This is a genomic window from Pantoea sp. MHSD4 (assembly GCF_021043305.1).
Taxonomy (GTDB): Bacteria; Pseudomonadota; Gammaproteobacteria; order Enterobacterales; family Enterobacteriaceae; genus Pantoea; species Pantoea eucalypti.
Genome location: NZ_JAJNDH010000005.1, coordinates 114,440 through 341,526, shown reverse-complemented (window position 1 = coordinate 341,526; position 227,087 = coordinate 114,440). Strand labels below are relative to the sequence as shown.

The window sequence follows — 227,087 nt, the reverse complement described above, 5'->3', positions numbered from 1 at the left end:
TTCTCAGAAGTTTTTCTCCGGCGGCGCAGTCTCCTGTGCCTGCTGACCCGTTTTCCGTTTCCGGTTTGCCGTGTCAGTGGAGGCGCATTATAGGGAACGGCTGAGATAGCGCAAGTGCAAATTAAGACTTTTTTTCTGACCGTTCACTTTGCAGCCAAAAAGAACAGTAAGTAAGCAAAAACCCCTTTAAAGGGTAAAAAAAACGGGCCAGAGGCCCGTTTTTCGATTCGCACTATTACTGATGTGCCGTTATGACGTCGTTAACGACATCCATTTCGATGGTTTTACCCGGCACCAGCGAACCTGCAAGGATCTGCTGAGCCAGCGGGTTCTCGATCTGCTGCTGTATCGCACGTTTCAGCGGACGCGCACCATAGACCGGGTCATACCCATTTTCCGCCAGCAGTTTGATCGCATCATCGGAGATGTGCAGCTGATAGCCACGTTCATCCAGACGTTTGTACAACCGCTGCAGCTGAATCTGCGCAATGGAGGCAATGTGTTTCTCCGCCAGCGGATGGAACACCACTACCTCATCAATACGGTTGACGAATTCAGGACGGAAATGCTGTCCGACCACACCCATCACAATATCTTTCATTTCCGGATAGCTGAGATTACCGAACCGCTCCTGGATTAAATCTGACCCCAGGTTAGAGGTCATGATCACCACGCTGTTACGGAAATCGACCGTACGACCCTGTCCATCCGTCAGACGCCCATCATCCAGCACCTGCAGCAGAATGTTGAAGACATCAGGATGCGCCTTTTCAACTTCATCCAGCAGGATGACGGAATAAGGACGACGGCGCACCGCTTCGGTCAGATAACCGCCCTCTTCATAGCCGACGTAGCCCGGAGGTGCACCCACCAGCCGTGAGACCGAATGTTTTTCCATAAACTCGGACATGTCGATACGCACCATCGCATCGTCACTGTCGAACAGGAAATTAGCCAGCGACTTACACAGTTCGGTTTTACCTACCCCGGTTGGACCCAGGAACAGGAAAGAGCCGATAGGCCGGTTAGGATCAGAGAGACCTGCACGACTACGGCGTATGGCATTCGATACCGCTTCTACCGCTTCATCCTGTCCAATGACCCGGCCATGCAGATCCTGCTCCATGCGCAGCAACTTATCACGCTCACCTTCCATCATGCGTGCCACCGGAATACCGGTCCAGCGAGCCAGCACATCGGCAATCTCCACATCAGTTACGCGGTTGCGCAGTAACTTCATGGTTTTACCTTCAGCCTGAGTCGCTGCGGCTAACTGTTTTTCCAGTGCCGGAATTTTACCGTACTGCAGCTCTGACATCTGAGCGAGATCGCCCTGGCGACGGGCCTGCTCTAAATTCAGACGCGCCTGCTCCAGTTCAGCTTTGATGTTCTGCGTGCCGGAGAGTGAGGCTTTCTCTGTCTTCCATTCATCTTCCAGCTCAGCGTATTCACGCTCTTTCTGATTCAGCTCGGTTTCCAGCATCTCAAGACGCTTGATACTGGCATCGTCCGCCTCTTTCTTCAGCGCCTGCTGCTCCAGCTTCAACTGAATGATACGGCGCTCCAGGCGATCGAGTGACTCCGGCTTGGAGTCCATCTGCATACGAATACTGGATGCCGCCTCATCAATCAGGTCAATGGCTTTATCCGGCAGCTGGCGGTCAGCAATGTAACGATGAGACAGCGTTGCTGCCGCGACAATGGCCGGGTCAGTGATCTGCACATGATGATGCAGTTCGTAACGCTCTTTCAGGCCACGCAGAATCGCGATGGTGTCTTCCACACCTGGCTCAGCCACGAAGACTTTCTGGAAACGACGCTCCAGCGCGGCATCTTTCTCAATATACTGACGATACTCATCCAGTGTGGTGGCACCCACGCAGTGCAGTTCACCACGCGCCAGCGCAGGCTTAAGCATATTGCCCGCGTCCATCGCACCGTCCGCTTTACCCGCACCGACCATAGTGTGCAGTTCGTCGATAAACAGAATGACGTTGCCTTCCTGTTTCGACAGATCGCTCAGCACCCCTTTCAGACGTTCTTCGAACTCACCGCGATATTTCGCCCCGGCGACCAGTGCCCCCATATCCAGCGCCAGCACCCGACGACCTTTCAGGCCCTCAGGCACTTCACCGTTAATGATGCGCTGCGCCAGCCCTTCGACAATCGCGGTTTTACCCACGCCAGGTTCACCTATCAGCACCGGGTTATTTTTGGTACGGCGCTGCAGAACCTGAATGGTGCGGCGAATCTCTTCATCACGCCCAATAACCGGATCGAGTTTGCCCTTTTCTGCACGCTCGGTCAGATCGATAGTGTATTTCTTTAATGCCTGGCGCTGATCTTCAGCCCCTTGATCGTTCACGTTGTCTCCTCCCCGCATCTGTTCAATCGCACTGGTGATTTTTTCGCGCGTTGCGCCTGCTGCTTTAAGCAGATCGGCCAGTGAACCACGGGATTCCAGGGCAGCCAGAACAAATAATTCGGATGAAATAAAGTTGTCATTGCGCTTCTGCGCCAGCTTGTCGCACAGGTTTAATACCCGGACAAGGTCAGATGAGGGTTGTACATCCCCTTCGCTGCCTTCAACTTGTGGCAGGCGATCAATAGCCTGCTCGAGCTGAGCGCGAAAAGGTGTGACGTCGACACCCGCCGAAGTCAGTAAAGGTGAAACCGATCCGCCTTCCTGTTTGAGCAACGCGCTCATCAGGTGCAGAGGTTCAATGAATTGGTTGTCGTGTCCCAGAGCCAGGGACTGCGCGTCGGCGAGAGCCAGCTGAAATTTGTTAGTAAGACGATCCAGACGCATAATTCCTCCCATTACAGGTCAAAATGCTACTGGAGATTAAATGAGGTCATCCCTCAAAATTTCAAGGTTAATGACCTGAGATTTGAGTAAAAAATACGCTAACTGGACCGTCTTATGGCGTAAGGTTATAACAGCCAGATCAAAGTTGCCATACGCCCGGTGATCCCATCACGACGAAAGGAGAAGAAATCGTCGCGTTGCGTAAAGGTACAGCGGCTATCGGCGCTGATTGAATTGACGCCCGCTGCCTGCAGCCGCATACGCGCCAGCAGCCAGATGTCCGCGTAAAACCGGTCGCCTGATGGACGGAAAGCCTGCACAGCGCGGGGATCCTGCGCCATAAAAGCCTCACGCACTTCTGCGCCAACCTCAAACGCATCCGGTCCGATGGCCGGCCCCAGCCAGACATGAATCTGCTCAGGCGGAGAACGAAACTGCGCCAGCGTATTTTCCAGTACACCGGCACAGAGCCCGCGCCAGCCTGCATGTGCTGCCGCCACTTCCGTCCCATCCTGCGAACAGAACAGTACCGGCAGACAGTCAGCGGTCATGATGGCGCAGACGACGTCGGGCTGATCGGTAATGCAGGCATCAGCACGTAATGGCATGTTTCCGCCTGCAGTCAGACGCACGACCTCCGTGCCATGAACCTGCTCCAGCCACTGCGGCATAGCGGGCAAATCCGCCTTATCCACCAGCAACTGACGGTTACGCGCCACCGCATCCGGATTATCTCCCACGTGCCCGCCGAGATTCAGCGCATCCCAGGGCGACGTGCTTACGCCACCCTGTCGCTGCGTCGAGCAGGCCCGAACGCGTGACGAGGCGGGCCATTGCGGCGTAATCAGACTCATCACCAATTCATCTGGTCTTTAAATTCTTCAGTGTCTGCTTTTAACGCCGCGATTAAATCAACCATGTCCTGTGGAAGCGCAGCATGGAATTCCATCTCAATACCACTGATTGGATGATAGAGGCGCAACATCGTGGCGTGCAGTGCCTGACGATCGAAACCGCGCAGCGTAGTAATAAATGCCTCAGATGCCCCTTTTGGCGGACGCGGGCGGCCACCGTAAAGTGGATCGCCCACCAGCGGATGGCTGATGTGAGACATATGCACACGGATCTGGTGAGTACGACCCGTCTCCAGACGCAGACGCAGACGGGTATGAGCCCGGAAATGCTCCATGATGCGATAATGCGTCACCGCCGGTTTGCCCATTGGATGAACCGCCATATGGGTACGTTTGGTGGAGTGACGGCTGATAGGCTGCTCAACCGTGCCGCCCGCCGTCATATTGCCAATCGCGACCGCTTCATATTCACGGGTGATTTCGCGACGCTGCAGCGAGTCCACCAGATGCGTCTGAGCCGGAACGGTTTTCGCGACCACCATTAAACCGGTGGTGTCTTTATCCAGGCGGTGTACGATGCCGGCGCGTGGCACATCCATAATCGCAGGGTAGTGATGAAGTAAGGCGTTTAACACCGTGCCATCCGGATTACCGGCGCCAGGGTGAACCACAAAGTCACGTGGTTTGTTGATGACAATAATGTCTTCATCTTCATAAACGATGTCGAGTGGCAGATCCTGAGGTTCCCAGCGCTGTGCCTCTTCGATCTCAGCGTCAATCGCGACCAGCTCGCCGCCCAGCACTTTTTCTTTGGGGGTATCGACCATAACGCCGTTTACAGTAACGCGACGATCGAGGATCCACTCTTTTATGCGGGAACGTGAATAATCAGGGAACAATTCCGCCAAAGTCTGATCTAAACGTTGTCCGAGTTGTGACTCGGATACCGTTGCGGTGAGTTGAACTTGTTGTGCCATATACAGCTTCTTCGTTAACGTTGGGTTTTCACGGCGATGCCGTTTAATATAATGTGCTATCGTACCTGGTCATTACCGGGAGCTATACGGACAGCTTCCGCCATAACATTTGAGGATAATCACTTCGTCATGACGCGTATGAAACATCTGGTGGCTGCTGCCACACTGAGCCTGGCACTTGTTGGTTGTTCCGGCTCAAATGACGCGGTACCGGACAACCCGCCTTCTGAAATATATGCTACAGCGCAGCAAAAGCTGCAGGACGGTAACTTTAAAGCCGCGATTAAGCAACTGGAAGCGCTGGATAATCGTTATCCGTTCGGTCCTTATTCGCAGCAGGTGCAGCTGGATTTAATCTACGCGTACTATAAAAATGCCGATCTGCCCCTGGCGCAGGCTGCCATTGCTCGCTTTATGCGTCTGAACCCCACGCATCCGAACATTGACTATGTCATCTATATGAAAGGTCTGACGGACATGGCGCTGGATGACTCCGCGCTGCAGGGCTTCTTTGGTATTGATCGTTCTGACCGCGATCCGACGCACGCTCGTGATGCTTTCCGCGACTTCTCCCAGCTGCTGCGTAATTACCCGAACAGCCAGTATGCGGCTGATGCTCAGAAACGCCTGGTCTATCTGAAAGACCGTCTGGCTAAATATGAGCTGTCAGTGGCGCAATTCTATACTAAGCGTGAGGCTTATGTCGCGGTTGTTAACCGTGTAGAAGGTATGATGCGCGATTATCCGGATACGCAGGCGACACACGATGCCCTGCCGCTGATGGAAAATGCTTACCGTAATCTGCAGCTGAACGCTGAAGCTGACAAAGTGGCGAAAATCATTGCAGTCAACAAAAGCTGATAGCCCGACAGATTTCAGCCACAAAAAAAGCAGCCTGCGATGGCTGCTTTTTTTTGCCCGAAGAACAGTCAGATTTGGATCTGATTCCAGCGAGCTAACTCATCCAGCATGCCGTGTTAATCGTTTCGCTTCAAGCCATTTCAGCGAGTTTCTCTGCCTTTCTCACAGAATGTTGTAACTGACAAAAAGTGACATTTTTTCGTGATCAAAATCTCACATTTAACGTTTTTTCGCGCTATGCTGAGAAGACCAAGACGGAAATGACAGAGAGGTAAGAATAATGATTCTGAACATTACCAGTAAACAAATGGACATCACCCCGGCAATCCGAAGCCATGTTGAAGACCGTCTCGCCAAGCTCGAAAAATGGCAAACCGACCTGATTAATCCGCATATTGTCCTGTCCAAAGAGCCCAAAGAATTCGTGGCTGATGCCACTATTAACACACCGAACGGGACTCTGGTGGCCAGCGCCAAGCACGACGATATGTACACCGCCATCAACGATTTAATTGCGAAACTCGAACGTCAGCTGAATAAAGTTCAGCATAAGTCTGAAGCCCGCCGCGCCAGTGCCAGCGTAAAAGACATTATCCCCGCCGACGAAGAGTCCTGATTTCCTTAACGCGCCTCCGGGCGCGTTTTTTATTGACAGCTTTTAAGCAGTACGGTTACTCTCAGGTCACTCACATTTCGGACATTACGATGAAACCCACTCTGTTTTTCTTCGCTTTCTTTTTTACCTTCCCCTGAACGGGAGGCTATTCGTCGTGTGAAAATGAAAGCGAAGACGAACAACGAAGCCTCCCAACCGGGAGGCTTTTTTATTGGATAGCATACAGGTGAGCCCTATGAATCCCGACAATCCCTTGCTGGCGTTACGCGATAAGATCAGCGCAGTGGATAAAAAACTTCTGACGCTGCTGGCCGAGCGTCGTCTGCTGGCAGTGGAAGTCGCACATGCAAAACTTGCCACGCATCGCCCGATTCGGGATGTGGAACGCGAACGCGCGCTGCTGGAGAATCTGATTGTACTGGGTAAAGCGCATAAACTGGATGCGCACTACATCACCCGCCTGTTCCAGCTGGTTATTGAAGATTCAGTGCTGACTCAGCAAGCACTGCTGCAGAAAAACCTCAATCATCCCCATGCGCATGCCGCCCGTATCGCCTTCCTCGGCCCGAAAGGCTCTTACTCGCATCTTGCCGCTCGCAACTACGCGTCACGTCATTTCGATAGCATGGTGGAGTGTGGCTGCCTGAAGTTTCACGACATCATCAAGCAGGTCGAAAACGGCGTGGCTGATTACGCGGTGATGCCGATTGAGAACACCAGTTCGGGCTCGATCAATGATGTCTATGATCTGCTGCAACAGACCAGCCTCTCCATTGTGGGCGAGCTGACATTGCCTATCGACCACTGCGTGCTGGTGAATGGCCCTGCCGATCTGCAGCAGATTGAGACGGTTTACAGCCATCCTCAGCCCTTCCAGCAATGTAGCCAGTTTATTAACCGTTTCCCGCACTGGAAAATCGAATATACCGAGAGTACCGCAGCCGCAATGGAGAAAGTGGCTGCGCTCAATTCACCTAAGGTGGCAGCATTAGGCAGTGAAGCCGGTGGTGAGCTCTATCAGTTGCAGGTGCTGGAACGTAATCTGGCAAACCAGCAGCAGAACCATACCCGCTTTATCGTGCTCGCCCGAAAAGCCATTGAGGTTTCAGATCAGGTGCCAGCGAAAACGACACTGATTATGGCAACCGGCCAGCAGGCGGGTGCGCTGGTTGATGCACTATTGGTGCTGCGTCAGCACAACCTGATTATGAGCAAGCTGGAGTCACGCCCGATTAATGGCAATCCGTGGGAAGAGATGTTTTACATTGATGTGCAGGGTAACCTGCAATCAGAGCGGATGCAGCAGGCTCTGCAGGAGTTACAGACCATGACCCGCTCTCTGAAGGTGCTGGGCTGCTATCCCAGCGAGAATGTGATACCCGCTGAACCCGGCGATGAAACCGTTGAATAGCAAAAAGGCATCCGCAGGGATGCCTTTTTCGTTTATGGCCGACTGTCATTGGCCGAGCGTAACAGACTCCGGCTTTCCACCAGGAAGCGTTTCGCGTGATCGCCAAACCACTGCTCGACCCGGTTAAAGCTGGCAATGAATGCCTGTTTATCGCCCTGCTCCAGCAGCGCAATCGCTTCACCAAAGCGCTGGTAATAACGTTTGATCAGCGCCAGATTACTCTCTGACGACATGATGATATCCGCGTAAAGCTGCGGATCCTGAGCAAACAACCGCCCTACCATTGCCAGCTCCAGTCGATAGATAGGCGATGAGAGTGCCAGCAGCTGATCAAGATTCACGTTTTCTTCAGCTAAATGCAGACCATAGGCAAAGGTGGCAAAGTGACGCAGTGCCTGAATAAACGCCATGTTCTGGTCATGCTCTACAGCGCTGATACGATGCAGACGCGCACCCCAGACCTGAATCTGCTCCAGGAACCACTGATACGCTTCCGGCTGTCGGCCATCACACCAGACCACCACCTGTTTTGCCAGGCTGCCGCTGTCCGGGCCAAACATCGGGTGCAGACCCAGCACCGGACCATTATGAGCGGCCAGCATCGCCTGCAGAGGCCGGTTTTTCACAGAAGCCAGGTCCACCAGAATACAATCTTCCGGCAGTGGCGGCAGCTGTGCAATAACCTGCTCGGTCAGGTGAATCGGCACACTGATGATGACCATACCGGCATCGCTGAGCAGCGTTTCAGCCTGAGGCCAGTCTTCTTTATCCAGCGTTTTAACTGTGTAGCCTGACAGGCCGAGCATTTTTTCAAACAACCGGCCCATCTGGCCTTTGCCGCCGACAATCACCACCGGGCGCAGTTCAGGACAGAGGGTTTTAAAGCCTTTGTCATTTTCGCTGGTATAGGACTCGCGCATCACACGACGCAGCACATCTTCAATCAGATCCGGGGGGACGCCGAGCGCCTCTGCCTCTTTGCGACGCGAAGCCAGCATTGACGCTTCACGCTCAGGGACATAGATAGGCAGACCGTAACGGCTCTTCACCTCCCCCACCTCAGCCACCAGCTCCAGCCGTTTAGCCAGCAGATCCAGCAGCGCCTTATCAACACTGTCAATTTGATCGCGTAACGCGGTCAGTTCAGCCACCATTGCTCTTACACCTCTTGTGACAGACGCGCCGACAGCACTCCCTGCAGATCCTGATGCATCTCACGCAGCAACGTTTCGGTCACTTCCCAGTTGATGCACGCATCGGTTACGGAAACGCCATACTTCATTTCGCTGCGCGGCTGCTCAGAAGACTGGTTACCTTCATTGATATGGCTTTCCAGCATCAAACCAATGATTGAACGGTTTCCGTCTTTGATCTGCGCAATAGCGGATTCCGCTACGCCAGGCTGACGGCTGTAGTCTTTATTCGAATTGCCATGGCTGCAATCTATCATTAAGGCTGGACGCAGTCCCGCCTTCAGCATCTCTTTTTCACACTGCGCGACATCTTCGGGACCGTAGTTCGGCGCTTTGCCACCACGAAGAATTACGTGACCATCCGGATTGCCCTGAGTCTGCAGCAGGCAGACCTGACCGGCCTGATTAATCCCGACAAAACGGTGCGGCATTGCAGCAGCACGCATCGCGTTGATTGCTGTGCCCAGACTGCCATCGGTGCCATTTTTAAAGCCAACTGGCATCGACAGGCCCGAGGCCATCTCACGGTGCGTCTGAGATTCTGTCGTCCGTGCGCCAATCGCCGACCAGCTGAACAGGTCGCCCAGGTATTGCGGGCTATTCGGATCCAGCGCTTCTGTGGCCAGCGGCAAGCCCATTTCAACCAGGTTCACCAGCAGCTGGCGCGCAATATGCAGACCCGCTTCCATATCAAACGAGTTATCCATGTAAGGATCATTGATCAGCCCTTTCCAGCCAACGGTAGTTCGGGGTTTTTCAAAATAGACGCGCATCACAATATAGAGCTGATCTTTCAGCTGTTCAGAAAGCGTTTGCAGACGACGAGCATAGTCCAGTGCCACTTCGGTATCGTGAATCGAGCAGGGTCCGCACACCACCAGCAGACGCGGATCGCGGCCGGCAATAATGTCAGAGATAGTCTGGCGGGACGCCGCGACCTGATCCTGCTGTTCAGTTGTCAGTGGAAACTTCGCTTTCAGTTCTTCAGGCGTGATCAATACCTGTTCACCGGCGATATGCACATTGTTCAGCGCGTCTTTTTGCATGATGGCGATCCTTTGGCTCGATATAGCGGATAAGGGCTCCTCATTGAGGATTGCAAATACTGTATCACAGACAATACATAGCGCAAGATTACATGTACACATTTATTACCACAGGTCTGAATAAACCAACCTAATGACAAATAAAATCATATATATCATTTATTTAAATCTAATAAATGAATTAATGACAGTCGCCTTGATGTAAAATAAAGTTTACAAATGCTCTTATTGCGTTTCTGTCTGTTGCAGGCAAAATGAGAATATTATTTATTTTCAGGCTGAGTCCATAATGCACGCCTCCCCACTGAACATCTCCCTTCGACCGTTTCTGCTAAGCGACGTCTCCGCGTTTACCGCTGCGGTCAATGCTTCTCTGGACAGCCTGATCCCGTGGATGGTCTGGGCGCATCACGATTACCAGCCTCATGATGCCGAAAGCTGGATCCGCTTTACCCACTGGCAACGGATGAAGGAGGAAGCGGAAGAGTTTGCGATTGTTGATCAGCATGACCAGCTGCTGGGGGGCGCAGGAATACGCTTTGCCCGCCATCCGGGTGACACCAGCGCAATAGGTTACTGGGTTCGCAGTGACGTTCAGCGTCAGGGAATTGCCTGCCGCGCGGTGGCAAAGCTACTCCCTCTGGGGTTTTCACGACCGGAGACCCGGTTGATTGAAATTCTGGCGGCGGAGGACAATCTGGCCAGTCGGAGAGTCGCTGAAAAGTGCGGCGGGCAGTTTATTGGCTGTCGCTATGGCTTGATCGTATTAGAGGCGGGACCGGTTAATACGGCGATTTATCATTTTCACCGGCCGGACGCCGGTTGACTGCAGGCTGCAAGGATGGCACTGACATAAAAAAGGGCTGGCAGATGCCAACCCCTTGTTTGCTATTAACTTTTAGATGTCGCGTTAGCGATACCTTAGTTAAGACGCTCTTTAATACGAGCAGACTTACCAGTACGCTCACGCAGGTAGTACAGTTTGGCTTTACGCACAGCGCCACGACGTTTAACAGCGATGCTGTCAATTACAGGTGAATGAGTCTGGAATACACGCTCAACGCCTTCGCCGTTAGAAATTTTGCGAACAGTGAATGCAGAGTGCAGACCGCGGTTACGAATAGCGATAACCACGCCCTCGAATGCCTGCAGACGTTTTTTAGAACCTTCAACGACCCATACTTTCACTTCCACGGAATCACCCGGGCGGAAGGAAGGTACGTCCTGTTTCATCTGCTCTTGTTCAATTTGCTTGATAATGTTGCTCATAATTAAATCTCATATCCTGGGTAAACTGATAGTCGGGGAAGAGCTTACTCTTCCACATCATCGTTTTGTTGCTGCTGAGATTCCCGCTGGAACTCATTCAACAACCTTGCTTGCTCTTCAGTCAGAGCCAGGTTTTCCAGAAGTTCAGGTCTTCTCAGCCAGGTACGGCCTAGCGACTGCTTCAGACGCCAGCGGCGAATATCAGCATGGTTACCTGACAGTAATACTGCCGGGACTTCCACGCCGTCTAACACTTCAGGTCGGGTATAGTGCGGACAATCCAGCAAACCTTCAGAGAACGAATCCTCATCGGCTGACGCCTGCTTGCCGAGTACGCCGGGAATAAACCGGGCGACTGCGTCAATCATCGTCATCGCTGGCAGTTCCCCGCCACTGAGAACGTAATCACCGATTGACCATTCTTCATCAATTTCGGTCTGGATTACGCGCTCATCAATCCCTTCATAACGGCCACAGACCAGAATTAACTTGTCCCGTGCCGCCAGTTCGCAAACGCCCTGTTGGTCCAGTTTGCGACCCTGAGGTGAAAGATATATCACCCTGGCCCCTTCACCTGCCGCTGCTTTCGCTGCGGAGATGGCATCCCGTAAGGGTTGTACCATCATCAGCATTCCCGGTCCGCCGCCGTAAGGACGATCATCCACGGTACGGTGCCGGTCGTGAGTGAAATCACGAGGACTCCAGCTCTGAATGCTGAGCAGACCGTTTTTTACAGCCCGGCCAGTTACCCCGTAATCGGTAATAGCGCGAAACATTTCTGGAAACAGGCTAATAACACCAATCCACATTGTATTCGCCGTTACGTTACCGTTCGATTCGGAGATCAAAAACCAGGATCCCAATCTACCTCAATGACGCCAGTAGAGAGATCGACTTTCCTGATAACCTGTTCATCAAGAAACGGAATTAACCGCTCCTGAGCACCGAACGCATCCTTCAGGTTTGCCTTAACGACGAGAACGTCGTTCGAGCCGGTTTCCATCATATCGATGACTTTACCCATCTCGTAGCCTTCAAGGTTAACGACCTGGCAGCCCATAAGGTCTTTCCAGTAGTAGTCACCCTCTTCCAGCGATGGCAACTGCGTCGAGTCAACCTGAATTTCGCAATTGGTTAACTGAGCCGCCGCATCCCGATCTTCAATGCCTTTGACTTTGATGATCAGGTCCTGATTGTGGTGCTTCCAACCTTCCAGTTCGACCTGCTGCCATTTACCGGCGCGCTGGATGAACCAGGGTTGGTAGTTGAAGATGCTTTCAGCGTCTTCAGTGGAGGAAAACACTTTGAGCCAGCCGCGAATACCGTAGGCGGCTCCCATCTTACCCAACACAATTGGGTTAACAGGAGGCTGTGCGGCAAGTTGTCTGCTCATGCTCACCACCGTGACAGATTAAGCTGCTTTCTTAGCTTCTTTGACCAGCGCGTTAACGCGGTCAGAAAGTGTTGCGCCCTGGCCAACCCAGTGCTCGATACGATCCAGATCAAGACGCAGACCTTCAGCCTGACCAGATGCGATCGGGTTGAAGAAACCAACGCGCTCGATGAAACGACCGTTGCGTGCATTGCGGCTGTCAGTGACGACGACCTGATAGAACGGACGCTTTTTAGCGCCGTGACGTGCCAAACGAATTGTTACCATAACATCCTCTTCAGTTAATAAAACACCCGGCCCCCATCGAGGAACGGGGTCCGGGTGCTGTATAAAAAGCCCGAAAATTTTACTCATTTTGGCGAAAAAAGCAACCCAAACCGTGCCTTTTCGGGCTTTTTTGTGGAACGCTTTAGCGGCCAGGGAAACCTGGCGGCATCATACCCTTCATGCCGCGCATCATTTTCGCCATACCGCCCTTCTTCATTTTCTTCATCATACGCTGCATGTCGTCGAACTGCTTTAATAAGCGGTTAACGTCCTGCACCTGCATACCGGAACCGGTAGCAATACGGCGCTTGCGCGAGCCTTTGATGATTTCTGGTTTCTCACGCTCTTTGCGCGTCATCGAGTTGATGATGGCTTCCATGCGCACCAGCACTTTGTCATCCATCTGCGACTTTACGTTATCTGGCAGCTGTCCCATACCCGGCAGTTTACCCATCAGGCTGGCCATGCCGCCCATGTTGCGCATCTGCTTTAGCTGCTCAAGGAAGTCATTGAGATCAAAACCGTCGCCGGTTTTCAGCTTCTTAGCCAGTTTCTCCGCCTGATCGCGGTCAACTTTGCTTTCGATGTCTTCAATCAGGGAGAGTACGTCACCCATGCCCAGGATACGCGAAGCAATACGCTCCGGGTAGAATGGCTCAAGCGCTTCGGTCTTTTCACCGACGCCCATGAATTTGATCGGTTTGCCGGTGATATGGCGAATTGACAGCGCCGCACCACCGCGTGCATCACCGTCAACCTTGGTCAGAATAACACCGGTCAGCGGCAGCGCTTCATTAAAGGCTTTTGCCGTGTTTGCGGCATCCTGACCGGTCATGGCATCGACCACAAACAGGGTTTCTACCGGCTTGATCGCCGCATGAACCTGTTTGATTTCGTCCATCATTGCTTCGTCAACGTGCAGACGGCCGGCGGTATCCACCAGCAGCACATCGTAGAACTTCAGACGAGCTTCACGCAGCGCATTGTTGACGATATCGACCGGCTTCTGGCTGAGATCGGACGGACAGAAATCCACGCCAACCTGCTGTGCCAGCGTTTCCAGCTGTTTAATTGCCGCCGGACGATAGACGTCGGCAGAAACCACTAAAACTTTCTTCTTGTGCTTCTCGCGCAGGAATTTACCCAGCTTAGCAACACTGGTGGTTTTACCGGCACCCTGCAGGCCCGCCATCAGCACCACGGCTGGTGGCTGTGCTGCCAGGTCGAGTGCGTTGTTCTCTGCACCCATCGCCGCAACGAGTTCGTTACGTACGATTTTGATAAACTCCTGACCTGGCGTCAGACTTTTATTCACATCATGACCGACCGCGCTCTCTTTCACACGGTTGATGAAGTCACGCACCACCGGCAACGCAACGTCAGCCTCAAGCAGTGCCATGCGCACTTCACGCAGGGTCTCTTTGATGTTCTCTTCAGTCAGCCTTCCGCGGCCGCTGATATTTCGCAGGGTTTGCGACAAACGATCGGTTAAATTATCAAACATGGTCTCTCACTAAAAAAAAGATCGCGAGGCGCCTGATCGGCAGAATGCGGCGGATTATAACACGAAGCCTCGGCGATCTCTGCAATTGCCCCTCAGATCGTTTGGAGCCTGCTTCGGCTGGCGCTATACTGCCTTTTTCCTTATCTGACTGAACCTGAAAGGATCTATGTTCGTTTTCGCGATAGTGGCGCTATTCGCCTACTCCTTAAGTCTTGCCTTGATCATTCCCAGCCTGTTGAAACGTAACGGCGGCTGGCGGCGAATGGCGATGCTCTCTGCCTGTGTGGCGCTGGTGACACACGCGGTGGCCTTGCAGCAACGCATATTTGCTATTGATAGCGGACAGAACTTAAGCCTGCTTAACATTGGTTCACTGGTCAGCCTGTTGATTTGCGCCATCATGACCATTGTGGCGTCACGCAACCGTGGCTGGCTACTGCTGCCGATTGTTTATAGCTTCGCGCTGATCAATCTGGCCTTTGCCACCTTTGTCCCCAATGCGTTCATCACGCATCTGGAAACTACGCCAGGCATGATGATCCACATCGGCCTGTCGCTGTTCGCCTACGCAACGCTGATCATCGCCGCGCTTTATGCGCTGCAGCTGGCGTGGATCGATTATCAGTTAAAAAACAAGCGACTGGCGTTCACCCAGGATATGCCGCCGCTGCTGACCATCGAACGTAAGATGTTTCACATCACCCAGGTTGGCGTCGTGCTGTTAACGCTGGTGCTCTGCACCGGTCTGTTTTATATGCAGGATCTCTTCAGCGCAGAAAACGTCGATAAAGCCGTGCTCTCGATCATCGCGTGGTTTGTTTATATCGTTTTGCTCTGGGGGCACTATCATGAAGGCTGGCGTGGTCGCCGCGTCGTCTGGTTTAACTGCAGCGGTGCGGTGCTGTTGACCATGGCTTACTTCGGCAGCCGCATCCTGCAGCATCTGCTTGTCCCTGGTTCTCGTTAAAAAGGAAGTTTTGCGTTGGAGAATGTTTCAACTACCACGCTGATTATTATTCTCTGCATCATGGTACTGGTTTCAGCATATTTCTCAGGTTCTGAAACCGGCATGATGACACTGAATCGCTATAAACTGCGCCATCAGGCTAAAAATGGTGATCGCGCAGCTCGACGTGTCGAAAAACTGCTGCGCCGCCCGGATCGTCTGATCAGTCTGGTGCTGATTGGTAATAACCTGGTCAATATCCTTGCTTCCGCGTTAGGCACTATTGTCGGAATGCGTCTGTATGGTGATGCGGGTGTCGCCATTGCAACCGGCGTGCTGACCTTCGTGGTGCTGGTCTTCGCTGAAGTGTTACCCAAAACCGTGGCGGCCCTTTATCCGGAAAAAGTGGCCTATCCGAGCAGCTTTTTACTTACTCCGCTGCAATACATCATGCTACCGCTGGTCTGGCTGCTGAACACCATTACCCGGCTGCTGATGCGCCTGGCAGGTATTCGCTCTGACGGCTCTGTTAACTCTGCGCTGAGCAAAGAGGAGTTACGCACCATTGTCTATGAGTCGCGTAGCCTGATGTCACGCCGTAACCAGGACATGCTGCTCTCCGTGCTCGACCTGGAGAAAGTCAGCGTTGACGACATTATGGTGCCACGTAATGAGATTGTTGGTATCAACATCAACGATGACTGGAAGTCAGTCGTGCGCCAGCTAAGCCATTCACCTCATGGCCGCATTGTGCTGTTCAGAGATTCACTGGATGACTGCGTCGGCATGCTTCGTGTGCGTGAAGCCTGGCGCATGATGACGGAGAAAAAAGAGTTCACTAAAGAGACGCTGCTGCGCGCTGCCGATGAAATCTACTACATTCCCGAAGGAACGCCGCTGAACACCCAACTGGTGAAGTTCCAGCGCAACAAAGAGAAAGCGGGCGTGGTGGTGGATGAATATGGCGACATCAAAGGGCTGGTGACGATAGAGGATATTCTGGAAGAGATTGTTGGTGACTTCACTACCTCCATGTCACCGTCGCTGGCGGAAGAAGTGATGCCGCAGAATGATGGGTCCGTGCTGATTGAAGGCAGTGCCAGCGTGCGTGAAATCAATAAGGCATTTAACTGGGATCTGCCAGAGCAGGAAGCGCGTACCATCAACGGCATGTTGCTGGAAGCGCTGGAGGAGATCCCTTCTAATGCCACACGTGTTCAGATTGGTAACTACAACGTCGATATTCTGGACGTGCAGGATAATATGATTAAACAGGTGCGCATCACGCCGAAGACGCCGCTGAAAAAATCGGTCGGTTCCTGAAGCCATAAAAAAACGCCGCAATCGAGATGATGCGGCGTTTTTTTAGCAGAGAAGTCCTGACTAGATGTGCAGTTCTTTCAGCTTTTCAGCAGGCAGTTTCAGATCGTCATTACGGTTTACGCCAATCTCATGCGCCAGCACATTGCGGGCAATCTGCTGCGCTTCATCCAGTGAGTGCAGCTTGTAGCTGCCACACTGATATTCATTCAGCTCAGGGATCTGGTTCTGATCTTTCACTTTCAGAACATCTTCCATCGCCCCTTTCCACGCTTTCGCAACGCGCTGCTCGTCTGGCGTACCAATCAGGCTCATGTAGAAGCCGGTACGGCAGCCCATTGGCGAGATATCGACGATTTCCACACCGTCACCATTCAGGTGATCACGCATGAAGCCGGCAAAGAGATGCTCCAGCGTATGAATGCCACGCTCAGTGAGGATATCAATGTTCGGACGGCAAAAACGCAGGTCAAAAACGGTAATCGTATCGCCATGCGGAGTCTTCATGGTTTTCGCAACGCGGACTGCCGGTGCGCCCATGATGGTGTGATCAACGGTAAAACTGTCCAGTAGTGGCATACGTCACCTCCTGTTCTGAGAATTTTTTTTAAAACGATGAAACTTTTCTGTTCGCCCAACGTCTGAATATATGAAAGACGCGCATTTGTTATCATCATCATCCCTGACAACAGAGATGTTAATTTGGCCACATTGATGTGGCCTTTTTCTTTTCTACCCTTCCCGGCTCGCCAGATACGCTTCAAAATCCAGCTTATCATTTGCTTCCAGCTGCTGCTGTGCAGCAACAGATTCCTGCGCCTGACGCGTGAAATCTTCTTCTGTCAGCACTTCCAGCGGTTCTTCACAGAGCATATGGCGATACTGTTCAGCCAGTGCCACGCCGGTGCCGGTTACACCATTATCCTTCATTGCCTGAAGGATGCGCGCCGAGTAGGTTAGCTCAGGATCATCAAAGGATGCTACCAGTTGATCACAAACCTGCTGATATTCCGTGCTGTCCTGATTGTGACTGTCTAAGACTTCAGCAACCCGGCGCAGGTCGGCAAACAGGGTTTTGCCCACTTCAACCAGCGAATGTTCCGCTTCTCCACAACCCACCGCAATTTTCTGATCCGGTTTACGCCCTTCGAGCACTACCCGATTCCAGTTTTTGCGGGTGCATTGCAACTCATCTGCACTCATTTCCGGTGCATCCGCCAGGGTACACCAGATCAGGAACAGATCGAGGAAGCGAACCTGATTCTCATCGACGCCGATGGCAGAGAACGGGTTGATATCCAGTGAACGCACTTCAATGTATTCGATGCCACCGCGCAGCAGCGCATCAGAAGGCGCTTCACCCGAGCGTGTAACACGCTTAGGCCGGATGGGCGCATAGAGCTCGTTCTCAATCTGCAGCACGTTAGTGTTGAGCTGCAGCCAGTTACCGTCAGCATCTTTGGCGCCCATCGCTGCATACTCATCTGACGGCGTCTTGATCGCTTTTTTCAGCGCAGTGACATAGCCTTCCAGCGAGTTAAACGTGATGCCCAGAGCGCTCTGCGATTTATTGGTGTAGCCTAAATCGCTCAGACGCAGCGAGGTGGCATACGGCAGCCACATCGTATCTTTGTCATTGGTTTCAAATGGCAGCGCGCTCTCACGACCCTGCAGGAAACTGGAGCTGATAGCCGGTGATGCGCCAAACAGATAAGGTATCACCCAGCCGAAGCGATAGTAGTTACGAATCAACCGCAGATAACCTGCGGAGATAGTCTCTTTTCCGCTTTCCTGATCTTTCACGTCAGCCCACTCCTGCCAGAAAGAAAGTGGCAGCGAGAAGTTATAGTGAATGCCAGAGATCGTCTGCATTAACGCGCCGTAGCGGTTTTTCAGACCTTCGCGGTAAAGGGTCTTCATCTTACCGATATTGGATGTGCCATATTGCGCCAGCTCAATATTGTCAGCATCGTCAATGACGCACGGCATACTGAATGGCCACATGCGTTCATCACCCAGTTCACGGGCAACGTGACGGTGGATATCGCGCAGGAACGCCAGCATATGATCAATGCTGTGATCCACTGGCGTGATGAATTCCAGTAACGTTTCGGCAAAATCAGTGGTGATCCAGTCATGTTTCAGTGCCGAGCCCAGAGATTCCGGGTGGCCGCTTTTTGCCAGATCGCCATTTTCCTGTACACGCAGCGTTTCACGCTCGATGCCACGACCAATCCCTTTAAGGGCATTGGGATGCGCTTCCAGCCAGGATAGCGCTTTAGATACGTCCGGGATCACATTACCCCCCCGCTGTGATAATAATTTATTTTTGTTCAGCATAATGTTAACCGTAGCCCCGAATCTGTGCGAATCAATGCCACCATTGCATACCCTGTAATGTGGCAGTCGCGATAACGATATAACGCAGTGTTTTACCGACAGCGAGAAACAGTATCGCTGGCAGCCAGGCGAAACGTAACCAGCCCGCGAGAACGCAGAGCAGATCACCTATCACCGGTAGCCAGCTGAATAAAAGTGCTGCTGGTCCCAGTCGGTGCAACCACGTCATTGCTGTGTCATGCCATCGCCCCTGACGTTTTAACGGCAGCAGGCGACCAATAAGAATGTTGGTTAAACCGCCCAAGGTGTTTCCCAGTGATGCGGCTACAAGCAACCCGTAAACTGATGTCTTTTTTGCTATCAATAGTGCTATCAGTAATGCTTCAGAACTTCCCGGCAGGAGCGTCGCACTCAGAAAACTGCTGCCAAACATCGAGGCATAGGTAAGTACGTCACTCACAGTAAACGAACATCCACCACTGCCATGCCTGCCGCTTTAGCGGCCTGAATACCAAAGTCTGCATCTTCGAACACCACACAACGTGCCGGCGCCACACCCATCAACTCAGCGCAGCGCAAGAAGGTCTCAGGCTCAGGTTTATGATGCTGTACGTCGTCAGCGCCGACGACTGCCGTAAAGAGCTCACGCACGCCAAGCTGCGTCAGTAACGCCTCTGCCATGCTATGTTCACTTCCGGTCCCCACAGCCATAGGACGACGCCCGTGATACGCCTTCGCCACCTCCAGTAAAGGCAGCGGCTTAACGTTTTCCAGCAGCATCGCTTTCACAGCAGCGGTTTTTTCTGCAGCAAGAAGATGAGGGTCGTGTGACGACTGATTGGATTCAATGATGAATTGCGCAAGCCGCCAGGCAGGTGCGCCATTAAAGTCGATAATACGTGCTTCATCCAGCGTTAATCCGTAACGCTGGAGCACCTGACGCCACGCTTTTCGATGTGTCGGCTCAGTATCAAGAATCGTGCCGTCCATATCAAAAATCAGGCCGTCATATTGATCGTACATTGTCACTCCGGACATTCACCAAATGAGACATTACTTTAGCCTAATGTGGACAGGTTGTCGCCAGGGGGGATGAACAGCAAATGCTTTGAAAGCATTAGCAATTTTTGTTTTCAGATAAAGGTGATCGTGCGCGGCCAGCGATAACCGTACGAATTTTCAGCGATTTTTTAACATTACTCTGGCAGGCAAGCGGTGGCGGACGGGCATGGGCAGTAAAATGGCGATCTCTGAGGCGGAGAAAATGTGTTACGTGTCGCTTAAGTCAGGATGATGAATCAATGGGGCAGATCAGGCAGGAAAACAGTGTGGGTAAAGCCAGAGGGTAACTGCAGGGGAGCAGTTCAGGATGCTCGTTCAGCGCTTGCTGTACAGGGTATAAAAAAGTATGTCTCTTTTGAGGTCTTAGCGATGATTACGCCAAATTCATTGAGGGAACTTAAAACTGAAGAAGATGGTGCATCCAGGAGGATTCGAACCTCCGACCGCTCGGTTCGTAGCCGAGTACTCTATCCAGCTGAGCTATGGATGCATTGGGGTCTATCTTTTGGGGTACAACTTTTTATGGACTAACAGAAACCAACCTGAGGATGTTACAAAGAATGGTGCATCCAGGAGGATTCGAACCTCCGACCGCTCGGTTCGTAGCCGAGTACTCTATCCAGCTGAGCTATGGATGCATAAATCTAATTCTTGTACAACGCAGGGTGCTAACTACTCACCATGAAAGGAATTGCTAATTCGCTTTATTTCTTTATTTTCGATGGTGCATCCAGGAGGATTACTCAGCTTGCGCTTCGCCCTGCGGGCCGTTGCTAAAGCAACGTTATCCTCCTTAGTGCGGCCTGTACGCTAATGCGTCATGTCACACCGAGGCACTTCTCCATATTCGAAAATATGGTGCATCCAGGAGGATTCGAACCTCCGACCGCTCGGTTCGTAGCCGAGTACTCTATCCAGCTGAGCTATGGATGCATCGAAAATGGCGGTGAGGGAGGGATTCGAACCCTCGATACAGCTTTTGACCGTATACTCCCTTAGCAGGGGAGCGCCTTCAGCCTCTCGGCCACCTCACCTTACGCTTTCTTTCGAACCGTGCGTCTGAACTTGTTTCTGCTCATCGGCACTGCGTGGCGCACATATTACTTTCCCGGACTTTTAAGTCAAACAATTTTTCCGAAACTTTGTTTGATTGAGCAAATCACACACAATTGGGGCAAAATGAAGACAAAAAGAGTGAATTATCAACAATGAGAGAGGATGACGTTAACTAAACAGGGAGAAAGCGGGAGAGAAGAAAAGAGAGGATTTTTAGACAAAGCGGTAGCGCCTCGCACAGGTGCGAGACGCTGAATCCGTTAAACGCTGGTTTGTTGCGTTTTTTCAGCCTGGATGCGTTGATAGATCTCTTCGCGATGCACAGACACTTCTTTCGGTGCGTTAACCCCAATACGTACCTGGTTACCTTTAACACCCAGCACCGTTACAGTTACCTCATCACCGATCATGAGGGTTTCACCAACTCGACGAGTTAGAATAAGCATTCTTTGCTCCTTGAAAGATTAAAAGAGTCGGGCTTGTACAGGCTCCCGGCATTATCCATCATTTAACGCTGCACATTGACTATGAGAGATACACCAATGCACATCGATGCGCCAATACATTCTGCTGATAGTTAGTTTAGCCGAAATACACTACATCAGCCTGACTTTGTCATTTGCTGCTTTAGCATCGTATTAAAAAGCGCCGGAACCAGCGTTCTGACGCTTTTTACAATGCCTTGTTCTAAGTTATTAAAGGCGGCTGTTAACCCAGCTCTCAACGCCTGCCAGAGCGCCTTTCAGCCCTTTAGCATCCGTACCACCCGCTTGTGCCATATCAGGACGGCCACCGCCCTTCCCGCCTACCTGCTGTGCCAGACCGGCGATCAACTCGCCCGCTTTAACACGGTCAGTCAGATCTTTGGTCACACCGGCAATCAGCGACACCTTACCTTCGGCAACCGTCGCTAGCACGATAATCGCAGACCCGAGTTGATTCTTGAGGTCATCAACCATGGTACGCAACATCTTAGGCTCGACATTGTTGAGCTCACTGACCAGCAGTTTCACGCCCTTAACATCGATGGCATTGCTACTCAGTGAAGCGCTCTCCTGGGCAGCTTGCTGGTCGCGCAGTTGCTGCAACTCTTTCTCCAGAGCCCGCACATGGTCAACGAGACCACGCACTTTCTCGTTCAGGTTGCTGCTGTTCGCTTTAACCAGTTGCGCAAGATCCTGCAGCTGACTGCTTTGCGCATTAACCTGTGCCAGCGCGCCTTCACCCGTAATAGCTTCGATACGACGGATACCTGCTGCCGTACCTGACTCAGCCTGAATACGGAACAGGCCGATATCACCGGTGCGTGCAGCGTGAGTACCACCACACAATTCGACTGAGAAATCACCCATGGTCAGAACGCGCACGCGCTGATCATATTTCTCGCCAAACAGTGCCATTGCACCTTTAGACTTCGCCGCATCCAGATCCATCACTTCCGTTTCAACCGGCAGGTTGCGACGAATCTGCGCATTGACGATATCTTCGACCTGACGAATCTCCTGAGGTTTCATCGCTTCGAAATGCGAGAAGTCAAAACGCAGGTATTTGTCGTTAACCAGCGAGCCTTTTTGCGCCACATGCTCACCTAAAACCTGACGCAATGCGGCATGCAATAAGTGGGTAGCAGAGTGGTTCAGACGGATGCGCGCACGACGTGCCGCATCAACCTGCGCCTCAAGACGATCACCGATACGCAACTGCCCTGCGGTCAGCTTACCGACATGACCGATTGCCTGACCATATTTTTGTGTATCCTGGACGCTAAATTCAGCATTCTTCCCTTTCAGCAGACCGGTATCGCCTACCTGACCACCTGATTCGCCATAGAATGGCGTTTCATCCAGCACGACCACGGCATCCTGACCTGCGGTCACTTCATCTACCGCTTCGCCCGCAACATAGAGCGCTTTTACCGTGGCGGCTAAATCGAGCTGGTCATAACCTTTGAATGATGAGGCGGCATCAATGCGAATAACATTGCTGTAGTCAGCACCGAAGCCACTCGCTTCACGTGCGCGCTGACGCTGCTGCTCCATCGCCTGCTCAAAGCCCGCTTCGTCGATTTTCAGATTGCGTTCGCGGCAGACGTCAGCCGTTAAGTCAGCCGGGAAGCCAAAAGTATCGTAAAGACGGAAGACGATTTCGCCATCCAGCGTGTCGCCCTGCAGTTTTTCCAGCTCTTCATCCAGCAGCGCCAGTCCGCGCTCCAGCGTTCTGGCAAACTGGTCTTCTTCGCTTTTCAGCACCTGCTCAACCTGAGCCTGCTGACGCTGCAACTCTTCGCCTGCCGCGCCCATGACCTCAATCAGTGGTGCAACCAGCTTATAGAAGAAGGCTTCTTTGGCGCCCAGCATGTTGCCATGACGCACGGCACGACGAATGATACGACGCAGCACATAGCCACGGTTCTCATTCGACGGGATCACACCATCGGCAATCAGGAAAGCACAGGAACGGATGTGGTCGGCAATAACGCGCAGCGATTTGTTGCTGAGGTCAGTTGCACCGGTAACCTGCGCAACGGCCTGAATCAGTTTCTGGAACAGGTCGATTTCATAGTTGGAGTTAACATGTTGCAGAACGGCGGAAATACGCTCAAGGCCCATTCCGGTATCAACCGACGGTTTTGGCAGCGGCAGCATGGTGCCATCTGCCTGACGGTTGAACTGCATAAAGACAATGTTCCAGATTTCAATGTAACGATCGCCATCTTCTTCCGGGCTGCCTGGTGGGCCACCCCAGATGTGATCGCCGTGATCGTAGAAAATCTCGCTACATGGACCACAAGGACCGGTATCGCCCATCTGCCAGAAGTTATCAGACGCGTATGCGCTGCCCTTGTTGTCACCGATGCGAATAATGCGCTCGCGCGGCACACCGATTTCATTCGCCCAGATATCAAAGGCTTCATCGTCGGTTTCATAGACCGTCACCCACAGACGCTCTTTTGGCAGGCTGAACCACTGCTCGCTCGTCAGCAGTTCCCAGGCAAAACCAATCGCCTCTCTCTTGAAGTAGTCACCAAAGCTGAAGTTACCCAGCATTTCAAAGAAGGTGTGATGACGTGCGGTGTAACCGACATTTTCAAGATCGTTGTGTTTACCGCCTGCGCGTACGCAGCGCTGTGACGTGGTCGCACGTGTGTAATCACGTTTGTCCTGCCCGAGGAACACATCTTTAAACTGGTTCATCCCGGCGTTGGTAAACAACAAGGTTGGATCGTTATTCGGTACGAGGGAGCTGCTGGTTACAACCTCATGTCCCTTGCTATGAAAAAAGTCGAGAAACGCTTGACGGATCTCAGCAGTGCTCTTGCTCATATATGTCCTGGAATCACGCTAACGAACGTTCCCTCTGATCGGCGCGACCACACTTTCGTGGTGCCTGATTAGTGGAACAAAAAGTGGGAATAAGATAAATTTTCTTCAGTGGGAAGTAAAATTACATCGGCTTTTAGTCATCAAAATTTCTGAAAACAGATTGGATATCTTCGGTCATAAAGCCCTTTGACTGCAGATAGCGTAGTACTTTCGCTTTCTCTTTCCACTCTGTGGGCAATGGGTGTCCGAATTTTCGTTCCGCCAGCTGAGCCGCGCACACCGCCCAGTCGACTTCCGTCTCTTCCATCGCAAGATCAATGGATTCACGGTCAATGCCTTTCTGGGCCAGTTCGAGGCGCACACGTTGCGACCCAAAACCTTTGCGGCTTCGACTCTGAATAAAACGCTCGGTAAAACGTTCGTCATTGAGCCAGCCGCTCTCCTGGCACCAATTCAGTACCTGTTCAAGCAGCGCTTCAGTGACAATTTCAGGCTCTTTTTTCTGTGCCCATGCGGCACGCTGCGCTGATTGTTGCAGCTTACGGGCTAATTCTGCACGGCTGTGATCGCGCTGGCCAAGAATACGCATCGCACGGTCCAGCAGACGGGAATAGGAGACGACATCAGGTTGGGGCTGAGAGGGTTCAGTCATACTGCGCACCTTGTACAAACAGGAGTGAGATTATGGCGACAGAACAGGACAGAGGGAAGGCAAGAAGAGTAATGGCGGGGGGAAACAACGATGGGAGAGGCTTTCGCCCCTCCCGCATCAGTGATTAGAAGTCTTCGTTCGCTTCACTTGCTGCGTTTTCTTTCTCGGCAGCCTTGTCAGCTGCTGCGAGTTTTTCATCCGCGCCGTTGAGCAACATCTCACGCAACTTCAGATCAATTTCGTTTGCCACAGCAGCATTCTCTTTCAGGAAGTTGCCGGCATTCGATTTGCCCTGACCAATCTTGTCGCCGTTATAGCTGTACCACGCACCCGCTTTTTCAATCAGCTTGTGCTTCACGCCCAGGTCGACCAGCTCACCAAAGGTATTGATACCTTCGCCATACATGATTTGGAACTCAGCCTGTTTGAATGGCGCGGCGATTTTGTTTTTCACCACTTTAACGCGGGTCTCACTGCCGACCACGTTATCGCCCTCTTTGATTGCGCCGATACGACGGATATCAAGGCGGACAGAAGCGTAGAACTTCAGCGCGTTACCACCGGTGGTGGTTTCCGGGTTACCAAACATCACACCAATTTTCATACGGATCTGGTTGATGAAGATCAGCAGGGTATTAGACTGCTTCAGGTTACCGGCCAGCTTACGCATGGCCTGGCTCATCATACGTGCCGCGAGGCCCATGTGAGAGTCACCGATTTCACCTTCAATTTCTGCTTTAGGCGTCAGAGCGGCAACGGAGTCGACGATGATGACATCAACCGCACCAGAGCGCGCCAGCGCATCACAGATTTCCAGCGCCTGCTCACCCGTATCGGGCTGAGAACAGAGCAGGTTCTCAATGTCTACGCCCAGTTTCTTGGCGTAAACCGGATCGAGCGCATGCTCAGCATCGATAAAGGCACAGGTTTTGCCTTTACGCTGCGCAGACGCGATAACCTGCAGGGTCAGCGTGGTTTTACCAGAAGACTCCGGTCCGTAGATCTCAACGATACGACCCATTGGCAGACCGCCTGCGCCTAACGCGATATCCAGCGACAGCGAACCAGTAGAGATGGTTTCCACATCCATTGAGCGGTCTTCACCCAAGCGCATGATGGAGCCTTTACCAAATTGTTTCTCAATCTGGCCAAGCGCGGCAGCTAAAGCCTTCTGTTTGTTTTCATCAATCGCCATTTCAACTCCTAATCAAGCCGGGTAAACACGCACTCAGGGTGCCTGTACTCTTTCTGTTGCCAGTAATTATACTGTATAGTCATACAGTATCAAGTTTAATTTGTCAGAAATTCGCCATACAGCGTCTGTAAGGCCCATGCCACCGACTGGCGGCGAACGGCCTCACGATCGCCGTTAAAATGTTGCTTCAACGCCAACACGTTGTCCTGTGGACCGGCAAAGCCGAACCACACCGTACCCACCGGTTTTTCTTCATTGCCGCCATCCGGGCCCGCAATACCGCTGACAGAGATCGCGTAGTCAGCATGGGCCGCCTTGCGGGCACCCTGCGCCATCTCGCGCACCACCGCTTCACTGACCGCGCCATACTGCGCCAGCGAGTCAGCCTGCACATCCACCATCTGTTGTTTTGCTTCATTGCTGTAGGTCACAAAACCGCGTTCGAACCAGGCGGAACTGCCGCTAATATCGGTAAAGACTTTAGCAATCCATCCACCCGTGCAGGATTCCGCACAGGTTACGGTGGCATTGCGTTGCTTCAGCTTCTCACCTATCTGCGCACTAAGCGCCTGCAACTGCTGATCATCCATTGCCATTTCTCCCTGGGTTATGGGTTGAAGGTGGTGCAGAAAGTCTGCTTTTTCAAGGACGCTTATCCCGATTGCACTGTTTTTGCGACCGGCTTTCCATCGTACTTACTCTTTTTTCATCGCAACCATGAAAAGACGCGGGAAAGCGAGCAGAACCTGACCATCGGCCTGAGCCGGATAGGCGGTAAGCAGACGCTGATGATAATCAGACAGAAAAGCTGTCTGTTCAGACGCATCCAGCGTCGCCAGGAAAGGCCGTAAGCCCGTCGCCTGCAGCCAGCTGATAATCGCCTGCGCATCGGCCATTACGTGATAGTAGGTGGTACGCCAGATATCCACCTCACAACCGGCCTGCACCAGCAGATTGTAGTACTCGCCTGTTGAAAGCAGCTCTGTACGTTCAACTGCACTGGCATTGATGCGTGAATGCCAGCGCTCTGTTGCCGCCACCTCGCGCATCAGTTGATGCGAGGGCTCATTAAGGTTATCAGGCATCTGGATAGCCAGCACGCCTCCGATTGCCAGCTGGCTGACAAGATGAGGAAACAGCATGGTGTGGTTGTCGAGCCATTGCAGAGAAGCGTTGGCATAAATAACCTGCTGCGGCACCTCTGCCTGCCAGCTGCGAATATCTGCCTGAACAAAACGGCAGTGCGGCAGGCGTTCGCTGGCCTGAGATAACATCGCCGCTGAACTGTCGAGTCCGGTGACCTGCGCCAGCGGCCAGGTATCGGCGAGCAGCTCGGTACTGTTGCCGGGCCCGCATCCCAGATCGGTTACCTGCTCAACCTGTTCAAGGCTAATGCGCGCCAGCAATTCGCGGGCTGGACGGGTTCGTTCCGCTTCAAATTTACGATACAGCACAGGATCCCACTCTTTCATCATGACCTCTCGCTCAGTTATCAGGTGCATCCGCTTACTGAGACGGATGAAAGACGAAAAAGTGCGACACGTTGCTCACTTTTGAATCATGTGCTGGCAGAGATGGACTGGAATAATTAAGTTAAAACACTGTTTCATTTTTTAACGCCCCATCCAGGAGTTCGCTATGAGTGAAAAATCGGCTTTTGCCGGCGTCTGGTGCCCTAGCGTCACCCCGTTCAATGCGCAGGGTGAACTCGATATCGACGCGCTCGGACGACATTTTGCCCGCCTCAATGATTCTGGTCTGGATACCTTGTTGGTGATGGGCAGCATTGGTGAATTCGCCTCACTGACACAGCAGGAGCGTTTACAGCTGATCAGGGAAGCCAGGCCGTTGTCACCCCTAAAAATGGTGGCAAATGTCTCGGCGACCTGTATCCCTGACATGCTGGAACTGACTGAAGCCGCCTGGAAAAATAACTTTGACGCAGTGATGGTGCTGCCGCCCTACTATTACGGCCAGACGCAACAGCAACTGATGCACTACTTCGAGGCACTTGACGCGCAGCTTGGGGGAAAATGGTTTGCCTATAATTTTCCGGCACGCACCGGCTGCGATTTGACGCCAGCGCTGATTGCTGCGCTGGCAGCAAAGTTACCTAACTTTGTGGGTATCAAAGATACGGTGGATTGCCTGTCGCATAACCGGGCGATGATTGAGGAGACCAGCAAAGTGCGCAGTGATTTCGCCGTGCTGTCAGGCTATGACGAATACCTGCTTCCCAATCTTCTGGCGGGCGGCGCCGGGGTGATTTCAGGTCTGAATAATCTTGTACCAGAGTACTTTGCGCAGATGATGGCCGCGTGGCGAAATGGCAATCTGTCTGAGCTGACGCGTCTGCAGCAGCAGATCGGCAGGCTGATGGCAATTTACAGTATTGGTGATGATTTTGTGACGACGATTAAGACGGCCGTTGCACGTCGTTATGACTCAATGAACAGCGCCTCACGCAACTACGGTGGTGCGCTGAATGCGGAACAGTGCGCCGCGATCGATCGGCTTTTCAGCTAACTGAATAACGGGCACATCCCTGCGCCCCGGATCTCAGTTCTTTTTCACGAACTCAGATTTCAATTTCATCTGACCAAAACCGTCAATTTTACAATCGATGTTGTGATCCCCTTCCACCAGACGGATGCTTTTCACTTTGGTACCAATCTTCAGCGATGAGGAGCTGCCCTTCACCTTGAGATCTTTAATCACCGTGACGCTGTCGCCATCTGCCAGCAGATTGCCATTGGCATCACGCACTTCCAGCGATCCGTTGCTGCTGTCACCCTCTCCTTCGGTCCAGATATGACCGCAGGAGGGGCAGTTGAGGTTATCGCCATCTTGCCAGGTGTAATCGGCGTGACAAGCTGGGCAGGCAGGTAAAGACATAACGACTCCAGAGATATCAGTGGCTGTGTGGCCTGAAAAAGGGCGTCATCATATAACCTTACAGTTAACAAGGATAGCCTTTATAACAGGCCACCCTGCCGTGCCTTGCTCACCGCCTCACCCAGCTGCCACACCGCCATCGCATAATGGGTGCTGTGGTTGTAGCGGGTAATGACATAGAAATTCGGTAAGCCGTACCAGTACTGGTAGCTGGTGCCTAAGTCGAGGCGCAGCAGACTGACCTGATCGTTTCCGTCCAGCGAGCCCTGTGGTGACAGGCCTGACGCCGCCAGCATGCTCACGCTGTAACGGGTTTTGAAGCCATCTTCCAGCATCGGTGCCTGACCGCTGGCCGGAACCGCCACATTTTCGCCGCTGCGCCAGCCGTGCTTCTGGAAGTAGTGCGCCACGCTGCCGATAGCATCCTCCGGATCCCACAGGTTTGCGTGACCGTCGCCGTTGAAGTCAACCGCATAATCATTGTAAGACGACGGCATAAACTGGCCATAGCCCATCGCCCCGGCGAAAGACCCTTTCAGCGCCAGCGGGTCATCCTGCTCTTTACGCGACATCAGAAGGAAGGTTTCCAGCTCGCTGCTGAAGTACTCGGCGCGGCGCGGATAGTTAAACGATAAGGTTGCAAGCGCATCCAGGATCCGCGTTTTCCCCATCACGCGACCCCAGCGGGTTTCCACGCCAATGATGCCGACAATAATTTCTGGCGGCACACCATAGACCTGCTGCGCACGTTGCAGCGCATCCTGATACTGGTTCCAGAACGCCACACCGTTTTGTACGTTATCGGGCGTAATAAACTTGTTGCGATAGCGGATCCAGGCACCGTTAGGCCCCGGCGCAGGTGTGTAGCTCGGCGCCTGACGATCCATCAGCCGCAGCACATAATCCAGTCGCTTAGCCTGACCGATGATGTTGTGCAGCTGCTCACGGTCAAAGTCATGCTTCTCCACCATCTTATCGATAAATTGCTCTGCTGCCGGATTACCTGCGAAGTCGCCGAACATCGCCTGTCCGCTGTGGGACGGCTGCAGTAAAAAACCGCCCTGTGGTGCAGCCAGCATCTTCTGCTGGGACGGAACTTCAGGTTTGCTGCTGCAGGAGGCCAGAAGCGGGATGAACGCAAGGAGGGCTAACTTGAGACGCATCGGTTATCCATAAACGAGGGGTAAATTCAGATGCGGTAATAGTAGTCGTTCAGCGCAATGACATACAGTCCGGAATGTTAAAAAAATGTCAACGCCGCAGTGGATCAGACAGGGCTGCGGGGCGGTATCTCCCCCGCAGCCATCGGGCGTTTAGCGGCGGTTTCTCACCAGCTGATAACGACGGGTCAGATACTCAACCGGCGCGCTCCAGATATGCACCAGTCGGCAGAACGGGAACAGCAGGAACAGCGTCATGCCCAGCACCATGTGCACGCGGTAGATAAACGCCACGCCTTCCAGATGCTGCGACGCGCCACCGTGGAAGGTCACCACTGCCTGAGCCCAGCCCACCAGCTTCATCATCTCACTGCCGTCCATATGCTGAGCGGAGAACGGAATGGTCAGCAGGCCCAGCGTGGCCTGAGCCACCAGCAGTGTCAGGATCAGAATGTCGCCGACGCTACTGGTGGCCCGCACCCGAGGATTGGTCAGACGGCGCTTCAGCAATAGCGCGCCACCCGCCAGCGTCAATGCACCAAACAGGCCTCCGGCTATCATCGCCAGCTTCTGCTTCACGTCGATTGGCAGGAACGATTCATACATCCAGTGCGGCGTCAGCATTCCGACGATATGGCCGAAGAAGATACCGATGATGCCGATATGGAACAGGTTAGAGGCAAGACGCATTCCTTTTTTGTCCAGCATCTGACTGGAGCCGGCCCGCCAGCTGTACTGCCCATAGTCATAGCGCAGCCAGCTCCCCACCAGGAAGACCGTTCCGGCAAGATAGGGGTAAATATCGAAGAAAAAAGTGTTAATAAAATTCATGCTGATTCTCCCGTGCTGCGCGCCGTCGCCGCGGCAATATCCAGATACTGCGGCGCAACCGCATCGGCGAAGCGACGCTGATGCATCGCCTGCTGCGCCGAGGCGCAACCCTGTTCGCTGAGAAATTTAATCTGCTCCTCTTCCCAGACCGCATCCAGTGCTGTCGGGGTATCGTCCCGCGCTTCCTGCGCCACCTGGGGCTTGAGGGCCGCAGGATCGACCGCGCTACCGGATAGCGTCAGTAACACCCTGAAAAGGTCAGCATAAGGACTCTGACGCGCTTCCAGCCGCGCAGCCAGCAAAGCCAGGATCGGCACGATGTCATCCAGCCCCTGACGCGCGGCTTCATCGCTTTTACAGGCGAGATATTCCAGGTAGAGCGGCAGATAATCGGGCAACTCTTTGCTGTCCAGCTCCAGACCGTCGGCCCGGTACTGTTCAAGCAGATCGACCATCGCCTGACCGCGATCGCGGGATTCCCCGTGTACATGTTCAAACAGCAGCAGCGAGGTGGCGCGGCCGCGATCAAACAGCTCGCAGTAATCAGCCTGCACATCCAGTATTGGCCGGGCGCAGAGCTCATGGATAAAGCGCACCAGCCGTGCGCTCTGCTGCAGGTTAAGTTCACTGGCCTCTTCCAGTGCCGCAATCAGGTCGGGATAGTGCGTAAACAACGCCTCGTCCGGGTAGTCCAGCAGGCGTGACAGAACACGCAGCGTCATCATGAGGCCTCCTCGGGACGGCTGGTTTTTTTGCTGACATCGATGGCATCAATACGCCGGCTGTTGAACAGATTGAATTTGGTGTCACTGCCGTGGCAGCCATCGCCAAAGCTAAAACCGCAGCCTTTGCTTTCCGGGAAGGCTTCACGCGCCAGTTCGCGGTGGCTGGAGGGCACCACAAAGCGATCTTCATAGTTTGCGATCGCCAGATAGCGGTACATCTCCTGCGCCTGCGCTTCGGTCAGACCGACCTGCTCCAGCGCCCGGATATCATGCTCACCGTCCACACTTTCTGCGCGCTTGTAATGGCGCATCGCCAGCATGCGTTTCAGCGCCAGCAACACCGGTGCGGTGTCACCTGCGGTCAGCAGGTTCGCCAGGTACTCAACCGGAATGCGCAGGCTTTCCACATCCGGCAGCACGCCAGTGTGCGCCAGCGCCCCACCATCCACCACCGACTGAATCGGTGACAACGGCGGCACATACCAGACCATCGGCAACGTGCGGTATTCAGGGTGAAGCGGCAGCGCCAGCTTCCACTCCATCGCCATTTTATAAACCGGGGATCGCTGTGCTGCGTCGATCACGCTATGCGCGACGCCATCTTTCAGCGCCTGCGCAATCACCACGGGATCATTAGGATCAAGGAAAATATCCAGCTGGCTCTGATAGAGATCTTTCTCGTTTTCTGCGGCGGCAGCCTCTTCAATGCGGTCAGCGTCATAGAGCAGCACGCCGAGGTAGCGAATACGGCCAACACAGGTTTCTGAGCAGACGGTGGGCTGACCCGCTTCGATACGTGGATAACAGAAAATACATTTTTCTGACTTGCCGCTTTTCCAGTTGAAGTAGATCTTCTTGTACGGACAGCCGGTCAGGCACATGCGCCAGCCGCGACATTTATCCTGGTCGATCAGCACGATGCCATCTTCGCCGCGCTTGTAGATCGCGCCGCCAGGACAGGTCGCCACACATGCCGGATTAAGGCAGTGCTCACACAGGCGTGGCAGATACATCATGAAGGTGTGTTCAAACTGGCCGTAAATCTCCTTCTGGATGTTATCGAAGTTCTTATCCTGCGCGCGTTTGGCAAACTCGCCGCCGAGGATCTCTTCCCAGTTCGGGCCGTTTTCGATCTTTTTCATCCGCTGACCGGTGATCAGCGAGCGCGGACGTGCGATCGGCTGATGTTTACCGGCCGGCGCAGTGTGCAGATGCTGATAATCGAAATCGAACGGCTCGTAATAATCATCCAGCGCCGGCACATCCGGGTTGGCGAAGATCTTCGACAGCAGGCCGACGCGACTGCCCATGCGCGGTTCCAGCTTGCCGTTGATCTTACGGATCCAGCCGCCCTTCCACTTCTGCTGATCTTCCCAGGCGTGCGGATAACCGACGCCAGGTTTGCTTTCGACGTTGTTGAACCAGGCGTATTCCATGCCCTCGCGGCTGGTCCAGACATTTTTACAGGTCACCGAGCAGGTGTGGCAGCCGATACATTTGTCGAGGTTCAGCACCATGCCGACCTGTGAACGAATTTTCATGGTTTTACCTCCTGCTGGCTGCCCTGGCAGGCATCGTTGCCTTCCCCATCTAACCAGTTAACGTTGTTCATTTTTCTCACCACCACGAATTCATCGCGGTTGGAGCCGACAGTGCCGTAGTAGTTAAAGCCCCAGGAGAGCTGCGCATAGCCGCCGATCATATGGGTCGGTTTCGGGCAGGTTCGCGTCACCGAGTTATGGATGCCGCCGCGCTGGCTGGTGATCTCCGACCCGGGGATATTCACGATGCGCTCCTGGGCGTGGTACATCATGGTCATACCGGCCGGGATGCGCTGGCTCACGACCGCACGCGCAGTCAGCGCGCCGTTGGCGTTGAACGCTTCGATCCAGTCGTTATCCACAATGCCCAGCTCGCGGGCGTCATCTTCACTCATCCAGACGATGGGTCCGCCACGTGACAGCGTCAGCATCAGCAGGTTGTCGCTGTAGGTTGAGTGAATGCCCCACTTCTGATGTGGCGTCAGGAAGTTCAGCGCCTTCTCCGGGTTACCGTTGGGCTTGCTGTTCAGCAACGGCTTCGCCGCGCGGGTATCAATGGGCGGACGATAGACCATCAGGCTTTCCCCGAAGGCGCGCATCCACTCATGATCCTGATAAAGCTGCTGACGGCCACTCAGGGTGCGCCACGGGATCAGCTCATGAACGTTGGTGTAGCAGGCGTTGTAAGAAACGTGTTCATCTTCAAGACCTGACCAGGTCGGGCTGGAGATAATTTTGCGCGGCTGCGCCTGGATATCGCGGAAGCGGATTTTCTCGTCTTCTTTGTTGAGTGCCAGATGCGTGTGGTCACGACCCGTAATAGTGCCCAGCGCCTGCCAGGCTTTCACCGCCACCTGACCATTGGTTTCCGGTGCCAGCGCCAGGATCACTTCTGCTGCATCGATCGCCGTGTCGATATTCGGCCGTCCTGCCGCCGGGCCATCCGCTTTGACGTAGTTCAGCTGTTTGAGGAAATCGACTTCTTTGCTGGTGTTCCAGCTGATGCCTTTGCCACCGTTACCCAGGTTATCCAGCAACGGTCCCAGCGAGGTAAAACGCGCCCAGGTCGCCGGATAGTCGCGTTCCACCACCATAATGTGTGGCGCGGTTTTGCCTGGAATCAGGTCGCACTCCCCTTTTTTCCAGTCTTTAGTTTCAAATGGCTGCGCCAGTTCGGCTGGCGAATCATGCAACACCGGCAGCGTAACCACGTCAGTTTCAACGCCTAAATGGCCAGGACAGAGATCGGAGAAAGCTTTGGCAATGCCTTTGTAGATCTCCCAGTCGCTTTTTGAATCCCAGGCAGGATCGACAGCGGCCGAAAGCGGATGAATAAACGGATGCATATCCGAGGTATTCATATCGTCTTTTTCATACCAGGTGGCGGTAGGCAACACCACGTCGGAATAGAGACAGGTGCTCGACATGCGGAAGTCGAGTGTGACCACCAGATCCAGTTTGCCTTCGGCGCCCTGGTCCAGCCATTCAACTTCTTCAGGCTTCACGCGGCCCTGCTGGCCCAAATCTTTGCCCTGAATACCGTTTTCGGTACCCAGCAGGTATTTCAGCATGTACTCATGCCCTTTACCGGAAGAGCCAAGCAGATTGGACCGCCAGACAAACAGGTTGCGCGGGAAGTTCTGCGGGTCGTCCGGCTGTTCAGCGGCGAACCGCATGGTGCCCTGCTTCAGGCTCTCCACGGTATAATCCAGCGGTGACTGACCGGCGGCTTTCGCCTGTGCCGCGATGTGCAGCGGGTTGACGTTAAGCTGAGGCGCAGACGGCAGCCAGCCCATACGTTCGGACCGTACGTTAAGGTCGATCAGGCTGCCGCTGTAGCGGCTTTTGTCCGCCAGCGGTGACAGCAGTTCGCTGGTGGCCAGGGTTTCATAACGCCACTGACTGGAGTGGTTATAGAAGAAGGAGGTGCTGTTCATCTGACGTGGCGGACGCTGCCAGTCGAGTCCAAAGGCCAGCGGGGCCCAGCCGGTCTGCGGACGGAGTTTTTCCTGGCCGACATAGTGCGCCCAGCCACCTCCGCTCTGACCCACGCAGCCGCAGAAAATCAGCATGTTCATCAGGCCACGGTAGTTCATATCCATGTGATACCAGTGGTTCATACCGGCACCGACGATGATCATTGAGCGGCCATGGGTTTTCTCGGCGTTTTCGGCAAACTCGCGGGCAATGCGGATGATGTTCTGACGGGAAACGCCCGTAATCTGCTCTGCCCAGGCCGGGCTATAGGCTTTGATCTCATCGTAGTTTTGCGCGCAGTTGGCATCATCCAGACCGCGATCCAGACCATAGTTTGCCAGGGTCAGGTCGTAAACGCTGGTGACCAGCGCTTCGCTGCCATTGGCCAGCTGCAGGCGTTTCACCGGCAGTTTGTGCAGCAGGATCTCATCCAGCGCGACGCTGTTGAAATGCTCACTGGTGATGCCGCCAAAGTAAGGGAAACCGACCTCAACCACCTCATCGTGGCTGCCGAGCAGGCTAAGCTGCAGTTCCACTTCTTTTTGTGACAGACCGTCGCGCTGCTCCAGGTTCCATTTGCCTTTTTCGCCCCAGCGGAAGCCGATAGATCCCTGCGGCGCGGTAAGCTCGCCGGTCGCCTCGTTGATTGCGACGGTTTTCCATTCCGGGTTATTTTCCTGACCCAGACCATCCACCAGATCGCTGGCGCGCAGCTGACGGCCTGCTGCGAAGTAGCCGCCCTCGCGCGGTTCCAGCATGACCAGCATCGGCATATCGGTATAACGTCGCACGTAGTCGCGGAAATAGCCAACCTCGCGATCAAGATGAAACTCTTTCAGCATCACATGGCCCATTGCCAGCGCCATCGCGCTGTCGGTGCCCTGCTTCGGACTCAGCCACTGATCGCACAGCTTCGCGACTTCAGCGTAGTCCGGGGTGATCGCCACGGTTTTCGTTCCCTTATAACGGACTTCGGTAAAGAAGTGGGCGTCCGGGGTGCGGGTCTGCGGCACGTTAGAGCCCCAGGCGATGATGTAAGAGGAATTGTACCAGTCAGCCGATTCCGGCACGTCGGTCTGCTCGCCCCAGGTCATCGGTGACGCTGGCGGCAGGTCACAATACCAGTCGTAAAAGCTCAGGCAGGTGCCACCAATCAGCGACAGGTAACGTGCGCCTGCCGCATAAGAGACCATCGACATTGCCGGAATCGGCGAGAATCCGACAATGCGGTCAGGGCCGTAAGTTTTCGCGGTGCAGATGTTCGCAGCGGCGATCATCTCATTGACTTCCTGCCAGCTGGAACGAACAAAGCCCCCGCGGCCACGCGCCTGCTTATAACTTTTTGCTTTTTCCGGATTGCTGATGATGGATGCCCAGGCCTCCACCGGATCGCTGTGCTGCGCTTTCGCGTCGCGCCACAACTGAATCAGCTTCTTGCGCATCAGCGGATATTTCAGGCGATTAGCGCTGTAGAGATACCAGGAGTAGCTTGCACCGCGTGGACAACCGCGCGGCTCATGGTTGGGCAGATCGGGACGGGTACGTGGATAGTCGGTCTGCTGGGTCTCCCAGGTGACCAGACCGTTTTTCACGTAGATTTTCCAGCTGCATGAGCCGGTACAGTTAACACCGTGGGTGGAGCGCACGATTTTATCGTGCTGCCAGCGGCTGCGATAGCCATCTTCCCAGTCGCGGTTGCTGTTTAAGGTCTGGCCATGCTGGCCGGAAAACGGCTCGGCCAGCTGTTTAAAATAACGAAATCGATCAAGAAACTTGCTCATCCGGAATACTCCTGAAGGCGTTGTATGACATTGCTGACTCTGCATCTGTCGTGACACAGAAAGGAAAATTTTGCCGGTGTGCCACACCGGCTTTATCGTTATCAGGCGCGGGCTTTTCGTCCGTAAACCAGCCAGGTCACTGCGATACAGCAGAGGTAAAAGACCAGGAAGATTTTCATCGCGCCAGCGGGTGAACCGGTCATCGCGAGCGACAGGCCAAAGGTCTGCGGAATAAAGAAGCCGCCCAGCGCGCCAATGGCGGAGATAAAGCCGAGCGCAGCCGAGGTTTCCGTTCCAGCTTCACGCTGCGCATGCGCATCGTCGTCGCCTTCAGCTTTGATACGTTCCAGCGTCAGCTTGCGGAAGAGCACCGCAATCATCTGGTAGGTAGAGCCGCTGCCCAGACCGGAGGTCAGGAACAGGCCCATAAATACGGCGAAGAAGGCGATAAATGAGCCGTCATGTCCGTCACCCGGCAGGGTGAGGAACAGCAGCGCGGTAAACAGCGCCATCAGGATGTAGTTGACCAGCGTGACGCGGGTGCCGCCGAGACGGTCAGAGATGATGCCACCTGCTGAACGGGCCAGCGCGCCAATCAGCGGGCCGAAAAAGGCGTAATGCATGATCACAACATCAGGGAATTGCGTCTTCGCCAGCATGGCAAAACCGGCCGAGAACCCAATAAATGAACCGAAGGTCGCCAGATAGAGCAATGCCATAACCCACAGGTGTGGGCGTTTCAGCACCGGCAACTGTTCACGCAGCGAGGATTTCGCCGCTGCCAGGTCGTTCATGCCGAACCAGGCCGCCAGCGTGCCGAGTGCCAGAAACGGCACCCATATCCAGGCCGCATTTTCCAGCCAGATGCTGTCGCCGGTGACGGTGGTATGGCCTGTATCCGCAAAACCAAAAATGGCGCAGGAGATGGCCAGCGGTGCAACAAACTGCATCACGCTGACGCCAAGATTACCCAGACCGCCGTTGATGCCCAGCGCGCCGCCCTGACGGGCTTTGGGGAAGAAGAAGCTGATGTTGCCCATGCTTGAAGCGAAGTTAGCACCGCCAAAACCGCACAGCAGAGCAATCACCATAAAAGTGGTGAATGAAGTCTGGCTGTCCTGTACAGCAAAACCCAGCCACAGACAGGGAATGATCAGGATGCCAGTGCTGAAGGCTGTCCAGCGGCGTCCGCCAAAGATGGGAATAACAAAAGAGTAAGGAACACGCAGCAAGGCGCCAGAGACCGACGGCAGTGCGGTCAGTAAAAAGAGCTGTTCGGTGCTGAAGTTAAAGCCCACTTTATTGAGGTTAACCGCGACGGTGCTGAACAACATCCAGACACAGAAACCCTGCAACAGGCAGAAAACAGAAATCCACAGGTTACGGCTGGCGATACGCTTACCGCGCGCCTGCCAGAACGCCTCGTTTTCCGGCTGCCAGTCCTGAATTAATGCGCCGCGCATCGGAGTTTGCAAAGGAGCGGAGTGGGTCATAAATTTCTCATCAGCAGAATAATAATTGTGCATATCCTGCGTATCCGGCCTGGCGGCTTGCTTGATACAAATCAACGGCAAGGCAGGTTACAAAGGCGCGGCAATCCCTGACCATCCCGGTTAAGTAGTTAGCTGGCTGCTTATAACCCTTATAAATCATGCGGTTTAATGGCAGCCGCAAGCGCCGTCAGCAAAGGGATGTCTGAATGGAAATAAAGGAGTAGTCCATAAGGGGTATATAGCGACCGGACTTCCCCGTTAAGATAGGCATTGTCGCCCGCCGGGGCTGACGCAGATGACAGGAACAGGAGCCATAGTGACGGACGGGAAATTTACGCTTTTACTGATCGATGACCATCCCATGCTGCGTAGTGGACTTAAGCAGCTGATTGCGCTGGATGAGCGACTGCAGGTCGTTGCCGAAGCAGGTAATGGCATTGATGGCCTGACGCTGGCACAGCTGCACGATCCCGATCTGATCCTGCTTGATCTCAATATGCCAGGCCTGAACGGACTGGATACGCTAACCCAGCTGCGTGAAATCGCCCTCTCTGGCCGGGTGGTGGTATTCAGCGTTTCAGATAATGAAGAGGATGTGATCAGCGCGCTGAAACGCGGTGCTGATGGTTATCTGCTGAAAGATATGGAACCGGAAGACCTGCTGAAAGCGCTGCATCAGGCGGCTGCCGGACAGATCGTGCTGAGCGAAGCGTTGACACCGATTCTGGTTGCCCGATTACGCGAAGCGCAGCCTGGTCAGACGCGCGACATTAATCAGCTGACCCGCCGTGAACGCGAGATCCTGCAACTGATCAGCGACGGCATGACCAACAAAGCCATCGCCCGCAAACTGGACATCAGTGAAAGTACGGTCAAGGTCCACGTCAAATATCTGCTGAAGAAAATGAACCTTAAGTCGCGACTTGAAGCCGCCGTCTGGGCGCTGCAAAACGGGCTGCACTGATCTGCAACACGCCCTGATGCGGCGTGTTGCCGCCCTGCCCGCCGAAAGCTGTCGCAGAAACCGCGAGCTGTCTCGCAGCCCCACATCAGAATTAGGAAACCAGGTACTTTTCTGTCGCCAGCGGCCGCCACATTTGTCAGGATGCCAGCCAGGTTATACCCGGTCAGGAGCGGGGTGATTATCAGGCTGGCATATGCACTGCCCTATTCGTTATCATCTGATCATCCAGCGCGCCTGGAATCCTTTCGGTTTCATGGGCGTTGATCGCCAGAAATTTACCGCATTAAAGATGAGCTAAAACCTTATGCAAGAGCCAACCGAAAAGGACTTTCCTTCTCACACACCCATGATGCATTGGTGTGTTAACATTGATTATAAACGATAATTTATCATTAGAGTTTAAAAACTACATTTTAACCTATACTTTATTAACCAATTGATTTTACGAATATTTTTTACTGTACTCTTACAGTATTGTAGTCCTTCTGTTTTTCCATCCCTCTAATAACACAGAGCATCCCATGATGCCGATACCCTGTATCCAGTAGTGAAGGACAGTATGATAAAGACTCTGGCGAGCAGGTTTGGTCTAATAAACTGGGTATGTCTGCTTCCGATGAGATGGATAAAGCGGAACTTGTTCTGATAGAACAACTCTACCAGTCCGTTTTTGAAGAAAAGTTCTCGGAAGGACAATTGAGCGTAGCCATGCTAAAAAGCTAGCATCGCCGCTGGTGAGGTAGCAATGTGAGCAGGCCTTCTATGTAGAAGAAGGCCTTTTTATGTCAAATGATATATCACATACCCGTTAGCTATAGGTTGCTGTTACGCCATGCAGGGGATTACCGTGCAGCGTAATAATACGTAACTTATCTTTACATGACTCGGTGGAAAACTTCTGACGCATATGACGACGAAGACCCTGACTTGCAGTGGTCAGCACTAGGCGCATATTGGACTCACTGTTAGTAAGCATTCTGAAAACGTCCATCATAGCGACCCGGTTGAGATCATCTAGGTGAGCAACAGGCTCATCTAGGAAAAACGAGCCTTTTAAAGTCCGCGCTCTTGCAAGGAAGAGAGAAAGCGCAAGGTCTTGTCGTTGTCCCTGACTGAAGTGCGTCTGTGCGTTTAAGGTAGTGAGTGGCGTATATTCATCATTATATCCCACACCACGTTCGGGCACATGGTTCATAACAGCCTCCCAGCAAAATGCCCCCTGATCTTTTCCCATACTGAGTGCCTGATATACTTCATTAGCATGCATGCGCGAAAATAGTTCAGACGCGGGTAGTAATAGCTGGTCAAGACTCTGTTTTGCAACGTCATCTATATGCCTATCCCAAGCATCTCGTGTTTGTGATGCAACGGTAACAATCTGTTCACGTAAACCGAGCTTATGTTGAACCTGTAGGAGTGAAGCTTTTGTTTTTTCGAGCGCCGCCATGTCAGAACTGACTCTGAGAGCAGCTTTAACCTGCTCCAGCAATTGATGTGCCTGATTCAGTTTATCCGTTTCATCCTCTAATGCCTGGCTTATTACTTCACGGTGCTGAATATTTATATCAAGGTTGTGCGCTATTGCTTTCCAGCTATCAATCAGATGTGAGGTTTCTTCAAGCAACCTGCGCAAACTAGCTTCATGTTCGCTGAGAGCGTTATCTACACTCAACTTTTCTTTATCAGTCTGAGTAAGCTTCAGTGCATCCTGTTCATTATTATATTTGATTTGTGCAATGGCATGTTGTGTTTCACTTGTCCCTTTCTGGAACCATTCTCTGGCATGCTTTACTCGTTCTGACAGGGATACATTTAAAGCGGAACCGGCGGTCACCTCAAGCGCAGTTAAGGCAGAATTAAACTTCAAAAATTCTACAGCGAGTTCAGTCTGGATCATCGCATCACCAGACACTCTAATGAATTCAGTGATACTTGTATTAGGCTGCCACTTTCGAATACCAGACGCTAGAATGACTTTTTCGGCATCAGCCTCGATTCTCTGGATATCCTTATGCGCCTGGTCCGCATCCTGTTTTAACTTCGTAGCTTCGTTCAGCGCCTGCTCGGCTCTTTGTAAGGTATTGAGTGACTTCGCAACAGCATTCTGAGCGAGCAATGAAAGCGAACCTGCAGTGGAAGACATCTTCTTGAGCTGTATGATCAGAGCATCATGGCTGCCATGATGAGTGCCACATAGTGGACAGTCGTCCCCATCACTTGATCCCGCCACTTGCATACCTAGGACGTGAAGCTGCTCCTGACTGGAACTAAGAGAATTAAAGAGATCAGTCTGTTTTGCATGTTCGTTGCGATGAACATGCACCTCCTGCTGCAAAAGCAAAAGGTTATCTTCACGCGGTGCCGCAAGGATCCGACTATTCAGGCCTGCAATAAGCACAGGAACATTTTCCCAGCGCGATTGTGATTCTGTGAGACGCTGCCATGCTGCAAGATACGTTCTGCACTCGTTTTCATCCATGCGCGTGGCAGGGATGAGCAAATTGATTAAGTCAGTATTCAGCATGGAATGCGCCGTACCGGTCTCATCACTCAGCCTATCAGACAACTGCTCCCATTCTGCTATAGCATGGTGTTGTTCTGAGATATAGTTTAATCGACTTTGTTGCAGAGTAAGTTCATCAGAATCTTGGTGCATTTTTTTGTGCAATGCCTCAATTTCTGAAATCAGTGGCTCTCTTGCTTTTTGCAGCTTGTCGATAGAAACATGAAGCCCCTTTTCCCGCTGTGCAGTACTCTCTAAACTCGCCCAGCCAGCAATGATATTGTTGAGATGCGCCTGGCGTGAGGATAGGGAGTGCTGCTTCTTTGCTAGAAACATCGCAGCATTATCACACTGCTTATCAGGTAATTGCTGCTCATCAGGAGAGAATCCCGTAAGCTGGCTAAATTTAGAAAGATTATCAATAATCTGCCCCTGCGATACATTATCTGTACGTATCACACTTTCTAGCGCATTAATTTCATCTTTCAGACGGGATTGCCGTGATAACAGCTCACGATCGGAGGAGAGGCTTTGCACATACAATCTAAGATTTTTCTGCATAGGCAGCAGATGCCCATATCCAAGAATATTGGCAAAAATCTGCTGACGGTGTTCTGCATATTCATTATCTACAAGCATAGATAATGCGCTGGAATAGAGCCAGCGGCTTCTTCTTAACCAATCTTTTTTAACATTCGACCGCGACTCTCCTTCCGGGCCAAAGCCGGGAACATTCCGAGTAATAATACTCAGAAACTCTCTGTCGCTGATTTTTTTGTTTTTATCATTTTGAAGTTGAAACAGACCCTCTGGCTTACGCATAAGGCTTATTGGTCTGTCACCCAGCCAGCACTCTGCGCTAACAAAAGTATCTCCTTCACCAGACTTACATCTTAATGAGTCTGGCGTTACGTTATCTGAAGTCCCTGCAAGTAACCATTCAATTGCCTGACACACCGAACTTTTTCCGCTACCATTTGCAGCGCTGATAAGAGTAAGAGGCGCGGAAAGATCAAGGCTTAGGTATCCGGGTATGCCTCTGAAATTCTGGATATGTAACTGATTAATAAACAATTCAGACATGATCTCCTCCCCATTTAGCAGCATGCTGCTGCGCAAGTGTCGTGGGGGCAATAGATTCTAATTCCGTAATCAACGCAAGGCCCGCCTCACTGAATCCAGATGGCTGATCAACCGCGACCACATCTCCTACCTCATTCAGCGCGAGCACACCGATTCTTTCAACACGGTTCCATTCGCCCTCTTTAAAGGTGACGACATGCTTGCGTACCAGGCGGGTATTCTGTTCTATATCTGTGATAAGAATATTCAACTGAACGGGGTCTTCCGGAAAGGCCAAGATAAGATAGCCATCAAGCGCAGTTCCCGGTGTTTCTAATCCCACGAGCAGAGCATCTAGGTATCGCTCTGCTGCGAGTGTCTGACGCGTAAATTCACGCGGTGCATCAGCTGTTACGTAGTGTAAAGATATCAGGGCATAGTCTGAATACCATACATATTCGGTTTGAGTTTGCGTGGGAAAAACGGATGAAGCGAGAATATCTGGGTGTTTCAACTCTGCCTGTTCTCTGAGCTGCTTAATGGCACCATCATCAATTCTGACAAAACCACTTCTTTCCGCTTTTGTATTAATAATCTCAACTAACGTATTCCATTCACTCATCCGTGTTTTCCCTTAATTCAGCGAGAAATGCATCGATACCAGTACCATCTACATCGTTCATATATTTTTCTTCGAGTTCAGCAAGCCAATACATGCTGACCTGCCTGTTTACTTTATATTCCGTAATGTCATTGTCACCACCACGCCTAAGGGGAAGGACAATATCGGCTCTCAGAGTCTCACCGGGCTTTGCTGCCCAAGGCCTGAATATCCCCATTCCCTTAGCAAAAACCGTCAGAGGAGGATGTTCACCGGACTCACTTGCCCAAGTTGCAATCTCCGCGTGGAACTGGCGGGAATTAAAGTCAGGGTTGTCCAAAGTGACCAGATGAATGGTCGCGGGCATCTGATTCCATTTAAGGGTCCCGCTTTTTGTACAGTCACTTTGCCATTCAAACGCTGTATGTTTACTAAGATAACTGTTTAATTCTGCAAGACGGGCAATGCGCAGGCTGTCAGTAAAAAGTTCATCCGGATGAACTTGGGTATAAGGTCTCAGTCTGTTTATGCTGTGATGAACTAAAAGCTCAGCTGAATTTCCTTTATCAGTGCAGTACTGTATCTTCAGCTGTTCAGCCGCTTTGAAAGGATATAGCGTATTAACATTTGCGTCATGAAGTTTGATTGTGGAGAGAAGCTCAATAAAGAGAGCAGAATATTCTTCCTGTAATTTGCCTTCCTGGTACTGGAACAGCGCTGAGTCGATAATTTTTAAAACCGGATCATTCCAGCCAGCCCGAAATAATGCAACAGATGTTTGCTCAGAGCGAACAACAATGCCCTCCGAAGCAGTTGTGCGAGTGGCCATTAGTGTATGGCTGTTATCCATACCGGGATAGAGCCCCGTGAAAGAGCGCAGTTCTACATTATAAAGGCACTTAGAAGGATGGCAGGAAATTAGTGCGAGCTTAGATTTACTCTGCAGCACGTCCAGATGAGCGATGGCCATTCTAAAATTATCCATCGTTGCGCAATTCGCAGCACTTAATGCCACAACGTGTTTCTTACTGTCTGTTGTCTGTTCAATAGACATTGCGAGGCGACTCAACATGGCTTTTGCCGGTGTAACTCCACAGAAAAAATCATGTCCAATAACCGGCCAAAGATAAGCATCCCGAAAGATGAGGCAGAGCTGATGAGTACCCTGTCCCCGACTAGTACAGTCCGGAACATTTTCAATCATTAAATGGCAGTCGGTCTCGCCTTCACTGGGACTCAACCAGCACCATCCAGCCTGATAATGTTGAGAGCCTGCCGGAATCCACTCTGGGTCAGGAAACAGGATCTCAGTAGCATCTCGCCAATGCGTCAATTGTGAACCAGAGACACAACCGCATCCCGCGATGAGCACAACATTTCCCTTGGTCTGACTAATTAAATCATTTATAGCAACGTATTCATCAGGTCGGAATGCGCTGGCATGGGAAACAATAATTGTGGAAGCCGAACCGAAACATTCGTTGCGCAGTTTTGCAATAACGTCCTGTAATACGTTCAATGCAACGTGGGTTTCTGGCAGCAAAACCACGTTAAGATTATCCCCTTCCATCAGTCTGTCAGGCACTACTGCAGTAACAACTTTTTGTGTCTCATAGAGGTCATTAGTACTGACATTAGTGTGCTTCAGAAACTGTGTTAACGGCCCGACAAGATCATTAATATCACCGGTAGTGACTTTTTGAACTTCATAATAAGTATCCCGGACAGTGCTTAACTGACGGACTCGCTCAGATAATTCAGTCCTGCGCATGAAATCTGTTTCAACCTGAAGCAACCGAGGCCATATATGATCGGCAAGTTCTGACTGATTAAGAGATTTAAGCGCATCATGCTCCCGCAACGTTACAGAATCATCGCGGGCTTTGAGGGCTGCTGCTTCAATCTCTGCGCGATACTGCAAAAGATGGGGGTTGCCCGCACCTGATAAAAATTCGCTGGCCTTATCGCCCAGTGACTCCGAGACAGCCATACACCAGTAGAACGTTTCATCTGGAGGCGGAAACATGGCGGGTTTAATCGTGGAGTAAAGAAGGTACTTGGTTAACTCTTCAAGTACTGTATCCAACTGAACGTTGGATTTATAGCGTTTACACTGAATAGCACCAATACAGATACCATCGTTATGTAAAACAACATCCCGCCCCGCATCGGCCCCGCTACTAAAGCGATGAACTTTATCGTACCAGTCCCATCCGTTTTGGCCTATCTGGGCATGGAAAATATCACTAACAAAGAGTTCAAAGTGATCAGCAGAGAAGTGACTCATGGGATATTGACCGCCATATAGTGTCAATAGAGGCACACGTGAATCAGCCAGGCTATTTTTCAAATCATCGATGAAATTATCGATTTCATCCGGGCTTACAGGGCGTTTCAACCTCTTTCTTTTTGACATCAGCTTTCATCCTGTGGCTGAGACGGACTTACAACAATGGTTAATCAAAAGAGGATAATAATTTTTTCATCTTAAAAGAACACGTAGGATCAAATAATTTAAGAATAAAGGTATTGAATTTTTAATAATACTTTAAAAACAATGAATTAAAAAATAAGATCACGTCAGCACGATTGCCACTCTTGCTGCAAAGTATAAATTGGTCTGAACATTCTATAGTTTTTCCGTTGCCGAAAAAACATACTAGTATCTGTCATCTAGTTAGGCTTACGGATAGTTATGGTTCCCTTTTTTCAACGACGTAATCAAGCCGTTCAAGATATGAAGCCATGTTCTCAATTGGTCTTCTGTGCTCATGCCGCTAACTTTCTGGTACAGGGGGCGCGGGCAAGTGAATATCTGGCAGTATGGAGACAAAAAAATCATTGTGCAAAGCGGTAGTATTGGTGCTTGTCATGTGCATGACGCTGTTATTAACATTAGAGTAGGGACCAAGAGGGTCTTTAACCAGCGCAAAAAGGTTTATAATCCATGGAATCGAAAGAGCTAATAGACATCTTTATTCAGGTCGAGAGGAGTTGCTATCAGTTCAGGGCTGATATCGTCAATATTGATTTTTTACCAATCGAAAGGATGCCCTTTAGTAAAACATCAAGCGAATGTATTCTTATTGGTGCCACCGATTACACAGAGATTACAAACGGTGCCTCAGCATGAGTTACAACTTCAGAAATCTCTCATCGGCGGACTTTGAGGATCTCGCCCGAGATCTCATCGGAAAAGAAGAGAGGCTTCGCTTCGAGGCATTTTGCGCGGGCCCTGATAATGGTATTGACGGTCGGCACGCACATGCCAGCGGGAACATCATCCTACAGGCAAAGCACTATGAAGGTTCGAGGCTTAGCAAACTGACGACCACCATGAAGCGAGAGCGTGTATCGATCAATAAACTGGCCCCCATCCGCTATATTCTAGCGACCTCATGTAGTCTCACCCCTACCGGCAAGGGTAAGCTCGCCCTCCTCATCGGTCCGAGCCTGAAGTCCGAGTCGGACATTTTTGGCCCTGAGGATATCAATGGCCTTCTCCGCAAGTATCCTGAGATACTCAAATCACATATTAAATTATGGCTCTCGGAAGCAGGTGTTCTGGAGCGGATCATACGCTCGGCAGCCCATACGATGGCGGCTTTCACACAGGAAGAGATTGAACAAAAAGTTCGCGTTTACGCATCAAATCCCAGCTTCGGCGAGTCACTCTTAACGCTAGAGAAGCATGGGCTTCTCATTATTTCCGGGCCGCCGGGCGTAGGTAAAACGACACTGGCTGAAATGCTTTGCTATACCTTTTTGAACGAGCAATGGGAGTTAGTTCCCATCCGTAGTCTGGAAGATGGCTTTGCTGCCATTACCGACAGTAAAAAACAGGTCTTTCTCTTTGACGACTTCTTGGGAAAGGTTGCCCTTGACAGACAAGCATTGGCTCATAAGGATTCTGATTTGATGCGTTTCATTAGTCGTGTGCGCCGTTCGCCAAACGCTCGCTTTATCCTGACGACGAGGGGGTACATATTTGAGGAAGCTCGGAGAGTTTCCGAGTATCTTGCCGATCAGCGCCTCGACGTAACAAAGTACGTGCTCGATGTTGGCGTCTATACCCGCCGGATCAAGGCGCGGATTCTATACAACCATCTACTAGTGTCAGAGACACCGCTATCGCACATCCTGGCACTTTTGGAGAGCAATACACTCGCAGAAATTGTTGATCATAAGAACTATAATCCACGCATCATTGAGGCGATGACCGATTTACTACGCATCGATGGTATCGAGCCCGCCAATTATCCAGCAGCTTTTATCGACGCTTTGAATAATCCCAACCAAATTTGGGACACTGCATTCCGCACACACATTGATCATCGGTGCAGGCATCTCCTAATAGCAATGTTTTTCCTTACTGAATATGGGGTTTATGTTCCTGCTCTTCGCTCATCTTTCGATACCCTGCATACCTCAATGAGCACAGCTTACGGTTTGGCATATGGACCTAAGGATTTCGAAGAAGCCCTTCGCATTCTGGAAGGTAGCTTCGTGAAAATCGTTAATATTAACGGCCCAGTAGTCTCTTTTATTAATCCGTCGCTCAAGGACTACCTCTCAATCTATCTGCTGGACACGGAACTCCTTATTCGCCTTGTTCCCACGGCGGCCTCAATTGACTGGCTGTTAAGGCTATGGAACTTCGTACATCCGCTGGGGCTCAGTAAAAAAGATCAAGCAAGGATCGCCAGAGCCTGCGTTTGCATGCTGGAGATGATCGAAATGCGTCCACACTGGCGTTCGAAAGCTGGTGATGCCCGCTCACTCGAATACAACGACGCTGCAAACTCTAAGCGGCTCCGAATGCTCATGGATTGGTGGCAGATCACGGACGAACAGCGGTTTGCCGACAGTATCATTGCTATTGCTCGCAATCCACAGCAGGGATTCAGTACTTGGTCAGATGGAGAGACTCTGATCGACTTCTTTTCCCGGCGGGGTGAAAAGGGCTATGACCGGCCGTTTATTTACGAAGCCGAATTATTAGAGCTCCTTGAAAAGGGGCTTACTGACACGATACGCTGGAGTTCAAGTGATATACTCGCCACACTTGTTGATTCGGTGGATGCAGCGAAGGGGCTTCCCGCTACCATTACTCAAGCCTTGCAGGTGGCTGTGCTTGAAGAGTTCGAGGAGAACGCCAGCCGCATTAGCGAGGATGATAGCGAATCCTCCTTGTCAGACCGGATAGATGCTCTGAAAAAGTTCGCTTCGCGTTTTGGTGTGTCAGATGCAGTATTGAATAGCTCCGTCGCAGCCATTGAGGAGCGCATAAGCGAGATTGAAGATAGGAGCAGTTGCGCCTCCTCTCCAAGCTTCCCGTCCTCGAACAATTATGAACGGGAGACCTTTGACGACAGTGCTCTTCGAGACCTTTTCTCAACTCTCATTGATCGCTAGGCTAACTGTGTATATCAGGCTCGCTGCTCTTATTTAATAATTGCGAGCATTTGACCTGTTTCCAGTTGATTAATACACCGCGATGTTAGTTACATCTTCATAACCAACATGAGGGCATCATCATGAAGAAGAGTATTCTCACTTACATATCCTTAGCACCCGAGTATCAGTGATTAGTGCTTCTGCTCAATCAAAAGGTATGGATGGGACCAGTCAGTTACCTCTTCATATGACACAAACCCATCGTGCTCCAATGCGCAAACACCTTTATGGGTGGCAACATAATCGTATACAGCCTTACTTTCCAATCCCTGCAACATGTGCGACAACAGCTTCCGACGCATTACATCTGACTTCCAACGTTTACCATTCTTCAGGTCTTTATAAGTAACGTTGAATGGCTGCCCTACCGCATTGGTAACGCATTTGCCATAACGGTTGGTCAATGCTTTACCTTCGTAGTGATCCAGCAGTAAAGCCAGATCTCGCCTCAGGGGTTTCAGAAGGTGCTTCCAGCGTTTAAGTACCCGTTCAGCCTCTTCCTGACCTAGCTCACGGTTCAACAAGCGTCGGGTACTGGATTTAAGCGATAGCGTAACGAACCCAGCGTTGAATACACTGGAAAACCGGAATTGCTTCACCAATTCCTCAGCGACACGCAATACCCGGCAGATATATTGAGTTTCCAGCACCTCCAGCGACTCTGCCAAAATGCCAATACTCAACAGCTCATGTCGTAGTATCTCAAGCTGGCATCCCTTAATGTCATAATTAACACCACGTGCCAGACACGCCCACTTCATTTTAGACGGTAGAGTCTGGAAGCCTGTGCCAACCTCAAAGGATCTCCCGCCGATGTACGCGGTTTTATACGATTGCCTGTAAGAAACCGTTAACGGTGACTCCTTCACAAGATCCACACCTGTTTCAGCCAGTCGCGACAGGAAGTTGAAAATGAATATTTTGTTCTTCTTGGTGGGATTCTCGTTATAGTAATCCAGCAGTGCATCCAGATTGATTTCCAGCGGTTCAAGGCTGTTCCAGACCCCCACTACCCGTTCCCTGAAGGTAGCGTTAGGGATATCGCGTTTAGACTGATGATGTTTGGCACGCTGCCCACGATCAATGGCAACTCCAATCAGATCATCAAATGAGTAGCTTTTACGCTTGGTGAAAATGTCAGTCAGATAATGGTAACGATCCTGACGGCTAAGGTATGCCTCGCGGTTGTTGCCAAACAACTTACGCAGAAAACGCTGAGAAATAGCATATTCCCGGCAAGAACTTTGAGCATTGGAATACCCGGTTAGTTTTATGATCCCGGCATTTTTCAACGCTTCCATTGCACGCTCATTGGTCGGCCCACTTTTCATAAATACACCAGGAAGTTTCTCTCTGCCCAGTTCAAATGTTACAGGAACAGAATAAGACCATTTCTTATTCGCCTTAATCTTTGCTTTCCTCCTGTTCTTACGACTACAGGTAGCGACACATATAACATGCTGAAGGAATACTGCTATGTTATGATAAAAAGGACGGCGCAAACTCTGCACACCATTATAAGGAACACTGAAAACAACTTTTTTGAAATAATCCAGCGTTGAATCTGTCACAAGGATATTATTTTTCGTGATATATGGCTTCATAATTCACCTGTATATAGAGACCAAAGCACCATGCTCTGACCCCATTTATTTACAACTGAATTACTCAAAAAAATCACGCGTGAACCCAACAAGGTTCAGATGGTTATTAGATAATAATATTGGAGGCTGGAGCCTCATGATAGCTGATACTGGATAATGGCTATAGTATGTAATGGTATATATGCAATAATATAGAGATAGAGTGTATACAGAGCATAATAGATACGTCTATATAACCTGTAGAAGCAAATAGCGAATAAATATCAGCTCAGCCAGAATGGGATTAGCGGATACGTAAAATGCTACCGGTTATTAAGCGGTGCAGCTCCATCCCGGCAATATTCAATAGCGGTTGTAGACACATGTTATTTTCTATTTTGATCTTTTGATACCTCGAATTTGCTCAAAACCGCCGATCCTTGTAACCGTCAGAATCAGGCAAAGCCAGTGCCGATTTTCCCCTACCATTGTACGAGGTGCCGATTTCAGGTTAAACCGTACCTGTAGTTAGCCGGTTAGCCACAGCAAAATCCGACAACGTTGGACGGTCAAAAGACGGTCATTTCCCAGATTTAATTTTCTCCTGACCTTTTTAGGCTTGCCGTTGAACAACTCACAGATGAGGATGCAGCATCCCTGCCGCAATGCCATGGCGCTTATTTCCCGCGAGATTTAAGCCATTTTTTACGGATGTCAGGTTGCCAATACTGCGGCTGTCCCAAAATACCCAGCTTCTCGACAACCAGTGGAAGTTTATGCCAGATAGCCTCTGCATCAAACAAGTCCACCAGATACCTTTTCATCACCTTATCTACTCGTTTTTTAGCTGCCTCTTTGCTCGGACTAACAGCCCTGCCATTCAACTCACTGGCCGGACGGAACGTTTTACGAGCACGGGGGACAGTCATACGTTTCAACCGTTTGGCAAAGTCTGGATCCAGCTTGCGATCCCTGATTAGCTTACGGTCATAGAATGCCAAACGTGACACCAAATTCTCCATTTGCGACAGGTTACTCAGCATCAGTTTCTGCTTACCTGGAGACAGACGCAGCTCCAGACGTAAAAAACACTCATGCTGGCTTTCATCCAGTGTTAGCTGAGCTGTTGCCCGACGTTCTTCAAGGCTTAACTCAGGGGCGTTCACTTTTTCGTATATCGAAGCTACGACGGTGGTAGCCCCTAGCCGCATACCCTCCTGCTTGCCATAAGGATCATTGAAATCACCATCATGAACTTTGGCAAGACCAATCAGAAAGTCATGCAGCTTCATCTCCATCACATCCAGCGCGTAATGGATGGTCGTGACCCATGAGTTACGCAACCCCTGGTACAGATATTTACCAATACGGCTTTTGCGCCCCAACCAAATGAATAAGTCGCTTATCTGTTCAGCTAGATAGTGTTGGGGGCTTAATTCCATTCGCACGGCACCGCGTTTCTTGTTTGTTGGTCCAAAGTAGATCATCAGTAGAACTGGGTGATGTTTAGACTTGTTTGCTAGACGGATTTCAATTACCCAGCGGTAGAGACTATCGCACTCATCCTTGCCTGCGGGGCGAAACCTGACCTGATAAGTATCGTCTGATTCAAGCTGAAATAAGCGATCTACCATCACCTGATTTTCCTGCTTGTCGAACAGGTCAGTTACCCAGGCAATTTTGTCGAAATGTCCATAACATTGCTGTCCTACGTTACTGCATTCCAGTGATACGGCGTATCCCAGTGAATCAACACGTTCTCTATTAAATGTTTTCATCATAATCTTTTTCCGGTGGCCAGTAGCCCACCAACAAGAGGAAGTATCATTGATATTGCTATGTCCTCTATAGGGTTCGTTGGGGGCTATGTGAGGGTTACACACACACACACATGCGCTTAGAGTTGCGCGTTGATACCGCGTGACTGAATCCACTCCAGTACGTCATTGAGTCCCCAGCCCACTGCGCGTCCACCATCGCCGGTCAATTTTTTCCCTGCCTTAAAATCTCCTTTTTCGATAAGCCTATAGAGCGTGGCTGACGAAATTCCGGTTAAATGAAGAACTTCTTTTTTGCGGAGAATACGGTTGGTGTTCATGCTTTTGCTCCTTTGAGCTGTTTCAGGAGCGCTGCTATTTACAACCACAAAAACCGTATTTTTTCGTACAAACCAGACTTTTTTTCGTGATAATCACGGATGAAGGTCATTTTTGTGTATTGAAGAATCGTGATTATCATGGGATGATTCTATTTCTCGTGATAATCACGATATTGCTACCCAGGAGAAGTGTTTGCAGTAATCACTTATGCAAAACACCGATTGTGATACCAGTAGACCGTGATAATCATGGAATCAGCTGGGAATATTTAGCTCGTAAGATCCTTGTTCAATTTCAGGAGATGTACTCATGCCAAATGACGATATGATTTCGCAGCAACCAGCGCAGGAGAAAAAAGAAAGGGAAAAGAACCTCGACAAAATGAGGCAGAAAAAAAGAAGGGAATTAGTAGCAAAAAAGTTTGGAAAGATTGTACCCATCCATATGCTGGAAGAGACCAAAGCGCGACTGGAGATGATTGCTAAAAAAACAGCCATAAGTCGTAAGGAACACAATGCCGCAGAGAAACGAAGCTCGGTCATAGCTGAACTGGTTAACCAGTACTACATAGATAATCTCTTGGCTTACGAACATGAAAACTCTGAGTTGGCATACAATACTTATAACAAGATATGGCAGGCTAACTTTCAAGGAAAGCCTGCTGATGTAATAGCCAGACAGCTCAACAAGGCTGGCACCCGCATACCGTATTTTGATGATAAAAGCGGTAAAATAGTTGTTGAATCAGGAAAGTGGAAAAAAGACGATATTGAAACGTTTTCCGACACAGCTCTTGTTATAAAAATGATTGAATCAAATGAGAAAAACACTAAAAGAAACGCTAAGTAGGTTCAATATATTCAGGCCCAATCACCGATAAACGCCATCATTTTACCAGCACCGCAATCGCTGCGATGCTTTGGCTTTCATGCCATCATCACGATAGTCATAGCGCGTCGTGGTGGATATGTCGCTGTGGCCTGCCAGCTGGCGGACGGTGTTGATATCCACGCCCTGCTCCAGTAAACGTGTGATGAAGGTGCGCCGCATGTCATGTGGGGTGAAACGTGCAATACCTGACGTCTGCTGTAAATCAGCCAGGATGCCCGTTAACCCGGTTGTTGTCAGCGACTGACCGACTATTTTATCGTTACGCTGAATTCGGCTAAACAGCGCATTTTCAGCTTCGTTTGCGCTGACTTTAAGCCATGCGCGGATAGCTTTATCCACTATTTCCGCCACGTGAATTTCACGGTATTTCCGCCCCTTCCCTTGCCTCACCGTCAGGATGCCGTTGCCATAGTCCAGGCGCTCAAGTTTGACCAGTTCCCCGGCCCGCAGGCCAGTTCCACAAAGCGTCAGCACAATAGCGGTATCACGACAACGCCTTACCGGTTGCGGATGCTGTTTTGCAGCCTGAATCAATGCCCGGATTTCCTGCTTGTTTAACGCCCTTCCCTTGCGTTGGACATCACCGCTAACGCGCTTAACTGACCGAATACGTGTCAGTGTTTCGGCATTCATGCAATTCAGGTTAAAAGCAGTCTGCGCTACGCCCCTCAGCGCTGATAATGCCATGTTGACCGACGACACGGCGTAACCGCCATCCAGCAGTGCTGCACGTACTTTAGCAACGGCGGCGAAGTTAAGTTGCTCCCACGGGTAGTGATCTGCATCCGCACCGCGTTTAAGTATGCTGGCGCTGCGGTTTAACAAGCTGGTGATACCCCGTCGTCCCGATGGTGCCAGACCGCTGATATACGCATCGAACACGGTGGTTTGCACCACCGGCACGATCTGACGTAACGCAGCCCCGCTCATGCGTATAACCCGTGATAACGTACATTAAACCAGGTAACTTTCAGCATCACACCAGCCCCCGTTCAGCCATCGACACCGTTTCAGTCCCGGCCACGATAAAGTGATCAAGTAACCGCACATCCAGCATTTCCAGCAGTTCCTGAAGCTTTTTAGTCAACCGGATGTCACAACGGCTGGGTTCAGGCTCGCCGCTAGGGTGGTTGTGGACAAGGATGACTGCGGCGGCGTTATGTTTCAGTACACGCTTAATAACTTCGCGGGGGTGAACGCTGACCGAGTTTAATGTGCCCCTGAACAGGATTTCGCGGTGCAGCAGCTGATTCTGATTATCGAGCAGGATGATGCCAAACTCTTCATGTTCAAGCGGTGCCAGCTCAACCATCACGCATCGCCGTACATCATCAGGGGAGCAGAGTTGAACGCCACGCTGGTAATACCGACTGATGATGTCACGCGCCTGATCGAGGATACGGGTTTCACGTTGGGTAAACATGGTCATGTCAGAACTCCCGCTCAATGAAGTAAATGACGTCGGGAAACAGCTGGCGACGTGTTACGCCAGTACGCAGGGAGAAAGCTTTACGGGGCATGGTGGTTCGCCCGTTGCTGTCGAAGAAGCAGAGCGTTTCTTCATCCATTTTGACCAGAAGGGACCAGTGAAATTGGTCGCTGAGCATAATCAGGCGGGAGTAGTCAGTGACGTCAAGAAACCGCTGCATTTCCCTAAAAAGCCGCCCGTCGGTTAACCCCCGCATCCCTGCAAAGGGTCTGGTGATTTGAACCGGGAACTGGCGGCTGTAATGCCCTTTCTGCAAAACCTGAGCCATCAGCCAGTCTAAGCGATCTTCTTCAATTCCTTCAGTCAGCCATTCATTCAAGGGCCAGCGCTGCTGATAAACCTGAATAAGCCGGTTCATTAACGGGCGTCGTTTCACCCTGCCGTCATACAACCAGCTCAACATGTTAACCACACAGTAAGCACCGCATAGACAGTCCAGTTCGCCCTGTTGAGACGCACGTATCCCTCTGTTATCAGTCACAGATAATTCCCCATAAGATAGTGATGATTAGTGTGGTGGGATTAGCTTTCCCAGAGAACAGTAATGGTGTAAGCGTTCATGGCGTGATACTGATTAAAGTTGGATTGCCAGAGTTCAAATAGCTCCCTTCCGGCGTTAACAGGCAGGTCACCAACATGAGCAAGAAAGACATATTTCTGACTCCAGCTGATATCAATTTCCTTTTCCAGTTCGGGGTATACAACCCCCATATAACTGAAGTCGGTGATGTAATCAAAATACCATTCATCATTGCGTGAAATAATCCGTATTTCGACAGGATGATAACCGCCCTTTTCAGCGCTGTAACTCAGGTCTTTAAATAACAGACTGACAGCTGTAATTTTTGTATTATGCGGCGGTGTGTTTCCTGCCTCATTTAATATGATATTTATTAATTCCTGATCGACGGGCATAGACAGCCCTTCCTGATGGATAACACTCATCGTTTTTATTCCGGAAAAGATGCATTTGGATTGATAATACAAACCAACAATTGACGATTGCCCATACTGACTGTTTAGACGATAGACGTCCTCCCATCAGGATGGGATAATAAAATGAAATGCTAAGTTGGCAATTAGTTTGTATCAGCTACTGGACAATATGACACTATCCAGCAATGTTATTTTACCAGGGCCATGCTTTTAATGCAAATAGTTTCACTCAGGAACTAATTTGGTTGTTATTTTATAAACTCATCTAAAAACATAATTAAGCTTTTTCTCTTAGTGTTATCGAGCTTATTCCAGACTTGCTCGAGACGTTGTTTTAATTCAACGTCAAGCCCAGTGGCATAGTTAATCGGGATATCAGAAACCTTTAAATCCTCCATACAATCAATAAAGAACCAGCTGATTGGAGTTTTTAAAGCAACGGCAATTTTGACTAAATGAGCAATATTGATCTTATTCGTTCCGCGTTCATAGCGGGAAAGTTGTTGTTGAGAGATATCGATAGTCTCTGCAAGATCGGCAGCAGTTAGCCCTGCTTCTTTGCGTCTGGCCTGAATACGCTGTCCTACCAGCTTATCAGCTGAATCTGCCATCAGTTTAACCATCATTTTATCTCCAGAACGTCCATAAGAGGAATTCTGGGGCTTTTTTACTCTTGCATGAACATCGCTAATGGACGTAAAATTAACTATTACATCATTTATAGACAAAATAGCTGCAACCGATCGACTAAGCTGGATTGGAAGCTCACTCAGTTGTGCAGCAGAGCAAAGGTGGGCAAAAAGGAGAACATTGTGGCAACCACCATTACTGAGATAACGGATTGCTTTGAGTACTTTTTCAGCTCTCTTTATCGCCGGAAGTTCGTCAAAACCCTGCGTCTGAACGAATGTAGCGAGCGGGAATTATTGCCTCTGGTACGTTGCTATTTGCTGGGTTGGTTTGCAGATAATGTCTCACCGGAAGTAAAAAGCAAGCTGCCAGGAACTGTATCCGGGCACGGTTACATTGATTTTGTCATTGATGATGTAGCCGTTGAGTTTGCAGTACGTAAACCAACGGCTGCACGTTCCAATGTCTCCGCAACTGTAAATAGCACTGAAGTTAAAAAATTGATGAAGCACGACGGCAAAGCCTTGCTTGTGCTGTTTGACTTCTCTGACACACCCTACTCAGAAGAACAGATCGAATCTTTCCGCAATTGGCCCTCTCTTGGTCGAGGGAATCATCGCAAGTCCGCATTCAACGTCGTTTATTTCTTTGTGGAAAAACGCAGACCGCTGGCACTGGGGAAAATCACCAAAAACATCCGTATCACTTAACAGGGAATTAATTAATGAAAAGAAAACTGTTGGCCTTATTGATGGCAGCCATAACGCTACCTGTCGCAGCAGCTCAGTACGTAAAACCCGGAGCGGTTCTAACCCTGCATCCGGGACAGAACAACGCTGAATTCGACATTAATGCCTCAACAGGGGATGGTTCGGGCGTATGCAATATGGAGGGTACAGCACAGCAAATAGCTGCCGGAGAAAGCCAGAAGCGTCGCTGGGTCTGGAATGACAATACCAGCCAGTGTGTTGCAGTAATTAGTGAACTGAATAACGGTAAGACCAACGTTATTACTCGTGGTTGCGAGGGATACTGCGGGGCCTCTGCGGCAGGCGCAATGGATGGTCTATTTAATAAGAAATAAAAGTATCATTAATTTACGAAGGAACTATAGATGAAAAGAACAATGCTTCTGGTATTAATAGCGGCTGGTTTACTGGCTGGCTGCGGCGAGAAAACGCCAAAATGTAGTAGTGATGATGCAAAAAATCTGGTCGTAGATATTGCAAGAAAGACTATCGAGAAAGGGATGACACTGGATAAGGATGTGCGGATTACAGTAGAAAATGTCAGAACAATAAGCCATGAATCAGGGCTTGATATTTATCAGTGTGCCGCTGATTTAACCTTTACAAAACCAGATCTGCAAAACTCCCTGCCAATCACCTACCGGGTTCAGAAAACTGATGAAGGGAAAGGCCAGTTTTATATAAATATTTCGGGTTTGTAATTTACTCATAACCTCCTTGCAAAACAAGGAGGATGAAATACATAAAAAAATCTTATCAATTTAAACTAAAAATGAATTGTTAACCTTTCATCTCAAAACCGATGCCAGTATAATCATCTTTAACTACTCTTGACTGAATTAAAGAGACAATGCTATTTAGCCAGTTATTGATATCACTATGAAGTGAACTCATGGTAACTAATTCCTTTTTAGAACATAGGTTGTATACACCATCACTGACCAATAGCAAACGATCATTTAATTGAAGATCAAACGTTGTCTCGAAAAGGTCAAAATCTGCGTCACTTGAAAGCACTGATAATAAAATATTACGCCGATGATAAAACTTGGCCCTTTCTTTAGTAAGAACGCCAGCATCTATCAGTTTTTGCCTTTCGCTTTGATCTATCGTTTTAGTTATAATTCCTGTATCACGCAAATGATACAACCGACAATCACCTACATGCCCTACAGACACCTTATTGTTATTAATATAACAAATAGTCAACGTCGTAGCCATTTTAGGTGCTTTTTTTTCCTTGGCTTCATGTATGATTGCAGCTTTAACCATACTAAAAACATAATTAATATTTGCTTCATTATCTTTATTAAAAAGACTTGAAACTTCTCTTATAGCAGTAAAAGAGGCCAAAAGCCCCCCTTCATGGCCACCAACACCATCAGCTATGGCTAAAAGGTAAGCGCCATTATCCAAACGAATGGACAAATAGGAGTCTTGATTTTCCTTCTTTCGCCCTTGATGGGAGAAGGCAGCCATGTTGCAATGCATACATTTACCTTGTTATACAATACCTAACAACTGAGGTGGCAATACCTGCCTATTATAGCCGATGGATTGTTCCATGTGTATAATTTTTCTAGAGAAGTTAAATGATGTTACCCTTATCTCAGCCAGTAGGCGTTCTACCAATAGAGGCGACATATTTATTAACATAGAAGAAACTGTTCTTTCCACATACCATCGATTATGTGATGTCCCAAGTTCAAGTAAGGCCAGAATTAACTTCGCCTTCATCCCTAACTCTCCAAATTCGAAGAAAATTTTCGCCTTGCTTGCTAAAACATCGCAATAATCGAAATCAAAGCTGTGTGTCAACATAATATCAGAGAAGTAGTCACCAAGAGCTGCATATAACTCAGGCGAATTATCCCTGAGCGTATTAATATGATCAATTGTTATAGCTGCTAATACTACATCGATTTCCGTATTGTTGTCTGATCTTTCTAAATAGAAAAATACAGAATCCCACTGATGATCTGTAAGCTCGGTCCCTGATGAAAGAAGTTCTATAACTCTTTGCTGATCTCTAGAACTAAAAGTAATAGGAGTTGTTGTTAATACACGATACAAATCATCCCTCAATGCAGCTACAGATGAATATCTTCTGATAGCTAGAGTTTTTGTACACTTGCTTATAATATCGCCAATAGGACCGGGAAGAGATACTTCAGAATAGGGTACACGATTAGCCCCCCCACTAAAGACATCATGTAAGATAGCCCCAAAGGAATAAATATCAGCAGCAGGAGTTGCTCGCCTGAAGTCCCCCATTAGTTCAGGAGCTGCATATAAAGCTGTTCCTCCTGTAGCATTAGTTCCTGTTAGGCTTGTTGATTCACTGTTAATCGCGCTAATTAAACCAAAGTCAGAAATAGCATAATAGTTCCCTTGAGGGCTATTAAACTTCAATACATTTGCAGGTTTAAGATCTCGGTGCACATAGCCATAATTATGTAAACACTCTAAACCTGATAATATATTGAAAAGAGCCGTATTTAAATTATTACCTAAGGTATGGTCTGTATTTAATTCATCACTCAGAGTACACTCAGCTAAAGGCATTGTAAAACATGGGGGATCATTATCTAAATGCGAGTCAAGTATTTTTACCACATTAGGATGCATAACACCGCTTTGATATTGTACCTCACGAACAAAGCGTCTCTTAAGTGACAAATCATCAACATGCGCTAAGACAACTGATAAAGGATCATAAATTTTCAAAGCAACAACATTACTTGTTTGAGTGTCATATACTTTATCCACTCTGGCGAAACCACCATGACCTAAATTAGCTTGAATTGTATATCTCATCATTTCCTCAATTCATATTATAACTTTTAAATAAATGGGGAGGTATATTTAAACCACCAGAAAATTCTATCAACTTTCGCACTCACAATCACATTTTCCCTATCCAGCATGATTACTCACACTTGCATAAGTTAAGCGAGATAATCCGTTAAAGCTTCAATAGTCAATCTCAAATCTATATACTTTACGATGAAAAATCTAGATTGTCTATTTTGGCACATCAAAATATTTGAATGCATTTAGGTATTAATTATAATTTTAAACAAGTTCAATCTCATCTTTTAGATAATAGCTACCTAAAAAGCCTCTCATTTAAGCGTTATCAATCTTTCACAATTCATCCCTCTGCTGCTCTAAACACTCTTTTAGTGAAGATATAACCATTCAAACCATTAAAAAATTTATCCTGAACATTATTAAATACAAAACCAATCTAAGCTTTATGCGACTGGAGACATCAGCACTAATTTCATTAATTAAATCCCCACAAAATATCTTCACAAAATAGGTAATCACATCAACCATAAAATTATACTTGAATCAATTTCTCTAAAAGAAAAATTTACAACAAATGTAAAATAAAATATAATATTAACTTTCGGCGTTAGGAGGTACCTATGATTAGAACCCCCAGAGATATAGAATCAAATTTTAGAAAAACACTTGGGATAATTAATCCGTTAATGTGCATAGCTGATATTTCTTTAAAAGAAATAGAGTCTAACTTAGAAGAAATGCCATTATCAAATTTAACAAACAAACACAAACATAATAGGTTATCTGTAGAAAATATAAAAATTGCGGATGCTCTACTTTATGTTCATTTAGCACATATAACTTACATCAATAGCAGAGCTGAGTCATTTTGCAATGAAGTTATAAAATTAACCAATATGTTAACTAAAAATTCCGATAGTTATGACATTGACCCAACCGATAAATTAAGAAAAACAATAATATTGATTCAAGCAAAAAAAAAGAAAGTTTCAAAAACAACAAAAAAACTTGACGAGTCAGTTTATATTAAATTTTGCGGACAGGCGGAATTGCTAATCGTTGATTACTTCAGAAAACTACGAAATATTGAAATGCATGAAAGCTCAAAAAGTAACGAGCTAAAATTTGAATGCACGCCCCAAGAACGAATTGAAATAATGAAAAAATTTAAACACTCTCCTAATGATTGGGAAACGTTAAATATCAGAGATGTGATCTTGTATTCTCAAGCATGGCAATCATTAGCGGTAAATCTATGTAGTAATATAGTAGACATTGACAATGGTTTTCTGAATAAATTGAAAAAAAAATATGCCAATGATGACAAAGTCCGCAGGGACAATGCAATAAGACAGAAACTTCGTCAAGATTACTTGCAACCTGCCCACATAGTGAGTATGCTGGAGCATAGTGGTTGGGTAGCTTGAGGCAAAAAGCGACCCAGGCTCCCTCTGATTTCTAGGGGGACACCCCTCCAACGAGCTCTAGGTTAGAGCTCGTTGGAGGGGTAGATTGGAGTTCGAATCTCCACCCAACCGCCAACCCTCCTTAAAATTTTTTATTCTGGGGGGCTTAAGGTATCAAACATTGAAACTTTAGTTACGAATTACTATTAGATGATTTCCTAGTGAATTATAAAAATTGATATTCCCTATACTGGAAGAAAATGTTTTTTGATTTCATAACTAATAGTTCATGTTAAATTTCTCAGTGGCTTTAACAAACATTTCATTAACAACCTCATCAATAATCTCACTTTCATTTGAAAGTCCTTGTGCATTATTAAATGTATTCACCTCAAGCTCTTTTAATTTAAAGTAACCATAAGTAAAATCGCCCTTTCTACTATTATCGACTATAATATACTTTATTAGTTTTACACTTCCACACTGAAAACCATATAACTTCAAGTGGTTATCATATACATCTAAATTTGGATGGACGATATCATACCCTTTGGTATCAAAATAATTTTCACTTTGGAAGAAAACATCATTTAAGAATGCAATATCATTTCTTTTAATTTTCATGTTACAACGCTTACATGATATTGCCAAGTTTCTTAAATCAAACATGAACTTTGGATATTTACTTTTTGGTAAAATATGCTCAATATCAATGACCATGCTGAACTCACCCGATAAGTTTTTTTGGCAATAACAACAGTTCTCTAGTTGTTTTTTTAGTAGATGATTTTTTATCTTTTCCTTTATATCACTCAAAAAATCGGCTGACCAACAGTTACATCCTAGTTTTAATGCCTTATCAATTAAAATTAACTCATTATTGTTAAATTCAATTAAGCACATATATAACCTTTCAATAAAATTACTTTCCAGATTTATTCTTGTTAGCTAATTCTAACAACCCTACGATTTCACTTAAAAAATCGGCCTGTTTTCGTTCCACAGATATTGACTTGTAATTGAGGATTTTATCCATAGCCTCATCATAAGTAATATTGTCTTTAATAAATTCATTGATTAGTTCGGAACAATGATTTGATAAACTCCTACTTTTGGGGGTTAAAACATTAAAAAGATCCATATAAATATCTTCAACACTGGAGTCTTTGTTTTCTATTACTTTTGCTTCTCTATTTTTTACGTTAAATTTTCTTAAAGTGACATTTTTTCCTTCACCAGAAAATAGTGCAATCAATGGTGAGTGAGTAGCTATATTAATACGAACATTTTCATAAGGATCATCATTATAGTAAGCATTTTCATATCTTATAAATTCTAATATTTTATTAATGTATTCTATTTGCCACTGTGGATGAAGACTATTTTCTGGCTCATCTATAAATATACTTGTATTGTGAGAAAGGCTCGTCGAGAGAAAAAACATTAGCCCCAATAAATACCTCTCTCCTGAGCTCATTTTTGCTATCGGCAGTGCAACACCACCTTTGGTAACAAAGTAATTAATTTTCTTAACAAGCCCTATTCTTTTTAATTTTTTTTCATTTTGAACTATTGCTTTAAAAATGCTTTTACTGGTAACCATTTCATCCTGCATTGATTCATCGAAATAAATAATCTTCCCACTATTTTCTACAAGAAATTTTTCTACCTCACTATATGTAATACCAAACTGTAGTTTCCTTCCTGTTTTAATCTCTTCCTCTTTCATAACATCTAACATAGCGTTGATATAGGGATCATCTCTATCATCATTTGTATATTCAATTATTTTCTTTCCATCGTTATTATAATGCTTGTTAAATGTTATATTAAAACCAATTTTGTCTTCATAAGCTAAGTAATTTAAAACTCCAGATATTTTTTTATAATTATAATCATCCAGACTTCTTGCAATGAACTTGGTGATAGTTGATTCAATTTCAACACGCCCACGCACTAAACCAAAATATCGATACCCATTATCTTCTCCTTTCTTATAACGGCTGTAAATAGAGTTGCATACTACTAAAATATTCCTATTCGTATTATTATAAAGCCTCTTTATTTCTCTCTCAAAAAGACTGCTTTTACCTTCACCATTCTTCCCTAAGAAAATATTAATATTGATATTTTTTTCCATAATGTAACAGTCTTCTCTATTATCCAGCTATTTTTTCTAAATAATCCGCCCACACCTGCAACCACTTCCGGCACTCAGCATCATACTTATACAAATTATAAATCCCTTCAACGCCCCCACGTGTATGCCCCAATACGGCCTCTGCTACCTCATTTGGACACTGCAAACGAGATAACCCCGTTCGTACTGTACGGCGCAGATCATGGGGCGTCCAATGAGGTATATCAAGCATTTGACCGCTTTCACGTAAACGCCATGAGTTTTCAGTTAGGTACTTCTGCTGAATTGGCTTCTTAGTTGCCTGCGAAGGGAATAGATATTTGTCAGAGGTGAGGCGTAAAACTTTGAGAAAGTCGATTGCCTGATCAGATAGCTGTACGTAGCGCTCTACCCCTGTTTTGGTTTCTCGAAGATGAATGGTACCTTTTTCAAGATCAACATCATCCCAGGCCATGTTGCAAACTTCACCTGTTCGGCATCCTGTCCAGAGTGTCAGCCGCAGCACGTTTTTAATCGTTGGCGTATAAGCCGAACCCGGAAGCCATTTAAGAAACTTTCCAAGCTCGACCTCGCTCAGTACCCTTGTCCCACGTGCGTTTGTGAGCTTGATTCTGGTCTGTCGCAAGCTGGATTTTGCTAACAACGCCGGATTTGCAAAACTGTCATCAAAGCGCCCAAGGCCAATAGCAAATTCATATGCGAGTGAAAGCTCCCTCAGTACATTCCCTGCCTGTACGGTTGCACCTCGAGCTACAATGCCATTGATTAAATTAATGACATCCTGGCGCGTAATCTCAGCAGCATTCCGGGTTCCTAAGCTTTTAACAGCGTCACCATAGAGAGTACGACGAACCTCAGCCTGCCCTTTCGGCTTTCTGGCACCTGGAATGACCTTCCCGTCCTTCGTTTTACGATCCTCAATACGCTCGGTAAGATACAACTCAACCAACCCTTCAACTGTCAGCACTGCTGCTTTCGGTTTTTGGTTCTCTTCTAGTAGGCGTTGCTTCTCATGTTTTAGCTCAGATGCCGGACAGCGCCCTTCACTTCTAATTAGTTTGAGTTCTTGCAACTTCATACGTGCCATTGCGAGCGAGGTTTGCGGGAAGCTTCCAATTTTTACCTGTGACAGCTTATTGGTCACTGGGCTAGTATAGCGGTAGAAAAAGGTCTTGATACCAGAAGCTCCGCAAGTAACACGCAAGCCTCGGTTCTCACCCGTATCAGCCTTGTTTTTGTCCCCAGGCTTCATCATTTCGACCGCTTTGGATGACAAAGGTTTGCCTGCTGGTTTATCCGTCATATAAGATCCATTTAATGGCTAACCACTTGATTTATTAAGGCTGTAACCCAGCTTTTCTTTCCAAGTGTAGGTTGTGAGTTTATTTAGTGCAATTATACCATAACCTACATAACAACCTACACTTTGACCTACACTTACAAGTGGGATTTGGTGATTTTTTATGAGACAACGTGATATCTAATGAGAACAACAAAAATCACAATTTACTTTAAAATCAATGGAATAAATAGATTATGTCACTGAATGACAACGTGAATTTAGATTCACACACCCCAATGATGCAGCAGTACCTGCGCCTCAAGGCAGAGCATCCTGACATTCTGCTGTTTTACCGTATGGGTGACTTCTACGAGCTGTTTTATGACGACGCAAAGCGCGCCTCTCAGCTGCTGGAGATTTCACTCACCAAACGCGGTGCGTCAGCGGGTGAACCGATCCCGATGGCTGGCGTGCCCTATCATGCGGTTGAAGGTTATCTGGCAAAACTGGTGCAGTTGGGCGAGTCCGTGGCCATCTGTGAGCAGATAGGCGATCCGGCACTAAGCAAAGGCCCGGTTGAGCGCAAAGTGGTGCGAATCGTCACGCCAGGCACCATCAGTGATGAGGCGCTGCTGCAGGAGCGGCACGACAACCTGCTGGCTGCAATCGTGCAAAGTCCGCGCGGTTTTGGCTACGCCACGCTGGATATCAGTTCAGGCCGTTTCCGCCTGAGCGAGCCTGCCGATGCAGAAACCATGGCGGCAGAGCTGCAACGCACCAATCCCGCTGAACTGCTCTACCCCGAAGATTTTCAGGCGATGTCGCTGATTGATCAGCGACGTGGCCTGCGCCGCCGTCCGCTGTGGGAGTTTGAAATCGACACCGCGCGTCAGCAGCTGAACCTGCAATTTGGCACCCGCGATCTCAATGGCTTCGGCGTGGAGAATGCGCACCTCGGACTGAGTGCGGCGGGCTGCCTGCTGCAATATGTCAAAGATACCCAGCGCACTACGCTGCCCCATATCCGCTCGCTGAGCATGGAGCGGCAGCAGGACAGCATCATCATGGATGCCGCCACCCGCCGTAATCTGGAGATCACCCAGAACCTGGCCGGCGGCACCGACAACACCTTAGCGGCCGTGCTGGATAAAACCGTCACACCGATGGGCAGCCGGATGCTGAAGCGCTGGCTGCATATGCCGCTGCGCGATGCGCGCATCATCAACCAGCGTCAGGAGTCGATTGCTGAGCTGCAAAATCTCAGCGACGTATTGCAGCCAGTGCTGCGTCAGGTCGGCGATCTTGAGCGAATCCTGGCCCGCCTGGCGCTGCGTACAGCCCGTCCGCGCGATCTGGCCCGCATGCGTCATGCGTTTCAGCAACTGCCAGAACTGAACCAGCTGCTGGCCGATGTTGAAGCACCGCAGCTGCAGAAACTGCGCGTGCAGATGGGCGAGTTCACCGCGTTACGTGAGCTGCTGGAGCAGGCGGTGATTGAGTCACCGCCTGTGCTGATCCGTGACGGCGGAGTAATTGCGCCTGGTTATAACGCAGAGCTGGATGAGTGGCGCGCGCTGGCCGATGGCGCAACCGACTATCTTGACCGGCTGGAGATTCGCGAACGCGAAAAGCTGGGACTGGATACCCTTAAAGTCGGCTTTAACGGTGTGCATGGCTACTACATCCAGGTCAGCCGAGGACAGAGTCATCAGGTTCCGATGCACTATGTCCGTCGTCAGACGCTGAAAAACGCTGAACGCTACATCATTCCTGAACTGAAAGAGTACGAAGACAAGGTCCTCACCTCGAAGGGCAAAGCGCTGTCGCTGGAGAAAAGCCTGTATGAGGCACTGTTCGACCAGTTGCTGCCGCACCTTGAAGCACTGCAGCTGAGTGCTGCCGCGCTGGCAGAGCTGGATGTGTTGAGCAACCTGGCGGAACGCGCCTGGTCACTGAACTATTGCCGTCCGGTCTTGCAGGAAAAAGCCGGGATTAAAATCAGCGGGGGTCGCCATCCGGTGGTTGAACAGGTTCTGAAAGAGCCGTTTATTGCTAACCCGCTGTCGCTGGCACCCCAGCGCAGGATGTTAATCATTACCGGGCCAAACATGGGCGGTAAGAGTACCTATATGCGGCAGGCAGCACTGATTGCACTGATGGCATGGATCGGCAGTTTTGTTCCCGCCGATGAGACGCTGATTGGTCCGCTGGATCGCATCTTTACCCGTGTCGGTGCCGCAGACGATCTCGCCTCCGGGCGCTCGACCTTTATGGTTGAAATGACCGAAACCGCCAACATCCTGCACAACGCCACCGAAAACAGCCTGGTGCTGATGGATGAGATTGGACGCGGAACCTCCACCTACGACGGTTTATCGCTGGCCTGGGCCTGCGCCGAAAACCTGGCGAATCGCATCAAGGCAATGACGCTGTTTGCTACCCATTACTTTGAGCTGACCACCCTGCCGGAAAAAATGGAAGGCGTGGTCAACGTCCATCTGGATGCGGTTGAGCACGGTGACACTATCGCCTTTATGCACAGCGTGCAGGAAGGGGCCGCGAGTAAGAGTTACGGTCTGGCGGTCGCAGCGCTGGCGGGCGTGCCTAAAGAGGTGATTAAGCGGGCGCGCAATAAGCTCAAAGAACTTGAGAACGTTTCAAACCATTCGGCTTCATCGACGATCGATGGTTCTCAGCTACCGCTGCTGGTTGAAGAGACCTCGCCTGCCGTGGAAGCACTTGAGGCGCTGGATCCGGATACGCTGACACCGCGCCAGGCGCTCGACTGGATTTATCGTCTTAAATCGCTGGTCTGACAGTGTGGCGCACCGCGTTATTGCGCGGTGCGCCGTTAATCAACAGCAAAAATTTTCTGCAGACATAAAAAAAGCGATGGTTTTCACCATCGCTTTTTGCATTCTTACTCAGACCAGCTTAAATACGATTATTCACGAAACAGTGCTTCAATGCTGAGGCCCTGCGCCTGCAGGATTTCGCGCAGACGGCGCAAACCTTCAACCTGAATCTGGCGTACACGCTCGCGGGTTAAGCCGATTTCACGACCTACATCCTCAAGTGTTGCCGCTTCATAGCCCAACAGGCCGAAACGACGCGCCAGCACTTCACGCTGCTTGGCGTTCAGTTCGAACAGCCATTTGACGATGCTTTGTTTCATATCATCGTCCTGCGTGGTGTCTTCCGGGCCGTTGTCTTTTTCATCGGCCAGAATGTCCAGCAGCGCTTTTTCAGAATCACCGCCTAATGGCGTATCAACCGAGGTAATGCGTTCGTTAAGACGTAACATGCGGCTTACGTCATCAACCGGCTTATCCAGCTGTTCGGCGATCTCTTCCGCACTTGGCTCATGGTCGAGCTTGTGGGAAAGTTCACGCGCTGTACGCAGATAAACATTCAGTTCTTTTACAATGTGAATCGGCAGACGGATGGTACGGGTTTGATTCATGATCGCCCGTTCAATTGTCTGACGAATCCACCAGGTGGCGTACGTTGAGAAACGGAACCCGCGCTCCGGGTCAAATTTCTCTACGGCGCGAATCAGGCCGAGGTTACCTTCTTCAATCAGGTCCAGCAGAGCTAAACCACGATTGCTGTAACGACGGGCGATTTTCACCACCAAACGTAAGTTACTTTCGATCATACGGCGACGGGAAGGGATATCACCCCGCAATGCACGGCGAGCGAAGAAAACTTCTTCCTCTGCCGTTAACAACGGAGAATAGCCAATCTCCCCGAGATAGAGCTGCGTCGCATCTAATACACGCTGCGTCGCACCCTGTGAAAGCAACTCTTCTTCCGCTACGTCGCTATCACTGGCTTCGTTTTCAACGAGTGCCTTCTCGTCAAAAATTTCAGCTCCGTTCTCATCGAATTCCGCGTTCTCATGTAACTCGTTTACTTTCAGCGTATTCTGGCTCATAAGCGGCTCCTACCCGTGATTCCAGGGCAGAACATACATCTGTTTTGTTCTGCCGGATTATCGCTGCGGCAAATAACGCAACGGGTTTACGGATTTCCCCTTGTAACGAATTTCAAAGTGTAATCTGACTGAACTGGTTCCGGTGCTACCCATGGTAGCGATTTTTTGCCCCGCCTTAACTTCCTGTTGTTCCCGAACCAGCATTGTATCGTTGTGGGCGTAGGCGCTCAGGTAATCATCATTGTGTTTGATGATGATTAAATTACCGTAACCCCGGAGTGCGTTACCTGCGTAAACCACTCGTCCTGAAGCAGTGGCGACAACAGATTGTCCGCGCGTCCCGGCGATATCGATACCTTTATTGCCACCTTCGGCGGCAGAGAAGTTATCGATAATCTTCCCGTCAGTCGGCCAGCGCCAGCTTCCGACCGGCGTTGAACTGTTGGTTGTACTGCTAACCGTTGGGGGTGCGGTAACTACTGGAGCTGTTGTCGTTGCAACATTTGCTCCTTTCGAAGGCAACAATTTGCTGCCACCCGAATTACCCGAATCATCAGAATACGTAATAACAGGTTGCTGTGCAACAACAGGCGATTTAATTTGTGGTGCCACAGGGACCCCGCCCTGTGTTGCATCAGCAACGGTAATGGGATTGCCACCGGTAATCGGCTGACCCGACCCATTTCCAATCTGTAAAGTCTGGCCGACATTCAGGCTATAAGGCGCGGGAACGTTGTTGCGCTGGGCTAAGTCACGGAAATCATTGCCGGTAATCCAGGCAATATAAAACAACGTGTCGCCACGCTTAACGGTATATGTTTCACCGGAATAGCTACCCTTAGGAATATTCTGGTAACTGCGGTTGTACACTATCCGGCCATTCTGCGTCTCAACATTACTGCTGGTACTAATCATTCCACCATTGCTGGGGGTAGATGATGAATTTCTGCTTAACATTTGTCCCTGAGACGGCGCGGCTGGAATGCCACCAGAAACCTGGCCTCCTCCCGCCTGACTGTTCATCATGCCGCCCTCATCGCCAACGCGACTGATAGGTGCCTGAGAATTGTCGCTGGAGCTGCAGCCTGCCAGCCAAAAACCTACCAGTGAAAGCGCCGCCAGACGGCGTAACTGAAAAAGTGTGCTTCCCGTGCTCATTAATCCCCCGTGATGGCAACTCTGATCTATCTGCTTCACTGTACCTGTCAGCAGAATGCTCTGCGTGGCGCGATAATTTCTGCATTTTTGTTGAATAAACTGGATAGTAACAACATCAGGTACGTGGTGCCATGAAACAGTTGTGAAGAAATACGAAGAGCATCAGGCCAGATCGCCCTGCACCAGCGGAACAAAACGCACCGGCTCAATGATCTCCTCGATGACCTCTTCGCCCTGACGACGCAGCCGCTTGAGTACCTGCTGCTCTTCGCCAACCGGCAGCACCATAATGCCGCCTTCTGCCAGTTGTGCTATCAGCGCAATCGGAATTTCCGGAGGTGCGGCAGTGACAATAATGGCGTCGAACGGCCCCCGTGAAGGCCAGCCCTCCCAGCCATCGCCATGACGGGTAGAGACATTGTGCAGATCCAGCTGCTTCAGGCGGCGTTTAGCCTGCCATTGCAGGCCTTTGATGCGTTCCACTGAATAAACATGGTCCACCAGATGGGCAAGAATCGCCGTCTGGTAACCAGAACCTGTGCCAATCTCCAGCACACGCGAATGCGGATTAAGCCCGAGCAGCGCGGTCATCCGCGCGACCATGTAAGGCTGTGATATCGTCTGACCGGAGCCGATAGGTAAGGCAACATTGTCCCAGGCTTTATGCTCAAACGCCTCGTCGATAAAGCGTTCACGCGGCACCTCGCTAATGGCTTTCAGCAGGTTTTCATCATCAATGCCCTGCTGACGCAGTTGTGACAGCAATGTCTCAATACGCCGATTCACCATGCCAGGTTCACCTCAGCTTTTGCCAGCCAGTCGCTGAGCACGTTCTGCGCGCTGTGCGCCGTTAAATCAACATGCAGCGCGGTGACAGAAACGTAGCCCTGATCAACGGCAGCGAAATCTGTATCCGGGCCTGCATCGAGTTTTTCGCCCGGTGGACCTATCCAGTAGAGGGTATTGCCGCGTGGATCCTGTTGCGCGATCACCTGATCAGCCGGATGGCGACTGCCACAGCGCGTCACGCGGATACCTTTCAGCTCGGAGAGTGGCAGATCGGGGACATTGATATTGAGAATGCGGCCAGTGCGCAGGGGTTCATGCGTCAGCGCCCGGAGAAGCGCGCAGGTCACTGCCGCTGCGGTCGCGTAGTGCTGATGGCCATTGAGCGACACAGCGATTGCAGGCAGGCCAAGATGCCGCCCTTCCATCGCTGCTGCCACCGTACCGGAATAGATCACATCATCGCCCAGATTGGGACCGGCATTAATGCCTGACACCACAATGTCAGGGCGTGGCTGCATCAGCGCATTCACCCCCAGATATACGCAATCGGTCGGCGTTCCCATCTGAACCGCGATATCGCCGTTTTCATGGGTAAAGGTACGCAGAGGTGTTTCCAGCGTTAATGAGTTAGAGGCACCGCTTCGGTTACGATCGGGGGCAACAACCTGCACGTCAGCAATCTGCCGCAGGGCTTTCGCCAGAGTCTGAATACCCGGTGCATGAATGCCGTCATCGTTGCTGAGCAATATCCGCATTTCGTTCTGACCTTTTTTTATTCGACTGGTCGCCGTGACTGAACCTGTTTTAACGGCATGGCAACAGGTGAGGAATGGACAGCGATTTTTGCATTCTAACGAGGCGCGCAAGGAAGTGGTAGGCGTAAATCACACAGCGGTGGGGGTTTGCCGCAACATTACCCACACTGCGGGTAATGTTGCAGCGAAGATTACTCATCAATCTGATCGAGCGAGTCTGCGGAGGTCAGCAGCTCCCGGACCACGCTGGTCGCAAAGCTCCCCGCGGGCAGCCAGAATGTCAGTTCCAGCGTGACGTCATCCCACCAGCGCCACTGCATATCCCGTGGCACCACCAGCATGGCGCGGCGGGCTGCATCGACCTTCTCACGTTCAATGAGGCTCAGCAGCGGCGTATCATTAGCCAGCGTCTGCTGTTCAAACGCCAGCGCATCAGCCTGCGTGCCAGCGTCCCCGCGTCCCGTCAGCGGCGCGGTAATCCGCAGCTCATGGTGATCAACCCGCCGTTGTGAGTCGGCCAGTTCTTCAGGCTGTGCCACAAACCAGCTGCCTCGACCGGTCAGCTGCAATGCATCGCCGTTGAGCACCTGAGTCAGACTGCCCTGCTGCTGCAGACGTGCACTGGTCACCTGATTAAACAGCGCACTGCGCGCGGCAGAGAGCATCAGGCTGCGCTTGTTGCGGTCACGGACAATGATCTCATTGCGCGCCCACTTTTCTGCCATCACCAGGTTATTGCCGCCGCGCCCAAAACGCTGCTCACCAAAATAGTTGGGCGCGCCCGCATCGCGGATCTGCGTCAGACGCGTTTCAACCGCATCACAATCGCTGATCTGACGGATGACCAGCCGGAACGCATTCCCCGCCAGTGCGCCGATGCGCAGCTTACGCTTGTGGCGTACCGCCTGCAAAATCTCAACCCCTTCCAGCGTAAAACCGCGCAGGTCGGGCATCGCATTACCCGGCAGGCGAAAACAGAGGGTCTGTTCCGTCACCGCATGGCGATCTTTCATTCCGGCATAACTCATGTCGCGCGGATGAATACCCAGGTACTTAGCCAGCGCTTCTGCCACAAAACGGGTATTCGCACCTGTTTTACGGATCCGCACCAACAGATGCTCACCTTCACCATCCGCGCCATAGCCGAGATCTTCAACTACCACGAAATCTTCGGGACTGGCTTTGATCACGCCAGAGGCCACAGGTGTGCCGTGCAGGTAATTCAGACTCATTGGCTGTCAGCTTTCAGGACTAACGCGACCGCTTCACAGGCAATGCCTTCACCGCGCCCGGTAAAGCCGAGTTTCTCAGTGGTGGTCGCTTTGACGTTGACCGCATCCATATGGCAGCCCAGATCTTCTGCGATGTTGATGCGCATCTGTGGCACATGCGGCAGCATTTTCGGTGCCTGAGCAATAATTGTGACGTCGACATTACCGATGCGATAGCCTTTGGCTTCGATACGACGCCAGGCCTCACGCAGCAGGCCGCGGCTGTCCGCCCCTTTAAAGGCCGGATCGGTGTCGGGGAATAACTTGCCGATATCGCCCATCGCCACAGCGCCCAGCAGCGCATCAGTCAGCGCATGCAGCGCCACATCGCCATCCGAATGGGCGATAAAACCGTGTTCAAATGGGATCCGCACACCGCCAATCACTAACGGACCCTCTCCGCCAAAGGCGTGAACGTCAAAACCGTGACCGATACGCATCATGCGCTCTCCTTTAATTGAATCTGACTCAGATAAAAAGCCGCCAGCGCCAGATCTTCTGGCCGGGTGACTTTGATGTTATCACTGCGTCCGCTGACCAGCAGCGGATGATAGCCGCAATACTCCAGCGCCGATGCTTCATCGGTGATGGTTGCGCCTTCTGTCAGCGCCCGCGTCAGGCAGGCAGTGAGCAGCGCATGCGGGAAAAATTGCGGCGTTAAGGCGTGCCAGAGATCGTCGCGTTCCACGGTATGGGCCACTGCGGCTTTGCCCGGCTCGCCCCGTTTCATGGTGTCGCGCACTGGCGCAGCCAGAATTCCGCCCACGTGGCTCTGTTCACGCACGTTAAGCAGTTTCTGAAGATCGTCGGGATGCAGACAGGGACGCGCAGCATCATGGACCAGCACCCAGGCCGAACCCTGTGCGGCCTGTAATCCGGCCAGCACCGATTCAGCGCGGGTCTCGCCGCCTGTGACCCTGAGCACACGCGGATCGCGTGCCAGCGGCAATGAAGCGAAGTGCTGGTCATCGGGACTGAGGGCGACAATCACCTGTCTGATGGCGGGATGGGAAAACAGACGTGCAATGCTGTGTTCCAGAAGGGTGTGCTGACCAATCGTCAGATACTGCTTCGGACAGGTTGCCTGCATGCGGCTGCCGATTCCGGCAGCGGGCACCACGGCAATCACATCCGCAAGGGAGGCCAGAGTGTTCATGTTTTATCGTTGTAGGTTTTGCGCTGATTGTTGCGCGTTACGTTTGTTCTGGTCAGGCACCAGACGATAGAAGGTCTCACCGGGCTTAATCATGCCCAGTTCATTGCGTGCACGCTCCTCGATCGCTTCCGAGCCGCCATTGAGATCGTCAATTTCGGCAAACAGCTGATCGTTTCGCGATTTAAGTTTGGCATTGTTTGCCTGTTGTACCGCGACATCATCATTGACGCGCGTATAGTCATGGATGCCATTTTTCCCCAGCCACAATGAATATTGCAGCCAGCCAAGCAGCACCAATAACAGTAACGTCAGTTTTCCCATCCCGCCCCCTAAAAACGGCCCAATCATCCCATAACTTTGCACAGGACTCCACACCAGCAGCGAAAATGGCGCGCTTTGCTGCGCCTCTGCGCAATCAGTACCGATTCTGACGGGAAAAGTTTTGTAACCTGCCGATGCGTTTGCACATCAGCACGGACGCCGTTAAGGCTTACCAGCCGGAAAGAAAGGAGAACATTAACCAGAAGAGAGTCACCACCATAATGACTGTAGCGAGGGCGGCCCAAATCCAGTGTCCGCTCAGCAGCGTATTCAGTGCGATGCCCGTGACCACGGCAACCGGCAGCAGCGCCAGAAAGAATGGCCAGGTATAGAGAAAGAAGAACAGCGTGTTAGAGCCGAACAGCAGGAAAGGAAGCGCCAGCGCACACCAGTAAGCGAGTAAGCCGATAACACCGCCCGGCAGCAATGAGCGTGGCTCATCCTGGGAGGAGTCATCTTTACGAGCGAGCATGGGTGTGATGTTCTGCATAGGCATCCTGTTGTTGCGAGGGCGGCAAACCCGAAGCGATTTGCCGCTGTCTCTTCAGGATCTGATGATATCGCGGTCGCGCAGCACGTCTAACAATTGGGCGGCCAGTTTTGTAACCAATTGTTCGCCATCCAGCTGGATTTCCGGGCTGTCGGGCGCTTCATAGACGCTGTCAATACCGGTGAAATTACGCAGTTCACCGGCACGTGCTTTGCGGTATAACCCTTTCGGATCGCGTGCTTCACACACCGCCAGCGGCGTATCGACAAACACTTCGATAAACTGACCCGGCTCCAGCAGGTCGCGCACCATCTGGCGCTCGGCGCGATGCGGTGAAATAAAGGCAGTGAGCACCACGAGCCCGGCATCCACCATCAGTTTCGCCACTTCGCCGACCCGGCGGATATTCTCTTTGCGGTCATCGTCGCTGAAGCCGAGGTCACGACAGAGGCCGTGACGCACATTGTCACCATCCAGCAGATAGGTACTGACGCCAATACGGTGCAGCGCCTGCTCCAGCGCGCCTGCGACTGTGGATTTCCCCGAGCCCGAAAGCCCGGTGAACCACAGCACCACGCCCTGATGGCCATGCTGCTGTTCGCGTGAAGCACGAGTTACCGGATGATCATGCCACACCACGTTATCATCGTGCTGAGCCATTATTGACCGCCCAGCAGGTCGCGCGCGTTCCAGTGTGGGAAGTGACGGCGCACCAGTGCATTCAGTTCCAGCTCAAACGCGCTGAACTCGCCGGTATTAACCGGAGCGTCATGGTTTGGCTGATGGATCATGCCGGCACCCACGGTCACGTTGGTCAGTCGATCGATAAAGATCATGCCGCCGGTCACCGGATTCTGCTGATAGCTGTCGAGCACCATCGGTTCGTCAAAGGTTAATTCAATGCGACCAATACCGTTTAGCGGCAGCGCATCGACCTGACGTGTCTCCAGCGAGTTAATCTCCACCTGATGCAGGACTTTCTCTACCCGTCCACGGGTTTTCTTACCGGCGATTTTCAGATCATAGCTCTGACCGGCCTGCAGAGGCTGTTCTGCCATCCAGACCACGTCAACGCTGGCAGACTGAACCGCAGCCAGCGTTTCGCTGGCATCAACCAGCAGATCGCCACGACTGATATCAATCTCATCCTGCAGCACCAGGGTGATCGCTTCACCTGCGCCCGCTTCCTGCAGATCGCCATCAAAGGTCACTATGCGGGCAATAGTCGACTCTACGCCAGACGGCAGCACTTTAACGCGCTGGCCCACCTGCACGCTGCCTGACGCCAGGGTACCGGCATAGCCACGGAAATCCAGGTTAGGACGGTTAACATACTGCACCGGGAAACGCATCGGCTGGTGATCCACCACGCGGTTCAGTTTCACTGTTTCCAGGACATCCAGCAGCGTCGGGCCGCTGTACCATGGCATGGTCTGACTGGCGGATGCCACGTTATCCCCCTCCAGCGCCGACATCGGCACAAAGCGGATATCGAGGTCATCCGGTAACTGGCCTGCAAAGTCCAGGTAATCCTGTTTGATCTGCTCGTAGCGCGCCTGATCGTACTCAACCAGATCCATCTTATTAATCGCCACCACCAGATGTTTGATCCCCAGCAGCGTCGAAATAAAGCTGTGACGGCGGGTCTGATCCAGCACGCCTTTACGGGCATCGATCAGCAGAATCGCCAGGTCACAGGTTGATGCACCGGTCGCCATATTGCGGGTGTACTGCTCATGGCCCGGCGTATCGGCGATGATAAATTTACGCTTTTCAGTCGAGAAATAGCGGTAGGCCACATCAATGGTAATGCCCTGCTCACGCTCAGCCTGCAGACCATCCACCAGCAGCGCCAGATCGAGTTTCTCGCCCTGGGTGCCGTGACGTTTGCTGTCATTATGCAGCGATGAAAGCTGATCTTCATAGATCTGACGGGTGTCATGTAGCAGACGCCCAATCAGGGTACTTTTTCCGTCGTCAACGCTGCCGCAGGTCAGAAAACGCAGCAGGCTCTTATGCTGTTGCGCGGTCAGCCAGGCTTCAACGCCGCCCTGGTCGGCAATCTGTTGTGCAATTACGGTATTCATCTGGCGTCTCCTTAGAAATAACCCTGACGTTTTTTCAGTTCCATCGAACCGGACTGATCGCGGTCGATCATGCGGCCCTGACGCTCACTGGTTGTAGAGACCAGCATCTCTTCGATGATCTCAGGCAGCGTCTGCGCGTCGGACTCTACCGCGCCGGTCAGCGGCCAGCAGCCGAGCGTGCGGAAGCGAACCATCCGTTGGGTGATCTCTTCACCCGGCTGCAGGTTGATGCGATCGTCATCGATCATCATCAGCATGCCATCACGCTCCAGCACCGGACGCGGCGCGGCGAGGTAGAGCGGCACGATCTCGATGTTTTCCAGGAAGATGTACTGCCAGATATCCAGTTCAGTCCAGTTCGACAGCGGGAAGACGCGGATGCTCTCGCCCTTGTTGATCTGGCCGTTGTAGTTGTGCCACAGCTCAGGACGCTGGTTTTTCGGGTCCCAGCGATGGAAGCGGTCGCGGAAAGAGTAGATACGCTCTTTGGCGCGAGACTTCTCTTCATCACGACGTGCGCCGCCAAAGGCCGCATCAAAACCATATTTATTCAGCGCCTGCTTCAGCCCTTCGGTTTTCATGATGTCAGTGTGTTTGGCACTGCCGTGGACAAACGGGTTAATCCCCATCGCCACGCCTTCCGGGTTGCGGTGAACCAGCAACTCTGCGCCCATCGCTTTCACGGTGCGGTCGCGAAACTCGTACATTTCACGGAATTTCCAGCCGGTATCCACATGCAGCAACGGGAACGGCAGCGTGCCAGGATAAAAGGCTTTACGCGCCAGATGCAGCATTACCGAGGAGTCTTTACCGATGGAGTACATCATCACCGGATTGCTGAACTCGGCCGCGACTTCGCGAATGATGTGGATACTCTCCGCCTCCAGCTGACGCAGATGAGTGAGTCGTTTTTGGTCCATGATTTTCCCTCAAGCCAGATTGACAACGGCGGACTCGCGAGCCCCCTGCTGTGCCGAATGTTTAAACCAGGCGAGTTGCCCGTGCAGATTAACCACCTCTCCGATCACCAGTAGCGCCGGAGTAGGTGCCGAGGCGGCCAGCGCCTCAAGTTGTTCTAAGGTGCCGGTCAGCACCTGTTGATCCTGACGGGTGCCGCGACTGATCACCGCCACCGGCGTTGATGGCGCGCGACCATGCTGAATCAGCGCCGCGCTGATGGCAGCTGCTTTAACCGTTCCCATGTAGATCGCCAGCGTCTGACGCGCACGCGCCAGTGATGGCCAGTCAATGTCATCCCCATCGGGACGGCAGTGACCCGTAATAAACATTACGCTCTGCGCGTAATCGCGGTGGGTCAGCGGAATCCCGGCATAGGCCGTCGCACCGGCAGCCGCGGTGACGCCCGGCACCACCTGGAACGGAATGCCCGCCTGCTGAGCCGCCTGCAGCTCTTCGCCGCCACGGCCAAAGATAAAGGGATCGCCGCCCTTGAGGCGGACGACGCGCTTGCCTTTCAGCGCCAGTGAAACCAGCAACTGATTAATCTCTTCCTGCGGCAACGTGTGCGCGCTGGCTCGTTTGCCGACGCAGATGCGGTCGGCATCGCGGCGCACCAGGTCCAGCACCTCTTCACTGACCAGATGGTCGTAAAGCACCACATCCGCTAACTGCATCACCTGCAGGCCGCGCAGCGTCAGTAGGCCGCTGTCGCCCGGTCCGGCACCCACCAGGAAAATCTCGCCCTGACGGGTTGGCTCTTCCTGCAGTTCACGGTCCAGGGTACGTTTCGCCTCTTCGACGTTACCGGCTGACATCTCACTGGCGAACCGGCCATCGAAAGCGCGTTCCCAGAAGCGTCGACGGTCAGACATGCGGCTGAAGCGTGCTTTAACTTTATCGCGCCAGAGCCCGGCTACCTCAGCCATCTGGCCGAGACTGGCAGGCAACAGCGTTTCGATTTTTTCGCGCAGCATACGTGCCAGCACCGGTGCGGTGCCGCTGGAGGAGATCGCCACCACCAGAGGTGAGCGGTCAACAATCGAGGGGAAGATAAAGGTGCATTTTGGCTGGTCATCAACCACGTTAACCAGCTTCTGCCGCGCGTTTGCAGCTTCAAAGACCTGGGTGTTGAGATGGTTGTCGTCGGTCGCGGCGATCACCAGGAAAACCCCATCCAGCTGGGCCGGGTCAAATTCAGTCGCCAGCCACTCCAGCTCCTGCTTTTCCAGCAGTGCCTGCAGTTCAGGGCAGAGTTCACGCGAGGCGATCAGAACGCGCGCACGCGCACGGCGCAGTAGTTCAATTTTTCGCGCCGCAATATCTCCACCGCCGACAACCAGAACCGGGCGGCCAGAGAGATCGGCAAAAAGAGGCAAATAGTCCACGTTAACCCTGATGTTTTAACTTTGTATTAACGCGACTATACGTCGCCGGGTTTATGCAGTTGAAATTACGAATTGGAATGAGTAGTTACCGAATGGAATAAAGACTTCGCAAAGCACAGAACAATTTGGTCTTAGCGGATGAAATATAATGGCTTTTTCGTGAACAGGTTCACAGATTCGCCTCTGTGCCTGTAACTGTAAAAGCAGATAAGTGCCAGCAATAAACACGCGTTACCCCATTATGTTAAGGCAGCAACTTATTCCGTTAACCAGGTCGCAGAACAAAGAGGGTATAATACGCGCGGCATGACTGACTCAGGTCCGCATGTTGAATGCCTATCGAATAATGAAAAAAAAGGACGCATTATGTTTTGTTACCTCCGCCTGAGGGTAGCGACAGTTTTGTTTAGCGCACTCATTTCCCCGCTGGTTTTAGCCACGCCGACAGGTCAGTTTGCCGAACAGCAGGTCCGGCACATCGCCACTTATTTTCCTGGCCGCATGAGCGGCAGTCCGGCTGAATTGATGGCCACGGACTATCTGCAGCAACAATTTACCGCGCTGGGTTATAAAACCGATACCCGCCAGTTCAACACGGGCTACAAATGGCAGGAAGATGACGGCACGCAGCGCTGGCATAAACTGACGGCAACCTCCGTCATTGCTGCGCGCGCAGGCAGCGTGCCACAGGAGATTCTGATCGTGGCGCACCTGGATACCTGGACGCCGCAAAACAGCAACCAGGTCCATCACAATCTGGGCGGCTTACGCCTGCAGGGTGTTGATGACAATGCGTCAGGTCTTGGCGTGATGCTGGAACTGGCGCAGCAACTGAGTCGCAAACCGCTTCACTATGGCATTCGCTTTGTGGCGCTGAGCGCCGGAGAAGCGGATCTGCACGGCCTGGATGATTATGTTGAGCGAATGAGCACCCGTGAGAAGAAGAACACGCTGCTGGTCATCAATCTGAATAGCCTGATCACTGGCGATCATCTCTATTTCAACAGCGGCATGAACACGCCCCGGGCGGTGCGCAAACAGACCAGCGATCGCGCCCTGCTACTGGCGCGTCAGCAAGGCATTCCCGCTGCCAGTCATCAGCTGAATCGCAAGGACTTCAATGGCCTCAATGCCTTTGACAAGGCAGGCTTTCCGCTGCTGAATGTTACTGCCAGTAACTGGTCGCTGGGTAACAAAGATGGCGCACTACAGCGTCATCGTAGCCCGCACTTTCCTGATGGCGTGACCCGTCATCAGACTGACCTGGATAATCTGAACTATCTCGACCGCTGGCTGCCGGGCCAGATAGCCCTGCGCACCCGTGACAGTGTCCGCGTGCTGCTGCCGCTGATCAGCGAACTGACCAATCCCAAAGTGTGAGGATCTGACATGTATGTGGTCTTTCTGAATTACATTCGTCCGATAGAAGAGGTTGAGGCGCTGCTGGCAGGCCATATTGAATGGCTTGACCGCTATTTTGAGGCAGGCAGTTTTATTGCCGCAGGACGTAAAGATCCACGCACAGGTGGCATGCTGCTGGTCAGGGAGATGGCGCGTGAAGCGCTGGATGCGATCTTAGCGGAAGATCCGTTTGTGGCGGTGGCAGAGTATGAGGTGACGAAAGTGAATGTGACCCGTGCAGCGGAGGCGTTTGCCGGATTAAAAGGCGTTTAACTTTCCGCCTGACCGTCAAGAAGCACTTCTCTCCCTGATTTCAGGGAGAGAAGCTCGGTATTACCCTTCGTGCAGACCACACTCGCGCTTGAGACCGAAGAAGCGTGTCTCTTCTTCTGCCATACCCGGCTCCCACTTGCGGGTGGTGTGGGTATCGCCCACCGAAAGATAGCCTTCATCCCACAGCGGATGGTACTTAAGCTTGTGCTGCTCCAGGTACTGATGAATCTGGCGGTTATCCCAGTCGATAATCGGCAGCAGCTTAAAGACGCCACGCTGTACACCCAGCACCGGCAGATTCGCCCGGCTGCCTGACTGGTCGCGGCGGAGGCCAGCAAACCAGGTCTGCGCGCCCAGGGATTCGATGGCGCGGTTCATCGGCTCGACTTTGTTAATCTCGTTATATTTCTCAATCCCCTCGACGCCCTGCTCCCACAGTTTGCCGTAACGCGCTTCCTGCCAGGCCGGTGAGGTCTCGGCGCGAAACACTTTGAGGTTGAGATTGAGCTGGTCCGCCAGCTCATCAATAAAACGATAGGTCTCCGGGAACAGATAGCCGGTGTCGGTCAGGATCACCGGAATATCGGGCTGCTGGCGCGTCACCAGGTGCAGCGACACCGCGGCCTGAATACCGAAACTGGAGGAGAGCACATAAGCACCCGGCAGATTCTCCAGCGCCCAGCTGACCCGCTCTTCCGCTGAAGACTTCTCCAGCTGCGCATTGGTCGCGGCCAGCGCCATGGCACGCTGGACTTTGGACATCTCATTCAGTGCTGCGAGGTCGGGCTGACTCATTTTGCTTCCTCCCAAAAATCGCGTGCCGGGTCCAGCACCGGCGCAACAATGCCCGCGCGGATGGTGAAGTCACCAAAGCCTTCTGCGGCCTGGCGCTCGGTGGCCCAGCGTCCCACCAGCTCATCAATCGTGGCGAGAATTTCGCTTTCGTTAATGTTTTCACGGTACATACGGGGAATACGCGTTCCGCTGCGGTTTCCGCCCAGATGCAGGTTGTAGCGGCCTGGCGCTTTACCCACCAGACCCAGCTCAGCCAGCATGGCACGGCCGCAACCGTTCGGACAACCGGTAACGCGTAACACTATGTGCTCATCGCCGACGCCATGCGCGTGCATGATGCCTTCTACTTTGGTCACAAACGCTGGCAGGAAACGTTCGGCTTCTGCCATCGCCAGCGGACAGGTCGGGAACGCGACGCAGGCCATCGAGTTTTCGCGCTGAGGCGTAACCTGATCCATCAGACCATGCTCACGGGCGATCGCTTCGATCTGCGCTTTCTCACTTTCCGGCACGCCTGCCACAATCAGATTCTGGTTAGCGGTCAGACGGAAATCACCCTGATGAATTTTCGCAATTTCAGCGATGCCGCTTTTCAGCGGTCGGCCCGGATAATCGAGCAGACGGCCATTTTCAATAAACAGCGTCAGGTGCCATTTGTTGTCGATGCCTTTGATCCAGCCAATACGATCGCCACGGGTGGTGAACTCATACGGACGAATCGGCTCAAACGTCACACCAGCACGTTTTTCAACTTCCGCTTTAAACGTCTCGACGCCAACGCGTTCCAGGGTGTATTTGGTTTTGGCGTTTTTACGATCGGTACGGTTGCCCCAGTCGCGCTGAGTCGTCACAACCGCCTCGGCCACATCAAGGATCTTCTCTACCGGGAAGTACCCAAACTCGCTGGCGGTGCGCGCGTAAGTCGCTTTGTTACCGTGCTCGATCGACAGGCCGCCGCCCACCAGCAGGTTGAAGCCCACCAGCTTGCCATTCTCAGCGACCGCAACAAAGTTCAGATCGTTGGCGTGCAGATCCACATCGTTGTGCGGCGGAATCACGACTGTGGTTTTGAATTTACGCGGCAGATAGGTTTCACCGAGAATCGGCTCTTCATCAGTGGTTGCGACTTTTTCTTTATCCCACCAGATCTCTGCATAGGCACGGGTGCGCGGCAGCAGATGCTCAGAGAGCTTCTTCGCCCACTCATAGGCTTCCTGATGCAGCTCAGACTCTACCGGGTTCGAGGTACAGAGCACGTTACGGTTTACGTCGTTGGCGGTCGCCAGCGCATCCAGTCCCACTTCATGCAGCATCTGATGCGTTGGCTTGACGTTCTTCTTCAGAATGCCGTGAAACTGGAAGGTCTGACGGTTGGTCAGACGGATGCTGCCGTAAATGGTTTTATCGGTAGCAAATTTGTCGATAGCCAGCCACTGGGTCGGCGTAATGATGCCGCCTGGCAGTCGGCAGCGCAGCATCATTGCGTGACGCGGCTCCAGCTTCTGCTCGGCACGTTCGGCGCGAATGTCGCGGTCATCCTGCTGGTACATGCCGTGAAAGCGGATCAGCAGGAAGTTGTCGCCGGTGAAACCGCCGGTCAGACCTTCTTCCAGATCTTCTTTGATGGTGCCGCGCAGATAGTTGCTCTGCTTCTTCAGACGCTCAGCGTCTGTTAATTTGCCTTCGACAACCAGCGGTCCAGGGTGTTTATCGCTCATTAGTAAACGTCTCGCTGATAACGGCGCTCAATGCGCAGCTCACTTAAAAATTCGTCGGCCGTTTCACGATCCATTCCGCCGTGTTCGACCACCACATCCAGCAGTGCCTGCTCGACGTCTTTTGCCATACGGTTCGCATCGCCACAGACATAAAGATGCGCGCCCTCTTCAATCCAGCGCCAGACTTCGGCCCCTTTCGCACGGATCTTATCCTGTACGTAAATCTTCTCTGCCTGATCGCGTGACCAGGCGAGGTCGATATTCGTCAGCAGGCCATCCTTCACATATTTCTGCCACTCCACCTGGTAGAGGAAATCGTCGGTGAAGTGCGGATTACCAAAGAATAGCCAGTTTTTACCGCTGGCACCGTCGTTGTCGCGTTGCTGCATAAAGGCGCGGAACGGCGCGATGCCGGTGCCCGGACCAATCATGATCACAGGCGCGTCCGGATTAGCCGGCAGGCGGAAATTGTCGTTGTGTTCGATGAAGACCCGGACCTCGCCCTCTTCTTCGATGCGATCGGCCAGCCAGGTCGAAGCCCCGCCGCCGCGCTGGCGACCTTCAATATCAAAGCGCACTGCACCTACGGTAATGTGAACTTCGGACTCGGTTTCGGCCTGTGAGGAGGCAATAGAGTAGAGTCGCGGCGTCAGCGGTCGCAGCAGGCCGGTCAGCTGTTCTGCGGTGAGTTCAGCCGGGGCCAGACGCACCATATCCACAATCGGATAGTGCTGCGCATACTGCTGCAGCCTGGCTTTATCATCCACCAGTGACAGCAGCTCGGCGTTGCGGGACAGCTGGGCGTACTGCGCCACGATCTGCGCAGTATTCACCGTCAGCTCGAAATGTTTCTGCAGCGCCTCCGCCAGCGGCAGGGTTTTGCCCTGAACCTCTACTGACTCATCGCCTTTCAGCCAGACCAGCTCCAGCAGCTCGCTGACCAGCGCCGCGTCATTTTCATACCAGACGCCCAGCGCATCGCCAGGCTGGTAGCGGAGACCCGAGTCGCCCAGATCGATTTCGATATGGCGCACATCTTTGTCTGAGTCACGTCCGGTGATTTTCTGATTTACCGCCAGACTGGCGCTGAGCGGAGACTCTTTGCTGTAGGGACTGGTGGTGACTTCGTTGACGCTGCCTGCCGCTGTCGCCGCAGCCTGCGCCGGGGATTCGGTCGGCACGCGCTTTTTCAGAATTTCCGTCAGCGCACTGCGCCAGGCGGAAGCCTGCTCAGCATACTCAACATCCGCATCGACGCGATCCAGCAGACGCTCGCCACCCAGCTCTGCCAGACGGTTGTCAAAATCTTTGCCCGCCTGACTGAAAAATTCGTACGAGGTGTCGCCCAGGCCAAACACCGCAAAGGCTGCACCGGCCATTTTCGGTGCCTTTTTCGACATCAGGAATTTATGCAGTGCCACCGCCTCTTCCGGCGGCTCACCTTCGCCCTGGGTGGAGGTCACCACGACCAGCATTTTTTCCTGGCCAATCTGTTTGAACTTGTAATCACCGGCGTTCACCAGGTTTACGTTGAGCTTCGCGGCCAGCAGGTCATCACGCAACTGCTCAGCCAGACGACGGGCATTGCCAGTCTGGGAGGCAGAAAGCAGCGTAATGGCGGGCACGTCTACCGGAGCGGGTGTACTGCCTGCGACGGCGCTACCTGGCGTCTGTTCTACCCGACCCCAGAAATAGCCGGACAGCCACGCCAGTTGAGTCGGGGAATAATCTGTCGTCGCCGCCTGTAAGCGGGCGAGTTGTTCCGGTGAGAGCGGAAGCATAGAACCAGGTGCCTGAGTCGTCATCGCGTTAAAAATTCCAGTATCAGAAGTCCGGACCGTAAATGGCGGAAGAGTGCGTAGGTTACCGGTCTGTATATTAACGATTAAATACACCTTCGACATATCAAATAACCAAAATGACTAAAGGGTTTTCCAGGTAGGCATAATCGTTAAAAGTGGTAAGCAAAGCGGTGATATATCAGTTGATTAGCTGGTTACCGGGAATTAACGCCGCGGGAAACGTATCGGTTTGTGCGGTGCGGGTGCGAAAAAAGCGGTAATCAGGTAGAATTCAGCGGTTTTTTAATGTCTGAGAACCACTATGTCTACCACCTTGTTTAAAGAGTTCCAGTTCGAAGCCGCGCACCATCTACCGAATGTGCCGGCCGGACACAAATGTGGCCGTCTGCACGGTCATTCGTTCCTGGTTCGTCTGGAGATTACCGGCGAAGTGGATGCGCATACCGGCTGGGTTATGGATTTTGCTGAACTGAAGGCGGCGTTTAAGCCCCTCTATAATCGGCTGGATCACTACTATCTGAATGATATTCCTGGCCTGGAAAATCCCACCAGCGAAGTGCTGGCAAAATGGATCTGGGATCAGATGAAGCCAGAACTGCCGCTGTTAAGCGCGGTGATGATCAAAGAAACCTGCACTGCAGGCTGCGTTTACCGCGGCTAAGCCTGTCGGATCGAACCCTTCGATCCGACGCTATTTCCTCTCCGTCCCGCCCTTCACGCTCGTTTCCCCGCGATTAACCACGCAATACGCGTAATCAGGCAATATTCAGGTACTTATGGGTTTGCATCGACAGACGCCAGTTACGTGCAATGCAGGTCTCGATGCAGAGTCGGGTGGCATCATCTTTGCGGCTGATCGGCTGTAACGCGATGATCCGGGCTTTAGTGTCGTCTATTCCTGCCAGCAGCAGATCCAGCGCGTCCACATCACGCTCGCGCGCCACCGGATGCTTGATTTCATCGGCCCGGCTCAGCGCCTGAGGCAGCACATCATAACCGCCGCGCATGTTGACTTTCGGGGAGACGGTCACCCAGGTCTGTTCGGAACAGTGAATCTCGTGCGTTCCGCTGGTCTCAATCTGACATTGAAAACCGTGCTGTTCCAGCGCAGTCGTTAACGGACGCAGATCGTAAATCGCCGGTTCGCCGCCGGTAATCACCACGTGCCGGGCCGTCCAGCCCTGCTGTGCAATGGCATTCACCAGTGTCGCCGCGTCGGCATCACCCCACGCATCGCTTTCCACTGTCTTGATCAAAATATCGCCCAGCGACGTTTCCCGATCTGTCCGCTTTTCCCAGGTGTGTTTGGTATCGCACCAGCTACAGCCCACCGGGCATCCCTGTAAGCGAATGAAAATGGCAGGCACGCCGGTGTAATAACCTTCGCCCTGCAGTGTCTGGAACATTTCGTTAATCGGGTAGAACATTTTTTACTCGCCTGGAGAAATCGGGGCGCTGATTATGCCAGCGTGTGCCGCACAACAACAGCTGCGCGACACGAAAAAGCAAAAGCCCCGCACAAGGCGGGGCTTTCAGAATATGCGATGCCGCTTAACGCGACATCAGCACAGGGTCATTACTGACCTTTAACTTCTTTCAGACCGTTGAATGGCGCTTTAGAACCCAGCGCTTCTTCGATGCGGATCAGCTGGTTGTACTTAGCAACACGGTCAGAACGGCTCATTGAACCGGTTTTGATCTGGCCCGCTGCAGTACCTACCGCCAGGTCAGCGATGGTGGCATCTTCGGTTTCGCCTGAACGGTGAGAGATCACGGCAGTGTAGCCCGCGTCTTTCGCCATTTTGATCGCAGCCAGGGTTTCGGTCAGAGAACCGATCTGGTTGAATTTGATCAGAATGGAGTTAGCGATACCTTTATCGATACCTTCTTTCAGGATTTTGGTGTTGGTGACGAACAGATCATCGCCCACCAGCTGGATTTTGTCGCCCAGCACTTTAGTCTGGTAAGCGAAGCCGTCCCAGTCAGATTCGTCCAGGCCATCTTCGATAGAAACGATCGGATACTGTTTAGTCAGATCTTCCAGGAAGTGGGTGAACTCTTCAGAGGTAAACGCTTTACCGCCTTCACCGGCCAGAACATATTTGCCATCTTTGTAGAACTCAGATGCTGCACAGTCCATTGCCAGGGTGATGTCTTTACCCAGCTCGTAGCCTGCTGCTTTTACCGCTTCAGCGATAACGGCCAGGGCTTCAGCGTTAGAACCCAGGTTAGGCGCGTAGCCACCTTCGTCACCCACTGCAGTGCTCATGCCTTTGCTTTTCAGCACTTTTGCCAGGTTGTGGAAAACTTCAGAACCCATACGGATGGCTTCTTTCAGGTTTGCTGCACCAACCGGCTGAATCATGAACTCCTGGATGTCGACGTTGTTGTCGGCATGCTCGCCGCCGTTGATGATGTTCATCATTGGCAGTGGCATAGAGTATTTGCCTGGGGTGCCGTTCAGTTCAGCGATGTGCTCATACAGCGGCTGACCTTTAGAGGCTGCAGCAGCTTTAGCCGCTGCCAGTGAAACGGCCAGAATGGCGTTAGCACCGAAGTTAGATTTGTTCTCAGTACCGTCCAGGTCGATCATGATCTTATCGATGTTCGCCTGATCTTTCGCGTCTTTGCCTTTTACCGCTTCAGCAATCGGACCGTTTACTGCAGCAACGGCTTTGGTTACGCCTTTGCCCAGGAAACGTGATTTGTCACCGTCACGCAGTTCCAGCGCTTCGCGTGAACCGGTAGAGGCACCTGATGGCGCAGCGGCCAGGCCAACGAAACCGCCTTCCAGATGCACTTCAGCTTCAACAGTCGGGTTACCACGTGAGTCGATAATTTCGCGACCGATGACTTTTACGATTTTGGACATTACGATTTTCCTCAGTACAAGTTAGTCAATCCTAAGACAGGCAACGCGCGAAAAGTTCGCGCGCTGCCTGTGAAACTTACTTTGCTAAACGCTTCTGATGCTCATGCGCGGCTTTAACAAAGCCGGCAAACAACGGATGGCCGTCGCGTGGGGTCGAGGTAAACTCAGGGTGGAACTGGCAAGCCACAAACCACGGATGGTTCGGGAGTTCGATAATCTCAACCAGTTGATCATCACCCGAGCGACCTGCTACGCGCAGACCGGCTGCTTCAATCTGCTTTAACAGCATATTGTTCACTTCATAGCGGTGGCGATGGCGCTCAACGATGGTGTCAGAGCCGTAGAGCTGGCGAACCTGACTGCCCGGTGTTAACTGACACTGCTGGCTGCCCAGACGCATGGTGCCGCCCAGATCGCTCTGCTCGCTGCGGACTTCGACGTTGCCATCTTCGTCACGCCATTCGGTGATTAATGCCACCACCGGATATTTACAGTCTGGCACAAATTCAGTGGAGTTGGCGCCAGGCATGCCAGCGACATTGCGGGCAAACTCCATCAGCGCGACCTGCATACCCAGGCAGATGCCGAGGTAAGGCACGTTGTTTTCACGTGCGTATTGCGCGGTCATCAGCTTGCCTTCCACGCCACGGTAACCGAAGCCACCTGGAATCAGAATCGCATCCAAATCTTTCAGTAATTCGACACCACGTGACTCAACATCCTGCGAATCGATCAGTTTGATGTTCACAGTGACGCGATTTTTCAGGCCGCCATGTTTCAGCGCTTCGATGACTGACTTGTAGGCATCCGGCAGCTCAACATACTTGCCCACCATACCGATGGTGACTTCACCACCCGGATTGGCTTCTTCGTAAATCACCTGCTCCCACTCAGCCAGGTTGGCTTCCGGTGCATTCAGGTTGAAGCGCTTACAGATATAGTCATCCAGGCCCTGCGACTTCAGCATGCCAGGAATCTTGTAGATGGAATCAACGTCTTTCAGCGAAATAACCGCTTTTTCAGGGACGTTACAGAACAGGGCGATTTTGGCACGTTCATTGGCCGGTACGGCACGGTCAGAACGGCAAATCAGCACATCTGGCTGGATACCAATCGACAGCAGCTCTTTTACAGAGTGCTGAGTCGGTTTCGTTTTCACTTCACCCGCCGCCGCCATATAAGGCACCAGCGTCAGGTGCATATACATCGTGTGTTCGCGGCCCACATCCACGGCCATCTGGCGAATCGCTTCCAGGAACGGCAGTGATTCGATATCTCCTACCGTGCCGCCGATTTCAACCAGCACCACATCATGACCTTCACCGCCTTCAATGATGCGTTCTTTGATGGCGTTGGTGATGTGCGGGATAACCTGAATAGTTGCGCCCAGATAGTCGCCACGGCGCTCTTTGCGCAGGACTTCTGAGTAGATACGGCCAGTGGTGAAGTTGTTACGACGCGACATTTTGGTGCGGATGAAGCGTTCGTAGTGACCCAAATCCAGATCGGTTTCAGCGCCGTCATCAGTGACGAAAACTTCACCGTGCTGTGTCGGGCTCATGGTGCCTGGATCCACGTTAATATACGGGTCCAGCTTCATGATGGTCACGTTCAGACCACGCGCTTCGAGAATGGCTGCGAGGGAGGCTGCGGCAATGCCTTTACCCAGAGAGGAAACGACCCCGCCGGTCACAAAAATATAATTCGTTGTCATGCTGAACCTGAGAGTTTAGGTTTAAAGACGGTGGAATAACCAGGACGGGAAAACAGTATACTGGAAACCGCTATCAGCCACAATTGATGAATCACAGCCATCCTCCAACGCATTGCTGCGTCTTAACATAGCGGATAGCTGCCGATGAAATGTTGATGTGCGTCACAAAGTTGCCGCCGCGCTGAATCGAGTAAGCGTAAACGGCGATTTTATGCACAGCGGTGGAATAATCAGCGCTTCTCGTCCTGTTTCACCTGCTGCCAGGCAGCCTCCATTTGCTCCAGTGTGGCGCCCGGCATGCTGAGACCTTGTGCATTGATAATCGCTTCCACTTCACGGAACCGGCGCTCAAACTTGTCATTCGCCTTTTGCAGTGCGGTTTCGGCTTTGCTGCCAAGATGGCGTGACAAATTAACCGTGGCAAACAGCAGGTCGCCAATCTCCTCTTCCAGCTTCTCGCCATCCACCACGCTCTGCTGCGCCTCGTGCATCACTTCATCAATCTCTTCGTGCACTTTCGCCACCACCGGTCCCAGCGTAGTCCAGTCGAAGCCGACGTTGTGACAGCGCTTCTGAATCTTGTGGGCGCGCATCAATGCGGGCAGCGCTTTGGGGATATCATCCAGCGCGGAATGCTGGGCTTTGTCCGCACGCTCGGCAGTTTTAATCGCTTCCCAGTTTTTCAGCACGTCGCTGCTGGTTTCTGCTGTGGCATCGCCAAAAATATGCGGATGACGTCGCTCCAGCTTGTCGCTAATCGCGTGACAGATATCCTCGAAATTGAAGCGTTCCTGTTCGCTGGCCATCTGCGCATAGAACACCACCTGAAACAGCAGATCGCCCAGTTCGCCGCGCAGGTCGTCAAAATCTTCGCGCTGAATGGCGTCCAGCACTTCGTAAGTCTCTTCCAGGGTATAGGGCGCAATAGTGGCAAAGGTCTGTTCACGATCCCATGGGCAACCATGCTGTGGATCGCGCAGCGTTTTCATTATGCCAAGCAGGCGCTCAATAGCGTTCATTCAGGCGGTTCCTTGATGAGTCAGGTGATGGGCAACGATCAGAGAAGCAAGGCGTGCAATCCGGCCGGATGTGGTGAACAGCATCCGGCCGGGTTTCAGGGTGCAGAAAACGCCCGCGCAACCTCTTGTTGCCGGTTGCTTCAGAGCCTGACTGAATATCAGTGCAGGCGGCGGGCGTCAATGATATCAGAGACCTGGTTCAGTCGCGCCAGGACACGTCCCAGAACCTGGTGGTTGTAGATCTCAATATCCATATCGATAGTCGCCAGCTGCTTTTTGGTGTCGCTGCGGCTTGAGACGCCCAGTACATTCACTTTCTCGTTGGCGAGAATGGTGGTGATGTCGCGCAGTAAGCCGCTGCGATCGTTGGCGGTGACGCGCACCACCAGCGAGTAACCGCTGGAGTAGCTTTCGCCCCATACCGCATCGACGATACGTTCCGGCGCGTGCGACGTGAGTTCAGCCAGCTGGTCGCAGTCGGCGCGGTGAATGGAGATACCGCGCCCCTGGGTGATGAAGCCGACAATGTCATCTCCCGGAATCGGCTGGCAGCAGCGGGCGATGTGGTGCATCAGATTGCCTACGCCCTCCACGACTACGCGACCACTCTCTTTGCGCGCAGGCTGAGAGTAGGCTTTCTGAGTCAGCTGGCGCAGCGCTTCACGATCTTCCTCTTCAGCACTCGGCTTGTTCAGCTTCGCCTGCAGGAAGTTAACCATCTGATTCAGACGAATATCGCCGCCGCCAATCGCCGCCAGCAACTCTTCAAGCGAGGTCACGTTATAGCGCGGCAGCAGCAGTTTTTCCGCTTCGCGCAGGCTGATATCGAGCTGATTCAGTTCGTTATCCAAAATCTGCCGTCCGGCGATAATGTTCTTGTCGCGATCCTGCTTGCGGAACCAGTTGTGGATCTTCGATCGTCCACGGCTGGTGGTAATGTAGCCCAGGTTCGGGTTGAGCCAGTCACGGCTCGGGTTCGGCTGTTTCTGGGTAATCACTTCAACCTGGTCGCCCATCTGCAGCTGGTAGGTGAACGGCACGATGCGGCCACCAATTTTTGCGCCGATGCAGCGGTGACCGATGTCACTGTGAATGTGGTAGGCGAAGTCGAGCGGTGTCGAACCTGCGGGCAGATCCACGACGTCGCCTTTTGGCGTAAAGACGTAGACCCGGTCATCAAACACCTGGCTACGGACTTCTTCCAGCAACTCGCCGGAGTCAGCCATCTCTTCCTGCCAGCTGATCAGCTTACGCAGCCAGGCAATGCGCTCTTCGTGACCCGCTGCGCCACGCGCGCTGCTGGAGGTGGGGCCCTCTTTGTATTTCCAGTGTGCCGCAACGCCCAGTTCGGCATCTTCGTGCATCTGTCGGGTACGGATCTGGATCTCCACCGTTTTGCCCTGCGGCCCAAGCACGACGGTATGAATCGACTGGTAGCCGTTGGGCTTGGGGTTGGCCACGTAGTCATCGAACTCGCTGGGCAGATGGCGATAAAGCGTATGTACCGTACCCAGTGCGCCGTAGCAATCCTGCAGGCGGTCGGCGACGATACGCACCGCACGCACATCAAACAGCTCATCAAAGGCCAGCGACTTTTTCTGCATCTTGCGCCAGATGCTGTAGATATGTTTCGGACGACCATAAACTTCGGCGCGCACGCCCTCTTTCGCCATCTCTTTGCGCAGGTTGCTGACAAAATTGTCGATGTACTGCTCACGATCAATTCGCCGCTCATGCAGTAGTTTGGCAATGCGCTTGTATTCGTCGGGATGGAGATAGCGGAAGCAATAATCTTCCAGCTCCCATTTGAGCTGACCGATGCCCAGACGGTTGGCCAGAGGTGCATAAATGTTGGTGCTCTCTTTGGCCGCCAGCACCCGCTCATCTTCCGGCGCATCTTTCATTTCGCGCAGGTTCATGATGCGTTCGGCCAGCTTCAGCACTACGCAGCGGAAATCTTCCACCATTGCCAGCAGCATGCGGCGGACATTATCCACCTGTTCAGAGGCCATGGAGTCGTTGTGAATCGCTTTCAGCTGGCGAATGGCGTCCATGTCACGCACGCCGTGCACCAGCGAGACAATGCCTTTACCGACGGCGGTTTCCAGCTCTTCTTCACTGACCACTTCATCGTTAGCCAGCGGGAAAATCAGTGCTGCACACAGGCTTTCAATATCCATGCTGAGCATTGAGAGGATTTCCACCATCTCGATACCGCGCCACAGAAGCAGCGACTGATCGGGATGGCCCTGCGTCTGCGCTTCGCAGTAGCGCCAGGTCTCGGCAACGCGTTGACATGATTGCGGGTTGGCAATACCGAGACTGGCGATCCACTGGTCGAGGGCGAAATCTCCCTCGGTATTTAAATGCGCACTTCTGACCGCAACCATAACCTCTCCTGCACAACGACATTCATCGCTTATGTTTTTCTGAACAGCACCATGGATTCGAGATGACGGGTATGAGGAAACATATCCAGCATCGCGACCCTTTCCAATTGGTAGCCTGCTGACAGCAATATCTGGCTGTCGCGGGCGAGTGTTGTGGGATTACACGAAACATAGACCACACGTTCTGGTGCAAGTTTAACCACATGCGCCATTACGCCCGCAGCCCCGGCGCGTGCCGGATCGAGTAATACCTTGTTAAACCCCTGTGTCGCCCACGGCTGGCGCGACACCTCTTCTTCCAGATTATGCTGAAAGAAACTTACATTTTTAAGATTATTCAAATCAGCATTATACGCTGCCTGCCGCACTAATGCTGCAATCCCCTCCACACCAACCACATTTTGTACGAAGATTCCTACAGGAAGTGTGAAGTTTCCCATGCCACAAAACAGATCCAGCACGCGGTCTTCCGGCTGCAGATCCAGCCAGGCGATCGCCTTCGCGACCATCTGCTGATTCACCCCATCATTAACCTGGATAAAATCCTGTGGATTGAAGGTTAGCTTAAGTTGATGAGAGTGATAAAAGGGCATCGATTCACTTAACGCCGTCAGATTTTCATCGCCCGCATCCAGGAACAGCATCAGCTGATGTTTATGCGAAAACTGTTCCAGTTTTTCACGGTCATCTGTATGCAGCGCATCAAGATGGCGCAGAATCATCAGCGGGCCATTGTCCGCCAGCACCAGTTCCACATGCCCGAGACGCCTGACAGCTCGCAGGTCGCTGAGACACTGGTGCAGCGGAACCAGCAATGCCTCAAGTTCGGGCACTAAAACGGGGCAGTGCTGTATATCGACCAGATCGTTGCTGGCTTCCTGCCGGAATCCCATCTGCAATCGCTGCGCTTTATTTTGCCATTGCAGACCCAGACGCGCACGACGGCGGTAACCCCAGGGCTGACCGGCGATCACCTCATCCACCGCGACACTCTGTGAGGCGGCCTGGCTCAGCATCCGGCTCAGTGCCTGCGCTTTGCTCTGCTGTTGCAGTGCCACATCGGCATGCTGCTGCTGGCAACCGCCGCAGCGATCATAGTGCGGGCAGCGCGGTGTCACCCGAGCCGGACTGCGGCTAATCAGCCGAGTCACTTTCGCCCGGGCAAATTGACGTTTATCCTCTGTAAGCACAATCTCAGCCTGTTCACCCGGCAGGGCACCCGCGACAAACAGGGTTTTGCCCTTGTGGCGTGCCACACCTTGTCCAAACGGGTCAAGCTCCTCAATGGTGACGGTGAGGCGTTGTTGCGTCGTCACGCGCTGTTTTGCAACGTAGAATTGCGCCATAGTGTTATTCATTCTCTTTATCGAAAAACGACCTGCATAGCTTTATCGACAGCATGCACAGGGACGTTAATGCCGGAGTAGCCAGGCGACTATTATGACCAAATACAGCCTTCGGGCGCGAATGATGATTTTAATTCTGGCACCCACGCTGATGGTTGGCCTGCTGCTCAGCTCATTTTTTGTGGTGCACCGCTACAATGAGCTACAGCGACAGGTAATCGATGCCGGGGCCAACATCATCGAACCCCTGGCGATTTCCAGCGAATACAGCATGACCTGGCACAATCGTGATGCCATGCGTGAACTGGTCAGCCTGCTGCATCGTCGCCACTCCGCCATTGTTCGGGCGATCTCGGTGTTTGATAACCACAATCAGCTCTACGTCACCTCCAATCACAAGCAAAACCTCAGCCTGTTGCAACAGGATGACATCCGCGGCCTGCCCGACGATGTTTCAATGGAACGTCACGGCAGCATACTGATTCTGCGCACGCCGATTACCACCGAACGTTACGATGTGGATGAATTACCGGATGAAGATGCCAAGCCATCGGGCAATCCGCTGGGCTATGTGGCAATAGAGCTGGATCTGCAGTCGGTGCGTTTACAGCAGTATAAAGAGGTGTTTGTCGCCACGCTGATGCTGCTCTTCTGCCTCTGCCTCGCCATGCTGTTTGCTTACCGTCTGATGCGCGATGTCACCGGCCCCATCCGCAATATGGTCACCACCGTTGACCGCATCCGTCGCGGCCAGCTTGATAGCCGCGTTGAGGGTTACATGCTGGGTGAACTCAGCATTCTGAAAAACGGGATTAACGCGATGGCCATGTCGCTGACCGCCTATCACGAAGAGATGCAGCACAACATCGACCAGGCGACTTACGATCTGCGCGAGACGCTGGAACAGCTGGAGATTCAGAACGTTGAGCTGGATCTGGCGAAGAAACGCGCCCAGGAAGCGGCGCGCATCAAATCTGAGTTTCTGGCCAATATGTCCCATGAGCTGCGAACGCCGCTGAATGGCGTGCTGGGCTTTACCCGCCAGATGCTGAAAACCCAGCTGCGCACGACGCAGCGTGACTATATGCAAACCATTGAACGTTCGGCTAATAACCTGCTCAGCATCATCAATGACGTGCTCGATTTCTCGAAGCTGGAAGCGGGCAAGCTGATGCTGGAGGCCATCCCCTTCCCGCTACGCGCCACGCTGGATGAAACCCTGGTGCTGCTGGCGCCGTCGGCCCATGATAAAGGGCTGGAGCTGACGGTGGTGTGTGACAGCAGCGTGCCGGACAACGTGATTGGCGATGCGCTGCGCCTGCAACAGATCCTGATCAACCTGATCGGAAACGCCATCAAGTTTACCGAGAAGGGATACATCGGCCTGCGCGTCGGACAGCGGGTGATTACGCAGTCGCGCGTCGAGCTGGAGATTCAGGTTGAGGACAGCGGCATCGGCATCTCTGAGCAGCAACAGACCCAGATGTTCCAGGCGTTTCGTCAGGCTGACGCCAGTATTTCGCGCCGTCATGGCGGTACCGGGCTGGGGCTGGTCATCACCCAGAAACTGGTACGGGAGATGGGCGGCGAAATCACCTTTAGCAGCCAGCCGGATCAAGGCTCTGTCTTTGTCATTCGCGTACAGCTGGATCTTAATCCTAATGCACCCGGCATGCCGCGCGTGCTGGATGCGCTGTCACATGCGCGCATTGCCTACGTGGAACCGGATGCTTATGTTGCCAGCGCAGCGCTGGAGATGCTGAGCGCGACACCGTTGCAGATTGACTACAGCGAAACGCTGGAGGGATTAAAAGCACCTCACTATCCGCTGCTGCTGATGGCGATGCCCGTCGATATCAGCCAGCCCGAACTGCTCAACGAGCGCAGAATTAATGGGCTGCTGGATCGGGCTGACAATGTGCTGATGGCGCTTCCCAGCCCGATGATGTTGCTGGCTGATGAGCTGAAGGCGCGGGGCATTGACGGCTGCATTGCGAAACCAATCTCTCTGACGCGACTCCTGCCGATGTTACTGGATCTCCATACCCGTCAGATGAGTGAACTGCCGCCATCTCCCCGCCTGCCGCTGACGGTGATGGCGGTGGATGATAATCCTGCCAATCTTAAACTGATTGGCGCGCTGCTCGAGGAGCAGGTGCAGAATATCCTGCTGTGCAGCAGCGCTGAACACGCTATTCGCGAGGCTCGTCAGCAGCCGCTGGATGTGATTCTGATGGATATTCAGATGCCTGAGATTGATGGCATTCGCGCCAGCGAAATTATCCGTAGCCTGCCTCAACACGCCAGTACGCCGATTGTAGCAGTGACCGCCCATGCCATTGATGGCGAGCGCGAGCAGTTGATCAAGGCAGGCATGAATGACTACCTTGCGAAGCCAATTGATGAAAGCAAGTTAAGACAGCTTCTGGCGCGCTATACGCCGCCGCCGGTGGTCCCTGTGCCTGAACTGCTGCCAATATTACCCACGCTCGACTGGCAACTGGCACTGCGACAGGCGGCGAATAAACCCGATCTGGCACGCGATCTGCTGCGGATGCTGCTGGAATTTTTACCGGAAGTGCATGCGAAGATGGCGCAGTTTATGGCGACCAATGAGGTCAACGCCCTGCGTGAGATTATTCACAAGCTGCACGGCAGCGCCAGCTACAGCGGCGTACCGCGCATGAAACAACTCTGCCATCAGCTGGAGCGAGGACTGCTGGAGGCCAGCGACATCGCGGCACTGGAACCGGAGCTGCTGGAGTTGCAGGATGAGATGGAAAACGTCGCCAGAGAAGCCCGTCAGCTGTTAGGAATTGGATAAGGCTGGCGGCAGCTGCCGCCGAACCTGCCACTGTCTCAAACGCTAACCGGCTTGCAGGGCTAACTTACAGCGCGCTGGCCAGAAAAGAGCGTGGTGCTTAAACAGACATTCTGAATATCAACGCCCTTTTCAGTCTGCTCAATGTCCGCTCAATCCGGCTGGGCTTAATAATCAGGTGCGCCTGCCGGTTACCTGAATCCGGCCAGTTTCAGCGTGGCAGCCACGTTACGTGCCGTCATCTCAACATTTTTTCCGGCACTGGCCAGTGCTTCATCCAGCGAACAGATGGTGTAAAGCACGCTGAATACCGCATCGATTCCATGTTGATGCACCACGCCAACATCCGCCGTCAGGCTGCCGGCAATACCAATCACTGGCTTGTTAAAACGTTTTGCCACGCTGGCGACACCAATTGGCACCTTGCCATTAATACTCTGGCTGTCGATACGCCCTTCACCGGTAATCACCAGATCAGCATCTTTCACCTGGTCAGCCAGCCCCAGCGCCTCTGTGACAATTTCAATGCCGCGTCGCAGTTCCGCCCGACAAAAGGCGTGCAGTGCCGCCCCCATCCCGCCCGCTGCACCACCGCCAGGAATGTGCAGGACATCAATATCCAGATCGCGATGAATAATGGCGGCGTAATGCACCAATGCCTGATCGAGCTGCTGCACCAGCGCCGGTGTCGCGCCTTTCTGCGGACCGAAGATGGCCGATGCGCCTTCTTTTCCGGTGAGCGGATTAGAAACATCACACGCCACTTCGATGCGGCACTGATGAATGCGGGCATCCAGTGCATCAATATCAATGCTGGCAAGCGCAGAGAGTGCGCCGCCTCCGTGACCAATCTCGCCGCCCTGGGCGTCCAGCAGTCGGGCGCCGAGCGCCTGCATCATCCCGGCACCGCCATCATTGGTGGCGCTGCCGCCGATACCAATGATGATATGGCCGACGCCCTTATCCAGCGCATGCCTGATCAACTCGCCGGTGCCGAATGAGGTCGTTATCAGCGGGTCACGCTGTGCTGCCGGAACCTGTTCCAGTCCGCTGGCCGCGGCCATTTCGATATAGGCCGTGGACTCATCGCCGGACAGGCCATAAAAGGCATCAACCTGCGTGCCCAACGGTCCGGTCACCTTCAGCCTGACGATTTTTCCCTTCGTCGCCGCCACCATCGCTTCTACCGTGCCTTCGCCACCGTCAGCGACCGGTATTTTCACGTAATGTGCATCGGGGAAGATGTCACGGAAACCCGCTTCAATCGCCGATGCCACATCCAGGGCGGATAAACTCTCTTTATATGAATCCGGTGCGATTACGATTTTCATAGGCAATCCGAGCGCAGTTGGGTGATTGAAACGGCTCTGAACCAGTCCGGTGTTGGGGAGACCGGCATCGGGTTTTAGCGGGCGATTTCAACCTTCGCTAACTTCTCATAATAGCAGGCCAGTGCGCTGTGGTCGGCGTTACCCTGCCCGTCATTGCGCAGCGCCTGCATCATCTCCATCACTGCTGCCGTCAGCGGCAGGTGCGCACCGATGCTGTGCGACGTATCCAGCGCGTTCGCCAGATCTTTGATGTGCAGGTCAATCCGGAAACCGGGCTTGAAGTTACGATCCATCACCATCGGCGCTTTGGCATCCAGCACCGTGCTGCCCGCCAGGCCGCCACGAATCGCCTGATAAACCAGATCCGGATTCACACCCGCTTTGGTCGCCAGCGATAACGCTTCAGACATCGCCGCAATGTTCAGTGCCACAATCACCTGGTTAGCCAGCTTAGTCACGTTGCCCGCACCGATGTCGCCGGTATGCACCACCGAGCCCGCCATCGCTTTCATGATGTCGTAGCAGGAATCGAACACGGCTTTGTCACCGCCGACCATCACCGAAAGCGTTCCTTCAATCGCTTTGGGTTCGCCGCCACTGACCGGCGCATCGAGCATTTTGATCTGCTTTTCTGCCAGCGCATCGTGTACCTCACGGCTCGCCAGCGGCGCAATGGAACTCATGTCGATGACCACCAGACCTGGCTTCGCCCCTTCGATAATGCCGTTTTTCCCCAGGCAGACGTCAATAACCTGCGGTGAATTGGGCACCATGGTAATCACCACATCGCACTGCTCAGCCACCTCTTTTGGCGTTTTCGCCACAGTTGCGCCCAGTTTAGCCAGTTCCGCTTCGTTTTCGGTGTTGTTGTCGCGCACTACCAGCGAATACCCGGCTTTCACCAGATTTTTACTCATGGGTTTGCCCATGATGCCCAGGCCGATAAATCCAATTTTCATGACGTTTCCCCTTAATCGATTAGCGCTTAAATTTGTCGCATAACGCCTGCGAGGCGTTGCGGAACATCCCGACATCGCTGCCGACAGCCACAAAGGTGGCGCCCCACTCCAGATAGCGACGCGCGTCCGCTTCTACCGGTGCCAGAATGCCGCTCGGCTTACCGGCGGCTTTGGCTCGTTCAAAAATGTGCTTAATCACTTTCAGTACTTCGGGATGTGCGGGCTGACCGAGATAGCCCAGCGCAGCGGAGAGATCGCCCGGCCCGACAAAAATGCCGTCGACACCGTCCACCGCTGCGATGGCATCAATGTTGTCAACCGCCTGCTGAGTTTCGATCTGCACCAGCACCGTGATGTTGTCATTGATGGTGCTGTTGTAATCCGGCAGCGTGCCGTACATGTTGCTGCGATGCGACACCGAAACACCACGAATCCCGGCTGGCGGATAACGGGTTGAGGCAACAGCCCGCAGGGCTTCCTCTTCGGTTTCGACAAACGGCACCAGAAGATTGTTAAACCCGATATCCAGCAGACGCTTAATGATCACCGGCTCGTTGCAGGGCGGACGCACCACGGGCGCACTGTGGCTGCCTTTCAGCGCCATCAGCTGCGGTACAAAGGTGGTGATGTCGTTGGGCGCGTGCTCTCCATCCAGGACCAGCCAGTCGAAACCGGCCAGCCCCAGAATTTCAGTCGAGATCGGACTGGCCAGCGCGCACCAGCTGCCAATCAGGGTATCGCCCGCTAACAGGCGACGACGAAATCCATTGGGCCAGGCTGCATTACTCATGGTTGAACTCCTGTGACGATGGCTCCCCTTGGGGAGCCGAAAAGGTTAACGAACCAGGCACGGGCGCTTATTGTCGAACGTCCATCCCGGCACTAAAAACTGCATCGCTTCAGCATCGTCACGTGCGCCCAGTCCCTGCTTCTGATAGAGCGCATTGGCCTGCATCACCTGATCCATATCCAGCTCTACGCCGAGACCCGGTTTCTGCGGCACCTGCACCATACCGCCTTTAATCTGGAACGGCTCTTTGGTCAGACGCTGATTGCCCTCCTGCCAGATCCAGTGGGTATCAATGGCGGTAATCGCACCCGGCGCGGCAGCGGCAACGTGAGTAAACATCGCCAGCGAAATGTCGAAGTGGTTATTGGAGTGCGAGCCCCAGGTCAGACCGAAGTCGTGACACATCTGCGCCACGCGCACCGAACCCTGCATGGTCCAGAAATGTGGGTCAGCCAGCGGAATGTCGACTGACTGCAGCGACAGGGTATGGCCCATCTGCCGCCAGTCGGTGGCGATCATATTGGTGGCCGTTGGCATGCCGGTGGCGCGGCGGAACTCAGCCATCACTTCGCGACCGGAGTAGCCCTGTTCGGCTCCACAAGGATCTTCTGCGTAGGCCAGCACATCTTTAAGCTGTTTGCCGAGCATGATCGCCTCGTTGAGCGACCAGGCTCCGTTGGGATCGAGGGTGATACGGGCTTCAGGAAAACGTTTTGCCAGCGCGGTAACGGCTTCAGCCTCTTCGCCGCCGCGCAGCACGCCGCCTTTGAGTTTGAAATCGTTAAAGCCATATTTCTCATAAGCCGCTTCCGCCAGACGCACGACCGCATCCGGCGTGAGCGCCTCTTCATGGCGCAGGCGATACCAGTCGCACGGATCGTTCTGCTGGTTCTGATAAGAGAGCGAGGTTTTATTGCGGTCGCCGATGTAGAACAGGTAGCCGAGCATCTCCACGCGGTCGCGCTGCTGACCGTCACCCAGCAGCGAGGCGACGTTGACGCCCAGGTGCTGACCCAGCAAATCAAGCAGCGCCGCTTCGATACCGGTCACCACATGGATCGTGGTGCGCAGATCAAAGGTCTGGTTACCGCGCCCGTTCGCATCGCGGTCAGCAAAGGTGCTGCGCACCAGGCTGAGGGTATTTTTGTACTCACCCAGCGTTTTGCCGATCACCAGCGAGGCCGCATCTTCCAGCGTCTGGCGAATCTTCTCGCCGCCCGGAATTTCGCCAACACCAGTGTGTCCGGCGTTATCTTTGATAATCACAATGTTGCGGGTAAAGAATGGTGAGTGAGCGCCGCTGAGGTTTAGCAGCATGCTGTCATAGCCTGCGACCGGAATAACCTGCATGGCGGTCACTTTCGGTGTTGAACTCATCTCTTGCTCCTTATGCTGTTGCACGGCCAAATGCCGGACGCTTGCGATCAAAAGTCCAGCCAGGGACCAGATACTGCATCGCCGTGGCGTCGTTACGCGCACCGGCGGGCAGTGACTGATAAAGCTGATGGGCTTTGTTTACCTGCTCCCAGTCGAGCTCAATGCCCAGGCCAGGCGCATCCGGTACGGCAATTTTGCCGTTGCGGATTTGCAGCGGATTTTTCGTCAGGCGCTGATCGCCCTCCTGCCAGATCCAGTGGGTATCAATCGCGGTCGGGTTGCCTGGCGCTGCTGCACCCACATGGGTGAACATCGCCAGCGAAATATCAAAGTGGTTATTGGAGTGACAGCCCCAGGTGAGGCCCCATTCATCACACAGCTGCGCGACCCGAACAGCACCGCTCAGCGTCCAGAAATGCGGATCGGCCAGCGGAATATCGACCGCATTGACCATCACCGCGTGGTTCATCTCGCGCCAGTTGGTGGTGATCATATTTGTGGCGACGGGCAGGCCGGTTGCGCGCCGGAACTCAGCCATCACTTCCCGGCCCGAATAGCCCTGCTCCGCGCCACAGGGGTCTTCGGCGTAGCTCAGCACATCCTGCATTCCTTTACACAGCGCGATGGCTTCATCCAGCAGCCAGGCTCCATTAGGATCGACGGTGATACGGGCATCGGGAAAACGCTGCTTGAGCGCCGCCGCCGTGGCGATCTCCTGCTCACCCGGCAGCACGCCACCTTTGAGCTTGAAATCTTTAAAGCCATATTTATCCTGTGCCGCTTCAGCCAGGCGCACGACAGCATCGCTGGTCAGTGCTTCCTGATGACGCAGGTGATACCAGTCGTGGCTGGCCTGATCACCGCTAAGATAGGGAAGATCGGTTTTACGGCGGTCGCCAAGATAGAACAGGTAGCCCAGCACCGTGACTTCATCACGCTGTTTGCCCGGCCCCAGCAGTTCAGCCACCGGTACGCCCAGACACTGTCCCAGCAGATCGAGCAGCGCGGCTTCAAGCGCAGCCACCGCATTGACCCGCAATTCAAAGGTCCATGCACCGTTACCGAAAGTGGTGAAGTCGGCGGACTGATTGCCTTTGTGTACCTGCTGCACCAGACGATTCATTCGGGCAATCTGCTGGCCTTTCACCTGCGGAATCGCCTCCACCAGCGTCTGATAGATGGTGTCGCCGCCCGGCGCCTCACCGACGCCGGTGTGACCGGCACTATCAGTGAGCACCACAATGTTGCGGGTAAAACAGGCGTTGTGTGCACCGCCAATATTGAGCAGCATACTGTCGTAACCGGCGACCGGGATAACCCGCATGTCAGTAATCACCGGCGAACTTTGCGTATTCATGATGCATCCTTACCAGGCCAGGTTTTCAGTTCGACACGTTTGATATCGCCGGCAATGACCAGGAAGCTGAATGCCGCGACAAAGGCGTGAATCCCCACATAAACCAGCGCGCCTTCAAATGAACCGCTGGTGGCAATGATGTAACCGATGGCGATAGGCGTGACGATGCCGGAGAAGTTACCGAACATGTTGAACAAACCACCGCTCAGGCCGCTGATCTCTTTCGGCGCGGTATCTGCCATCACCGCCCAGCCCAGCGCGCCGATGCCTTTACCAAAGAAGGCCAGTGCCATAAAGAACACCACCATCCATTCGGTATTGGTGTAGTTACACATCACCATTGAGATAGAGAGCAGCATGCCGAGAACGATTGGCGTTTTACGTGCGATATTCAGCGAGCCGGTTTTACGCATCAGCCAGTCAGAGATCACCCCGCCCAGTACGCCGCCGAGGAAGCCGCACACCGCCGGAATCGACGCAACAAAGCCCGCTTTAAGAATCGACATGCCGCGCGCCTGCACCAGATAGACCGGGAACCAGGTGATAAAGAAGTAGGTTAAGGCGTTAACACAGTATTGACCGAGATAGATGCCCAGCATCATGCGTGACGTCAGCAGCTGTTTGATCTGGAACCACTTCTCGCTCCAGCTCACTTTTCGGGTGTTCTTTTTGACATCCATGTTGATGAGCGCGCCGCCCTGTTCCATGTACTCCAGTTCAGCTTTATTCACGCCAGGATGATCGGTGGGATCGTGTATCACTTTGAGCCAGATGAAACTGAGGATGATGCCCAGGCCGCCCATGAACCAGAACACGTGCGCCCAGCCCACGGAAGAGACCAGCCAGCCCATAATCGGTGCGAAGATCACGGTGGCAAAGTATTGGGCCGAGTTGAAGATCGCCACCGCCGTGCCGCGTTCCTGCGCCGGGAACCAGGCTGCGACTATGCGGCTGTTGCCCGGGAAAGAAGGTGCTTCAGCCAGGCCGACCAGGAAACGCAGAATAAACAGCGACATGATGATGCCAAAGCCGCTGAACAGATCGACGAACCCTTGCAGAAAGGTAAACAGCGACCAGGTGAAGATGCTCCAGAAGTAGACGCGTTTTGAGCCGAAGCGATCGAGCAGCCAGCCGCCCGGAATCTGACCAATGACATACGCCCATGAGAACGCTGAGAAGATATAGCCAAGTCCGACTGAATCGAGGCCGATATCTTTGGACATCGCCGAACCGGCAATTGAAATGGTTGCGCGGTCACCGTAGTTGAATGAGGTGACGATAAATAACATCACCACAATCCAGTAACGGGCATTGGTGCGCTTCTGCACCGTTTCCGCGGTCTGGCTGAAACTATTCATGATGCACTCCTGAAATATAGCGTGAGCTACATCCGCTCTGACTGCATACACATCGCGTTGGGTATCAGAGAGAAATTGGGTTAAACACGGCGATCTTTTTGTTTTGGCAAACTTTTATTTATTCATCCGGCTGCTGACAGCTGCGGTCATTAACGCGCCTTTGCCCCTGCATCAGATGAGGAATACGTCGTGACAGATAACCTGACTTTGGCTAACGAAACTCAGTATAAGAACAGCCCGTAGCGATCACATTGGCGTATCGCCCTGGAATAAACTTATTAATGAAGTGATTATCTTGCGGATGCACAAAAGGCTGCGGTGTGGCTCACGAAAGTGGCAAATAACATGGCGAAATTAGCCGCTGACGACGCTTTACCCCGCTGTTTGTGAGGCTCTTCACTTGCTTTTGGATAAGCGACCCAAAACAACGCGGTGAAATACCTCAATGGTGGTCATTTGCACAATGCGCCACGTGCGACGCCTCCCTATACTGAAGCTGGCAAACACGCGTGTGACAGATCAGAACATTACAACGTGCCGCACAAGTACGGCACGACAGACAGGAAGGTGAGCGATGAAACCCAATACAGATGAACAACCGCTCTATATCAAAGTCCATGAGCATGACAATGTCGCGATTGTGGTCAACAGCCTGGGTCTGCCAGCCGGCACGCAGTTTGCGGATGGCCTGACGCTTACTGAACATGTGCCGCAGGGCCATAAAGTGGCGCTAAGCGCCATTAACCAGGGTGCAGAGATCGTGCGATATGGTGAAGTTATCGGCTATGCGCTGCGGGATATTGCCCAGGGCAGCTGGATTGATGAATCTCTTGTTGCGCTGCCAGAAGCCCCTCCGCTGGAGAGCCTGCCGTTAGCCACGCAGGTTCCGCCTGATTTGCCGCCGTTAGAAGGTTACACCTTTGAAGGTTACCGGAATGCGGATGGCAGCGTGGGTACGCGTAATCTCCTCGGCATCACCACCAGTGTCCACTGCGTGGCGGGTGTGGTGGATCATGTCGTGCAGATCATTGAACGGGATCTGCTGCCACGCTTTCCGAATGTGGATGGCGTCGTCGCCCTGAACCATCTTTATGGCTGTGGTGTGGCGATCAACGCGCCTGCTGCGGTGGTGCCGATTCGCACCATTCATAATCTGGCACTGAATGCCAATTTCGGCGGCGAAGTGATGATCGTCAGTCTGGGTTGCGAAAAGTTGCAGCCTGAGCGCCTGCTGACCGGCACGCCTGACGTGCAGGCCATTTCACTGGACGACCATGACATCGTGCGTTTGCAGGATGAAAAGCTGGTGGGTTTCGGTGCGATGGTGAATGAGATTCTACAGGTCGCAGAACGTCATCTTCAGCGGCTCAATGCGCGCCAGCGCGAAACCTGCTCCGCTGCAGAATTGATTGTGGGTATGCAGTGTGGAGGCAGCGATGCGTTCTCAGGCGTAACGGCGAATCCGGCGGTGGGCTTCGCCTCTGATCTGCTGGTGCGCTGCGGGGCGACCGTGATGTTCTCTGAAGTCACTGAAGTGCGTGATGCCATTCACCTGCTGACGCCACGGGTGATCAATCAGGAAGTTGGTAAGCGCTTACTTGAGGAGATGGCCTGGTATGACAATTACCTCGACCAGGGCCAGACTGATCGCAGCGCTAACCCGTCTCCCGGCAACAAAAAAGGCGGCCTGGCCAACGTAGTGGAAAAAGCACTGGGATCGATCGCCAAATCGGGACGCAGCGCCATTGTCGAAGTGCTCTCGCCGGGTCAACGGCCTACGCGGCGTGGATTAATTTATGCGGCGACGCCCGCCAGCGATTTTGTCTGCGGCACGCAGCAACTGGCATCCGGTATCACGTTACAGGTGTTCACGACCGGGCGCGGAACGCCTTACGGTCTGGCCGCGATTCCGGTGATCAAGATGGCGACGCGCAATGCGCTGGCAGAGCGCTGGCACGATCTGATGGACATCAATGCCGGAACGATTGCGACGGGTGAAGAGAGTATTGAGCAGGTGGGCTGGCGACTGTTTGAGTTGATTCTGGACATTGCCAGCGGCAGGAAGCAGACCTGGTCCGATCGCTGGGGTATCCGTAATCAGCTGGCGGTGTTTAACCCGGCACCTGTCACCTGATATTGCACTCAACTGACATCGCCGTGCGCGCAACACAGGCTTATCTCAGCCAGGGCATAGATAAGCCTGGCGTTGCAATCAGAGCTGCGCGCCCCAGACTTCAACCCATGGAGAGGTGACCGCTTCTGGCTCAGGGTTTTCAGTGGCATCAACCAGTAAGACTTCGCCAACCCGCTGAGCGCCCTGCTCCTGCAGCAGCGCATCAAACGCTTTGCCCGCGCCACAGAAATGGTCATAACTGCTGTCACCCAGCGCAATCACGCCGTAGCACAGCGCGGGCTGATGACCCAGCTTATCCTTGATCGCATGGAACAGACCGGAAATCGAATCGGGCAAATCGCCCTGGCCGGTGGTTGAGGTGACGATTAACGCCACATCGCCGGCACCGTTCTGCCAGTCTGCCAGCGTCGGATCATCAAATACGGTGACGCTGTGCCCCTGCTGTTGCAGTAACGGCTCCGCTTCTTCCGCCACCAGCAATGCATTGCCGTATACCGTACCTACAAAAATACCAATCTTTGCCATCTGCTTTCTCCCTTATTCTGAAACGCTATCCTGTCCTGGCGCTGCGTTAAACTCAACCCGCGGCACCTCAGGAATCTGTTCCTGCCAGCCAAACTGATTCATCAGATTCTGCCAGACGCCATCCAGTCCGGCGCGTATCAGCAATGGTTCACCGGTCACCGGATGGGTCAATGCCAGGCTGCTGGCGTGCAGCATCAGTCGGTTAGCGCCGAAATGTTCGGCGGCACCCCGGTTCTGACGCAGATCACCGTGCGCAGAATCACCAATAATCGGATGACGCAGGTGTGACATATGGCGACGCAGCTGATGCTTGCGACCGGTTTTAGGGGCCATCTCTACAAGGCTGTAGCGCGACGTGGGATAACGACCGATGCCGACCGGCATCTCAACGGTGGCCAGTGACTGATAATCGGTGACGGCGGGCTGTGCGGTGCGCGCTTCAGTGGCGTGTTTATCGGCAATTTTATCCAGCTCTTCCACCAGCGGATAATCGAGCGTTCCACTGCTCTCCAGCCAGCCACGCACCACGGCGTGGTAGGTTTTCTGCATCTGGTGCTGTTCAAACTGCAGGGAAAGCAGACGTCCGACTTCACTCGAAAGCCCCATCAGCAGCACGCCTGACGTGGGTTTATCCAGTCGATGCGCGGTAAAGACATGCTGTCCGATCTGATCACGAACAGTCTGCATCACAAACACCATTTCATGGCGATCCAGCCAGCTGCGATGAACCAGCCAGCCGCTGGGCTTGTTAACGGCAACCAGCCACTCATCCTGATAGAGTATCTCCAGCATCAGTGGGCAGCATCCTTCATCAAGGCATCCAGCTGACGCAGGGTCAGCAGCAGCGGCGCAATGCCGGGCTGGTCAGGTACCAGCGCCACTTCATAATAAGGGGCAACGGCAAAGTTTTGCGGCAGCGGATGTCCCGCGGCAATCAGGGCATGCATCCGCGGGACTAAGACCCACTGGAGCCACTGCAGCGGTTCCAGTGTATCCACGCAAAAAGGTTCCTGGCTCTTAAGCGCACCCTCGGCCGGAGGAGTACTTTGCCAGAGATGGTGCTCACGCATCACCGCTTCCAGTTGCTCCAGCCGTTGCGTAATCAATTGTTCAGGCGTCATGCGCCACCTCCAGCGAGCAGTCAAAAATGGGCGGCAAGCATATCACTTGTTGGCACAGGCACAAAAAAAGGGAGCACTGTATAAACAGTGCTCCCGGTTCGTTTGCAGCTATCCTGCTACGTTTATGCTCCCTGCTCTTCCATGACAACTTGTCCAGTGCGAACTCCTGTCGCGCATCGTCCTGATGTATCCTTAGCCTCCTGGCCCACCGCCTCTTCTGAGGGGTTCTCATTCTCCATCCTGGAGGTGTCCCTTACTCAATCCTGAGCGATCCTGTTTCGTCCTGAAACCTTCACTGTGCCGTAAGCTCCGTTACGTTCCTGCCTCATGGCTTACCATCATCCTGACGATATCTGTTTCCTGAGCATCCTGCAGTGAGAAACATTTTGACAGAAACCGTTACGCAAACAAGGTACTCAGAAGGGAACTTTACGAAATGTGCTGCAGATATTCAGATAAACGCCATTAAGTTTATGATTCACAATATTTTTACATTTCAGTTTTCCGAATATCTCATCTGTTATATGGCGATCTCTCACAGAAGATGTAAGAGATATCTCACAAGGTCAGCAGCCGATCACTGCAAATCAGTTGATAACCGGTTGTAATGACTTAAGAAATATCTCAAGACTTTCGGCTAATACCGCACGCTGTTTGCGGCCAGGCTGCTCCAGAATCACTTCACCACTGAGATTAGAAAGCGAGATGATCTCCTCTTCTGAATCGGTTGTGGCAATAAACAGCGTAGGCGACTGCCTGAGGCGGCGCTGCATCACCAGATGGCCAATCAGGTTCTCCTGTAACCGCAGGAAATCCTCTTCACTCCACACCTGCAACAGTGTCAGCTGATTCTCGCCAAAAGTGGCCTGCATATCCCCGGCAAACTGCGCGGTATAGAAATCTGTGACCGACGGCTGAAGCTGGATATCGATCGCCCGTTCAACGGCATCCAGCGTCGGTGGCAGACTAAAAGGCTGCGGCTGCCAGAGCACACGCTGATCGCGATCCTCAAGTGCGCAGGGCGAGGGAACGCCATAAAGATCGCTGCTGGCCGGCGCATGTCCCGCCTGCTGAAGCCAGTACTGGCAGTATCGGGTAGTAAAGTCGCGCAACGCGGCGGCAGTTTGCTGCATCATTCATATTCTCACTTCTGATGGGTTACACTTAGCCACTTTGATTAATTTTGGTGGTAACCGCAATGACTACTCACGAACAGGATCAGGCGCTCAGTAACCTGACGCTGGGCAAACCCACAGCCTATCACGATCAGTATGACAACAGCTTACTGCAGTCGGTGCCACGCAGTCTGAACCGTGAACCGCTGGGCCTGTTTCCCGACAGCCTGCCCTTTACCGGCAGCGATATCTGGACCCTGTATGAACTCTCGTGGCTCAACAGTAAAGGGCTCCCCCAGGTTGCCGTCGGCGAAGTGGTGCTGGATGCACAGAGCCGCAATCTGATCGAGTCGAAAAGCTTTAAGCTTTACCTTAACAGTTTTAACCAGACCCGCTTTGCGGACTGGGGCGAGGTCCGTCAGACGCTGGAGCGGGATCTGAGCGCCTGTGCAGAAGGTGAAGTGCAGGTTGCGCTGTTCCGTCTTAGTGAAATTGAAGGTCAGCCTGTCGGTCATTTTGACGGTTGCTGTATTGATGAGCAGGATATTGCTATCGACGATTATCGCTTTAATGCCGACTATCTGGCGGATGCCGCAGGCAGCGAAATCGTTGAGGAGACGCTGGTCAGCCATCTGCTCAAGTCAAACTGCCTGATCACCAATCAGCCTGACTGGGGCTCGGTGATGATCCGCTACACAGGCCCGCGTATCGACCGTGAAGCGCTGCTGCGCTATCTGGTCTCATTCCGCCAGCATAACGAATTTCACGAGCAGTGCGTCGAGCGCATCTTTAATGATGTGATGCGTTTCTGTCATCCTGAAGCGCTGACCGTTTATGCACGCTACACCCGCCGTGGCGGACTGGATATCAACCCGTGGCGCACCAATGTGCCCTTCTCACCCGGTTTTTCACGGCTGGTTCGTCAGTAGTTTGCGAGACTTCTCGCAGGCTGCGTGCTGTATGCGCAGTTCCGCTTGAGCTGTGCAGGCCGACAAGGCTACTCTGATGAAGGCGGCAATCTGCGGATTGCCGACCAGGGATTTTCGTCACTGCGGTTGCAGTGCCAACAGGCACCCAGGCGGGTGTAAAGGAGTTCATTTGATTACCCATATCAGTCCACTTGGCTCAATGGATCTGCTCTCGCAACTGGAAGTCGATATGCTCAAGCGCACAGCCAGCAGCGACCTCTACCAGCTGTTTCGCAATTGCTCTCTGGCAGTACTCAACTCCGGCAGCCAGACTGACAGCAGCCACGAACTGCTCTCCCGCTTTGAGAACTTCGATATCAACGTGCTGCGCCGTGAGCGCGGCGTCAAACTGGAACTGATCAATCCACCGGAAGAGGCGTTCGTAGATGGCCGCATCATCCGTTCCCTGCAGGCAAACCTGTTTGCGGTGCTGCGTGACATCCTGTTTGTCAGCGGCCAGCTCAACATGCCGGGCCGTTTCACGGCAGCCGAAGAGAACGATTCCGCCACGATCACCAACACCGTGTTTTCCATTTTGCGTAATGCACGGGCACTGCACATTGGCGAGTATCCCAACACCGTAGTGTGCTGGGGTGGACACTCAATCAACGCCGTTGAGTACCAGTATTGCCGCAATGTTGGTACGCAGTTGGGACTGCGCGAGCTGAATATCTGTACCGGCTGCGGGCCGGGCGTGATGGAAGCGCCAATGAAAGGGGCCGCCGTTGGCCATGCCCAGCAGCGCTATCGTGACAGCCGTTTTATCGGCCTGACAGAACCCTCGATCATTGCGGCTGAACCGCCAAATCCGCTGGTGAATGAGCTGATCATCATGCCAGACATCGAAAAACGTCTGGAAGCGTTTGTGCGTATCGCCCATGGCATCATTATTTTCCCGGGCGGGGTCGGCACGGCAGAAGAGCTGCTCTATCTGCTGGGCATTCTGATGAATCCGCAGAACAACGACCAGGTGCTGCCGCTGATTCTGACCGGACCAGAAGAGAGCGCCGATTATTTCCGTGTGCTGGATGATTTCATCGTCAACACGCTGGGTGAACAGGCGCGTAAGCATTATCAGATTATTATCGATGATGCGGCAGAAGTGGCGCGTCTGATGAAGAAAGCGATGCCGCAGGTTAAAGAGAATCGTCGCGAAACCGGCGATGCTTACAGCTTTAACTGGTCGATTCGCATTGAACCCGATCTGCAGGTGCCGTTCCTGCCCACCCATGAAAATATGGCTAACCTCAATCTCTACACGAATCAGCCTCCTGAGAAGCTGGCCGCCGACCTGCGCCGCGCCTTCTCAGGCATCGTCGCGGGTAACGTTAAAGAGATGGGCATCCGCGAAATCCGTGAGAAGGGACGCTTTAAACTGCATGGCGACCCCGACATCATGCACCGCATGGATGAACTGCTGCAGGGATTCGTTGCCCAGCAGCGCATGAAGCTGCCAGGCACTGCTTACATCCCCTGCTACGAAATTATCAAATAAACCAGGAGGCAGCCCCCGGGCTGCCCAGACTCTCATGGCTTTTCATCTTGTTATTGTTGACGCATTGAATCTGATTCGCCGTCTGCATGCGGTACAAGGCTCCCCCTGTGTCGACGGCTGTGTGGCTGCGCTGCGCCAGGTACTGGGTCACGCCCGTCCGACCCATGCCGTGGCGGTATTTGATGGCGAAGCGCGTCATCAGGGCTGGCGGCATCAGCTGCTTCCCGACTACAAAAGCGGTCGTCCGCCGATGCCAGACGATTTGCAGGCAGAGATGCCGGCGTTACAGGAGGCTTTTCGCGCAGCAGGCGTAAGCTGCTGGATTGCGGGCGAGGATGAAGCGGATGATTTAGCGGCGACGCTGGCGGTTAAAATGGCCCAGGCCGGACATCAGGCCACCATTGTTTCCACTGACAAAGGCTACTGCCAGCTGCTGGCACCCGAGATCCGCATCCGCGACTACTTCCAGAAACGGTGGCTCGACCTGCCTTTTATCGAGGCAGAGTTTGGCGTGGCGCCCCAGCGGTTACCTGACTACTGGGGATTATGCGGCATCAGCAGCAGTAAAATTCCGGGCATCACCGGCATCGGCCCTAAAAGCGCAAAGCAGCTGCTAACAACGTTTCAGACGCTTGAGGGAATCTACCAGCAACTGGACCAGGTGCCCGCCAAATGGCGGGAAAAACTCGCTGAAGGGCAGCATATGGCAGAGATTAGTCGTCAGGTGGCCACACTGAAGCAGGATCTGGTGTTGCAGGGAAATCTGAACACGCTGCGTTATACAGGCTGAGAGCAACGGCACTCAGCCGGTCGATTAGCGCTCGTCGCGACGGCCACCGGTCGCAGCCCACATGCGACGCACATGAACCGTTACCTCTTCGCGGTCATGATAGAGCTGACGGGCGCGAATCTGCACGTTGATGCCATTCTCATCAAACCGCTCCTGCATCATGGCCAGATTCTGCGTGACCTCTTCATAGCGCTTTTTCATCGGCAACTTAAGGTTGAAGATCGCTTCGCGGCACCAGCCGTTGACCAGCCAGTCGGTCATCAGGTTAGCCACGCGAACCGGCTTCTCCACCATGTCACACACCAGCCAGCTGATGTTGGTGCGTGGCGGACGGAATTTAAATCCATCCGCTTTCTCGTGCATCACCTGGCCGGTATCCATCAGGCTCGGTGCCATTGGTCCATTGTCCACCGCATAAACCATCATGCTGCGCTGGACCAGTTGATAGGTCCAGCCGCCCGGACAGGCTCCCAGATCCACCGCGTACATGCCGCTGGCTAAACGCTCATCCCACTCATCCGCAGGAATAAAGACGTGGAATGCCTCTTCCAGCTTAAGCGTCGAACGGCTTGGCGCATCAGAAGGAAATTTAAGGCGTGGAATACCCATATAAAACGGCGAGCTGTTTTCCCGAATGGAGTAACCGACGTAACAGGTGCCAGGTGCGATGAAAAACACATGCACAACCGGGCGTTTCGGGCTTTCATAGTTCAGCAGGATTTTGCTTTCACGCAGTGCTGAACGCAGCGGCACGGTGAACTTGCGGCAGAATTTGGTCAGCTCTTTGGCTTCGTTGGTGTCAGGCACTTCAACACGCAGTTCGCCCCCCTTCTCCACCACGCCGGTCAGCATGCCGACAATCGGGGTGATACGATCTTCCTGAGGCAGGTCACGCAGCATTTCGCCGACGACCAGCATCTGACGGGCAAAGATCAGCTCGTCAAATGGCAGCTCACGCGCCAGGCGATCAGCATCTTCGAACTGATAGCACTCAAACAACACGTAGCCGGAGTCATCTTTAACGCGGGGAAAGCCGTAGATTTCGCGTTCCGCGGCTTTAGCGCTGATTTCTGCCGCGCACTCTTTTTCAAAACCGGGGCGACAATAGAGTAAAACTTTATTCATGGCGTTCTGCCTTTCGTTTAAGACGCAAAGCGCCAATCAACATCAATACCCAACCGGCGAGGAAACAGACTCCACCCACAGGTGTGATAAAAACCCAAAACTTAAGATGTGACAGCGCCAGACAATAGAGGCTGCCACTGAACAGCACGGTGCCGAGCGCCATTAACGCACTGCTCCAGTAAAACCAGATATTGGCGCGACGTAACATCGCAGCGCCCAGCCCCATCACCGCTAAGGTGTGATAAGCCTGATATTCCAGCCCGGTATGAATCCAGGCCATTTCAGCCGCACCAAGCGACTGACTCAACACGTGGGCACCAAATGCGCCAAAAGCCACCAGCAGAAATCCGCTGATAGCCGCAAAAACAAACATGGCACGACTGGACATGAACTGACCCTCAGGGTGCTTTTGCATCTGAATGCAAATAAATCAATACGTTATTGTTGATAGCGAAAGCGGAATTTTTCTTGTTCGGTTGCAGCTTTTTCCAGAATCCACTGTCGGAAGGCGGCTATTTTACCCAGTTCTGCCTGACTGTCATGACAAACCAGATAAAAAGCGTTTTTACTGACTAATACATCATTAAATGGGCAGATTAATCGTCCGGCTTCTATTTCACTCTGCGCCATAACATTGTTGGCCAGCGCCACGCCCTGACCATGAATCGCCGCCTGCAGAACCATCGCGCTGTGGCTGAAAATTGGCCCCTGCTGCACATTAATATGCTGCAGGCCCAGCTGCCGGATATAGGATTGCCAGTCGCGGCGGGAGGCATCATGCAGCAGGGTAAAACGCGACAGATCCATCGGCGTTTTCAGCGGATTATCCCCGGTCATCAGCGACGGCGAGCAGACCGGCAACAGATATTCGGCATAGAGTTTTTCCACCCGCAGTCCGGGCCAGTTGCCCCGTCCGTAAAAAATCGCCACATCGACATCGTCTGCCAGTTTCTCTTCGTCACGGTCTACCGCCTGGATGCGCACATCAATTCCCGGATAAGCCATATTAAAGCTGGAGAGGCGGGGAACCAGCCACTGAATGGCAAAGCTCGGCAGTAAACTGACCGTCAGCGCCCCCTTGGCACTGCGGGCCTGCAATTTGCGCGTCGCTTCGTTTATCGCCGAGAAAATCTCTTTGATGTCGAGATAGTAGCTTTGTCCTTCCTCGGTCAGTAACAGCGAACGATTCCTCCGGCGAAACAGCTTTAACCCCAGAAAATCTTCCAGAGATTTTATCTGATGGCTTACAGCAGCCTGGGTGACAAACAGCTCTTCAGCCGCTTTGGTAAAGCTTAAATGGCGTGCAGCTGCATCAAAAACACGCAGTGCGTTAAGAGGAGGAAGGCGTTTCGACATGGTTTTCCGTATCCGGATCGGCGAAAAATACGCAGGCTAATACAAACCGTTTACGTATTAGAATTTTTAATCCGAGGCATTATAATTTGTCCGTTGAGGAACCTCCAGCAAATACCTATAGTTGCCACACTTCCTGAGCCGGAACGAAAAGTTTTTAGATTTGTGAGTGAGTTCGCAGATTTTCTGAAAGCTTTTGGCTTGTGGTCGTGATGTTGTGTTTGCAAATTTTTGATCCGACGATTGCGGATCGAGCGCTTAATTCCTGTAGATTTACCCTGTCTGTCCATAGTGATTTTTAAATAGCACCGCAAATTGCGGTGCTTTTTTTTTGCTGCTTACTTTGACTCGACCATTTCTTTGACGTCTGAGCGGTTAATCTGCTGCTCGTTGCCATTCGCATCTTTATAGCTGATCATGCCGGTATCATTATCAACTTTAGGCTTGCCGGCAGCCACGATAGTGCGGCCATCGTTGGTATGCATCACGTAATTACTTGAACAGGCACTCAGTGTAAAAGCAAGAGTACACACGGCCAGAACTGCGGTAAGTTTTTTCATCTGCTATCTCCTTGTAGATTGATTGCATCAAACCACCCGCGCTACGCTAACCAGAGGCAGCCGATAAGTGAGATCGACTATTAAACGTCCACTCGTTATGCGGGTTTGGTTCAAACCTTGCAATATTCAGCATAACGCGCTTTTCCAGCTTTGCCAGACGCAGACCATTCTTTCAGTGTGGTCCTAATTTTTCTTATCATGGACCCGGCATGATCCCATTTAACCCTAGCGACTTTCGCCAGCAGTTTCCCGCGCTCGCCGACGCCGGCGTTTATCTCGATAGCGCCGCGACCACGCTGAAGCCGCAGGCCGTCATTGACAGTACACAGCAGTTTTACAGCCTCAGCGCAGGGACGGTTCATCGCAGCCAGTTTGCCGCTGCGCAGGCCTTAACCCATCGCTATGAACAGGCGCGTCATCAGGTTGGCCGCTGGCTGAATGCCGCAGACGATCGTGAGATTATCTGGACGCGCGGCACCACCGAAGCGATAAACCTGGTGGCGAACAGCTGGCTGCGCCCGCGCCTGCAACCCGGTGATGAGATTGTGGTGAGTGAGGCTGAGCACCACGCCAACCTGGTCCCCTGGCTGATGGCTGCGCAGGCATGCGGTGCCCACGTCATAAAATGGCCGTTAGGGCCAGATCGCCTGCCCGATATCAGCCTGTTACCCAACCTGCTCAACAACCGCACCCGCCTGCTGGCTATAGGCCAGATGTCGAACGTCACCGGAGGATGTCCCGATCTCGCCAGAGCGATTCCGCTGGCACACGCCGTGGGTGCGAAAGTGATGGTCGATGGCGCGCAGGGGGTGGTGCATTGCCCGCCTGACGTACAGGCGCTGGATATCGACTTTTACGCTTTTTCCGGCCATAAGATTTACGGCCCGATGGGCATTGGCGCGTTATATGGCAAAGCGGACCTGCTGGAAGCGATGTCACCCTGGCAGGGTGGCGGAAAAATGATAACGGATGTCGATTTCAGTGGCTTCACACCACAGCCAGTGCCCTGGCGTTTTGAGGCAGGTACTCCGAATGTGGCGGGCGTAGTGGGCCTGAGTGCAGCACTGAGCTGGCTGGCGCAGTACGATCTGGCCGAAGCGGAGCGCTGGAGTCAGCATCTGGCGACACTGGCGGAGGAGCAGCTGGCAGAATTGCCTGGCTTCCGCAGCTTCCGCAGTGGCAACGCCAGCCTGCTGGCCTTTGAATTTGCTGGCCTGCATCACAGCGATCTGGTGACGCTGCTGGCTGAGCAGGGAATCGCCCTGCGCGCTGGCCAGCATTGTGCGCAGCCGTTGCTGGCAGCGCTGGGCGTCAGCGGCACGCTGCGGGCTTCTTTTGCACCCTATAATAGTTTGCAGGATGTTGATGCGCTGGTGCGCGCCATGAAAGGTGCCATCTCGCTGTTATCGGAGTTTTGATTATGTGTTCATCGCTGTTAGCGCCACACCCGTTTGGCGAACAGATTACTGTTGCCAGCCTGAAAGAGAGCTTTGGCCGCTTTCATCAATGGGAGGATCGTTATCGTCAGCTGATTCAGCTGAGCCGACAGTTACCTGGGTTGCCGGAGGAACTGAAAACCGCAGAAATTGAACTCAGCGGGTGTGAAAATCGGGTCTGGCTGGGCAGCCAGTTATGCGAGGATGGCACGCTGCATTTCTATGGTGACAGTGAAGGACGGATTGTGCGCGGCCTGCTGGCCGTGCTGCTGACTGCGGTTGAGGGCCAGACGCCACAACAGTTACTGGCCAGCGATCCCTTAACGCTGTTTGACGAACTGGGCCTGCGCGCCCAGCTCAGCGCTTCCCGCAGCAGCGGCCTGCAGGCGCTGGCTACCGCCGTGGAGCACGCCGCGCGTCAGGCGCTGACGGCATCCTGACGAACAGCGCGCGCCAGAAACTTCTTCAGCGCATGTGAAACGGCAACAAAGCCGAACGTAGCGGTAACCATGGTTGCCGCGCCAAAGCCGGATGTGCAATCCATCCGCTTCGGACCTTCCGCCGTGCTGCGTGAAGCACAGACGCTGCCATCTGCCTGCGGATAAACCAGCGCTTCAGTTGAAAAAACACAGTCGATGCCGAGTTTACCTTTGCTGTTTTTCACCACGCCCAGGCTTTTCAATCGTTCGCGCAGCTTCGCCGCCAGGGGATCCTGAATGGTTTTCGCCAGATCGGCGACCTGAATTTGCGTCGGATCAATCTGCCCACCCGCACCACCGGTGGTGATTAACGGGATCTTATTCCGGCGACACCAGGCGATCAGCGCCGCTTTAGGCCGCACGCTGTCGATAGCGTCGATCACGTAGTCAAAACCGGCAGCCATCAGTTCAGCAGTGTTCTCCGGCGTAATAAAGTCATCTATGCAGATCACTTCGCAGTCAGGATTGATCGCACGCAGCCGCTCTGCCATCACGTCCGTTTTGGCTTTGCCCACGTTGCCCTGAAGCGCATGAAGCTGCCGGTTGGTGTTGGTGATACAGACATCATCCATATCAATCAGGGTAATTTTACCAATCCCGGTGCGCACCAGTGCTTCCGCCGCCCAGGAACCGACGCCGCCAATACCGATGACGCAGAAGTGTGCGTCAGCAAAACGTTGCAGCGCATTCTGACCATAGAGACGCGCCGTGCCGCCAAAGCGCTGATGCCAGGCGTCGTTTAACACTTTCATAGTTGAACCTGTTACGTCGTGCGGGCCCAAAGGCCCGCAGAGAAGAAATTAGTTAGCGCCGAGAAGCAGTGAACCATTATTACCGTTTTGCGTGCCGGAGAACAGCGGCTGTCCGGCACCCGGTGCAGCTTTGAGTACCCAGACGCGGCCATAGTGATTATAGAAGCCGGCGAGATGCGCAGCGTCCGGGCCGATACCCTGATAGATATCAAAGTGCTGGCCTTTAATCGCGCCACCCACGTCGAGTGCGACCATCAGGCGCATCTCATATTTGCCGTTGAATTTGCCCTTCTCATTTAACTGCGGCACTTCAGCCAGCAGTACGGTGCCCGCCGGAATAATTGAGCGGTCAGAGGCAACCGAGGCTTTTGCTACCAGCGGAACGGCGCTGGCTCCACGCACCGGCGTAAACGGTTCAGCTTTAAAGAAGACAAACGATGGGTTGGTTTCCAGCAGTGCGCGAACTTCCTGCGGTGAGTGCTCCTGCGCCCACTGGCGAATGGCCTGCATCGACATATCTTCGCGTTTCACTTCGCCGCGATCGATCAGCTCTTTACCAATACTGTGGTAGCCCCAGCCATTTTTACCGGCGTAACCGAAGAAGGTCATCGGGCGGCCATCGCCAAAGTCGACATAACCACTGCCCTGCACATCCATCATGAAGTTATCAATCAGCGAGTTGCTGTAGGCAATGACATAGCGGTCATCGAGTCCGCCACTATAGATAGAAGCGCGGCTCGGTAATTTTTCTCCGCGTTTGCGCGGCGGCATGCGGTAGATCGGATACTGGAACTCACCCTGACGGGTGTAGCGCGCTTCCACGACCGGCGTGTAGTAACCCGTGAACTGCACGTTACCGTAGTTGTCCGTGCCCTCCATCTGCCAGGCGTTCAGGCCATACTGACGAAGCTGTCGGGTATCGGCTCCCGCCATCAGCCAGCTTTCAATTGCACTATAGGTGCCGTTCTGACGACTATAAAGGGCAGATGAGGCGGACTGAATCTGGCGCACCTGATCGCCAAAGTCTTTACCATTAACTGGCGCACCTTTGGCATTGGGCTGATTTACCAGCGCCAGCGGCTGTTCCAGTTTGCCATCTTTATATTGCTGACCGCGATCGGTCGGTTTAGAGCTACAGGCCGCCAGCAGCGTAATTAACGCGCCAGTGAGTGCATACTTCACCCAATGTGATTTCATTATCTTCTCTTTTTATAACTGTTCGCCCCGCGACGATAGCAAAGCCCCCGACAGAATGAAATGCATCCGCTTTGACCTGGTGCATATCAGTTCAATAATTAATCAGATGGTTGAATCCTGCAGCAACTGGCTGTTAATTTGGCTTTTATCTTCAAAAAGGGGTTGCATGAATTAGCGCGGAGAGTATAGTGCGCTTCCACGGACGCGGGGTGGAGCAGCCTGGTAGCTCGTCGGGCTCATAACCCGAAGGTCGTCGGTTCAAATCCGGCCCCCGCAACCAATACTTCTGCAGCAGTTTTACAGAAGTCACAGTGTGAGAAGTAAAAGTAATAGAAGCAATACGGACGCGGGGTGGAGCAGCCTGGTAGCTCGTCGGGCTCATAACCCGAAGGTCGTCGGTTCAAATCCGGCCCCCGCAACCAATACTTCTGCAGTTGTTTTACAGAAGTCACAATGTGAAAAAAGTATGATACGGACGCGGGGTGGAGCAGCCTGGTAGCTCGTCGGGCTCATAACCCGAAGGTCGTCGGTTCAAATCCGGCCCCCGCAACCAATCATTTAAACACCTGAAAGGGTGTTTTTTTGTTTCTGACGTTCCTGAAACCTCGTTAGTCTCTCTCCTGCCCTGAAAAGTGCACGGATAGCCGTAACTACCCGCAAACCGTTACCGATGGGCCAGCGCCGCCCCACTCTTCACATAAGCCTTAATGCCGTCCAGAATCGCCTCCGCAACCTGATGCTGATAGCGGGTGGTTCGCAACTTACGCTCCTCTTCCACATTACTGATAAACGCGGTCTCGACCAGAATAGACGGGATATCCGGGGCTTTCAGCACCGCAAATCCAGCCTGATCCACGGTACGTTTGTGCAGATGATTGATGCGCCCCATGCGATGCAGCACCTCTTTGCCAAACTTCAGGCTGTCATGAATCGTCTGGCGCTGCACCATATCGAACATGGTGTGATCAAGATAGCGGTCGCCGCTTTTGCTGACGCCACCAATCAGATCGGATTCATTCTGGGTCTGCGCCAGGAAACGGGCTGCCGCCGAGGTCGCACCGCTGGTTGATAAGGCAAACACTGACGAGCCGCGAGCTGCACGGCTGGTAAAGGCATCCGCATGGATCGAGACAAAAAGATCAGCGCGCTGTTTTCGGGCTTTCGCAACCCTGACGCGCAGCGGAATAAAGACATCTTCATTACGCGTCATATAGGCTTTCATATTGGACTCTTTGTCGATCAGCGCTTTGAGCCGCCGTCCAATCTTCAGCACAATATCCTTCTCGCGGGTCTTATATTTGCCGTGCGCACCCGGATCTTCCCCGCCGTGACCGGGATCGATCATGATAATGATCGGACGATCGCGCCCCGCTTTACCCGGCAAGGGTGCCTGCACGCCTTCATCTTTCTCCAGATCGCCCTGGTTATAGTCTTTCAGCAGGGCCAGCAGAGGATCATCTTCTATCGGGTTCTGACTCGGATAGAGGTCGACCACCAGCCGGTGATTGATCCCGGCGACCGGCGAAAGGTTAAAAATCTTTGGCGCGACGTTGCGCTTTAACTCCAGAACGACGCGCACCGTATTGCTGTCGAACTGGCCGACCCGGGCATTTTTAATAAAAGGATCGTCGACCCGTACCTGCTTATCCACCCCTTTCAGGGCCGAATTGAGATGCAGGCCCTGAATATCTATTACGAGCCGTTCGGGATTGCTCAGCGCAAACTGCTTGTATTTCAGCGCGACGTTTGACTCCAGCGTCATCCGCGAGTAAGTGGATGAGGGCCAGATACGCACCGCCACAATGTGGTTTTTTGCCGCCAGTCCTGTGCGGCTGACGCTTAACAGCAGTAAGGCGCCCGTCCCCTGTAAAAATCGTCTGCGTGAAAAATGGGAATTAACGTCTGACATGCCGCTCCAGCTGCTGTGTTATGTCTAAAAAAGCGCCAGTTAATAAAATGGCGGCGAAAACTTTATCCAATCCGTAGCATGATGTCACCCCGGAAACCCTAAATAATGCAGGCTGTTAGCGGCTTTGACACCCATAAAAACGTAAATTTTCGTCAGGATTAAGACTTGCAAAACAGAACGTAAAAGCATAAAAATACAAAAAATACGAATAAACATTCACTGAGGGTTGGCCGTGAAGGAACGTAGTACCGAACTGGTTCAGGGTTTTCGCCATACCGTTCCCTATATCAATGCCCACCGGGGTAAAACCTTTGTCATCATGCTGGGTGGCGAAGCGATTGAGCATGAGAACTTCTCTGGCATCGTTAATGACATCGGCCTGCTGCACAGCCTGGGCATCCGCCTGGTGGTGGTTTATGGTGCCCGGCCGCAGATTGATGCCAGCCTGGCGCAGCAGCAGCTGGAGCCGGTTTATCATAAATTTACCCGGGTGACCGACGCGCTATCGCTGGAGCTGGTCAAACAGGCCGCCGGCCGGCTGCAGCTGGATATCACTGCCCGCCTCTCTATGAGTCTCAACAACACCCCGCTGCAGGGCGCACATATCAATGTGGTCAGCGGCAACTTCATTATTTCACAGCCGCTGGGCGTGGATGATGGCGTGGATTACTGCCATAGCGGGCGTATCCGTCGTATCGATGAAGAGGCGATTCATCGCCAGCTGGATAACGATGCCATTGTGCTGATGGGCCCGGTGGCGGTGTCTGTTACGGGCGAGAGCTTCAACCTCACCTCGGAAGAAGTGGCCACGCAGCTGGCGATTAAGCTGAAAGCGGAAAAAATGATCGGCTTCTGCTCTGAGCAAGGCGTCCTGAATAGCGAAGGTGAAATCATCTCTGAGCTGTTCCCGAATGATGCGCAGGCCCGTATCGACGAGATTGAAAAGGAAGGCGATTATCTTTCCGGCACGGTCCGCTTTCTGCGTGGCGCGGTGAAGGCCTGCCGAAGTGGTGTGCGCCGCAGCCATTTAATCAGCTATCAGGAAGATGGCGCGCTGTTGCAGGAACTCTTCTCACGCGACGGTATCGGCACGCAGATCGTTATGGAGTCGGCAGAGCAGATCCGCCGCGCCAATATCAACGATATCGGCGGCATCCTCGAACTGATCCGGCCGCTGGAGCAGCAGGGCATTCTGGTACGTCGCTCTCGCGAGCAGCTGGAAATGGAGATCGATAAGTTCACGATTATTCAGCGCGACAATCTGACCATCGCCTGTGCCGCACTCTATCCGTTTATGGATGAGAAGATTGGCGAGATGGCCTGTGTGGCGGTTCATCCTGATTATCGCAGCTCCTCACGCGGAGAGATGCTGTTGCAGCGCGTGGCGTTGCAGGCAAAGCAGATGGGACTGGAAAAGCTGTTTGTGTTGACCACGCGCAGTATCCACTGGTTCCAGGAGCGCGGCTTTACGCCGGTTGATATTGAGTCACTGCCCGAAAGTAAAAAAGAGATGTATAACTATCAGCGCCGTTCAAAAGTGCTGATGGCCGACCTCACCTGATTCACCGCAGAAGGGACAATCACCCACATCGTGATCTGTCCCTCTCTTCTCAGCGCGTTTCCGCCAGTCGCTCTACCAGACCGCTGCGCCGCTGCGTTTGCTGCTGCACGGCACGCTGAAACACGCCAGGTTCACTGTAAATAGTCAGTTGTTTACGCGCACGGGTAATCGCGGTATAGACCAGTTCACGGGTCAGAACCGGCAAAAACTGCGTGGGCATCACAAGCGCGGTGTGATCAAACTCCGACCCCTGCGATTTATGCACCGTCATCACCCAGGCGGTTTCATGTGAAGGCAACCGGCTCGGCTGAATTGCCTTGATCGACCCATCGGGTAGCGGGAAAAAGACTTTCAGGTTGCCCTCTTCATCCCGCAGCGTAATGCCGATATCGCCATTAAACAGGCCGAGTGCGCTGTCGTTTCGGGTAATCATCACCGGACGACCTTCATACCAGCGGCTACCCATGCCAGGACGCCGGATGCGCTGCAGTTGCATCAGTCGCTGCTCAATACGCTGGTTCAAACCCTGAACGCCAAAGGGTCCGTCACGTAACGCGCACAAAAGCTGATAACGACCAAAAGCGGTTATGATCTCAGCGGGTGGTGCGTGCTGCCTGATGAGCTGCAGGAAGGGCTGGTAGCCCTGTGCGACTTCGTCCAGCATTCCCTGATAGGCTTCTGCGCTGTTCAGCGGCTGGTAACTGACATCTTTATGGGCCGCTGCAAACACCGCTCTGACCCGGTCGGCATCACCCTGATTGATCGCTTTTGCCAGCTGGCCGATGCCGGATGCGGCGTCAAACCGATAACTCTTTTGCAGCAGGCAGATGCTGTCGCGCACTGCTGGTGCCTGCGCATCGTCACTGCCCTGCAACGTGCAGCCGGTCAGCTGGGCGAGCTGTTCTGCCCGCGCCAGGCTGTAGCCGCTTTCCGTGCAGCGGCAGATATCTCCCAGCACCGCACCGGCTTCAACAGAGGCCAGCTGATCGCGATCGCCCAGAAACACTACGCGGGCATGGGCAGGCAGCGCGGCGATCAGTTTTGCCATCATTGAGAGATCGACCATCGACGCTTCATCGACAACCAGCACATCCAGATGCAGCGGATTACCGGCATGGTAGCGTAGCCGCTGGGTATCCGGCTGAGCGCCCAGCAGGCGATGCAGCGTAGTGGCTTCCGCAGGAAAACGCTGCCGTTCTTCGTCGCTGACGGCCAGATCCTGCAGTGCCCTGCCCAGTGACTCGGTCAGCCGCGCGGCAGCTTTGCCCGTCGGTGCCGCCAGCTGGATGCGCAGCGCGCCCGGATTCAGTCGAATCAGGGCGGCGAGCAGTTTCGCTACGGTGGTGGTTTTGCCGGTGCCTGGCCCGCCGGAAATGACTGCTGTTTTGCGGGTCAGCGCCACTGCTGCAGCAATTTTCTGCCAGTTCTCTGGCTGGTCGTCAAACAGGCTGTTAAGGACATCTCCTGCGGCACGGATATCAAACGCGGTTTTCACTTCATGGGCAGCAAAAAAATCGACAACGCGGCCTTCGCTTTGCCAAAGCCGATGCAGATATAAACGCTGGTTGCTGAGCACCAGTGGTGTCACCCGGCTGCCATCACTCACCGCCGGCCAGTCAGCGAAGTGTGATAACCAGTCATCCGGCTTACCCGCTGCCTGCCAGATGGCCTGGGCCAGCGCAGGCTGACGCCCGGCAAACAGACTGTCTTCACAGAGGTTGCTCAGCGGCAGACAGACGTGACCTTCTCCCGCCTCTGCGCTGATGCAGGCAGCGGCAAGCAGCAGCGCAGGTTGTGATTCTGTCGCCACCAGACGGGCAAACTGAATATCCAGCGGCCGCAGGAGACGCTTCTCAACCGCCTGCAGCAGCAGACTCAGCATGTCACTCATAGCATCTCCCCGGTTTCACCAAACAGCGCATTAATCTCTTCCACAAAAGCTTCGGAAGGTCGGGTGGCAAAAATGCCGTTGTCCGCCGAGCTGCCATCCATCCCGCGTAAAAACAGATAAAACACCCCACCAAAATGGTGCTGATAGTCATAGTCCGGCAGGCGATGCTGCAGATAGCGATGCAGCGCCAGCGTATAGAGCTGATACTGCAGATCGTAGCGGTGGCCAATCATCGCCTGCGCCATCGCCTCGGGCGTATAAGCGGCGTGACTCTCTCCCAGCCAGTTCGATTTATAATCGAGCAGATAATATTTTCCCTGCCAGCGGAAGACCAGATCGATAAAGCCCTTCAGCATGCCGCGCACCTGGCGGAAATCCAGCGGAGCGGCCTGCTGAGAGAGTGTATCGTGCTGGCGCAGCAGATCGTCAAGATCGGCCGCCGTCAGCAGATTGTTGATCGGCAAATAGAACTCCATTTCGATCAGTCGTTCGCTGCTTTTAATTGCCGATAGCGTCAGCCCTTCCGCGTTAAGCGGCGTATGCAATACCCGCTCAATCCACTGTTCCAGGACCGGTAACCAGTCTGACGGATAGCCATTATGCTGCAGCTGATCCTCCAGCCAGACGCGATCCGGCAGTTCGGTAAAGTCGATCGACTCAAACAAACCGTGCAGGAAGGTGCCCGGCGCCGCACCGCGCGGAAAATGGTGCGGTGTCAATGCAGCCTCTTCACCACTCTCGTCCTCGCCCGCCGCATCAATATCGAAGTTTGGCAATGCATCAAGAAGTGACGAGCTGTGATGCTGTTGCAGGCCGGAATAGCTGGTGACCCGCCAGGCATCCGCCAGTGCGCGGGTCACGTCGCGACTGCTCAATACCTCATTGCCGTGCTCAGCGTCCTGCCACCTTTCTCCCGGCATCAGATCGGCTTCAACCAGCGCAATCCCCTCACCGGTCAGCGCATTCAGTTTCTGGCTGAGCTGCTGCGCATCCGCCGCCTCACCCTGCTGCACCAGATACCCGAGCGCGCTTTTGTGCAGATCGCTTTCGCCCTCTTTTTTTCGGGTGCCTTTAATAAGCGGTGCAATGCCGACGCTGCAGTGATAGATCGAGCGGGTCAGCGCCACATAGAGCAGACGCAAATCTTCCGCCAGACGCTCCTCTTCGGCTAACGCCAGACTCTGTGCATCGCCCTGCACATCAAGCAGCGCCATGAAGTTGTCACGATCGTGATAAAGCGCGCTGGCCGCCTCGCGGAATCCGGCAGCAAACGGCAGCCATACCAGGGGATACTGCAGCCCTTTCGATTTGTGGATGGTGACGATTTGCACCAGATGGCGGTCGCTTTCCAGACGCAGCTGCTGGCTGGCGGCCTGGCTGTTTGGTCGGGCAATCTGCTGCGCCAGAAAACGCACCAGGGCGTGAGGACTCTCCAGCTGTACTGAAGCTTCCTGCAGCAGTTCACCCAGATGCATCAGGTCCGTCAGGCGACGTTCCCCGTTCTCCGAGGCCAGCATATTTTCCGCCAGCTGCCGCTTGATCATGACATCACGCAGCATCGGTAAAACGCCGTGCTGGTGCCACAACTGCTGCCAGACGGCAAACTGCTCCACCAGCGCATCCCACTCGCGTTCATTCTGTGTCAGCGCATCCAGCGTCGCGGCATCAATAGCAAAAATAGAGGTCGCCAGTGCGCTACGCAGCAGCCGTTCCTGTTCAGGAGCCTGAATCGCCTGAAGTAACCAGAGTAATTCGCGCGCTTCCGGCGTGGTGTAAACGCTGTCCCGGCTGGAGAGATAGACTGAGGGAATTGACAGCGCATTCAGCGCGTCGCGAATCAAACCGGCCTCATTGCGACTGCGCACCAGCACGGTAATATCAGAAGCCCGCACTGGCTGTAGCGCGTCGCCTTTGCCCAGGCAGGCACGTCCCTGCTGTCCGGCCACCAGCCAGCGGCTGATATCCGCCGCACACTGTTGCGCCATAAACTGCTGGTAATCGCTGTTACCGACGCCCTCACCGGGCTGCAGCCAGAACCGTAACGCCGGTTGCTGCTGCTCGTCAAAAATCAGCTTCAGTGATTGGTTGGGCGCAGCGGGCATTACCGGCTGAAAGGGGATCGCCGAGAACAGAAAAGGCGAATCGATCTGCGAAAAGAGGCGGTTAACGCTCTCGACCATCTCAGGTGAAGAACGCCAGTTAGTATCAAGTGTGTAGTGAGCACTGACTTCGTTTCTGGCCCGCAAGTAGGTAAAAATATCCGCACCGCGAAACGCATAGATGGCCTGCTTGGGGTCACCGATCAGAAACAGCGCCTGTTCTGGCTGATTAATGTAGAGCGTACGGAAGATGCGATACTGCTGTGGATCGGTATCCTGAAATTCATCAATCAGTGCCACCGGGAAACGCGCCCGGATAGTTTCAGCCAGCAACACGCCGCCCGGCTGCTGCAACGCTTCATCCAGCTTACTGAGCAGGTCATCGAAACCTAACAGCGCACGTAACCGTTTCTCGCGCTGAACTGTGGCTCGTACATCGGTCAGCGCCTGCGCAATGATCACATCCCGCAGCGACAGCGGTTCTGCCAGAAACTGATCAACAGCCTCAAACAGCGAATGGCGCGGTGCTTCACCCTTTTTCGTTTTCTCATCAAGCACCTGCTGTCCAAAACGCTCCAGCTCTTTAGGCAACTGATAATCACGCGTTTCGCTGCTGGCCCACTGCGTGACGCGGGCGACCCAGTTGGGCAGGTGTTTACTGCTATAGCTACGCTTATCAACGCCAGATGCGCTGATCATCCCTTCAACATCGGCGCTCAGCGCCTGCCACTGCTGCTTCATGGCGTTGATGCGCGCCAGATTGCGGGCGTGACGTGACGCCAGATCCTCATCGGCAGCGGGCGGCCGTTTGAGCACTGGCGACTCACCCTGTAGCCAGGGGCGCAGTGTCGTCAGCAGGCTGTCGGGTCCGCTCCACTCTGCGGCGATAATCCGTGCCACATCCAGACTGAGTGGATAGCACTGACGCCGCCAGAAATCGGCAGTGGACTGCTTGAGCAGTGCCTGTTCATCTTCTATCAACTCCTGCTCGAATAGCATGCCCGATTCAAACGCGTTGAGATTCAGCATTCGCTGACAGAAGCCGTGAATGGTGAAGATGGCGGCTTCATCCATCTGGCGTTCAGCCGCCAGCAGCTGCGCAGCGGCCTGACTCAGATCGGGCATCTGCGCCAGCAGCAACTGGTGCATCGGATTGCGGCTTTCGCCGCGAATACAGGCCAGCCGCAGCTGATGAATATTTTCGCGGATGCGGCCGCGTAACTCCGCCGTCGCGGCCTCGGTGAAGGTCACCACTAAAATTTCTTCTACCGAGAGTGGCCGGCTATACGCGTTTTCGTCGCCCAGCCCCAGCAGCAGGCGCAGATAGAGCAGACCAATGGTAAAGGTTTTTCCGGTGCCTGCTGATGCCTCAATCAGCCGCTCGCCTCTGAGCGGCAGCGTTAAGGGATTCAGCGATACGGGCGGTAACTGCGTCATTGGGTCTCACTCTTAACCGGCAGCGCCTGCTGCAGTTTCGCCAGTTCTTTCCAGGTTTTCCAGCCAGGCTGGCGGGCAAATTCAACCTTGCCGTTGCCGGTGCCGGCAATCTGCGACGTCATCACCATGCCCTTGTGTTCGATCACCGCCTGCCGGAAAAAGTCAGCCAGGCTGGCCGGGGTTAAGCGCGCCACCTGCTCGGCCATTTTTTGCCGGGTGTTAAACAGATCATTCTGTCGATCAAAGTCGCGGCTATAACGGTCCGCTTCCTCAAAGAGCGTCTGAGGACGCTGCTGCAAATCATTGATCATCGCCTGCTGATACTGAACAAAGTCTGCCTGACTCATGCTGCGAAGACGCTTTTCTGCCTGCGGATAGAAGGCCTGATAGCGCTGCAATAGCCAGCCCGGTTGCTTGCTATTACTCTGCAGCAGGAAACCGATGCCCCACTGACGGCCCACTGGCATCTGGAAGGCAAAGACGGCATAGCCGAGCTGCTCTTTGGTGCGCAACTGATTGTAGAACCAGGGCTGCACAATCTGACTCAGCATAGAACTGTGCGCCATACTCTGATATTCGCTGTATCCCAGAGGAACATAGAGCGCGGCAAGGGCGGAGTCAGTGCTGCTGCCCTGCTGTTGCAGGTTGGCTTTCAGCGGTTTTTTAATGGCCACATACTGGCTGTGCCAGTCGCGGGTCGCATTACTCTGCACCTGCTGTTTAAGCTCATGTCCCAGTTGCTTCACACTCTCCGCACTGAGATTACCCACCACCAGCATCTCCGGGGTCGCGTCGCGGAACAGTGAGTCGCGATAGGTCGTTACATCCTTCAGTGTGAGCTGGCTCACCAGCTTGCGACGGGTTTCGCGCTGGGTATAAGGCAACTGTGAGAGCAACTGCATCGGCTGAATCGCCTGTTCAAACGCCTTGCCTTTCTCCGCCGCGTCCAGCCGCTCCAGATACCAGGATTTAGCCTGCGCCAGCTGCTGTTCTGTCGGCTGGAAGGTGGCATAACCTTCTACCAGTTTCTTCAGCAGCGTGGGCAGGCGTTGAGTAAAGCCACTGGCGCTAAACACCAGCCCGTCATCCTCACCGGTTGAGAAGCTGATGCCGCCCACCGAGGCCTGTGAGTTTAACGTGTCCAGTGCCAGACTTGAGAGGTAGTCATTGAGGCCAAACAGCACCTGCTGACGGGCATCGCTGATCGCATGCCGGTTACGTAACGCGAGGGTTATGGCCGCTTTGGGCTCGCTGGCATAATAGCGGCTGGGCATCCAGTAAATGCGCATACCATCTTCGTTATCCAGCTTCACCGGATGCTGATACGTTTTACCGTCTGATGGCAACAGGGTGAAGTCATCCGGGATATAGGGGTTCAGCACTGGCATCGCCAACGAAATCTGACTGGCGCGCTGCTGCCAGTCGGCAAACGTTTGTGGCGTGATCTTCTCAACCTGATAAGGCGCTTCCACAAAATAGGCGGTTTTATTGTGCGGCTCCTGCGGACTGATGTACCAGATTCGCGCATGCTGCGGGGTCATCTCTTCAAGCCGGGATTTGATCGCCGCGGCATCGTACTGATCCGCCAGATAAGGTGCATCCAGCGTATCTTCCACCGGCACGCGCAGCATGGTATCAACCAGCCATTCAATATAATCCATATCGCGGGTAATAGAGGGGTAGCGGAAGTCGAGTGCCAGCACGTGTGAAACTTCGTCGAAATAACGCTTATCATCGCCCTGCTGACGCAGCAGATTGATGTAGCTGAAGATCGCCGCCACCACGTCATCACGCTGTGCCAGGCCTTTATCCGTGAGTGAGACGGTAATAGCAAACACGCCGCTATTACGCTCGGTCATTGGGTCCGCGCCTGCATTCACTCCATCGGCCAGTCCCTGTTTTTGCAGCCAGTCGGTGAGCGTGTTTTTACTGCGATTACTGATTAAGTAGCTAATCAGCGTGTCGGTTTTACTGCGGAAGCGATCGCTGTTGTTGGCAATGCGGAACTCAATTTTAAGCTGCTTGCGCGGCTGTGCAGGAACGTAATGAATAATGACGCCCTGCTGGGCATCGGTCACCACCGGCACCGTAATGTCTGGCACGCTGGCATTATGATTTTGTACCCGCCCAAAGGTTTTAGCTGCAATTGACGCCATTTCCGGCAGCGGTTTATTGCTGTAGATCACCGCCTTCATCAGGTTGGCGGAGTAATGAGTATGGTAAAAATCGAGCAGCGCCTGGTGCAGTTTGCTGCCGGGTTTATCTTTCAGGGTTTCAAGATTGCCGCCCGAGAAACGTGATGCCGGATGTGCCGGGTTCAGGGTTTCAGCACCGACCTGTGCCATACGCAGGCCATCACGCGAGCGGGCCATGGTCAGCTCCGCATTCACAGCATGGCGCTCACGGTCGGCATTAACCGGATCCAGCAGCGGCTCGGCCACGGCATCCGCCAGGCGATCCACCGCAGGCTCCAGCGAATCGTTTTCCACTTCCAGATAAAAAGCGGTGCGGTAAGAGGCCGTGCTGGCGTTGTGGCTGCCGCCATGCTTTTTCAGGAATTCAGCCAGATTGTCGGGTTGCGGATAATGTTTTGAGCCCATCAGCACCATATGCTCAAGGTAGTGCGCCAGCCCCGCCTGCTGATCGGGATCGTCCAGCGATCCTATCGGCAGCGTCAGCGCCGCCAGCGATTTCGGCGCCACAGGATCGGAAACCAGTAATACCGTCATCCCGTTGTCCAGCCGGATAGCCTGATAATGACGAGGATCCTGTTCACTTTTGTGAATGGTGTCGTTAACTGGCTGCCAGCCTGAAGATGTCTGCGCCTGTGCCGTGCAAGCCACCAGGCTTAACATTAGCGCCGCTATCCAGCGTGCGTGTACCCGCATGTAAACCCCTTTCATTTCCCGATAAGCCGCCAATATCGGACACGGCGGCTCAAAGCAGAGCAAAATTGCTGTGTAATGAATCAGTTAGCAAAACGCTTTCTGATGGCTATTCATCATCCTGATGTGCAGCCAGCACCGGTAAATACCAGCGCTGTGCCGCCTCAGTTATCTGTTGTAATTGTGGCACATCCAGTACCCGGCAAAGACGTTGCAGATAGGGATCGCTGCCTTCACCCTCAACCTGATAGTTGCCAGACCAGGCCGTCAGCAGGCGATTGCGCGCCTTGAGCTGAGTCGCCTCATCAGTCAGCAACTGCTGACTTTTTTTGTCGTAGCTGGCGGTGAGCCATGCGCCGCCGCTCCTGTTAAGCAGCATCAGCGGCTGACGCATACCGGCAAGATAGCCAGCGACATACTCATTCAGGGCAGCGATCGCCTCTTGTTGCGGTACGGCAAGGAAACACCAGCGGCTTTGCTGCCGGCCAAACATCCGGCTGCTGCCGGTGCCTCCCAGCGCGCAGTAAACCAGGTGCTCCAGCCAGAGCAGCAGTCCGTCGTTTATATTGAGCACGCCAGGTCGCCAGCGCAGTAATCCATCACCCTGCACCTGTGTCAGCCAGCCGGTTAAGCTGACCTGCTCAAGTTGCAGATTCACTTCCCAGCTCTCGCCGTCGCTGCGTTGCGTCACGACTTCTGCCGCCACTTCCTGCATCTCATCACGCTGCGCCTGCCAGAACAGCTCACCGAAGGCGCCATAAGGCAGATTGCCGGCCGCACGATGGTATGTATAGAGCCGCTGCGTATCCTCGCCTTCGACCAGAGCATTCAGCAATTGTGCGTTGATCTGATAACGTTCCAGGTTGTCGAGCGCAAACGGCTCGCTGTCGGGCAGTTCGTCCTCCTCCAGCCAGAAGCTCACGCCAAGCCTCTGATGAAACCAGGCACGCACCGGATGCCGCCAGAAGCGCAGAAGCGCCTCCAGTGTCAGCGCATCCGTTACCGGCGCCTCAAGTGGCTGAACAAAATCGGGCTGGGGCTGCCCCATCCCCTGCGCGGCAGGCAGCCATTCACGCGCGAAACTCTGCAGTCTGGCCGCCGGCTTAAAGTTCTCCGCAGCAAAGGGCATCCGGCTGTGCAGGTGCTGCAAATGCATCCGCACCCGTTCAGCACTCTCATCCAGCTCAAGGTGCCCATCACCGTCCAGATAAAAACTTTGTCCGATGTACTCCAGTAATTCTGTGACCAGCACCGAAGGGTAGCGTTCCGTATTATCCTGAATCGCCCGGCCGATATAGCTGATATAGAGCTGCCGCTGTGCCGAAATCATCGCTTCCAGGAAGAGGTAGCGGTCATCATCGCGGCGACTGCGATCGCCTTTGCGGGACTGTTGCTGCATCAGATCAAAGCCTAATGGCGCCAGGGTGCGCGGATAGACGCCGTCATTCATGCCCAGCAAACAGACCAGCTGAAAAGGGATGGAGCGCATCGGCATCAGGGTACAGAAGTTAATCTGTCCTGCCAGGAATCGCTGGCTGATGCGTTGCTGATCAAGCCGGCTACGCAGATCATCGCGCAACAGCGCCACTGGAATCGCCTCTTTAAACCGTGCATCCATGCCATATTCAATCAATTGCTGCCACTGCTCTTCCACCAGCAGCAAGGCGGCCTCGGTTTCTGCATCGGGGCTGAAAAAGGCGTTCAGCAGTTCCCGGCACAGGGGCAGCCAGGCCGCCAGTGGCCGCGGTTCAGCCAGCCGCTGTCGCCAGTGATTAAGCCGGGAGAGCAGCTCTGCCAGATGGCCCGCCAGTTCGCCTGCCAGACCGCCCGACTCGTCATAAGGCAGAATCCCCTCCCAGTCTCCATTGTGGCTCTCCATCGCATAGCCCAGCAGCATACGCTGCAGGCCAAAACGCCAGGTGTGCTGCCCGGTGACAGGAAGTGAAAGGGCTTCAACACTGGCATCATCCAGCCCCCAGCGCACACCCGATTCGCTGACCCAGCGCCGCAGTAAGCGCAGGCCGCTTTCATCAATGGCGAAGTGGGAGGCCAGCGCCGGAACATCCAGTAGCGCCAGTACATCCTCTGAAACAAAACGGCTGTCCGGCAGTGCCAGCAGATGAAGAAACGCGACAATGGCCGGATGCGCCTGACTGGCACGGCGATCTGAAATGGCAAACGGCAGGTAGCGATTGGCAGGTGCGTTGGCGAACACAGCCTGAATAAACGGGGCGTAGGCGTCGATATCCGCCACCATGACGATGATGTCACGCGCTTTCAGCGTCGGATCGGCCTCCATCATCGCCAGCAGATGATCCTGCAATACTTCAACTTCACGCTGGGCGCTGTGACAGACCTGCACCGCAATTGAGCGATCCGCCGGATCCAGGCAGCGCTTCTGATCGCTGTGCGCCAGTTCCGCCGCATTCAAGCCGATAACGGCGTTATCCTGCAGATTGAGAAGATCGTGCTGCATGCAGTGCAGCAGGTTGTCTGGCTCGACATCCACAAACGCATCGATATCGTCGTTAGAGTCCATCTGACTGAGCAGAAACAGGTTATCGCGCCCCAGCTTGCCCCATGAGGCGAGCAACGGATTGGTCAGCTGCTGTTCACCCGCGTCGTTAAACAGCGCGGGTGCCTGCTCTGCATCCCGGAAGAGTCCGCGAGATTCATCAGCACCATGACGTCGGCGCTGACGGCTTTGCAGTTTTGCCAGAAACGCATAGTCCTGAATGTCGCCCCAGTAATCGCGGCAGGGATTGGTGAACAGCAGATGGATGTCGATGTGCCGTCCCAGCGCCTGCAACGCCTGCAGGTAAACCGGCGGCAGCGCAGAGATGCCACAGATGAAGACGCGTTTGGGCAGATTTTCCGGCGTGCTTTTCGCCTGCTCAAGCGTCTGGATAAATCGTGAATAGAGGTTGGCACGGTGCCATTCAGGCTGCCCCAGCGCCTGGGTATAACTCACCAGATCGCGCCACAGTGCGGCCTGCCAGCGCTGCGCCTCGCCCAGCCCCTCAATGGTTTCGCCACGCTCCCAGCTATTGAGCCAGTCGGCGCGATAGACCAGATACTGGTCGAACAGATCGGCTACGCGGGCGCTGAGCTGAAACAGCTTTCGCTTATCCCCGTCGTCATGGAGATAGTGGCGTAAAGAGGTGAACTCTTCCTGCTCCAGCATCACCGGCAGCCGGTGCATCAGCTTCCAGCCCATGCTGGCCTTACTGAAGGCACTTTCAACCGGAACATCAGGCAGAACGCGGACGAACATCTCCCAGATAAAACTGGCAGGCAGCGGGAATTCGATATTGGCCGCAATACCAAAGGTTTGCGCCAGCTCCATTTGCAGCCACTGCGCCATCCCCGGGCTCTGCACCAGCACCATTTCTGAGGCGAAAGGATCATCAAGAGGATCATGTTTAATCACCGCAGCCGCCAGAATTTTCAGAACATCAAGCTGATTTGAGTGATAAACGTGAAACATGAAAACTCCTGTGATAACTCAGAACATGACTGCGGTATTGCGGCACTCACTTTACCGCGTATCGCCGTTGAAACCCATCAAAAGGGCGACCCGCGACGTTTAACAACGCAGGCGTGTCAGGCTGGCACTACGCTGATAAGGCCCCGTTACGTCAGCCCGCTCCAGAGTGCAGCCTGAGGGACTGCTCTGCTCTTGCAGCGTGGATTTCCAGCCTGCCACTTCATGCCCTGCCAGACGTTGCTCAGCAACCCGCCATGCCTCACGCTGATACCATTGCTGGCTGAATCCCACTGCCAGTGCGCGATGATAGTGAAACAGGGTGCTGCTGCTTAATGCCATTAACAGCAGAGCAAACAACACTTCCGGCAGGCTGAATCCATCGCGCTTACAAACAGGCTGCCGGAGGCGTGAGCGGGCAATAGTCGATCCAGCCATGCGGCAACGCGGTAATCTGATTGCCCTGTAGCCGGACCCAATGCCAGACCGCCATGCCACTGCCGCTTGCCTCACCTTTAAGCAGACCTTCATCCTTTTCTCCTCGTTGTAAACAGCTGCGCCAGCCCTGGCGATCATCCTGCTGACAGCGGGCCGCCTCACTGGCTGGCCAGTTCAGGGATAAACCCCATTGCAGCGCCGACTGCGCCCGCCAGAAATCCTGCACAAACTGCTGCTCATCGGCCAGCAGTCGCATTCCCTGCTCTGACATCTTTCGGCTGGCGTGCAGCGTAAAACTCCCGATGACCATAATCATTAACACCATGCCCATGGCGCTGCTGCCTCGCTGCTTCACAGGTTCTCTCCCTCAATCCAGCTCTCCACGGTTTCAAGCCAGCGACCGGCCCGACCCTGCAACACTATCCTGACCTGCCTGCCCTGCTGGCTCACGCTGAACTGCTCCAGCGTCATAAACGCGGGATCGGAGAGCCGCTCCCAGCCTGCTGACTGACACTGCTCAACACCACGCTGCATCTCAAGCTGCTGTTGTCGCAGGCGATAACCGTAATAGTCACTTTCTGCATGGCTCACCCCTTCCCATTGACCGTTGCTGTTTTCATCCCAGCGCAGCAGCAGGCAATTTTCACTGATTTTCAGTGCCTCCCTGGCACATTCACCGTGACAATAACCCGCACGCCGCACCGACTTTTCCAGCGTTGCCATCATCTGCTGTAACTCCTGACGCAGCTGTGCCCGTTGCAGCACATCCGCGTTCTCTGCCAGCAGCAATGGCAGAAAACGGCCAACGCTGAGCATGATGACGGCGCTGATTGCCATGGCGATCAGCATCTCCAGCAGGCTGAATCCTGCGATTTTCAACGGCATGTTTCCTCATCGATCATGCAGAGGCGAATACGGGCTCTGGCTGAGATAATCAGACGTATGCGTCCGGCGCGATTTCCCAGTTCAATGCTGCCCGCTCTGGCGACATTGCGGCGGCCATAGAAACCCGGTTCACCCCGGATGCCATAGAACACAACATCCGGGTGCGGCGCGATGAAATACAGCCGTTTCCCGTTACCGCAACCCGTCACAGGGCGGCTTCCGGCACCGATACACCAGGGCTCGCCAGGCTGTGACCATAGCACCAGGTCGCTATTCTGCCGGTTGGCCTGGGCGCGCAGCCGTAGCAGAAATCCCTGCAGTTGCTGAGCGCTGTCAAGTAGCGCCTGCCGCTGTTGCCAGCGCTGCCAGCCATTCATCGCGGCAAGACTCAGCATGCCAGCAATGACCATCACCAGCAGCAGTTCCGGCAGAGTAAAACCACGTAAGTATGCTGTTTTCATCACTGCAGAGTGCGGGGTATGAAAAGGTGAAACAAGGCGTGTTGTAGCAGACTGGAAAGCGCATTGCAGAGAATATGCCCCATCAGCAGACAGTGGCAAAAAAGAACGAGCGGTGCCGCAGATTTGCCGGTTTGCAGGCAAAAAAAAGCCCCGGCGAGGTTGCCAGGGCGTTATTTTCTATCTATCGCAAATCAGACAGCGACAGGGGCTTTGATCGCAGGATGGGGATCGTAGCCTTCAATCTCGAAATCGTCGAACTGATAATCAAACAGTGATGCCGGTTTGCGTTTGATAACAAGTTTTGGCAGCGGACGTGGCTCACGAGTCAGCTGCAGACGCGCCTGTTCCAGATGGTTGCTGTAGAGGTGCGTATCACCGCCGGTCCAGACGAAATCGCCCACCTGCAGATCGCACTGCTGCGCCACCATATGCACCAGCAGCGCATAGCTGGCAATGTTAAACGGCAGGCCCAGGAAGATATCGCACGAGCGCTGATAAAGCTGGCAGGAGAGCTTGCCGTCCGCCACGTAGAACTGGAAGAACGCGTGGCAGGGAGCCAGCGCCATCTCACTGAGTTCACCGACGTTCCAGGCTGACACGATAATCCGGCGAGAGTCAGGATCGCGCTTTAGCTGCTCCATCACCTGACTTAACTGGTCAATTTCCTGACCGCTGGCTGTTCCCCAGCTACGCCACTGCTTACCATAGACCGGGCCGAGATCGCCGTTCTCATCCGCCCACTCATCCCAGATTGAGACCTTGTTTTCCCTGAGATAAGCGATGTTGGTGTCACCTTTCAGAAACCACAGCAGCTCATGAATAATGGAGCGGATATGGCATTTTTTGGTGGTGACCAGCGGAAAACCATCCTGCAGATTGAAACGCATCTGGTGGCCAAAAATTGAAAGCGTACCGGTGCCGGTACGGTCAGCTTTTGGTGTGCCTTCGTGCAGCACATGTTGCATTAAATCCAGATACTGTTTCATTTTTCCTCGCGAAATTGTGGCTGCGGGCGACGACGATACGCCCAGATCATCATAATAATACCGGCAACAATCATTGGCACAGAGAGGATCTGTCCCATACTGATTCCGCCTTCAAACAGGCCAAGCTGGGCATCCGGCTGGCGGAAGAACTCAACGATAATACGGAAAGCGCCGTAACCAATCAGGAACAGGCCAGAGACGCTACCCATCGGGCGTGGCTTACGGATAAACAGGTTCAGGATGATGAACAGCACCACGCCTTCCAGCGCCAGTTCATAGAGCTGGGAAGGATGACGCGGCAGTACGCCATAGGTGTTGAGCAGCGCCTGATATTGTGGATTGGTGGCGGCCAGCGCGACATCTTCGCTGCGGGAGCCCGGGAACAGCATAGCGTAACGGAAGCCCGGATCGACACGGCCCCAGAGCTCGCCGTTAATGAAGTTACCGAGACGACCAGCACCCAGACCAAACGGGATCAGCGGCGCAATGAAATCAGCAACCTGGAAGAAATGTCGTTTGGTACGGCGGGCAAAGACCAGCATCACCACAATCACCCCGATCAGGCCACCGTGGAACGACATGCCGCCATCCCAGACTTTAAACAGATAGAGTGGATTTTCCAGAAACAGCGGTAAGTTGTAGAAAAGCACATAGCCGATACGTCCGCCCAGGAATACACCCAGGAAACCTGCATAAAGCAGATTCTCAACTTCCTCTTTTTTCCAGCCGCTGCCAGGCTGATTGGCACGACGTACAGCCAGCCACATGGCGAAAACAAAGCCCACCAGATACATCAGACCGTACCAGTGAAGCGAAACCGGTCCGAGCGAGAAGATCACTGGATCGAACTGCGGAAATGCAATATAGCCGTTATTCATCATTCACCGTCTATTTTTCAACCCTGAAAAGGGGCGTTGTCAGGCACATAAATTAAGGCTGCGCATAATAGCACAGCCGGTTTTCTGAATTGTCTTGCAAATGTAAAGGCGGATAACGCGCAAAGCCTGAGCCGGTGTGGTACTAACGACCACCGCGAATCAGCCCGCCTAATCCACGCCGCTCCATAAAGGCCGAGACCAGATGGCGCACTTCCGTGGCGGTGTCGGCCTTCATCCCCTGCTCGCTGAGCTTCTGCGCTTCTTCGTGATCCAGATGGCGCAGCAGGTATTTAACGCGCGGTACGTTTTTACCGTTCATGCTGAGATGGTGATACCCCAGGCCAACCAGCAGTGCGACACACATCGGATCGCCCGCCATTTCACCACACAGGCACAATTCCAGATTGGCCAGGCGGGCTTCCTGTGCAATCGCATTCAGCGCGCGCAGCATCGCCGGATGCAGCGAGTCATAAAGGTTTGCAACACGGGTGTTATTGCGGTCCACCGCCAGCAGATACTGCGTCAGGTCGTTGGTGCCGACCGAGACAAAATCGACGCGTGACGCCAGATGCGGGATCATAAACAGCATCGACGGCACTTCGATCATGATCCCGATACGCGGTCTGGGAATCGGGAAGCCCAGCATCTCTTCCACTTCGCGACCGGCGCGATCGATCAGCTCTTTTGCATCATCGATTTCGTCGATATGACTGATCATCGGCAGCAGAATACTGAGGTTGCCCGAGGCGGCGTTGGCGCGCAGCATTGCGCGTACCTGCACCAGGAAGATTTCCGGCTGATCCAGCGTCAGGCGAATGCCGCGCCAGCCCAGGCAGGGGTTCTCTTCACTGATCGGCATGTAAGGCAGCTGTTTATCGGCACCCACATCCAGCGTTCGCAGCGTCACTGGCTTGTTGCGAAACAGCTGCAACATACCCTGATACTGAGCCACCTGCTCCTCTTCCGACGGGAAGCCATTCTGCAGCATAAACGGGATTTCGGTGCGGTAGAGACCGATGCCATCCACCCAGTCGCCCACCGTCTGCTCATGTTCCGGGCTTAAGCCAGCGTTGAGCATCACCTGCACGCGCTCGCCACTTTTCAGCTCACCCGGCTGATCGACCACGCCTTCCGCCATTTTGCTCAGCGCGTTCTCTTCGCTGATCAGCCGCTGATACTCCTGGACCAGCACCGGCTCAGGATCGATCAGCAGCTCACCGCGATAACCGTCGACGATCAGCAGGCGTTTGTTGAGCTGATGAGGCTGGATGTCAGCGCCCATGACTGTCGGGATCCCCATCGCGCGGGTCAGGATCGCCGCATGGGAGTTGGCTGCACCGTCACGCACCACTACGCCCGCCAGCCGCTCCTGCGGCAGCTCAGCTAAGGTCGTGGCGGTCAGCTCATCGGCCACCAGCACAAAGCGTTCCGGCCAGGCATTGGTGCCGACCAGGGTGTCATCGAGGTGGAACAGCAGGCGCTGGCCCAGCACCCGCAGATCGCCTGCACGTTCACGCAGGTAGTTGTCAGTCAGGCTGGCGAACTGTTCAGCAAACTTCTCGATCACCTGTTTCACCGCCCATTCCGCGACCGATCCGCGCTCGATCTCATCGAACAGATCTTTCTTCAGACGGGCATCGGTTAACAGGTGAGAGTAGAGATCGAAAATGGCCGCGCTCTCTTTTTGTGCGCTGGCGCTGAAACGTTTGCTGAAACGGCGAAATTCATTGGTTGCTTCGCTCATGGCGAGCGACAGACGCTCACGTTCACGATGAACATCCAGCGTTGAGGCGGCTGAGACCTGATCAAGCAGTGGCTGCGTCTCATCGACCCAGCCTGGTGCTACCGCCACGCCAGGCGCTGCCGCAATCGCACGCACCCGGGTCTGTCGGAACTGGCCAAACAGTTGGCCCATTTGAGATTGCGACAGCAAAGCCGCCATCTGCGTAGCCAGCGTGACCAGAAATGACTCTTCGCTTTCATCAAACTGACGGTGTTCGCGCTGCTGCACCACCAGCACGCCAAGGAGCTGGCGGCGGCTGATAACAGGCACACCGAGGAAGGAGCGATAGCGCTCCTCTTTCACTGCGGGGATATATTTGAAGCTGGGATGGCTTTGGGCGTCAGCAAGGTTAATCGGTTCGGCCAGACGGCCCACTAAACCGACGATACCCTCGTCGAAAGCCAGCGTTACGGTGCGGCCACGCGGTTTTTTGAGTCCGCGCGTCGCCATCAGGTAATAGCAGCGACGGTCCTGGTCGGCGAGGTAAACGGAACAGACTTCCGTATCCATCGCCAGACAGATCTCATTGACCAGGATGTCGAGTGCTTCATTGAGACGCGGCGCACTCGCCACTTTTTCTACAATTTCACGCAACTGAGTGAGCATAAAGGGCGTGGCCTATCCTCTCTTACGACGATGGGCAGGATTATTTCGCTGCCCCGCACTCTCCTGCATAGACATCACCACGCCAGCGAATTCCTTCATTACCCGACGATAAACATCGCGCTTGAAGGAGACAACCTGACGCACCGGATACCAGAAGCTGACCCAGCGCCAGCCATCAAATTCAGGCGTGCTGCTGCGCTGCACATTGATATCCGCGTCATTACACATTAACTGCAGAAGAAACCACTTTTGTTTCTGGCCGATACATACCGGCTTTGTGTCCCAACGCACCAAACGTTTTGGCAACTTGTAACGTAACCAGTTGCGGGTAGAGGCAAGTATTCGAACATCTTTCCGATGCAATCCGACTTCTTCGAACAGTTCGCGATACATCGCCTGTTCTGCGGTTTCACCGGGATTGATGCCTCCCTGAGGAAATTGCCAGGAGTGCTGTCCAAAGCGCCTGGCCCATAACACTTGTCCCTGCCGGTTACAGATTACGATACCAACATTCGGGCGGTAGCCATCATCATCGATCACCGGACTACCTCAAAGCAAAATTTGAATGGGCTGATTGTTTCACACTCCTTACAGGCGGTAAACCACTGGATTCATGGGGTATCAGACCATCAAATGCGGGATAACTCACAGAAAACGGCAAAGTTATAAACAAACAGCGTGAAAAAGATCGATCTTATTCACTTTTTCTGTGGATAGCTTTGTGCAGAACGCGGGAGTTAACTGAATAACATTTTCACTGCTCGCAGAATGACTCAAAAGAGCCAACAACGCATCCTTATGATAATTAATGAAAATAAATCATTCTGGCTCTCCCTGAGACTTTCATAAACTGCCAATATTCTCGCGACAACTGACAATTGATTAAAAGATAACCACACCCTTTTTTATCCACAGATAATCGCTCAGGGTTAGGTCAGAGCGGCGAAATTATGCTCAGACAAAGAAAAGTCAAGGCTGTAAATGGAACCAGTACCGCACCAATACGGGGGTTATCCCATTTTTCTGTGGATAACCGGGATGGAGATCCTGTTCATTGTTGCGCGTAAGCTGGGATAACAATGCCTGCCTGATGATGGCGCAAGGGTTATCCGTTAAAAAAAGTGCGATCTATCATGTTATTATCGATCCCTGATGCGGTGAATTTTAGTGAAAGGATTTCCTCACCCGCAACTGTACAAATTTTAATCATTGCGAGTTATCAACATGAGTTATCTGCCAGGACCACCTGACGATGAAGCCAGCCTGCTGGCACGTGCGCAGGATTTAGCCGGATTAACACTGGAAACGCTGGCCGCTCGCGCCGGGCTGCCCATGCCTGCGGATCTTAAACGTGATAAAGGCTGGGTCGGCATGCTGCTGGAGTTACATCTTGGTGCCAGCGCGGGCAGCAAAGCGGAACAGGACTTTGCCCATCTGGGTATCGAACTGAAAACCATCCCGATTGATGCGCAGGGAAAACCGCTGGAAACCACCTTTGTCTGCGTCGCCCCGCTGACCGGCAACAGCGGCGTCACCTGGCTCACCAGTCATGTGCGCCATAAACTGGCGCGGGTGTTGTGGATTCCGGTTGAAGGCGGGCGTGAGATTCCGCTGCGGGAACGTCGTGTGGGCGCGCCGCTGTTATGGAGCCCGGATGCAGAAGAAGATGAGATGCTGCGTCAGGACTGGGAAGAGTTGATGGATATGATTGTACTGGGACGCGTTGAGCAGATTACCGCACGGCATGGTGCCTGGTTGCAAATCCGCCCGAAAGCCGCCAACAGTAAGGCGCTGACAGAAGGTATTGGCGATCAGGGCCAGCCAATTATGACCTTGCCGCGCGGCTTCTACCTTAAAAAAAGCTTCACCGGGCCACTGCTGGCGCGGCATTTTCTCTTATGAATCGCGCCACTCGCGCTGGCTAATCGCAATTTTGTGGGAGTTCGGTGAATTGAATGCGTATAATCGCCGTTTACTTTTCGTTTAGGATTGAATGTCGGTATGTTTGAGTGGATTTCTGATCCCAACGCCTGGCTGGCGCTGGGCACCCTGACCATCCTTGAGGTGGTGCTGGGTATTGATAACATCATTTTCCTGTCGCTGGTGGTCGCTAAACTGCCAAAGCACCAGCAAGCCAGCGCACGTCGCATTGGTCTGATGGGCGCGATGCTGATGCGTCTTGGCCTGCTGGCCTCTATTGCGTGGGTTGCCCGTCTGACTAATCCGCTGTTTACGCTGATGGATCATGCGTTTTCAGCGCGCGATCTGATTCTGCTGTTTGGTGGACTGTTCCTGCTGTGGAAATCGAGCATGGAGATCCATGAAACGATCGAAGGCAGTGAAGGCGAACATAACACCCGCGTTCATTCGTTCCTCGGCGCGATTGTACAGATTATGATGCTCGACATTATTTTCAGTCTCGACTCTGTTATCACCGCTATCGGCCTCTCCGATCATCTGTTCATTATGATGGCAGCCGTCGTCATTGCGGTGCTGATGATGATGTTCGCCGCGCGCGCCATTGGTGAGTTTGTTGAACGCCATCCGTCGGTGAAAATGCTGGCCCTCTCCTTCCTGATTCTGGTCGGTTTTACCCTGATTCTGGAGAGTTTTGCGGTCCATGTACCAAAAGGTTACATTTATTTCGCGATGTTCTTCTCGATGGCGGTTGAGTGTCTTAACCTGATGCGCAGTAAGAAAAAGCACGCCTGATAAAGTCAAGGGCGAGCCTGCTCGCCCGGTTACTTTCAGATTTCTGCGATTAACCCTGCCGGCAAAAACATTTATTACTACACTGTTTGCACGTGACCATTTGTGAGGATAAGGCGTGATGAAAGGGTTGGCAGGAGTAGCACTGGTGATGGTAACCGCAGCATTCTTAAGTGGATGCAGTTCTGATTATGTCATGGCGACTAAAGATGGTCGTATGATTATGACCGAAGGTAAGCCAAGCATTGATAAAGAGACCGGTCTGGTTGAGTACACGGATCAGACGGGTCACATGGTGCAGATTAACAGCGATGAGGTTTCAACAATCATTGAACGTTAAGTGCCCTGTTTAATCGCCTGCCATCAATTCCCCGCTGGCAGGCGATTTCCCCGACTTTTCCGCCTTCCTTCCCCGCCATTGCTCGCGCTATAGTCCCTGAGAACACAACATTCCATTCCATAAAGAAAAGGAAGCTGGCAATGCACTATCATCGTATTCCTCACAGCACGCTGGAAGTGAGTCAGCTGGGATTGGGTACCATGACGTTTGGCGAACAGAACAGCGAAGCCGACGCCCATGCTCAACTGGATTTAGCACTCCGTTCCGGCATCAACTTTATTGATACTGCCGAGATGTATCCAGTGCCACCGCGCCCGGAAACCCAGGGTCTGACCGAACAATATATTGGCAGCTGGCTCAAACAGCGCGGCAGCCGCGACAAAATCATTCTGGCCAGTAAAGTCGCCGGACCGTCGCGCGGCAATGATGCGTCCATTCGCCCGGATATGGCGCTGGACCGTAAAAATATCCGTGCCGCGCTCGATGCCAGTCTGAAGCGCCTGAATACCGACTACCTTGATCTTTACCAGCTGCACTGGCCTCAGCGTCAGACCAACTTTTTTGGCAAGCTTGGCTATCAGTACAGCGAAACCACAGCACAGGTCACACTGCTGGAGACGCTGGAAGCGCTGGCCGAACAGGTGCGCGCCGGTAAGATTCGTTATATTGGCGTGTCGAATGAAACGGCATGGGGCGTGATGCGTTATCTGCAACTGGCAGAGAAGCATGAGCTGCCGCGCATTGTCAGCATTCAGAACCCCTACAGCCTGCTGAACCGCAGCTTTGAAGTGGGTCTGGCCGAAATCAGCCAGCATGAAGGCGTGGAGCTGCTGGCCTATTCCAGCCTGGCGTTTGGTACGCTAAGTGGCAAATACCTGAATGGCGCGCAGCCTGCGGGCGCACGTAACACGTTGTTCAGCCGCTTTACCCGCTACAGCGGCGAGCAGTCACAGCAGGCCGTTGCAGAATATGTGGCGTTAGCGCAACAGCATCAGATTGACCCATCGCAGATGGCTTTAGCCTATGTGCGTCAGCAGCCGTTTGTGGCCAGCACACTGCTGGGTGCCACCACGCTTGAACAGCTGCAGATTAATATCGACAGTTTCAATCTGACCTTAAATGCCGAGATTCTGGAAGGCATTGAGGCGATTCATCGTCGCTATACCTATCCGGCGCCATAAGTGTGTCTTTGCCAGCTGCCGCCCTGGCGGCTGGCCTCTTTTACAGATCGCGATAATAGAGTTTTACTGGTTTATCCGGATACTCCAGCGCCTCTCCCTGGGGCAGCCAGCCAGACCGTTCGTAGTAGCCCTCAAACGTTGACCAGAGCCACAACCGTGGATAGCCACGCGCCTGTGCATAAGTCATCACATGCTGCTGCAGCGCCTCGCTGACACCTTTGCCGCGCGACGACTCATCAACATAGAGCGCCGCCAGCCACGGGAAAAGATCCTGACGGCTGATCAGGTCGCAGCGCCAGAATCCTACAGTGCCGACCGCCCTGCCCGCCTCCAGAGCGACAAAGGTTACGGGGAAGTCAGCACCGTTCAGGCTGCTGTTCACCACACTGGCAAAGAACGCGTGGCTACTGGCTTCACCAAATGCGCGCCACTGCCAGTCAATAATCTGATCGGCAAACTGTGGGGCATCACTGAGCGAGACAATCTCAATCACATCAGTTTCCCCTGAAAGATCGGGACTGAATCAAACAGGTAGCCATCAAAATCAGGCGCATCGGCGTCGGAAAGCTCCAGCAGCGTATTTTTGACATTCTCAAGGTGCTGCCAGGTCGACTGCCAGGCCCCCATCACATCGCGCCGACGCAGAGCAGCCAGGATAGTCTGGTGATCGCCGAGCCACTTCAGGCGATAGGCGCGGGTTTCAAACTGCGGGCGCAGCTGCTGCCAGAGCGGGCTGCTGTCGTGATGCCGCCAGATACTGGTAACGGTATCGAGCAGCATCTGATTCTGACTCGCACCCGCCAGCAGCAGATGAAACAATTTGTCGTTGTCCTGACTGCTGTCGTTGGCGGCGATGGCACGTTGCTCCTGTTCCAGCGTACGTCGCAGATTTTCAATGTCCGCTTTAGTCGCCATTTTTGCGGCAAAGGCGGCAATATTGCTCTCCAGCAACTGACGCGCCTGTAGCATTTCAAACGGGCCTACGTCGCTGCGGAAAAAGGCCTCTTCTTCATCATCACTGGCGGAAGGAATACGCATTACATAGACGCCGGAGCTCTGACGGATATCCACCGTACCTTCCAGCTCAAGCATCAATAATGCCTCGCGCACGATGGTCCGGCTGACGCCCCAGGTTTCAGCCAGCTGACGTTCAGGCGGCAGGCGCGATCCCACCGGATAGTGTCCGTCACTGATCTGCTGACGCAGGTGCTGACCAATTTCCTGGTACTGCTTTTTTTCTTGCGGCGCTTCGGCTTTGTCCACACTTTTACCCTTTGCAATCAACGCGCTAACGGCATTGTCGCCGTTCCCTGCGCGACAATGCCCGCGAACCGGAGAGGCTGGCTCGCAAACTGGGGCTCAGTGTATCAAAGCCAGCGCCTGATCGAGTACCTTTGCACCATTCAGCGTGCCGTAAGCAACCGTATCGATTACCGCGATAGGCAACTGATAGCTGTCAGTGAGTTTTCTGTTCTCCTCCAGTTTGAAGCGCACCTGAGGCCCGAGCAGCACCACCGCCACCTCGCTGCCGTAGTTTTGCAGCTCTTCACGCAGGTTTTGCTCCGGAATAGCGTAGATCTGAAATGCCAGTCCGCGAGCGGCGACCTCTTTTTCCATCCGCGTGACCACCATTGAGGTCGACATGCCCGCAGCACAGGCCAGAACAATTCGTTTCATGCTCGTTTCCTCGCGTTATTTCGGCTCATCATCAAGCCACAGGGTAAATTGCTGCGTGTCACGCAGCGTACGGAACCAATGGGCAGATTTCTTCATACGGCGCTGACGGTGCTTATCTAAGTCGATTTCGATCAGACCATAGCGGTTTTTAAAGGCATTCATTGGTGAGACGTTGTCGGTAAACGCCCACAGCATGTAGCCCTGACAGTTAATGCCCGCCTGGCTGGCGCGTATCGCCTGATGCAGGTGTTCGCTGATAAACGCGATACGGTAATCGTCCTGAATTTCCCCACCGGCATCTTTGAATTGGGTTTCGTTCTCAATGCCCATACCGCTTTCCGCCACAAACCACGGGATATTGCCGTACTCATCGCGCATTCGTTGTGCCATATCCCAGATAATTTCAGGCTGAATTTCCCAGCCGCGCGAACGATTCATCCGCCGCCCAGGCAGTTCAAAGTGTTCGTAATACCAGGCAGGATGAAAGGGTGTCTCGGGATGCCAGGCGCGGGACGGCGCCTTCACGCGATGGGGATAGTAGAGATTAAGGCCGACCTCATCGACGGTATTGGCAGCAATAATCGCCAGCTCTTCCGGCGTGGTTTCCCACTCAATCTGATGCTTATCAAGCAGCGCCAGCAGCTCCGCCGGATACTCGCCTTTAATCGCGGGGTCGAGAAACACCCGGTTGTAGAACAGGTCATAAATATGCGCCGCCTTCTGGTCGTGCGGGGCGGATGATCGCGGATAGGTGACCTCCGGGTTAAGAATGGTACCAATGCGACCGGCATAGCCACGCTTGCGGAAAAGCTGCACTGCCCGGGCAGTCGCGAGATTTTTATGGTGGTTCCACTGCATCCATTTATGCGTGTTCTGCTCATAAGGCCAGCGCAGCGCGTCGAGATAGACGCGGGTCTGCACCACAATGGGCTCATTAAACACAAACCAGCGTGTGACCCGACCGGCATAACGTTTAAAAACCTGTTCGACATAACGAATAAACAGTTCAACCACATGCTTTGACTGCCAGCCTCCATATTGCTCAAGCAGCAAGGCTGGCAGCTCGTAATGCTCCAGACAGAGCATCAGTTCAATGCCCTGACGCTGCATTTCATCAATCAGCCGGTCATAGTAAGCGGCATATTCCTCATTGACCGTGGCGGTTTCATAATCAATCAGGAAACGCGACCAGTTAATGGAAGTCCGGTAGTGGGTCAGCCCGCTGGCCTTCATTAGCGCCACATCTTCACCAAAGCGATTGATAAAGTCAGTGGCAACCGCCGGGCCATAGCCGTTGTGCCAGACGTGACGATCCTGCTGATACCAGGCGTCAGGCCAGGAGTCCTGGCCCGGCTTTTTTCCGCTCCAGCCTTCCGTCTGCCAGGCGGAGGCAGCAGCCCCCAGAATGAAATTCTCAGGTATGTGGACAGTCTGACGACTCATAACACCTCCGTTCGGTTGGGGTTCAGCTCAGGTTGCAGGCTCTTTGCTTCCGCTGCATCCGCGCGGCGGGCTGCGACTTTCACAAAGGGCAGATAGATGAGTACTGACACCAGAATGCAGACGATCTGCGTCACCACTGCGCCCATCGATCCAGCCGTTGAAAGCCAGGCATTGATAATCGGAGGCGTGGTCCAGGGCACCATCACCACGGCTTTCCCGGCAAAGCCCATCACCGTCGCGAAGTAGCCAATAGAACCTGTCACCAGCGGTGTGATGATGAAAGGGATAGCCAGAATCGGGTTAAGCATAATCGGCATACCAAATATAACCGGTTCGTTGATATTGAAAATGCCTGGGCCGAACGACAGTTTGGCAATTTCACGCATCTCTTTGCGTCGCGTCGCCAGCATTACGGCAGTGAGTAGCCCGATGGTCAGGCCGGAGCCGCCGATGCTCATATAAACATCCCAGAACGGCATCGTGATGATGTTCGGCGCCTCTTTTCCCTGCTCAAAAGCGGTCATGTTGACCATAATCGCGCCCAGCAACAGCGGCTCACGAATCGGCTTCACCATCTGGTTGCCATGAATACCAATCACCCAGAACAGCTGGGCGACGAACATCAGAATCAGAATGCCCCACAGACTCTGCACAACCGACTCCAGCGGTTGCTGCACCACCTGGTATACCGCGTCGTAAAGGTACATGCCGGTGACGCGATGGAAGACAAAGCCAAAGGTCGCTATCAGCGTCACGGTGATAATTGAAGGGATAAGCGCGGAGAATGAGGCGGCCACGTTGGGCGGCACAGTGTCAGGCATTTTGATTTTCAGCCGCTCAATCTGTTCAAGGCGGCAGTAGATCTCTACCGACAGAATGGCGATAAACATGCCGAGAAACAGGCTCTTGGTATCGGAGAATTGTTTGGCCAGCACATCGGTGACCAGATGCATCTGCCCATCGACAATCATCTGTAAGGTGGTCGGCGTCACCGATATAAAGCAGATGATTGCCAGCAGACCGGGAAACAGCGTTTTTATACCGTTGATGCGCCCAAGCTCAATACCAATCAGGAACACCGCACCAATGTTAAGAAAGCTGAGCGTGGCGTAATTGATACTGCTGGTGATGGGCTTGAGGTCAGCTAAGAAAGCCAGAGCGGCAAAGCTGGCAAGGCCATTTTTGCTGTCCAGCACCATGTTAGAAATCAATACCGAGAAGGCGCCAACAATGATTACCGGCATCAGGGTAATGAACGAGGCTTTAATCGCCATGATGTAGCGATAACTGTTAAAGCGGGTGGCGAAGCTGCCCAGGGAATCGATAAGGCGGTCCTGTAAAGACATGATCAATCCTCAGAGATGTAAGATCGGTAGTCCTGTAATCATCATGATCTTCCTTGTTAGTGGCATACCAAAATGACGAATACCCGCGTTTTTTTCTGTGATGAATCTCCCGGAAATGTTTTTTGGCATTCCGGTATGATTAAAAAGGCCAATTTGGCATACCAATAACGGAGGCGTTATGGATTACGAACAGACTATGATGGAATTACTGATCAATGCGGGAGAAGCACGCTCGTCGGCGATGATGGCGATTCAGTGCGCGCGCAAACGCGACTGGGCCGGGGCTGATGCCGGGCTGGCAGCCTCTGATACTGCGGCAAAAGCGGCACATAAAATCCAGACCGCGTTGATTGGCGCAGACGAAGGAAGCGGAAAATTACCGGTCACGCTGATTCTGGTACATGCGCAGGATCATCTGATGAATGCCATGCTGTGTCGCGAACTGGCCGAGGAACTGATCATGCTGCGAAAAGAGATCTATAGCTGACAGGCGGCACGTGGGCCGCCTGAGCGAGGTGATTAGATAATTTCCAGTGCCAGCAGCGACTCGATAGTTTGTGCACGGCGGATTTCGCGCGGCTGGCCCTGCTCAAACAGCACTTCCGGGATCAGCGGACGGCTGTTGTAGTTAGAAGACATGGATGCGCCGTATGCGCCGGTGTCGTGGAACACCAGATAATCGCCTACTTTCGCCGCCGGGATGGCGCGCGGTTCGACCATGCCGCCCTCCAGCTGAGTAAAGACATCGCCTGATTCGCACAGCGGACCGGCAACCACTGTGTCGATCGTCTGCTGCTCATCAATGGCCCGCTCATCGCCCGCCATCAGCGAGATATGGTGATAGCTGCCATACATGGATGGGCGCATCAGATCACTGAAACCGGCATCAACCAGCACGAAGTGACGGCTGCCCATCGACTTCACTGCCCGGACCTGCGATACCAGTACGCCAGCCTCGGCCACCAGGAAGCGGCCCGGTTCGATCTCCAGTTTGACCGCGTGCCCCAGATGCTGAGCAATGCGCTGCCGCGCTGCGTCCCACAGGCCGAAATAGTGCCCGGTATCGATCGCCTCTTCGCCGTAGCGATAAGGAATAGAAAGTCCACCGCCCGCAGAGATCGCCGTCAGATCCTGACCCGATGCCATTACCAGTTCCACCATCGCATCACAGACATGTTGCAGATGCGCATAATCGACGCCTGAGCCGATATGCATGTGAATGCCCACCAGGTTCAGGCCGTGCTTTTTAATGGCCGCCAGCGCCTCGGCTAAGTCACCGTGCCAGATACCGTGCTTGCTGTTTTCGCCACCAGTATTGGTTTTCTGACTGTGGCCGTGACCAAAACCAGGGTTGACGCGTAGCCATACCGCGTGTCCCGGTGACACCGCACCGAGCTGATGCAGCATATCGATCGAACCGGCATTCACCGGCACCTTTAACGCAGTCACCCGCTCAAGTGTCGGTTGATCGAACAGATCAGCGGTAAAGACGATCTCATCACCACCAGGCTGATAACCGGCGGCCAGCGCACGTTCGATCTCACCCAGCGATACCGAGTCCACTTTCACGCCCGCCGCGCGCATCAGGCGCAGGATATGCGTATTCGAGCAGGCTTTCTGCGCAAAGCGCACCACATCAAAGGCCTGCAGCTGAGCAATACGCGCCTGAATAATCTGCGCGTCGTAGGCCCAGAATGGCCCGGCATAACGGCGTGCCAGCGGCAGCAGGTGAGCGGCGTTGAGTGTGGTTTCGGTACTCTGTAATGAACGTGGCATAGCAATTCTCCTGTGGCGATAACCCCATTAAGCCAGAATCGTGCCATAGCGAAAAATATCTGTTTTAATAGCATCTATGCAGAATGGATATAGGTAAACGGCATGGCAAACATTAACTGGCGGCATATCGAAATTTTTCATGCGGTGATGACCAGCGGCAATCTGACGCAGGCCGCCACGCTGCTGCACACCTCACAGCCTACCGTGAGCCGGGAGCTGGCACGTCTGGAGCAGCAACTGGGATTAGAGCTGTTCGGGCGGGTACGCGGTCGCCTGCAGCCGACGGTGCAAGGGTTGCGTCTGTTTGAAGAGGTTCAGCGCTCCTGGTATGGTCTGGACCGCATCATGGAAGCGGCAGAAGGCCTGCGCCAGTTTCGTCAGGGCGAGCTGTCGATCGCCTGTCTGCCCGTTTTTTCGCAGTCGCTGCTGCCGCCGCTGTGTCAGCCCTTTTTACAGCGTTACCCGGATGTGAGTCTGAATGTGATTCCGCAGGAGTCGCCGCTGCTGGAGGAGTGGCTGTCGGCGCAGCGCTACGATATCGGCTTAACCGAAACCCAGCACGCGCCGGCCGGAACTGACCGCCTCGCCCTGCTGACCTGCGATGAAGTGTGCGTGTTGCCGCAGCATCACCCCTTGAGTGAGCGTGAGGTGCTGACGCCGCATGACTTTACAGGCGAAAAATATGTGAGCCTGTCGCGCAGCGACAGCTATCGTCAGCTGCTGGATGCGCTGTTTCAGGAGCAGGGAGTGGAACGGCGGCTGGTGATGGAGACACACAGCGCCGCTTCGGTATGCGCAATGGTCAGGGCGGGCGTGGGGATTTCGATTGTGAATCCGCTGACGGCGCTGGATTACGCCGACAGCGGTGTGGTGATGCGTAAGTTCAGCGTGGCAGTTCCGTTTACCGTCAGCCTGGTGAGACCGCAGCACCGCCCTGCGTCGGCGCTGGTGGATGCCTTTGTCAGCCATCTGCAGCAGCAGGTGGCTGACTTTCCGGCGCGAATCGCCGCCCGCCTGGCTTAAGCGCGAACCCTGGCGACCGCGCTGCCCGATTTACGGAAGGTAATCAGGCAGACCAGCAGACCGACAGCGGCCAGCGCAGCCGCAGCAACCGGCACCGCCGTCAGGCCAAAACCACGGCCAATCACTGCGCCACCAACCCAGGCACCCAGCGCATTACCGACGTTAAACGCCGAAATGTTAAGGGTTGAGACCAGGTTCGGTGCTTCTTTGCCGTGACGCACTACGTTAATCTGCAGACCCGGCACCGTGGCAAAGGTTGCCATCGCCCAGAGGAACAGGGTGATCTCCGCCAGCCACAGCGCATGGCTGGTCCAGCTGAAGAGCAGCGAGAAGATCGCAATCAGTGAGAAGCTCAGGATCAGGCTGAAAGAGACTTTCCAGTCAGCCAGTTTTCCGCCGAGAATATTGCCAACTGTCAGGCCCGCACCTATCAGGAACAGCGTCCAGCTGACGCCGCGGTCGCTGATGCCCGTCACCTCTAACAATAGCGGCGCAATGTAGCTGAACAGTGCAAACATCGCCGCCGCAAAGCACACCGTCATCAGCAGCGACAGCCACAGTTTGCCGTTGGCCAGTGCGCCAATTTCACTCGCCAGATGAACCGGTTTTTCCTGTTTGTTGTTGGGCAGACTGACGATCAGGGCGATAAACGCCAGCACGCCGATCACCGCCACGCCCCAGAATGTCGCTCGCCAGCCAAACATCTGTCCGAAACTGGTTCCCAGCGGCACGCCCAGCACGTTAGCTAAGGTCAGCCCTGTAAACATCAGTGCCACAGCCGAAGCCTGACGCCCGGCAGGCACCAGACTGGCGGCGACAACCGCGCCAATCCCGAAGAAGGCACCATGACAGAGTGCGGTAACGATTCTGGCCAGCATCAGCAGGTTGTAGTTGTAAGCCAGCGCACACAGCAGGTTGCCGACAATAAAGATCACCATCAGCAGAATCAGCGTTTTTTTACGCGGTAGTCTGGCGGTCAGCAACGCCATTATCGGCGCACCAATTGCTACCCCCAGCGCATAGCCGCTGATCAGCCAGCCCGCCGACGGAATCGACACCTGAAGGTCACGCGCCACCTCCGGCAGCAATCCCATAATGACAAACTCGGTGGTTCCGATGGCAAACGCACTTAACGCCAGCGCCATTAATGCTACAGGCATAACACTCTCCCGGTTTCATTTGCAGGTGAACCGCGCGGACACGCAGCCCCTAGACGCTTATTAATTTTGATCTGCGTCACAGTGAGTATTACAGCATAGCGCTGGTGCACGACATAGCCTGTATGCAGCAAAGGATTATTGCTGAGGCCGCAATAATCGTGTCGCTGTGCCTGTCGCAACTTTCTTTCTCTGCCTGCGGACCCTACCTGAAAGACCCTGGCGAACCCGGGTCAGGTTGTCATTTTCCGTGAACCGATTACGCTTTTTAATGCGTATTTAATTAATAAATCCTTAACGTTGCCGATATATCCCTAATGAATTGCCAGGTGATGTAATCAACTGCTGACGCAGGGAGAGAGAATGCAACGACTCATAGCCTTAATGGTTTTAGGCTTAACCGGCTGCTCGGTGGGGCATTATGAGTACAGTAAAGAAGCGGAAAAACGCGTTGATATGACCGTGACCGGCATTCCTACCGTGCTGGGGTTAGGCACGCTGGGTACCACCATCCCGCTGACGCCGGAGTACAGCCTGACCGCTGCGCACGTGGCGAAGTTCTCTCTTTACCGGGTTAAAGCCTGGCACCCGCAATGCGATCTGGCCGTGGTCTACCATAAAAACAGCGAAATGAATCTGCCACCCAGCTTTCGCAACAGCCATATTGGCGACCAGGTGAATCTCTATGGCTACAGTTTTATTTCGGCCATGCCGGTCAGCTCCAGCGGACAGAACCTGATTAATACCACGCTGGCGAACAGCTGGAATAAGCCGGACTGTGTTGTAGTCGCGGCGAATGCGGGTGTGGTGAAAGGGATGTCAGGCGGTGCGGTTTATAACGCCTCTGATGATACGCTGGCGGGTGTGATTATTGGCTACAGCAATAACATCAATGACAATGTCAGCGGTAAGACACTCTATAAAAACGTTGCGCTCTATGTGCCCTATTCCCGCTTTCAGAGCTGGTTGAATCAGGCGATTAAGTCCTGATGTTTGCTGAATGGACAGTGGTAAAAAAGGCCGGAACTTCCGGCCTTTTTCGTGCTGACAACGCCGAATCAGAGTGCATCTGACAGCAACGGATAAAGTAAGCGCGCAGGGAATACGGTCAGAAAAGGAAAGCGTCCCGCGCCAGGGATGGCGCGGGCCGAGCGGTCATGGATGACGGCTTTTGCGTCTTTCCGATCTGACCGTCTTCCCTGAGCAGGCTCGATCTCATAGCGAACCGGGCCATACTCTTTCAGCAGACATAAAAAAGGCCGGTATACCCGGCCTTTTCTGAGAACAGTCAGACTTACTTGCTGCCTGGACGCAGTGCCGGGAACAGAATCACATCGCGGATCGTGTGGCTGTTAGTAAACAGCATCACCATACGGTCAATCCCGATACCCAGACCGGCGGTTGGCGGCAGGCCATGTTCCAGCGCGGTAACATAGTCTTCGTCGTAGAACATCGCTTCGTCGTCACCGGCATCTTTGGCATTCACCTGCTGCAGGAAACGCTCAGCCTGATCTTCCGCATCATTAAGCTCGGAGAAGCCGTTACCGATTTCACGACCGCCAATGAAGAACTCAAAGCGATCGGTGATTTCCGGGTTCTCGTCGTTACGACGGGCGAGTGGCGAGACTTCAGCCGGATATTCAGTGATGAAGGTTGGCTGAATCAGATGCGCTTCAGCCGTCTCTTCGAAGATCTCGGTCACGACGCGGCCCAGACCCCAGCTCTTCTCCACTTTGATATGCAGGGATTGTGCAATCGCCACCGCTTTATCAAAGTCTTCCAGATCGGCCAGATCCGTTTCCGGACGGTATTTCTTGATCGCTTCACGCATGGTCAGTTTTTCAAACGGCTTGCCGAAATCAAACTCCTGCTCGCCGTAAGGCACGACCGTGCTGCCCAACACATCCTGCGCCAGAGTACGGAACAGGCTTTCGGTCAGTTCGATCAGATCTTTATAATCCGCATAGGCCATATAGAGTTCCATCATGGTGAACTCTGGGTTATGACGTGGCGAAATACCTTCGTTACGGAAGTTACGGTTGATCTCGAACACGCGGTCGAAGCCACCCACTACCAGACGCTTCAGGTAAAGCTCTGGTGCAATACGCAGATACATATCGATATCCAGCGCATTGTGATGGGTGATGAACGGACGCGCAGAGGCACCGCCCGGGATCACCTGCATCATCGGGGTTTCCACTTCCATAAAGTCGCGGCCTACCATGAACTGGCGAATGCCGGCCATGATCTGCGAACGAATTTTGAAGGTGTTGCGTGACTCTTCGTTGGCGATCAGATCAAGGTAACGCTGACGGTAACGGGTTTCCTGATCGGCCAGGCCGTGGAATTTGTCCGGCAGCGGGCGCAGGGCTTTGGTCAGCAGGCGCAGTTCTGAACAGTGAATCGACAGTTCGCCGGTCTTGGTTCTGAACAGTTTGCCACGCGCACCCAGGATATCGCCGAGGTCCCATTTCTTAAACTGCTCGTTGTAGATGCCTTCCGCCAGATCGTCACGTGAAACGTAAAGCTGAATCCGGCCGCCCACATCCTGCAGGGTGACGAAAGAGGCTTTACCCATGATACGGCGGGTCATCATGCGGCCGGCGACGCTGACTTCGATACCCAGCGCTTCAAGCTCTTCGTTGCTCTTCTCGCCATAGCTTTCCAGCAGCTGGTTCGAAAGGCTGTCACGACGGAAATCGTTGGGAAACGCCAGACCGTTGGCACGCAGCGCGCTCAGCTTTTCACGGCGCGTTTTCAGTTCGTTATTTAACTCAACGGCGGCATCAGCGCTCTGCGGTTGTTGTTCAGACATGTCTATAACCCTGCTTTTAAACTTGCTTCAATGAATCGATCCAGATCGCCGTCCAGCACCGCCTGGGTGTTACGCGTCTCTACGCCGGTGCGCAGATCTTTGATGCGTGCATCATCGAGAACGTAAGAACGGATCTGACTTCCCCAGCCAATGTCGGACTTGTTGTCCTCCAGCGCCTGTTTCTCAGCATTTTTCTTCTGCATCTCAAGCTCGTACAGCTTCGCTTTCATCTGCTTCATCGCCTGATCTTTGTTCTTATGCTGAGAACGGTCATTCTGACACTGGGTGACAGTACCGGTTGGAATATGGGTAATACGTACCGCAGATTCGGTCCGGTTAACGTGCTGGCCGCCCGCACCCGACGCACGATAGACGTCAATGCGCAGATCGGCTGGGTTGATGTCGATATCAATATCGTCATCCACTTCCGGGTAAATAAAGGCTGAGCTGAAGGAGGTGTGACGACGGCCGCCGGAGTCGAATGGGCTCTTACGCACCAGGCGATGCACGCCCGTTTCGGTGCGCAACCAGCCAAAGGCGTAGTCGCCTGACACGCGAATGGTCACCGACTTGATGCCCGCAACTTCACCTTCAGACTCTTCGATAATTTCGGTTTTGAAGCCTTTTGCTTCGGCCCAACGCAGATACATACGCATCAGCATGCTGGCCCAGTCCTGCGCTTCGGTGCCGCCGGAACCCGCCTGAAGGTCAATGTAGCAGTCGGCGCTGTCATACTCGCCGGAGAACATGCGGCGGAATTCCAGTTCGCCCAGCTTGCCCTCAAGGACATCCAGCTCGGCAACGGCTTCGTTGAAGGTCTCTTCGTCTTCCGCTTCTACGGCCAGCTCAAGCAGACCCTGCACATCTTCCAGGCCCTGCGACATCTGTTCCAGCGTCTGCACGATGGCTTCCAGCGAGGAGCGCTCTTTGCCCAGCGCCTGAGCACGCTCAGGTTCGTTCCAGACATCGGGCTGTTCCAGCTCGGCGTTTACTTCTTCGAGGCGTTCTTTCTTGGCATCGTAGTCAAAGATACCCCCGAAGAACGTCGCTGCGCTCACTGAGGTCCTGAATACGGTTTTTGACCGGGTTAATTTCAAACATGGCTTTGGCGTCTTTCTTATGTTCGATGGGACAGGAAAATTAACGCACAAGTTTACCCGAAACTGGCGGCAGATTGTAGCGCTGAGACAGCGGGCTGATGCCGGGGTTGCGTGACGTGTCGCATTTGCTTATCGGATCGCGGTGACATCCTCACGCGCAGCAGAATAACGCAGAAAACAATCGGGCGGTCGCGCATCTGCCGTAACCGGAGACGCGCGCACCCTGTTTAACTCAGTTCAGCGGCCAGATATGGTCGATGATCAGTTGCACCGAGCGGTTACCACGATACTCATTGATATCCAGCTTATAGGCCAGCTCAACCTGACGAATGCTGCTGTCGGGCCACAGCGTGGTATCGACATTAAAGGCGATACCGTCGATCAGCGGACCGCCGTCCAGCGGCTCGACCATGACTTTAAGATGTCGCTCGCCCACCAGCCGCTGTTGCAGCAGCTTAAATTTGCCGTCAAAAGCGGGTTCCGGGAACGCCTGGCCCCAGGGCCCGGCTTCGCGCAACATCTCGGCGGTCTGCAGGGAAAACTCCTGCGGCTGCAGGGCGCCATCTGACCAGATGATGCCCTGCAGCGATTCGCCATCCAGCCACTCACCGACCAGATCGGCAAAGCGCTGACGAAACTCCTCGTAGCGTGCGGTCTCCAGCGATAAGCCGGCTGCCATGGCGTGACCGCCAAACTTTAGCATCATACCAGGATTCAGGGTATCCAGACGCTCCAGCGCATCGCGCAGATGCAGTCCGGCAATCGAGCGGCCCGACCCCTTCAGCGTGCCGTCGCCTGCTGGCGCAAAGGCAATCACGGGACGATGGAAGCGCTCTTTAAGACGTGACGCCAGAATCCCCACCACGCCCTGATGCCATTCGGGATGATAGAAGGCCAGCCCCAGCGGCAGATCGCGCTGCTCGCGCTCCAGCGCCTGACACAGCGCCAGCGCTTCGCTCTGCATGCCCTGCTCGATCTCTTTACGCGTCTGATTCAGCGCGTCCAGTTCGCTGGCCAGCATCCGCGCCTGGCTGAGATCGTCGGTCATTAACAGCGCAACGCCCACCGACATATCGTCGAGCCGGCCTGCGGCGTTGAGTCGTGGTCCCAGCGCAAAGCCGAGATCGCTGGCCGCCAGCTGACGGGCATCGCGATTAGCAATCTCCAGCAGCGCGCGGATGCCTGGCCGGCATTTTCCGGCACGGATGCGGCTGAGCCCCTGCCATACCAGAATGCGGTTATTGACGTCGAGTGGCACCACATCGGCTACCGTGCCAAGCGCGACCAGATCCAACATCTCCGCCAGATTCGGTTCCGTGCGGGTGGTGCCAAACCATCCCTTAGTGCGCAGATGGGCGCGCAGCGCCAGCATCAGATAGAACGCGACGCCCACGCCCGCCAGCGCGCGCGAGGGAAAGTTGCAGTCCGGCAGATTGGGATTCACGATCGCCTCAGCGGCGGGTAAGGTCTCACCGGGCAGATGGTGGTCGGTAATCAGCACCGGAATCCCGTGCTGATGGGCAAAATCAACGCCAGCGTGGGAGGAGATGCCGTTATCGACGGTCAGGATCATCGCCGCGCCGCGCGCACGCGCCTGCTCAACCACTTCCGGGCTAAGGCCATAACCATCTTCAAAGCGGTTAGGGACCAGATACTGCACGTTGCCGCCGCCCATGCTGCGCAGCGCCATGACCGTCAGCGCGGTACTGGTCGCGCCATCGGCATCAAAGTCGCCCACCACCATAATGCGACGCCCATCCAGCAGCGCCTGATGCAGCAGTTCCACTGCACTCTCAATTCCGCTTAAAGACTGGTACGGCAGCAGGTTTTTCGCACCGCGCTCCAGCTCTGCGGCGTCACGCACGCCGCGTTGCAGATAGAGCCGCTTCAGCAACGGCGGCAGCGTGGCCGGTAGCGCATCGTCAACCGTCACCTCACGGCGACGCAGTTCCACTTCCTGTTTTACCACCGATTAACCACCACGCTTCTGATTGTCCAGCACCTGCTTCAGCTCCTGCGGCGACTGATAACCCGGGATCATCATGCCGGTGTCAGTCAGCATCGCAGGGGTGCCCTGAATGCCAAACAGCACGCCCAGTTTGTAATGCTGAGAAATATCGATTTTGCAGCTGTCTGGTGCGGCCATCTTCGGCGCATTGCCTTTCATCGCCTCATCAAACGCTTTATTGCGGTCAGCGCTGCACCAGATCGCCTTCATTGCCGGTTCGATCTGACCATTCAGTCCCTCTCGCGGAAACGCCAGGTAGCGCACGGTAATGCCCAGCGCATTGTAGTCCGCCATCTGCTCGTGCAGCTTGTGGCAGTAACCACAGGTGATGTCGGTGAAGACGGTGATCACATGCTGCTCTTTCGGGGCTTTGTAGACGATCATCTCCGGCACCAGCGCCTCGACTTTTTTGTCCAGCAGCTGGTTGGTGACGTTGACCGGCTGTTTGCCGCTGACGTCATAGAGCGGGCCCTGGATCATATGTTTGCCGTCATCGGTAACATAGAGCACGCCGCTTTCCGACAGCACGGTTTTAAAGCCAGGCAGCGGGGATGGACTGATCTCCGTCTGGTTCAGACCGAGCTTTTTAAGGGATTGCTGAATGGCGCTGTCATCGGCCTGTGCGAGACCGGAAAAGGCGCTGGCTAACAGGGCCAGCATGGCAAAATGCTTGTTCATTTTTATCCTTATGGCCGCGAATCAGGCTCGCGGATGGTGTTGTTGATGCAACTGACGCAGGCGCTCAGTGGCGACGTGCGTATAAATTTGGGTGGTGGAGAGATCGCTATGTCCCAGCAGCATCTGTACGACACGCAGATCTGCACCGTGGTTCAGCAGATGGGTCGCAAAGGCATGACGCATTACATGCGGCGATAACTTTTCGCTGTCGATCCCCGCCAGCGTGGCGTAATGCTTGATGCGATGCCAGAAGGTCTGGCGCGTCATCTGCTGCGCCCGATTGCTGGGAAACATCACGTCCAGCGTCTGCCCATTGAGCAGCCACGGACGACCATGTTCCATATATTGCTCCAGCCAGTAAACCGCTTCTTCACCTAAAGGCACCAGCCGCTCTTTATCGCCTTTACCGATAACCCGGACAACGCCCTGCCGCAGGCTGATGTCGCTGAGCGTCAGGCCAATCAGTTCGGAGACACGCAGGCCGGTCGCGTAGAGCAGCTCCAGCATTGCTTTGTCGCGCAGCTCCAGCGGAATATCGATATTCGGCGCCTGCAACAGTCGTTCGACCTGCGCTTCACTGAGATCTTTCGGCAAACGCTGCGGCAGTTTTGGCGCGGACAGCAGTGCGCTCGGATCGTCCGGTCGCAGCTTTTCGCGATAAAGATACTGGAACAGGCGACGCATGGCGCTGAGCAACCGCGCTGAGCTTGTCGCTTTGTAACCGCCCTCCAGCCTTTCGGCCAGGAACTGCTGCAGATCCAGTGGCGTCACGCTGAGCAGCGTTAGCTGATGATGCGCCAGCCAGCCGGTCAGCGTCTGAAGATCCTGACGATAAGAGGAGAGAGTATTCTGCGCCAGATTGCGTTCAATCCAGAGCGCATCAAGAAACTGTTCTGTCAGATCGCTGTCCTGCACGTTGTCTCCGCCGTCTGGTGTAAAATCATGCTCATTATGCCTGATTCAGCAGCGCTTCTGGTACAATTGCGCCAAAGTCAGTATTTACAGAGTGTTATCTGCATGAAAATCGGTCTTTTTTACGGTTCAAGTACCTGTTACACCGAAATTGTAGCGGAGAAAATTCGCGATTTTATTGGCGAAGAGTTAGTGACGCTGCATAACGTGAAAGATGACGACCCACGTCTGATGGAACAGTACGATTTGCTGATCATGGGCATCCCGACCTGGGATTTCGGTGAGTTGCAGGAGGACTGGGAGGCGATCTGGACGCAACTGCCCGCGCTGAATCTGCAAAACAAGATTGTTGCACTGTATGGCATGGGCGATCAGATTGGCTATGGCGAGTGGTTTTTAGATGCGCTCGGCATGCTGCACGATTTGCTGCAGCCCATGGGCGTGCGGTTTGTCGGCTACTGGCCGCTTGAGGGCTATGAGTTCACCAGTCCTAAACCGCTGAGTGCCGATGGCTCGCAATTTGTGGGTCTGGCGCTGGATGATGTGAATCAGTTCGAGGTCACCGATGAGCGCGTTGAGCAGTGGTGCGAGCAGGTATTAACCGAAACCGCTGCACTGCTCTGAACGATTCCGTGCTCTGGATTGCCGCTGTAGAACCCGAGCGCCTGCAGATGCCGGCAGATAATAGTCTGCCCTGTTGCCGTTAATGCCGCACTTTGCTGAAACAGCAGGCGCGTAATGCTCGCCATTCGCCGGGCTGCATATTGTCCCGCATCAGCCACCATCGTAGCGTAGCGCCCTTTTCACTCCTGGCCACCAGCAAGACGCCAATCGGTAACCAGCGCAGCGGCTGGGTCGGTCGCCAGCGTTTTCCCTGCCAGATCCAGCAATGACCGCCTTCCCGCTGTAACTCACCGTGCCGCTGACGCAATCGCCGGAAGCTGCACCAGCCTTCAGCCAGCAACAACAGAATAATCGGCACTTTAATCAGCCAGCCGCCCACCGGCAGCGTCATCAACACGACGCCAGTCACGGCTGCCACCAGCCAGGCGCACAGACATCCGCACGCCAGGCGGGAGGGCTGCAGCTTACATTGCCACGGGGCCGCGATCATGGTTACGCTGCTGGATCAAATTCACCATCCGCTTAAGCTCTGGATCTTTTGGCTCACCGTGATTCATCAGCCAGTTAAACAGGTCGGGATCGTCACTCTTCAGCAGGTTAACAAAGACCTGCTTATCAGTGTCATTAAGCGTGTCATACTCAAATTTGAAGAACGGCATAATAGCCACATCCAGTTCCAGCATGCCGCGACGGCAAGCCCACTGAATACGTGATTTATCATTAATATCCATGCATCAATTTCCACAATTCACAACGTGGCCGCTAGTGTAACCTGGTTTAATGCAGCTCGCAGGCGCAGCGTCGCAGGCTGTGCAACCTGCCACATTTCAGATTGTAGCTTTTCAGGGTTATCACGCCTTTTGTGCGCCGTTTTCCGTAAACAGGTTGCATTGCCAGTCGGCTCTTTTAACATTGAAGACAATGTTCCGGATGAACCTTCTAATACAGGATATCTCCATGCCCACTTTTACTTTACCGCCGCGCCAGCCTGCCGCGTCGTCTCGCCTGCCATTAACCCTGATGTCACTGGATAGCTGGGCGCTGGTTTCCATTACCGGTGCTGACAGTACCGCTTACCTGCAGGGTCAGCTAACGCTGGATGTCGCGGCGCTGGATGCAGACCACCATTCGCCCGCCGCACACTGCGATGCCAAAGGCAAAATGTGGAGCAATATGCGCCTGTTCCATCGCGGCGAAGGCTATGCCTATGTGATCCGCCGTGAACTGCGCGACACCCAGCTGACTGAGTTAAAAAAATACGCGGTGTTTTCGAAAGTGACGATGGCTGCTGACGATGAGTCCGTGTTGCTGGGCCTGGCCGGTTTTCAGGCCCGCGCCGCGCTGGCGAATCTGTTTGATAGCCTGCCCGACAGTGAGAAACCGGTCGTGCAGCAGGGAGAAACCACGCTGCTGTGGTTTGCCCAACCCGCCGAACGTTTTCTGATTGTCACTTCGCTGTCACAGGCAGAAGCGCTGAAACAGAAGCTTAATGACGATGCTCAGTTTAATGACAGTCAGCAGTGGCTGGCGCTGGACATTGAAGCGGGCATTCCGGTAATCGATCCGGCCACCAGTGTGCAGTTTATTCCTCAGGCCACCAACCTGCAGGCGCTGGATGCTATCAGCTTCAAAAAGGGCTGCTATGCCGGTCAGGAGATGGTCGCCAGAGCGAAATATCGCGGTGCCAATAAACGCGCGCTCTACTGGCTGGCGGGTCAGGCAAGTCATCTGCCCGAAGCCAATGCTCCACTGGAGTTACAGATGGGTGAGCGCTGGCGTCGTACCGGCAGCGTGCTGGCTGCGGTGCAGTTAGATGATGGAATCAGCTGGATTCAGGTGGTGCTGAATAACGATCTGGAGCCGGACAGCGTGCTGCGGGTTGAAGGTGACGAAGGCGGGCATCTGACCATTCAGCCGCTGCCCTACTCGCTGGCTGAAGAGTGATGTAACCGCATGGCCCTTTCATTAACGGAAGGGCCATGCCGCCATCTACTCAGCGCACATAAAAATAGATGGCGCAGAAGTGGCAGAGACTGCCGCCCAGCACAAACAAATGCCAGATGGCGTGGTTAAAGGGAATGCGGCGTGCCACATAGAAAATCACCCCAAGCGAATAGATAATTCCGCCTGCGGCCAGCAGCCAGATGCAGCCCGGCGGCAGGATCATCGCCAGCTGATAAACCACAATCAGCGACAGCCACCCCATGCAGAGATAGGTCACCAGCGACAGCGCTTTAAAGCGATGTGCAATCGTGAGCTTGAACACAATACCCGCCAGCGCCAGCCCCCAGATCACCGCCATTAAGCCATACGCCAGGGGCGTCCTCAGTCCGACCAGCAGAAACGGCGTATAGGTCCCCGCAATCAGCAGATAGATGGCACAGTGATCGAGCTTTTTCAGCCAGGGTCTGGCGGGCCCATCCGGGATTGCGTGATAGAGCGTTGAGGCCAGAAACAGCAAAATCATGCTGCCGCCATAGAGGCTGTAGCTGATAAAGGTGATGGTGTCAGCCTGCCTCTCAGTGGCCTGATGGAGCATCAGCACCAGCCCGACGATGCCAGACAGGCAGCCAAGACCGTGACTGATACTGTTGGCAATCTCCTCGGTAATGGAATAGCCCGCAGAGGGTCGATGTTTTTGAGAGAGTGTGGTGGTCATATTAGTTTCCTGAACAGCGCCATAGCAGTAGTCACTGTTACCCAGCCTACCCAATAATTTTTTCAGTGTACACGTGTACGCTAAAAATGCTCACAGAAATTCACTATCCCTTAAACCACGTACTGAATCTGGTAAACTGACCATCGGTCAACTGTTTAATGAGTCATTCATGTTTTCGCATCGCGATCTCGCCCGCCTTAACGATCTGGAAATGCAGGTCTATCAATTCATCATTAAGCACCGCGAGGGCGTCAGCTATATGACGATTCGCGAGCTGGCTGAGCAGGCTGCCGTCTCCACCACCACCGTGCTGCGCTTCTGCCGCAAGATGGATTGTGAAGGCTGGTCAGAGTTCCGCATCCGCCTGCGCTTAAGCGAACAACAGCGTGCACCGCTGCTCAACACGGCGGGCGTCAGTGAAATGCTGAGTTTTTTCAAGAGTATTAATAACCCGGAGTTTGAACAGCTCATCACGCAGGCTGCGCAGAAAATTAATCAGGCGGATCGGGTTTTCTTTATTGGCGTCGGCACCTCCGGCAGTCTGGCAAAATATGGCGCGCGGTTTTTCTCTAACCTCGGTAAATTCAGTCACGCCATTGACGACCCCTACTATCCGGTCAGCACTGACCTGTATGAAAATGCCGTCGCCATTATTTTATCGGTCTCCGGCGAAACAGAAGAGATCCTGCGCATTGCCAGTCAGTTCAGCCTGAAGAAGTGCAAAATCATTGCGATAACGAATACAGAAAGCTGCTCTCTGGCGAAGATTGGTGATTTTAACCTCTGCTATCACGTGCCGATTATTCGCATGGCCGACAATTCTGACATTACCACTCAGGTGCCGGTGACCTATATTATTGAAGCAATAGGCCGCCAGCTGGGGAAATAAAACAGCCTGTTTTTTGGATGTAACAAACGTAATTCCAGGCGCGCTGTTATATCGTGACTTTCAATATTGCCTTGCTACACTCAGCTCAATTTCAATATCCGTAATGGAGTAAAGCATGAGTGCAGAATTGCAGTTACCAAAAGGCTTTCTTTGGGGCGGTGCGGTCGCGGCGCATCAGGTTGAAGGTGGCTGGGATCAGGGCGGCAAAGGCGTCAGCATTGCTGACGTGCTGACCGGCGGTTCACACGGCGTTGACCGCGTAATCACCGACGGCGTGCAGCCTGGTCATTTCTACCCGAACCACAAAGGCGTGGAGTTTTTTTCTCATTATAAACAGGATATCGCGCTTTTTGCCGAGATGGGCTTTAAATGCTTCCGCACTTCCATTGCCTGGACCCGCATCTTCCCCAACGGAGATGAGCAGCAGCCTAATGAAGCCGGCCTGCAATTCTATGACGATCTGTTTGATGAACTGCTGAAATATGGCATTGAACCGGTCATCACGCTTTCGCACTTCGAAATGCCTTATCACCTGGTCAAAGAGTATGGCGGCTGGCACAACCGCAAAGTGGTCGACTTCTTTGTGCGCTTCAGCGAAGTAGTGCTGAACCGCTATAAGAACAAAGTGAAATACTGGATGACCTTTAACGAGATCAACAACCAGCGCAACTGGCAGTATCCGCTGTTTGGTTACTGCTGCTCAGGTGTGATCTTTACCGAGCATGAGAAACCTGAACAGGCAATGTATCAGGTCATGCACCACCAGTTTGTTGCCAGCGCTAAAGTGGTGAAGCTCGGTCACGACATCAATCCTGACTTCCAGATTGGCTGCATGATCGCCATGGTCCCTGTCTACCCGTTCTCCTGCCACCCGGACGATGTGGTGCTGGCGCAGGAGTCGATGCATCAGCGCTATGTGTTCAGTGACGTGCAGATGCGTGGCTACTATCCGGCCTACACGCTCAGGGAGTGGGCACGTAAAGGTTATGACATTCAGATGGAAGCGGACGATGCTGAGACGCTGCGCCAGGGCTGTGCAGACTATGTCGGTTTCAGCTACTACATGAGCAACGCCGTGAAGAGCGATGCCAGCGGCGTTGACGATCCGATCACCGGCTTTGAAGGTGTGGTGAAAAACCCGCATGTGAAAGCGTCAGACTGGGGCTGGCAGATCGATCCGGTCGGCCTGCGTTATGCCATGAACGAGATGTATGAGCGTTACCAGAAGCCGCTGTTTATTGTCGAAAACGGCTTTGGTGCGATCGATAAGCCCGGCGCTGACGGCCTGATTGAAGATGATTACCGCATCGACTACCTGCGTGCGCACATCGAAGAGATGAAGAAAGCCGTAGCGTATGATGGTGTGGATTTAATGGGCTACACACCATGGGGTTGCCTGGATTGTGTCTCTTTTACCACCGGCCAGTACGATAAGCGCTACGGCTTTATTCATGTGAATAAAAACGATGATGGCAGCGGCGACTTTTCTCGTGCGAAGAAGAAAAGCTTCAGCTGGTATCAGCAGGTTATCGCCAGCAACGGCGAAAACCTCTGATTCCTGAAGCCGCATAAGCTACGAAGTGAGTTAACGACCACCGGCAGCGTCAATGATGCTGCCGGTGACGTATGAGGCCGCATCGCTGGCCAGCCAGACAATCGCTTCCGCTACCTCTTCTGCCTCACCGCCGCGCCCCATCGGAATCGCGCTGGCAAGTCTGTCTACCCTGCCCGGCTCTCCACCATCGGCATGCATCTCTGTATAGATAAATCCCGGACGTACGCCATTGACCCGAATCCCCTGCTGCGCCACTTCCAGCGACAATCCTTTGGTCAGCGTATCCATCGCCCCTTTTGAGGCGGCGTAATCAACATATTCGCCAGGCGCACCGGTACGCGATGCGGCCGACGAGACGTTTACAATCGCGCCGCCCTGACCGCCGTGATGCGTGCCCATCCGCTTAACCGCCTCACGACAGCAGAGAAAGGATCCGATGACGTTGGTCGCAAAGACCTTTTGCAGTCGCGCCGCCTCAAGCTGTTCGGTGCGGCATTGCTGAAACAGAATCCCGGCGTTGTTCACCAGCAACGCCAGCGGCATAGAGTGCTTGTCGAGCTGCGCAAACATCGCCATCACCTGCGCTTCATCACTGATATCCGCCTGAACCGCAAAGGCTTCACCGCCCTGCTGCTGGATCTGTGCCACCAGCTGTTGCGCTTCGGCCTCGCGCTGACGATAGTTCACTGCAACCCGATAACCCCGGGCTGCCAGTAATAGTGACGTGGCCCGCCCGATACCGCGGCTGCCACCCGTAACCAGTGCCAGTTTCATGCTGATTCTCCATAACAAAGGGCCGACGAATCGGCCCCTGATGATTAACGCTTGCCCGTAGGGAGATTACTGATAATCGCTCATCGGCACGCAGGAGCAGAACAGATTGCGGTCGCCAAACACATCATCCAGACGTTTTACTGTCGGCCAGTATTTGTTATGGCTGCCCGCCGGGAAGACCGCCAGTTCACGGCTGTAAGGATGTGACCATTCACTGACGATTTCCAGCTGGGTATGCGGCGCATTAACCAGTGGGTTGTCGTCCAGCGGCCATTCCCCTGCCGCCACCCGGTCAATTTCCATACGGATCGCCAGCATTGCGTCAATAAAGCGATCCAGTTCGATTTTGCTCTCTGACTCGGTCGGCTCCACCATCAGCGTGCCCGCCACCGGGAAGGACATGGTCGGCGCGTGGAATCCGTAATCGATCAGGCGCTTAGCAATATCCAGCTCACTGATGCCGGTTTGCTCTTTCAGCGGACGGATGTCGAGAATACATTCGTGCGCCACACGGCCATCGCGGCCGGTATAGAGCACCGGATAAGCAGACTGCAGGCGGCTGGCAATATAGTTAGCATTCAGAATCGCGACCGAACTGGCCTGTTTCAGCCCTTCGGCGCCCATCATGCGAATATACATCCAGCTGATCGGCAGAATAGAGGCGCTGCCAAACGGCGCTGCGGAGACCGCGCCCTGCTGCGTCAGCACACCGTCGATCTGCACCACGCTGTGTCCCGGAACAAACGGAGCCAGGTGCGCTTTCACGCCAATCGGTCCCATACCCGGACCACCACCGCCGTGCGGAATGCAGAAGGTTTTGTGCAGATTGAGGTGCGAGACATCTGCGCCGATGTAGCCTGGCGTGGTGATGCCGACCTGCGCATTCATGTTCGCGCCATCCAGATACACCTGGCCGCCATACTGATGCACGATCTGGCACACTTCACGGATGGTCTCTTCATAGACACCGTGTGTGGAGGGATAAGTCACCATGATGCAGGAAAGTTTGTCGCCCGCCTGCGCCGCCTTTTCACGCAGGTCGCCAAGGTCGATGTTGCCCTGTTTGTCGCACGCGACCACAACAACGTCCATGCCCGCCATCTGGGCTGAGGCCGGGTTCGTACCGTGTGCCGAACTCGGGATCAGACAGAGATGACGATCGCCCTCGCCGCGACTTTCGTGATAGCGGCGGATCGCCAGCAGCCCGGCATATTCCCCCTGCGCGCCAGAGTTAGGCTGCATGCAGAGTGCATCATAGCCGGTGAGCTGCACCAGCCACTGCGACAACTGGCCGATCATCTGCAGATAGCCGGTAGCCTGTTCAGCCGGGCAGAATGGATGCAGCTCAGCAAACTCCGGCCAGGTGATCGGGATCATCTCAGCGGCAGCATTGAGCTTCATGGTGCAGGATCCGAGCGGGATCATCGCCTGATTCAGCGCCAGATCCTTTTTCTCCAGGCTGTGCATATAACGCATCATCTCGGTTTCGCTGTGATGACGGTTGAACACCGGATGGGTCAGGATCTCGCTGTGACGCTGCAGGTCCGCAGGAATCGCGTGGCTTTCACTGGCGACTTCGCTGTCGAGTTTTTCCAGATCCTGGCCATGTTCATCACCCAGCAGAATAGCAAACAGCGCCAGAATATCTTCGCGGCAGGTGGTTTCATCCAGCGTGATGCCAACGGCATTATGGATGTCGCTGCGCAGGTTAACGCCAAAGCTCAGAGCGCGGTTCAGCACAGCGGCTTTATCCGACACTTCCACCGTCAGCGTATCGAACCAGTGCTGATGGCGCAGTTTCAGGCCGCCCTGCTGCAGTCCGGCTGCCAGGATGCTGGTGAAGCGGTGAATGCGTGAGGCAATACGTTTCAGACCAGCCGGGCCGTGGAAAACCGCATAGAGACCCGCAATGTTTGCCAGCAGCACCTGCGACGTACAGATGTTGGAATTAGCCTTTTCACGACGGATATGTTGTTCACGGGTCTGCATCGCCATGCGCAGTGCTGTGTTGCCTGCGGCATCACGTGATACACCGATGATGCGGCCTGGCATAGAGCGTTTATGCTCGTCGCGGCTGGCGAAGAAGGCAGCGTGCGGACCGCCGTAACCCATCGGCACGCCGAAGCGCTGAGCGGAACCAAAGACAATATCTGCGCCCTGCCTGCCTGGTGCTTCCAGTAACACCAGCGACATAAAGTCTGCCGCCACGCTGACCACGACTTTGCGTGCTTTCAGCCCGGCAATCAGCGCGCTGTAATCGTGCGCGTTGCCCGTCGTTCCCACCTGTTGCAGCAGCACACCAAACAGGTCGTCGTGATCCGCGGCCTTGTCGGCGCTGTCGATGATCAGTTCAAAACCGAACGTCTCTGCACGAGTCCGGACCACATCCAGCGTCTGAGGATGAATATCGTCGGCAATGAAGAATTTATTGGCGTTTTTGAGCTTACTGACGCGTTTTGCCATCGCCATCGCTTCGGCTGCAGCCGTGGCTTCATCCAGCAAAGAGGCGGACGCAATATCCATGCCGGTAAGATCCAGCGTCAGCTGCTGGAAGTTCAGCAGTGCTTCCAGGCGGCCCTGCGAGACTTCAGGCTGATACGGGGTATAGGCAGTGTACCAGCCCGGATTTTCCAGCATATTACGCAGGATAACCGGCGGAGTGATGACCGCGCTGTATCCCATACCAATCCAGGATTTGTAACGCAGATTCTGACTGGCAATGGCTTTCAGTTCGGCCAGCGCCTGCTGTTCAGTCGCGGCTTCGCCAACGGCGGGTGGACCCGGCAGCTGAATGTCTGCCGGCACAATCGTGCTGATTAACGCGTCCAGCGAACGGGCACCAATCGCGTCAAGCATCTGCGCCTGCTGCTCAGGTGAAGGACCGATATGGCGCTCAATGAATGCACCGTTGTGTTCAAGCTGGCTGAGAGTCTGAGTCATTAGCAGTAAATCCTGAATCGGGCTGGGGGAACCGGAGAGCAAACAAAAATCTGCGGCCTCTGTCTGAGGCCGCCTGACGATTACTCGTCGATGGAGGCTTTATAAGCATCCGCATCCAGCAGCGTGTCGATTTCAGACGCGTCACTGGCTTTGATTTTAAATAACCAGCCGCCGTCATAAGGCTCGCTGTTGACCTGCTCCGGTGAGTCAGTCAGGGCATCGTTGACCGCCACAATCTCACCGCTAATTGGCGCATAGATATCTGACGCCGCTTTAACGGACTCTGCCACCGCGCACTCTTCACCGGCGGCAAACGTCGCGCCCACTTCAGGCAGATCGACAAATACCATGTCGCCCAGTAACTCCTGCGCATGTTCAGTAATACCCACGGTGTAGCTGCCATCGGCTTCTTTGCGCACCCATTCATGGCTGTCGCGGTACTTCAACGTATTCGGCACATTGCTCATTGGCCATTTCTCCTGAATAAAATTTACTGAGCGACCGGTTTACCGGCGCGGACAAAAACGGGACGGGTAACCTGGACGGGCATCTGGCGGTTACGGATCTCAACGATGGCGGTGCTGCTGACCGAGGCCGGTACGCGCGCCAGGGCGATGCTGCAACCCAGCGTCGGTGAGAAAGAACCACTGGTGATGATCCCCTCCTGTGGCTGCCCCTGGTCATCGGTGAAACGCACCGGCTGGCCGTTACGCAGCACCCCTTTTTCTGTGAGGATCAGCCCCACCAGCTTTTCTGTGCCGCGTTCACGCTGCAGTTCCAGCGCTTCCCGGCCAATGAAATCGCGGTCAGAAGGTTCCCAGCACACCGTCCAGCCCATGTTGGCGGCCAGCGGTGAAACGCCTTCGTCCATCTCCTGACCATAAAGATTCATTCCGGCTTCCAGGCGCAGTGTGTCGCGTGCGCCCAGTCCGGCAGGTTTTACGCCAGCTGCCAGCAGGCGCTGCCAGAAATCGGCTGCCTCACCGGCGGGCATCGCAATTTCATATCCTGCTTCGCCGGTGTAACCGGTGGTCGCGATAAACAGGTCACCTGACTGCACACCAAAAAACGGCTTCATGCCAGCCACAGCCTGACGCTGCTCCTCGCTGAACAGCGTCTGCGCTTTCTGCTGCGCCTGCGGACCCTGCACAGCAATCAGCGCCAGGTCATCGCGTTCCATCAGCGTAATGCCATAACCCTGCGCATGTTGTGTGATCCAGGCGAGATCGTTTTCACGGGTTGCGGAGTTCACCACCAGCCGGAAGAACGATTCGCTCATAAAGTAAACAATCAAATCGTCAATGACGCCACCCGACGCATTCAGCATCCCGGTGTAAAGCGCTTTGCCAGGCTGCGTCAGTTTTGCCACATCATTCGCCAGCAGATAGCGCAGGAATTCGCGGGTACGCGGTCCTGTCAGGTCGACAATGGTCATGTGAGAGACATCAAACATCCCGGCGTCAGTGCGCACCACATGATGTTCATCCATCTGGGAGCCATAGTGCAATGGCATCATCCAGCCATGAAAATCCACCATGCGGGCACCGCAGGCCTGATGCTGTTCAAACAGAGGTGTTTGCTGAGTCATAACCATCCTGTGCAGAAGCGAGTGAGGGCAAAATTGCGCCGGAATTGAGTGCCGACGCAAACGTTCTCTTACGACTGACGTTACCACCGAATCTGACGATTAACCATAAGCAAACCGGGGTCGAACGCAGATGCACAGCCTAACCAGAAACAGCCTGTGACAGGATAAAAAACTGCAATTTTGTGATTAATCGCGCAATAAATGCAGGGACTTTAAATATACACAGCAAATTTATGCGGCAAGGCGTTCAGGATGTTAAAAAAATCCCGCTGCCCGCGAAGAGATGAATGAGAAAAAGTAATGCGAAATTGCTAGCAAAATTAGAATAAATCAAACGAAGACCTGGACTGGTGCAGCATTGCCTTTTGGTGGTGCAGAGGGATTCAGACATAAAAAAAGCCAGCAGACGCTGGCTTATCAAAAGGCGAGAATTTAGCGAAGCCAGGCGGGCAAATCATTCAGGCCCATCGCCTGCTTCAGCATCATAGGTTTTACCCCTGGCAGACGATCAGCCAGTTTCAGACCGACGTCACGCAGCAGTTTTTTCGCCGGATTATTGCCAGCGAACATCTCCCGGAAGCCCTGCATGCCAGCCAGCATCATTGCGGCGCTGTGTTTACGGCTGCGCTCGTAGCGACGCAGATAGAGGTGCTGACCAATATCTTTGCCCTGCTGATGCAGGCGGCGAATCTCGCCAATCAACTCGGCGGCATCCATAAAGCCAAGGTTTACGCCCTGCCCCGCCAGCGGATGAATGGTGTGAGCCGCATCGCCCACCAGCGCCAGACGGTGTGCCGCAAAGTTGCGGGCATAGCGCGCTACCAGCGGGAACGATTTGCGCTCGCTTTCCAGCTGACACAGGCCGAGGCGCATATCAAACGCCACTGAGAGCTGCTGATTGAACAGCGCTTCCGGCATGGTTTCCAGACGGCTCGCTTCCTGTGGCGAGAGCGACCAGACGATGGAGCTCAGATGCGGATCCTGCATCGGCAGGAAAGCCAGAATACCGTCGCCGTGGAACACCTGGCGGGCCACAGCGTCGTGCGGCTTCTCAGTGCGGACGTTAGCCACTAACGCACGGTGATCGTAATCCCAGAAAGTCAGCGGAATATCGGCTTTGTTGCGCAGCCAGGAGTTAGCACCGTCAGCGGCAATCAGTAATCGCGCGCTTAACATACTGCCATCCTGCAGCGTAACAAAGGCTTCGTTGTCACCAAATGCCACCTGCTGTAACTGCGAAGGTGCCATTATCGTCACGTCGCTGCAGGCGCTGGCACGTTGCCAGAGCGCAGTGTGAATCACCGGGTTTTCGACGATATGGCCCAGATGTGACAAGCCCTGCTGCTCATCATCAAAAGCGATGGAGCCGAAGCTGTCCTTATCCCACACTTCCATGCCGTGATATGCGCGGCAGCGCAGCGAAAGAATGGTCGACCAGACATCCAGCTTCTGCAGCAGCCGTTCGCTGGCGGCGTTTATCGCCGACACGCGAATCGACGGTGACGCACTCAGCGCCAGCGGTGGCTCCGGCGATTTTTCCAGCACGGCGATGCGCAGTCCGCTGCCCTGCAAGCCGCAGGCCACCGCCAGCCCCACCATACCGCCACCGGCGATCACCACATCAAAAGTTTGCATCTGAGCCTCTTTATTAACGCTTAACCCAGCCAAGCGTACGCTCAGCCAGTTGATTTCGTAGCCACGGCAGATGATCCATTGCCAGCAGGCCCAGGTTACGTCCTGCCACCAGTGGACCATACTGGTTTGCAAAAACGCGCACCAGTCCGTCGGTGATGCCGATAGTGGCGGCGCGATCGGGCTGACGACGCTGCTGATAATGATGCAGCACGGCATAGCTGCCGGGATCCTGCTGATGACGATGGGCGGCTGCCAGCGTTTCAGCCAGCGACATCACATCGCGCAGGCCAAGATTGAAACCCTGCCCGGCAATGGGATGCAGCGTCTGTGCAGCATTACCCACCACCGCCACACGGTGCGTCACCGGCGACATCGCCCGGTGCAGCGCCAGCGGGTAGTATTCTCGCTGACCCGTGTGAGTAAATTTGCCCAGTCGCCAGCCAAAGGCACGCTGCAGCTGACTCAGGAATTCAGCCTCTCTCCACTGCTCAATGCGTTCGCGCTGCGAAAGCGGATGACACCAGACCAGCGAGAGACGGTTGCCAGACATCGGCAGTAGCGCCAGCGGGCCATGCTCGGTGAAACGCTCGAAAGCGCGGCCCTGATGGGGCAGCGCAGTGGAGACATTGGCAATTACCGCGAGCTGCTGATAGTCGTCTCTTTGCCACTGAATACCGCACGAGGCGGCCAGGGCAGAGCGCGTGCCATCCGCGGCCACCAGCAGCTTGCCGCTGAGTTGTTCGCCACTGTCCAGTGTCACCTCAACCTGCTGGTCGCTTCGGTGAGCCTGGGTAACGCGTGCAGGACAGCGCAGCGTCACGCCTGGCGCTTTTTTCAGTTCCGCAAACAGCCGCTGACCGACATCAAACAGCTCGACAACCTGCCCCAGCGCCGGAATGTCATAATCAGCCGCCGCCAGTGACACAAAGCCCGCGTGACCGCGATCGGAGACATGGATATGGGTAATCGGCGTGGCACAACGGGCAATGCGCTGCCACAGGTTGATATCCGCCAGTTGCTGGCAGGTTCCGGCCGCGAGGGCAATCGCGCGGCCGTCAAAACCGGGATGCGCCCGGCTGCCTGGCTCGCTGCTTTCAATCAGCGTCACCGGCAGTGTGCCCTGGGTGAGATGGGAGATCGCCAGCGCCAGCGTCGCCCCGGTCATGCCGCCTCCGGCAATCAGAATTGTCATGCCTGTTTTGCCGCCGCCATCAGTGCTTCAATCTCATCGGCTTCTTTCACGACGCTGTCGGTGAGATTCTCAATGCCCTCTTCCGTAATCACAATGTCATCTTCGATTCGGATGCCAATGCCGCGATATTGCGCGGGTACATCCGCATCCGGCCCGATATAGAGACCCGGCTCAACGGTTAACACCATGCCCGGCTCCAGAATCCGATCGCGACTCGGGGTGCCGTAGTGACCTACGTCGTGAACGTCCAGCCCCAGCCAGTGGCCCAGGCCATGCATATAGAACTGGCGATGTGCGTCTTCGGCGATCAGGGTATCGATGTCACCCTCCTGAATACCCAGCTCCACCAGACCGGTGATCATAATGCGCACCACTTCGTCATTCACTTCGCGAATGCTGACGCCAGGCCGGAACATCTCAAGCGATCGCTTCAGCGAAGCCAGAACGATGTCATAAATCGCGCGCTGCGCCGGGCTGAATCGGCCGTTAACCGGGAAGGTACGGGTGATATCACCGGCATAGCCGTGGAATTCACAGCCTGCATCGATCAGTACCAGATCGCCGTCGCGCATCTCACTTTCGTTTTCGGTGTAGTGCAGAATGCAGCCGTTCTCGCCGGCCCCCACAATGGTGTTATAGGAGGGATAACGCGCGCCGTGACGGGTAAATTCGTGATGGATCTCCCCTTCCAGCTGATACTCAAACATGCCCGGCTGACAGGTTTGCATCGCGCGAGTATGCGCCAGTGCACTGATTTTCCCGGCGCGGCGTAACAACTCAATTTCATCCGCATCTTTAAACAGGCGCATCTCATGCACCCATGGACGCCAGTCAGTGACGGTGGCTGGCGCGCTAAGATTCTGGCGGAAACCGCGACGCAGTTTATCCAGTGCGCTGAACACCAGAGTGTCTGCGTGAGCATATTCGCCCTGCGCATGGTAAATCACATCCAGACCATTCAGCAGCAGGTGCAGCTGTTCACCAATATCGGTCCAGGGTAAGGCACGATCCACGCCGAGTTTATCGGGCGCGGCCTCCTGACCCAATCGACGACCAGACCAGACTTCCGCTGCGGGGTCACGCACGCGGTTAAACAGCACGCTGTGGTTGTGATTTTCATCGCTTTTGATCAGCACCAGCAATGCCTGCGGCTCATTAAAGCCGGTGAAATAACTGAAGTCGCTGCTCTGGCGGAAGGGATATTCGGTGTCGTTACTGCGCGTCACTTCAGGCGCAGCAAAAATCAGCGCTGCGCTGCCAGGCACCATCTTCGCCAGCAGCGCCTGACGACGCTGCAGGTATCGTTCCAGTGAAATCATCTCTGCACTCCCTGTAAACTGACCGGTTAAACGCGTTGACCTGAAATTAGTGTAGCGTCGGTTTTTGCACTTCTGGCGCGGTTGGCTGCGGACGAGTGAAGGTATCGTGGCACAGCAGTGCAGCGACACGCACATATTCAATCACCTCTTCCAGCGACTGCTCCAGTTCTTCCTGGTCTTCATCCTCTTCGTAACCGAGTTGGGCAATCGTACGCAAATCATCGATTGCTTCGCCGGTTTCGCCGGTGACTTTATCCAGTTTAGGCTGTGTTACGCCCAGACCGAGCAGAAAATGGTTAACCCAGCCTGCCAGCGCATCGGCACGGTCAAATACGGTGATGTCGTCGTCCGCAGGCAGCATGAGCTGAAACAGGAAACCCTCATCTTCCAGCGTAGTGGCCGTGTGCTCGTGCAGCGCCGCCAGCGGGACCGCAAGCGTGTGTGAAAACGCCATGCCTTCGTTAGCCAGATCGTGTACCAGCGTCTTCCAGCTGGTGTCCTGGTTACCGCCGCAGAGGATGCCGCTTAGCAGGCCATGCATTTCTGCAGGCGTCATACCAACACCCTGCTGTGAGAGCACTGCCGCGAGCGCGTTGTAATCGGGGGTTGCGTTCTGTAAGGACATAAGTTTTCATCGTCGTTGGCAGAATAAGTTCGTGTTATGCTACCACTAGCTGCCTCAAGGTTTCCAGAAAAGGGGTTGTATCTTATTTCGTGGGTCTATATAGTTGCCCGCCTCCCAAGCCATTGACAGCTAAGGGAGTTGCGAGCGAAGTAATCAGTCAGGAAGGTGGCATGTCTGCACAACCGGTAGATTTACAAATTTTTGGTCGTTCGTTGAGAGTGAATTGTCCGCCAGAGCAGCAAGATGCGCTCAATAGCGCGGCTGAAGATCTCAATCAACGGTTGCAAGATCTAAAAGTTCGCACTAGAGTCACCAATACAGAACAACTGGTGTTCATCGCCGCGTTAAACGTCTGCCACGAGCTGGCGCAAGAGAAAGTGAAAACGCGCGATTATGCTGCTAATATGGAACAGCGTATCCGTATGTTGCAGCAGACGATTGAACAGGCATTAGTTGAGCAAGGTCGCATCTCTGAGCGTGAGGGTGCGAAGTTCGAATAAAACTTCATGGTTGCTATACTAAAGTAACGGTGAGGTAAATTTTCTCTGAGATGTTTGCATGTGGGCCAGTCCCCTGAGCCGATATTTCGAAAAAACAGAATGTGACGCTCGTAATCTGTGTGCATGCTCGGTTCGTCCGAGAAGCCTGATGGTTATGACGGCATGTTCACCTTGAACCAAGGGTTCAAGGGTTACAGCCTACGGCGGCATCTCGGAGATCTCTCTTCCTGCAGTCCTGCTTTCATCCCCATACCGACATGTTATAGTCGCTGTTCAGCGACTTATCAGGCGGGGAAATCATGTCTGAATCTTCCATGTCATCACCTTCAATGATACAGCGTCAGGTTATCCGTCAGCAGGTACGCCATTTGCGCCGTGCAATGACTGAAGATCAGCAGGCCCAGGCGGCCGAACAGCTTGCTGAACTTGCCCTTAACTATGCGCCGATTACTCACGCGCGCAACATTGCCCTGTTCCTGTCAGTTGATGGTGAGCTGAATACCCGTCCGCTGATTGCCAGGCTCTGGCATCTGAAGAAAGCGGTCTATCTGCCCGTTTTGCATCCCTTCTCGCCCGGTCATTTACTGTTTCTGCGCTACACGCCCGATACCCCATTGCATATCAATAAACTACGTATTCCTGAACCGCCGCTGGATATCCGGCAGTTGATCACGCTTGATCAGCTGGATCTGATGATGGTGCCATTGGTGGCGTTTGATCAGCATGGGCAGCGTCTGGGCATGGGCGGCGGCTTCTACGATCGCACCCTGCAGAACTGGCGACAGCACGGCTTTTTGCCGGTTGGTCTGGCCCACGATTGTCAGCAGGTCGATAGCCTGCCGGTGGCAGAATGGGATGTACCTTTGCCGGCGGTAATGACGCCGTCAAAGCTCTGGCAGTGGGAGTAGAAGAGCCGCTGTTATGGGCTTTTTCAGACGGATCAGCACCCCGAATCAGGGCGAATTTTGCAACAATGAAATAGCACCACGCGAAGGGGACACGGTAAGAAGAGGAAAGCGGCCCCCGCGCGGGCCAGGCAGTCAGGAATGACGTGTTTGCGACTTTCCGATCTGACCGTTTTTCCTGAGCAGGCTCAGCCTCACAGCAGATCGTACCTGATAGCACGAAGTGGCGCTATTTAGCGCCACTTCGTGTCTGCATCGCTTAGTAAAGCAGACGGGCGCGGATAGTACCCGGAATCGCCTTCATCAGCTGCAGCGCGTTCTCGGCCACTTCTGGCTCGGCATCAATGTCGATAACCACATAGCCCATAAACGGCGAGGTTTGCAGATACTGGGCGGCGATGTTGATGCCCTGCTCTGCGAAGATCTGGTTGATGGCTGTCAGCACGCCTGGACGGTTCTCATGGATGTGCAGCAGACGACTGGCGCTGATACCGTGAATCGGCAGCGAGACTTCCGGGAAGTTAACAGCTGACAGCGTCGAGCCGTTATCGGAATATTTCGCCAGCTTGCCTGCCACTTCAATCCCGATGTTCTCCTGCGCTTCTTCTGTCGAACCGCCAATGTGCGGCGTCAGGATCACGTTGTCGAATTCGCTCAGTGGAGAGATAAACGGCTCGCTGTTGGTGGCGGGTTCTGTCGGGAAGACGTCGATGGCCGCGCCACCAACATGTTTACTGGCCAGCGCATCACACAGCGCCGGGATATCGACTACGGTACCGCGTGAGGCGTTAATCAGCAGCGCACCGGGCTTCATCTGCGCCAGCTGTTCTGCACCGATCATATCCTGTGTTGAGGCAGTTTCCGGCACGTGCAGGCTGACAACGTCGCTCATGTTGAGCAGATCGGCCAGATGGCGTACCTGGGTAGCATTCCCCAGCGGCAACTTGTTTTCAATGTCGTAGAAGAAAACATGCATGCCCAGGCTTTCTGCCAGCACGCCCAGCTGCATCCCGATATGACCGTAACCGATGATACCCAGCTTTTTGCCACGTGCTTCAAATGAGCCTTTGGCAATCTTGTTCCAGATGCCACGGTGCGCTTTCGCGTTCGCTTCCGGGATGCCACGCAGCATCAGCAGCATCTCACCAATCACCAGCTCCGCAACCGAGCGGGTATTGGAGAACGGCGCGTTGAACACCGGAATACCCCGGCTGGCAGCAGCCTGCAGATCAACCTGGTTGGTGCCGATACAGAAACAGCCAACGGCGACCAGCTTTTCAGCGGCCGCAAAAATCTCTTCAGTAAGCTGGGAGCGGGAACGGATACCAATGAAGTGCGCATCGCGAATCGATGCTTTTAACGCGTCGGAGTCCAGCGCGCCCTTGTGGAATTCGATGTTGGTATAGCCTGCAGCCCGCAGGTTATCCAGCGCGCTCTGATGGACACCTTCCACCAGCAGGAACTTAATCTTATCTTTTTCCAGTGATACCTTTGCCATTTCCCAATCCTATTCAGCATTCAATGAGGACTACCATAAGCCAGCCTTCTGTCAAAATATCAAAAAAATCGCGTCCGGCAATACAAACGATTGCCCGGCAGCCAGCACGGCAGCGGCTGCCAGCAGTACATTGCCGGACAAAATCATGAGAGAGGCAAAGAAGAGAGAACGAACCCGCTGCCGATGACGCTTATGTGACATAAGTCACCAAATTTCACCAGTGTGAGAAAAGATGATTTTCAGGCAGAAATAACTGACGCCTTTACGGCGCCAGACAGATCATTTTTTGATAGTTTTGACCCCATCAGGTCCGCCAATCAGTGCAATATCGGCACCGCGCGCGGCAAAAAGGCCGACAGTGACGACGCCAGGCAACGCATTGATGGTTTTTTCCAGCTCAATCGGATCCAGGATACGCAGATTATGCACGTCGAGAATAATGTTACCGTTATCCGTTACCACGTTCTGACGATACTCCGGTAAGCCGCCCATTTTCACCAGCTGACGCGCCACATAACTGCGTGCCATCGGAATCACTTCAACCGGCAGCGGGAAGCGGCCCAGTACATCCACCTCTTTCGAGGCGTCAGCGATACAGATAAAGGTTTCAGCCACTGCAGCCACAATCTTTTCACGCGTCAGCGCCGCGCCGCCGCCTTTAATCATCTGCATCTGCGGGTTGATCTCATCCGCGCCATCGACGTAAACCGACAGCACATCAATCTCATTCAGGTCGAAAACCTGAATACCCAGGCTTTTCAGCTTCTGGGTGGAGGCATCTGAGCTGGAGACGGCACCGTCGATCTGATGCCTGACCGTGGCAAGCGCATCGATAAAGTGGGCAGCGGTGGAGCCGGTGCCTACGCCAACAATGGTGCCCGGCTGCACGTAATCAAGTGCAGCCCAGCCAACGGCTTTTTTCAGTTCATCCTGGGTCATGGTATGTTTAAAACCTGTGCGACAACGAAGTGCGCGTAGTATAAAACAAGGCTTGCTGAAAATGCTCGGCTGACCGACGTGGATTTATCGCTTTGCAAGCCAGTCCACAAAAACAAGAGAACCATCACAGATAACAGTTTTGTGGCATAGTGACGTCCATCCTGAAGGAGAATGAATATTAATGAAACGCCCGGATTATCGAACGCTTCAGGCGCTGGATTCAGTGATCCGCGAACGCGGATTTGAGCGTGCCGCACAAAAATTGTGTATCACTCAGTCTGCAGTTTCACAGCGAATCAAGCAGCTGGAGAACCTGTTTGGTCAGCCGCTGCTGGTGCGCACTGTGCCGCCGCGCCCGACCGAACAGGGCCAAAAACTACTGGCGTTACTGCATCAGGTGGAATTGCTGGAAGAGGAGTGGCTGGGCGATGAGAACAGTGGCACCACGCCGCTGCTGCTGTCGCTGGCGGTCAACGCCGACAGTCTGGCGACCTGGTTGCTGCCTGCGCTAAAAGATGTGCTGGCTGACTCCCCCGTTCGCCTGAATCTGCAGGTTGAAGATGAAACACGCACTCAGGAGCGTCTGCGTCGGGGTGAAGTGGTGGGTGCGGTGAGTATTCAGCCGCAGCCGCTGCCGAGTTGCCTGGTGGATCAGCTGGGTGCGCTCGACTACTTGTTTGTGGCGTCACGCGACTTTGCTGAACGCTTCTTTCCAAACGGCGTTACCCGCTCTGCCCTGCTGAAAGCGCCTGCCGTGGCTTTTGATCATCTTGATGATATGCACCAGGCTTTCCTGCAGCAGAACTTTGACCTTTCACCTGGCAGTGTGCCCTGCCACATTGTGAACTCGTCTGAAGCCTTTGTGCAGATGGCCCGACAGGGATCGACCTGCTGTATGATCCCACATCTTCAGATTGAACGTGAGCTGGCGAGCGGTGAGTTAATCGATTTGACGCCGGGATTGTATCAGCGCCGGATGCTCTACTGGCATCGGTTTGCGCCTGAAAGCCGGTTAATGCGTCGGGTGACCGATGCGCTGATTGCACATGGACATCGGGTGCTGCGTCAGAATGACGTCGCCGCCTGAAAACAAAAACGGGGCAAAAGCCCCGTTTTTTTATTGTGCCGCGTTGGGCTTAATCTCAAACACTACATCAACCTGATCGTCAAAGTTGATGCTCTGCTGGTCATAAGTCTCCTGCGCCGAGGTATCTGCCGCTGCCGCCGCTTTGTACATGCGGTTCATCGGCATTGGCTGATAGTTGGCGACCTGATAACGGATGCTGTAGATCGATCCCAGCTTCGCGTTAAAGCCTTCAGCCAGTTGCGATGCCTGCTGAGTGGCGTTTTTAATCGCCGCTTTACGCGCCTGCTCTTTATAGCTTTCCGGGTTTGCCACGCCTAACTCGACGCTACGCACCTCATTCAGACCGGATTTCAGTGCTCCGTCCAGCAGATCATTCAGCTTGTCCAGCTGACGCAGGGTGACCTGTACCTGACGCGCAGCACGATAGCCTTTCAGTACGGATTTACCCTCTTTGGTGTAGTCGTACTCTGGCTGCGTGCTCAGGTTAGCCGCATCGATATCTTTTTTCTCGATGCCATTCTTCTGCAGAAAATCGAAATATTGCGCAACCCGGCTATCTGCCTGTTTTTTCGCATCTGCGGCATCTTTCGATGACACGTTCACAACGATAGAGAGGGTCGCGATATCGGGACGAGCATCGACCGTTGCCTTGCCTGAGGTCACCACGTGCGGTCCGTTCGGTAACTCATCAGCGTGTACGCCAGGCAATGCCCCGGCGCTCATGATTGCGGCCAGAGCCAATGCTTTCAGTTTCATGAAAGTCCTCCTTGAAAAGGTCACTATGACGGCTTCCAACCGGCGAAGCCCAACAGCGCATCGGTATGCGCCATGCTTTGAGTGGTCATTATGCCAAAAGTTCGTCCGCAGCGCGGCAATTACCGCCCGGGATCGAGGCTAAGATCAAAAACCGGCAATACCCTGACGCGCCAGTTGCAGGGCGATAAACCACATTACCGCGCCGACCAGCAGGTTAATCACACGCTGTGCTTTCGCGGTGCGCAGGCGCGGTGACAGCCACGCGGCCAGCAGCGCCAGGCCGAAAAACCACAGGATCGACGCGCTGACGGTGCCCAGCGCGAACCACTGACGCGCCGTGGTGCTGGGCAACTGGCCGCCAAGACTGCCCAGCACCACAAAAGTGTCGAGATAGACGTGCGGATTGAGCCAGGTTACCGCCAGCAATGTTGCGATAATGCGTCCCCTGCTCTGCTTCAGTGGCTCGCCATCCGCCAGATCGGCGTTGCCACGAAAAGCGCTTCGCAGCGCACCCCAGCCATACCAGAGCAGAAAGGCTACGCCTGCCCAGGTGATGACCATCAGCAGCAGCGGAGACTGGCTTAGCAGGGCGCTGCCGCCAAAGATGCCGCCGCATATCAGCAGAATATCGCTCAGTGAGCAGAGTGCCGCCGTCATCAGATGATACTGACGTTTCACGCCCTGATTCATCACAAATGCGTTTTGTGGCCCCAATGGCAGGATCAGCGCAGCGCCCAGGGCAAGCCCCTGAAAGTAGAGAGATATCACAGAATTACGTCCTCACATGGTCAGATGTGGGGAAGTATAAAGAGAGGAGATGATTAGCGGAAATTGAAAGAATTAATCCACGATTAGCAAAATTAATGGGCGACAGACGCCGCCCATTGAACAAATTACTGCGGCTGTGTCTCTGGTGCAGGTGTATCTGACGGTCTGACGCGGTGCAGATGCACATCCATCTGCGGATAAGGAATACCAATTCCTTTGCCATCCAGCGTACGCTTGAAGTTCTTCATCAGATCCCAGTAGACGTTTTGCAGGTCTCCACTGTTGCTCCAGCAGCGCACGACAAAATTCATTGAGGATGCGGCTAACTCATTAAGCCCAATCTGGATACCCATATCTTTTAGTACACGTTCATCTGCTTCAACGACTTCCCGCAGCAGCGTCAGAACCTGATCCACATCGGCATCGTAGGAGACGCCGATAATAAATTCATTGCGGCGTACCGGCTCACGGGAAAAGTTAACGATGTTTCCGGCAAGGATTTTACCGTTCGGCACCACCACGCGCTTGCCATCCGCTGACTTGAGCGTCGTAGAGAAGATCTGCACGTTCATGACTGTACCCATGATGCCACCCAGATCCACAAACTCACCGGTGCGGAAGTGGCGGAAAATCACCAGCAGTACGCCGGCAGCCAGGTTTGACAGTGAATCTTTTAAGGCCAGACCCACAGCCAGACCGGCCGCACCGAGGATGGCAATAACCGAGGTGGTCTGTACGCCAATGCGACCCAGCGCCGCGATAAGTGTGAAGGCGATAATGCCGTAGCGCACCAGCGCCGACAAAAAGTCAGCAACGGTCGTATCAATATGACGTGCGCACAGCAGACGATTAACGGTGTTGGAGATGATGCGTGCAACAATCATACCCACAAAGATAATCGCAATAGCTGCGACAATGTTCACCGCATAGCTTATCAGCAGCTCCTGATTGCGTACTATCCAGTTACCTGCGTTGTTAAGCTCATCAAACATACCCGTATCCTGCATGGAACCATCCTGTAATTAAATTCCCAAGGGAAGTAACAACAGATTGTCAGAACAGCTCTGACAATCCCTGACAAAAGGGTAAACAATAAATGCCGGTGTGCCAAACCTGCATGACCTTTGACGCAAATCCGGCGAAAAAAGATCAAAAAAAAGGCCCTTTCGGGCCTTTTTTATACAGAAGACAGTTTATACCGTAACTCAATATCAGTTACAGAACGTCGACAGCGTTGAGCTCTTTGAAAGCCTGCTCCAGACGCACGACCATTGAGGCCTGGGCTGAACGCAGCCAGACGCGTGGGTCGTAGTATTTTTTGTTTGGCTTGTCGTCGCCTTCCGGGTTACCCAGCTGCGACTGCAGATAGCCTTCATTCTTTTTGTAGTACTGCAGGATGCCGTCCCAGGTTGCCCATTGGGTATCGGTATCGATGTTCATCTTGATCACGCCGTAGCTGATAGACTCTTCGATTTCTGCAGCTGAAGAACCTGAACCGCCGTGGAAAACGAAGTCCAGCGCGTTGTGCGGCAGGCCATGTTTTTCACACACGAATTTCTGCGAATCACGCAGAATGGTTGGGGTCAGTTTCACGTTACCTGGCTTGTAAACGCCGTGTACGTTGCCGAATGAAGCCGCAATGGTGAAGCGCGGGCTGATAGCATTCAGTTTTTCGTATGCGTAGTTCACATCTTCTGGCTGGGTGTAGAGAGCAGATGCGTCCATATGGCTGTTATCCACGCCATCTTCTTCACCACCGGTGCAGCCCAGTTCGATTTCCAGCGTCATGTCGAGTTTCGCCATGCGCGCCAGATACTTGCTGCTGATTTCGATGTTCTCTTCCAGTGACTCTTCTGACAGGTCGATCATGTGAGAAGAGAACAGTGGCTTACCGTTTTTCTGGAAGTACTCTTCGCCCGCGTCCAGCAGACCATCGATCCACGGCAGCAGTTTCTTCGCGCAGTGGTCAGTGTGCAGGATAACCGGCACGCCATACTGCTCTGCCATCAGGTGAACATGGTGTGCACCGGCGATAGCACCGAAGATTGCCGCGCCCTGTGGTTTGTCAGTCTTGAAGCCTTTACCGGCGATAAATGCAGCACCACCGTTAGAGAACTGGATGATGATTGGCGCTTTCACTTTCGCTGCCGCTTCCAGTGCCGCATTGATGGAGTCGGTGCCGACGCAGTTCACGGCTGGCAGTGCGAATTTGTTCTCTTTCGCAACTTTGAAGATCTTCTGTACGTCATCACCAGTGACAACGCCGGGTTTTACGAAATCAAAAATTTTAGACATGATTGTGTCCTGTTTCGTGACCGTTGTTCCCTTAAAGGAACGTCGATTTAAACGCCCAGATGGGCAAGACTTCAGACGATGCCGCGAGGCATCGCCCCCAAAGGATTACTGCTTCGCACGCTCTTCCAGCATGGCAACTGCTGGCAGTTTTTTGCCTTCCACGAACTCCAGGAACGCACCACCGCCGGTAGAGATGTAGGAAATTTTGTCTTCGATGCCGAACAGGTCGATAGCCGCTAAGGTATCGCCGCCGCCTGCAACAGAGAAGGCATCGCTGTCTGCAATCGCGTTAGCCACGATCTCGGTGCCTTTACGGAAGTTAGGGAACTCAAACACGCCCACCGGGCCATTCCACAGGATGGTTTTAGCCTCTTTCAGGATGGCAGCCATGGCCTGAGCGGTTTCATCACCGAAGTCCATAATCTCTTCGTTATCTGCTACTTCCGAAACCTTTTTCACGGTCGCTGGCGCAGTTTCAGAGAATTCTGTGCCGACGCGAGAGTCAGTTGGAACCGGGATACCGTGCTGATCGCGCAGGCCTTTAGCCGCTTCAACGAAGTCGGGTTCATACAGTGACTTGCCGACATTGTTGTCGATAGCCACGAAGGTGTTCGCAATGCCGCCGCCGACAATCACGGTGTCCGCGATTTTGACCAGAGACTGCAGCACATCAAATTTGGTAGAGACTTTAGAACCACCAACAACAGCCACCAGCGGACGCTCAGGGTTGCTCATGACCTTACCCAGCGCTTCCAGTTCTGCAGAAAGCAGCGGACCGGCACAGGCGATAGGGGCAAATTTGCCAACGCCGTGGGTAGAAGCCTGCGCGCGGTGCGCAGTACCAAACGCGTCCATCACAAATACGTCGCACAGGGCGGCATATTTTTTAGACAGCGCTTCGTCATCTTTCTTTTCGCCTTTGTTAAAGCGAACGTTTTCCAGCACAACCAGTTCGCCAGCGCCCACTTCAACGCCATCGAGGTAATCTTTTGCCAGGGTCACAGTGGTGCCGCTCAGCTTCTCTTTCAGGTAGTTAACTACCGGCAGCAGCGAGAACTCTTCGTTGTATTCACCTTCGGTCGGACGACCCAGGTGAGAGGTAACCATTACTTTCGCGCCCTGTTTCAACGCCGCTTCAATGGTTGGCAGAGAAGCACGGATACGTGCATCAGACGTCACTTTACCTTCTTTAACTGGTACGTTCAGATCGGCACGGATCAGAACGCGTTTACCAGCCAGATCCAGATCGGTCATCTTAATTACAGACATGGTGAATCCTCTCGTTGATTCTCATAAGTTTTGCCAGACGCAAACCGCGTCTTACCTGAAACCGCTTGCGGCCATCGCTAACGTCGTGTCGAGCATTCGGTTAGCAAAGCCCCATTCATTGTCACACCAGACCAGTGTCTTGATAAGGTGTTGACCGCTGACCCGCGTTTGTGTTCCGTCCACAATGGCACTGTGCGGATCATGGTTAAAATCTACTGAGACTAACGGTAATTCCGTGTAGTCAACTATACCACGAAATGCCCCTTCTGCCGCGCTTCGCAACAAGGTGTTAACGTCACATGCCGTTACCGCGTTATGCACAGAAACGCTGAGATCAATGGCCGTCACGTTAATCGTCGGGACGCGAACGGCTATCGCCTCAAAGCGATCGTTGAATTTCGGAAAAATACGGGTGATGCCTGCCGCCAGACGCGTATCCACTGGAATGATGGACTGACTGGCCGCGCGGGTCCGGCGCAGATCGCTGTGATAGGCGTCGATCACCTGCTGATCGTGCATCGCCGAGTGGATCGTCGTGACGGTGCCGGATTCGATACCAAACGCATCATCCAGCAGTTTAATGACCGGAATAATGCAGTTTGTGGTGCAGGACGCATTGGAGACGATGCGATCGCTGGCGGTGAGATCCTGCTGGTTAACACCGAACACGACAGTCGCGTCGAGATCGTTTCCGCCAGGATGAGAGAACAGCACTTTTTTGGCACCCGCCTGCAGATGGGCTTCGCCATCAGCCCGTGAGCCATAGACGCCGGTACAGTCCAGCACCACATCCACATCGAGTTCACGCCACGGCAAATCGGCTATGTCTGCACGGTGCAAAATGCGCAGGGTATCGCCACCCACCCACATAACATCGCGCTCCTGACGAACGTCGAAAGCAAAACGGCCATGGCTGGTATCGTATTTCAGCAGGTGCGCCATACCGGTGGCTTCAGCCAGCTCATTAATCGCGACCACGGTAATCTCTGCACGTCGGCCCGTTTCATAGAGCGCGCGCAGGACATTGCGTCCAATCCGGCCAAAACCATTTATCGCTATCCGTACCGTCATTTCTCTCCTGCCACGTCAGACTGAAAAAACGTGCCGTTAGCCTGAGCGCTTCACTGCATTTTGTACAGGAGATTCTTGCCCGGCATTGTCCGAAATCAGGGCGGCTGGCCCGACGACTGAAACGGTTCAGCCAGAATAATAGAAGGAAGGAATAACAGGAATGATTGCGATCAATCTGACTGCATAAATTTGGATCTGCGTCACAAATTTAAGCCAGAAAGTGTTATTACTGCAGGAATAAAAGAGCAAAAGGGACGAAAGGATCGCCCCTTTAATTTCACAACCAGGCGGGAGCAGACCCGCCTGGCCAGTTATTACGCCAGCAGCGCTTTCGCTTTCGCGACGACGTTGTCAACGGTAAAGCCAAACAGCTCGAACAGCTGATCTGCAGGTGCAGATTCACCGAAGCTGGTCATACCCACGATAGCGCCATTCAGGCCCGTGTATTTGAACCAGTAATCAGCGATGCCCGCTTCAATAGCAACGCGAGCGCTGACGGCTTTAGGCAGCACAGATTCACGGTATTCATCGCTCTGCTTGTCGAAAGCATCGGTTGACGGCATCGAGACCACGCGCACTTTGCGGCCTTCGCTGGTGAGTTTGTCCCAGGCACCGACAGCCAGTTCAACTTCTGAACCGGTTGCGATCAGGATCAGCTCAGGGGTGCCGTCGCAATCTTTCAGCACGTAACCACCGCGCGCCACGTTAGCCAGCTGTGCAGCATCACGTTCCTGCTGCGCCAGGTTCTGACGGGAGAAGATCAGTGCCGTTGGGCCATCCTGACGTTCGATAGCATATTTCCACGCCACCGCAGATTCTACCTGGTCACATGGACGCCACAGGCTCATGTTTGGTGTGGTGCGCAGGCTCGCCATCTGCTCAACCGGCTGATGCGTCGGGCCATCTTCACCCAGACCGATTGAGTCGTGAGTGTAGACCATGATCTGACGGATCTTCATCAGTGCCGCCATACGCGCTGCATTACGCGCATACTCAACGAACATCAGGAAGGTAGCGGTGTATGGCAGGAAGCCGCCATGCAGTGCCAGACCATTGGCGATAGCGGTCATACCGAATTCACGCACGCCGTAATGGATGTAGTTACCCGCAGCATCTTCGTTGATTGGCTTAGAACCAGACCAGATAGTCAGGTTGCTCGGCGCCAGGTCAGCTGAGCCGCCCAGGTATTCCGGCAGAATTTTACCAAAGGCTTCGATAGCATTCTGTGACGCTTTACGGCTGGCGATCTTCGCCGGGTTCGCCTGCAGCTGTTCAACGAACTTCTGAGACTCTTCCTGCCAGTTAGCTGGCAGTTCGTTGCTCACGCGACGTTTAAATTCAGCAGCCAGCTCAGGATGGGCCTGTGCATACGCAGCGAATTTCTCATCCCATGCCGCTTCTTTCGCCTGGCCCGCTTCTTTCGCGTCCCACTCAGCGTAGATGTCTGAAGGAATAACGAACGGTGCGTGGTTCCAGCCCAGCTGTTTGCGGGTCAGTGCCACTTCGTCATCACCCAGCGGCGCGCCGTGTGAATCATGGGTGCCTGCTTTGTTCGGTGAACCGAAGCCGATAACGGTTTTGCACATCAGCAGTGAAGGCTTGTCGCTGACGCTCTTCGCTTCCTCGATCGCTTTAGCAATCGCATCTGCATCATGGCCGTCTACGCCGCGCACGACATGCCAGCCGTACGCTTCAAAGCGCTTAGCGGTGTCATCAGTGAACCAGCCATCAATGTGACCATCGATGGAAATACCGTTGTCATCATAGAAGGCAACCAGTTTGCCCAGCTTCAGCGTACCCGCCAGTGAGCAGACTTCGTGAGAAATACCTTCCATCATGCAACCATCACCCATGAAGACATAGGTGTTGTGGTCTACGATGTCATGACCCGGACGGTTAAACTGCGCGGCCAGTGTGCGTTCAGCAATGGCGAAGCCGACGGCGTTGGCGATGCCCTGCCCCAGCGGACCGGTGGTGGTTTCAACGCCCACGGTGTAGCCATATTCAGGGTGACCTGGAGTTTTTGAGTGCAGCTGGCGGAAGTTTTCCAGTTCGCTCAGTGGCAGATCGTAGCCGGTCAGGTGCAGCAGGCTGTAGATCAGCATTGAGCCGTGACCGTTAGAGAGGACGAAACGGTCGCGGTCGGCCCACAGCGGGTTGGTTGGGTTGTGGTTCAGGTAGCCGCGCCAGAGTACTTCAGCGATGTCCGCCATGCCCATTGGGGCACCCGGATGTCCCGATTTCGCTTTCTGTACTGCATCCATACTTAACGCACGAATGGCGTTGGCAAGCTCTTTACGAGAGGGCATTTTCTACTCCAGGTCGGATTAATGCTTCGCACCTTAACTGATTGTTATTAATGAGTTACCGGGCAAAACAAGGAAAAAGTTGCCCATCAATGTACATGAAAGTCAGGTCAAAAGTACATGTTGTAAAACGCTAAATGTCACCGCTTCGTATGGCTTTTTCGGCCAGGTCTGCTAGCAAAGTGCAGACTGGCACGCTATAACCAAATCGTTTATTCATCTGAGTGAGTTTCAGGTGTTTGTTTTTCTTACCTTGTTATGGATGGGATACAGCATGAAAACCAAAAAAATGGTGTTAGCACTTGGCCTGACAGCGATGCTCAGCGGCTGTCAGGGTTTAGACAATAATGCACTGATGCAATCTGGCGCGCAGGCCTATCAGGCTTATAGCCTGAGCGACGATCAGGTAAAGCAACTGAGCGATAAATCCTGTGAGCAGATGGACAAGGATAATCAGCTGGCGCCCGCTAACAGTGAGTATCAGCAGCGCCTGAATAAGATTGCAGCCGCGCTGGGCGATAATATCAATGGCGTTCCGGCGAACTATAAGGTTTATCAGACCAAAGATGTCAACGCCTGGGCGATGGCAAACGGCTGTATCCGCGTTTACAGCGGCCTGATGGATATGATGACTGACAATGAGGTGGAAGGCGTGCTGGGCCATGAGATGGGCCACGTTGCATTGGGTCATACGCGTAAAGCGATGCAGCTGGCGTATGCCACAACCGCCGCCCGCACGGCAGCCGCATCAGTTGGCGGCGTGATCGGTTCACTGTCTCAGTCGCAACTGGGTGAGATGGGTGAAAAACTGGTTAACGCACAGTTCTCCCAGACTCAGGAATCGCAGGCAGATGATTACTCCTACGATCTGATGAAGAAGCGCAACATTAATCCGGAAGGTCTGGTGACCAGCTTTGAGAAACTGGCGAAGCTGGAACAGGGACGTCAGAGCTCGATGTTTGACTCGCACCCCGCTTCTGAAGCGCGTGCCGAGCACATCCGTGAACGTATTGCGGCAGACGCGAAGAAGTAATGCCTGATACAGGCGCATGCACACAGCATGCGCCTGCAGTACGGATCAGGTCAGAATCACTGGCCTAACGTTTGAATATCTGATCCACCATCGAACCTAAATCGAGTTTATTCTCGTGCAGCGACGCCTCATCCATATGCCCCTGAGGTGACATTTTGTCGATCAGCTGCGGCAGAATAACCGCCAGCGTGCCCGCGGCGCCCTTAACGTCGGTTCCCAGCTTATCCGCCAGTGACTGTAGCTCAGCCTGACCAAATGCAGAGTGGATATCGCTGTGTTCTACCGGCTGATTCGCCCCGGTGCCGATCCACGAACCAAACACCTCGCCCAGCCCGCCCTGCTGGAATTTTTGTAGCAGCACTTCAATACCGCCCTGCTCCTGCACCCAGTGCCAGACCGCCTGCAGTTGTCCGGGCAGATGCCCATCACTCTGCGCGCCCTGTAGCGATCCCGCCAGTTCATCAAGAAAGCCCATGATTGCCTCCACGTTGAGAATTGATATCAATGAGTTTAGCTGCTGATGCGCGGTTACGCCTGAGCAGTGGGCGTCGCGATAAAGGGAAACAATCCTGAGGAGGAAAAGCGGATGGCGGTCGTTACTGGCACTGTGCCGCATTAGCCGGCGGCGCAAAACCTGCCAGGTTAACCCGGCAGGCTCATGACAGGATTAACCTTTGTTTGCAGCCTGAACATGCAGCATATCCAGCGCCAGCGTTGCCGCCGCCAGTGCTGTCAGATCAGCATGATCGTATCCCGGTGCCACTTCCACCAGATCCATGCCGACAATGTTCATGCCCTGCAGGCCACGGATCAGCTTGGTCGCTTTATCCGTGGTCAGGCCGCCAATCACTGGCGTGCCGGTGCCAGGCGCATGCGCCGGATCCAGACAGTCGATGTCGAAGGTCAGATAGATCGGCAGATCACCAACGGTGCGTTTCACTTCCGCGAGGATATCGTCAACGCTGCGGTCGTTGACCTGCGCCGCATCCAGCACGTTGAAGCCAAGGCTCCTGTCGAATTCGGTGCGGATACCGATCTGCACAGAATGCTGTGGATCGATCAGACCTTCTTTCGGCGCGGTAAAGAACATAGTGCCGTGGTCGAAGGTCGGGCCGTTGGAGTAAGTGTCGGTATGCGCATCGAAATGCACCAGCGCCATCTTACCGAAGTGTTTTGCATGGGCGCGCAGCAGTGGCAGCGTAACGTAGTGATCGCCGCCAAAAGTCATCATGCGCTTGCCACTGGCCAGCAGTTTTTCCGCGTGAGCCTGCAACTTGTCGGAAAGATCCTGCGAATCACCGAAGGCGTAAACCAGATCGCCACAGTCGACCACGTTCAGACGCTGACGCAGGTCGAAATCCCACGGCCAGCGGCAGCCTTCCCAGGCCAGATTGGTGGAGATCTGACGAATCGCGCCCGGACCCAGGCGGCTGCCCGGACGGCCCGATGTTGCAGCATCAAATGGCACGCCAGTGATAACCCACTCGGCGTCGCTGTCGTAAGGCTGGAAATTCAGCGGAAAACGCATGAAACCAAAGGCGTTAGAAACCAGGGAGTTGTCATACTGATTGCCAAGGGTGTTATACATAATTGCTCTCTCTATGTGCGTTAGTCAGGCCAGGCCCGCAAGCCATTAAGGTTGAGATGAAAAAAATCCCCTCCGCGTCGTTAGGCCCGACGAGGAAGGGATTGAGTGGGTCAGATTATCGGCATAGTTAACGGCAACTGCAATATGCGATTGCAGGCTGCCAGCGCCGATTATTCATCTTCTAAATAGGTGTAACCGTAGAGGCCGCTCTCAAACTCTTCCAGGAACTGCGCGCGCAGCTCTTCGTCGACATCGGATGCCTGCACCTGATTACGGAACAGCGCCATCAGCTCGTTGGGATCAAGCTGCACGTAACGCAGCATGTCCGCCACGGTATCGCCTTCATCAGAGAGCTGGACTTCCACATCGCCATTTTCGCGTGCGTAGACATCTACCGCCTCGGTGTCACCGAACAGGTTGTGCATGTTGCCCAGAATTTCCTGATAAGCACCGACCATGAAGAAGCCCAGCATTGGCGGGTTATCCAGGTCATATTGCGGCATCGGCATGGTCGTTGCGATACCGTCGCCATCCACATAGTGATCGATGGTGCCATCGGAGTCACAGGTGATGTCGAGCAGCACGGCGCGGCGCTCCGGCTTCTTGTTCAGCCCTTCCAGCGGCAGTACCGGGAACAGCTGGTCGATACCCCACGCATCCGGCATGGACTGGAACAGCGAGAAGTTAACGTAGATCTTATCTGCCATGCGCTCCTGCAGTTCGTCGATGATCGGACGGTGCGCACGGTTACTGGGATCAAGATGCTGCTGAATATAGTGGCAGATGCTCAGATAGAGCTGCTCAGCCCATGAACGCTGCTTCAGATCGTATGTACCGGAGGCGTAGCCGGTATGGATATCAGACAAATCCATCTGACTGTCGTGCAGCCATTCACGCAGCGAACGGCGGGTGCTTGGCTCATGCATCTCCTGCCAGGTTTCCCACATGCTGAGAATCGGGCGCGGCGCATCCGCATCCGGCGTTTCAGGTTCGCTGAACTCGTTACGCTCGACACCAATGATATTGGAGACCAGTACCGTGTGGTGCGCGGTCACAGCACGACCCGACTCGGTAATGACGGTCGGATGCTCGAGACCGTGCTCATCACAGGCCGCACCAATCGCCCAGATCACGTTGTTGGCATACTCATTCAGGCCATAGTTTACCGAGCAGTCAGACTGCGAGCGCGTGCCTTCGTAATCGACGCCCAGACCACCACCGACATCGAAACATTTGATGTTAACGCCCAGCTTCGCCAGTTCGACGTAGAAACGCGCCGACTCACGCACGCCGGTCGCGATGTCGCGAATGTTGGACATCTGCGAACCCAGATGGAAATGCAGCAGCTGCAGGCTGTCGATGCGACCCGCTTCGCGCATGATCTCAACCAGTTTCAGCACCTGCGTGGCGGAGAGGCCAAACTTCGATTTTTCGCCGCCGCTCGACTGCCATTTACCGGAGCCTTGCGAAGCCAGACGCGCACGGATGCCAAGACGCGGCACGACATTCAGACGCTCCGCTTCTTCCAGCACCAGCCGCACTTCCGTCATCTTCTCCAGCACCAGATAGACCTTGTGGCCCATCTTCTCGCCAATCAGTGCCAGACGAATATATTCGCGATCTTTGTAGCCGTTACAGACGATCACTGAGCGGGTCTGACCGGCATGCGCCAGCACGGCCATCAGCTCGGCTTTCGAGCCGGCTTCCAGTCCCAGCGGCTCGCCAGAGTGAATCAGCGACTCAATAACGCGTTTGTGCTGGTTAACTTTAATCGGGTAAACCAGGAAGTAGTCGCCTTTGTAGCCGTAAGATTCGCGCGCACGTTTAAACGCGGCGTTAATCGAGCGCAGACGGTGTTGCAGAATCTGTGGGAAGCAGAACAAGGCGGGGAGACGCTGGCCCTGTGCTTCGCGCTCTTTAACCAGGCGGGCTAAGTCGACGCGCACATCCGGACGATCCGGATCGGGGCAGACACTGATGTGGCCCAGTTCGTTAACGTCATAATAGTTGTTGCCCCACCAGGCGATGTTGTACGTACGCAACATTTTGCTCGCATCCTGATCGTTCATTGCCACCTCCTGCATGGAGCGGAGTGCACCCTGTTCGCCAGCTGACGAACCTTTGATATTCTTCATGTCGTCAGACATCGCGAACCTCAATTTTCCGTTGAAAGATAGAACTGCTAACCGGCTTTATGGCCGCTAATCTGAAAACCTGTTGCCACATTAAACACAATGTCCTGTTCACCTGACGTTGCCGTCAGCGCGATTCACGCATGAGAGTTAAGTGTAAAACACCCTGGCCATCTCCGTTTAAACAGAGAACATTTAGTTATGTATTGACCATGGATAACCTGCGTCGTTCCGCTACGCGGGCGCAGAGAAGAGACCAAACCAGCAGAACAGAGATAAAGATTAGCCGGCGCCTGTGTCGGTAAAATTACCGCATCGGACATAGTGTCGGCAGGACAAAGAAACAGATGGGAGGCAGGAGAGAGCCAGTGCAGCGCCGCAGCGCAAGGAACCGGAAGAAGAAAAAGCGTGGTTCATTACTTGTATCACCTCCGCATATGCCAGGGGCACATGGAAAACAACCTGGGTGAAAGCCAGACCAGAGTCTGACAGGCGCGACGCAAACAGTGGCGTCATCCTTGCTGCTGCTATCGAAGCAGCGGCGTTTTATACAGTTTACAGCGCTAAAATGCAAAAAGATTATCCGGGAATTGCGTGCAGTGTCAGCAAATTATGCCGATAACGGTTACAGGTTAAGCGCTTAAACAGAAAAAGGGCTGGTAATTGGTTTATCCTCTATCCTAAAATAGCCGTCCAGATGGTTTTCCATCTAAACAGGTTACTATCCAGGCGGTGTCAGCCTGCTGTGCTGATACTACCTCACTGCTCGCGGCTTTGCCTGAAGGGGCGTCAGGTCAGACAACCTCACTGGCGCTATGCAGTCGTACTCAAACCATATTTAAGGTAAAGAACAGAATGGCTAAACACCTTTTTACGTCCGAGTCCGTATCAGAAGGACATCCCGATAAAATCGCCGACCAGATCTCCGATGCTGTGCTGGATGCGATCCTCGAACAGGATCCTAAAGCGCGCGTGGCCTGCGAAACTTACGTTAAAACCGGAATGGTTCTGGTTGGCGGTGAAATCACCACCAGCGCCTGGGTCGATATTGAAGAGATCACCCGTCAGACCGTACGTGACATCGGCTATGTTCATTCCGATATGGGCTTTGATGCCAACTCCTGCGCGGTATTAAGCGCCATTGGCAAACAGTCTCAGGATATTAATCAGGGCGTTGACCGCACCGATCCGCTGGAACAGGGCGCGGGTGATCAGGGTCTGATGTTCGGCTATGCCACCAACGAAACTGACGTGCTGATGCCTGCGCCGGTGACCTATGCGCACCGTCTGGTTCAGCGTCAGGCTGAAGTACGTAAAAACGGGACCCTGCCGTGGCTGCGTCCGGATGCCAAAAGCCAGGTCACTTTCCAGTATGACGATGGCAAAATCGTTGGCATTGATGCAGTCGTTCTGTCTACTCAGCACGCTGAATCCATCAGTCAGAAAGATCTGCAGGAAGCGGTGATGGAAGAGATCATCAAACCGGTTCTGCCAACAGAATGGCTGAGTGCCTCGACTAAATATCACATTAACCCAACCGGTCGCTTTGTGATTGGCGGTCCGATGGGCGATTGCGGTCTGACCGGCCGTAAAATCATCGTCGACACCTATGGCGGTATGGCACGTCACGGTGGCGGTGCGTTCTCGGGTAAAGATCCTTCTAAAGTTGACCGCTCTGCCGCCTATGCAGCGCGTTACGTGGCAAAAAACATCGTGGCGGCGGGTCTGGCTGACCGTTGTGAAATTCAGGTCTCCTACGCTATTGGCGTGGCTGAACCGACCTCTATCATGGTGGAAACCTTCGGCACCGAGAAAATCTCAACTGAACAGTTGACGCTGCTGGTACGCGAGTTCTTCGACCTGCGTCCATACGGTCTGATTCAGATGCTGGACCTGCTGCACCCAATCTATAAAGAGACCGCGGCTTACGGTCACTTTGGTCGCGAACATTTCCCATGGGAAAAAACCGACAAAGCTGCCCTGCTGCGTGAAGCAGCTGGCCTGTAAGGTTAGCGGCGGCTGATAAAAACCCTGCCCCGGTGGCGGGGTTTTTTATCGCCCGATCAGCCCCATTGCTCACCAGAGAATGCTTGCCTCCGCCCGGCACCGGAATACGATAACCCAGCTGTTTATTACGGACATCTGAAGACGAAAAAAACGAACCTGAATGACATCCTCTTTACTCTGCAGCAAATTTTCAGTTCTCAGCTACACTTCCTTTCGCTTTTTCTGACGACAAAATGTTAACGATTACAAATCGAAATGCTTTGTATATCTGACATTTAAGAATTAACGCACGTAGTTATTATGCTGAAAATGCGTTATTTTCAGCGTCGTCTGATAGCCACTAAATAGAGCATTGTCAGAAACTTAATGAGTGCTATACCTCACTGGTTAATTAATCTTTCCGGGAAAAATATGCTGAATTTCAGGGTTTCAGCGTGTGTAAGCGATTACACTGATGTGATCAGGCTCACTTTTTTCCCGCAAATGGTTTTTTAACATTGATAAAAACAATGATGGATAAACCTGGAGGCTACAATGCCTGGCAATACACACAAAAGCAGAACTTCAAATAAGGCGATGACCTTATTTGTCTGCTTTCTGGCGGCCCTTGCGGGACTGCTGTTCGGTCTGGATATCGGCGTTATCGCCGGTGCTCTGCCGTTTATCGCAAAGGACTTTAACGTCACCCCTCATCAGCAGGAGTGGATCGTCAGTTCCATGATGTTTGGTGCGGCGGTCGGTGCTATCGGCAGCGGCTGGATGTCATCCCGCCTGGGCCGTAAGAAAAGCCTGATGGCTGGTGCGATTCTGTTCGTGATCGGTTCACTCTGGTCAGCAATGTCGCCAAACCCGGAAATGCTGATCAGCGCCCGCGTTCTGCTGGGTCTGGCTGTCGGTATCGCCTCTTATACCGCCCCGCTTTATCTTTCTGAGATCGCACCGGAAAAAATTCGCGGCAGTATGATTTCGCTTTACCAGCTGATGATTACTATCGGTATTCTGGGTGCTTACCTGACCGATACCGCATTCAGCTTTACCGGCAACTGGCGCTGGATGCTGGGTATCATCACGATTCCGGCACTGCTGCTGCTGGTCGGTGTTTTCTTCCTGCCAAACAGCCCGCGCTGGCTGGCGGCGCGAGGCAACTTCCGCGATGCACAACGTGTACTGGATCGTCTGCGTGACACCAGCGAGCAGGCAAAACGTGAGCTGGAAGAGATTCGTGAGAGCCTGAAGGTCAAGCAGTCTGGCTGGGGTCTGTTCACCAGCAGCAGCCACTTCCGTCGCGCGGTCTATCTCGGCATCCTGTTGCAGGTGATGCAGCAGTTTACCGGCATGAACGTCATCATGTACTACGCGCCAAAAATCTTTGAAATCGCAGGCTTCACTAACACCACCCAGCAGATGTGGGGCACGGTGATTGTGGGTCTGGTCAACGTTCTGGCCACCTTTATTGCTATTGGTCTGGTGGATCGCTGGGGTCGTAAACCTACCCTGATTCTGGGCTTTATGGTGATGGCAGCCGGTATGGGCGTGCTGGGTACAATGCTGCACTTCGGTATTCACTCTGCAGGCGCACAGTACTTTGCGATCGGTATGCTGCTGATGTTTATCGTTGGCTTTGCCATGTCAGCCGGTCCGTTGATCTGGGTACTCTGTTCCGAAATTCAGCCGCTGAAAGGCCGCGACTTCGGTATCACTGTCTCTACGACCACCAACTGGATCGCAAACATGATCGTGGGTGCAACCTTCCTGACCATGCTGAATACGCTGGGCAATGCGAACACCTTCTGGGTCTACGCGGCGCTTAACCTGTTCTTCATTCTGCTGACGCTGATGCTGATTCCTGAGACCAAAAACGTCTCGCTGGAGCACATTGAACGTAATCTGATGGCAGGTAAGAAACTGCGCGACATCGGTTCTCGCGACTAACGTTACGTCGTAAAAATCGCGGTAATAAAAAGGCGGGGTTTCCAGAGAAACCCCGCCTTTTTTATAGGTTCAGACAGAGACTATGCAGCGGTGACCGGCAGCGGCCGCCGTATACAGCAGAGCGCCAGAGCCATAATAAAAATGGTGGCGGTCTGATTATAAGGCAGTACCGAATCGGTCAGTCCGCAGATAAACAATCCCAGCATCGGCAGCGCAACACCGCGCAGATCGCACTTCTTCAGCACGCCTGCCAGCACGGTCAGATAGAGCAGCGCCAGCGACAGCGCACCCAGCCAGCCCTGCAGTGTCGTCACTTCCAGAAACTCGTTGTGCATGTTGTATTTAACGTTGGTATAGCCCTCAGTATTGTGAGGATAGTGCGCCGTGATGAACTGTCGGGCCTCGGTGGTGCGCGCATCCGGCGTCGCAAAACCGCCATGATGCTCAATAAAATTCATCGCCCCGCCCCAGATAGCCACACGTGCGCCCAGGGAGGTTGAGCTGTTTGAGCCATAGTTCTCGATATCCTGCACACCCTCCACCCAGCGGTTACTGGTCATCAGGATCAGCACCGCCAGCACGCCCACCAGCAAAGCACTAATCCGCCAGTTGGTCAGCAACGACAGCCGATAAGTCTGCACCAGGAACAGCAATCCTGCGGCAATCAGCGCAATCAGGGTCACCCGGGTGCCACATAGGTAGAGCAAGGCAAAGGTCACCGCCAGCGCAACGACATCAGCCACCTTCCAGTACGAGTGCGTCTCAAAGCGGCTCAGCCATAGCCAGGCACAGTAGATAAAAAGAATCATGTAGGAGGACATCGAGGCCGCTTCGGTGGTGAGTTTGATGCGGATATTTTCGGTATAAAGATGCTCGTGAATACCAAAGCCCAGCGTAATCAACAGTCCCACCAGAATTAACACTTTTCCGATGCGCAGCGTGGTAGCAGAGACCCGATGACCATAAATCGCCAGACTGAGCAGCACAAAGGCGCCCAGTAACAGTCGCTTCGCCCCCAGCAGATAGTTGCCGATATTGGTGATGGCATCTTTTGAGGGCGCGGTTTCGATCCCTTTAGCGTGTATCGCCCAGAAGAGACGGATCAGGGCAAAAATAATCAGTACAGCAAACAGGGCGATATAAAAACCGTTCTCTTTAAAGTCCTCTCGCCTGCGCACCAGGCCATACAACACGGAGGCAACGGAGAGATAAGAGACCAGATAGAATATTTTTTGCGGCAGGCCGGTAACAAACATATTCAGTGACAGCGCCAGACAGAGCGCAATAACTGAAAAATTAACCATTAACGTTAATCCATCGCGACTGGTTCTATTCGTCATGCTTAACCTCAGTTAGGCGGTTAAACACACTCATCAGGTGCTTCATATAATTTTCCTCATAAAAACCGGTAATGCTCGCTTTAATAACCTGATGATCAGGAAAGTGAAAATCCCCGCTCATGGTGTTGAGAATAGCGGCCAGTGCCATGCTGTCATTAGTGGGATAGAGCTGACCATTGAGACCATTCTGAATAATTTCTGACGGGCCGCTGATGCAGTCGGAGGAGACGCAGTAGACGCCACGCGATATCGCCTCCAGCAGAATCAGCGGGAAGCCTTCGAAGTTAGAGGTCATCACGAGGCAGGTGACCTGTTTAATATGGCGGCTGACATACGCCCAGGCGTTCTCCTGCCAGCCATGCCAGGTAATGCGATCCTGAATCCCGAGTTCCGCCACGTAGTGCTGACAGCGCGTCAGATCTTCCCCGTCCCCCACGATCTCCAGCGTCCAGGGTGTATCGAGTTTCTGCAAGGCATCAAACAGGTCTTTGAGCTGTTTCTGTCGCTGAAAATGGACGCGACCAATATAGAGAAACTTCAGCGCCTGCGGTCTGCCGATAACCTCATCATTGCGCCTGATGGGGTTATGGATGACATCAACGTCAGAGGCACGGGCACCTAACTCAACCAGCTGCGCTTTGATTTCATGACTGATAGCAAAATGGTGATCGGCCCGCAGCAGATAATGTGGGCGATATCGTTCGCGCGGTGGCAGGTGCATCCAGCTCGAAAGCACGATTTTGCGGCCTGAAAGCGTAATAGCCCGACGCGTCATCAGACAGGGAATGGTGTTGAGGGTCAGAACATGATCGGGTTGATAGCGACGAAAGAAAGCAGCCATTCTCAGCGTGTGAATAAGATTTTTAATTTTCTTATTCCGCAGCGTGCAGACGCTCTCTGCCAGTACGGCATTGGCGGTCCAGGCGCGGGAGTGGCTCTCCTCTCCGCTGTTAATAATAAACAGCCCCGCTTCCGTTCCGGCTTCCGCATTCAGGGCGGTGATCAACTGACAGGTCACATTTTCCATACCACCGCGACCGGCCATCAAATCCGTCACCAGCACAATCCGTTGTTTCCTGACGTTATCATTATTTTTCATTGCTTTATCCATGCTCTGTGCCGTTCGCTTTTCATCCATTCACTCGCCAGTGAATGTCTGCAATAGAATATTCTAAAAAAGGCCATAACTATATTTAATCCAGCAATTTCAGCCGATGGGCTTCGCCATTCCCCACCATCGGCAGGACGGCGTATTGCTTATCCGGAGACAGCTGGCGAAGTATAGACTCTGCGCGGCCCTGTTTACGGCTAACGTTGAGTTCCTGCGCGGCGGCGATTATTCTGAGCACCATGAAAACACCTCGTCTCCCCATTGCCCTGCAGCAGGCCGTTATGCGCTCACTGCGTCAGTCGCTTGAGCGCGCAAATCAGGTACTGAAAACCGCTTATCCGGAACCGAAACTGCTCTATCAGCAACGCGGAACGGCGGCGGGCACCGCCTGGCTGACTGCCTGGGAGATCCGCATCAATCCGGTGCTGCTGCTGGAAAATCAGCAGGCATTTATCGATGAAGTGGTGCCGCACGAGCTGGCGCATCTGCTGGTCTGGAAGCAGTTTGGTCGCGTCGCACCCCACGGCAAAGAGTGGAAGTGGATGATGGAGAATGTGCTGGGCGTTCCGGCACGACGCACCCATCAGTTTGAGATCGCCTCCGTGCGCAGCAACACTTTCGCTTACCGCTGTCAGTGCCAGCAACATCAGCTGACGGTGCGCCGCCACAATCGGGTGCTGCGCAAAGAGAGTGAATATCGCTGTGTGCACTGTGGCAGCCTGCTGGTCGCAGGCGAGTTTATCGCCTCCTGAGAACACTCCCCATTCCGCCCTATTCCACATTCTGTTAACCTGCCGCCCTTTTTCGTATTAGGTAGAAGCTGGAATATGTCTCGCATTTTAAGTCTGGCGGTTGCACTGCTGTTTGTCCCCGCCGCTGACGCCCTCAACCTGAATAACTATCATCAGAATAACTTTCAGCAGGCCAAAACCTTTGCGGCGGCGATCAATGCCGATGCGCCAGGTTCGTTTTATTGCGGCTGTAAAATTCAGTGGCAGGGAAAAAAAGGCACGCCCGATCTCAGCAGCTGTGGTTACCAGGTGCGCAAAAATGCGAACCGCGCTGCACGTATTGAGTGGGAACATGTGATGCCGGCATGGGAATTCGGTCATCAGCGCCAGTGCTGGCAGGAGGGAGGCCGCAAAAACTGCAGTAAAGATCCCGACTATCGCCGCATTGAAACTGACCTGCACAATCTGGAACCTGCGGTGGGTGAAGTGAATGGCGACCGTGGCAACTTCGCCTACAGTCAATGGAACGGCAGCGAGAAGCAGTACGGCCAGTGTGAGATGAAGATCGATTTTAAACTCAAACAGGCAGAGCCACCCGCTCGTGCGCGTGGCGCCATTGCCCGCACCTATTTCTACATGCGCGACCAGTATCATCTGCGCATTTCGCGCCAGCAGACGCAGCTGTTTACCGCCTGGGACAGGCTCTATCCCGTCACCCAATGGGAGTGCGAACGCGACCAGCGCATTGCAAAGGTTCAGGGCAATCACAATCCTTATGTGCAGCAGGCTTGCCAGCGCTAAAATCCCTGCCCTACACTAGCTCTTTTTCCCATGACGCCGCTGCAGCGCGGCGTCCGGTCTCAGGAATCTTATGCGCATACCTCGCATCTATCACGCCGAACCCCTGGACATCGGCAGTGAAATTACCCTGGATGAAGATGCATCCAATCATGTAGGCCGCGTGCTCCGGATGACGGCAGGTCAGCGTCTGGAACTCTTTGATGGCACTAATCTGACTTTTGCAGCAGAGATCACGCATGTTGATAAAAAGCGTGTAAAAGTATCCGTCACAGAGAGCCAGCCGGACGATCGCGAGTCGCCTTTACATCTGCATTTAGGTCAGGTGATGTCGCGCGGTGAAAAAATGGAATTCACTATCCAGAAATCGATCGAACTGGGCGTGAATATCATTACACCCTTGTTTTCCGAGCGCTGTGGCGTAAAGCTTGATGCTGAGCGTCTGGCGAAAAAAATCCAGCAGTGGCAGAAAATTACGATTGCCGCCTGCGAGCAGTGCGGACGTAATCGCGTGCCGGAGATTCGTGAAGCGATGACACTGGAAGCCTGGTGTGCGGAAGCTGACAGCGGTTTAAAGCTCAACCTGCATCCCCGCGCCAGTCACAGCATCAACACGCTGCCACAGCCTGTTGAGCGGGTACGACTGCTGATTGGTCCTGAAGGCGGTTTGTCTGCGGACGAAATTGCGATGACGGCGCAGCACGATTTTACTGACATTTTGCTTGGCCCACGGGTATTACGCACCGAAACTACCGCGCTGACGGCCATTACGGCACTTCAGGTGAGGTTTGGCGACCTGGGTTAAGCGATACTTTCAGCGGTCCTGACTCATCGGCCCACTGCAGACCGAACCAGACGAGGCGGTCAATGCCGCCTCACCGAGGAGATAATAATGATTAAACTTGGCATCGTGATGGACCCTGTTTCGTCCATCAATATTAAAAAAGACTCCAGCTTCGCCATGCTGCTGGAAGCACAGCGCCGTGGTTACGAAATTCACTACATGGAGATGCACGATCTCTCCATGCGTGGTGGCGTGGCGTCTGCCCGCACCCGCCTGCTGACCGTTGAGCAGAACCCTGAGAACTGGTTCCAGTTCGGCAGCGAGCAGGTGATCCCGCTGGCTGATCTGAACGTGGTGCTGATGCGTAAAGATCCGCCATTCGATACCGAGTTCATCTATGCGACCTACATTCTGGAGCGTGCTGAAGAGCTGGGTACGCTGATCGTGAATAAGCCGCAGAGCCTGCGCGACTGTAACGAAAAGCTCTACACCGCCTGGTTCGCCGAGTTTACGCCGGACACCCTGGTCACCCGCAGCAAAGCGCAGCTGCGTGATTTCTGGCAGGAGCATGGTGATATCATCATGAAGCCGCTGGATGGTATGGGCGGTGCGTCTATTTTCCGCGTGAAGAAAGACGATCCTAACTTTGGCGTGATTACCGAAACCCTGACCGAGCATGAGAGTCGTTTCTGCATGGCGCAGAACTACATTGCGGCAATCAAAGAGGGTGACAAACGCGTGCTGGTGGTGGATGGCGAGCCGGTGCCTTACTGCCTGGCACGTATTCCGCAGGGCGGTGAAACGCGTGGCAACCTCGCGGCTGGTGGGCGTGGTGAAGCACGTGCGTTAAGCGAAAGCGACTGGGAAATTGCACGTCGTGTTGGCCCGACGCTGAAAGCAAAAGGACTGATTTTTGTCGGTCTGGACATCATCGGTGATAAACTGACAGAAGTTAACGTGACCAGCCCAACCTGCATACGTGAAATTGAGGCTGCGTTCCCGATCTCCATCACCGGCATGTTGATGGATGCCATTGAGAAACGCCTGGGCTGAGCAAAACGCCGGGGCGAGGCTCCGTGATCAACCCAATACCGGTGCGGTCGTCGCGTGCCGGTTATTTTTTTGGTACATCGTGTGACAATGAATTTACAACATCACTTTTTGATTGCCATGCCTTCATTGCAGGATCCTTTCTTCAAACGTTCCGTAGTCTATATCTGTGAACATAACGAAGAGGGTGCAATGGGACTGATCATTAATAAACCCATGGAAAACCTGACGGTTGAAGGCATTCTGAAGAAGCTGAAAATCTCTGCTGAAGATCGCGATCCGTCGATCAAGCTGGATAAACCGGTGTTTACCGGCGGGCCGCTGGCAGAAGATCGTGGCTTTATCCTGCACTCAGCCCAACGCACGTTTACCTCCAGCATTCGTGTGTCCGATAACACGATCATCACCACGTCCCGTGACGTGCTGGAGTCCATCGGCACGGCGTCTCAGCCCACCAATGTGCTGGTCGCGCTGGGTTACTGTGCCTGGGAAAAAGATCAGCTGGAGAATGAGCTGATGGAAAATGCCTGGCTGACGACGCCAGCTAACAGCAACATCCTGTTCCAGACGCCGATTTCAGAGCGCTGGCGCGAAGCGGCGCGCAGTATTGGCGTCGATATTCACAACATGGCCAGCGACGCCGGACACGCCTGATGTCAACTCAAACTCTGTTAGGTTTCGATTTCGGCACCAAAAGTATTGGTGTCGCCGTAGGGCAGCAACTCACTGGCAGCGCCCGACCGCTGACCGCCCTGAAAGCGCAGGATGGCATTCCGGACTGGCTGGTGATCGAAAAGCTGCTGAAAGAGTGGCAGCCCGATTTCGTGGTCGTCGGCTTACCGCTCAATATGGATGGCACTGAGCAGCCGTTAACTGACCGCGCGCGTAAATTTGCTAACCGTCTGCACGGTCGCTTTGGCATTCGTGTAGAGCTTCAGGATGAACGACTCAGCACGGTAGAAGCGCGTGCTGGCCTGTTTGAACGTGGTGGTTATCGCGCGCTCAATAAAGGGTCGGTTGATTCACAGTCTGCTGCCATCATTTTGCAGGACTGGTTCGAAAACCATTACTGACCTTCCGGCTTAATCAGCCCGTCAGCCTGACGCGCCAGCCTGCTCTGCTCAAACGTCTGCATACCGGCCTGTGCGCCGGTCTGTAGCATTGCCGGGATCTGGTGCATCTTGCCTTCCCTGATCAGATTCTTGATGCCAGGCGTGGCAATCAGTAGCTCAAACAGTCCAATGCGCGACCCGGCAGCAGACGGCACCAGTTTCTGTGCAATCACCGCTTTCAGGCTGCCTGCCAGTTGAGTGCGCACCAGATGCTTCTCCTCCGCCGGGAAGACATCCACCAGCCGATCTACCGCCTGTGCTGCGCCACGTGTGTGCAGCGTTGCCAGCACCAGATGGCCGGTCTCTGCCGCCGTTAGCGCCTGTCTGATGGTGTCGCTGTCGCGCAGTTCGCCCAGCAGAATGACGTCAGGATCTTCACGCAGTGCCGCCTTTATCCCCTGGGCGAACGAACTGCAGTGCAGGCCGATTTCGCGCTGCTGAATCAGCGACTGCTGGCTGTGGTGAATAAATTCAATCGGGTCTTCCAGCGTAATGATATGGCGCGCCTGCTGTCCGTTCAGCGCATCGACCAGCGCCGCCAGCGTGGTAGATTTACCGCTGCCCGTGGCACCGGTCACCAGAATCAGCCCATCCTGCTGCGTCAGTAACGTCGGCACAATAGCAGGCAGTTGCAGGCTCTCCAGCGTCGGGCACACAGAGGCAATAATGCGCAGCGCCAGTGACAGGCCGTTACGCTGCTTAAACAGGTTTGCGCGCAGACGCTGGCCGCAGGCCAGGCTCAGGGCGAAATCGAGCTGCCCTGTGCTCGCCAGTTCCTGACACTGCGGGTCACTGAGCCAGCGGGCCATAAACTGCGCCATCCAGTCAGCAGAGAGCACGGCCTGCTGTGGAATCGCCTCCAGCCGTCCCTGCCGTCGCCAGTAGGGCAAATGTCCGCTGCAAAGGTGCAGATCGACGGCATTATGCTTTACACTAAGCTCCACCATTTCATCCAGATTCATAATTTCTCCTGACTATGACCTCAATCCAGCAGAACCTACAGCAAGTGCGGCAGCGAATCGCCGCCGCTGCCGCGCAGTGCGGCCGCGCACCAGAAGAAATTACCCTGCTTGCAGTCAGTAAAACCAAACCTGCGAGCGCGGTCGAAGAAGCCTTTGCCGCAGGCCAGATTGGCTTTGGTGAAAATTACGTTCAGGAAGGGGTTGAAAAGGTCCAGGCACTGGCCGCACATCCTGAGCTGGAGTGGCACTTCATCGGCCCGCTGCAGTCCAACAAAAGCCGTCTGGTGGCAGAAAATTTCGCCTGGTGTCACACCATTGACCGCCAGCGTATTGCGCAGCGGCTCAGCGATCAGCGGCCCGCCTCGCTGCCACCGCTGAATGTGTTAATTCAGGTAAATATCAGTGACGAGAACAGCAAATCTGGCATCATGCTGGAGGCCGTTTCCGGGCTGGCGGAGCAGATTGCTGCGCTGCCGCAACTGCGGCTGCGGGGATTGATGGCGATTCCGGCTGCGGAGAGCGATTATCAGCGTCAGCTGGCAGTGTGTCAGCAGATGGCGGAAGCCTTCCGGCAGTTGCAACAGCAGTATACGGATATTGATACGCTTTCACTGGGAATGAGCGATGACATGGAGGCGGCAATCGCCGCAGGCAGTACGATGGTGCGTATCGGCACCGCCATTTTTGGCGCACGAGATTATGCGCACAACTCACAACAATAATAGAGGAACTTCATGTTAACACTGACGTTTTTAGTAAAAACGCTGATCGATCTCTACGTCATGGTGCTGCTGTTACGCATCTGGATGCAGTGGTCCCGCTGCGATTTTTACAATCCAGTGGCACAGTTTGTCGTTAAAGTGACACAGCCGGTTGTTAAGCCACTGCGCCGCATACTGCCGGCTCTGGGGCCGATTGATACTGCTTCACTGCTGCTGGCCTTTGTGCTGACCACGCTGAAATACCCGATTTTATTGCTAATCCAGGTGGGTGTGTTTTCGGTCGATCCGACTAATCTGCTGGTCGGTCTGCTGTCGCTGGTCAAATCCGCCGGCTATCTGGTCTTCTGGGTCATCATCGTACGCTCTCTGATGAGCTGGATTAGCCAGGGTCGGGGTCCTGTCGATTATCTGCTGGTGCAGTTAACCGAGCCGATGATGGCACCGATTCGCCGTATTCTGCCTGCGATGGGCGGCATCGATTTCTCAGCGATGATCGTCATCCTGGTGCTGTATGCCCTGAACTTTCTCGGCATGGACCTGTTCCCGGGTCTCTGGTATCTGCTGTAAATGAATCAAACTGGAACTGTTATGCAAAAAGTTGTCCTCGCAACCGGCAATCCCGGCAAAGTGCGTGAGCTGGCGGAGTTACTCTCCGCCTTTGGTCTGGATATCGTCGCGCAGACTGACCTTGGGGTTGAATCGGCGGATGAGACCGGCCTGACCTTTATTGAGAACGCGATTCTCAAGGCGCGTCACGCGGCACAGATCACCGGATTACCGGCCATTGCCGATGACTCCGGCCTGGCCGTGGATGCGCTGGGCGGCGCGCCTGGCATCTACTCTGCGCGCTACGCCGGTGAAGAGGCCAGCGATCAAGAGAACCTGGAGAAGCTGCTGCAGGTGCTGGAAAATGTGCCTGACGGTCAGCGCCAGGCGCAGTTTCACTGCGTGCTGGTCTATCTGCGTCATGCGGAAGACCCGACCCCGCTGGTGTTCCACGGCAGCTGGCAGGGTGAGATTACCCGCTCCGCCTCTGGCACCGGTGGCTTTGGTTACGACCCGATTTTCTTTGTCCCGGCGCTGGGTAAAACAGCGGCCGAGCTGAGTAAAGCGGAAAAAGGTGCAGCTTCTCACCGGGGTAAAGCATTGACGCTGTTGCTGGAAGCCATGCGTAATGCCTAATCTGCCGCCGTTAAGTCTCTATATCCACATTCCGTGGTGCGTACAGAAATGTCCCTACTGTGATTTTAACTCCCATGCGCTAAAAGATGAGGTGCCGCACGTTGAATACGTAGAGCACCTGCTGCGCGATCTGGAGATCGACCTGCCGCTGATCGGTGACCGTGAAGTGCGCACGATCTTCATCGGTGGCGGCACGCCCAGCCTGCTGAGCAGCAGCGCGATGCAGATGCTGATGGATGGTGTGCGGGCGCGTCTGACGCTCTCCCCTGATGCCGAGGTGACCATGGAAGCCAATCCGGGCACCGTGGAAGCGGACCGGTTCAGTGCCTATCAGCGCGCCGGTATTAACCGTATTTCGATTGGCGTGCAAAGTTTCAGCCCGCAAAAGCTGCAGCGTCTTGGCCGCATTCATGGCCCGGAAGAGGCCGTCCGCGCCGCTGAACTGGCGGAGTCTCTGTCGCTGCGCAGCTTTAACCTCGACCTGATGCATGGCCTGCCCGATCAGTCGCTGGAAGAGGCGCTTGATGATTTACGTCAGGCGATTGCGCTGAATCCGCCGCATCTCTCCTGGTATCAGCTCACTATCGAACCCAACACCCTGTTTGGCTCACGCCCGCCGGTGCTGCCGGATGATGATGCGCTGTGGGATATTTTCGAACAGGGCGATCAGTTGCTGCAGGCGGCCGGTTATCAGCAGTATGAGACCTCCGCCTACGCGAAGCCGGGTTATCGCTGTGAACACAACCTCAACTACTGGCGCTTCGGCGACTATCTGGGAATTGGATGTGGCGCGCACGGCAAGCTGACGCAGCCAGATGGCCGCATTGTTCGCACGGTGAAAACCCGTCATCCGCGTGGGTTTATGCAGGGCAACTATCGCGAAAAGCAGTACGACGTTGCCGATAGCGACAAGCCGTTTGAATATTTTATGAACCGCTTTCGCCTGCTGGAGGCCGCGCCGCGTGACGAATTCTGCCGCTACACCGGCTTGTCAGAGCAGGTGATTCGTCCACAGATGGATGCCGCGATTGCCGCCGGTTACGTGAATGAAACCCCGCAGCAGTGGCAGATTACGGAAAAAGGAAAGTTGTTCCTGAACTCGCTGCTGGAGCTGTTTTTAGCGGAAGAATAGGCGAGGAAGGGTTAAAAAAAACGCCTCAGCCCGGCAGGCTGAGGCGTTTTTTATTTTTTCAGTGCGCCCGTAAGCTGTTTACGCTGATCTTCCAGCGAAATAACGCGATTACACACCTCGTGGCCGAAGTTCTGGAAATCCTGCTCCTGTTTGCTCCACTCAGCCTGAATCGACTGCTGCAAACCGCCAAGATTCCCCATAATCGCCTGCAGCGGATTACTTCCGCCGCTGCCCTGCTTACTGCCCATCTCATTCAGGCTATCCTGCATCACGCCGCCCAGCGTCGACTGCACCAGCCTTTCACCTTCGGCGCGCACCTGATCAATCGCCTGATGGTGGAACGTCAGCCCGTCTTCACGGTGTTCAATAATGCGATTCATCTGCTGTTTCAGCTGGCCATTCAGTGTGGTCAGGCGATTGCGCACGTTGCTGTCGGTGCCCAGTTTCTCAACGATGACCCGATCCAGTGCCGCCCGCCCTTTCTCCAGACGTGACGTCGCCCCGCTGTCGATCCACGGCAGATCGCGACGCAGCGCGTTCTGATAGTCGATCGCTTTCTGGCGCTCAGCATTATCCAGCGTGACCTTCTGTCCATTGAACTGCACGTCGCCCTGCGGCGAGATTTCCATATTGCCGTTGGCACCGACCACCTGCACACTCTGTGGTCTGATGACCACATCGTCCTGAGGCTTAACGCTGCATTCATAGGCTGCCTGAGCCTGAGTTGCTGCTACCAGCAGCACAGCAAGAAGCGTTTTACGCATCATATCTACTCCCTAAGATCGGGTCTGAAACCCTTTGATCGGGCCTCAGCCCGACACGGTGTGACGACTTAGTCCCACCAGACGTCAAAGAGTTCAGTCATCTGCACGTCCTGCAGCTTGCGGTCTTCAAGCCATTTGCGAACCAGCGCACGATGTTCATCAGTACATTTGCCGGTTTTCTGCAGGCAAACCAGACCTTCCCACACCAGGTAACCGCTGCCATCGAAAGCCAGACCGTTAGGATCGATCGCTTCGTTGATGAACTGGTTCAGCGTCTCATCAATTTCGCTTTCGCTGGTGCTTTCCGGGAAACGCCAGGCAACCGAGAAACCCAGTTCCTGAAACTCATCGATGTGCAGTTTTTTACGTAAACGGCGGCTGCGTTGTGTGGCCATTATTTCACCCTCTCAAACATTAAATCCCATACGCCGTGGCCTAAACGCTGCCCGCGCTGCTCAAACTTGGTCAGTGGACGCGTCTCAGGACGCGGCACGTAATTGTGTTGTTCTGACTGGTTGCGGTAGCCAGAAATGCTGTTCATCACTTCCAGCATATGTTCCGCGTAGGCTTCCCAGTCGGTCGCCATGTGGAAAACGCCGCCCAGCTTCAGTTTACGCATCACCAGCTCGGCGAAAGGCACCTGAACGATACGGCGTTTATTGTGGCGCGCTTTATGCCATGGATCGGGGAAGAAAAGCTGAACCATACGCAGTGAGTTATCCGGAATCATCTTCTCCAGCACTTCCACCGCGTCATGACACATTACCCGCAGGTTCTGCACATCGGCTTCTTTCGCGGAAGCCAGACAGGCACCTACGCCTGGCGCATGCACTTCAATACCCAGGAAGTTCTGATGCGGCGTGTTCTGCGCCATAGTGACCAGCGAGGCACCCATGCCAAAGCCAATCTCCAGCGTCACCGGGGCTTCGCGGCCAAACAACGCGGGCAGATCGACAGGCTCCGGCTGATATTCCACCCCCATGATCGGCCACAGGGTGTCCAGCGCCTGCTGCTGGCCTTTTGTTAAGCGACCCTGGCGGCGCACAAAGCTACGGATCCGGCGCAATGGCCGCCCGTTCTCATCAAATTCTGGGGTGATGACGTCATTAATCATGTAAAAGCCTGCTGGTTAGCCTGTTCCGGGAAACGGGCATTATGCAAAGTTCATAAGCAGAAGCAAGCCTTTGCAATCTTCCGGTTTACACCCAGGTGCGCATGTGCTGGAATTCCTGCCTGAGTGTAGAGTAAACACGGAAAATTTCCTTCTTATGATGCAAGCGCCGCAGTTCGCGCAACAGGTGCTGGACTGGTATCAGCGCTTTGGTCGCAAAACCCTGCCGTGGCAGCTGGAGAAAACGCCTTATAAGGTGTGGCTCTCTGAAGTGATGCTACAGCAAACCCAGGTTGCCACGGTAATCCCCTATTTTGAACGCTTTATGGCGCGCTTCCCCACGGTTACCGATCTGGCTGCGGCACCGCTCGATGAGGTGCTGCATCTCTGGACCGGACTGGGCTACTACGCCCGTGCGCGTAATCTGCATAAAGCCGCAAAGCAGATTGTCGAGGTGCATCAGGGCGAGTTCCCGCGTAATTTTGATGATGTCTCTGCCCTGCCCGGCGTTGGCCGCTCCACGGCCGGCGCGATTCTGTCGCTGTCACTGGGCCAGCACTTCCCGATTCTGGATGGCAACGTCAAGCGTGTGCTGGCTCGCTGCTATGCCATTGGCGGCTGGCCGGGTAAAAAAGAGGTCGAAAAACGTCTCTGGCAGATCAGTGAAGAGGTCACCCCTGCCGAGGGCGTCAGCCAGTTTAATCAGGCAATGATGGATCTGGGTGCTCTCGTCTGTACCCGATCGAAGCCGAAGTGTGAAATCTGTCCGCTGAACAGCGGCTGTGAAGCTTACGCCAGCAGCAGTTGGGCGAGCTATCCCGGCAAGAAACCTAAGCAGGTGCTGCCGGAACGCAGCGGCTGGTTCCTGATGATGCAGGATGGCGATGATGTCTGGCTGGAGCAGCGTCCGCCTGTGGGCCTGTGGGGCGGTCTGTTCTGCTTCCCGCAGTTCACCACCGAAACGGCGCTCACCGACTGGCTGACGGCGCGTGGCATCCATGCAAAACCGCAGCAGCTAACCGCGTTTCGTCACACCTTCAGCCATTTCCATCTTGATATCGTGCCAATGTGGCTGTCATGGCCTTCTGCCGGGGCGGCGATGGATGAAGCAGGCGGTCTCTGGTATAACTTAGCGCTGCCACCATCTGTGGGATTAGCTGCACCCGTTGAGCGCCTGTTACACGAGCTGCGCCATCCCCGACAACTGGCTTTGGACAGTTGTGAGATTAATGAGGAAGAGTAATGAGCCGCACCATTTTTTGTACTTTTTTACAGCGCGACGCGGAAGGTCAGGATTTTCAGCTCTATCCGGGCGACCTGGGTAAGCGCATTTACAACGACATCTCCAAAGAAGCCTGGCAGAAGTGGATGGCGAAACAGACCATGTTGATCAACGAGAAAAAGCTCAACATGATGAATCCCGAAGATCGTAAAGTGCTGGAGAAGGAGATGATCAATTTCCTGTTCGAAGGTAAAGACGTTCATATCGAAGGCTATACACCGCCAGAAGCGTAAACATTCCGGGCCTCATCACTGAGGCCGGTTATCCAGGTCAGGCTTGCATTCCCAATGAATAAAAAATTAATCGCCCTGCTGGTGATAGCACCACTTCTGGTTTCCTGCTCCGGGTCAAAGAAGCAGCAGACCCACGAGGAGTGGGTAAAAGACACCAACGCCTTTGATATTCTGATGGGGCAGTTTGCTCATAATATTGAGAATATCTGGGGTATCAATGAGGTCCTGATCGCCGGACCAAAAGATTACGTCAAATACAGCGACAACTATTACACCCGCAGCCACATCAACTTTGAAAGCGGTAAGCTGACCATCGAGACGATTTCTGGCACCGATCCGATGGCCAGTCTGCGTCAGGCTATCGTGACCACGCTGTTGATTGGTGAAGATCCGGGCAATGTCGATCTCTATTCTGATGCCAACGACATCGAAATCAGTAAAGAGCCACTGCTCTATGGTCAGGTGCTGGATAACACTGGTCAGCCGATTCGCTGGCAGGGCCGCGCGGAAGCTTTTGCTGACTATCTGATCCAGAATAAGTTGATGCGTCGCACTTCGGGTCTGCATGTGATTTACAGCATTTCGATTCCGATGGTGCCGAACCACCTGGACAAACGTGCGCACAAATACCTGCCGATGGTGCGTAAAGCTTCCGAACAGTATGGTGTCGATGCCTCATTGATCCTGGCGATTATGCAGACCGAGTCGAGCTTTAACCCCTACGCCGTAAGCCACTCTGATGCGCTGGGTCTGATGCAGGTGGTGCAGCACACCGCCGGTGTTGACGTCTTCCGCATGAAGGGTAAATGGGGCAAGCCGAGTCGCAGTTATCTGCTGGATCCAGAGAACAATATTGATGCCGGTACGGCTTATCTGTCGCTGTTGCAGCGCAGCTATCTGGGCGGCATTCAGGATCCGGTATCACGCCGCTATGCGGTGATCACCGCCTATAACGGTGGTGCAGGCAGCGTGTTGCGCGTCTTCTCCAGCGATAAAGATCGGGCGTTCTCGATGATCAACGGTATGTCATCCAGCAAGGTTTACTCGACCCTGGCGAACCAGCACCCGTCGGCGGAGTCGCGTCGTTATCTGTATAAGGTGAGTACTGCGCAGAAGAGTTATCGGGGATTCTGATCGGCCCGCTGAAGCGGGGTTGTTGTTCGCTGCGCGAACGGGGCTTGAGTACGGAGCTGAAGCTGGTGTTTGTTCGCTGCGCGAACGGGCGCTGAGAAGGTTTCGTTCGCCTGGCAGCGAGCTGGCACTGAGCGGGTTCCGACCGCCTGGCCGATGGTTCGCTGCGCGAACAGGCGCTGAGAAGGTTTCGTTCGCCTGGCATGCTGGGCAGTTTCAGTCACGCCTCTGCAGGCGACCAACAAGGGGGCGCCAGTCGCCGCGCCCCCTTGACCCCGGGCTCCGGCCTGCTTCACCGCCGCTTCGCGGTCCCTTCGCTTCTTCAGGATTTCTCACGGACCGTCGGGACGCGCCATCCCTGGCGCGAACCCGCCTCTTCGCGACATCCCTGTCGCTCGTCCTGAAATCCCTCATCCGCTCAGCGGTTCTGACGGCCTCCCTTTCCCCGCTTTTATCTCTTCTTTAAATGTTGATTCATTGTCGCTGAAAGTTTTCAAAATTAGCTTTGCTTTCGGTCCACCAGACAGCGCCGCACCACAGAAAGCAAAAAGAAATCGCAGGCAGGGGTTTTACCAGAGGCGTCCGAAGCGCTGAGGAACAACCGGAGGCCAGGATGAGCCGACAGGACGTCGGCGAAAGGACGTCGGCGAAAGGACGGAACGAGCCAGGGATGGCGAGTCCGGACGGTCCTCGGGCCGCAGGGCGTGACGAAGGCACCCCGCAAAGCGGGGCGCGCAGGCAGCCGGACGCCGGGATTGTTAAGGGGCGGGCGTACGCCCCTTAACACGTCCGCCAGCTCAGGCGAACTGAAACTCCCCCACGCCTGGCGGGCGGAACCCGCTCAGCGTCAGTATGCTGGCTAGCGAGCGAAAACCTCTCAGCGCCCGTTCGCGCAGCGAACAACTTCAGCTTTAGCGCTGCACCACACGAACCATAGGCCCGGCGGGCCGCTACCCGCCTCTGCCCCCGCTCAGATCAGCGCTCCACTATCATATTCGCCACCAGATACTTCTGTCCCTGGTCATCCTCTTCGGTGTAAACGCCCTGCAGCTCCGGCGAGAAACCGGGCAGTAGATTAAGCCCCTCTTCCAGCGCCAGGAAGTAACGCTGCACCGCACCACCCCAGACTTCCCCTGGCACAACGCACAGCACGCCAGGAGGATAAGGCAGCGCGCCTTCAGCAGCGACACGCCCGGCTGCATCGGCAATGGGGACCAGCTCCACTTCGCCACGAATATAAGCCTGATGCGCATCCTGCGGATTGACCCTCACTGGCGGGAACTCCGCAGCGCGGAACATCAGACGCTGCAGATCCTTAACATTGTGACTGACGTAGAGATCGTGCATCTCCTGACAGAGGCGACGCAGAGTATAGCCGGCATAGCGTTGCGCGTTTTTGCGATAAATCGTCGGCAGCACTTCGGCCAGCGGCGCATCCTCTTTAACGTGCTGCTCAAACTGCGCCAGCATCGCCACCAGATTCGCCATCTTCTCTGGGCTTTCAGCCGGGGTCAGCAGGAACAGGATCGAGTTGAGATCGCACTTCTCCGGCACAATGCCGTTCTCACGCAGGTAGTTCGCCAGAATGGTCGCGGGGATCCCAAAATCACTGTATTCGCCACTGGCAGCATCGATGCCCGGCGTGGTTAGCAATAGCTTGCAGGGATCGACCCGATATTGATCGCGGGCGTAACCTGCAAAGCCGTGCCACTTCGACTGCGGTTCAAAGCTGAAATAGCGCAGATCGCGGGCGATCGTTTCAGTGGGCGCATCCTGCCAGCGCTGACCATCTACCGTCTCCGGCACAAACGGCAGGATCATTTCACAGCGGTCCAGGATCGCTTTACGTGCATCAATGCCCACCATGACGCACTCATCCCACATGCGACGCCCCGCTTCGCCCTGATGCATTCTGGCGTTGATATCCAGCGCGGCAAACAGCGGATAGAACGGGCTGGTTGATGCATGCAGCATAAAAGCGTTATTCAGTCGCTTGTGCGGACAGAAACGCCGCTGTCCGCGAATGTGATTATCTTTTTTGTGAATCTGCGAGGTTTGAGAAAAACCTGCCAGCTGCTTATGCACAGACTGCGTAACAAAGATGCCGGGATCGTTCTCATTCAGCTCCAGGGTCAGCGGCGAACAGCCCTCCATCAGAGGAATGAACTGCTCATAGCCGAGCCATGCGGAATCAAACAGGATGTAATCACACAGATGACCGATGCGATCCACCACCTGACGTGCGTTGTAAACCGTACCGTCGTAGGTGCCCAGCTGGATGATCGCCAGGCGGAAAGGCCGCGCCTCTTCCGCCCGCTGCGGATCCACTGCCGCGATCTGCCCGCGCAGATAAGCCTCATCGAAACAGTGCGCGTCAATGCCGCCGATAAAACCGAAGGGGTTACGTGCCGCTTCAAGATAAACCGGAGTCGCACCCGCCTGAATCAATGCGCCATGATGATTAGACTTGTGATTGTTGCGGTCAAACAGCACCAGATCGCCGCGGGTCAGCAGCGCATTGGTCACTACTTTATTGGCGCTGGAGGTGCCGTTAAGCACAAAGTAAGTTTTGTCGGCGTTAAACACCTTTGCTGCATACTTCTGCGCATCTTTGGCCGAGCCTTCGTGGATCAGCAGATCGCCCAGTTTGACGTCGGCGTTGCACATATCAGAACGGAAAACATTCTCGCCGTAAAAGTCATAAAACTGTTTTCCCGCCGGATGCTTTTTAAAGAACGCGCCGCCCTGATGGCCGGGACAGGCAAAGGTGCTGTTCTGCATGTCGACATAGCGGGTCAGCGTCTCGAAAAAGGGTGGCAATAGCTCAGCTTCATACGCCTGCGCAGCCGCTTCCAGCGCTATCCACTCCTGCGGCTCGCCATTCAGTTCACCGCTGACGCCGGGCAGGTGCATCACCTCTTCTTCAAACGCATTTGCGACAAACACCGGCAGATTAAAGCCGGTATGCCGCAGCAGCGCCAGCACACCGCTGCGGGTATCTGCCAGCGAAACGACAACCGCTGCCACATCAGTAAAGTCAGTGTTATCCAGCGTCACTACGTCACGCGCGGTGTTCAGGGTCAGACTGGGCGCGACAGCGGCGCTGGCAGCAATTTTCAGTGGAGTCATAACAGAATCCCTAACGTCAGGGAGGAAGTGCCTGAGGCACAATCATGGGGACAGCGCCCCGGCGAATTATTAACAGAAAGGCATTACGCAGCCCATGGAGAAAAGCCCCACAACCGCGGCCTGGCTGGCCTCACCGCATGAGAAATAACGAAGCGTTCGGCAATGTGGAAAACACGATGTGCGCCGGAAAAAGCGAACGGTAATCCGGGCGAGTGCGCGGTGAACCGGACATGGCGACGTCCTCTGTGATGAAGAAGCAGGGTCAAAAAGTGGCGGTCATAATGTCATCTTTTTGATACGTGGACAACCCGACCCGGACAATTATTCAGTCACCCTGCAAAAATGTAACAACATGATTTTTATAGCCTATTTATCATAAAAAATTCATAATTCGACTAATTATCTGAATTATATGCAAATTTATGCATCAGCCTCTACACTCCTGTCAGCACGCTTTTCCGCGCCAGCCACCCGCTTCACCTGGGGAGGCGGCCATTGCCCTACCGCATTACTGCTGTCAGGCGTAAACTGATCCCTCTTTCCCACTCTGCCGGAGGCTGCATGTTCAAGGCACTGGTCATTGAAAATGACGAACAAGGTTACCGTTCCCTGCTGAAAGATCTCCCCGAATCTCAACTGCCCGACCACGATGTCACACTCGACGTCAGCTACTCATCCCTGAACTACAAAGATGCCCTGGCTATCTGCAACAAAGGCCCGATAGTGCGCCAGTTCCCGATGGTGCCAGGTATCGACTTTGTGGGGCGTGTGACCGCCAGCCGCCATCCCGACTGGAAAGAGGATGATGTGGCGCTGCTGACGGGCTGGGGCGTGGGCGAAAAACAGTGGGGTGGCCTGGCGCAGAAAGCCAGCGTCAGCGGCGACTGGCTGGTCCGTGTGCCCGCAGCGCTGAGTCCGCTGCAAACCATGGCCATCGGTACAGCGGGGCTGACCGCGATGCTCTGTGTGATGGCGCTCGAAAAACAGGGCATCACACCGGAACGCGGACCGGTGCTGGTGACCGGGGCCAGTGGCGGCGTCGGCAGCTACAGCGTCAGCCTGCTGGCGCGTCTGGGCTATGAAGTAGTTGCGTCGAGCGGACGCACCAGCGACCCTGCATATCTGATCGAGACGCTGGGCGCGGCATCGGTCATTGACCGTGAAGCGCTTTCCCAGCCTGGCAAACCGCTGGCAAAAGAGCGCTGGGCCGCCGCGATAGACAGCGTCGGCAGTCATACTCTGGCCAATGTGCTGGCCGCTACGCAGCGTGACGGCGCGGTTGCCGCCTGCGGCATGGCACAGGGACTCGATCTGCCAGCCAGCGTTGCCCCCTTTATTTTGCGTGGCGTTACGCTGGCCGGGGTCGATAGCGTGATGTGTCCGAAGCCACTTCGTGAGCAGGCGTGGCAGCGACTCGGCGAGCTGATGGATAGTGAACGGCTCAACAAGCTGAGCCGGGTCATTCCGCTGAGTGAAGCCAGAGAAGGTGCGCATGCATTGCTGGATGGCAAAGTACAGGGCCGCCTTATTGTCGACTGCCGCTAACGCTTTTAAAGGCGCGTGAATCGCGCCTTTATCGATCGGCTCGCTGCAGCCGTTTGATCAGCCCTTCCAGCGCGAACTGCGTGCCCTGCTCCATCACCGATTTTGGATCGCCGCTGAACTGATGGCACTCCGCCTCGACCCTGCCGTCGGGCAACACCCAGCCAAACCAGATAGTGCCTGCCGGTGTGCCATCCTCGCCGCCGTCCGGTCCGGCATAGCCGGTGATTGAAAGTCCTACCGGTTCACCAGAGCGGGCGCAGGCTCCCTGCACCATCTCCCTCGCTGTTTTCTCGCTCACCGCCGTGTGCTGTTTCAGCGTGTCTGGATGTACCCCCAGCAGACGCGTTTTGGCATTTTCACTGTAGGTTACGAAGCCGCTGGTATAGAAGTCACCGCTGTTTTCCACGGCGGCCAGCGTCATGCTGATCAGTCCGGCGGTACAGGATTCGGCGGTCGCCAGATGAAGTCCGGAGGAGAGTAAAATATTACCCAGTTGCTCAGCGGTTTGATCTAATGATTTTGCCATTATGGTCTCCTTAAGGCTGCCCGGAACTCCAGGTATAGCGCAAAATCAGCGATTCAAAGCGCGCAACACAATGTTTTTAAAGCGAAACGGTCTAGATACGCAGCTGGATATGCGGCTGTCCACTTTCGGCATGTGCCACTACCTGAAGATCGGCCTGGTACCAGCGCGTCAGCGTCGCTTCCGTCATTACCGCCTGCGGCGAACCTTGTGCCACCAGTTGGCCTGCGTGCAGCAGCAGTATGCGATCGGCCCACAATGAAGCCTGATTAAGGTCATGTAACACGGTACAGACGGTGAGATCTCCGGCGCGCGTCAGCTGGCGTAGTAAACGCAAGGTTTGCTGCTGCCAGAAGAGATCCAGCGCAGAGGTCGGCTCATCCAGAAACAGCCAGCCGCGTGGTCTTCCCTCCAGCCAGAGCTGTGCCAGCACCCGCGCCAGCTGCACTCGTTGTTGTTCACCGCCGGAGAGCTGGCGGTAATCGCGCTGCGCCAGCCCTTCACAACCGGTCAGCCGCATGACCTCAGCCACAATTTGCGTCGTCTGCGCTTCCGGCCAGGGCGCACGGCCCATCGCCACGACCGACTGCGCTGACTGTGCAAAGGTCAGGTTGTTCTGCTGGCGCATCACTGCCCGACGTCGTGCCAGCTGCTCACGCGGCCATGTCGTCAGCCGTCGGTCGCCCAGCCAGCACTCGCCCCGATCGGGCGACAGAAATCCCGTCAGCATCCGCAGTAGCGTCGATTTACCTGCGCCGTTGGGACCAATCAGCGCCACCAGCTCTCCACCTGACAGCGTGACGTCGAGATTATCGATAACGGTTTTGTCGCCGTGCGCGAGACACAATCCCCTGGCCTGTAAAATTTCCATCACTCCAGCCCTCGCTGTTGACGCAGAATCAGCCAGAGAAACCACGGACCGCCAATCAGGCTGGTCAGTAGCCCGACTGGCATCTCGGCCGGAACCACCAGAGTGCGCGCCAGCGTATCGGCCAGCAGCAGCAGAATAGCCCCCGCCAGTGCTGAGCCGGGCAGCAGCCAGCGATGATCGCCGCCAAGGCAAAAACGCATCACGTGTGGCACCACCAGTCCGACGAAGCCGATCACGCCGCTGACCGAGACCGCTGTACCGACAAGCAGCGCGCTGAGGATCAGCAGCTGATGCTGAGTACGCTTCACATCAATCCCCATGTAGTGCGCATCCTCTTCGCCCGCCTGCAGCAGGTTAAGGTGGCGGGCGCGAGTCTGTAGCAGCAGCAAGGCTGGCAGAATCAGCAGCAGGCAAATCAGCAGTGCGGGCCACTGTGTCTGGCTAAGGCTTCCCATGCCCCACAGCGACAGCTGGCGCAGCTGCTGATCGTTGCTCAGCCATGACAGCACGCCTACCGCCGCACCGCACAACGCATTAATCGCAATACCGACCAGCAACAACCGCGAAAGATTGCCGCGCGCCAGCCGACTGAAACTGAAGAGCAGCAGTGTCACCAGCAGACTGCCGATAAACGCAGCGATCATCGGTAGCCACAATGCCAGTGGTGCCGGCAACGCCAACGGAATAATGATTGCCAGTGCCACCGCCAGTCCCGCCCCGCTGCTGATCCCCAGCAGACCGGGATCGGCCAGTGGGTTACGAAAAACACCCTGCATCACCGCGCCAGAGACTGCCAGCGCCATGCCCATCACCACCGCCAGTAGCACGCGCGGCAGGCGGATATCCAGCCAGATCTGCCAGATAAGATCGCTAAGCGGTGCCTGCCATAGCGCCCGCACTGAAAGCGACATCGCCCCCAGATTTGCCGCCAGCACCATCGCCGCCAGCAGGAAGATCAGCATCAGCAACAGGCCACGCAGCGCATTATCCTTAATCATGGTTCAGCGATTCCGCCGCCTGACGCAATTTCACGATTGCCCGCGGTGTATCAAGGCCAAACCCCAGCAGTGCCATGGTGTCGATCACCAGCAGACGGTGCTGCTGCCCGGCAGGTGTCAGCGTCAGACCCGGTAACTGCCACAGCTGCGCTTCGCCGCCCAGCGTTTTCAAGCCATCCTCGCCGATTACCACCAGATCCGGCGCGGCGGCGATCACCCCTTCCTGCGACAGTGCCTGATAGTGCGGCACCGAGCCCATAGCATTCTCCAGCCCGGCGCTGCGAATGGCGCCATCGGCCGCAGTCTGATTTCCAGCCGCCATCGATTTCATGCCGCTGTTCGCCATGATGTAGAGCACTTTTACCGGCAGCGGTTGCTGCGGCAACTGGCGAATCTGCTGCGTCATTTGCCGTGCCAGAGCCTGAGCTTCGCTTTCACGCTGCAGCGCCTGACCCACAGTGATAATTTTCTGCGGGATCGCCTGCAGGCTGCTGTCGCCGCTGACCGTGACCACCCTGACGCCCGCGCGGGCAATCTGTTGCAGTACCAGCGACGGCTGCGCCTGCTCGCTGGCGATCACCAGCGTTGGTTTCAGTGCCAGAATGCCTTCGGCGTTGAGCTGGCGCATATAACCCACGTCCGGCAGTCGGGTGGCCTGCGCCGGGCGCAGACTGGTGCTGTCGCGCGCCACTAGCTGTGACTGGGCATCCAGCGCATAGATAATCTGGGTGACGTCTCCGCCAATCGACACCACCCGGTCCGCCGCCAGTGATGGCAGCGTCATGAGCAGCCATAACAACATCACTCTTTTCATGCCGCCGCTCCCGGCGTGTGGAGTGCGCCAATCTGCTCGCGCCAGCTTGACTGCTCTGGCGTACCCTCCGTGCGCTGACCGTAGAGCTGGGCGATCTGTGTGCCGTCGGCGGCGAACAGTTCCAGGCTGGTAACAAAGCCATCGCCCGTTGGCTTGCGTGTTACCCAGCTTTCGCTGATCTGATCAGCCATCAGATGCAGTGTGAACTGCGGATTGAAGATGTTGAGCCAGTTTTCCACTGGCTGCAGCTTCTCTACCCTGCCGGTGAAAATCTGAGTACAGCCACGGTTGCCGACAAAAATCATAATTTCATTGCCCGCCTGCTGTGCCATCTGTAGCAGGCGCTCAAGCGCATCGTTACCGGTCTGCCTGGCGAGATCGTCACCCACCGCGCGAAATGCCTGCGGTCGTGACACCTGATGGCGCTTAAGCAACGCGAAAAATTGATGAACATCGGTCATGGCGCGCCATTCACGGTCGATGGCGGTGGCATCAACCGCCTCAGTCAGGGGAGCTGCAGCAGCCGGCTCGACCACAAGCGGCGTCGCCGCGGCGTCGGTAAAGTCGGCAATCAGCGTCTGCCACGCTGCCATGTTGGTCTGCTCCGTGACGTAAACTTTCAGCACCGCATCGCCATGACGATCAAAGATCTGAATACTGTGACGAACGCCCTGCCCGGTTGGCTCCTGCAGAGCAAAGGCGCTGCACCACTGACCGACGAACAGGCGCAGATCGAGTGCACGGGGATTAAGCACCAGGCCACCATGTGCGCCAATCTGCACATTGTGGTATTCACCCAGATGTTCATGTACCGCATAAGCGTTACGCGTAATGTTTTTGGTTTCGCCGACTGCGCCAAGTGCCTTCAGCAACGCCGGAAAATCGCGTTTCAGCGCCACGGCATCAACGCCGATGCGCGCTTCACACAATTCCGCTTCGCTGATGCCGATCAGCGCAGCCAGGTCGCGGGCATATTTCTTCGGTTGTTCACCTTTAAGGGCAAGATAGTGCTGATAAATCGGGTTCATGACTCAGGCTCTCTTAGTAATGCCCTGCATCAGCGCAGGGCGACGGCTATCAAAAATCGACGTTAACACCTAACTGGAAAGTACGGCCCGGCATCACGGCCAGTGCCTGATCGTTGCGCTCCTGCTGAGTGGCGCTGGTCAGTTCACGACTGCTGAGGTAATCCCAGTATTTGCGATCGGTTATGTTGTAAAGCCCGCCACTCAGCCTGACGTTATGTGCGACGCGCCAGTAAGCGGTCATATCCACCATGCCATAACCTGGTACCCGCATGTAATCGGTGCTGGAGTCGGCCAGGCTGCTGCCGTTGTTAGCGAAGCTTTCGCGGTTAGTCGCGCTGGCTTGCTTACCTTTGACAAAGGTAGCGGTAACGGCGGCCCCGTAGCCACGCGCCTCATCATCCCAGGCGAGTCCGACAATCGCTTTCATCGGAGCAACACTCTCCAGATCGATGTAGCGGTCACCAAGGTAGCGTGACTTTGCCGCGCCCTGCGTGTAACCCAACGCCAGATTGGCGCTCAGACCCTCGACCTCATTGAACCAGCTACCGAAGTTCACTTTACTGCTGATTTCAGCCCCGTAGATGTAGGCTTTATCGCGGTTCTCCGCCTGATAGGTGGTGTAAATGTTGGCGGGCACATTAACGAACTGACCCGGATTAGCCGCCCGGCTGTAACGTGTAAAGGCAATAAAGTTTTTATAGTCGTTATAAAAAGCGGCAGCGTTAAGCGTGACGCCTTTTGCCACCTCTCCTTTTACACCCCACTCGTAGTTGTTGCTGGTTTCGGTTTTCAGGTCTGCATTACCAATCAGCGCATACTGTGCGGTGCCGGCATAGCTGGAGCCAAGGTTCCATGAGCCATAGAGCTGGGTATCGTTGGGGAACTGCGCGCCACGGGTATATTGCAGATAAGTCATCAGCTTCGGTGTCAGATCGAACTGGAAGGCGATCGACGGCAATATCTGGGTGTCGCTGTTTGGCGATCCGTAGAGCGCTGAAACTTCGCTGGCGTCAAGCACGCTACTGTTCGTGGTCAGCGTCGCCACATCACGTGGTCGGGTGTTCTGATAGGCCACGCGCGCGCCCGGCACGATAGCCGCCCGATGTCCGTCAGCATCGAAGCTGATAGTATCCTGCAGATAACCGCCCACGCTGTAGCTGCGGCTGTTAGCCTGCGGCTGCATAATCGCAGTAAAAGCACTGGCTGGCGGTGACTGACGGAAAGGTCGCTCAGTATCCATCAGACGCGCATTCAGCCCGGCACTCAGTTCATGTCGCCCGACGCTTTTAAGCGCTCGGGTGTCAAAACCGTAGCTGTCGCTGTTGTAATCGGAATAGACGGTTTGCCTGGCGGTGGCACTCGACGGCATTAGGGTGTTGTCATGCGCCTGGGTCTGCTGCCAGTAAACGCGGGTCGTCAGGCTGTCGATCAGGTCATTGTAAGGGGTGTACTCATCCGCCAGGCTGATGCCCCAGCGGCGGGTATCACTCTGCTGCTGTGCCGTTCCCCAGACGGTATTGCCGGAAGTGCTCCAGCTGTCGTAATGGCTGTGGTGAGTTTTGTGATAGTAATCGACCGTCGCGCTGAGCTTGTGAGCATCATTGGGCTGCCAGATGCCGGAAGTCATAAAGGCATCGGAGTGCCAGTTGGCCGGATAAGCATCGAGCGTATCGCTGTTGTTACGGGTCTGCTGTCCGTCACGACGGCTGTAAACAAAAATGCCACTCAGCGTGTCATCGCCTGCTGCTGCAGTCATGCCGTTGTGCCAGCTGCGGCTGGCGGAGTCGTAGTCACTTTGATAGCCGAAAAAGGTCGGCTTGCCGGAGTACAGATAGTCGTCCGGGGATTTGTTACGGAACGAGACGTTGCCGCCAATTGAGGTGTTCGACTGATCCACTGCTGTGGCGCCCTTCTCAATCTCAATACGCCCAAACATATAAGGATCGATGTAATCGCGGCCAATGCCAAAGCTGTCGAGACCAGCGCGTCCTACATAGCTGCGGCCAGTGGCCTGCGGCAACGGAATGCCGTCCACATCCAGACCGACGCGGTTGCTCTCGAGGCCTCGAATGTTGTAGCCGGTATAACCAGCCCGATCAAAACCGCTCTTACCGGCTGATGAACCGCCACTAGTACCGGTGGCACTGATCAGCGGTTCATAGCGCATAATCGATCCAAAGTCAGTGGCACCACGCTGTTGCAGATCGCTGGCAGAGAGCGAGGTTTTACTGCCTGCCGTTTTCTTAATTTCCGGCGCCGTCACCGTCATTACCTGTTCGGTATTGCTGTCAGAGCGGTCAGAAAGGGCTAGCGTGGCAGATTCACTGCCCGCAGCATAAGTGCAGGTGGTATTGATGAAGGTGGCGAGCAACGCCAGTTGAGTCAGACGCGGTTGCGTCAATCTCCGAAAACGTGGTGACATAGGCGCGAATTACCTGATTAATTGTTAGTATTCGCTCACTTGTTTGCTGGCAACAGTAAAACGGCTCCGCATAAAAGCCGTGAAAAGTCAGAACATCATGCTGGTGTAGTAATTATCGACTGAAATTTAATGCAACTGATAATCATTATCAATCTTATTTACATTTGGATATAAACCACAGCGCACAAATTGTTCACCCGAATGCATTGGCATTTATCAACACGTAAAGGAATAGAGTTATGGCACAAAAACCTGTGGTTGTTATTCACTACTGTATGCAATGCAACTGGCTGATGCGGTCAGCGTGGATGGCACAGGAACTTCTGCATACTTTCGCTGAGGATCTGGCGGAAGTAACCCTGAAACCAGGTACCGGTGGTATCTTTGAAATTACGCTGGATGAGCACCTGCTGTGGGAACGCAAGCGTGATGGTGGCTTCCCGGATGCGACCACGCTAAAACAGCGCGTACGCGACATCTGTTTCCCGGATCGTACCCTGGGCCACATCGACAAAAACAAAGCCGAAATCAGCTGATTAACTGTGAGTGATTTTTTCAGCCGCGTCGTGCAGCGCCTTAATCAGCGTCTGCAGCGCGGTTTCTGAGATATCTTCCTGCGCCAGCCGCTGGTTCAGCGCGACCTTCAGCCCATAAATCGCCTGCTCTACAGCAGGAATGCTGCGGTTATTGACCAGAATCGCCAGCGTAGAGAGCCGCGTGATCAGGCTGGAGATCGTTTCCAGGTTCTCTGCCAGTTGCGCCTCTCCCGTTGCGGTCAGACGATAGGCTTTGCGCGCTGTCTGCGCATCCACCACCTCAATCGCCTCCATCTCTTCAAGCAGCGTCAGATTGGGGTAAATGATCCCCGGACTAGGCGAATACTCTCCCTTCGACAGCACCTCAACCGACTTGATCAGTTCATAGCCGTGCGCCGCATTCTGCGCCAGGAAATGGAGCATCAGCAGGCGGATCTCACTTGCTTCCAGCATCTTTTCGCGTCGTTTGCGTCGTCCGCCGCAGCCGCCTGCGCGCGTACTCTGATCGTCAGATGAGGTGGAATTCGGATGCTGTTTCATGGCCTGCCCTGCGGGAAAAAGTCGGATTGATGGTAGTCCGCCGTCTGGCAAAACTCAATTGGCAGAGCCGCTTACTTCTGGTGCCAGTAGGCCACCG

The 227,087-nt window shown here is 53.9% G+C and carries 204 protein-coding genes, 7 tRNA genes, 1 other RNA gene and 1 other annotated feature (1 of these 213 cut by a window edge); of the genes, 63 read left to right on the top strand and 149 right to left on the bottom strand.

Translation table 11 applies throughout. The features are described from left to right. Positions 1–235: 235 nt before the first annotated feature. From clpB to rluD, 3 genes are all read right to left on the bottom strand, one after another. A complete protein-coding gene (gene clpB / locus LQK91_RS17040) occupies positions 236–2,821 on the bottom strand; it encodes an ATP-dependent chaperone ClpB (protein ID WP_186806333.1) in 2,586 nt (861 codons plus the stop codon). Between the two features lie 113 nt (positions 2,822–2,934). Then, positions 2,935–3,663 carry a purine nucleoside phosphorylase YfiH gene (yfiH, locus tag LQK91_RS17035; protein WP_105099835.1) on the bottom strand — a complete coding sequence of 243 codons (729 nt, stop codon included), beginning with the start codon at positions 3,661–3,663 and terminating at the stop codon, positions 2,935–2,937. Continuing rightward, the gene (gene rluD / locus LQK91_RS17030; protein ID WP_003849028.1) at positions 3,663–4,640 is read right to left on the bottom strand and encodes a 23S rRNA pseudouridine(1911/1915/1917) synthase RluD; all 978 of its coding nucleotides are present in this window, start codon (positions 4,638–4,640) and stop codon (positions 3,663–3,665) included. The genes yfiH and rluD overlap by 1 nt, the downstream gene beginning before the upstream one ends. Before the next feature lie 129 nt (positions 4,641–4,769). Between rluD and bamD the strand changes: the two genes are divergently transcribed. The 4 genes from bamD to pheA all read left to right on the top strand — a co-directional run bounded on the left by bamD (position 4,770) and on the right by pheA (position 7,528). Continuing rightward, positions 4,770–5,501 (top strand): outer membrane protein assembly factor BamD, encoded by a 732-nt coding sequence (gene bamD, locus LQK91_RS17025; RefSeq protein WP_003849029.1) that lies wholly within the window; start codon positions 4,770–4,772, stop codon positions 5,499–5,501. Between the two features lie 280 nt (positions 5,502–5,781). Continuing rightward, positions 5,782–6,117: a ribosome-associated translation inhibitor RaiA gene (gene raiA / locus LQK91_RS17020; RefSeq protein ID WP_003849030.1), complete on the top strand. Its 336-nt coding sequence runs from the start codon at positions 5,782–5,784 to the stop codon at positions 6,115–6,117. An 88-nt stretch (positions 6,118–6,205) separates the two neighbouring features. Continuing rightward, positions 6,206–6,330 (top strand) — a sequence feature (Phe leader region). After that, a complete protein-coding gene (pheL, locus tag LQK91_RS17015) occupies positions 6,207–6,254 on the top strand; it encodes a pheA operon leader peptide PheL (RefSeq protein WP_197066373.1) in 48 nt (15 codons plus the stop codon). It overlaps the preceding feature by 48 nt. A gap of 22 nt (positions 6,331–6,352) precedes the next feature. Then, positions 6,353–7,528, top strand: a complete 1,176-nt coding sequence (gene pheA / locus LQK91_RS17010; RefSeq protein ID WP_039660790.1) for a bifunctional chorismate mutase/prephenate dehydratase — start codon at positions 6,353–6,355, stop codon at positions 7,526–7,528. 32 nt (positions 7,529–7,560) lie between these two features. Here pheA and tyrA read toward each other — a convergent pair whose 3' ends face one another. Next, positions 7,561–8,682 (bottom strand): bifunctional chorismate mutase/prephenate dehydrogenase, encoded by a 1,122-nt coding sequence (tyrA, locus tag LQK91_RS17005; RefSeq protein ID WP_010248465.1) that lies wholly within the window; start codon positions 8,680–8,682, stop codon positions 7,561–7,563. A 5-nt stretch (positions 8,683–8,687) separates the two neighbouring features. Beyond that, positions 8,688–9,767: a 3-deoxy-7-phosphoheptulonate synthase gene (locus LQK91_RS17000; RefSeq protein WP_003849031.1), complete on the bottom strand. Its 1,080-nt coding sequence runs from the start codon at positions 9,765–9,767 to the stop codon at positions 8,688–8,690. Between the two features lie 289 nt (positions 9,768–10,056). On the opposite strand from LQK91_RS17000, the gene LQK91_RS16995 reads away from it, so the two are divergent. Continuing rightward, positions 10,057–10,593 carry a GNAT family N-acetyltransferase gene (locus tag LQK91_RS16995; RefSeq protein ID WP_105099836.1) on the top strand — a complete coding sequence of 179 codons (537 nt, stop codon included), beginning with the start codon at positions 10,057–10,059 and terminating at the stop codon, positions 10,591–10,593. A gap of 95 nt (positions 10,594–10,688) precedes the next feature. On the opposite strand, the gene rplS is transcribed toward LQK91_RS16995, so the two are convergent. The 5 genes from rplS to ffh all read right to left on the bottom strand — a co-directional run bounded on the left by rplS (position 10,689) and on the right by ffh (position 14,200). Further along, positions 10,689–11,036 carry a 50S ribosomal protein L19 gene (rplS, locus tag LQK91_RS16990; RefSeq protein ID WP_003849035.1) on the bottom strand — a complete coding sequence of 116 codons (348 nt, stop codon included), beginning with the start codon at positions 11,034–11,036 and terminating at the stop codon, positions 10,689–10,691. 44 nt (positions 11,037–11,080) lie between these two features. Beyond that, a complete protein-coding gene (trmD, locus tag LQK91_RS16985; RefSeq protein ID WP_003849037.1) occupies positions 11,081–11,845 on the bottom strand; it encodes a tRNA (guanosine(37)-N1)-methyltransferase TrmD in 765 nt (254 codons plus the stop codon). Between the two features lie 35 nt (positions 11,846–11,880). After that, positions 11,881–12,429: a ribosome maturation factor RimM gene (gene rimM, locus LQK91_RS16980; RefSeq protein ID WP_003849039.1), complete on the bottom strand. Its 549-nt coding sequence runs from the start codon at positions 12,427–12,429 to the stop codon at positions 11,881–11,883. 18 nt (positions 12,430–12,447) lie between these two features. Continuing rightward, a complete protein-coding gene (gene rpsP, locus LQK91_RS16975) occupies positions 12,448–12,696 on the bottom strand; it encodes a 30S ribosomal protein S16 (RefSeq protein ID WP_003849041.1) in 249 nt (82 codons plus the stop codon). 142 nt (positions 12,697–12,838) lie between these two features. After that, positions 12,839–14,200, bottom strand: coding sequence for a signal recognition particle protein (gene ffh, locus LQK91_RS16970; protein WP_003849043.1), 1,362 nt, complete (start codon positions 14,198–14,200; stop codon positions 12,839–12,841). Between the two features lie 166 nt (positions 14,201–14,366). Between ffh and LQK91_RS16965 the strand changes: the two genes are divergently transcribed. Then, complete coding sequence (locus LQK91_RS16965) at positions 14,367–15,167, top strand: cytochrome C assembly family protein (RefSeq protein WP_003849045.1); 801 nt, start codon at positions 14,367–14,369, stop codon at positions 15,165–15,167. A 15-nt stretch (positions 15,168–15,182) separates the two neighbouring features. Then, complete coding sequence (locus LQK91_RS16960; protein ID WP_105099837.1) at positions 15,183–16,469, top strand: HlyC/CorC family transporter; 1,287 nt, start codon at positions 15,183–15,185, stop codon at positions 16,467–16,469. A gap of 60 nt (positions 16,470–16,529) precedes the next feature. On the opposite strand, the gene luxS is transcribed toward LQK91_RS16960, so the two are convergent. From luxS to tam, 14 genes are all read right to left on the bottom strand, one after another. Then, positions 16,530–17,045 (bottom strand): S-ribosylhomocysteine lyase, encoded by a 516-nt coding sequence (gene luxS / locus LQK91_RS16955; protein WP_003849049.1) that lies wholly within the window; start codon positions 17,043–17,045, stop codon positions 16,530–16,532. A 153-nt stretch (positions 17,046–17,198) separates the two neighbouring features. Further along, positions 17,199–18,806 carry a glutamate--cysteine ligase gene (gene gshA / locus LQK91_RS16950; RefSeq protein ID WP_008927088.1) on the bottom strand — a complete coding sequence of 536 codons (1,608 nt, stop codon included), beginning with the start codon at positions 18,804–18,806 and terminating at the stop codon, positions 17,199–17,201. 31 nt (positions 18,807–18,837) lie between these two features. Then, the gene (locus LQK91_RS16945) at positions 18,838–19,266 is read right to left on the bottom strand and encodes a YqaA family protein (RefSeq protein WP_008927089.1); all 429 of its coding nucleotides are present in this window, start codon (positions 19,264–19,266) and stop codon (positions 18,838–18,840) included. Then, positions 19,263–19,829, bottom strand: a complete 567-nt coding sequence (yqaB, locus tag LQK91_RS16940; protein WP_003849054.1) for a fructose-1-phosphate/6-phosphogluconate phosphatase — start codon at positions 19,827–19,829, stop codon at positions 19,263–19,265. Before yqaB ends, LQK91_RS16945 begins: the two co-directional genes overlap by 4 nt. 452 nt (positions 19,830–20,281) lie before the next feature. Further along, positions 20,282–20,358: transfer RNA gene (locus tag LQK91_RS16935), tRNA-Arg, on the bottom strand. A gap of 71 nt (positions 20,359–20,429) precedes the next feature. Further along, a tRNA-Arg gene (locus LQK91_RS16930) sits at positions 20,430–20,506 on the bottom strand. A 218-nt stretch (positions 20,507–20,724) separates the two neighbouring features. Then, a tRNA-Arg gene (locus LQK91_RS16925) sits at positions 20,725–20,801 on the bottom strand. An 8-nt stretch (positions 20,802–20,809) separates the two neighbouring features. Next, positions 20,810–20,902, bottom strand: a tRNA-Ser gene (locus LQK91_RS16920). A gap of 282 nt (positions 20,903–21,184) precedes the next feature. Continuing rightward, positions 21,185–21,370, bottom strand: a complete 186-nt coding sequence (gene csrA / locus LQK91_RS16915) for a carbon storage regulator CsrA (protein ID WP_008927091.1) — start codon at positions 21,368–21,370, stop codon at positions 21,185–21,187. Positions 21,371–21,619: 249 nt separating this feature from the next. After that, positions 21,620–24,247: an alanine--tRNA ligase gene (alaS, locus tag LQK91_RS16910; protein WP_105099838.1), complete on the bottom strand. Its 2,628-nt coding sequence runs from the start codon at positions 24,245–24,247 to the stop codon at positions 21,620–21,622. Positions 24,248–24,380: 133 nt separating this feature from the next. After that, a complete protein-coding gene (locus LQK91_RS16905; RefSeq protein WP_105099839.1) occupies positions 24,381–24,899 on the bottom strand; it encodes a regulatory protein RecX in 519 nt (172 codons plus the stop codon). Positions 24,900–25,023: 124 nt separating this feature from the next. Continuing rightward, a complete protein-coding gene (gene recA / locus LQK91_RS16900) occupies positions 25,024–26,094 on the bottom strand; it encodes a recombinase RecA (RefSeq protein WP_003849064.1) in 1,071 nt (356 codons plus the stop codon). Positions 26,095–26,189: 95 nt separating this feature from the next. Further along, positions 26,190–26,684 carry a nicotinamide-nucleotide amidase gene (gene pncC / locus LQK91_RS16895; RefSeq protein ID WP_003849065.1) on the bottom strand — a complete coding sequence of 165 codons (495 nt, stop codon included), beginning with the start codon at positions 26,682–26,684 and terminating at the stop codon, positions 26,190–26,192. A 105-nt stretch (positions 26,685–26,789) separates the two neighbouring features. Then, a complete protein-coding gene (gene tam / locus LQK91_RS16890) occupies positions 26,790–27,566 on the bottom strand; it encodes a trans-aconitate 2-methyltransferase (RefSeq protein ID WP_039660782.1) in 777 nt (258 codons plus the stop codon). A gap of 166 nt (positions 27,567–27,732) precedes the next feature. On the opposite strand from tam, the gene LQK91_RS16885 reads away from it, so the two are divergent. After that, entirely contained in the window at positions 27,733–28,620 is an 888-nt protein-coding gene (locus LQK91_RS16885) for a dihydrodipicolinate synthase family protein (protein ID WP_078804911.1), read from the top strand. 33 nt (positions 28,621–28,653) lie between these two features. Here the strand turns inward: LQK91_RS16885 and LQK91_RS16880 are convergent, their stop codons facing one another. The 7 genes from LQK91_RS16880 to LQK91_RS16850 form a co-directional block, all read right to left on the bottom strand. After that, a complete protein-coding gene (locus LQK91_RS16880; RefSeq protein WP_003849071.1) occupies positions 28,654–28,989 on the bottom strand; it encodes a zinc ribbon domain-containing protein YjdM in 336 nt (111 codons plus the stop codon). 80 nt (positions 28,990–29,069) lie between these two features. After that, the gene (gene mltB / locus LQK91_RS16875) at positions 29,070–30,152 is read right to left on the bottom strand and encodes a lytic murein transglycosylase B (protein ID WP_003849072.1); all 1,083 of its coding nucleotides are present in this window, start codon (positions 30,150–30,152) and stop codon (positions 29,070–29,072) included. Between the two features lie 150 nt (positions 30,153–30,302). Next, positions 30,303–30,980, bottom strand: coding sequence for a respiratory nitrate reductase subunit gamma (gene narI, locus LQK91_RS16870; RefSeq protein ID WP_008927097.1), 678 nt, complete (start codon positions 30,978–30,980; stop codon positions 30,303–30,305). Next, a complete protein-coding gene (gene narJ / locus LQK91_RS16865) occupies positions 30,977–31,705 on the bottom strand; it encodes a nitrate reductase molybdenum cofactor assembly chaperone (protein ID WP_105099840.1) in 729 nt (242 codons plus the stop codon). The genes narI and narJ overlap by 4 nt, the downstream gene beginning before the upstream one ends. Further along, positions 31,702–33,246: a nitrate reductase subunit beta gene (gene narH / locus LQK91_RS16860; protein ID WP_105099841.1), complete on the bottom strand. Its 1,545-nt coding sequence runs from the start codon at positions 33,244–33,246 to the stop codon at positions 31,702–31,704. The genes narJ and narH overlap by 4 nt, the downstream gene beginning before the upstream one ends. Then, complete coding sequence (locus tag LQK91_RS16855) at positions 33,243–37,004, bottom strand: nitrate reductase subunit alpha (RefSeq protein ID WP_105099842.1); 3,762 nt, start codon at positions 37,002–37,004, stop codon at positions 33,243–33,245. Before LQK91_RS16855 ends, narH begins: the two co-directional genes overlap by 4 nt. Positions 37,005–37,105: 101 nt before the next feature. Beyond that, a complete protein-coding gene (locus LQK91_RS16850) occupies positions 37,106–38,497 on the bottom strand; it encodes a NarK family nitrate/nitrite MFS transporter (protein WP_105099920.1) in 1,392 nt (463 codons plus the stop codon). Between the two features lie 295 nt (positions 38,498–38,792). Between LQK91_RS16850 and narL the strand changes: the two genes are divergently transcribed. Next, positions 38,793–39,461: a two-component system response regulator NarL gene (narL, locus tag LQK91_RS16845; RefSeq protein WP_050540861.1), complete on the top strand. Its 669-nt coding sequence runs from the start codon at positions 38,793–38,795 to the stop codon at positions 39,459–39,461. 808 nt (positions 39,462–40,269) lie between these two features. On the opposite strand, the gene LQK91_RS16840 is transcribed toward narL, so the two are convergent. From LQK91_RS16840 to LQK91_RS16830, 3 genes are read right to left on the bottom strand one after another with little or no spacing between them, the layout of a single operon-like run. Continuing rightward, positions 40,270–43,047: an AAA family ATPase gene (locus tag LQK91_RS16840; RefSeq protein ID WP_231001650.1), complete on the bottom strand. Its 2,778-nt coding sequence runs from the start codon at positions 43,045–43,047 to the stop codon at positions 40,270–40,272. Continuing rightward, entirely contained in the window at positions 43,040–43,648 is a 609-nt protein-coding gene (locus tag LQK91_RS16835) for a hypothetical protein (protein WP_105099844.1), read from the bottom strand. Before LQK91_RS16835 ends, LQK91_RS16840 begins: the two co-directional genes overlap by 8 nt. Then, the gene (locus LQK91_RS16830; RefSeq protein WP_105099845.1) at positions 43,641–46,043 is read right to left on the bottom strand and encodes an ABC-three component system protein; all 2,403 of its coding nucleotides are present in this window, start codon (positions 46,041–46,043) and stop codon (positions 43,641–43,643) included. The genes LQK91_RS16835 and LQK91_RS16830 overlap by 8 nt, the downstream gene beginning before the upstream one ends. A 713-nt stretch (positions 46,044–46,756) precedes the next feature. On the opposite strand from LQK91_RS16830, the gene LQK91_RS16825 reads away from it, so the two are divergent. After that, positions 46,757–49,042, top strand: a complete 2,286-nt coding sequence (locus LQK91_RS16825; protein WP_105099847.1) for a hypothetical protein — start codon at positions 46,757–46,759, stop codon at positions 49,040–49,042. 173 nt (positions 49,043–49,215) lie between these two features. Here the strand turns inward: LQK91_RS16825 and LQK91_RS16820 are convergent, their stop codons facing one another. The 3 genes from LQK91_RS16820 to LQK91_RS16810 all read right to left on the bottom strand — a co-directional run bounded on the left by LQK91_RS16820 (position 49,216) and on the right by LQK91_RS16810 (position 52,765). Then, positions 49,216–50,688 (bottom strand): hypothetical protein, encoded by a 1,473-nt coding sequence (locus LQK91_RS16820; RefSeq protein ID WP_105099848.1) that lies wholly within the window; start codon positions 50,686–50,688, stop codon positions 49,216–49,218. A gap of 656 nt (positions 50,689–51,344) precedes the next feature. Beyond that, positions 51,345–52,448, bottom strand: a complete 1,104-nt coding sequence (locus LQK91_RS16815; protein ID WP_105099849.1) for a hypothetical protein — start codon at positions 52,446–52,448, stop codon at positions 51,345–51,347. Positions 52,449–52,564: 116 nt separating this feature from the next. After that, positions 52,565–52,765, bottom strand: coding sequence for a helix-turn-helix transcriptional regulator (locus tag LQK91_RS16810; RefSeq protein WP_033770002.1), 201 nt, complete (start codon positions 52,763–52,765; stop codon positions 52,565–52,567). A gap of 310 nt (positions 52,766–53,075) precedes the next feature. On the opposite strand from LQK91_RS16810, the gene LQK91_RS16805 reads away from it, so the two are divergent. Next, positions 53,076–53,615 carry a hypothetical protein gene (locus LQK91_RS16805; RefSeq protein WP_105099850.1) on the top strand — a complete coding sequence of 180 codons (540 nt, stop codon included), beginning with the start codon at positions 53,076–53,078 and terminating at the stop codon, positions 53,613–53,615. A gap of 42 nt (positions 53,616–53,657) precedes the next feature. On the opposite strand, the gene LQK91_RS16800 is transcribed toward LQK91_RS16805, so the two are convergent. From LQK91_RS16800 to LQK91_RS16780, 5 genes are all read right to left on the bottom strand, one after another. Beyond that, positions 53,658–54,587, bottom strand: a complete 930-nt coding sequence (locus LQK91_RS16800; RefSeq protein WP_105099851.1) for a tyrosine-type recombinase/integrase — start codon at positions 54,585–54,587, stop codon at positions 53,658–53,660. Between the two features lie 46 nt (positions 54,588–54,633). Beyond that, positions 54,634–55,086: a RadC family protein gene (radC, locus tag LQK91_RS16795; RefSeq protein ID WP_050320675.1), complete on the bottom strand. Its 453-nt coding sequence runs from the start codon at positions 55,084–55,086 to the stop codon at positions 54,634–54,636. A 1-nt stretch (position 55,087) separates the two neighbouring features. After that, positions 55,088–55,549 carry a hypothetical protein gene (locus LQK91_RS16790; protein WP_105099852.1) on the bottom strand — a complete coding sequence of 154 codons (462 nt, stop codon included), beginning with the start codon at positions 55,547–55,549 and terminating at the stop codon, positions 55,088–55,090. A 119-nt stretch (positions 55,550–55,668) separates the two neighbouring features. Beyond that, positions 55,669–56,061 carry a DUF2787 family protein gene (locus tag LQK91_RS16785; protein ID WP_105099921.1) on the bottom strand — a complete coding sequence of 131 codons (393 nt, stop codon included), beginning with the start codon at positions 56,059–56,061 and terminating at the stop codon, positions 55,669–55,671. A 269-nt stretch (positions 56,062–56,330) separates the two neighbouring features. Further along, a complete protein-coding gene (locus tag LQK91_RS16780; RefSeq protein WP_105099922.1) occupies positions 56,331–56,705 on the bottom strand; it encodes a helix-turn-helix domain-containing protein in 375 nt (124 codons plus the stop codon). Between the two features lie 189 nt (positions 56,706–56,894). Between LQK91_RS16780 and LQK91_RS16775 the strand changes: the two genes are divergently transcribed. Genes LQK91_RS16775 through LQK91_RS16765 form a run of 3 tightly spaced genes read left to right on the top strand, consistent with a single transcriptional unit; the run spans position 56,895 to position 58,162 of the window. Next, a complete protein-coding gene (locus LQK91_RS16775) occupies positions 56,895–57,422 on the top strand; it encodes a hypothetical protein (RefSeq protein ID WP_105099923.1) in 528 nt (175 codons plus the stop codon). Between the two features lie 14 nt (positions 57,423–57,436). Beyond that, complete coding sequence (locus LQK91_RS16770) at positions 57,437–57,796, top strand: acyl-CoA dehydrogenase (protein ID WP_105099853.1); 360 nt, start codon at positions 57,437–57,439, stop codon at positions 57,794–57,796. 30 nt (positions 57,797–57,826) lie between these two features. Then, positions 57,827–58,162 (top strand): hypothetical protein, encoded by a 336-nt coding sequence (locus tag LQK91_RS16765; protein ID WP_105099854.1) that lies wholly within the window; start codon positions 57,827–57,829, stop codon positions 58,160–58,162. Positions 58,163–58,241: 79 nt separating this feature from the next. Here LQK91_RS16765 and LQK91_RS16760 read toward each other — a convergent pair whose 3' ends face one another. Then, on the bottom strand, positions 58,242–58,940 hold the full coding sequence (locus tag LQK91_RS16760; protein ID WP_187293377.1) for a PP2C family protein-serine/threonine phosphatase: 699 nt from the start codon (positions 58,938–58,940) through the stop codon (positions 58,242–58,244). A gap of 24 nt (positions 58,941–58,964) precedes the next feature. After that, complete coding sequence (locus LQK91_RS16755) at positions 58,965–60,281, bottom strand: serine/threonine protein kinase (RefSeq protein ID WP_105099855.1); 1,317 nt, start codon at positions 60,279–60,281, stop codon at positions 58,965–58,967. Between the two features lie 614 nt (positions 60,282–60,895). Here LQK91_RS16755 and LQK91_RS16750 point away from each other — a divergent pair. Next, the gene (locus LQK91_RS16750) at positions 60,896–61,702 is read left to right on the top strand and encodes a hypothetical protein (RefSeq protein ID WP_105099856.1); all 807 of its coding nucleotides are present in this window, start codon (positions 60,896–60,898) and stop codon (positions 61,700–61,702) included. A gap of 258 nt (positions 61,703–61,960) precedes the next feature. Here the strand turns inward: LQK91_RS16750 and LQK91_RS16745 are convergent, their stop codons facing one another. The 3 genes from LQK91_RS16745 to LQK91_RS16735 are packed head-to-tail and all read right to left on the bottom strand — an operon-like array spanning position 61,961 to position 65,124. Further along, positions 61,961–62,584 (bottom strand): HNH endonuclease, encoded by a 624-nt coding sequence (locus tag LQK91_RS16745; protein ID WP_105099857.1) that lies wholly within the window; start codon positions 62,582–62,584, stop codon positions 61,961–61,963. A gap of 19 nt (positions 62,585–62,603) precedes the next feature. Then, positions 62,604–63,821 carry an AAA family ATPase gene (locus tag LQK91_RS16740; protein ID WP_105099858.1) on the bottom strand — a complete coding sequence of 406 codons (1,218 nt, stop codon included), beginning with the start codon at positions 63,819–63,821 and terminating at the stop codon, positions 62,604–62,606. Positions 63,822–63,840: 19 nt separating this feature from the next. Further along, positions 63,841–65,124, bottom strand: a complete 1,284-nt coding sequence (locus tag LQK91_RS16735) for a tyrosine-type recombinase/integrase (protein ID WP_020438448.1) — start codon at positions 65,122–65,124, stop codon at positions 63,841–63,843. A gap of 233 nt (positions 65,125–65,357) precedes the next feature. On the opposite strand from LQK91_RS16735, the gene mutS reads away from it, so the two are divergent. Further along, positions 65,358–67,919, top strand: a complete 2,562-nt coding sequence (mutS, locus tag LQK91_RS16730; protein WP_105099859.1) for a DNA mismatch repair protein MutS — start codon at positions 65,358–65,360, stop codon at positions 67,917–67,919. A gap of 128 nt (positions 67,920–68,047) precedes the next feature. On the opposite strand, the gene rpoS is transcribed toward mutS, so the two are convergent. From rpoS to cysG, 13 genes are all read right to left on the bottom strand, one after another. Beyond that, on the bottom strand, positions 68,048–69,040 hold the full coding sequence (gene rpoS, locus LQK91_RS16725) for an RNA polymerase sigma factor RpoS (RefSeq protein WP_003849090.1): 993 nt from the start codon (positions 69,038–69,040) through the stop codon (positions 68,048–68,050). Positions 69,041–69,097: 57 nt separating this feature from the next. Further along, positions 69,098–70,198, bottom strand: coding sequence for a murein hydrolase activator NlpD (gene nlpD / locus LQK91_RS16720; RefSeq protein ID WP_033743626.1), 1,101 nt, complete (start codon positions 70,196–70,198; stop codon positions 69,098–69,100). Between the two features lie 162 nt (positions 70,199–70,360). Continuing rightward, positions 70,361–70,987 (bottom strand): protein-L-isoaspartate(D-aspartate) O-methyltransferase, encoded by a 627-nt coding sequence (locus tag LQK91_RS16715; RefSeq protein WP_003849097.1) that lies wholly within the window; start codon positions 70,985–70,987, stop codon positions 70,361–70,363. Beyond that, positions 70,981–71,742, bottom strand: a complete 762-nt coding sequence (gene surE, locus LQK91_RS16710) for a 5'/3'-nucleotidase SurE (RefSeq protein WP_003849099.1) — start codon at positions 71,740–71,742, stop codon at positions 70,981–70,983. Before surE ends, LQK91_RS16715 begins: the two co-directional genes overlap by 7 nt. 191 nt (positions 71,743–71,933) lie before the next feature. Next, positions 71,934–72,974 carry a tRNA pseudouridine(13) synthase TruD gene (gene truD, locus LQK91_RS16705; RefSeq protein ID WP_105099860.1) on the bottom strand — a complete coding sequence of 347 codons (1,041 nt, stop codon included), beginning with the start codon at positions 72,972–72,974 and terminating at the stop codon, positions 71,934–71,936. Then, entirely contained in the window at positions 72,971–73,453 is a 483-nt protein-coding gene (gene ispF / locus LQK91_RS16700; protein ID WP_008927107.1) for a 2-C-methyl-D-erythritol 2,4-cyclodiphosphate synthase, read from the bottom strand. The genes truD and ispF overlap by 4 nt, the downstream gene beginning before the upstream one ends. Further along, positions 73,453–74,169 (bottom strand): 2-C-methyl-D-erythritol 4-phosphate cytidylyltransferase, encoded by a 717-nt coding sequence (gene ispD, locus LQK91_RS16695; protein WP_003849105.1) that lies wholly within the window; start codon positions 74,167–74,169, stop codon positions 73,453–73,455. The genes ispF and ispD overlap by 1 nt, the downstream gene beginning before the upstream one ends. A gap of 3 nt (positions 74,170–74,172) precedes the next feature. Further along, on the bottom strand, positions 74,173–74,490 hold the full coding sequence (gene ftsB / locus LQK91_RS16690; RefSeq protein WP_003849108.1) for a cell division protein FtsB: 318 nt from the start codon (positions 74,488–74,490) through the stop codon (positions 74,173–74,175). A gap of 169 nt (positions 74,491–74,659) precedes the next feature. Beyond that, positions 74,660–74,980, bottom strand: a complete 321-nt coding sequence (locus LQK91_RS16685; RefSeq protein WP_003849111.1) for a DUF3561 family protein — start codon at positions 74,978–74,980, stop codon at positions 74,660–74,662. Positions 74,981–75,034: 54 nt separating this feature from the next. Further along, positions 75,035–75,640, bottom strand: coding sequence for an adenylyl-sulfate kinase (gene cysC / locus LQK91_RS16680; RefSeq protein ID WP_004571202.1), 606 nt, complete (start codon positions 75,638–75,640; stop codon positions 75,035–75,037). Next, positions 75,640–77,067, bottom strand: a complete 1,428-nt coding sequence (gene cysN, locus LQK91_RS16675) for a sulfate adenylyltransferase subunit CysN (RefSeq protein WP_105099861.1) — start codon at positions 77,065–77,067, stop codon at positions 75,640–75,642. Before cysN ends, cysC begins: the two co-directional genes overlap by 1 nt. 11 nt (positions 77,068–77,078) lie before the next feature. After that, positions 77,079–77,987, bottom strand: a complete 909-nt coding sequence (gene cysD, locus LQK91_RS16670) for a sulfate adenylyltransferase subunit CysD (RefSeq protein ID WP_004571204.1) — start codon at positions 77,985–77,987, stop codon at positions 77,079–77,081. A gap of 9 nt (positions 77,988–77,996) precedes the next feature. Further along, the gene (gene cysG, locus LQK91_RS16665) at positions 77,997–79,412 is read right to left on the bottom strand and encodes a siroheme synthase CysG (RefSeq protein WP_105099862.1); all 1,416 of its coding nucleotides are present in this window, start codon (positions 79,410–79,412) and stop codon (positions 77,997–77,999) included. Positions 79,413–79,778: 366 nt separating this feature from the next. Here cysG and LQK91_RS16660 point away from each other — a divergent pair, with 366 nt between their 5' ends. Further along, positions 79,779–80,792, top strand: a complete 1,014-nt coding sequence (locus LQK91_RS16660) for an aminopeptidase (RefSeq protein WP_039660772.1) — start codon at positions 79,779–79,781, stop codon at positions 80,790–80,792. 9 nt (positions 80,793–80,801) lie between these two features. Beyond that, the gene (locus tag LQK91_RS16655) at positions 80,802–81,086 is read left to right on the top strand and encodes a YciI family protein (protein ID WP_004571208.1); all 285 of its coding nucleotides are present in this window, start codon (positions 80,802–80,804) and stop codon (positions 81,084–81,086) included. Positions 81,087–81,146: 60 nt separating this feature from the next. Here the strand turns inward: LQK91_RS16655 and LQK91_RS16650 are convergent, their stop codons facing one another. The 3 genes from LQK91_RS16650 to cysJ are packed head-to-tail and all read right to left on the bottom strand — an operon-like array spanning position 81,147 to position 85,404. Continuing rightward, positions 81,147–81,881 (bottom strand): phosphoadenylyl-sulfate reductase, encoded by a 735-nt coding sequence (locus LQK91_RS16650; RefSeq protein WP_090965720.1) that lies wholly within the window; start codon positions 81,879–81,881, stop codon positions 81,147–81,149. Further along, the gene (cysI, locus tag LQK91_RS16645) at positions 81,878–83,599 is read right to left on the bottom strand and encodes an assimilatory sulfite reductase (NADPH) hemoprotein subunit (RefSeq protein WP_004571210.1); all 1,722 of its coding nucleotides are present in this window, start codon (positions 83,597–83,599) and stop codon (positions 81,878–81,880) included. Before cysI ends, LQK91_RS16650 begins: the two co-directional genes overlap by 4 nt. Next, positions 83,599–85,404, bottom strand: coding sequence for an NADPH-dependent assimilatory sulfite reductase flavoprotein subunit (cysJ, locus tag LQK91_RS16640; protein ID WP_033743630.1), 1,806 nt, complete (start codon positions 85,402–85,404; stop codon positions 83,599–83,601). The genes cysI and cysJ overlap by 1 nt, the downstream gene beginning before the upstream one ends. Positions 85,405–85,702: 298 nt before the next feature. Between cysJ and queD the strand changes: the two genes are divergently transcribed. Beyond that, complete coding sequence (gene queD, locus LQK91_RS16635; protein ID WP_004571212.1) at positions 85,703–86,062, top strand: 6-carboxytetrahydropterin synthase QueD; 360 nt, start codon at positions 85,703–85,705, stop codon at positions 86,060–86,062. A gap of 94 nt (positions 86,063–86,156) precedes the next feature. Here the strand turns inward: queD and queE are convergent, their stop codons facing one another. From queE to rlmD, 6 genes are all read right to left on the bottom strand, one after another. Further along, positions 86,157–86,828 carry a 7-carboxy-7-deazaguanine synthase QueE gene (gene queE, locus LQK91_RS16630; protein ID WP_008927111.1) on the bottom strand — a complete coding sequence of 224 codons (672 nt, stop codon included), beginning with the start codon at positions 86,826–86,828 and terminating at the stop codon, positions 86,157–86,159. 149 nt (positions 86,829–86,977) lie between these two features. Next, entirely contained in the window at positions 86,978–88,273 is a 1,296-nt protein-coding gene (eno, locus tag LQK91_RS16625; protein ID WP_008927112.1) for a phosphopyruvate hydratase, read from the bottom strand. A gap of 76 nt (positions 88,274–88,349) precedes the next feature. Continuing rightward, positions 88,350–89,987 carry a glutamine hydrolyzing CTP synthase gene (pyrG, locus tag LQK91_RS16620; RefSeq protein WP_003854607.1) on the bottom strand — a complete coding sequence of 546 codons (1,638 nt, stop codon included), beginning with the start codon at positions 89,985–89,987 and terminating at the stop codon, positions 88,350–88,352. Positions 89,988–90,217: 230 nt separating this feature from the next. Next, positions 90,218–91,006, bottom strand: coding sequence for a nucleoside triphosphate pyrophosphohydrolase (mazG, locus tag LQK91_RS16615; protein ID WP_105099863.1), 789 nt, complete (start codon positions 91,004–91,006; stop codon positions 90,218–90,220). A 158-nt stretch (positions 91,007–91,164) separates the two neighbouring features. Continuing rightward, positions 91,165–93,396, bottom strand: coding sequence for a GTP diphosphokinase (relA, locus tag LQK91_RS16610; protein ID WP_003854613.1), 2,232 nt, complete (start codon positions 93,394–93,396; stop codon positions 91,165–91,167). Between the two features lie 29 nt (positions 93,397–93,425). Beyond that, positions 93,426–94,742 (bottom strand): 23S rRNA (uracil(1939)-C(5))-methyltransferase RlmD, encoded by a 1,317-nt coding sequence (gene rlmD / locus LQK91_RS16605; protein ID WP_003854615.1) that lies wholly within the window; start codon positions 94,740–94,742, stop codon positions 93,426–93,428. 94 nt (positions 94,743–94,836) lie between these two features. Between rlmD and barA the strand changes: the two genes are divergently transcribed. Next, on the top strand, positions 94,837–97,566 hold the full coding sequence (gene barA, locus LQK91_RS16600; protein ID WP_008927114.1) for a two-component sensor histidine kinase BarA: 2,730 nt from the start codon (positions 94,837–94,839) through the stop codon (positions 97,564–97,566). Positions 97,567–97,754: 188 nt separating this feature from the next. Here the strand turns inward: barA and LQK91_RS16595 are convergent, their stop codons facing one another. From LQK91_RS16595 to LQK91_RS16570, 6 genes are all read right to left on the bottom strand, one after another. Beyond that, positions 97,755–98,894 carry a glycerate kinase gene (locus tag LQK91_RS16595; protein WP_003854619.1) on the bottom strand — a complete coding sequence of 380 codons (1,140 nt, stop codon included), beginning with the start codon at positions 98,892–98,894 and terminating at the stop codon, positions 97,755–97,757. Positions 98,895–98,968: 74 nt separating this feature from the next. Further along, entirely contained in the window at positions 98,969–99,853 is an 885-nt protein-coding gene (gene garR, locus LQK91_RS16590) for a 2-hydroxy-3-oxopropionate reductase (protein ID WP_003854621.1), read from the bottom strand. A gap of 19 nt (positions 99,854–99,872) precedes the next feature. Then, positions 99,873–100,643, bottom strand: a complete 771-nt coding sequence (gene garL / locus LQK91_RS16585) for a 2-dehydro-3-deoxyglucarate aldolase (RefSeq protein ID WP_003854622.1) — start codon at positions 100,641–100,643, stop codon at positions 99,873–99,875. 45 nt (positions 100,644–100,688) lie between these two features. Further along, positions 100,689–102,020: a glucarate dehydratase gene (gene gudD, locus LQK91_RS16580; RefSeq protein ID WP_008927115.1), complete on the bottom strand. Its 1,332-nt coding sequence runs from the start codon at positions 102,018–102,020 to the stop codon at positions 100,689–100,691. A gap of 10 nt (positions 102,021–102,030) precedes the next feature. Continuing rightward, positions 102,031–103,377 carry an enolase C-terminal domain-like protein gene (locus tag LQK91_RS16575; protein WP_105099864.1) on the bottom strand — a complete coding sequence of 449 codons (1,347 nt, stop codon included), beginning with the start codon at positions 103,375–103,377 and terminating at the stop codon, positions 102,031–102,033. After that, the gene (locus LQK91_RS16570) at positions 103,374–104,735 is read right to left on the bottom strand and encodes an MFS transporter (protein ID WP_003854623.1); all 1,362 of its coding nucleotides are present in this window, start codon (positions 104,733–104,735) and stop codon (positions 103,374–103,376) included. The genes LQK91_RS16575 and LQK91_RS16570 overlap by 4 nt, the downstream gene beginning before the upstream one ends. 574 nt (positions 104,736–105,309) lie before the next feature. On the opposite strand from LQK91_RS16570, the gene garD reads away from it, so the two are divergent. After that, on the top strand, positions 105,310–106,869 hold the full coding sequence (garD, locus tag LQK91_RS16565) for a galactarate dehydratase (RefSeq protein ID WP_008927117.1): 1,560 nt from the start codon (positions 105,310–105,312) through the stop codon (positions 106,867–106,869). A 78-nt stretch (positions 106,870–106,947) separates the two neighbouring features. Here garD and LQK91_RS16560 read toward each other — a convergent pair whose 3' ends face one another. The 4 genes from LQK91_RS16560 to syd form a co-directional block, all read right to left on the bottom strand. Then, positions 106,948–107,394, bottom strand: a complete 447-nt coding sequence (locus LQK91_RS16560; RefSeq protein ID WP_105099865.1) for a flavodoxin — start codon at positions 107,392–107,394, stop codon at positions 106,948–106,950. 12 nt (positions 107,395–107,406) lie between these two features. Next, positions 107,407–108,186, bottom strand: a complete 780-nt coding sequence (truC, locus tag LQK91_RS16555) for a tRNA pseudouridine(65) synthase TruC (RefSeq protein ID WP_105099866.1) — start codon at positions 108,184–108,186, stop codon at positions 107,407–107,409. Then, positions 108,186–108,515, bottom strand: coding sequence for a YqcC family protein (locus LQK91_RS16550; RefSeq protein ID WP_003854625.1), 330 nt, complete (start codon positions 108,513–108,515; stop codon positions 108,186–108,188). Before LQK91_RS16550 ends, truC begins: the two co-directional genes overlap by 1 nt. Positions 108,516–109,102: 587 nt before the next feature. After that, a complete protein-coding gene (syd, locus tag LQK91_RS16545; RefSeq protein WP_003854627.1) occupies positions 109,103–109,651 on the bottom strand; it encodes a SecY-interacting protein in 549 nt (182 codons plus the stop codon). Positions 109,652–109,713: 62 nt separating this feature from the next. On the opposite strand from syd, the gene queF reads away from it, so the two are divergent. The 3 genes from queF (at position 109,714) to xni (ending at position 112,883) form a co-directional block, all read left to right on the top strand. Continuing rightward, a complete protein-coding gene (gene queF, locus LQK91_RS16540) occupies positions 109,714–110,559 on the top strand; it encodes an NADPH-dependent 7-cyano-7-deazaguanine reductase QueF (protein WP_003854628.1) in 846 nt (281 codons plus the stop codon). Between the two features lie 169 nt (positions 110,560–110,728). Then, on the top strand, positions 110,729–112,093 hold the full coding sequence (gene ppnN, locus LQK91_RS16535) for a nucleotide 5'-monophosphate nucleosidase PpnN (RefSeq protein WP_003854629.1): 1,365 nt from the start codon (positions 110,729–110,731) through the stop codon (positions 112,091–112,093). Positions 112,094–112,127: 34 nt separating this feature from the next. Beyond that, positions 112,128–112,883, top strand: coding sequence for a flap endonuclease Xni (xni, locus tag LQK91_RS16530; protein WP_003854630.1), 756 nt, complete (start codon positions 112,128–112,130; stop codon positions 112,881–112,883). Positions 112,884–112,907: 24 nt separating this feature from the next. Here the strand turns inward: xni and rlmM are convergent, their stop codons facing one another. From rlmM to LQK91_RS16510, 4 genes are all read right to left on the bottom strand, one after another. Continuing rightward, a complete protein-coding gene (rlmM, locus tag LQK91_RS16525) occupies positions 112,908–114,008 on the bottom strand; it encodes a 23S rRNA (cytidine(2498)-2'-O)-methyltransferase RlmM (RefSeq protein WP_003854631.1) in 1,101 nt (366 codons plus the stop codon). Then, the gene (locus LQK91_RS16520) at positions 114,001–114,396 is read right to left on the bottom strand and encodes a DUF423 domain-containing protein (protein WP_003854633.1); all 396 of its coding nucleotides are present in this window, start codon (positions 114,394–114,396) and stop codon (positions 114,001–114,003) included. The genes rlmM and LQK91_RS16520 overlap by 8 nt, the downstream gene beginning before the upstream one ends. A 50-nt stretch (positions 114,397–114,446) precedes the next feature. Then, the gene (locus tag LQK91_RS16515) at positions 114,447–115,364 is read right to left on the bottom strand and encodes a transcriptional regulator GcvA (protein WP_003854641.1); all 918 of its coding nucleotides are present in this window, start codon (positions 115,362–115,364) and stop codon (positions 114,447–114,449) included. 335 nt (positions 115,365–115,699) lie between these two features. Continuing rightward, positions 115,700–115,921: a YgdI/YgdR family lipoprotein gene (locus LQK91_RS16510; RefSeq protein WP_003854643.1), complete on the bottom strand. Its 222-nt coding sequence runs from the start codon at positions 115,919–115,921 to the stop codon at positions 115,700–115,702. A gap of 209 nt (positions 115,922–116,130) precedes the next feature. Between LQK91_RS16510 and csdA the strand changes: the two genes are divergently transcribed. Both csdA and csdE read left to right on the top strand, forming a co-directional pair. Next, positions 116,131–117,339: a cysteine desulfurase CsdA gene (gene csdA / locus LQK91_RS16505; RefSeq protein ID WP_105099867.1), complete on the top strand. Its 1,209-nt coding sequence runs from the start codon at positions 116,131–116,133 to the stop codon at positions 117,337–117,339. 2 nt (positions 117,340–117,341) lie between these two features. Beyond that, positions 117,342–117,797 (top strand): cysteine desulfurase sulfur acceptor subunit CsdE, encoded by a 456-nt coding sequence (gene csdE / locus LQK91_RS16500; protein ID WP_008925647.1) that lies wholly within the window; start codon positions 117,342–117,344, stop codon positions 117,795–117,797. Here the strand turns inward: csdE and tcdA are convergent. Both tcdA and mltA read right to left on the bottom strand, forming a co-directional pair. Beyond that, positions 117,776–118,588: a tRNA cyclic N6-threonylcarbamoyladenosine(37) synthase TcdA gene (gene tcdA, locus LQK91_RS16495; protein WP_003854645.1), complete on the bottom strand. Its 813-nt coding sequence runs from the start codon at positions 118,586–118,588 to the stop codon at positions 117,776–117,778. The two genes, csdE and tcdA, sit on opposite strands and share 22 nt — an antisense overlap. A 48-nt stretch (positions 118,589–118,636) precedes the next feature. After that, positions 118,637–119,785 carry a murein transglycosylase A gene (gene mltA, locus LQK91_RS16490; RefSeq protein WP_003854646.1) on the bottom strand — a complete coding sequence of 383 codons (1,149 nt, stop codon included), beginning with the start codon at positions 119,783–119,785 and terminating at the stop codon, positions 118,637–118,639. Between the two features lie 203 nt (positions 119,786–119,988). On the opposite strand from mltA, the gene LQK91_RS16485 reads away from it, so the two are divergent. From LQK91_RS16485 to LQK91_RS16475, 3 genes are all read left to right on the top strand, one after another. Further along, positions 119,989–120,065: transfer RNA gene (locus LQK91_RS16485), tRNA-Met, on the top strand. 65 nt (positions 120,066–120,130) lie between these two features. Beyond that, positions 120,131–120,207 (top strand) — tRNA-Met (locus LQK91_RS16480). 54 nt (positions 120,208–120,261) lie between these two features. Then, positions 120,262–120,338: transfer RNA gene (locus LQK91_RS16475), tRNA-Met, on the top strand. Positions 120,339–120,449: 111 nt separating this feature from the next. Here the strand turns inward: LQK91_RS16475 and amiC are convergent. Beyond that, complete coding sequence (gene amiC / locus LQK91_RS16470) at positions 120,450–121,694, bottom strand: N-acetylmuramoyl-L-alanine amidase AmiC (RefSeq protein ID WP_003853935.1); 1,245 nt, start codon at positions 121,692–121,694, stop codon at positions 120,450–120,452. A gap of 232 nt (positions 121,695–121,926) precedes the next feature. Here amiC and argA point away from each other — a divergent pair, with 232 nt between their 5' ends. Beyond that, positions 121,927–123,255, top strand: a complete 1,329-nt coding sequence (gene argA / locus LQK91_RS16465) for an amino-acid N-acetyltransferase (protein WP_105099868.1) — start codon at positions 121,927–121,929, stop codon at positions 123,253–123,255. A gap of 49 nt (positions 123,256–123,304) precedes the next feature. Here argA and recD read toward each other — a convergent pair whose 3' ends face one another. The 12 genes from recD to rppH form a co-directional block, all read right to left on the bottom strand. Then, entirely contained in the window at positions 123,305–125,146 is a 1,842-nt protein-coding gene (gene recD / locus LQK91_RS16460) for an exodeoxyribonuclease V subunit alpha (RefSeq protein WP_105099869.1), read from the bottom strand. Further along, entirely contained in the window at positions 125,143–128,682 is a 3,540-nt protein-coding gene (recB, locus tag LQK91_RS16455) for an exodeoxyribonuclease V subunit beta (RefSeq protein ID WP_105099870.1), read from the bottom strand. Before recB ends, recD begins: the two co-directional genes overlap by 4 nt. Then, positions 128,679–131,570, bottom strand: coding sequence for a pitrilysin (ptrA, locus tag LQK91_RS16450; RefSeq protein WP_105099871.1), 2,892 nt, complete (start codon positions 131,568–131,570; stop codon positions 128,679–128,681). Before ptrA ends, recB begins: the two co-directional genes overlap by 4 nt. A 106-nt stretch (positions 131,571–131,676) precedes the next feature. Then, entirely contained in the window at positions 131,677–135,054 is a 3,378-nt protein-coding gene (gene recC, locus LQK91_RS16445) for an exodeoxyribonuclease V subunit gamma (RefSeq protein ID WP_105099872.1), read from the bottom strand. Positions 135,055–135,153: 99 nt separating this feature from the next. Then, positions 135,154–135,393, bottom strand: a complete 240-nt coding sequence (locus tag LQK91_RS16440; protein WP_314510525.1) for a prepilin-type N-terminal cleavage/methylation domain-containing protein — start codon at positions 135,391–135,393, stop codon at positions 135,154–135,156. A gap of 46 nt (positions 135,394–135,439) precedes the next feature. Beyond that, a complete protein-coding gene (locus tag LQK91_RS16435) occupies positions 135,440–135,844 on the bottom strand; it encodes a DUF2509 family protein (protein WP_231001647.1) in 405 nt (134 codons plus the stop codon). Continuing rightward, positions 135,841–136,374 carry a prepilin peptidase-dependent protein gene (locus LQK91_RS16430; protein WP_105099874.1) on the bottom strand — a complete coding sequence of 178 codons (534 nt, stop codon included), beginning with the start codon at positions 136,372–136,374 and terminating at the stop codon, positions 135,841–135,843. Before LQK91_RS16430 ends, LQK91_RS16435 begins: the two co-directional genes overlap by 4 nt. After that, a complete protein-coding gene (locus LQK91_RS16425; protein ID WP_008925654.1) occupies positions 136,365–136,835 on the bottom strand; it encodes a prepilin-type N-terminal cleavage/methylation domain-containing protein in 471 nt (156 codons plus the stop codon). Before LQK91_RS16425 ends, LQK91_RS16430 begins: the two co-directional genes overlap by 10 nt. A gap of 191 nt (positions 136,836–137,026) precedes the next feature. Beyond that, the gene (thyA, locus tag LQK91_RS16420) at positions 137,027–137,821 is read right to left on the bottom strand and encodes a thymidylate synthase (protein ID WP_008925655.1); all 795 of its coding nucleotides are present in this window, start codon (positions 137,819–137,821) and stop codon (positions 137,027–137,029) included. Next, positions 137,818–138,699 carry a prolipoprotein diacylglyceryl transferase gene (gene lgt / locus LQK91_RS16415; protein ID WP_003853950.1) on the bottom strand — a complete coding sequence of 294 codons (882 nt, stop codon included), beginning with the start codon at positions 138,697–138,699 and terminating at the stop codon, positions 137,818–137,820. The genes thyA and lgt overlap by 4 nt, the downstream gene beginning before the upstream one ends. Before the next feature lie 142 nt (positions 138,700–138,841). Continuing rightward, on the bottom strand, positions 138,842–141,088 hold the full coding sequence (gene ptsP / locus LQK91_RS16410; protein WP_003853951.1) for a phosphoenolpyruvate--protein phosphotransferase: 2,247 nt from the start codon (positions 141,086–141,088) through the stop codon (positions 138,842–138,844). A 12-nt stretch (positions 141,089–141,100) separates the two neighbouring features. Next, positions 141,101–141,628 carry an RNA pyrophosphohydrolase gene (gene rppH / locus LQK91_RS16405; RefSeq protein WP_003853952.1) on the bottom strand — a complete coding sequence of 176 codons (528 nt, stop codon included), beginning with the start codon at positions 141,626–141,628 and terminating at the stop codon, positions 141,101–141,103. 684 nt (positions 141,629–142,312) lie between these two features. Here rppH and mutH point away from each other — a divergent pair. From mutH to LQK91_RS16385, 4 genes are all read left to right on the top strand, one after another. After that, a complete protein-coding gene (gene mutH, locus LQK91_RS16400; RefSeq protein WP_078804927.1) occupies positions 142,313–142,990 on the top strand; it encodes a DNA mismatch repair endonuclease MutH in 678 nt (225 codons plus the stop codon). Positions 142,991–143,089: 99 nt separating this feature from the next. Continuing rightward, positions 143,090–143,800: a TerC family protein gene (locus LQK91_RS16395; RefSeq protein WP_003853954.1), complete on the top strand. Its 711-nt coding sequence runs from the start codon at positions 143,090–143,092 to the stop codon at positions 143,798–143,800. 118 nt (positions 143,801–143,918) lie between these two features. Continuing rightward, positions 143,919–144,137, top strand: a complete 219-nt coding sequence (locus LQK91_RS16390; protein WP_003853956.1) for a YgdI/YgdR family lipoprotein — start codon at positions 143,919–143,921, stop codon at positions 144,135–144,137. A 140-nt stretch (positions 144,138–144,277) separates the two neighbouring features. Further along, positions 144,278–145,318, top strand: coding sequence for an NADP(H)-dependent aldo-keto reductase (locus LQK91_RS16385; RefSeq protein WP_003853957.1), 1,041 nt, complete (start codon positions 144,278–144,280; stop codon positions 145,316–145,318). A 40-nt stretch (positions 145,319–145,358) separates the two neighbouring features. On the opposite strand, the gene LQK91_RS16380 is transcribed toward LQK91_RS16385, so the two are convergent. From LQK91_RS16380 to LQK91_RS16360, 5 genes are all read right to left on the bottom strand, one after another. Then, the gene (locus LQK91_RS16380) at positions 145,359–145,811 is read right to left on the bottom strand and encodes a GNAT family N-acetyltransferase (RefSeq protein WP_003853959.1); all 453 of its coding nucleotides are present in this window, start codon (positions 145,809–145,811) and stop codon (positions 145,359–145,361) included. Next, a complete protein-coding gene (locus tag LQK91_RS16375) occupies positions 145,808–146,581 on the bottom strand; it encodes an FCD domain-containing protein (protein ID WP_003853961.1) in 774 nt (257 codons plus the stop codon). The genes LQK91_RS16380 and LQK91_RS16375 overlap by 4 nt, the downstream gene beginning before the upstream one ends. 96 nt (positions 146,582–146,677) lie before the next feature. Then, entirely contained in the window at positions 146,678–146,995 is a 318-nt protein-coding gene (locus LQK91_RS16370; RefSeq protein ID WP_003853964.1) for a PTS sugar transporter subunit IIB, read from the bottom strand. Positions 146,996–147,010: 15 nt separating this feature from the next. After that, on the bottom strand, positions 147,011–148,438 hold the full coding sequence (locus tag LQK91_RS16365; RefSeq protein ID WP_105099875.1) for a glycoside hydrolase family 1 protein: 1,428 nt from the start codon (positions 148,436–148,438) through the stop codon (positions 147,011–147,013). Beyond that, positions 148,435–149,784: a PTS sugar transporter subunit IIC gene (locus LQK91_RS16360; RefSeq protein WP_105099876.1), complete on the bottom strand. Its 1,350-nt coding sequence runs from the start codon at positions 149,782–149,784 to the stop codon at positions 148,435–148,437. The genes LQK91_RS16365 and LQK91_RS16360 overlap by 4 nt, the downstream gene beginning before the upstream one ends. Positions 149,785–149,962: 178 nt before the next feature. Between LQK91_RS16360 and LQK91_RS16355 the strand changes: the two genes are divergently transcribed. Then, on the top strand, positions 149,963–150,271 hold the full coding sequence (locus LQK91_RS16355; RefSeq protein WP_003853971.1) for a PTS lactose/cellobiose transporter subunit IIA: 309 nt from the start codon (positions 149,963–149,965) through the stop codon (positions 150,269–150,271). 32 nt (positions 150,272–150,303) lie between these two features. Here the strand turns inward: LQK91_RS16355 and lysA are convergent, their stop codons facing one another. After that, positions 150,304–151,560, bottom strand: coding sequence for a diaminopimelate decarboxylase (gene lysA, locus LQK91_RS16350; RefSeq protein ID WP_105099877.1), 1,257 nt, complete (start codon positions 151,558–151,560; stop codon positions 150,304–150,306). A 102-nt stretch (positions 151,561–151,662) separates the two neighbouring features. Here lysA and LQK91_RS16345 point away from each other — a divergent pair, with 102 nt between their 5' ends. Then, positions 151,663–152,583: a LysR family transcriptional regulator gene (locus tag LQK91_RS16345; RefSeq protein WP_105099878.1), complete on the top strand. Its 921-nt coding sequence runs from the start codon at positions 151,663–151,665 to the stop codon at positions 152,581–152,583. Here LQK91_RS16345 and LQK91_RS16340 read toward each other — a convergent pair. After that, complete coding sequence (locus tag LQK91_RS16340) at positions 152,580–153,743, bottom strand: MFS transporter (RefSeq protein WP_008925664.1); 1,164 nt, start codon at positions 153,741–153,743, stop codon at positions 152,580–152,582. The genes LQK91_RS16345 and LQK91_RS16340 overlap by 4 nt on opposite strands. 360 nt (positions 153,744–154,103) lie before the next feature. Between LQK91_RS16340 and LQK91_RS16335 the strand changes: the two genes are divergently transcribed. After that, positions 154,104–154,730: a serine protease gene (locus tag LQK91_RS16335; protein WP_105099879.1), complete on the top strand. Its 627-nt coding sequence runs from the start codon at positions 154,104–154,106 to the stop codon at positions 154,728–154,730. A 304-nt stretch (positions 154,731–155,034) separates the two neighbouring features. Here LQK91_RS16335 and lysS read toward each other — a convergent pair whose 3' ends face one another. The 5 genes from lysS to xerD all read right to left on the bottom strand — a co-directional run bounded on the left by lysS (position 155,035) and on the right by xerD (position 161,256). Continuing rightward, positions 155,035–156,555 carry a lysine--tRNA ligase gene (gene lysS, locus LQK91_RS16330; RefSeq protein WP_013358930.1) on the bottom strand — a complete coding sequence of 507 codons (1,521 nt, stop codon included), beginning with the start codon at positions 156,553–156,555 and terminating at the stop codon, positions 155,035–155,037. 2 nt (positions 156,556–156,557) lie between these two features. Beyond that, a protein-coding gene (gene prfB / locus LQK91_RS16325; RefSeq protein WP_098052461.1) for a peptide chain release factor 2 occupies positions 156,558–157,656 on the bottom strand; the annotation gives its coding sequence in 2 pieces (ribosomal slippage) (positions 156,558–157,580 and positions 157,582–157,656; 1,098 coding nt in all). 231 nt (positions 157,657–157,887) lie between these two features. After that, positions 157,888–159,624 carry a single-stranded-DNA-specific exonuclease RecJ gene (recJ, locus tag LQK91_RS16320; RefSeq protein ID WP_105099880.1) on the bottom strand — a complete coding sequence of 579 codons (1,737 nt, stop codon included), beginning with the start codon at positions 159,622–159,624 and terminating at the stop codon, positions 157,888–157,890. 3 nt (positions 159,625–159,627) lie between these two features. Continuing rightward, a complete protein-coding gene (gene dsbC, locus LQK91_RS16315) occupies positions 159,628–160,341 on the bottom strand; it encodes a bifunctional protein-disulfide isomerase/oxidoreductase DsbC (protein ID WP_003852889.1) in 714 nt (237 codons plus the stop codon). 21 nt (positions 160,342–160,362) lie between these two features. After that, a complete protein-coding gene (gene xerD / locus LQK91_RS16310) occupies positions 160,363–161,256 on the bottom strand; it encodes a site-specific tyrosine recombinase XerD (RefSeq protein ID WP_003852887.1) in 894 nt (297 codons plus the stop codon). A 102-nt stretch (positions 161,257–161,358) separates the two neighbouring features. Here xerD and fldB point away from each other — a divergent pair, with 102 nt between their 5' ends. Next, positions 161,359–161,877, top strand: a complete 519-nt coding sequence (gene fldB, locus LQK91_RS16305; RefSeq protein WP_003852885.1) for a flavodoxin FldB — start codon at positions 161,359–161,361, stop codon at positions 161,875–161,877. A 79-nt stretch (positions 161,878–161,956) separates the two neighbouring features. On the opposite strand, the gene LQK91_RS16300 is transcribed toward fldB, so the two are convergent. After that, positions 161,957–162,367, bottom strand: a complete 411-nt coding sequence (locus tag LQK91_RS16300) for a protein YgfX (protein WP_105099881.1) — start codon at positions 162,365–162,367, stop codon at positions 161,957–161,959. Continuing rightward, entirely contained in the window at positions 162,342–162,608 is a 267-nt protein-coding gene (gene sdhE / locus LQK91_RS16295) for an FAD assembly factor SdhE (protein WP_003852881.1), read from the bottom strand. The genes LQK91_RS16300 and sdhE overlap by 26 nt, the downstream gene beginning before the upstream one ends. Before the next feature lie 226 nt (positions 162,609–162,834). Between sdhE and ygfZ the strand changes: the two genes are divergently transcribed. Further along, positions 162,835–163,821, top strand: coding sequence for a tRNA-modifying protein YgfZ (ygfZ, locus tag LQK91_RS16290; RefSeq protein ID WP_105099882.1), 987 nt, complete (start codon positions 162,835–162,837; stop codon positions 163,819–163,821). Positions 163,822–163,870: 49 nt separating this feature from the next. Here the strand turns inward: ygfZ and trhA are convergent, their stop codons facing one another. Continuing rightward, positions 163,871–164,536 (bottom strand): PAQR family membrane homeostasis protein TrhA, encoded by a 666-nt coding sequence (gene trhA, locus LQK91_RS16285; protein ID WP_039660741.1) that lies wholly within the window; start codon positions 164,534–164,536, stop codon positions 163,871–163,873. Positions 164,537–164,705: 169 nt separating this feature from the next. Here trhA and LQK91_RS16280 point away from each other — a divergent pair, with 169 nt between their 5' ends. Beyond that, positions 164,706–165,425, top strand: coding sequence for a MurR/RpiR family transcriptional regulator (locus tag LQK91_RS16280; RefSeq protein WP_003852874.1), 720 nt, complete (start codon positions 164,706–164,708; stop codon positions 165,423–165,425). Positions 165,426–165,540: 115 nt separating this feature from the next. Then, positions 165,541–166,980 carry a 6-phospho-beta-glucosidase gene (locus LQK91_RS16275; protein ID WP_039660740.1) on the top strand — a complete coding sequence of 480 codons (1,440 nt, stop codon included), beginning with the start codon at positions 165,541–165,543 and terminating at the stop codon, positions 166,978–166,980. Between the two features lie 30 nt (positions 166,981–167,010). Here the strand turns inward: LQK91_RS16275 and LQK91_RS16270 are convergent, their stop codons facing one another. The 8 genes from LQK91_RS16270 to LQK91_RS16235 form a co-directional block, all read right to left on the bottom strand. After that, on the bottom strand, positions 167,011–167,754 hold the full coding sequence (locus tag LQK91_RS16270) for an SDR family oxidoreductase (RefSeq protein WP_039660739.1): 744 nt from the start codon (positions 167,752–167,754) through the stop codon (positions 167,011–167,013). Positions 167,755–167,820: 66 nt separating this feature from the next. Then, positions 167,821–170,694 (bottom strand): aminomethyl-transferring glycine dehydrogenase, encoded by a 2,874-nt coding sequence (gcvP, locus tag LQK91_RS16265; protein WP_105099883.1) that lies wholly within the window; start codon positions 170,692–170,694, stop codon positions 167,821–167,823. Positions 170,695–170,774: 80 nt separating this feature from the next. After that, positions 170,775–171,161 (bottom strand): glycine cleavage system protein GcvH, encoded by a 387-nt coding sequence (gene gcvH, locus LQK91_RS16260; RefSeq protein WP_003852867.1) that lies wholly within the window; start codon positions 171,159–171,161, stop codon positions 170,775–170,777. 23 nt (positions 171,162–171,184) lie between these two features. Beyond that, positions 171,185–172,282: a glycine cleavage system aminomethyltransferase GcvT gene (gene gcvT, locus LQK91_RS16255; protein WP_105099884.1), complete on the bottom strand. Its 1,098-nt coding sequence runs from the start codon at positions 172,280–172,282 to the stop codon at positions 171,185–171,187. 432 nt (positions 172,283–172,714) lie between these two features. Next, positions 172,715–173,917, bottom strand: coding sequence for an FAD-dependent 2-octaprenylphenol hydroxylase (gene ubiI, locus LQK91_RS16250; protein WP_003852862.1), 1,203 nt, complete (start codon positions 173,915–173,917; stop codon positions 172,715–172,717). 13 nt (positions 173,918–173,930) lie between these two features. After that, complete coding sequence (ubiH, locus tag LQK91_RS16245) at positions 173,931–175,109, bottom strand: 2-octaprenyl-6-methoxyphenyl hydroxylase (protein WP_105099885.1); 1,179 nt, start codon at positions 175,107–175,109, stop codon at positions 173,931–173,933. Further along, positions 175,106–176,428 (bottom strand): Xaa-Pro aminopeptidase, encoded by a 1,323-nt coding sequence (gene pepP, locus LQK91_RS16240; protein ID WP_003852857.1) that lies wholly within the window; start codon positions 176,426–176,428, stop codon positions 175,106–175,108. Before pepP ends, ubiH begins: the two co-directional genes overlap by 4 nt. Before the next feature lie 46 nt (positions 176,429–176,474). Then, on the bottom strand, positions 176,475–177,053 hold the full coding sequence (locus LQK91_RS16235; RefSeq protein WP_003852855.1) for a YecA family protein: 579 nt from the start codon (positions 177,051–177,053) through the stop codon (positions 176,475–176,477). A 170-nt stretch (positions 177,054–177,223) separates the two neighbouring features. Here LQK91_RS16235 and zapA point away from each other — a divergent pair, with 170 nt between their 5' ends. The 3 genes from zapA (at position 177,224) to LQK91_RS16220 (ending at position 178,461) form a co-directional block, all read left to right on the top strand. Then, a complete protein-coding gene (gene zapA, locus LQK91_RS16230) occupies positions 177,224–177,553 on the top strand; it encodes a cell division protein ZapA (RefSeq protein WP_008925677.1) in 330 nt (109 codons plus the stop codon). Between the two features lie 39 nt (positions 177,554–177,592). Continuing rightward, positions 177,593–177,775, top strand: a non-coding RNA gene (gene ssrS / locus LQK91_RS16225) — 6S RNA. Between the two features lie 92 nt (positions 177,776–177,867). Next, positions 177,868–178,461 carry a 5-formyltetrahydrofolate cyclo-ligase gene (locus LQK91_RS16220; protein ID WP_033743153.1) on the top strand — a complete coding sequence of 198 codons (594 nt, stop codon included), beginning with the start codon at positions 177,868–177,870 and terminating at the stop codon, positions 178,459–178,461. 256 nt (positions 178,462–178,717) lie between these two features. Here the strand turns inward: LQK91_RS16220 and serA are convergent, their stop codons facing one another. Both serA and rpiA read right to left on the bottom strand, forming a co-directional pair. Further along, positions 178,718–179,956, bottom strand: coding sequence for a phosphoglycerate dehydrogenase (gene serA / locus LQK91_RS16215; RefSeq protein ID WP_003852850.1), 1,239 nt, complete (start codon positions 179,954–179,956; stop codon positions 178,718–178,720). A gap of 279 nt (positions 179,957–180,235) precedes the next feature. Beyond that, positions 180,236–180,895, bottom strand: coding sequence for a ribose-5-phosphate isomerase RpiA (gene rpiA / locus LQK91_RS16210; protein WP_003852846.1), 660 nt, complete (start codon positions 180,893–180,895; stop codon positions 180,236–180,238). 181 nt (positions 180,896–181,076) lie between these two features. On the opposite strand from rpiA, the gene LQK91_RS16205 reads away from it, so the two are divergent. Next, positions 181,077–181,982, top strand: coding sequence for a LysR family transcriptional regulator ArgP (locus tag LQK91_RS16205; protein WP_008925678.1), 906 nt, complete (start codon positions 181,077–181,079; stop codon positions 181,980–181,982). 30 nt (positions 181,983–182,012) lie between these two features. On the opposite strand, the gene LQK91_RS16200 is transcribed toward LQK91_RS16205, so the two are convergent. The 7 genes from LQK91_RS16200 to tkt form a co-directional block, all read right to left on the bottom strand. Next, positions 182,013–182,738 carry an oxidative stress defense protein gene (locus LQK91_RS16200; protein WP_105099886.1) on the bottom strand — a complete coding sequence of 242 codons (726 nt, stop codon included), beginning with the start codon at positions 182,736–182,738 and terminating at the stop codon, positions 182,013–182,015. Between the two features lie 144 nt (positions 182,739–182,882). Beyond that, entirely contained in the window at positions 182,883–183,506 is a 624-nt protein-coding gene (gene argO / locus LQK91_RS16195; protein WP_003852843.1) for an arginine exporter ArgO, read from the bottom strand. 125 nt (positions 183,507–183,631) lie between these two features. After that, positions 183,632–184,513 (bottom strand): small-conductance mechanosensitive channel MscS, encoded by an 882-nt coding sequence (gene mscS / locus LQK91_RS16190; RefSeq protein WP_003852840.1) that lies wholly within the window; start codon positions 184,511–184,513, stop codon positions 183,632–183,634. Between the two features lie 208 nt (positions 184,514–184,721). Then, positions 184,722–185,801, bottom strand: a complete 1,080-nt coding sequence (gene fbaA / locus LQK91_RS16185; RefSeq protein WP_003852838.1) for a class II fructose-bisphosphate aldolase — start codon at positions 185,799–185,801, stop codon at positions 184,722–184,724. Between the two features lie 105 nt (positions 185,802–185,906). Then, positions 185,907–187,070 carry a phosphoglycerate kinase gene (gene pgk / locus LQK91_RS16180; protein ID WP_003853361.1) on the bottom strand — a complete coding sequence of 388 codons (1,164 nt, stop codon included), beginning with the start codon at positions 187,068–187,070 and terminating at the stop codon, positions 185,907–185,909. Between the two features lie 51 nt (positions 187,071–187,121). Next, the gene (gene epd, locus LQK91_RS16175) at positions 187,122–188,141 is read right to left on the bottom strand and encodes an erythrose-4-phosphate dehydrogenase (protein WP_003853362.1); all 1,020 of its coding nucleotides are present in this window, start codon (positions 188,139–188,141) and stop codon (positions 187,122–187,124) included. A 314-nt stretch (positions 188,142–188,455) separates the two neighbouring features. Continuing rightward, positions 188,456–190,450: a transketolase gene (gene tkt / locus LQK91_RS16170; protein ID WP_105099887.1), complete on the bottom strand. Its 1,995-nt coding sequence runs from the start codon at positions 190,448–190,450 to the stop codon at positions 188,456–188,458. A gap of 271 nt (positions 190,451–190,721) precedes the next feature. Here tkt and LQK91_RS16165 point away from each other — a divergent pair, with 271 nt between their 5' ends. Beyond that, positions 190,722–191,480, top strand: a complete 759-nt coding sequence (locus LQK91_RS16165) for a M48 family metallopeptidase (protein WP_003853364.1) — start codon at positions 190,722–190,724, stop codon at positions 191,478–191,480. A gap of 64 nt (positions 191,481–191,544) precedes the next feature. On the opposite strand, the gene LQK91_RS16160 is transcribed toward LQK91_RS16165, so the two are convergent. From LQK91_RS16160 to speA, 3 genes are all read right to left on the bottom strand, one after another. Beyond that, entirely contained in the window at positions 191,545–191,955 is a 411-nt protein-coding gene (locus LQK91_RS16160) for a YidB family protein (RefSeq protein WP_008925681.1), read from the bottom strand. Between the two features lie 192 nt (positions 191,956–192,147). Then, positions 192,148–193,068, bottom strand: coding sequence for an agmatinase (gene speB, locus LQK91_RS16155; RefSeq protein WP_003853366.1), 921 nt, complete (start codon positions 193,066–193,068; stop codon positions 192,148–192,150). 170 nt (positions 193,069–193,238) lie between these two features. After that, positions 193,239–195,215, bottom strand: coding sequence for a biosynthetic arginine decarboxylase (gene speA, locus LQK91_RS16150; RefSeq protein WP_039660728.1), 1,977 nt, complete (start codon positions 195,213–195,215; stop codon positions 193,239–193,241). Between the two features lie 840 nt (positions 195,216–196,055). Here speA and metK point away from each other — a divergent pair. Continuing rightward, positions 196,056–197,207 (top strand): methionine adenosyltransferase, encoded by a 1,152-nt coding sequence (gene metK, locus LQK91_RS16145; protein ID WP_003853369.1) that lies wholly within the window; start codon positions 196,056–196,058, stop codon positions 197,205–197,207. A 534-nt stretch (positions 197,208–197,741) separates the two neighbouring features. After that, positions 197,742–199,139 carry a sugar porter family MFS transporter gene (locus LQK91_RS16140; protein WP_078804938.1) on the top strand — a complete coding sequence of 466 codons (1,398 nt, stop codon included), beginning with the start codon at positions 197,742–197,744 and terminating at the stop codon, positions 199,137–199,139. 80 nt (positions 199,140–199,219) lie between these two features. Here the strand turns inward: LQK91_RS16140 and LQK91_RS16135 are convergent, their stop codons facing one another. From LQK91_RS16135 to LQK91_RS16125, 3 genes are read right to left on the bottom strand one after another with little or no spacing between them, the layout of a single operon-like run. Next, complete coding sequence (locus LQK91_RS16135; protein WP_003853373.1) at positions 199,220–200,443, bottom strand: O-antigen ligase family protein; 1,224 nt, start codon at positions 200,441–200,443, stop codon at positions 199,220–199,222. A 25-nt stretch (positions 200,444–200,468) separates the two neighbouring features. Continuing rightward, complete coding sequence (locus LQK91_RS16130; protein WP_003853374.1) at positions 200,469–201,617, bottom strand: glycosyltransferase; 1,149 nt, start codon at positions 201,615–201,617, stop codon at positions 200,469–200,471. A 55-nt stretch (positions 201,618–201,672) separates the two neighbouring features. Then, positions 201,673–201,831, bottom strand: a complete 159-nt coding sequence (locus LQK91_RS16125) for a hypothetical protein (protein WP_003853375.1) — start codon at positions 201,829–201,831, stop codon at positions 201,673–201,675. Between LQK91_RS16125 and LQK91_RS16120 the strand changes: the two genes are divergently transcribed. From LQK91_RS16120 to ruvX, 6 genes are all read left to right on the top strand, one after another. Further along, complete coding sequence (locus LQK91_RS16120; RefSeq protein ID WP_078804940.1) at positions 201,830–202,342, top strand: SprT family zinc-dependent metalloprotease; 513 nt, start codon at positions 201,830–201,832, stop codon at positions 202,340–202,342. The genes LQK91_RS16125 and LQK91_RS16120 overlap by 2 nt on opposite strands. Before the next feature lie 75 nt (positions 202,343–202,417). Continuing rightward, positions 202,418–203,122, top strand: coding sequence for a deoxyribonuclease I (endA, locus tag LQK91_RS16115; RefSeq protein WP_008925684.1), 705 nt, complete (start codon positions 202,418–202,420; stop codon positions 203,120–203,122). 70 nt (positions 203,123–203,192) lie between these two features. After that, positions 203,193–203,924, top strand: a complete 732-nt coding sequence (rsmE, locus tag LQK91_RS16110; RefSeq protein ID WP_003853382.1) for a 16S rRNA (uracil(1498)-N(3))-methyltransferase — start codon at positions 203,193–203,195, stop codon at positions 203,922–203,924. An 87-nt stretch (positions 203,925–204,011) separates the two neighbouring features. Next, positions 204,012–204,956 (top strand): glutathione synthase, encoded by a 945-nt coding sequence (gene gshB / locus LQK91_RS16105; RefSeq protein WP_105099888.1) that lies wholly within the window; start codon positions 204,012–204,014, stop codon positions 204,954–204,956. An 87-nt stretch (positions 204,957–205,043) separates the two neighbouring features. Beyond that, a complete protein-coding gene (locus tag LQK91_RS16100) occupies positions 205,044–205,607 on the top strand; it encodes a YqgE/AlgH family protein (protein WP_039660716.1) in 564 nt (187 codons plus the stop codon). Then, positions 205,607–206,026 carry a Holliday junction resolvase RuvX gene (gene ruvX, locus LQK91_RS16095; protein WP_003853387.1) on the top strand — a complete coding sequence of 140 codons (420 nt, stop codon included), beginning with the start codon at positions 205,607–205,609 and terminating at the stop codon, positions 206,024–206,026. Before LQK91_RS16100 ends, ruvX begins: the two co-directional genes overlap by 1 nt. Here the strand turns inward: ruvX and LQK91_RS16090 are convergent. After that, positions 206,020–207,027 carry a type IV pilus twitching motility protein PilT gene (locus LQK91_RS16090; protein WP_105099889.1) on the bottom strand — a complete coding sequence of 336 codons (1,008 nt, stop codon included), beginning with the start codon at positions 207,025–207,027 and terminating at the stop codon, positions 206,020–206,022. The genes ruvX and LQK91_RS16090 overlap by 7 nt on opposite strands. 14 nt (positions 207,028–207,041) lie before the next feature. On the opposite strand from LQK91_RS16090, the gene LQK91_RS16085 reads away from it, so the two are divergent. Genes LQK91_RS16085 through hemW form a run of 4 tightly spaced genes read left to right on the top strand, consistent with a single transcriptional unit; the run spans position 207,042 to position 210,063 of the window. Further along, on the top strand, positions 207,042–207,749 hold the full coding sequence (locus LQK91_RS16085) for a YggS family pyridoxal phosphate-dependent enzyme (RefSeq protein WP_039660712.1): 708 nt from the start codon (positions 207,042–207,044) through the stop codon (positions 207,747–207,749). Positions 207,750–207,761: 12 nt separating this feature from the next. Beyond that, positions 207,762–208,316, top strand: coding sequence for a YggT family protein (locus tag LQK91_RS16080; protein WP_003853395.1), 555 nt, complete (start codon positions 207,762–207,764; stop codon positions 208,314–208,316). 21 nt (positions 208,317–208,337) lie between these two features. After that, the gene (locus LQK91_RS16075; RefSeq protein WP_105099890.1) at positions 208,338–208,931 is read left to right on the top strand and encodes an XTP/dITP diphosphatase; all 594 of its coding nucleotides are present in this window, start codon (positions 208,338–208,340) and stop codon (positions 208,929–208,931) included. Then, positions 208,924–210,063: a radical SAM family heme chaperone HemW gene (gene hemW / locus LQK91_RS16070; protein ID WP_105099891.1), complete on the top strand. Its 1,140-nt coding sequence runs from the start codon at positions 208,924–208,926 to the stop codon at positions 210,061–210,063. Before LQK91_RS16075 ends, hemW begins: the two co-directional genes overlap by 8 nt. 50 nt (positions 210,064–210,113) lie before the next feature. Here hemW and LQK91_RS16065 read toward each other — a convergent pair whose 3' ends face one another. The 3 genes from LQK91_RS16065 to trmB form a co-directional block, all read right to left on the bottom strand. Then, positions 210,114–210,830 (bottom strand): DUF2884 domain-containing protein, encoded by a 717-nt coding sequence (locus LQK91_RS16065; protein ID WP_003853402.1) that lies wholly within the window; start codon positions 210,828–210,830, stop codon positions 210,114–210,116. 65 nt (positions 210,831–210,895) lie between these two features. Next, a complete protein-coding gene (locus LQK91_RS16060) occupies positions 210,896–211,222 on the bottom strand; it encodes a YggL family protein (RefSeq protein WP_105099892.1) in 327 nt (108 codons plus the stop codon). Beyond that, complete coding sequence (gene trmB, locus LQK91_RS16055) at positions 211,222–211,941, bottom strand: tRNA (guanosine(46)-N7)-methyltransferase TrmB (protein ID WP_003853405.1); 720 nt, start codon at positions 211,939–211,941, stop codon at positions 211,222–211,224. Before trmB ends, LQK91_RS16060 begins: the two co-directional genes overlap by 1 nt. A 154-nt stretch (positions 211,942–212,095) precedes the next feature. On the opposite strand from trmB, the gene mutY reads away from it, so the two are divergent. From mutY to mltC, 3 genes are read left to right on the top strand one after another with little or no spacing between them, the layout of a single operon-like run. Beyond that, the gene (gene mutY, locus LQK91_RS16050) at positions 212,096–213,181 is read left to right on the top strand and encodes an A/G-specific adenine glycosylase (protein WP_003853407.1); all 1,086 of its coding nucleotides are present in this window, start codon (positions 212,096–212,098) and stop codon (positions 213,179–213,181) included. Continuing rightward, positions 213,181–213,453, top strand: a complete 273-nt coding sequence (locus LQK91_RS16045) for an oxidative damage protection protein (RefSeq protein WP_003853409.1) — start codon at positions 213,181–213,183, stop codon at positions 213,451–213,453. The genes mutY and LQK91_RS16045 overlap by 1 nt, the downstream gene beginning before the upstream one ends. A gap of 54 nt (positions 213,454–213,507) precedes the next feature. After that, entirely contained in the window at positions 213,508–214,587 is a 1,080-nt protein-coding gene (gene mltC / locus LQK91_RS16040) for a membrane-bound lytic murein transglycosylase MltC (protein WP_003853410.1), read from the top strand. Positions 214,588–215,559: 972 nt separating this feature from the next. On the opposite strand, the gene LQK91_RS16035 is transcribed toward mltC, so the two are convergent. Continuing rightward, positions 215,560–217,713, bottom strand: a complete 2,154-nt coding sequence (locus tag LQK91_RS16035; protein WP_105099893.1) for an ornithine decarboxylase — start codon at positions 217,711–217,713, stop codon at positions 215,560–215,562. Between the two features lie 561 nt (positions 217,714–218,274). Here LQK91_RS16035 and LQK91_RS16030 point away from each other — a divergent pair. Then, positions 218,275–219,258 carry an MDR family oxidoreductase gene (locus LQK91_RS16030; RefSeq protein WP_078804944.1) on the top strand — a complete coding sequence of 328 codons (984 nt, stop codon included), beginning with the start codon at positions 218,275–218,277 and terminating at the stop codon, positions 219,256–219,258. 28 nt (positions 219,259–219,286) lie between these two features. Here LQK91_RS16030 and LQK91_RS16025 read toward each other — a convergent pair whose 3' ends face one another. The 6 genes from LQK91_RS16025 to LQK91_RS16000 form a co-directional block, all read right to left on the bottom strand. Then, positions 219,287–219,784 (bottom strand): CinA family protein, encoded by a 498-nt coding sequence (locus tag LQK91_RS16025; protein WP_078804945.1) that lies wholly within the window; start codon positions 219,782–219,784, stop codon positions 219,287–219,289. A 91-nt stretch (positions 219,785–219,875) separates the two neighbouring features. Then, positions 219,876–220,652 carry a heme ABC transporter ATP-binding protein gene (locus LQK91_RS16020; protein WP_082040832.1) on the bottom strand — a complete coding sequence of 259 codons (777 nt, stop codon included), beginning with the start codon at positions 220,650–220,652 and terminating at the stop codon, positions 219,876–219,878. Then, positions 220,652–221,650 (bottom strand): FecCD family ABC transporter permease, encoded by a 999-nt coding sequence (locus LQK91_RS16015; protein WP_039659324.1) that lies wholly within the window; start codon positions 221,648–221,650, stop codon positions 220,652–220,654. The genes LQK91_RS16020 and LQK91_RS16015 overlap by 1 nt, the downstream gene beginning before the upstream one ends. After that, positions 221,643–222,464, bottom strand: a complete 822-nt coding sequence (locus LQK91_RS16010) for a heme/hemin ABC transporter substrate-binding protein (protein WP_039659326.1) — start codon at positions 222,462–222,464, stop codon at positions 221,643–221,645. Before LQK91_RS16010 ends, LQK91_RS16015 begins: the two co-directional genes overlap by 8 nt. Next, on the bottom strand, positions 222,461–223,492 hold the full coding sequence (locus LQK91_RS16005; protein ID WP_004571228.1) for a hemin-degrading factor: 1,032 nt from the start codon (positions 223,490–223,492) through the stop codon (positions 222,461–222,463). The genes LQK91_RS16010 and LQK91_RS16005 overlap by 4 nt, the downstream gene beginning before the upstream one ends. A gap of 49 nt (positions 223,493–223,541) precedes the next feature. After that, positions 223,542–225,914, bottom strand: a complete 2,373-nt coding sequence (locus LQK91_RS16000) for a TonB-dependent receptor domain-containing protein (RefSeq protein WP_039659327.1) — start codon at positions 225,912–225,914, stop codon at positions 223,542–223,544. 239 nt (positions 225,915–226,153) lie between these two features. On the opposite strand from LQK91_RS16000, the gene LQK91_RS15995 reads away from it, so the two are divergent. Next, positions 226,154–226,450, top strand: a complete 297-nt coding sequence (locus tag LQK91_RS15995) for a SelT/SelW/SelH family protein (RefSeq protein WP_004571230.1) — start codon at positions 226,154–226,156, stop codon at positions 226,448–226,450. Here LQK91_RS15995 and LQK91_RS15990 read toward each other — a convergent pair whose 3' ends face one another. Both LQK91_RS15990 and LQK91_RS15985 read right to left on the bottom strand, forming a co-directional pair. Beyond that, positions 226,451–226,990, bottom strand: a complete 540-nt coding sequence (locus LQK91_RS15990; RefSeq protein ID WP_105099894.1) for a PadR family transcriptional regulator — start codon at positions 226,988–226,990, stop codon at positions 226,451–226,453. A gap of 71 nt (positions 226,991–227,061) precedes the next feature. Then, a protein-coding gene (locus LQK91_RS15985; protein WP_004571232.1) for a siderophore-interacting protein crosses the window boundary here: on the bottom strand, positions 227,062–227,087 show its end. It continues 757 nt past the right edge of the window; the window shows 26 of its 783 coding nt (coding positions 758–783); its start codon lies off the right edge, out of view; it ends in the stop codon at positions 227,062–227,064.

Bases quoted from the DNA above. Each gene is read 5' to 3' on its own strand.
- garL (WP_003854622.1), bottom strand. From the start codon at position 100,643: ATGAGTAATGCAGCCTGGCCCAATGGATTTCGTCGTCGCCTGTTAGCG.
- LQK91_RS16030 (WP_078804944.1), top strand. From the start codon at position 218,275: ATGTTCAAGGCACTGGTCATTGAAAATGACGAACAAGGTTACCGTTCC.
- LQK91_RS16395 (WP_003853954.1), top strand. From the start codon at position 143,090: ATGTTTGAGTGGATTTCTGATCCCAACGCCTGGCTGGCGCTGGGCACC.
- LQK91_RS16520 (WP_003854633.1), bottom strand. From the start codon at position 114,396: ATGTCCAGTCGTGCCATGTTTGTTTTTGCGGCTATCAGCGGATTTCTG.
- csrA (WP_008927091.1), bottom strand. From the start codon at position 21,370: ATGCTTATTCTAACTCGTCGAGTTGGTGAAACCCTCATGATCGGTGAT.
- LQK91_RS16370 (WP_003853964.1), bottom strand. From the start codon at position 146,995: ATGAAACGAATTGTTCTGGCCTGTGCTGCGGGCATGTCGACCTCAATG.
- speB (WP_003853366.1), bottom strand. From the start codon at position 193,068: ATGTATAACACCCTTGGCAATCAGTATGACAACTCCCTGGTTTCTAAC.
- LQK91_RS16065 (WP_003853402.1), bottom strand. From the start codon at position 210,830: ATGATGCGTAAAACGCTTCTTGCTGTGCTGCTGGTAGCAGCAACTCAG.
- cysD (WP_004571204.1), bottom strand. From the start codon at position 77,987: ATGGACCAAAAACGACTCACTCATCTGCGTCAGCTGGAGGCGGAGAGT.
- queE (WP_008927111.1), bottom strand. From the start codon at position 86,828: ATGTTCTACCCGATTAACGAAATGTTCCAGACACTGCAGGGCGAAGGT.
- rimM (WP_003849039.1), bottom strand. From the start codon at position 12,429: ATGAGCAGACAACTTGCCGCACAGCCTCCTGTTAACCCAATTGTGTTG.
- LQK91_RS16560 (WP_105099865.1), bottom strand. From the start codon at position 107,394: ATGGCAAAGATTGGTATTTTTGTAGGTACGGTATACGGCAATGCATTG.
- LQK91_RS16855 (WP_105099842.1), bottom strand. From the start codon at position 37,004: ATGAGCAAGTTTCTTGATCGATTTCGTTATTTTAAACAGCTGGCCGAG.
- cysJ (WP_033743630.1), bottom strand. From the start codon at position 85,404: ATGACGACTCAGGCACCTGGTTCTATGCTTCCGCTCTCACCGGAACAA.
- speA (WP_039660728.1), bottom strand. From the start codon at position 195,215: ATGTCTGACGACATGAAGAATATCAAAGGTTCGTCAGCTGGCGAACAG.
- luxS (WP_003849049.1), bottom strand. From the start codon at position 17,045: ATGCCACTACTGGACAGTTTTACCGTTGATCACACCATCATGGGCGCA.
- csdA (WP_105099867.1), top strand. From the start codon at position 116,131: ATGATCCCATTTAACCCTAGCGACTTTCGCCAGCAGTTTCCCGCGCTC.
- ffh (WP_003849043.1), bottom strand. From the start codon at position 14,200: ATGTTTGATAATTTAACCGATCGTTTGTCGCAAACCCTGCGAAATATC.
- lgt (WP_003853950.1), bottom strand. From the start codon at position 138,699: ATGAATAACGGCTATATTGCATTTCCGCAGTTCGATCCAGTGATCTTC.
- endA (WP_008925684.1), top strand. From the start codon at position 202,418: ATGTCTCGCATTTTAAGTCTGGCGGTTGCACTGCTGTTTGTCCCCGCC.
- fldB (WP_003852885.1), top strand. From the start codon at position 161,359: ATGAAAATCGGTCTTTTTTACGGTTCAAGTACCTGTTACACCGAAATT.
- LQK91_RS16440 (WP_314510525.1), bottom strand. From the start codon at position 135,393: ATGGCATTAAGCAGCAGCACCCTGTTTCACTATCATCGCGCACTGGCA.
- LQK91_RS16685 (WP_003849111.1), bottom strand. From the start codon at position 74,980: ATGCAGAACATCACACCCATGCTCGCTCGTAAAGATGACTCCTCCCAG.
- gcvH (WP_003852867.1), bottom strand. From the start codon at position 171,161: ATGAGCAATGTGCCGAATACGTTGAAGTACCGCGACAGCCATGAATGG.
- LQK91_RS16425 (WP_008925654.1), bottom strand. From the start codon at position 136,835: ATGAAAACAGCATACTTACGTGGTTTTACTCTGCCGGAACTGCTGCTG.
- LQK91_RS16075 (WP_105099890.1), top strand. From the start codon at position 208,338: ATGCAAAAAGTTGTCCTCGCAACCGGCAATCCCGGCAAAGTGCGTGAG.
- LQK91_RS16790 (WP_105099852.1), bottom strand. From the start codon at position 55,549: ATGTTGAGCTGGTTGTATGACGGCAGGGTGAAACGACGCCCGTTAATG.
- tkt (WP_105099887.1), bottom strand. From the start codon at position 190,450: ATGCCCTCTCGTAAAGAGCTTGCCAACGCCATTCGTGCGTTAAGTATG.
- gudD (WP_008927115.1), bottom strand. From the start codon at position 102,020: ATGAGTTCAACACCGAAAGTGACCGCCATGCAGGTTATTCCGGTCGCA.
- ubiH (WP_105099885.1), bottom strand. From the start codon at position 175,109: ATGACAATTCTGATTGCCGGAGGCGGCATGACCGGGGCGACGCTGGCG.
- LQK91_RS16735 (WP_020438448.1), bottom strand. From the start codon at position 65,124: ATGACGGATAAACCAGCAGGCAAACCTTTGTCATCCAAAGCGGTCGAA.
- LQK91_RS16770 (WP_105099853.1), top strand. From the start codon at position 57,437: ATGAAAAGAAAACTGTTGGCCTTATTGATGGCAGCCATAACGCTACCT.
- surE (WP_003849099.1), bottom strand. From the start codon at position 71,742: ATGCGGATATTGCTCAGCAACGATGACGGCATTCATGCACCGGGTATT.
- LQK91_RS16135 (WP_003853373.1), bottom strand. From the start codon at position 200,443: ATGGTTAATTTTTCAGTTATTGCGCTCTGTCTGGCGCTGTCACTGAAT.
- LQK91_RS15995 (WP_004571230.1), top strand. From the start codon at position 226,154: ATGGCACAAAAACCTGTGGTTGTTATTCACTACTGTATGCAATGCAAC.
- ispD (WP_003849105.1), bottom strand. From the start codon at position 74,169: ATGAACACTCTGGCCTCCCTTGCGGATGTGATTGCCGTGGTGCCCGCT.
- LQK91_RS16200 (WP_105099886.1), bottom strand. From the start codon at position 182,738: ATGAAACTGAAAGCATTGGCTCTGGCCGCAATCATGAGCGCCGGGGCA.
- mltB (WP_003849072.1), bottom strand. From the start codon at position 30,152: ATGCGTCTCAAGTTAGCCCTCCTTGCGTTCATCCCGCTTCTGGCCTCC.
- LQK91_RS16515 (WP_003854641.1), bottom strand. From the start codon at position 115,364: ATGTCGAAACGCCTTCCTCCTCTTAACGCACTGCGTGTTTTTGATGCA.
- cysN (WP_105099861.1), bottom strand. From the start codon at position 77,067: ATGAATACCGTAATTGCACAACAGATTGCCGACCAGGGCGGCGTTGAA.
- amiC (WP_003853935.1), bottom strand. From the start codon at position 121,694: ATGTCAGACGTTAATTCCCATTTTTCACGCAGACGATTTTTACAGGGG.
- narI (WP_008927097.1), bottom strand. From the start codon at position 30,980: ATGAATTTTATTAACACTTTTTTCTTCGATATTTACCCCTATCTTGCC.
- tyrA (WP_010248465.1), bottom strand. From the start codon at position 8,682: ATGGTGGCTGAACTGACCGCGTTACGCGATCAAATTGACAGTGTTGAT.
- LQK91_RS16335 (WP_105099879.1), top strand. From the start codon at position 154,104: ATGCAACGACTCATAGCCTTAATGGTTTTAGGCTTAACCGGCTGCTCG.
- rpiA (WP_003852846.1), bottom strand. From the start codon at position 180,895: ATGACCCAGGATGAACTGAAAAAAGCCGTTGGCTGGGCTGCACTTGAT.
- gshB (WP_105099888.1), top strand. From the start codon at position 204,012: ATGATTAAACTTGGCATCGTGATGGACCCTGTTTCGTCCATCAATATT.
- LQK91_RS16005 (WP_004571228.1), bottom strand. From the start codon at position 223,492: ATGAACCCGATTTATCAGCACTATCTTGCCCTTAAAGGTGAACAACCG.
- LQK91_RS16830 (WP_105099845.1), bottom strand. From the start codon at position 46,043: ATGTCAAAAAGAAAGAGGTTGAAACGCCCTGTAAGCCCGGATGAAATC.
- LQK91_RS16595 (WP_003854619.1), bottom strand. From the start codon at position 98,894: ATGAAAATCGTAATCGCACCGGATTCATATAAAGAGAGTTTATCCGCC.
- narL (WP_050540861.1), top strand. From the start codon at position 38,793: ATGACAGGAACAGGAGCCATAGTGACGGACGGGAAATTTACGCTTTTA.
- narJ (WP_105099840.1), bottom strand. From the start codon at position 31,705: ATGATGACGCTGCGTGTTCTGTCACGCCTGCTGGACTACCCGGACGAG.
- LQK91_RS16270 (WP_039660739.1), bottom strand. From the start codon at position 167,754: ATGAAACTGGCACTGGTTACGGGTGGCAGCCGCGGTATCGGGCGGGCC.
- LQK91_RS16080 (WP_003853395.1), top strand. From the start codon at position 207,762: ATGTTAACACTGACGTTTTTAGTAAAAACGCTGATCGATCTCTACGTC.
- mutS (WP_105099859.1), top strand. From the start codon at position 65,358: ATGTCACTGAATGACAACGTGAATTTAGATTCACACACCCCAATGATG.
- tam (WP_039660782.1), bottom strand. From the start codon at position 27,566: ATGAAAGAGTGGGATCCTGTGCTGTATCGTAAATTTGAAGCGGAACGA.
- mutY (WP_003853407.1), top strand. From the start codon at position 212,096: ATGATGCAAGCGCCGCAGTTCGCGCAACAGGTGCTGGACTGGTATCAG.
- LQK91_RS16035 (WP_105099893.1), bottom strand. From the start codon at position 217,713: ATGACTCCACTGAAAATTGCTGCCAGCGCCGCTGTCGCGCCCAGTCTG.
- ispF (WP_008927107.1), bottom strand. From the start codon at position 73,453: ATGCGTATCGGTCACGGTTTTGACGTTCACGCCTTTGGCGGAGAGGGT.
- ruvX (WP_003853387.1), top strand. From the start codon at position 205,607: ATGTCAACTCAAACTCTGTTAGGTTTCGATTTCGGCACCAAAAGTATT.
- LQK91_RS15990 (WP_105099894.1), bottom strand. From the start codon at position 226,990: ATGAAACAGCATCCGAATTCCACCTCATCTGACGATCAGAGTACGCGC.
- radC (WP_050320675.1), bottom strand. From the start codon at position 55,086: ATGACCATGTTTACCCAACGTGAAACCCGTATCCTCGATCAGGCGCGT.
- thyA (WP_008925655.1), bottom strand. From the start codon at position 137,821: ATGAAACAGTATCTGGATTTAATGCAACATGTGCTGCACGAAGGCACA.
- trhA (WP_039660741.1), bottom strand. From the start codon at position 164,536: ATGACCACCACACTCTCTCAAAAACATCGACCCTCTGCGGGCTATTCC.
- fbaA (WP_003852838.1), bottom strand. From the start codon at position 185,801: ATGTCTAAAATTTTTGATTTCGTAAAACCCGGCGTTGTCACTGGTGAT.
- LQK91_RS16825 (WP_105099847.1), top strand. From the start codon at position 46,757: ATGAGTTACAACTTCAGAAATCTCTCATCGGCGGACTTTGAGGATCTC.
- LQK91_RS16130 (WP_003853374.1), bottom strand. From the start codon at position 201,617: ATGGATGAAAAGCGAACGGCACAGAGCATGGATAAAGCAATGAAAAAT.
- ftsB (WP_003849108.1), bottom strand. From the start codon at position 74,490: ATGGGAAAACTGACGTTACTGTTATTGGTGCTGCTTGGCTGGCTGCAA.
- LQK91_RS16575 (WP_105099864.1), bottom strand. From the start codon at position 103,377: ATGAATACGCAAAGTTCGCCGGTGATTACTGACATGCGGGTTATCCCG.
- rpoS (WP_003849090.1), bottom strand. From the start codon at position 69,040: ATGAGCCAGAATACGCTGAAAGTAAACGAGTTACATGAGAACGCGGAA.
- LQK91_RS16800 (WP_105099851.1), bottom strand. From the start codon at position 54,587: ATGAGCGGGGCTGCGTTACGTCAGATCGTGCCGGTGGTGCAAACCACC.
- sdhE (WP_003852881.1), bottom strand. From the start codon at position 162,608: ATGGATATTAATGATAAATCACGTATTCAGTGGGCTTGCCGTCGCGGC.
- gshA (WP_008927088.1), bottom strand. From the start codon at position 18,806: ATGCTGAACAAAAATAAATTATTATCACAGCGGGGGGGTAATGTGATC.
- narH (WP_105099841.1), bottom strand. From the start codon at position 33,246: ATGAAAATTCGTTCACAGGTCGGCATGGTGCTGAACCTCGACAAATGT.
- dsbC (WP_003852889.1), bottom strand. From the start codon at position 160,341: ATGAACAAGCATTTTGCCATGCTGGCCCTGTTAGCCAGCGCCTTTTCC.
- ubiI (WP_003852862.1), bottom strand. From the start codon at position 173,917: ATGCAAACTTTTGATGTGGTGATCGCCGGTGGCGGTATGGTGGGGCTG.
- rpsP (WP_003849041.1), bottom strand. From the start codon at position 12,696: ATGGTAACAATTCGTTTGGCACGTCACGGCGCTAAAAAGCGTCCGTTC.
- LQK91_RS16765 (WP_105099854.1), top strand. From the start codon at position 57,827: ATGAAAAGAACAATGCTTCTGGTATTAATAGCGGCTGGTTTACTGGCT.
- LQK91_RS16125 (WP_003853375.1), bottom strand. From the start codon at position 201,831: ATGGTGCTCAGAATAATCGCCGCCGCGCAGGAACTCAACGTTAGCCGT.
- LQK91_RS16650 (WP_090965720.1), bottom strand. From the start codon at position 81,881: ATGAGTCAGCCCGACCTCGCAGCACTGAATGAGATGTCCAAAGTCCAG.
- LQK91_RS16120 (WP_078804940.1), top strand. From the start codon at position 201,830: ATGAAAACACCTCGTCTCCCCATTGCCCTGCAGCAGGCCGTTATGCGC.
- rluD (WP_003849028.1), bottom strand. From the start codon at position 4,640: ATGGCACAACAAGTTCAACTCACCGCAACGGTATCCGAGTCACAACTC.
- LQK91_RS16760 (WP_187293377.1), bottom strand. From the start codon at position 58,940: ATGGCTGCCTTCTCCCATCAAGGGCGAAAGAAGGAAAATCAAGACTCC.
- LQK91_RS16085 (WP_039660712.1), top strand. From the start codon at position 207,042: ATGACCTCAATCCAGCAGAACCTACAGCAAGTGCGGCAGCGAATCGCC.
- pgk (WP_003853361.1), bottom strand. From the start codon at position 187,070: ATGTCTGTAATTAAGATGACCGATCTGGATCTGGCTGGTAAACGCGTT.
- LQK91_RS16820 (WP_105099848.1), bottom strand. From the start codon at position 50,688: ATGAAGCCATATATCACGAAAAATAATATCCTTGTGACAGATTCAACG.
- rplS (WP_003849035.1), bottom strand. From the start codon at position 11,036: ATGAGCAACATTATCAAGCAAATTGAACAAGAGCAGATGAAACAGGAC.
- relA (WP_003854613.1), bottom strand. From the start codon at position 93,396: ATGGTTGCGGTCAGAAGTGCGCATTTAAATACCGAGGGAGATTTCGCC.
- LQK91_RS16785 (WP_105099921.1), bottom strand. From the start codon at position 56,061: ATGCCCGTCGATCAGGAATTAATAAATATCATATTAAATGAGGCAGGA.
- trmB (WP_003853405.1), bottom strand. From the start codon at position 211,941: ATGATTAATGACGTCATCACCCCAGAATTTGATGAGAACGGGCGGCCA.
- LQK91_RS16280 (WP_003852874.1), top strand. From the start codon at position 164,706: ATGTTTTCGCATCGCGATCTCGCCCGCCTTAACGATCTGGAAATGCAG.
- LQK91_RS16550 (WP_003854625.1), bottom strand. From the start codon at position 108,515: ATGACGCCTGAACAATTGATTACGCAACGGCTGGAGCAACTGGAAGCG.
- LQK91_RS16205 (WP_008925678.1), top strand. From the start codon at position 181,077: ATGAAACGCCCGGATTATCGAACGCTTCAGGCGCTGGATTCAGTGATC.
- cysI (WP_004571210.1), bottom strand. From the start codon at position 83,599: ATGAGCGATAAACACCCTGGACCGCTGGTTGTCGAAGGCAAATTAACA.
- csdE (WP_008925647.1), top strand. From the start codon at position 117,342: ATGTGTTCATCGCTGTTAGCGCCACACCCGTTTGGCGAACAGATTACT.
- LQK91_RS16015 (WP_039659324.1), bottom strand. From the start codon at position 221,650: ATGATTAAGGATAATGCGCTGCGTGGCCTGTTGCTGATGCTGATCTTC.
- LQK91_RS16745 (WP_105099857.1), bottom strand. From the start codon at position 62,584: ATGTGCTTAATTGAATTTAACAATAATGAGTTAATTTTAATTGATAAG.
- LQK91_RS16045 (WP_003853409.1), top strand. From the start codon at position 213,181: ATGAGCCGCACCATTTTTTGTACTTTTTTACAGCGCGACGCGGAAGGT.
- zapA (WP_008925677.1), top strand. From the start codon at position 177,224: ATGTCTGCACAACCGGTAGATTTACAAATTTTTGGTCGTTCGTTGAGA.
- LQK91_RS16025 (WP_078804945.1), bottom strand. From the start codon at position 219,784: ATGGCAAAATCATTAGATCAAACCGCTGAGCAACTGGGTAATATTTTA.
- LQK91_RS16715 (WP_003849097.1), bottom strand. From the start codon at position 70,987: ATGGTGAATCGGCGTATTGAGACATTGCTGTCACAACTGCGTCAGCAG.
- LQK91_RS16010 (WP_039659326.1), bottom strand. From the start codon at position 222,464: ATGAAAAGAGTGATGTTGTTATGGCTGCTCATGACGCTGCCATCACTG.
- pepP (WP_003852857.1), bottom strand. From the start codon at position 176,428: ATGATTTCACTGGAACGATACCTGCAGCGTCGTCAGGCGCTGCTGGCG.
- metK (WP_003853369.1), top strand. From the start codon at position 196,056: ATGGCTAAACACCTTTTTACGTCCGAGTCCGTATCAGAAGGACATCCC.
- LQK91_RS16360 (WP_105099876.1), bottom strand. From the start codon at position 149,784: ATGTCTTTACAGGACCGCCTTATCGATTCCCTGGGCAGCTTCGCCACC.
- LQK91_RS16275 (WP_039660740.1), top strand. From the start codon at position 165,541: ATGAGTGCAGAATTGCAGTTACCAAAAGGCTTTCTTTGGGGCGGTGCG.
- trmD (WP_003849037.1), bottom strand. From the start codon at position 11,845: ATGTGGATTGGTGTTATTAGCCTGTTTCCAGAAATGTTTCGCGCTATT.
- LQK91_RS16430 (WP_105099874.1), bottom strand. From the start codon at position 136,374: ATGCCGTTGAAAATCGCAGGATTCAGCCTGCTGGAGATGCTGATCGCC.
- LQK91_RS16885 (WP_078804911.1), top strand. From the start codon at position 27,733: ATGAGTGAAAAATCGGCTTTTGCCGGCGTCTGGTGCCCTAGCGTCACC.
- LQK91_RS16140 (WP_078804938.1), top strand. From the start codon at position 197,742: ATGCCTGGCAATACACACAAAAGCAGAACTTCAAATAAGGCGATGACC.
- recC (WP_105099872.1), bottom strand. From the start codon at position 135,054: ATGTTTCACGTTTATCACTCAAATCAGCTTGATGTTCTGAAAATTCTG.
- LQK91_RS16850 (WP_105099920.1), bottom strand. From the start codon at position 38,497: ATGACCCACTCCGCTCCTTTGCAAACTCCGATGCGCGGCGCATTAATT.
- LQK91_RS16570 (WP_003854623.1), bottom strand. From the start codon at position 104,735: ATGAATAGTTTCAGCCAGACCGCGGAAACGGTGCAGAAGCGCACCAAT.
- nlpD (WP_033743626.1), bottom strand. From the start codon at position 70,198: ATGAGCACGGGAAGCACACTTTTTCAGTTACGCCGTCTGGCGGCGCTT.
- LQK91_RS16655 (WP_004571208.1), top strand. From the start codon at position 80,802: ATGTATGTGGTCTTTCTGAATTACATTCGTCCGATAGAAGAGGTTGAG.
- eno (WP_008927112.1), bottom strand. From the start codon at position 88,273: ATGTCCAAAATCGTAAAAGTCATCGGTCGCGAAATTATCGACTCACGT.
- LQK91_RS16355 (WP_003853971.1), top strand. From the start codon at position 149,963: ATGGATTACGAACAGACTATGATGGAATTACTGATCAATGCGGGAGAA.
- LQK91_RS16810 (WP_033770002.1), bottom strand. From the start codon at position 52,765: ATGAACACCAACCGTATTCTCCGCAAAAAAGAAGTTCTTCATTTAACC.
- LQK91_RS16780 (WP_105099922.1), bottom strand. From the start codon at position 56,705: ATGGTTAAACTGATGGCAGATTCAGCTGATAAGCTGGTAGGACAGCGT.
- garD (WP_008927117.1), top strand. From the start codon at position 105,310: ATGAAACCCAATACAGATGAACAACCGCTCTATATCAAAGTCCATGAG.
- rsmE (WP_003853382.1), top strand. From the start codon at position 203,193: ATGCGCATACCTCGCATCTATCACGCCGAACCCCTGGACATCGGCAGT.
- tcdA (WP_003854645.1), bottom strand. From the start codon at position 118,588: ATGAAAGTGTTAAACGACGCCTGGCATCAGCGCTTTGGCGGCACGGCG.
- recB (WP_105099870.1), bottom strand. From the start codon at position 128,682: ATGACGCAGTTACCGCCCGTATCGCTGAATCCCTTAACGCTGCCGCTC.
- garR (WP_003854621.1), bottom strand. From the start codon at position 99,853: ATGAAAATTGGATTTATCGGCCTGGGCATCATGGGCAAACCCATGAGT.
- LQK91_RS16165 (WP_003853364.1), top strand. From the start codon at position 190,722: ATGAAAACCAAAAAAATGGTGTTAGCACTTGGCCTGACAGCGATGCTC.
- LQK91_RS16835 (WP_105099844.1), bottom strand. From the start codon at position 43,648: ATGAGTGAATGGAATACGTTAGTTGAGATTATTAATACAAAAGCGGAA.
- LQK91_RS16390 (WP_003853956.1), top strand. From the start codon at position 143,919: ATGAAAGGGTTGGCAGGAGTAGCACTGGTGATGGTAACCGCAGCATTC.
- LQK91_RS16660 (WP_039660772.1), top strand. From the start codon at position 79,779: ATGTTTTGTTACCTCCGCCTGAGGGTAGCGACAGTTTTGTTTAGCGCA.
- lysS (WP_013358930.1), bottom strand. From the start codon at position 156,555: ATGTCTGAACAACAACCGCAGAGCGCTGATGCCGCCGTTGAGTTAAAT.
- LQK91_RS16000 (WP_039659327.1), bottom strand. From the start codon at position 225,914: ATGTCACCACGTTTTCGGAGATTGACGCAACCGCGTCTGACTCAACTG.
- rlmD (WP_003854615.1), bottom strand. From the start codon at position 94,742: ATGGCGCAATTCTACGTTGCAAAACAGCGCGTGACGACGCAACAACGC.
- cysC (WP_004571202.1), bottom strand. From the start codon at position 75,640: ATGGCTCAGCACGATGATAACGTGGTGTGGCATGATCATCCGGTAACT.
- mltC (WP_003853410.1), top strand. From the start codon at position 213,508: ATGAATAAAAAATTAATCGCCCTGCTGGTGATAGCACCACTTCTGGTT.
- LQK91_RS16995 (WP_105099836.1), top strand. From the start codon at position 10,057: ATGCACGCCTCCCCACTGAACATCTCCCTTCGACCGTTTCTGCTAAGC.
- mscS (WP_003852840.1), bottom strand. From the start codon at position 184,513: ATGCAGGATACGGGTATGTTTGATGAGCTTAACAACGCAGGTAACTGG.
- queD (WP_004571212.1), top strand. From the start codon at position 85,703: ATGTCTACCACCTTGTTTAAAGAGTTCCAGTTCGAAGCCGCGCACCAT.
- raiA (WP_003849030.1), top strand. From the start codon at position 5,782: ATGATTCTGAACATTACCAGTAAACAAATGGACATCACCCCGGCAATC.
- pncC (WP_003849065.1), bottom strand. From the start codon at position 26,684: ATGGATGATCAGCAGTTGCAGGCGCTTAGTGCGCAGATAGGTGAGAAG.
- LQK91_RS16815 (WP_105099849.1), bottom strand. From the start codon at position 52,448: ATGATGAAAACATTTAATAGAGAACGTGTTGATTCACTGGGATACGCC.
- LQK91_RS16090 (WP_105099889.1), bottom strand. From the start codon at position 207,027: ATGAATCTGGATGAAATGGTGGAGCTTAGTGTAAAGCATAATGCCGTC.
- hemW (WP_105099891.1), top strand. From the start codon at position 208,924: ATGCCTAATCTGCCGCCGTTAAGTCTCTATATCCACATTCCGTGGTGC.
- LQK91_RS16905 (WP_105099839.1), bottom strand. From the start codon at position 24,899: ATGACTGAACCCTCTCAGCCCCAACCTGATGTCGTCTCCTATTCCCGT.
- LQK91_RS16510 (WP_003854643.1), bottom strand. From the start codon at position 115,921: ATGAAAAAACTTACCGCAGTTCTGGCCGTGTGTACTCTTGCTTTTACA.
- LQK91_RS16965 (WP_003849045.1), top strand. From the start codon at position 14,367: ATGTTCGTTTTCGCGATAGTGGCGCTATTCGCCTACTCCTTAAGTCTT.
- LQK91_RS16160 (WP_008925681.1), bottom strand. From the start codon at position 191,955: ATGGGCTTTCTTGATGAACTGGCGGGATCGCTACAGGGCGCGCAGAGT.
- queF (WP_003854628.1), top strand. From the start codon at position 109,714: ATGACTACTCACGAACAGGATCAGGCGCTCAGTAACCTGACGCTGGGC.
- clpB (WP_186806333.1), bottom strand. From the start codon at position 2,821: ATGGGAGGAATTATGCGTCTGGATCGTCTTACTAACAAATTTCAGCTG.
- LQK91_RS16220 (WP_033743153.1), top strand. From the start codon at position 177,868: ATGTCATCACCTTCAATGATACAGCGTCAGGTTATCCGTCAGCAGGTA.
- barA (WP_008927114.1), top strand. From the start codon at position 94,837: ATGACCAAATACAGCCTTCGGGCGCGAATGATGATTTTAATTCTGGCA.
- ygfZ (WP_105099882.1), top strand. From the start codon at position 162,835: ATGCCCACTTTTACTTTACCGCCGCGCCAGCCTGCCGCGTCGTCTCGC.
- mazG (WP_105099863.1), bottom strand. From the start codon at position 91,006: ATGAACGCTATTGAGCGCCTGCTTGGCATAATGAAAACGCTGCGCGAT.
- LQK91_RS16100 (WP_039660716.1), top strand. From the start codon at position 205,044: ATGAATTTACAACATCACTTTTTGATTGCCATGCCTTCATTGCAGGAT.
- pheA (WP_039660790.1), top strand. From the start codon at position 6,353: ATGAATCCCGACAATCCCTTGCTGGCGTTACGCGATAAGATCAGCGCA.
- truD (WP_105099860.1), bottom strand. From the start codon at position 72,974: ATGAGTCTGAATTACCTGCACGGCACACCTGTGGCCTCTGGCGTGATC.
- LQK91_RS16840 (WP_231001650.1), bottom strand. From the start codon at position 43,047: ATGTCTGAATTGTTTATTAATCAGTTACATATCCAGAATTTCAGAGGC.
- LQK91_RS16020 (WP_082040832.1), bottom strand. From the start codon at position 220,652: ATGGAAATTTTACAGGCCAGGGGATTGTGTCTCGCGCACGGCGACAAA.
- LQK91_RS16060 (WP_105099892.1), bottom strand. From the start codon at position 211,222: ATGGCCACACAACGCAGCCGCCGTTTACGTAAAAAACTGCACATCGAT.
- truC (WP_105099866.1), bottom strand. From the start codon at position 108,186: ATGCTGGAGATACTCTATCAGGATGAGTGGCTGGTTGCCGTTAACAAG.
- LQK91_RS16385 (WP_003853957.1), top strand. From the start codon at position 144,278: ATGCACTATCATCGTATTCCTCACAGCACGCTGGAAGTGAGTCAGCTG.
- LQK91_RS16755 (WP_105099855.1), bottom strand. From the start codon at position 60,281: ATGATGAGATATACAATTCAAGCTAATTTAGGTCATGGTGGTTTCGCC.
- xni (WP_003854630.1), top strand. From the start codon at position 112,128: ATGGCTTTTCATCTTGTTATTGTTGACGCATTGAATCTGATTCGCCGT.
- yqaB (WP_003849054.1), bottom strand. From the start codon at position 19,829: ATGTACGATCAATATGACGGCCTGATTTTTGATATGGACGGCACGATT.
- gcvT (WP_105099884.1), bottom strand. From the start codon at position 172,282: ATGACTCAGCAAACACCTCTGTTTGAACAGCATCAGGCCTGCGGTGCC.
- ptrA (WP_105099871.1), bottom strand. From the start codon at position 131,570: ATGCGGGTACACGCACGCTGGATAGCGGCGCTAATGTTAAGCCTGGTG.
- syd (WP_003854627.1), bottom strand. From the start codon at position 109,651: ATGATGCAGCAAACTGCCGCCGCGTTGCGCGACTTTACTACCCGATAC.
- LQK91_RS16740 (WP_105099858.1), bottom strand. From the start codon at position 63,821: ATGGAAAAAAATATCAATATTAATATTTTCTTAGGGAAGAATGGTGAA.
- gcvP (WP_105099883.1), bottom strand. From the start codon at position 170,694: ATGACTCAGACTCTCAGCCAGCTTGAACACAACGGTGCATTCATTGAG.
- alaS (WP_105099838.1), bottom strand. From the start codon at position 24,247: ATGAGCAAGAGCACTGCTGAGATCCGTCAAGCGTTTCTCGACTTTTTT.
- recA (WP_003849064.1), bottom strand. From the start codon at position 26,094: ATGGCGATTGATGAAAACAAACAGAAGGCTTTAGCTGCCGCGCTTGGC.
- mutH (WP_078804927.1), top strand. From the start codon at position 142,313: ATGAGTTATCTGCCAGGACCACCTGACGATGAAGCCAGCCTGCTGGCA.
- LQK91_RS16805 (WP_105099850.1), top strand. From the start codon at position 53,076: ATGCCAAATGACGATATGATTTCGCAGCAACCAGCGCAGGAGAAAAAA.
- lysA (WP_105099877.1), bottom strand. From the start codon at position 151,560: ATGCCACGTTCATTACAGAGTACCGAAACCACACTCAACGCCGCTCAC.
- LQK91_RS16750 (WP_105099856.1), top strand. From the start codon at position 60,896: ATGATTAGAACCCCCAGAGATATAGAATCAAATTTTAGAAAAACACTT.
- LQK91_RS16345 (WP_105099878.1), top strand. From the start codon at position 151,663: ATGGCAAACATTAACTGGCGGCATATCGAAATTTTTCATGCGGTGATG.
- LQK91_RS16235 (WP_003852855.1), bottom strand. From the start codon at position 177,053: ATGTCCTTACAGAACGCAACCCCCGATTACAACGCGCTCGCGGCAGTG.
- LQK91_RS17000 (WP_003849031.1), bottom strand. From the start codon at position 9,767: ATGCAAAAAGACGCGCTGAACAATGTGCATATCGCCGGTGAACAGGTA.
- LQK91_RS16340 (WP_008925664.1), bottom strand. From the start codon at position 153,743: ATGCCTGTAGCATTAATGGCGCTGGCGTTAAGTGCGTTTGCCATCGGA.
- epd (WP_003853362.1), bottom strand. From the start codon at position 188,141: ATGACGGTACGGATAGCGATAAATGGTTTTGGCCGGATTGGACGCAAT.
- pyrG (WP_003854607.1), bottom strand. From the start codon at position 89,987: ATGACAACGAATTATATTTTTGTGACCGGCGGGGTCGTTTCCTCTCTG.
- ptsP (WP_003853951.1), bottom strand. From the start codon at position 141,088: ATGCTCACTCAGTTGCGTGAAATTGTAGAAAAAGTGGCGAGTGCGCCG.
- yfiH (WP_105099835.1), bottom strand. From the start codon at position 3,663: ATGAGTCTGATTACGCCGCAATGGCCCGCCTCGTCACGCGTTCGGGCC.
- LQK91_RS16300 (WP_105099881.1), bottom strand. From the start codon at position 162,367: ATGATCGCGGCCCCGTGGCAATGTAAGCTGCAGCCCTCCCGCCTGGCG.
- serA (WP_003852850.1), bottom strand. From the start codon at position 179,956: ATGGCAAAGGTATCACTGGAAAAAGATAAGATTAAGTTCCTGCTGGTG.
- LQK91_RS16365 (WP_105099875.1), bottom strand. From the start codon at position 148,438: ATGAGTCGTCAGACTGTCCACATACCTGAGAATTTCATTCTGGGGGCT.
- mltA (WP_003854646.1), bottom strand. From the start codon at position 119,785: ATGAAATCACATTGGGTGAAGTATGCACTCACTGGCGCGTTAATTACG.
- recD (WP_105099869.1), bottom strand. From the start codon at position 125,146: ATGAGTGACATGCTGAGTCTGCTGCTGCAGGCGGTTGAGAAGCGTCTC.
- bamD (WP_003849029.1), top strand. From the start codon at position 4,770: ATGACGCGTATGAAACATCTGGTGGCTGCTGCCACACTGAGCCTGGCA.
- rlmM (WP_003854631.1), bottom strand. From the start codon at position 114,008: ATGAATAAAGTTTTACTCTATTGTCGCCCCGGTTTTGAAAAAGAGTGC.
- LQK91_RS16880 (WP_003849071.1), bottom strand. From the start codon at position 28,989: ATGTCTTTACCTGCCTGCCCAGCTTGTCACGCCGATTACACCTGGCAA.